General features: G+C 46.8%; 203 protein-coding genes, 1 other RNA gene and 3 pseudogenes (2 of these 207 cut by a window edge). 139 read left to right on the top strand and 68 right to left on the bottom strand.

What is annotated here, in order from left to right:
• From L3Q72_RS12275 to luxS, 6 genes are all read left to right on the top strand, one after another.
• Positions 1-665: the 3' portion of a sodium ion-translocating decarboxylase subunit beta gene (locus L3Q72_RS12275; RefSeq protein ID WP_275130236.1), read on the top strand. 466 nt of this gene lie to the left of the window's left edge; the window shows 665 of its 1,131 coding nt (coding positions 467-1,131); its start codon lies beyond the left edge, outside the window; the stop codon is at positions 663-665.
• A 308-nt stretch (positions 666-973) separates the two neighbouring features.
• Entirely contained in the window at positions 974-1,924 is a 951-nt protein-coding gene (locus tag L3Q72_RS12270) for an NADP-dependent oxidoreductase (protein ID WP_275130235.1), read from the top strand.
• Positions 1,921-2,361 (top strand): YqaA family protein, encoded by a 441-nt coding sequence (locus tag L3Q72_RS12265; RefSeq protein ID WP_275130234.1) that lies wholly within the window; start codon positions 1,921-1,923, stop codon positions 2,359-2,361. The genes L3Q72_RS12270 and L3Q72_RS12265 overlap by 4 nt, the downstream gene beginning before the upstream one ends.
• 9 nt (positions 2,362-2,370) lie before the next feature.
• Entirely contained in the window at positions 2,371-5,229 is a 2,859-nt protein-coding gene (locus tag L3Q72_RS12260) for a pitrilysin family protein (protein WP_275130233.1), read from the top strand.
• Positions 5,230-5,273: 44 nt separating this feature from the next.
• Positions 5,274-6,851 (top strand): glutamate--cysteine ligase, encoded by a 1,578-nt coding sequence (gshA, locus tag L3Q72_RS12255; RefSeq protein ID WP_275130232.1) that lies wholly within the window; start codon positions 5,274-5,276, stop codon positions 6,849-6,851.
• Positions 6,852-6,895: 44 nt separating this feature from the next.
• Positions 6,896-7,411 (top strand): S-ribosylhomocysteine lyase, encoded by a 516-nt coding sequence (gene luxS, locus L3Q72_RS12250; RefSeq protein ID WP_275130231.1) that lies wholly within the window; start codon positions 6,896-6,898, stop codon positions 7,409-7,411.
• A gap of 125 nt (positions 7,412-7,536) precedes the next feature.
• Here luxS and L3Q72_RS12245 read toward each other — a convergent pair whose 3' ends face one another.
• Both L3Q72_RS12245 and L3Q72_RS12240 read right to left on the bottom strand, forming a co-directional pair.
• Positions 7,537-8,808 (bottom strand): CNNM domain-containing protein, encoded by a 1,272-nt coding sequence (locus L3Q72_RS12245; protein WP_275130230.1) that lies wholly within the window; start codon positions 8,806-8,808, stop codon positions 7,537-7,539.
• 79 nt (positions 8,809-8,887) lie between these two features.
• Positions 8,888-9,688, bottom strand: coding sequence for an inner membrane protein YpjD (locus L3Q72_RS12240; protein ID WP_275130229.1), 801 nt, complete (start codon positions 9,686-9,688; stop codon positions 8,888-8,890).
• A 201-nt stretch (positions 9,689-9,889) separates the two neighbouring features.
• Between L3Q72_RS12240 and ffh the strand changes: the two genes are divergently transcribed.
• The 5 genes from ffh to rplS all read left to right on the top strand — a co-directional run bounded on the left by ffh (position 9,890) and on the right by rplS (position 13,579).
• A complete protein-coding gene (ffh, locus tag L3Q72_RS12235; protein ID WP_275130228.1) occupies positions 9,890-11,290 on the top strand; it encodes a signal recognition particle protein in 1,401 nt (466 codons plus the stop codon).
• A 304-nt stretch (positions 11,291-11,594) separates the two neighbouring features.
• Positions 11,595-11,843: a 30S ribosomal protein S16 gene (gene rpsP, locus L3Q72_RS12230; RefSeq protein WP_275130227.1), complete on the top strand. Its 249-nt coding sequence runs from the start codon at positions 11,595-11,597 to the stop codon at positions 11,841-11,843.
• Positions 11,844-11,862: 19 nt separating this feature from the next.
• A complete protein-coding gene (gene rimM, locus L3Q72_RS12225) occupies positions 11,863-12,417 on the top strand; it encodes a ribosome maturation factor RimM (RefSeq protein ID WP_275130226.1) in 555 nt (184 codons plus the stop codon).
• Positions 12,418-12,440: 23 nt separating this feature from the next.
• The gene (trmD, locus tag L3Q72_RS12220) at positions 12,441-13,184 is read left to right on the top strand and encodes a tRNA (guanosine(37)-N1)-methyltransferase TrmD (RefSeq protein ID WP_275130225.1); all 744 of its coding nucleotides are present in this window, start codon (positions 12,441-12,443) and stop codon (positions 13,182-13,184) included.
• Between the two features lie 41 nt (positions 13,185-13,225).
• Positions 13,226-13,579, top strand: a complete 354-nt coding sequence (gene rplS, locus L3Q72_RS12215) for a 50S ribosomal protein L19 (RefSeq protein WP_275130224.1) — start codon at positions 13,226-13,228, stop codon at positions 13,577-13,579.
• Between the two features lie 148 nt (positions 13,580-13,727).
• Here the strand turns inward: rplS and yacG are convergent, their stop codons facing one another.
• The 3 genes from yacG to L3Q72_RS12200 form a co-directional block, all read right to left on the bottom strand.
• The gene (gene yacG, locus L3Q72_RS12210) at positions 13,728-13,919 is read right to left on the bottom strand and encodes a DNA gyrase inhibitor YacG (protein ID WP_275130223.1); all 192 of its coding nucleotides are present in this window, start codon (positions 13,917-13,919) and stop codon (positions 13,728-13,730) included.
• Between the two features lie 10 nt (positions 13,920-13,929).
• Entirely contained in the window at positions 13,930-15,153 is a 1,224-nt protein-coding gene (gene srmB / locus L3Q72_RS12205; protein ID WP_275130222.1) for an ATP-dependent RNA helicase SrmB, read from the bottom strand.
• 105 nt (positions 15,154-15,258) lie between these two features.
• The gene (locus L3Q72_RS12200; protein ID WP_275132104.1) at positions 15,259-15,978 is read right to left on the bottom strand and encodes a methyltransferase; all 720 of its coding nucleotides are present in this window, start codon (positions 15,976-15,978) and stop codon (positions 15,259-15,261) included.
• Positions 15,979-16,270: 292 nt separating this feature from the next.
• Between L3Q72_RS12200 and brnQ the strand changes: the two genes are divergently transcribed.
• Positions 16,271-17,578: a branched-chain amino acid transport system II carrier protein gene (brnQ, locus tag L3Q72_RS12195; RefSeq protein WP_275130221.1), complete on the top strand. Its 1,308-nt coding sequence runs from the start codon at positions 16,271-16,273 to the stop codon at positions 17,576-17,578.
• A gap of 166 nt (positions 17,579-17,744) precedes the next feature.
• Here the strand turns inward: brnQ and fldB are convergent, their stop codons facing one another.
• Complete coding sequence (gene fldB, locus L3Q72_RS12190) at positions 17,745-18,263, bottom strand: flavodoxin FldB (protein ID WP_275130220.1); 519 nt, start codon at positions 18,261-18,263, stop codon at positions 17,745-17,747.
• 98 nt (positions 18,264-18,361) lie between these two features.
• Between fldB and xerD the strand changes: the two genes are divergently transcribed.
• The 6 genes from xerD to L3Q72_RS12160 all read left to right on the top strand — a co-directional run bounded on the left by xerD (position 18,362) and on the right by L3Q72_RS12160 (position 26,889).
• Positions 18,362-19,297, top strand: coding sequence for a site-specific tyrosine recombinase XerD (xerD, locus tag L3Q72_RS12185; RefSeq protein ID WP_275130219.1), 936 nt, complete (start codon positions 18,362-18,364; stop codon positions 19,295-19,297).
• Between the two features lie 55 nt (positions 19,298-19,352).
• Positions 19,353-20,147 (top strand): thioredoxin fold domain-containing protein, encoded by a 795-nt coding sequence (locus L3Q72_RS12180; RefSeq protein WP_275130218.1) that lies wholly within the window; start codon positions 19,353-19,355, stop codon positions 20,145-20,147.
• Positions 20,148-20,357: 210 nt separating this feature from the next.
• Positions 20,358-22,094 (top strand): single-stranded-DNA-specific exonuclease RecJ, encoded by a 1,737-nt coding sequence (gene recJ / locus L3Q72_RS12175; protein WP_275130217.1) that lies wholly within the window; start codon positions 20,358-20,360, stop codon positions 22,092-22,094.
• A 363-nt stretch (positions 22,095-22,457) separates the two neighbouring features.
• Positions 22,458-23,556, top strand: a protein-coding gene (gene prfB, locus L3Q72_RS12170) for a peptide chain release factor 2 (protein WP_275130216.1) whose coding sequence is annotated in 2 segments (ribosomal slippage) — positions 22,458-22,532 and positions 22,534-23,556 — 1,098 coding nt in all. Because the reading frame shifts where the segments join, the coding sequence is not laid out codon by codon here.
• Positions 23,557-23,581: 25 nt separating this feature from the next.
• Positions 23,582-25,105, top strand: coding sequence for a lysine--tRNA ligase (gene lysS, locus L3Q72_RS12165; RefSeq protein ID WP_275130215.1), 1,524 nt, complete (start codon positions 23,582-23,584; stop codon positions 25,103-25,105).
• Between the two features lie 155 nt (positions 25,106-25,260).
• On the top strand, positions 25,261-26,889 hold the full coding sequence (locus tag L3Q72_RS12160; RefSeq protein ID WP_275130214.1) for a PAS domain-containing sensor histidine kinase: 1,629 nt from the start codon (positions 25,261-25,263) through the stop codon (positions 26,887-26,889).
• Positions 26,890-26,905: 16 nt separating this feature from the next.
• Here L3Q72_RS12160 and recQ read toward each other — a convergent pair whose 3' ends face one another.
• Positions 26,906-29,050: a DNA helicase RecQ gene (recQ, locus tag L3Q72_RS12155; RefSeq protein ID WP_275130213.1), complete on the bottom strand. Its 2,145-nt coding sequence runs from the start codon at positions 29,048-29,050 to the stop codon at positions 26,906-26,908.
• Positions 29,051-29,281: 231 nt separating this feature from the next.
• Here recQ and ftsB point away from each other — a divergent pair, with 231 nt between their 5' ends.
• The 8 genes from ftsB (at position 29,282) to rpoS (ending at position 35,192) form a co-directional block, all read left to right on the top strand.
• Positions 29,282-29,563 carry a cell division protein FtsB gene (gene ftsB / locus L3Q72_RS12150; protein WP_275130212.1) on the top strand — a complete coding sequence of 94 codons (282 nt, stop codon included), beginning with the start codon at positions 29,282-29,284 and terminating at the stop codon, positions 29,561-29,563.
• A gap of 16 nt (positions 29,564-29,579) precedes the next feature.
• Positions 29,580-30,287 carry a 2-C-methyl-D-erythritol 4-phosphate cytidylyltransferase gene (gene ispD / locus L3Q72_RS12145; protein WP_275130211.1) on the top strand — a complete coding sequence of 236 codons (708 nt, stop codon included), beginning with the start codon at positions 29,580-29,582 and terminating at the stop codon, positions 30,285-30,287.
• Positions 30,284-30,760: a 2-C-methyl-D-erythritol 2,4-cyclodiphosphate synthase gene (ispF, locus tag L3Q72_RS12140; protein WP_275130210.1), complete on the top strand. Its 477-nt coding sequence runs from the start codon at positions 30,284-30,286 to the stop codon at positions 30,758-30,760. The genes ispD and ispF overlap by 4 nt, the downstream gene beginning before the upstream one ends.
• A gap of 4 nt (positions 30,761-30,764) precedes the next feature.
• A complete protein-coding gene (gene truD, locus L3Q72_RS12135; protein ID WP_275130209.1) occupies positions 30,765-31,814 on the top strand; it encodes a tRNA pseudouridine(13) synthase TruD in 1,050 nt (349 codons plus the stop codon).
• 19 nt (positions 31,815-31,833) lie between these two features.
• On the top strand, positions 31,834-32,580 hold the full coding sequence (surE, locus tag L3Q72_RS12130; protein WP_275130208.1) for a 5'/3'-nucleotidase SurE: 747 nt from the start codon (positions 31,834-31,836) through the stop codon (positions 32,578-32,580).
• The gene (locus tag L3Q72_RS12125) at positions 32,580-33,206 is read left to right on the top strand and encodes a protein-L-isoaspartate(D-aspartate) O-methyltransferase (RefSeq protein WP_275130207.1); all 627 of its coding nucleotides are present in this window, start codon (positions 32,580-32,582) and stop codon (positions 33,204-33,206) included. The genes surE and L3Q72_RS12125 overlap by 1 nt, the downstream gene beginning before the upstream one ends.
• Before the next feature lie 4 nt (positions 33,207-33,210).
• The gene (locus L3Q72_RS12120; RefSeq protein ID WP_275130206.1) at positions 33,211-34,140 is read left to right on the top strand and encodes a peptidoglycan DD-metalloendopeptidase family protein; all 930 of its coding nucleotides are present in this window, start codon (positions 33,211-33,213) and stop codon (positions 34,138-34,140) included.
• A 71-nt stretch (positions 34,141-34,211) separates the two neighbouring features.
• Positions 34,212-35,192 (top strand): RNA polymerase sigma factor RpoS, encoded by a 981-nt coding sequence (gene rpoS / locus L3Q72_RS12115; protein ID WP_275130205.1) that lies wholly within the window; start codon positions 34,212-34,214, stop codon positions 35,190-35,192.
• A 55-nt stretch (positions 35,193-35,247) separates the two neighbouring features.
• On the opposite strand, the gene mutS is transcribed toward rpoS, so the two are convergent.
• On the bottom strand, positions 35,248-37,812 hold the full coding sequence (mutS, locus tag L3Q72_RS12110) for a DNA mismatch repair protein MutS (RefSeq protein WP_275130204.1): 2,565 nt from the start codon (positions 37,810-37,812) through the stop codon (positions 35,248-35,250).
• Between the two features lie 90 nt (positions 37,813-37,902).
• On the opposite strand from mutS, the gene L3Q72_RS12105 reads away from it, so the two are divergent.
• Complete coding sequence (locus L3Q72_RS12105) at positions 37,903-38,385, top strand: nicotinamide-nucleotide amidohydrolase family protein (protein ID WP_275130203.1); 483 nt, start codon at positions 37,903-37,905, stop codon at positions 38,383-38,385.
• An 87-nt stretch (positions 38,386-38,472) separates the two neighbouring features.
• Here L3Q72_RS12105 and ppk2 read toward each other — a convergent pair whose 3' ends face one another.
• Together ppk2 and L3Q72_RS12095 are read right to left on the bottom strand one after the other, a co-directional pair.
• The gene (gene ppk2, locus L3Q72_RS12100; RefSeq protein WP_275130202.1) at positions 38,473-39,249 is read right to left on the bottom strand and encodes a polyphosphate kinase 2; all 777 of its coding nucleotides are present in this window, start codon (positions 39,247-39,249) and stop codon (positions 38,473-38,475) included.
• Positions 39,250-39,537: 288 nt separating this feature from the next.
• A complete protein-coding gene (locus L3Q72_RS12095) occupies positions 39,538-40,146 on the bottom strand; it encodes a peroxiredoxin C (protein WP_275130201.1) in 609 nt (202 codons plus the stop codon).
• Between the two features lie 188 nt (positions 40,147-40,334).
• Here L3Q72_RS12095 and L3Q72_RS12090 point away from each other — a divergent pair, with 188 nt between their 5' ends.
• Positions 40,335-41,240, top strand: coding sequence for a hydrogen peroxide-inducible genes activator (locus L3Q72_RS12090; protein ID WP_275130200.1), 906 nt, complete (start codon positions 40,335-40,337; stop codon positions 41,238-41,240).
• Between the two features lie 311 nt (positions 41,241-41,551).
• Positions 41,552-42,574: an IS110 family transposase gene (locus tag L3Q72_RS12085; protein ID WP_275129409.1), complete on the top strand. Its 1,023-nt coding sequence runs from the start codon at positions 41,552-41,554 to the stop codon at positions 42,572-42,574.
• A gap of 298 nt (positions 42,575-42,872) precedes the next feature.
• Here L3Q72_RS12085 and L3Q72_RS12080 read toward each other — a convergent pair whose 3' ends face one another.
• Entirely contained in the window at positions 42,873-45,038 is a 2,166-nt protein-coding gene (locus tag L3Q72_RS12080) for a malate synthase G (protein ID WP_275130199.1), read from the bottom strand.
• A 114-nt stretch (positions 45,039-45,152) separates the two neighbouring features.
• Positions 45,153-46,100 carry a LysR family transcriptional regulator gene (locus tag L3Q72_RS12075; RefSeq protein WP_275130198.1) on the bottom strand — a complete coding sequence of 316 codons (948 nt, stop codon included), beginning with the start codon at positions 46,098-46,100 and terminating at the stop codon, positions 45,153-45,155.
• 133 nt (positions 46,101-46,233) lie between these two features.
• On the opposite strand from L3Q72_RS12075, the gene L3Q72_RS12070 reads away from it, so the two are divergent.
• Positions 46,234-47,832 carry an isocitrate lyase gene (locus L3Q72_RS12070; protein WP_275130197.1) on the top strand — a complete coding sequence of 533 codons (1,599 nt, stop codon included), beginning with the start codon at positions 46,234-46,236 and terminating at the stop codon, positions 47,830-47,832.
• 105 nt (positions 47,833-47,937) lie between these two features.
• On the opposite strand, the gene L3Q72_RS12065 is transcribed toward L3Q72_RS12070, so the two are convergent.
• The gene (locus L3Q72_RS12065; protein WP_275130196.1) at positions 47,938-48,414 is read right to left on the bottom strand and encodes a CBS domain-containing protein; all 477 of its coding nucleotides are present in this window, start codon (positions 48,412-48,414) and stop codon (positions 47,938-47,940) included.
• 712 nt (positions 48,415-49,126) lie between these two features.
• Here L3Q72_RS12065 and queA point away from each other — a divergent pair.
• From queA to secF, 5 genes are all read left to right on the top strand, one after another.
• Positions 49,127-50,185 (top strand): tRNA preQ1(34) S-adenosylmethionine ribosyltransferase-isomerase QueA, encoded by a 1,059-nt coding sequence (gene queA / locus L3Q72_RS12060; RefSeq protein ID WP_275130195.1) that lies wholly within the window; start codon positions 49,127-49,129, stop codon positions 50,183-50,185.
• 230 nt (positions 50,186-50,415) lie between these two features.
• Positions 50,416-51,540, top strand: a complete 1,125-nt coding sequence (gene tgt, locus L3Q72_RS12055) for a tRNA guanosine(34) transglycosylase Tgt (protein ID WP_275130194.1) — start codon at positions 50,416-50,418, stop codon at positions 51,538-51,540.
• Positions 51,541-51,711: 171 nt separating this feature from the next.
• Positions 51,712-52,047 (top strand): preprotein translocase subunit YajC, encoded by a 336-nt coding sequence (yajC, locus tag L3Q72_RS12050; RefSeq protein WP_275130193.1) that lies wholly within the window; start codon positions 51,712-51,714, stop codon positions 52,045-52,047.
• A 21-nt stretch (positions 52,048-52,068) separates the two neighbouring features.
• The gene (gene secD, locus L3Q72_RS12045; protein ID WP_275130192.1) at positions 52,069-53,925 is read left to right on the top strand and encodes a protein translocase subunit SecD; all 1,857 of its coding nucleotides are present in this window, start codon (positions 52,069-52,071) and stop codon (positions 53,923-53,925) included.
• Positions 53,926-53,934: 9 nt separating this feature from the next.
• A complete protein-coding gene (gene secF / locus L3Q72_RS12040; RefSeq protein WP_275130191.1) occupies positions 53,935-54,882 on the top strand; it encodes a protein translocase subunit SecF in 948 nt (315 codons plus the stop codon).
• Between the two features lie 258 nt (positions 54,883-55,140).
• Here the strand turns inward: secF and suhB are convergent, their stop codons facing one another.
• Positions 55,141-55,944, bottom strand: coding sequence for an inositol-1-monophosphatase (gene suhB / locus L3Q72_RS12035; protein WP_275130190.1), 804 nt, complete (start codon positions 55,942-55,944; stop codon positions 55,141-55,143).
• Positions 55,945-56,195: 251 nt separating this feature from the next.
• On the opposite strand from suhB, the gene trmJ reads away from it, so the two are divergent.
• The 20 genes from trmJ (at position 56,196) to L3Q72_RS11935 (ending at position 73,909) form a co-directional block, all read left to right on the top strand.
• Entirely contained in the window at positions 56,196-56,921 is a 726-nt protein-coding gene (gene trmJ, locus L3Q72_RS12030; protein ID WP_275130189.1) for a tRNA (cytosine(32)/uridine(32)-2'-O)-methyltransferase TrmJ, read from the top strand.
• Between the two features lie 116 nt (positions 56,922-57,037).
• The gene (iscR, locus tag L3Q72_RS12025) at positions 57,038-57,538 is read left to right on the top strand and encodes a Fe-S cluster assembly transcriptional regulator IscR (protein ID WP_275130188.1); all 501 of its coding nucleotides are present in this window, start codon (positions 57,038-57,040) and stop codon (positions 57,536-57,538) included.
• Positions 57,539-57,566: 28 nt separating this feature from the next.
• Positions 57,567-58,781: an IscS subfamily cysteine desulfurase gene (locus tag L3Q72_RS12020; protein WP_275130187.1), complete on the top strand. Its 1,215-nt coding sequence runs from the start codon at positions 57,567-57,569 to the stop codon at positions 58,779-58,781.
• 24 nt (positions 58,782-58,805) lie between these two features.
• Positions 58,806-59,189, top strand: a complete 384-nt coding sequence (gene iscU, locus L3Q72_RS12015) for a Fe-S cluster assembly scaffold IscU (RefSeq protein ID WP_275130186.1) — start codon at positions 58,806-58,808, stop codon at positions 59,187-59,189.
• Between the two features lie 44 nt (positions 59,190-59,233).
• Entirely contained in the window at positions 59,234-59,557 is a 324-nt protein-coding gene (gene iscA / locus L3Q72_RS12010; protein ID WP_275130185.1) for an iron-sulfur cluster assembly protein IscA, read from the top strand.
• A 2-nt stretch (positions 59,558-59,559) separates the two neighbouring features.
• Positions 59,560-60,063, top strand: a complete 504-nt coding sequence (hscB, locus tag L3Q72_RS12005; RefSeq protein ID WP_275130184.1) for a co-chaperone HscB — start codon at positions 59,560-59,562, stop codon at positions 60,061-60,063.
• Between the two features lie 22 nt (positions 60,064-60,085).
• Positions 60,086-61,936, top strand: coding sequence for a Fe-S protein assembly chaperone HscA (gene hscA / locus L3Q72_RS12000; RefSeq protein WP_275130183.1), 1,851 nt, complete (start codon positions 60,086-60,088; stop codon positions 61,934-61,936).
• Between the two features lie 14 nt (positions 61,937-61,950).
• Positions 61,951-62,289 (top strand): ISC system 2Fe-2S type ferredoxin, encoded by a 339-nt coding sequence (gene fdx / locus L3Q72_RS11995; protein ID WP_275130182.1) that lies wholly within the window; start codon positions 61,951-61,953, stop codon positions 62,287-62,289.
• A 2-nt stretch (positions 62,290-62,291) separates the two neighbouring features.
• Positions 62,292-62,486: a Fe-S cluster assembly protein IscX gene (iscX, locus tag L3Q72_RS11990; RefSeq protein ID WP_275130181.1), complete on the top strand. Its 195-nt coding sequence runs from the start codon at positions 62,292-62,294 to the stop codon at positions 62,484-62,486.
• Between the two features lie 141 nt (positions 62,487-62,627).
• Complete coding sequence (gene pepB, locus L3Q72_RS11985; protein ID WP_275130180.1) at positions 62,628-63,920, top strand: aminopeptidase PepB; 1,293 nt, start codon at positions 62,628-62,630, stop codon at positions 63,918-63,920.
• Positions 63,921-63,998: 78 nt separating this feature from the next.
• On the top strand, positions 63,999-64,430 hold the full coding sequence (gene ndk / locus L3Q72_RS11980) for a nucleoside-diphosphate kinase (RefSeq protein WP_275130179.1): 432 nt from the start codon (positions 63,999-64,001) through the stop codon (positions 64,428-64,430).
• Positions 64,431-64,636: 206 nt separating this feature from the next.
• Positions 64,637-65,755: a bifunctional tRNA (adenosine(37)-C2)-methyltransferase TrmG/ribosomal RNA large subunit methyltransferase RlmN gene (locus tag L3Q72_RS11975; RefSeq protein ID WP_275130178.1), complete on the top strand. Its 1,119-nt coding sequence runs from the start codon at positions 64,637-64,639 to the stop codon at positions 65,753-65,755.
• A gap of 60 nt (positions 65,756-65,815) precedes the next feature.
• A complete protein-coding gene (gene pilW / locus L3Q72_RS11970) occupies positions 65,816-66,562 on the top strand; it encodes a type IV pilus biogenesis/stability protein PilW (RefSeq protein WP_275130177.1) in 747 nt (248 codons plus the stop codon).
• Positions 66,559-67,494: a cytoskeleton protein RodZ gene (rodZ, locus tag L3Q72_RS11965; protein ID WP_275130176.1), complete on the top strand. Its 936-nt coding sequence runs from the start codon at positions 66,559-66,561 to the stop codon at positions 67,492-67,494. The genes pilW and rodZ overlap by 4 nt, the downstream gene beginning before the upstream one ends.
• Before the next feature lie 9 nt (positions 67,495-67,503).
• Entirely contained in the window at positions 67,504-68,628 is a 1,125-nt protein-coding gene (ispG, locus tag L3Q72_RS11960) for a flavodoxin-dependent (E)-4-hydroxy-3-methylbut-2-enyl-diphosphate synthase (RefSeq protein WP_275130175.1), read from the top strand.
• A gap of 25 nt (positions 68,629-68,653) precedes the next feature.
• Positions 68,654-69,922 carry a histidine--tRNA ligase gene (gene hisS / locus L3Q72_RS11955; protein WP_275130174.1) on the top strand — a complete coding sequence of 423 codons (1,269 nt, stop codon included), beginning with the start codon at positions 68,654-68,656 and terminating at the stop codon, positions 69,920-69,922.
• An 11-nt stretch (positions 69,923-69,933) separates the two neighbouring features.
• Positions 69,934-70,551 (top strand): YfgM family protein, encoded by a 618-nt coding sequence (locus L3Q72_RS11950; RefSeq protein ID WP_275130173.1) that lies wholly within the window; start codon positions 69,934-69,936, stop codon positions 70,549-70,551.
• An 11-nt stretch (positions 70,552-70,562) separates the two neighbouring features.
• Positions 70,563-71,720 carry an outer membrane protein assembly factor BamB gene (bamB, locus tag L3Q72_RS11945; RefSeq protein ID WP_275130172.1) on the top strand — a complete coding sequence of 386 codons (1,158 nt, stop codon included), beginning with the start codon at positions 70,563-70,565 and terminating at the stop codon, positions 71,718-71,720.
• 147 nt (positions 71,721-71,867) lie between these two features.
• Complete coding sequence (der, locus tag L3Q72_RS11940) at positions 71,868-73,355, top strand: ribosome biogenesis GTPase Der (RefSeq protein ID WP_275130171.1); 1,488 nt, start codon at positions 71,868-71,870, stop codon at positions 73,353-73,355.
• A gap of 326 nt (positions 73,356-73,681) precedes the next feature.
• Positions 73,682-73,909 (top strand): zinc ribbon domain-containing protein, encoded by a 228-nt coding sequence (locus tag L3Q72_RS11935; protein WP_275130170.1) that lies wholly within the window; start codon positions 73,682-73,684, stop codon positions 73,907-73,909.
• Positions 73,910-74,334: 425 nt separating this feature from the next.
• Here the strand turns inward: L3Q72_RS11935 and xseA are convergent, their stop codons facing one another.
• Positions 74,335-75,681 (bottom strand): exodeoxyribonuclease VII large subunit, encoded by a 1,347-nt coding sequence (gene xseA / locus L3Q72_RS11930; RefSeq protein WP_275130169.1) that lies wholly within the window; start codon positions 75,679-75,681, stop codon positions 74,335-74,337.
• A 261-nt stretch (positions 75,682-75,942) separates the two neighbouring features.
• Here xseA and guaB point away from each other — a divergent pair, with 261 nt between their 5' ends.
• The gene (gene guaB, locus L3Q72_RS11925; RefSeq protein WP_275130168.1) at positions 75,943-77,409 is read left to right on the top strand and encodes an IMP dehydrogenase; all 1,467 of its coding nucleotides are present in this window, start codon (positions 75,943-75,945) and stop codon (positions 77,407-77,409) included.
• 119 nt (positions 77,410-77,528) lie between these two features.
• Positions 77,529-79,109: a glutamine-hydrolyzing GMP synthase gene (gene guaA / locus L3Q72_RS11920; RefSeq protein WP_275130167.1), complete on the top strand. Its 1,581-nt coding sequence runs from the start codon at positions 77,529-77,531 to the stop codon at positions 79,107-79,109.
• Positions 79,110-79,181: 72 nt separating this feature from the next.
• On the opposite strand, the gene L3Q72_RS11915 is transcribed toward guaA, so the two are convergent.
• The gene (locus tag L3Q72_RS11915; protein ID WP_275130166.1) at positions 79,182-80,642 is read right to left on the bottom strand and encodes a DUF3360 family protein; all 1,461 of its coding nucleotides are present in this window, start codon (positions 80,640-80,642) and stop codon (positions 79,182-79,184) included.
• Positions 80,643-81,037: 395 nt separating this feature from the next.
• Here L3Q72_RS11915 and L3Q72_RS11910 point away from each other — a divergent pair, with 395 nt between their 5' ends.
• The 3 genes from L3Q72_RS11910 to L3Q72_RS11900 all read left to right on the top strand — a co-directional run bounded on the left by L3Q72_RS11910 (position 81,038) and on the right by L3Q72_RS11900 (position 85,584).
• Positions 81,038-83,596, top strand: coding sequence for a DUF294 nucleotidyltransferase-like domain-containing protein (locus tag L3Q72_RS11910; protein ID WP_275130165.1), 2,559 nt, complete (start codon positions 81,038-81,040; stop codon positions 83,594-83,596).
• A 229-nt stretch (positions 83,597-83,825) separates the two neighbouring features.
• Positions 83,826-84,437: an acetate uptake transporter gene (locus tag L3Q72_RS11905; protein ID WP_275130164.1), complete on the top strand. Its 612-nt coding sequence runs from the start codon at positions 83,826-83,828 to the stop codon at positions 84,435-84,437.
• A 166-nt stretch (positions 84,438-84,603) separates the two neighbouring features.
• Complete coding sequence (locus tag L3Q72_RS11900) at positions 84,604-85,584, top strand: ion channel (protein ID WP_275130163.1); 981 nt, start codon at positions 84,604-84,606, stop codon at positions 85,582-85,584.
• Between the two features lie 62 nt (positions 85,585-85,646).
• Here L3Q72_RS11900 and nqrM read toward each other — a convergent pair whose 3' ends face one another.
• The 4 genes from nqrM to L3Q72_RS11880 form a co-directional block, all read right to left on the bottom strand.
• The gene (gene nqrM, locus L3Q72_RS11895) at positions 85,647-85,847 is read right to left on the bottom strand and encodes a (Na+)-NQR maturation NqrM (protein WP_275130162.1); all 201 of its coding nucleotides are present in this window, start codon (positions 85,845-85,847) and stop codon (positions 85,647-85,649) included.
• Between the two features lie 12 nt (positions 85,848-85,859).
• Positions 85,860-86,390, bottom strand: a complete 531-nt coding sequence (locus L3Q72_RS11890) for a NifB/NifX family molybdenum-iron cluster-binding protein (RefSeq protein ID WP_275130161.1) — start codon at positions 86,388-86,390, stop codon at positions 85,860-85,862.
• Positions 86,387-86,707: a DUF134 domain-containing protein gene (locus tag L3Q72_RS11885; protein WP_275130160.1), complete on the bottom strand. Its 321-nt coding sequence runs from the start codon at positions 86,705-86,707 to the stop codon at positions 86,387-86,389. The genes L3Q72_RS11890 and L3Q72_RS11885 overlap by 4 nt, the downstream gene beginning before the upstream one ends.
• Before the next feature lie 203 nt (positions 86,708-86,910).
• Complete coding sequence (locus L3Q72_RS11880; protein ID WP_275130159.1) at positions 86,911-87,357, bottom strand: DUF1499 domain-containing protein; 447 nt, start codon at positions 87,355-87,357, stop codon at positions 86,911-86,913.
• Between the two features lie 335 nt (positions 87,358-87,692).
• On the opposite strand from L3Q72_RS11880, the pseudogene L3Q72_RS11875 reads away from it, so the two are divergent.
• The 6 genes and pseudogenes from L3Q72_RS11875 to L3Q72_RS11850 all read left to right on the top strand — a co-directional run.
• Positions 87,693-87,824: pseudogene (locus tag L3Q72_RS11875) on the top strand (transporter); the annotation flags it as partial.
• 57 nt (positions 87,825-87,881) lie between these two features.
• Positions 87,882-89,032 (top strand): IS3 family transposase gene (locus L3Q72_RS11870; RefSeq protein WP_275130158.1). Its coding sequence is split into 2 segments (ribosomal slippage): positions 87,882-88,125 and positions 88,125-89,032, totalling 1,152 coding nucleotides; the frame shifts between segments, so codons are not numbered across the junction.
• On the top strand, positions 89,032-90,144 hold the full coding sequence (locus tag L3Q72_RS11865) for a methyl-accepting chemotaxis protein (RefSeq protein WP_275130157.1): 1,113 nt from the start codon (positions 89,032-89,034) through the stop codon (positions 90,142-90,144). Before L3Q72_RS11870 ends, L3Q72_RS11865 begins: the two co-directional genes overlap by 1 nt.
• 393 nt (positions 90,145-90,537) lie before the next feature.
• Positions 90,538-91,185, top strand: coding sequence for a Crp/Fnr family transcriptional regulator (locus L3Q72_RS11860; RefSeq protein WP_275130156.1), 648 nt, complete (start codon positions 90,538-90,540; stop codon positions 91,183-91,185).
• A 138-nt stretch (positions 91,186-91,323) separates the two neighbouring features.
• A complete protein-coding gene (gene deoD, locus L3Q72_RS11855) occupies positions 91,324-92,034 on the top strand; it encodes a purine-nucleoside phosphorylase (RefSeq protein WP_275130155.1) in 711 nt (236 codons plus the stop codon).
• A 401-nt stretch (positions 92,035-92,435) separates the two neighbouring features.
• Positions 92,436-93,656 carry a phosphopentomutase gene (locus tag L3Q72_RS11850; RefSeq protein ID WP_275130154.1) on the top strand — a complete coding sequence of 407 codons (1,221 nt, stop codon included), beginning with the start codon at positions 92,436-92,438 and terminating at the stop codon, positions 93,654-93,656.
• A gap of 128 nt (positions 93,657-93,784) precedes the next feature.
• On the opposite strand, the pseudogene L3Q72_RS11845 reads toward L3Q72_RS11850, so the two are convergent.
• A pseudogene (locus L3Q72_RS11845) lies at positions 93,785-94,082 on the bottom strand (hypothetical protein); the annotation flags it as partial.
• Positions 94,083-94,431: 349 nt separating this feature from the next.
• On the opposite strand from L3Q72_RS11845, the gene L3Q72_RS11840 reads away from it, so the two are divergent.
• The 3 genes and pseudogenes from L3Q72_RS11840 to L3Q72_RS11830 all read left to right on the top strand — a co-directional run.
• Entirely contained in the window at positions 94,432-95,676 is a 1,245-nt protein-coding gene (locus L3Q72_RS11840) for an adenosylhomocysteinase (protein WP_275130153.1), read from the top strand.
• A 176-nt stretch (positions 95,677-95,852) separates the two neighbouring features.
• Positions 95,853-96,212 (top strand): DUF952 domain-containing protein, encoded by a 360-nt coding sequence (locus tag L3Q72_RS11835; protein WP_275130152.1) that lies wholly within the window; start codon positions 95,853-95,855, stop codon positions 96,210-96,212.
• Positions 96,202-96,374, top strand: a pseudogene (locus L3Q72_RS11830) (DUF4277 domain-containing protein); the annotation flags it as partial. The gene L3Q72_RS11835 and the pseudogene L3Q72_RS11830, both read left to right, overlap by 11 nt.
• 107 nt (positions 96,375-96,481) lie before the next feature.
• On the opposite strand, the gene L3Q72_RS11825 reads toward L3Q72_RS11830, so the two are convergent.
• Together L3Q72_RS11825 and L3Q72_RS11820 are read right to left on the bottom strand one after the other, a co-directional pair.
• Positions 96,482-96,865: an STAS/SEC14 domain-containing protein gene (locus L3Q72_RS11825; RefSeq protein WP_275130151.1), complete on the bottom strand. Its 384-nt coding sequence runs from the start codon at positions 96,863-96,865 to the stop codon at positions 96,482-96,484.
• Between the two features lie 392 nt (positions 96,866-97,257).
• Positions 97,258-98,792 (bottom strand): IS3 family transposase gene (locus L3Q72_RS11820; RefSeq protein ID WP_275132103.1). Its coding sequence is split into 2 segments (ribosomal slippage): positions 97,258-98,339 and positions 98,339-98,792, totalling 1,536 coding nucleotides; the frame shifts between segments, so codons are not numbered across the junction.
• A gap of 158 nt (positions 98,793-98,950) precedes the next feature.
• Here L3Q72_RS11820 and L3Q72_RS11815 point away from each other — a divergent pair.
• On the top strand, positions 98,951-100,294 hold the full coding sequence (locus L3Q72_RS11815; protein WP_275130150.1) for an ISNCY family transposase: 1,344 nt from the start codon (positions 98,951-98,953) through the stop codon (positions 100,292-100,294).
• 278 nt (positions 100,295-100,572) lie between these two features.
• Here L3Q72_RS11815 and L3Q72_RS11810 read toward each other — a convergent pair whose 3' ends face one another.
• Positions 100,573-101,691, bottom strand: a complete 1,119-nt coding sequence (locus L3Q72_RS11810) for an IS630 family transposase (protein ID WP_275130149.1) — start codon at positions 101,689-101,691, stop codon at positions 100,573-100,575.
• A gap of 204 nt (positions 101,692-101,895) precedes the next feature.
• On the opposite strand from L3Q72_RS11810, the gene L3Q72_RS11805 reads away from it, so the two are divergent.
• A complete protein-coding gene (locus L3Q72_RS11805; protein ID WP_275130148.1) occupies positions 101,896-102,240 on the top strand; it encodes a hypothetical protein in 345 nt (114 codons plus the stop codon).
• 128 nt (positions 102,241-102,368) lie between these two features.
• Here L3Q72_RS11805 and L3Q72_RS11800 read toward each other — a convergent pair whose 3' ends face one another.
• From L3Q72_RS11800 to smpB, 4 genes are all read right to left on the bottom strand, one after another.
• Entirely contained in the window at positions 102,369-102,911 is a 543-nt protein-coding gene (locus tag L3Q72_RS11800; RefSeq protein WP_275130147.1) for a hypothetical protein, read from the bottom strand.
• The gene (locus L3Q72_RS11795; protein WP_275130146.1) at positions 102,911-104,149 is read right to left on the bottom strand and encodes an integrase domain-containing protein; all 1,239 of its coding nucleotides are present in this window, start codon (positions 104,147-104,149) and stop codon (positions 102,911-102,913) included. The genes L3Q72_RS11800 and L3Q72_RS11795 overlap by 1 nt, the downstream gene beginning before the upstream one ends.
• A gap of 167 nt (positions 104,150-104,316) precedes the next feature.
• Positions 104,317-104,683: a transfer-messenger RNA gene (gene ssrA / locus L3Q72_RS11790) on the bottom strand.
• Positions 104,684-104,752: 69 nt separating this feature from the next.
• On the bottom strand, positions 104,753-105,238 hold the full coding sequence (gene smpB, locus L3Q72_RS11785; protein WP_275130145.1) for an SsrA-binding protein SmpB: 486 nt from the start codon (positions 105,236-105,238) through the stop codon (positions 104,753-104,755).
• Between the two features lie 150 nt (positions 105,239-105,388).
• Between smpB and L3Q72_RS11780 the strand changes: the two genes are divergently transcribed.
• On the top strand, positions 105,389-105,817 hold the full coding sequence (locus L3Q72_RS11780) for an SRPBCC family protein (protein WP_275130144.1): 429 nt from the start codon (positions 105,389-105,391) through the stop codon (positions 105,815-105,817).
• On the top strand, positions 105,817-106,167 hold the full coding sequence (locus L3Q72_RS11775; protein WP_275130143.1) for an RnfH family protein: 351 nt from the start codon (positions 105,817-105,819) through the stop codon (positions 106,165-106,167). The genes L3Q72_RS11780 and L3Q72_RS11775 overlap by 1 nt, the downstream gene beginning before the upstream one ends.
• A 38-nt stretch (positions 106,168-106,205) precedes the next feature.
• Here the strand turns inward: L3Q72_RS11775 and bamE are convergent, their stop codons facing one another.
• The 3 genes from bamE to nadK all read right to left on the bottom strand — a co-directional run bounded on the left by bamE (position 106,206) and on the right by nadK (position 109,350).
• Complete coding sequence (gene bamE / locus L3Q72_RS11770; RefSeq protein WP_275130142.1) at positions 106,206-106,568, bottom strand: outer membrane protein assembly factor BamE; 363 nt, start codon at positions 106,566-106,568, stop codon at positions 106,206-106,208.
• A 124-nt stretch (positions 106,569-106,692) separates the two neighbouring features.
• Positions 106,693-108,354: a DNA repair protein RecN gene (recN, locus tag L3Q72_RS11765; protein ID WP_275130141.1), complete on the bottom strand. Its 1,662-nt coding sequence runs from the start codon at positions 108,352-108,354 to the stop codon at positions 106,693-106,695.
• A 111-nt stretch (positions 108,355-108,465) separates the two neighbouring features.
• Positions 108,466-109,350, bottom strand: a complete 885-nt coding sequence (nadK, locus tag L3Q72_RS11760; protein ID WP_275130140.1) for an NAD(+) kinase — start codon at positions 109,348-109,350, stop codon at positions 108,466-108,468.
• Positions 109,351-109,531: 181 nt separating this feature from the next.
• Between nadK and grpE the strand changes: the two genes are divergently transcribed.
• The 3 genes from grpE (at position 109,532) to dnaJ (ending at position 113,746) form a co-directional block, all read left to right on the top strand.
• Positions 109,532-110,149, top strand: coding sequence for a nucleotide exchange factor GrpE (gene grpE, locus L3Q72_RS11755; protein ID WP_275130139.1), 618 nt, complete (start codon positions 109,532-109,534; stop codon positions 110,147-110,149).
• Between the two features lie 229 nt (positions 110,150-110,378).
• A complete protein-coding gene (gene dnaK, locus L3Q72_RS11750; RefSeq protein ID WP_275130138.1) occupies positions 110,379-112,304 on the top strand; it encodes a molecular chaperone DnaK in 1,926 nt (641 codons plus the stop codon).
• Between the two features lie 293 nt (positions 112,305-112,597).
• Positions 112,598-113,746 carry a molecular chaperone DnaJ gene (dnaJ, locus tag L3Q72_RS11745; protein WP_275130137.1) on the top strand — a complete coding sequence of 383 codons (1,149 nt, stop codon included), beginning with the start codon at positions 112,598-112,600 and terminating at the stop codon, positions 113,744-113,746.
• Positions 113,747-113,973: 227 nt separating this feature from the next.
• Here the strand turns inward: dnaJ and L3Q72_RS11740 are convergent, their stop codons facing one another.
• On the bottom strand, positions 113,974-114,372 hold the full coding sequence (locus L3Q72_RS11740) for a type IV pilin protein (RefSeq protein ID WP_275130136.1): 399 nt from the start codon (positions 114,370-114,372) through the stop codon (positions 113,974-113,976).
• Between the two features lie 126 nt (positions 114,373-114,498).
• On the opposite strand from L3Q72_RS11740, the gene L3Q72_RS11735 reads away from it, so the two are divergent.
• From L3Q72_RS11735 to tadA, 5 genes are read left to right on the top strand one after another with little or no spacing between them, the layout of a single operon-like run.
• Positions 114,499-115,032 carry a GspH/FimT family pseudopilin gene (locus L3Q72_RS11735; RefSeq protein WP_275130135.1) on the top strand — a complete coding sequence of 178 codons (534 nt, stop codon included), beginning with the start codon at positions 114,499-114,501 and terminating at the stop codon, positions 115,030-115,032.
• A complete protein-coding gene (locus tag L3Q72_RS11730) occupies positions 115,013-115,627 on the top strand; it encodes a prepilin-type N-terminal cleavage/methylation domain-containing protein (RefSeq protein WP_275130134.1) in 615 nt (204 codons plus the stop codon). Before L3Q72_RS11735 ends, L3Q72_RS11730 begins: the two co-directional genes overlap by 20 nt.
• A complete protein-coding gene (locus tag L3Q72_RS11725) occupies positions 115,624-116,019 on the top strand; it encodes a hypothetical protein (protein ID WP_275130133.1) in 396 nt (131 codons plus the stop codon). The genes L3Q72_RS11730 and L3Q72_RS11725 overlap by 4 nt, the downstream gene beginning before the upstream one ends.
• A complete protein-coding gene (locus L3Q72_RS11720; protein ID WP_275130132.1) occupies positions 116,009-116,425 on the top strand; it encodes a prepilin-type N-terminal cleavage/methylation domain-containing protein in 417 nt (138 codons plus the stop codon). The genes L3Q72_RS11725 and L3Q72_RS11720 overlap by 11 nt, the downstream gene beginning before the upstream one ends.
• A 59-nt stretch (positions 116,426-116,484) precedes the next feature.
• The gene (gene tadA / locus L3Q72_RS11715) at positions 116,485-117,015 is read left to right on the top strand and encodes a tRNA adenosine(34) deaminase TadA (RefSeq protein WP_275130131.1); all 531 of its coding nucleotides are present in this window, start codon (positions 116,485-116,487) and stop codon (positions 117,013-117,015) included.
• 37 nt (positions 117,016-117,052) lie between these two features.
• Here tadA and L3Q72_RS11710 read toward each other — a convergent pair whose 3' ends face one another.
• Together L3Q72_RS11710 and mltF are read right to left on the bottom strand one after the other, a co-directional pair.
• Positions 117,053-117,193 carry a hypothetical protein gene (locus tag L3Q72_RS11710; protein WP_275130130.1) on the bottom strand — a complete coding sequence of 47 codons (141 nt, stop codon included), beginning with the start codon at positions 117,191-117,193 and terminating at the stop codon, positions 117,053-117,055.
• Between the two features lie 127 nt (positions 117,194-117,320).
• Positions 117,321-118,952: a membrane-bound lytic murein transglycosylase MltF gene (mltF, locus tag L3Q72_RS11705; protein ID WP_275132102.1), complete on the bottom strand. Its 1,632-nt coding sequence runs from the start codon at positions 118,950-118,952 to the stop codon at positions 117,321-117,323.
• Positions 118,953-119,236: 284 nt separating this feature from the next.
• Here mltF and purL point away from each other — a divergent pair, with 284 nt between their 5' ends.
• Positions 119,237-123,130 (top strand): phosphoribosylformylglycinamidine synthase, encoded by a 3,894-nt coding sequence (purL, locus tag L3Q72_RS11700; RefSeq protein ID WP_275130129.1) that lies wholly within the window; start codon positions 119,237-119,239, stop codon positions 123,128-123,130.
• Positions 123,131-123,294: 164 nt separating this feature from the next.
• On the opposite strand, the gene L3Q72_RS11695 is transcribed toward purL, so the two are convergent.
• Entirely contained in the window at positions 123,295-124,764 is a 1,470-nt protein-coding gene (locus tag L3Q72_RS11695; protein ID WP_275130128.1) for an aminoacyl-histidine dipeptidase, read from the bottom strand.
• A gap of 983 nt (positions 124,765-125,747) precedes the next feature.
• Between L3Q72_RS11695 and L3Q72_RS11690 the strand changes: the two genes are divergently transcribed.
• The 14 genes from L3Q72_RS11690 (at position 125,748) to pgpA (ending at position 138,435) form a co-directional block, all read left to right on the top strand.
• Positions 125,748-127,037 carry an NCS2 family permease gene (locus L3Q72_RS11690; RefSeq protein ID WP_275130127.1) on the top strand — a complete coding sequence of 430 codons (1,290 nt, stop codon included), beginning with the start codon at positions 125,748-125,750 and terminating at the stop codon, positions 127,035-127,037.
• A gap of 42 nt (positions 127,038-127,079) precedes the next feature.
• Positions 127,080-127,541, top strand: coding sequence for a xanthine phosphoribosyltransferase (gene gpt / locus L3Q72_RS11685; protein WP_275130126.1), 462 nt, complete (start codon positions 127,080-127,082; stop codon positions 127,539-127,541).
• A gap of 98 nt (positions 127,542-127,639) precedes the next feature.
• The gene (gene frsA / locus L3Q72_RS11680; protein WP_275130125.1) at positions 127,640-128,881 is read left to right on the top strand and encodes an esterase FrsA; all 1,242 of its coding nucleotides are present in this window, start codon (positions 127,640-127,642) and stop codon (positions 128,879-128,881) included.
• 100 nt (positions 128,882-128,981) lie between these two features.
• Positions 128,982-129,356, top strand: a complete 375-nt coding sequence (gene crl / locus L3Q72_RS11675; RefSeq protein WP_275130124.1) for a sigma factor-binding protein Crl — start codon at positions 128,982-128,984, stop codon at positions 129,354-129,356.
• A gap of 87 nt (positions 129,357-129,443) precedes the next feature.
• Complete coding sequence (proB, locus tag L3Q72_RS11670) at positions 129,444-130,592, top strand: glutamate 5-kinase (protein WP_275132101.1); 1,149 nt, start codon at positions 129,444-129,446, stop codon at positions 130,590-130,592.
• Between the two features lie 9 nt (positions 130,593-130,601).
• Complete coding sequence (locus L3Q72_RS11665; protein WP_275130123.1) at positions 130,602-131,852, top strand: glutamate-5-semialdehyde dehydrogenase; 1,251 nt, start codon at positions 130,602-130,604, stop codon at positions 131,850-131,852.
• A 131-nt stretch (positions 131,853-131,983) separates the two neighbouring features.
• Positions 131,984-132,433: a transcriptional regulator NrdR gene (gene nrdR, locus L3Q72_RS11660; RefSeq protein ID WP_275130122.1), complete on the top strand. Its 450-nt coding sequence runs from the start codon at positions 131,984-131,986 to the stop codon at positions 132,431-132,433.
• The gene (gene ribD / locus L3Q72_RS11655) at positions 132,433-133,527 is read left to right on the top strand and encodes a bifunctional diaminohydroxyphosphoribosylaminopyrimidine deaminase/5-amino-6-(5-phosphoribosylamino)uracil reductase RibD (RefSeq protein WP_275130121.1); all 1,095 of its coding nucleotides are present in this window, start codon (positions 132,433-132,435) and stop codon (positions 133,525-133,527) included. The genes nrdR and ribD overlap by 1 nt, the downstream gene beginning before the upstream one ends.
• Before the next feature lie 166 nt (positions 133,528-133,693).
• Positions 133,694-134,347, top strand: coding sequence for a riboflavin synthase (locus tag L3Q72_RS11650; RefSeq protein ID WP_275130120.1), 654 nt, complete (start codon positions 133,694-133,696; stop codon positions 134,345-134,347).
• A 105-nt stretch (positions 134,348-134,452) separates the two neighbouring features.
• Positions 134,453-135,562, top strand: coding sequence for a bifunctional 3,4-dihydroxy-2-butanone-4-phosphate synthase/GTP cyclohydrolase II (gene ribBA / locus L3Q72_RS11645; RefSeq protein ID WP_275130119.1), 1,110 nt, complete (start codon positions 134,453-134,455; stop codon positions 135,560-135,562).
• Positions 135,563-135,815: 253 nt separating this feature from the next.
• Complete coding sequence (gene ribE / locus L3Q72_RS11640; RefSeq protein WP_275130118.1) at positions 135,816-136,286, top strand: 6,7-dimethyl-8-ribityllumazine synthase; 471 nt, start codon at positions 135,816-135,818, stop codon at positions 136,284-136,286.
• Positions 136,286-136,753: a transcription antitermination factor NusB gene (nusB, locus tag L3Q72_RS11635; RefSeq protein ID WP_275130117.1), complete on the top strand. Its 468-nt coding sequence runs from the start codon at positions 136,286-136,288 to the stop codon at positions 136,751-136,753. Before ribE ends, nusB begins: the two co-directional genes overlap by 1 nt.
• Before the next feature lie 201 nt (positions 136,754-136,954).
• Positions 136,955-137,932: a thiamine-phosphate kinase gene (gene thiL / locus L3Q72_RS11630; protein ID WP_275130116.1), complete on the top strand. Its 978-nt coding sequence runs from the start codon at positions 136,955-136,957 to the stop codon at positions 137,930-137,932.
• The gene (gene pgpA, locus L3Q72_RS11625) at positions 137,929-138,435 is read left to right on the top strand and encodes a phosphatidylglycerophosphatase A (RefSeq protein WP_275130115.1); all 507 of its coding nucleotides are present in this window, start codon (positions 137,929-137,931) and stop codon (positions 138,433-138,435) included. The genes thiL and pgpA overlap by 4 nt, the downstream gene beginning before the upstream one ends.
• Before the next feature lie 78 nt (positions 138,436-138,513).
• Here pgpA and L3Q72_RS11620 read toward each other — a convergent pair whose 3' ends face one another.
• On the bottom strand, positions 138,514-140,205 hold the full coding sequence (locus tag L3Q72_RS11620) for an AMP-binding protein (RefSeq protein WP_275130114.1): 1,692 nt from the start codon (positions 140,203-140,205) through the stop codon (positions 138,514-138,516).
• Positions 140,206-140,483: 278 nt separating this feature from the next.
• Between L3Q72_RS11620 and L3Q72_RS11615 the strand changes: the two genes are divergently transcribed.
• Positions 140,484-140,663, top strand: a complete 180-nt coding sequence (locus L3Q72_RS11615; RefSeq protein WP_275132100.1) for a Flp family type IVb pilin — start codon at positions 140,484-140,486, stop codon at positions 140,661-140,663.
• Between the two features lie 75 nt (positions 140,664-140,738).
• Here L3Q72_RS11615 and L3Q72_RS11610 read toward each other — a convergent pair whose 3' ends face one another.
• Positions 140,739-141,464, bottom strand: a complete 726-nt coding sequence (locus L3Q72_RS11610) for an AraC family transcriptional regulator (RefSeq protein WP_275130113.1) — start codon at positions 141,462-141,464, stop codon at positions 140,739-140,741.
• Positions 141,465-141,672: 208 nt separating this feature from the next.
• Between L3Q72_RS11610 and L3Q72_RS11605 the strand changes: the two genes are divergently transcribed.
• The 11 genes from L3Q72_RS11605 to L3Q72_RS11555 all read left to right on the top strand — a co-directional run bounded on the left by L3Q72_RS11605 (position 141,673) and on the right by L3Q72_RS11555 (position 152,335).
• Positions 141,673-141,849, top strand: a complete 177-nt coding sequence (locus L3Q72_RS11605) for a Flp family type IVb pilin (protein ID WP_275130112.1) — start codon at positions 141,673-141,675, stop codon at positions 141,847-141,849.
• Between the two features lie 121 nt (positions 141,850-141,970).
• Positions 141,971-142,459, top strand: coding sequence for a prepilin peptidase (locus L3Q72_RS11600; protein WP_275130111.1), 489 nt, complete (start codon positions 141,971-141,973; stop codon positions 142,457-142,459).
• Between the two features lie 12 nt (positions 142,460-142,471).
• Positions 142,472-143,818: an AAA family ATPase gene (locus L3Q72_RS11595; RefSeq protein WP_275130110.1), complete on the top strand. Its 1,347-nt coding sequence runs from the start codon at positions 142,472-142,474 to the stop codon at positions 143,816-143,818.
• Positions 143,815-144,570 carry a Flp pilus assembly protein CpaB gene (gene cpaB / locus L3Q72_RS11590; protein WP_275130109.1) on the top strand — a complete coding sequence of 252 codons (756 nt, stop codon included), beginning with the start codon at positions 143,815-143,817 and terminating at the stop codon, positions 144,568-144,570. The genes L3Q72_RS11595 and cpaB overlap by 4 nt, the downstream gene beginning before the upstream one ends.
• 11 nt (positions 144,571-144,581) lie before the next feature.
• On the top strand, positions 144,582-146,048 hold the full coding sequence (locus L3Q72_RS11585) for a type II and III secretion system protein family protein (RefSeq protein WP_275130108.1): 1,467 nt from the start codon (positions 144,582-144,584) through the stop codon (positions 146,046-146,048).
• A 12-nt stretch (positions 146,049-146,060) separates the two neighbouring features.
• Positions 146,061-146,336, top strand: a complete 276-nt coding sequence (locus L3Q72_RS11580; RefSeq protein WP_275130107.1) for a hypothetical protein — start codon at positions 146,061-146,063, stop codon at positions 146,334-146,336.
• A gap of 300 nt (positions 146,337-146,636) precedes the next feature.
• The gene (locus L3Q72_RS11575; protein WP_275130106.1) at positions 146,637-147,833 is read left to right on the top strand and encodes an AAA family ATPase; all 1,197 of its coding nucleotides are present in this window, start codon (positions 146,637-146,639) and stop codon (positions 147,831-147,833) included.
• 15 nt (positions 147,834-147,848) lie between these two features.
• Positions 147,849-149,294 (top strand): CpaF family protein, encoded by a 1,446-nt coding sequence (locus L3Q72_RS11570; protein WP_275130105.1) that lies wholly within the window; start codon positions 147,849-147,851, stop codon positions 149,292-149,294.
• Positions 149,295-149,307: 13 nt separating this feature from the next.
• A complete protein-coding gene (locus L3Q72_RS11565) occupies positions 149,308-150,276 on the top strand; it encodes a type II secretion system F family protein (RefSeq protein WP_275130104.1) in 969 nt (322 codons plus the stop codon).
• 2 nt (positions 150,277-150,278) lie between these two features.
• Positions 150,279-151,226, top strand: a complete 948-nt coding sequence (locus tag L3Q72_RS11560; protein ID WP_275130103.1) for a type II secretion system F family protein — start codon at positions 150,279-150,281, stop codon at positions 151,224-151,226.
• Positions 151,227-151,237: 11 nt separating this feature from the next.
• Positions 151,238-152,335 carry a tetratricopeptide repeat protein gene (locus L3Q72_RS11555; RefSeq protein ID WP_275130102.1) on the top strand — a complete coding sequence of 366 codons (1,098 nt, stop codon included), beginning with the start codon at positions 151,238-151,240 and terminating at the stop codon, positions 152,333-152,335.
• Positions 152,336-152,425: 90 nt separating this feature from the next.
• On the opposite strand, the gene L3Q72_RS11550 is transcribed toward L3Q72_RS11555, so the two are convergent.
• From L3Q72_RS11550 to ugpC, 4 genes are all read right to left on the bottom strand, one after another.
• Complete coding sequence (locus L3Q72_RS11550) at positions 152,426-153,580, bottom strand: HD domain-containing phosphohydrolase (RefSeq protein WP_275130101.1); 1,155 nt, start codon at positions 153,578-153,580, stop codon at positions 152,426-152,428.
• A gap of 224 nt (positions 153,581-153,804) precedes the next feature.
• On the bottom strand, positions 153,805-155,235 hold the full coding sequence (locus tag L3Q72_RS11545; RefSeq protein ID WP_275130100.1) for a hypothetical protein: 1,431 nt from the start codon (positions 155,233-155,235) through the stop codon (positions 153,805-153,807).
• A 42-nt stretch (positions 155,236-155,277) separates the two neighbouring features.
• Positions 155,278-156,033: a phosphatase PAP2 family protein gene (locus L3Q72_RS11540; RefSeq protein ID WP_275130099.1), complete on the bottom strand. Its 756-nt coding sequence runs from the start codon at positions 156,031-156,033 to the stop codon at positions 155,278-155,280.
• Positions 156,034-156,495: 462 nt separating this feature from the next.
• Positions 156,496-157,581 carry a sn-glycerol-3-phosphate ABC transporter ATP-binding protein UgpC gene (gene ugpC / locus L3Q72_RS11535; RefSeq protein WP_275130098.1) on the bottom strand — a complete coding sequence of 362 codons (1,086 nt, stop codon included), beginning with the start codon at positions 157,579-157,581 and terminating at the stop codon, positions 156,496-156,498.
• A gap of 345 nt (positions 157,582-157,926) precedes the next feature.
• Here ugpC and L3Q72_RS11530 point away from each other — a divergent pair, with 345 nt between their 5' ends.
• The 4 genes from L3Q72_RS11530 to L3Q72_RS11515 all read left to right on the top strand — a co-directional run bounded on the left by L3Q72_RS11530 (position 157,927) and on the right by L3Q72_RS11515 (position 164,394).
• On the top strand, positions 157,927-158,847 hold the full coding sequence (locus L3Q72_RS11530; RefSeq protein WP_275130097.1) for a sugar ABC transporter permease: 921 nt from the start codon (positions 157,927-157,929) through the stop codon (positions 158,845-158,847).
• Entirely contained in the window at positions 158,847-159,698 is an 852-nt protein-coding gene (locus L3Q72_RS11525; RefSeq protein WP_275130096.1) for a carbohydrate ABC transporter permease, read from the top strand. The genes L3Q72_RS11530 and L3Q72_RS11525 overlap by 1 nt, the downstream gene beginning before the upstream one ends.
• 152 nt (positions 159,699-159,850) lie before the next feature.
• Positions 159,851-161,077 (top strand): ABC transporter substrate-binding protein, encoded by a 1,227-nt coding sequence (locus L3Q72_RS11520; RefSeq protein ID WP_275130095.1) that lies wholly within the window; start codon positions 159,851-159,853, stop codon positions 161,075-161,077.
• A gap of 185 nt (positions 161,078-161,262) precedes the next feature.
• A complete protein-coding gene (locus L3Q72_RS11515) occupies positions 161,263-164,394 on the top strand; it encodes a beta-galactosidase (protein ID WP_275130094.1) in 3,132 nt (1,043 codons plus the stop codon).
• Positions 164,395-164,455: 61 nt separating this feature from the next.
• On the opposite strand, the gene L3Q72_RS11510 is transcribed toward L3Q72_RS11515, so the two are convergent.
• Positions 164,456-165,514: a LacI family DNA-binding transcriptional regulator gene (locus tag L3Q72_RS11510; RefSeq protein WP_275130093.1), complete on the bottom strand. Its 1,059-nt coding sequence runs from the start codon at positions 165,512-165,514 to the stop codon at positions 164,456-164,458.
• Between the two features lie 251 nt (positions 165,515-165,765).
• Here L3Q72_RS11510 and L3Q72_RS11505 point away from each other — a divergent pair, with 251 nt between their 5' ends.
• The 5 genes from L3Q72_RS11505 (at position 165,766) to galM (ending at position 172,749) form a co-directional block, all read left to right on the top strand.
• Entirely contained in the window at positions 165,766-167,868 is a 2,103-nt protein-coding gene (locus L3Q72_RS11505) for an alpha-galactosidase (protein WP_275130092.1), read from the top strand.
• A gap of 440 nt (positions 167,869-168,308) precedes the next feature.
• A complete protein-coding gene (galE, locus tag L3Q72_RS11500) occupies positions 168,309-169,319 on the top strand; it encodes a UDP-glucose 4-epimerase GalE (protein ID WP_275130091.1) in 1,011 nt (336 codons plus the stop codon).
• Positions 169,320-169,382: 63 nt separating this feature from the next.
• Positions 169,383-170,438 carry a UDP-glucose--hexose-1-phosphate uridylyltransferase gene (locus L3Q72_RS11495; RefSeq protein WP_275130090.1) on the top strand — a complete coding sequence of 352 codons (1,056 nt, stop codon included), beginning with the start codon at positions 169,383-169,385 and terminating at the stop codon, positions 170,436-170,438.
• A gap of 75 nt (positions 170,439-170,513) precedes the next feature.
• A complete protein-coding gene (gene galK / locus L3Q72_RS11490; protein WP_275130089.1) occupies positions 170,514-171,674 on the top strand; it encodes a galactokinase in 1,161 nt (386 codons plus the stop codon).
• A gap of 19 nt (positions 171,675-171,693) precedes the next feature.
• Complete coding sequence (galM, locus tag L3Q72_RS11485; RefSeq protein WP_275130088.1) at positions 171,694-172,749, top strand: galactose-1-epimerase; 1,056 nt, start codon at positions 171,694-171,696, stop codon at positions 172,747-172,749.
• Positions 172,750-172,922: 173 nt separating this feature from the next.
• On the opposite strand, the gene L3Q72_RS11480 is transcribed toward galM, so the two are convergent.
• Positions 172,923-173,333: a C-GCAxxG-C-C family (seleno)protein gene (locus tag L3Q72_RS11480; protein WP_275130087.1), complete on the bottom strand. Its 411-nt coding sequence runs from the start codon at positions 173,331-173,333 to the stop codon at positions 172,923-172,925.
• 330 nt (positions 173,334-173,663) lie between these two features.
• Between L3Q72_RS11480 and L3Q72_RS11475 the strand changes: the two genes are divergently transcribed.
• Positions 173,664-173,909, top strand: coding sequence for a DUF465 domain-containing protein (locus L3Q72_RS11475; protein ID WP_275130086.1), 246 nt, complete (start codon positions 173,664-173,666; stop codon positions 173,907-173,909).
• Positions 173,910-173,955: 46 nt separating this feature from the next.
• Here L3Q72_RS11475 and L3Q72_RS11470 read toward each other — a convergent pair whose 3' ends face one another.
• The 6 genes from L3Q72_RS11470 to L3Q72_RS11445 all read right to left on the bottom strand — a co-directional run bounded on the left by L3Q72_RS11470 (position 173,956) and on the right by L3Q72_RS11445 (position 180,964).
• Positions 173,956-174,954: a substrate-binding domain-containing protein gene (locus tag L3Q72_RS11470; protein WP_275130085.1), complete on the bottom strand. Its 999-nt coding sequence runs from the start codon at positions 174,952-174,954 to the stop codon at positions 173,956-173,958.
• Between the two features lie 254 nt (positions 174,955-175,208).
• Positions 175,209-176,339, bottom strand: a complete 1,131-nt coding sequence (locus tag L3Q72_RS11465; protein ID WP_275130084.1) for a glycerate kinase — start codon at positions 176,337-176,339, stop codon at positions 175,209-175,211.
• An 89-nt stretch (positions 176,340-176,428) separates the two neighbouring features.
• Positions 176,429-177,781 carry a GntP family permease gene (locus tag L3Q72_RS11460; protein WP_275130083.1) on the bottom strand — a complete coding sequence of 451 codons (1,353 nt, stop codon included), beginning with the start codon at positions 177,779-177,781 and terminating at the stop codon, positions 176,429-176,431.
• Positions 177,782-177,960: 179 nt separating this feature from the next.
• Positions 177,961-179,103 carry a sugar diacid recognition domain-containing protein gene (locus L3Q72_RS11455; protein ID WP_275130082.1) on the bottom strand — a complete coding sequence of 381 codons (1,143 nt, stop codon included), beginning with the start codon at positions 179,101-179,103 and terminating at the stop codon, positions 177,961-177,963.
• Positions 179,104-179,260: 157 nt separating this feature from the next.
• Positions 179,261-180,292 (bottom strand): 2,3,4,5-tetrahydropyridine-2,6-dicarboxylate N-succinyltransferase, encoded by a 1,032-nt coding sequence (gene dapD, locus L3Q72_RS11450; RefSeq protein WP_275130081.1) that lies wholly within the window; start codon positions 180,290-180,292, stop codon positions 179,261-179,263.
• A gap of 372 nt (positions 180,293-180,664) precedes the next feature.
• Positions 180,665-180,964 carry a YebG family protein gene (locus tag L3Q72_RS11445; protein WP_275130080.1) on the bottom strand — a complete coding sequence of 100 codons (300 nt, stop codon included), beginning with the start codon at positions 180,962-180,964 and terminating at the stop codon, positions 180,665-180,667.
• Positions 180,965-181,303: 339 nt separating this feature from the next.
• Here L3Q72_RS11445 and recC point away from each other — a divergent pair, with 339 nt between their 5' ends.
• The 3 genes from recC (at position 181,304) to recD (ending at position 190,657) form a co-directional block, all read left to right on the top strand.
• The gene (gene recC, locus L3Q72_RS11440) at positions 181,304-184,756 is read left to right on the top strand and encodes an exodeoxyribonuclease V subunit gamma (protein ID WP_275130079.1); all 3,453 of its coding nucleotides are present in this window, start codon (positions 181,304-181,306) and stop codon (positions 184,754-184,756) included.
• 254 nt (positions 184,757-185,010) lie between these two features.
• On the top strand, positions 185,011-188,616 hold the full coding sequence (recB, locus tag L3Q72_RS11435; RefSeq protein ID WP_275130078.1) for an exodeoxyribonuclease V subunit beta: 3,606 nt from the start codon (positions 185,011-185,013) through the stop codon (positions 188,614-188,616).
• Positions 188,609-190,657 carry an exodeoxyribonuclease V subunit alpha gene (gene recD, locus L3Q72_RS11430; protein WP_275130077.1) on the top strand — a complete coding sequence of 683 codons (2,049 nt, stop codon included), beginning with the start codon at positions 188,609-188,611 and terminating at the stop codon, positions 190,655-190,657. The genes recB and recD overlap by 8 nt, the downstream gene beginning before the upstream one ends.
• Positions 190,658-190,712: 55 nt before the next feature.
• Here recD and L3Q72_RS11425 read toward each other — a convergent pair whose 3' ends face one another.
• Positions 190,713-190,901: a hypothetical protein gene (locus L3Q72_RS11425; protein ID WP_275130076.1), complete on the bottom strand. Its 189-nt coding sequence runs from the start codon at positions 190,899-190,901 to the stop codon at positions 190,713-190,715.
• A gap of 188 nt (positions 190,902-191,089) precedes the next feature.
• Positions 191,090-192,427 (bottom strand): amino-acid N-acetyltransferase, encoded by a 1,338-nt coding sequence (gene argA, locus L3Q72_RS11420; protein WP_275130075.1) that lies wholly within the window; start codon positions 192,425-192,427, stop codon positions 191,090-191,092.
• Between the two features lie 150 nt (positions 192,428-192,577).
• Between argA and L3Q72_RS11415 the strand changes: the two genes are divergently transcribed.
• The 4 genes from L3Q72_RS11415 to csdE all read left to right on the top strand — a co-directional run bounded on the left by L3Q72_RS11415 (position 192,578) and on the right by csdE (position 195,608).
• Entirely contained in the window at positions 192,578-193,033 is a 456-nt protein-coding gene (locus L3Q72_RS11415; protein WP_275130074.1) for a DUF2850 domain-containing protein, read from the top strand.
• Positions 193,034-194,146 (top strand): murein transglycosylase A, encoded by a 1,113-nt coding sequence (gene mltA / locus L3Q72_RS11410; protein ID WP_275130073.1) that lies wholly within the window; start codon positions 193,034-193,036, stop codon positions 194,144-194,146.
• 83 nt (positions 194,147-194,229) lie between these two features.
• Positions 194,230-195,036 (top strand): tRNA cyclic N6-threonylcarbamoyladenosine(37) synthase TcdA, encoded by an 807-nt coding sequence (gene tcdA, locus L3Q72_RS11405; protein ID WP_275130072.1) that lies wholly within the window; start codon positions 194,230-194,232, stop codon positions 195,034-195,036.
• A gap of 137 nt (positions 195,037-195,173) precedes the next feature.
• The gene (csdE, locus tag L3Q72_RS11400; protein WP_275130071.1) at positions 195,174-195,608 is read left to right on the top strand and encodes a cysteine desulfurase sulfur acceptor subunit CsdE; all 435 of its coding nucleotides are present in this window, start codon (positions 195,174-195,176) and stop codon (positions 195,606-195,608) included.
• A gap of 4 nt (positions 195,609-195,612) precedes the next feature.
• Here csdE and L3Q72_RS11395 read toward each other — a convergent pair whose 3' ends face one another.
• From L3Q72_RS11395 to L3Q72_RS11385, 3 genes are read right to left on the bottom strand one after another with little or no spacing between them, the layout of a single operon-like run.
• On the bottom strand, positions 195,613-196,485 hold the full coding sequence (locus L3Q72_RS11395; protein WP_275132099.1) for a U32 family peptidase: 873 nt from the start codon (positions 196,483-196,485) through the stop codon (positions 195,613-195,615).
• Positions 196,486-196,508: 23 nt separating this feature from the next.
• Positions 196,509-197,522: a peptidase U32 family protein gene (locus L3Q72_RS11390; protein WP_275130070.1), complete on the bottom strand. Its 1,014-nt coding sequence runs from the start codon at positions 197,520-197,522 to the stop codon at positions 196,509-196,511.
• Between the two features lie 37 nt (positions 197,523-197,559).
• On the bottom strand, positions 197,560-199,599 hold the full coding sequence (locus tag L3Q72_RS11385; RefSeq protein WP_275130069.1) for an EAL domain-containing protein: 2,040 nt from the start codon (positions 199,597-199,599) through the stop codon (positions 197,560-197,562).
• Positions 199,600-199,839: 240 nt separating this feature from the next.
• Between L3Q72_RS11385 and L3Q72_RS11380 the strand changes: the two genes are divergently transcribed.
• The 5 genes from L3Q72_RS11380 to L3Q72_RS11360 are packed head-to-tail and all read left to right on the top strand — an operon-like array spanning position 199,840 to position 201,951.
• The gene (locus L3Q72_RS11380; RefSeq protein WP_275130068.1) at positions 199,840-200,367 is read left to right on the top strand and encodes an SCP2 domain-containing protein; all 528 of its coding nucleotides are present in this window, start codon (positions 199,840-199,842) and stop codon (positions 200,365-200,367) included.
• Positions 200,351-200,854: an N-acetyltransferase gene (locus tag L3Q72_RS11375; protein WP_275130067.1), complete on the top strand. Its 504-nt coding sequence runs from the start codon at positions 200,351-200,353 to the stop codon at positions 200,852-200,854. Before L3Q72_RS11380 ends, L3Q72_RS11375 begins: the two co-directional genes overlap by 17 nt.
• 9 nt (positions 200,855-200,863) lie before the next feature.
• Positions 200,864-201,265 (top strand): DNA polymerase III subunit psi, encoded by a 402-nt coding sequence (locus L3Q72_RS11370; RefSeq protein ID WP_275130066.1) that lies wholly within the window; start codon positions 200,864-200,866, stop codon positions 201,263-201,265.
• Complete coding sequence (gene rimI / locus L3Q72_RS11365) at positions 201,255-201,710, top strand: ribosomal protein S18-alanine N-acetyltransferase (RefSeq protein WP_275130065.1); 456 nt, start codon at positions 201,255-201,257, stop codon at positions 201,708-201,710. The genes L3Q72_RS11370 and rimI overlap by 11 nt, the downstream gene beginning before the upstream one ends.
• A gap of 49 nt (positions 201,711-201,759) precedes the next feature.
• Positions 201,760-201,951: a ribbon-helix-helix protein, CopG family gene (locus L3Q72_RS11360; protein ID WP_275130064.1), complete on the top strand. Its 192-nt coding sequence runs from the start codon at positions 201,760-201,762 to the stop codon at positions 201,949-201,951.
• 15 nt (positions 201,952-201,966) lie between these two features.
• Here L3Q72_RS11360 and L3Q72_RS11355 read toward each other — a convergent pair whose 3' ends face one another.
• The 5 genes from L3Q72_RS11355 to L3Q72_RS11335 form a co-directional block, all read right to left on the bottom strand.
• Positions 201,967-203,598, bottom strand: a complete 1,632-nt coding sequence (locus L3Q72_RS11355) for a SulP family inorganic anion transporter (protein WP_275130063.1) — start codon at positions 203,596-203,598, stop codon at positions 201,967-201,969.
• Between the two features lie 121 nt (positions 203,599-203,719).
• Positions 203,720-204,028 carry a hypothetical protein gene (locus tag L3Q72_RS11350; RefSeq protein WP_275130062.1) on the bottom strand — a complete coding sequence of 103 codons (309 nt, stop codon included), beginning with the start codon at positions 204,026-204,028 and terminating at the stop codon, positions 203,720-203,722.
• 10 nt (positions 204,029-204,038) lie between these two features.
• Entirely contained in the window at positions 204,039-205,373 is a 1,335-nt protein-coding gene (locus tag L3Q72_RS11345) for an FAD/NAD(P)-binding oxidoreductase (RefSeq protein ID WP_275130061.1), read from the bottom strand.
• Positions 205,374-205,400: 27 nt separating this feature from the next.
• The gene (locus L3Q72_RS11340; RefSeq protein WP_275130060.1) at positions 205,401-207,290 is read right to left on the bottom strand and encodes a GGDEF domain-containing phosphodiesterase; all 1,890 of its coding nucleotides are present in this window, start codon (positions 207,288-207,290) and stop codon (positions 205,401-205,403) included.
• A gap of 118 nt (positions 207,291-207,408) precedes the next feature.
• Entirely contained in the window at positions 207,409-209,532 is a 2,124-nt protein-coding gene (locus L3Q72_RS11335; protein ID WP_275130059.1) for a methyl-accepting chemotaxis protein, read from the bottom strand.
• 604 nt (positions 209,533-210,136) lie between these two features.
• Between L3Q72_RS11335 and prfC the strand changes: the two genes are divergently transcribed.
• Positions 210,137-211,726 carry a peptide chain release factor 3 gene (gene prfC / locus L3Q72_RS11330; RefSeq protein WP_275130058.1) on the top strand — a complete coding sequence of 530 codons (1,590 nt, stop codon included), beginning with the start codon at positions 210,137-210,139 and terminating at the stop codon, positions 211,724-211,726.
• Between the two features lie 232 nt (positions 211,727-211,958).
• On the opposite strand, the gene L3Q72_RS11325 is transcribed toward prfC, so the two are convergent.
• From L3Q72_RS11325 to L3Q72_RS11295, 7 genes are all read right to left on the bottom strand, one after another.
• Positions 211,959-212,390, bottom strand: coding sequence for a TadE/TadG family type IV pilus assembly protein (locus L3Q72_RS11325; RefSeq protein ID WP_275130057.1), 432 nt, complete (start codon positions 212,388-212,390; stop codon positions 211,959-211,961).
• A complete protein-coding gene (locus L3Q72_RS11320; protein WP_275130056.1) occupies positions 212,390-212,881 on the bottom strand; it encodes a TadE/TadG family type IV pilus assembly protein in 492 nt (163 codons plus the stop codon). The genes L3Q72_RS11325 and L3Q72_RS11320 overlap by 1 nt, the downstream gene beginning before the upstream one ends.
• Before the next feature lie 13 nt (positions 212,882-212,894).
• Positions 212,895-214,379 (bottom strand): pilus assembly protein TadG-related protein, encoded by a 1,485-nt coding sequence (locus L3Q72_RS11315; RefSeq protein ID WP_275130055.1) that lies wholly within the window; start codon positions 214,377-214,379, stop codon positions 212,895-212,897.
• Positions 214,380-214,529: 150 nt separating this feature from the next.
• Positions 214,530-215,495 carry an ABC transporter permease gene (locus L3Q72_RS11310; protein ID WP_275130054.1) on the bottom strand — a complete coding sequence of 322 codons (966 nt, stop codon included), beginning with the start codon at positions 215,493-215,495 and terminating at the stop codon, positions 214,530-214,532.
• Between the two features lie 2 nt (positions 215,496-215,497).
• Entirely contained in the window at positions 215,498-216,610 is a 1,113-nt protein-coding gene (locus L3Q72_RS11305; RefSeq protein WP_275130053.1) for an ABC transporter permease, read from the bottom strand.
• Entirely contained in the window at positions 216,607-218,175 is a 1,569-nt protein-coding gene (locus L3Q72_RS11300) for an ABC transporter ATP-binding protein (RefSeq protein ID WP_275130052.1), read from the bottom strand. The genes L3Q72_RS11305 and L3Q72_RS11300 overlap by 4 nt, the downstream gene beginning before the upstream one ends.
• 151 nt (positions 218,176-218,326) lie before the next feature.
• Positions 218,327-219,325 carry a BMP family ABC transporter substrate-binding protein gene (locus L3Q72_RS11295; protein WP_275130051.1) on the bottom strand — a complete coding sequence of 333 codons (999 nt, stop codon included), beginning with the start codon at positions 219,323-219,325 and terminating at the stop codon, positions 218,327-218,329.
• A 382-nt stretch (positions 219,326-219,707) separates the two neighbouring features.
• Here L3Q72_RS11295 and L3Q72_RS11290 point away from each other — a divergent pair, with 382 nt between their 5' ends.
• The 7 genes from L3Q72_RS11290 (at position 219,708) to deoD (L3Q72_RS11260) (ending at position 226,951) form a co-directional block, all read left to right on the top strand.
• On the top strand, positions 219,708-219,878 hold the full coding sequence (locus L3Q72_RS11290; protein WP_275130050.1) for a DUF5363 family protein: 171 nt from the start codon (positions 219,708-219,710) through the stop codon (positions 219,876-219,878).
• Complete coding sequence (locus L3Q72_RS11285) at positions 219,865-220,641, top strand: TatD family hydrolase (RefSeq protein ID WP_275130049.1); 777 nt, start codon at positions 219,865-219,867, stop codon at positions 220,639-220,641. The genes L3Q72_RS11290 and L3Q72_RS11285 overlap by 14 nt, the downstream gene beginning before the upstream one ends.
• Before the next feature lie 201 nt (positions 220,642-220,842).
• On the top strand, positions 220,843-222,114 hold the full coding sequence (locus tag L3Q72_RS11280) for a NupC/NupG family nucleoside CNT transporter (RefSeq protein WP_275130048.1): 1,272 nt from the start codon (positions 220,843-220,845) through the stop codon (positions 222,112-222,114).
• Between the two features lie 436 nt (positions 222,115-222,550).
• On the top strand, positions 222,551-223,327 hold the full coding sequence (gene deoC / locus L3Q72_RS11275; protein ID WP_275130047.1) for a deoxyribose-phosphate aldolase: 777 nt from the start codon (positions 222,551-222,553) through the stop codon (positions 223,325-223,327).
• Positions 223,328-223,508: 181 nt separating this feature from the next.
• Positions 223,509-224,840, top strand: coding sequence for a thymidine phosphorylase (gene deoA / locus L3Q72_RS11270; RefSeq protein WP_275130046.1), 1,332 nt, complete (start codon positions 223,509-223,511; stop codon positions 224,838-224,840).
• A gap of 27 nt (positions 224,841-224,867) precedes the next feature.
• The gene (gene deoB / locus L3Q72_RS11265; protein WP_275130045.1) at positions 224,868-226,094 is read left to right on the top strand and encodes a phosphopentomutase; all 1,227 of its coding nucleotides are present in this window, start codon (positions 224,868-224,870) and stop codon (positions 226,092-226,094) included.
• Positions 226,095-226,231: 137 nt separating this feature from the next.
• Positions 226,232-226,951 carry a purine-nucleoside phosphorylase gene (gene deoD / locus L3Q72_RS11260; RefSeq protein WP_275130044.1) on the top strand — a complete coding sequence of 240 codons (720 nt, stop codon included), beginning with the start codon at positions 226,232-226,234 and terminating at the stop codon, positions 226,949-226,951.
• Between the two features lie 146 nt (positions 226,952-227,097).
• Here the strand turns inward: deoD (L3Q72_RS11260) and L3Q72_RS11255 are convergent, their stop codons facing one another.
• Entirely contained in the window at positions 227,098-227,703 is a 606-nt protein-coding gene (locus L3Q72_RS11255; RefSeq protein WP_275130043.1) for a YtjB family periplasmic protein, read from the bottom strand.
• Positions 227,704-227,810: 107 nt separating this feature from the next.
• On the opposite strand from L3Q72_RS11255, the gene serB reads away from it, so the two are divergent.
• A complete protein-coding gene (gene serB, locus L3Q72_RS11250) occupies positions 227,811-228,782 on the top strand; it encodes a phosphoserine phosphatase (RefSeq protein WP_275132098.1) in 972 nt (323 codons plus the stop codon).
• 133 nt (positions 228,783-228,915) lie between these two features.
• On the opposite strand, the gene L3Q72_RS11245 is transcribed toward serB, so the two are convergent.
• Positions 228,916-230,686 carry the 3' portion of a PilZ domain-containing protein gene (locus L3Q72_RS11245; RefSeq protein WP_275130042.1) on the bottom strand. The gene runs 578 nt beyond the window's last position, so 1,771 of the gene's 2,349 nt are visible here — the last part of the coding sequence; the start codon falls outside the window, past its right edge; its stop codon occupies positions 228,916-228,918.

Below are 230,686 nucleotides of genomic sequence, written 5' to 3'. Positions count from 1 at the left end.
CCAGTCAGCTATCTCCGGATCTGCTGGGTGCAATCGCGGTAGCCGCATACAGCTACATGGCTCTGGTACCTATTATCCAGCCACCAATCATGAAAGCCCTGACCAGTGAAGAGGAACGCAAGATCCAGATGGCTCAGCTGCGTCATGTGGGTAAAGTGGAGAAGATTCTGTTCCCGCTTCTTGTGTTGGGAATGGCTATTCTGTTCCTGCCACCTGCAACACCTCTGGTTGGTATGTTCTGTCTGGGTAACCTGATGCGTGAAGCTGGTGTGGTTGAGCGTCTTTCCAAAACTGCGCAAAATGAGCTTATCAATATTGTGACCATCTTCCTTGGTCTTGGTGTTGGCTCAAAGCTTCAGGCAGATAAGTTCCTGAACGTTGAAACCTTAGGTATCCTGGCTCTGGGTGCAGTCGCATTCAGTATCGGTACTGCGGCGGGCGTTTTGATGGCAAAACTAATGAACAAGCTATCAGAAGAAGATATTAACCCGCTGATCGGTGCGGCAGGTGTATCTGCGGTTCCGATGGCAGCACGTGTTGTGAATAAGGTTGGTCTTCAGGCGAACCCGCATAACTTCCTGCTGATGCATGCAATGGGGCCAAACGTTGCAGGTGTACTTGGTTCTGCGGTTGCAGCGGGTATCTTGTTGGCAATTGTTGGTTAATTTGAGATACCGCAACTTAACCTAAACAGTGAAAATGGTTTATAGTCAAAGGGATGCTTTCGGGTATCCCTTTTTTTAGCTGTCAGCCGTCAGCTTTCAGCTATCAGAGGAGGTCGCTTTGACCTCCACTTAGTGTTTGAATTTAGCGTAATACGGAACGCTTTTTATTGACAGTTTAATGAGGACTGCCAATCTTTAGCTGATAGCTGATAGCTGATAGCTGATAGCTGATAGCTGATAGCTGATAGCTGATAGCTGATAGCTGATAGCTGATAGCTGATAGCTGATAGCTGATACAGGAAGATGATATGGAAAACAAGCAAGTTGTAATCACCAAGTTCGGCGAACCCGATGTGCTGGCTATACAAAGCAGCCCTGTTCCGACGCCTAAGGAAGGGGAAGTGCTGGTTAAGGTCTTCTTTGCCGGAGTCAATCCTATCGATGTTAAAACCAGAGCCGGGCTTGGATGGGCTGCCGAGCAGAACAAAGATAAACTGCCCTGGACACCGGGTTATGATATTTCCGGTAAGGTTGTAGCGGTAGGAGAAGGCGTTGAGGGCTTTGAGAAGGACAACTACGTCGCCGGTCTTATCGGCTTTCCTCTGGAAGGGGGAGGTTACAGCCAGTATATCTGTGTCCCTGAAGAGCAGCTAAGCCGGGTGCCGGATGCGGTTACTCTTGAAGGTGCGGCTGTATTGCCGGTGGCAGGACAGACAGCAGCCCAGGCTTTAAACAAAGGCGAAGTTAAAGCGGGTGACCGGGTTCTGATACTTGCCGGTGCCGGCGGTGTTGGCCACCTTGCGGTGCAGATAGCCGTTGCAGCTCAGGCCGAGGTTTATACCACTTGCAGCGAAGCCAATCTGGATTACCTTGCTACTTTAGGTGCGCACGCTATTAACTACCAGTTTGCTCCGGTATCGGAACGTCTCACTGACGTTGATGTCCTGATTGATTTAGTGGGTGGCGATGCGGCGCTGGATGCTCTGAAATGCCTGAAAGACGGAGCCCGTGTGGTCACTGTTCCTACCATTACAGCTGAAATGATTTGTGAGAAAGCGAAATTGCTGGGCTTTGAAGCGACGGGTATGCTGGTAGAGCCGGATCCAGAACAGCTTGATACTATGCTCTATATGGTGAGTGTCGGACTTCTGAAAACAGAAGTGCAGAGCACCTATTCCTACAAAGAGGCTGCCGGGGCACATAAGCAGGTAGAGACTGGAAGAACCCGGGGCAAGATCCTTCTTGATATGCAGCATTGATCGATACCTTTTCTCACTGGTTTAGTGAGTCTGCACTCTGGGTTCTGTTCTCTTCAGGGTTTTTGAGTGCAACTCTCCTTCCCGGTGGCTCTGAAGCCACACTTGTCGCAACACTGACACTCGAACAATATCTGGTTAGTACTATTGTTTTAGTATCCACTCTCGGTAACACCCTGGGCGGAATCACTAACTATTGGCTTGGCATATGGATTCCCAATCGAACTCAGGATGAGAAATATGGTCTTAAAGCTATAGAGTGGGTTCGTTCTCACGGCTATTTTATTTTGTTATTTAGCTGGTTGCCGGTTATCGGTGATCCGCTTTGTCTTGCAGCAGGCTGGCTGAGAATGAAATTCTGGCCCTGTCTGGTTCTGATAGCCCTCGGAAAGGCATTAAGATATAGCCTGCTGGCTGCACTTTATCTGGGCTTGTTTTAGGAAGTAAGTATGAAAAAGGTATGGCTTGGAATGGTTTCCTGTATTGCGTTGTATGGTTGTGCGCAGACTTCTATACCCATGCCCGCAATGTTTTCCGGTGTGCCGGATGGTGTGACTCTTATTGAAGAGGTGGATGACTCTTCAGAATCTGTTCATATTCCTTACTCGAAATATCAGTTAGAAAATGGCCTGACCATTATTTTATCGCCGGATCACTCTGATCCACTGGTTCATGTGGACGTCACCTACCATGTTGGCTCTGCCCGTGAAGAGGCAGGCAGAACGGGGTTTGCCCACTTTTATGAGCATATGATGTTTCAGGGCTCGGAACATGTCGGGGATCAGGAACACTTTAAGATCGTAACCGAAGCCGGTGGCTCCCTGAACGGTACCACGAGTCAGGACAGAACTAACTATTATCAGACTATTCCGGCGAACCAGCTTGAGAAAGTGCTCTGGCTTGAATCTGACCGGATGGGCTTTTTGATTGACGCGGTATCCCAGAAAAAGTTTGAGATTCAGAGGGCTACAGTCAAAAACGAACGAGCACAAAATTATGATAATCGTCCCTATGGTCTGATCTGGGAGAAGATGGCGGAAGCCATGTATCCTGAAGGGCACCCATATTCATGGCAGACAATTGGCTATGTAGAAGATCTGGATCAGGTTGATGTGAACGATCTGAAAGCCTTCTTTCTGCGCTGGTATGGCCCGAACAACGCCACTATCACCATTGGCGGGGATATCAATGAAAAGCAGACGCTAAAATGGATAAGTAAGTACTTTGCCTCCATTCCCAGCGGGCCTGAAGTGAAAAATGCCCCGAAAATGCCGGTGACTCTTGCTGAGAGCCGTTTTATTACTCTGGAAGACCGCATTCGTCAGCCTATGGTGATGATAGGGTGGCCGACGGGCTACAGGGGAGACCTGAACCAGCCATCGCTGGATTCATTGGCAACCATATTAGGCGATGGTAAAAATAGTGTTCTCTACCAGCAATTAATTAAAACAGAGAAAGCGATAGATGCAGGCGCTTTCCACCACTGTGGAGAACTGGCCTGTGCCTTTTATGTCTACGCAATGGGGGATTCCGGAGAAGAGGGAAACCTGACATCTGTGCATCAGGAGTTGATTTCTGCACTGGAAGAGTTTGAACAAAGCGGTGCTGATCAGGAAATGTTGGATCAGATTATCGGGCGCTCTGAAGCGGGCGCTGTATTTGCCTTACAAAGTGTGAGCGGGAAGGTTTCTCAACTGGCCTCAAACGAAACTTTTTATGGGCAGCCGGATCGTATTCAGGCCAACCTGGAAAGGATTCGTTCTGTGACACCTCAGTCCATTCATAACGTCTGGAAAACCTATATCAGTAACAAAAACAGCGTTACCTTGAGTGTGATACCTAAAGGTAAGCTTGATCTTGCTGTTAAAGCGGCGACCTTTATCACGCCGCCAAGAACCTTGCCTGAATATAAAAAAGTGTCAGAGGAGGATCTGAATTACACCAAAGCTCAGGACGATTTTGACCGCTCAGTAATGCCCCAGGCTGATGGTTCGGTACATGGCAGCATGCCTGATATTTACAGGTTGCATCTGGATAGCGGCGTCGAGGTTATAGGCACAGAATCAAACGAAATACCGACCGTATTAGTAAGAATCCAATTGCCTGCTGGCAACCGTTTTGTTGAGAAAGGAAAAGAAGGACTGGCAGTCATTACCGCCGAGATGATGATGGAGGGAACCCCTCTTCACAGCAGTGAAGAGCTGCAGGCGGAACTGGATAAGATGGGCAGCAGTGTCAGTTTTAGTGCGGGCAATTACACAACGACTCTGACGGTTTCTTCTCTAAGGAAAAATATAAGAGCCACTCTGGAGATAGCTCATGAGATGTTGTCTAAACCTGTGTTTAAAGCGGAAGATTTTGAGCGCCTTAAAAAGCAGTCTCTTGAAGGTTTGATATATGAGCACCAGAAACCATTGTGGCTGGCTTCTCAGGCTACCAGACAGGTGCTGTTTGGGGACTCTGTCTATGGCCGCTCAAGCGAGGGAACCATTGAATCACTGGAATCTCTCACTCTGGAAGATGTGGTCGGTTTCTACAATACTAATTACACTCCTCAGGGAACGGAAGTTGTTGTTGTGGGAGACCTCAGTAAATCTGCCGTTAAAAAGGAACTGGCATTTTTAGAGAACTGGCATGGACACGATGCACCTCTGCTTAAGCCTCAGCTATTTAACCCTCCGGCGGAGCAGAAAATATATCTGGTAGATAAGCCTGAGGCTACCCAGAGTGTGATCCGGCTTGTGCGGCAGGGACTTCCCTATGATGCTGTGGGCGAGCAATACCTCACCCGTCTTGCGAACTATAATCTGGCCGGAAACTTTAACAGCCGTATTAACCAGAATCTGCGCGAAGACAAAGGCTATACCTATGGAGCCAGCGGTTATCATGCTGCAAACAGAGAAATCGGTCTCATTGTATTCAGTTCCCAGGTGAAGGCTGACAGCACGCTTGCTGCTATTAAGGAGCTGATTAAGGAGATGGACAACTACGCCGGTAACGGGCTTACCGCAGAGGAGCTAAACTATATGAGGCTTGCGGTTGGCCAGCAGGATGCCCTGAAGTATGAAACGCCTTCGAAAAAGTCACGTTTACTGCAAAACATTCTGGTTCACTCACTGGATGAAGACTACATTGAGCAGAGATACGAGTTGCTGGATGAAATTGAAAAAGATCAACTGGACGACATCGCCTCCAAATGGTTCCGTCCTCAGGACTATCAGATCATCGTTGTGGGAGATGCGAAGTCCCTGTTACCAGAGCTGAAAAAACTGAGTATTCCGCTGGAGCAACTTGAAATAACCAAATAGTGAACACATTTATACTATAAACATAACTTTAAGTGGCCTTCATTTTGACTAATTTTTCTTCTCGACTTAAGAAAGTTTCAGATAACCCGGAGACTTTCAAAAACTTTGTGCGTGGTGTGGAGCGAGAGGCTCTGCGTTATACACAGGATGGCAGGTTATCACAGCAGCCTCATCCTGAAGGTCTGGGAGCTGCACTGACCAACAAGTGGATTACCACAGATTTTGCAGAATCTCTTCTGGAGTTTATTACTCCTGTTTCCTCAGACGTTGATGAGCTGCTTGGTCAGTTGTCTGATATTCACCACTTTGCCATGAAGCAGGTGGGAGACGAGAAACTATGGCCCTTCTCTATGCCCTGTTTTGTCGGAGAGGAGGATGACATCGTGCTTGCTCAGTATGGTTCTTCTAATGTGGGCAAAATGAAAACCCTTTACCGTCAGGGCCTGAAGAATCGCTACGGCAGTATGATGCAGGTGATCTCCGGTGTGCATTTTAATTTCTCATTCCCTGAAACTCTGTGGGATAGCCTGTACGGTGAGCAGAGTGAAGAAGAGCGGCAGCAAACCAAATCAGATGCCTATTTCAGCCTGATCCGAAACTATTATCATTATGGCTGGCTGATCCCATATCTGTTCGGTGCATCACCGGCCTTGTGCGGTTCTTTCCTGAAAGGACAACAGACGAATCTGCCGTTTGAGGATATGGGGCCGACTAAGTATCTGCCTTATGCGACCTCATTGCGCCTTAGTGATCTTGGCTATACCAACAGTGCGCAAAGCGAACTTAAGATAGGTTACAACAATCTGGACCATTATCTTGAAGGACTGGACAAAGCGATAAAAACACCTTCGGATGACTTTGCCAAAATCGGAGTGAAAGTTGACGGCGAGTACCGTCAGCTAAACAGCAATGTACTGCAGATTGAAAATGAGCTATACGCTCCAATCAGAGCAAAGCGGGTGGCCAATTCCGGTGAGAAACCATCGGAAGCACTTAAGCGTGCGGGGGTGGAATATATAGAAATCCGCTCACTGGATGTAAACCCGTACAGCCCGGTTGGCATCACTAAAGAGCAGATCCGTTTTCTGGATCTCTTCCTGACCTGGTGTCTGATCAAAGATAGCGATGCGGTAGATAACAAAGAGCTCTGCTGCTGGAAAGACAACTGGAACAAGGTTATTGAACAGGGCAGAAAGCCGGGTCTGTTGCTAAGAGAGCCAAAAGCAGGCTGCGATGGCAATGAGCTGACGCTGCACGATTACACCAAGCAGATCTTCAGCGACCTTGAAGAGATTGCCGCTGAGATGGATAAAGCCAATGGTGGCGATAAATATCAGCAGACCTGCTCTCTTCTGCAAACCTGGATTGATAATCCTGAACTGACCATTTCCGGCCAGCTGCTTGAAGAGATCAAACAGAGTGGCGGGATCGGCTCTGTTGGTTGTAAACTGGGCATCCAGTACAGAGAGCAACACCTTAAACATGAATATAAGGTATACTCTGAAGCAATGATGCAGGATGAGGCTGAAAGCTCTGTTCAGGCTCAGAAAATGATTGAAGAATCCGACACAGTCAGCTTTGACCGTTACCTGGAAGATTACTTCACTTACCTTAAAGATTAATTTGATATCAGTGAGATAACGGGTATCAAGCATGGAGAAAGACAATGCCATTACTAGATAGCTTCACCGTCGACCATACAATAATGAATGCTCCGGCGGTTCGCGTAGCAAAAACAATGCAGACACCAAAGGGTGATACCATCACTGTTTTTGACCTTCGTTTCTGCGCACCAAACAAAGAGATCCTGTCTGAAAAAGGTATTCACACACTTGAGCACCTTTACGCCGGCTTTATGCGCGCACACCTGAATGGTGACGATGTTGAGATCATCGATATCTCGCCAATGGGCTGCCGCACAGGTTTCTACATGAGTCTTATCGGCACACCTGCCGAAGAGCGCGTTGTAAACGCATGGATTGCAGCAATGGAAGATGTTCTGAAAGTAGAAAGCCAGGATAAAATCCCAGAGCTGAACGAATACCAGTGCGGCACATACGCAATGCACTCGCTTGATGACGCAAAAGCTATTGCTCAGAAGATTCTGGATGCAGGGGTTTCAGTTAATAAGAATGAAGAACTTGCGCTGCCGGAAGCTATGTTGGAAGAGTTGAAGGTTTAAGCGTTTTTGGGCTATAAGGCTATGGGACGGACTTCGTCCTTGAGGGCTATAGGGTATCCTCTGTTTGACGAGGGGACAACGTGGGCTAAACTACCCATAGCCCCATAGCCCCATAGCCCCATAGCCTATTTCTTCTTCCGAGCCGGAAACACCTTAACCAAATTAATCTTATTCTCCGTAAACTCCACAATCTCCATAGGATGATTGACGACTTCCAGACTTACCTGACTTTCAGGCAGATCTTCCAGGTGTTCCAGGATCAGGCCGTTTAGCGTTCTTGGGCCATCGGTTGGTAGTTCCCATTTCAGACCTTTGTTGATGTCGCGGATGTTTGCGCTGCCTTCTATCAGGAAGCTGCCGTCACTTTGAGGGGTGATCTCCTCAGACAGGCTTGGTGCAATGGAAGTGGTGAACTCACCGACGATCTCTTCCAGAATATCTTCAAGAGTAATAAGGCCGATAATATCGCCGTATTCGTCCACGATCAGGCCGATTCTCTCTTTGTTTCTCTGGAACTTAAGCAACTGAACATTCAGTGGCGTGGCTTCGGGAATAAAGTACACTTCGTCAGCGGCCCTGAGCAGAGTCTCTTTAGTAAACTCATTCTTTTCCAGCATCAGGCGGTAGGATTCACGCAGACGCAGCATACCCACTACTTCGTCGATCTGATCGCGGTAAAGCACGATTTTGCCGTGTGGCGAGTGAGTCAACTGGCGAACGATAGACTTCCAGTCGTCGTTGATATCAATGCCGGTGATCTCGTTTCTCGGAACCATAATGTCGTTTACGGTGACATTTTCCAGATCGAGAATGGACAGCAGCATATCCTGGTGTCGCCTTGGTATTAAACCACCGGCCTCGTTCACAACCGTTCTCAGCTCTTCTGAACTCAGAGGATCCTCTGTGCCGTGTTTGGCGTTAATGCCGAGAATTCGCAGAAATCCGTTGGTGATCAGGTTGACCAGTAATACCAGAGGCGCCAGAAGCTTCATCAGAATATTTAGCACAATGCTGCTGGCGTAGGAGACTTTTTCCGGATAAAGGGCCGCGAGTGTTTTAGGCGTTACTTCGGCAAAAACAAGGACAACCAGCGTCAGGCTACCGGTCGCGATAGCAACACCGAGGTCACCGTACAGGCGCATACCAATGATGGTAGCAATTGCGGAAGCAAGAATATTAACCAGGTTGTTTCCGATAAGAATTAATCCAATCAGACGATCCGGGCGGCTGAGAAGCTTTTCAACTCTCTTAGCACCTTTGTGCCCCTGACCGGAAAGGTGCTTTAGTCTGTACCGGTTCAGCGACATCATTCCTGTCTCTGAACCCGAAAAATAACCAGAAATAATAATTAGACAAGCGAGTAGGGCAAACAAAATACCCGTTGATATGTCATCCAATGTGGGAGTGTCCTCTGTGATAATCTGCCCAATTAATGACCTAATTCATCCGGGCTGTCAAATGGAATAAGTAGTGAAATCAGGAAAGAATGACTTCTTTTACAAAACGACTTCCGAAATAGGCCAGAGTCAGCAGGCAGGCACCGATAACCGAATACCAGGTCACCTTTCTTCCGCGCCACCCTTGCTGGTAGTGTCCCCAAATCAGAATTGAGTAGACTACCCAGGCAATCATGGAAAGAATGGCTTTATGCGCCTTGCCCTGAGCAAACATGTCTTCAAGGAAAACAAATCCGCTAAGCAGGGTTAAGGTCAAAAGGCCGGTACCGATCAGAATGATGTTAAATAGCTGTCTTTCTATTTTCATCAAAGGCGGCAGGTTGGGATTCATTACCATAGCTTTCTTGGCCTTAAGCTTGTAGTCCAGCCAGGCAAGTTGCAGAGCATAAAGTGCTGCTATGGTTAAGGTGGCGTAGGAGAAGAGTGCCAGTGTGATATGTACCAGTAGTCCCGGCTGATTTTCAAAGTGCATAACCATAGTGCCAGGCAAAAAGGTTGATGCAAGCAAGTTGATAGCGGAAAAGCTGTAGACAACCGGAAGAAGGAACCAGAGACGGGTTCTGAGCATAGCAAGGCTCATCACCAGAGAAACGATAAAGCTGATAACCGAAGCAACATTAAGTATGCTCAGGTTCTGACCTGTTATTCCATCTGTATGAATAAGGTCATGCAGCAGCCAGCCGTGAAATACCAAGGCCCCCAGAGCGCTGATAAATACGATCTTTGCTCTGATACCGGTTTGATGCACAAGGCCCGGTACGATAGTCGCTATCGCAAACAGATATAGAATTGAAGCAAGTACAGCTAATAAACTTTCCATATTTTCTGGATTTGTCTCTAAAATACCACCTAATTTACTGATTATAACTTGCTTAGCCGGGATGGGCTATCGGGGTTTTTGTGAGAAACAGAGGAATTCAGGGAATTTATCTGTTGATTTTTGATAGATGGAGTCCCATTAGAGTATACTCCGGGTAATTGTTCGCGTAATGCGAAGCAGAATTCAGCCAAAGAGACAGACATGTTTGAGAATTTAACGGATAGATTATCCAGTACACTGAAAAATATCAGCGGTAAAGGCCGTCTGACAGAGGACAATATTAAAGAGACCCTGCGTGAAGTACGTATGGCTCTTTTGGAGGCTGACGTAGCGCTTCCTGTTGTTCGTGACTTTGTTAAACGCGTTAAAGAAAGCGCAGTTGGTATTGAAGTTTCTAAGTCTCTGACACCGGGGCAGGAATTCATCAAGATCGTTCAGGCTGAGCTTGAAGCGGTTATGGGTGAGTCCAATGAAGCGCTTAACCTTGCGGCTCAGCCTCCGGCGGTAATCCTGATGGCCGGTCTTCAGGGTGCGGGTAAAACAACCAGTGTTGGTAAGCTTTCTAAACTGCTTAAAGAGCGTGATAAGAAGAAAGTGCTGGTGGTGTCTGCTGATGTCTACCGTCCTGCGGCGATCAAACAGCTGGAAACTCTGGCAACCGATATCGGTGTTGAGTTCTTCCCGTCCTCTGCTGACCAGAAGCCAATCGATATTGCTAATGCAGCCATTGACCATGCGAAAAAGAAATTCTTCGATGTACTGATTGTCGATACTGCGGGTCGTCTGGCTATCGATGAAGAGATGATGTCCGAGATTCAGGATCTGCATAACGCGATTGATCCGGTGGAAACTCTGTTCGTTGTCGATGCAATGACGGGTCAGGATGCGGCAAACACCGCGAAAGCCTTTGGTGACGCACTTCCGCTAACCGGTGTGATTCTGACTAAAGTTGATGGTGATGCCCGTGGTGGTGCGGCGCTGTCTGTTCGTCATATTACCGGTAAGCCAATCAAATTCCTTGGTGTGGGTGAAAAGACAGACGCGCTTGAACCATTCCACCCGGACCGTGTCGCTTCCCGTATTCTTGGTATGGGTGACGTTCTTTCCCTTATCGAAGACTTAGAGCGTAATGTAGATAAGAAGAAAGCAGAAAAACTGGCGAAGAAGTTCAAAGAGAAAAAAGGCTTTGATCTGGAAGATTTCCGCGAGCAGCTGGGTCAGATGCAGAACATGGGCGGCATGATGGGCATGCTGGACAAGCTGCCGGGTATGAACAACTTACCTGCTGACGTAAAAGACAAAGTTGATGACAAGATGTTTAAGCAGATGGAAGCTATCATCAGCTCAATGACCATGAAAGAGCGCCAGCGCCCTGAGCTAATCAAAGGCTCACGTAAAAAACGTATCGCTGCCGGTTCCGGTACTCAGATCCAGGACGTAAACCGCCTGCTTAAGCAGTTCACCCAGATGCAGAAGATGATGAAGAAAATGCAGAAGGGCGGAATGAAAGGCATGATGCGCAACATGCAAGGCATGATGGGTGGCATGGGAGGTATGGGCGGAATGGGTGGACCAGGCGGGTTTGGTCGTTTCGGACGGTAGTTTAATGCGGCCCTGGGCCCTGGGGACGGACTTCGTCCTATAGGCCCTGGTAAAGGCCTCTTAACTTACGTCTATCATTCCTCTAAAGTTGCATCAATTCGCACTTCCCAGGGCCCAGGGCCTAGAAACCCAGGGCCCTTCCTTCCCCCTGTTTATTTTTTCCCCCACCCACATCACATTTCCCTTGCAAACTTTCCCAATAAGAGTAAAATTCCGGGGCTTTAAATTGGCACGAGACCCCAAGCTGTTTTTTAAGAGCGGTTTTTGGGGTTAATTTTATTATTGAGAAAGCAAAGAGGACGATATGGTAACCATTCGTTTGGCACGTCACGGCGCTAAGAAGCGTCCATTTTATCAAATCGTAGTTGCAGATAGCCGCTTCGCTGCTACTGGTCGCTACATCGAGAAAGTAGGTTTCTTCAACCCTACTGCTCAAGGTCAGGAAGAAGGTCTTCGTCTAGACCTGGACCGCGTTAACCACTGGGTTGGCGAAGGTGCATCTCTGTCTGATCGTGTTGCTAAGCTAGTTAAAGACGCTCAGAAAGCGGCTTAATTAGAAGTAACCATTTAGTATGTCGGTTGAAGGTAAAGAAACGATGAGCGAGCAAAACGAAAAAGTAGTAGTAGGCAAGTTTGGTGCTACGTACGGCATTCGTGGCTGGCTTAAAGTGATTTCCTACACAGACAATGCTGAAAGTATTTTTGATTACAGCCCCTGGTTTATTAACCAGAAAGGGCAGTGGGTTGAATACAAAGTCGAAAGCTGGAAGCGCCATAACAAAGGTTTGGTAGCTAAGCTTGAAGGTTTGGATGTGCGTGAGGATGCTCACCTGATGACAAACTTTGAAATTTCGATTGACCCGGCAGCACTACCTGAACTGTCAGAAGATGAATTCTACTGGCGCGAATTGTTTGGAATGAAAGTGGTAACGACGAAAGGGTATGACCTTGGCGAAGTTACTGACATGCTGGAAACAGGTTCCAACGATGTTTTGGTTGTGAAAGCCAATCTAAAAGATGCTTTTGGCCAGAAGGAACGATTAATTCCGTTCCTTGAAGAGCAGGTGATCAAAAATATTGATCGCGAAGCTCAACGGATCGAAGTTGACTGGGATCCTGGATTTTAACTCCGCAGTGGAGCGATAGAACAATGTGGATTGGCGTAATAAGCCTGTTTCCTGAAATGTTCCGTTCAATCACTGAATTTGGAGTTACAGGTCAAGCGGTTAAAAAAGGTCTTTTGTCGGTAGAGACATGGAATCCAAGAGATTTCACTCACGACAAACATCGCACAGTCGATGACAGACCTTACGGTGGCGGTCCTGGTATGTTGATGATGGTTCAGCCTTTGCGCGATGCTATCCATACTGCCAAGAAAGCTTCACCGGGAAAGACGAAGGTAATCTATCTTTCTCCTCAAGGTCGTAAACTCGACCAGAAAGGGGTAGAAGAGCTGGCAACAAACGAGAACATGGTTCTGATTTGTGGCCGCTACGAAGGGATAGATGAGCGCATCATTCAGTCTGAGGTTGACGAAGAATGGTCAATCGGAGATTTTGTGATGACGGGCGGTGAACTGCCGGCCATGACCTTAATCGACTCTGTATCACGGTTTATACCGGGCGTACTTGGCGATTTTGCGTCAGCAGAGGAAGACTCCTTTGCAAATGGCTTGCTGGATTGTCCGCACTATACCCGTCCTGAAGTGTTAGACGGAAAAGAGGTACCAGCGGTACTGAAATCCGGAAATCATAAGGACATTCGTCGCTGGCGATTAAAACAATCGCTGGGCCGTACTTGGCTTAGAAGACCAGAGCTCCTGGAAAACCTAGCTCTGACTGACGAACAGGAACTATTACTTGCTGAGTTCATTAAAGAACATAACGCAAAGTAACCTATTTAATTTAGTATCAGTTTATTCTAGGAATTTAAAAAATGAGTAACATCATCAAAGCTCTTGAGCAAGAGCAAATGAAATCTGACCTGCCTAAGTTCGCACCAGGTGACACTGTTGTTGTACAGGTTAAGGTTAAAGAAGGTGACCGTGAGCGTCTACAGGCTTTCGAAGGCGTTGTAATCGCTGTACGTAACCGTGGTCTACATTCTGCATTCACTGTTCGTAAGATCTCGAACGGTGAAGGTGTTGAACGTACGTTCCAAACTCACTCTCCAATGGTTGATAGCATTGAAGTTAAACGCCGCGGTGCAGTACGTCGTGCCAAACTGTACTACCTACGTGAGCGTTCTGGTAAGTCAGCTCGTATTAAAGAGAAGCTTGCTAAGAAGTAATGCTAAACCAGCATTTCTCATAGAAAAAAAGGGAGCCGGAAGGCTCCCTTTTTTTGGCCCTGGGGACGGACTTCGTCCTATAGGCCCTGGGCCCTGGGAGCTAATTGTTTCGATTTCCCAAGGCCGAGGGCCCAGAAACCCAGGGCCTCTAGTAATCTTCCGACCACCCATCCCCATCAGACATATCCGGCGCCCCCGGAATCAGGTTCTCCTCATCCGCCCAGTCGCCAAAATCGATCATCTGACATTTCTTGCTGCAAAACGGCCGATAAGGACTTTTCTCTGACCATTCGACCTCTTTCTGACAAGTCGGGCATTTTACTATTGTTGGTTTACTCATAGCTCAATTCCTACTTCTTCTTTTTCTTTGCAACGGCTTTCTTTTTAGCGGCTGGTTTGGCTTTTTTCTTTTTCTTAAATACCGGCTTTTTATGCTGCGGGCGCATACCCTTGATATAGCGCTCTTTGATCTCTTCTTTGGTGTAGCGGGCAACACGGTCCATCATTGGCTGATCATGCGCTTCTACCAGAGAGATGGCACTGCCTTTTTTACCTGCTCTGGCTGTGCGGCCAATACGGTGCAGGTAAACATCGGCGGTTCTTGGCAGGTCATAGTTGATTACGTGCGTGATGTCTGGCAGGTCGATGCCACGTGCTGCTACATCTGTCGCCAGAAGAACATTTACTTCGCCGTCGCGGAAGCGTTTGATTGCGTTGTTGCGTCGGTCCTGAGGCATTTCACCCTGAATCCAGCTACAAGGGATCTGCGCGCTTTCAAGTTGTGCTCTGAGATCGGCTAAGCGTTCGCGTGTCTTCAGGAACACGATTGAGCGTTCTGCCTGCTCAGTCAGAATATGCTTAAGCAGTTCAAGCTTGTGCTCCATGCTGTCGGCACGGTGATACCACTGGGTGATCTTCTTACGTTCACGGCGTGATGGTTGTGCATCGATTTCTGCAGGATCTTTTAGCAGATCAGCAGTGAAGCCTTCAACGCCTTTGCCTTCCAGTGTTGCGGAAAACAGAAGGGTCTGTTTCCGCCAGCGGCACTCTGATGAAAGGCGGTCAACAACAGGGCCAAAGCCCATATCCAGCATACGGTCTGCTTCATCCAGGATAAGCCATTCAATGGCACGGCAGTCAAAGCGTTCAGCTTCAATGTACTCCATCAGTCGTCCCGGTGTCGCAACCACAATATCCTGAGTCGTTGCAAGAACGTCTGCGTGTTCCTGGTACTGAACACCACCGGTAATGGTGAAGATGTTCAGTTTGGTATTTTTAGCCAGAGCGCGAGCCTGGTCGGCAACCTGCATGGCAAGTTCGCGTGTTGGGGTCAGGATCAAAATCCTGGCAGGCCCTGGTTTTCTGCGGGGAAAGTCCAGAAGAAACTGGAGTGCAGGCAGTACAAATGCCGCGGTTTTACCTGTACCAGTAGGTGCTGAAGCAAGGATATCCCTGCCGTCCAGTGCCTGTGGGATCGCTTCGCCCTGTACTTGGGTAGGGCGGTCAAAACCGATCTCTTCAATGGCATCCAGCAGTTCAGGATCCAGTTCCAGTTCAGCAAAATTTCTGATCACAATAAGTTCTCCGCAAGCAGAATAAATTAATAAGGTTAGATTGACCGCGCATTATAACCGAGATGCTTATTGAATTCCCCACTTTTAGAGAAGTGAATTTGCGGCTTACATTTTCAGATAAAACGCTTTAGTCAGCGCGGTAAACTTCTCGCTGTAGCCATCCTGGCTACGAATGCTCAGCTCAGTTTCTTCGGTTGCGATAGTTTGCTTAGAAAGTTCGATAAGCAGACGGCTTGTCGGTTTGTTTTCGTTAGGGCGGACTCTGCATACTTTTGCCACATTCCAGTTTGCCTCTGAAGCCATAGATAAGAAGGTCTCACCCTCAAAGAGAGGAAGGATAAAACAAGCGCGGCCTTCCTTTGTCAGTAACCGATGGCAGCGGGCTAACAGGCTTTTGTGATTCAGCGTATCTGTATGTCTGGCTTTCGCCCTTTGCGATACAGAAGACTGCTCTCCGGTATTGAAATAGGGAGGATTACAGATAATGGCATCAAACTTATATGAAGGTTCAAATTCCAGCACATCCTGCAAGATCAGTTGTAGCCTGTCTGTCCAGTGAGAGTTATTGAAGTTAGTTGAGGCGGCGGCGATCGCATTGTCGTCAATATCCAGTGCGGTAATCTCTGCTTTGGCAAAGCGTTGCGCGCACATAAGCGCAAGAAGCCCGGTACCTGTGCCTATATCAAGTATTTTTTCCGGATCTGAAAATGAAGCCCACGCACCCAGTAAAACGCCATCCGTACTCACAGGCATACCAGATAATCCACCGCAAATATGGAATTGTTTGAATTTAAAGTCTTTTGTTTTTGCTGGCTCTGTTTTTATCATATGTGGTGTTTTCTATTTAATATGGTGTTTATTTCTGTATACAGCATTCAGTGTGGCTATATATGCTCCAATTGATCGCCTGTGTATCTCTTTGCGAATGAAATATTATTCCATTTAATCTTGGTTAACTGGTTATTGTGATCTGTTGCTTGTCAATAAACTGGTTGTAAGTTTCGTTTTTTCTCGGTCTATTGATAATTTACCTGTTTTTATTCATTATTCTGCGCCTGCTCTGGTGTTTAATTCCAGATAAAGCCCTCAACTCATAATATTGTTATAGGTCCTGCCTGTGAAACAGAATTTAAAATTTACAGATGTAATAGCCGTTGGCTTTATGCTTTTTGCTTTTTTCCTTGGCGCAGGAAACATTATCTTTCCTCCTCTTGCAGGGCAACTGGCTGGTGATAACCTGATGCCTGCAATGTTCGGCTTTCTTGTGACAGCAGTAGGCTTGCCGCTAATCACTATTATAGCGATCGCTATTGCAGGCGGAACCTGGGATCATCTTACCAAAGACCTGCCTAAGCGAGCAGCTACTTTGATGGCGGTGCTGATGTTTATCATCATCGGCCCCGCATTTGCTGCACCACGTACAGGTCTGGTGGCTTATGAGATGGCATTTAAGCCGTTTCTGGCTGAAGCTGGACAGGCTGAACTGACGGCCTTCTCTGTGGTGTTCTTTGCAGTTGCTATGTTCTTTGCCTGGTCCCAAAGCAAACTTATCGACATTATCGGTAAGGTGCTGACCCCGGCATTGTTTGTTGCTCTGATTGTGCTGGCATTTGCAGTATTTGTTTCTCCTCAGGGCGAAATTATGGCCGCTCAGGGTGACTATATTGCTCAGCCACTGACAAAAGGTTTCCTTGAAGGCTATAACACTATGGATACCTTTGCTTCACTGATGTTTGGTATGTTGATTGTTGACGTATTGCGTAAGAAGGGCATTACTGAAGCGAAAGCAACCACCAAGTACCTGACTCTGGCCGGTGTTATCGCGGCATCTGGTCTGGCTTTTGTTTATATATCACTCTTCTTCCTTGGCGCGACAAGCAGCACCATTGCAGCGGGCGCTGATAACGGTGGTGTGGTTCTGAGTCTGTATGTGCAGGAACTGTTTGGTTCATCTGGCCAGCTTGTGCTGTCTACTATTGTAATGCTGGCGTGTCTGACAACATCAATCGGTCTGATCTCTGCGTGTTCGGATTACTTCAGCTCACTGACTCCTGTGCCGTATAAAGCGTACGTGATTATCGTCGGTGTTGCGTGCGCAGTGATCGCGAACGTTGGTCTGTCTCAACTGATTGCGCTTTCTGTACCTGTACTGTTCGCTCTGTACCCGGTAGCCATTGCTCTGGTTGCTCTGACCTTTATCCGGGGTCGTCTGCCAAACCGCCAACTGGCATACCGCGTAGTCATCGCAGTATCACTGCTGTTCGCTCTTATCGACGCTGCAAAAGTTGCAGGTATGGACGTATCAGCATTCGAATTCCTGCCACTGTTCAGCTACGGAATGGGTTGGGTACTGCCAACGGCTGCGACTATCGTGGTTATGTTCCTGATGCCGAAGGCGGAAGGGAAGTTAGCGGAGTCTGTTTAATAGAGCTTTCAGCTGTCAGCTTTCAGAGGGAGATTGATGATGCTCTTACCTCTGACAAAAATTTTGACCTAATAAAAGCTTGCAACATTATTCTGAGTGGCAAGCTTTTCTGATAGCTGATAGCTGATAGCTGATAGCTGATAGCTGATAGCTGATAGCTGATAGCTTAAAGTTTCTCCTGATACTCCAAAAGTATCTGCTCACACCACCCCGCAATTCGCTCATCACTAAGCTCATACTGCGAATCTTCATCCAGTGCCAGTCCGACAAAATGAGTGCCGTCAGGCGTCAGTGCTTTTGATGCTTCAAACTTATAGCCTTGATTTGGCCAGTATCCCAGAAAATTAACGCCAATTGGTTTCAGTGCATCGTGCAACATCCCCATGGCATCGAGGAACCATTCCCCATAGCCTTCTTGATCGCCTAGCCCGAACAATGCGACGTACCTGTTTTTTATGGACACGCCACCTATGTGCTCCCATATTGCGCCCCAATCTTCCTGAAGTTCACCAAAGTCCCAGGTCGAGATGCCTAAAATAAGAAACTCATACTGCTCCATTACTTCTAATGGCGTCTCTTTAACATTGTAGATATCCACGATCTCCTCACCAATTATGGCACGTATTTTTTCAGCAGCCATTTCTGTGTAACAGGTCGTTGAGCCGTAGAAGAGTCCGATTTTCATATAATTCAGCACATTTATAGCGGGATAATTTCTGATTCTACTAAATATACTCACCCCATCAAAACAGATATCGATAGTAATTTAGTAAAGGCTGACATATGCTGAGTAAGTTATTGGTAGAGGCTTTTCAGGAAAAAATATTGAACGATCAGGCTATTGTCGAACAGTTTCTGGATTCGATGCTTTTGGAAAACGGTTTATCCGAGAATACTCTGGCATCGTACCGAAATGATCTTAAGAAAGTGCATCAATGGCTGGATAAGGAAAAGCTAACGCTGCTTTCCGTTAGCACCGAAAAGCTGCAGGAATTTCAGGCGTGGCAGCTTGATAAAGGTTACAAGCAAACCTCCCGTGCCCGGACGCTCTCGGCTATACGACGCATATTCCGTTATCTGTACCGGGAAAAGCTGAGAGAGGATGATCCCAGTGCTCTGCTTATCGCTCCTAAGTTGCCAAAAAGGCTGCCAAAGGATCTGAGCGAGAATCAGGTAGAAGCCCTGCTGGATGCGCCTGACCCGAATGATCCGGTTGAACTCAGGGATAAGGCGATGCTGGAGCTGCTTTATGCGACGGGTCTGCGTGTGACTGAGCTGGTTAGTCTGACTACGGAAAATATGAGCCTTCGAGAAGGTGTGGTCAGGGTGACAGGTAAAGGGAACAAAGAGCGTCTGGTTCCCATGGGGGAAAACGCCATTGACTGGATTGAAACTTTTTTGCAGCAGGGCCGGTCTGTTCTTTTAGGTGAGAAAGCCTCAGATGTGGTTTTTCCCAGCAGTCGCGCCAGACAGATGACCAGGCAGACTTTCTGGCACAGAATTAAGCACTATGCGGTGATAGCCGGAATAGATGCGGACTCTCTTTCTCCCCATGTTTTGCGCCATGCTTTTGCGACGCACTTGTTGAATCATGGTGCAGATCTCAGAGTTGTGCAGATGTTACTGGGGCATAGTGACTTATCGACTACCCAAATTTATACTCACGTGGCAACGGAGAGACTGAAAAATATTCATAAAGAGCACCATCCAAGAGCATAGGCGAGAATTTGGTGCGGCTTTTCGTTGGTCCGGTAATTTTTAAAGGTGAATTTTTATGAGCGTGCTACGCAAGACTTTATTTGCGCTATCTCCGGTTTTTCTTTCTGCCTGTATTGAGGCGGAAGAGAAAGTAGTTCAGCCTCAGGCTGAAGAAGTGAAAACGACAGAATCAGCGATGGCTTCATTTGATGAAGCCGCGATAAAAACACGCTTTGCAGCCATTGGCATCACAGTAAATAGCATTGAAGCTACAGCGTTTGACGGAGTGGTTGAAGTATCCACTTCCAGTGGTGTGGTTTATTCGGATAAGACAGGGCAGAACTTTATTGCCGGGACTTTATATTCATTTGATGAAGAGGGGAATCCGGTAGATATTCTGGCAGCAAAACAGGCGCCGATAAATGCCGCTAAGATTGAGTCTTTTGCTGATGATATGATTGTGTATCAAGCGGAAAATGAAAAATTCGCGGTTACTGTATTTACCGATACCACTTGTACTTACTGCGTGCGTCTGCATAGCCAGATGCAGGGTTACAATGATTTAGGTATCACTGTTCGCTATCTGGCCTATCCTCGTCAGGGCCCAACCGGAGATGTTGCCCAGGAGATGGCAAAAATCTGGTGTTCTGAAGACCCAGCTAAGGCGATGGGCACAGCGAAGATAGAACGTAACTTTAATGAAGAGGTTCAGAACCTGGCTCAGTGCCAGCAAAAAGTTGCGGATCAGTATATGCTTGGCCGTGATCTGGGTATTTCCGGCACTCCAGCCGTTTTCCTGCCTGACGGAAACGTAGTTGCCGGTTATATGCCGCCAGCAGGGCTGTATAAGCGTCTGCTGCAAGTTAATTAAATAATAAAAGCCATAGAGCAGATGGTTTAAGGGCAGCCCTTATTGTCATTCCTGCGAAGGCAGGAATCTTGTTAAAGCGCGTTGTGAGCGAACTGATAATTGAGTACTCTACAACGCGCTTGAATTAGATCCCGGAGAATTGCCTGGGCAATTTCCTGGATGATGATAACCGGGCACTGTTAATCGATCTGCGCAGGATCTTGTTCACCCATGATAGAAATAAAACGCCGGCCAGAAGCCGACATATCCGCTCTTCCTGATTCGATTCCTCCGCTATTAAGACGCATCTACATCAGCCGGGGTATTACCAGCACGCAGCAACTGGATAATTCAGCCAGAGGCCTGCTTCCTTATCAGACATTAAATGGCATTCAGAAAGCCGTTGAACTGCTTTTTCAGTGCATTGAAACCGGCAGGCGCATTATTGTTGTCGGTGACTTTGATGCGGACGGTGCGACCAGCTCTGCGCTCTCTGTTCTGGCGATGAGAAAGCTGGGCAGTAGTAATATTGATTATCTGGTGCCCAACCGTTTTGAAGACGGATACGGGCTGAGCCCGGAAGTGGTTGATCAGGCTATTGCGCTTCAGGCTGAAGTGATTATGACGGTGGACAATGGTGTCTCTTCTATTGAAGGTGTCCGCTATGCTAAGCAGCAGGGACTTCAGGTTATTGTTACCGATCACCACTTACCAGGGGATGAGTTGCCGGAAGCCGATGCCATGGTGAACCCAAACCTTGAAACCTGCGAGTTTCCGTCCAAGTCTCTTGCCGGAGTCGGCGTCGCCTTTTATCTGATGATGGCTCTGCGCGCTTATATGCGCGGGAAAAACTGGTTTGAGCTAAATGGCGTACCTGAGCCGAATTTAGGTGAGCTGCTTGACCTTGTTGCGCTTGGAACCGTCGCGGATGTAGTTTCTCTGGATGGAAACAACCGGATTTTAGTTCATCAGGGCTTGCAGCGAATCAGAGCAGGAAAAGCCCGGCCTGGCATTCAGGCTCTGATTGAAGTTTCCAAAAGAGAATCCAGAAGAATGGTAGCGGCCGATTTTGGTTTTGCTCTTGGCCCCCGAATTAATGCGGCCGGTCGTCTGGATGATATGTCGTTCGGGGTTGAGCTTCTGATGTGCAGCAATATTCATGCAGCCAGAAGAATGGCCAGTGAACTGGATGGCCTAAATCAGACCCGCCGGGAAATTGAAGAGGGAATGAAACAGGAAGCCATGGCTTTCTGTGAGCGTATTCAGTATTCAGATGACAGCGAACTGCCTTTCGGGCTGGCACTTTTCCAGCGAGACTGGCATCAGGGCGTTATCGGCATTTTGGCATCCAGAATTAAGGACCAGTTCCACCGACCGGTTATCGCTTTTGCTGACGGTGGCGAAGGTTACATCAAAGGATCCTGCCGTTCCATTCCCGGCCTGCATATGCGTGATACGCTTGACCTGATTGACAAGAAGCATCCGGGCATCATTGTTAAGTTCGGCGGACACGCAATGGCTGCCGGCCTGACTATTAAAGAAGAGCACTTTAAAACTTTCTCTGAGGCTTTTGATCAGGCCGTGAGAAACGTACTGGAAGAAGATGCCCTGAAAGGTGTGATCCTTACCGACGGTGAACTACTACCGGAAGAGTTCTCTATGCTGACCGCAGAGCAACTGCGTTCAGGAGGTCCATGGGGCCAGAACTTCCCCGAGCCGGTATTTGACGGTGAATTTAAAATACTGCACCAAAAACTGGTCGGCGAAAAACACCTGAAACTTATGGTAGAGCCGCTATTTAAAGGCCACCCAACTAACCTCACCCTGGATGCCATCGCTTTCAATGTTGACCTAAGACGCTGGCCTGATGCATCGGTTAAGACGGTGAATATGGCTTATCGGTTGGATGTTAATGAGTTTCGGGGGAATCAGAGTCTTCAGCTAATGGTGGAAACGTTAAGCGCGTAAATGGGTAATGGGGCTATGGGGCAGACTTCGTCCTTGAGGGAAATAAGGCTATGGGGAAAAGCTAAAAAAGCTTGACATCATGTGCAGTCGAATCAAATCTTGCATAACCCCATAACCCCATAACCCCATAACCCCATAACCCCATAACCCCATAACCCCATAACCCCATAACCCCATAACCCCATAACCCCATAACCCCATAACCCCATAACCCCATAACCCCATAACCCCATAACCCCATAACCCCATAACCCCATAACCCCATAACCCCATAACCCCATAACCCCAAAATTTTCCTGTATCTTCATCACATTTTTCAGTAGAATTCTCCGGTTAAATTCTACTCATTAATGCAGATCAGAAATGTTTGAAATCAATCCTATTAAAAACCGCCTAGAGGACGTAACTGAGCGTACGAATGTCCTTAGGGGGTATCTTTGACTATGACGCTAAAAAAGAGCGTCTTGAAGAAGTCAATGCCGAACTAGAACAGCCGGATGTATGGAACGAACCTGAACGCGCACAGGCGCTGGGTAAAGAGCGTTCTGCACTTGAAGCGGTTGTTGAAACTATCGATCAGCTTGATCAGGGTGTCGACGATGTTGACGGCCTTCTTGAGCTTGCCGTGGAAGCCGAAGATCAGGAAACCTTCGATGAGATCGAGCCTGAGCTTGCTGAACTTGAAGCTAAGCTTGAGAAGCTAGAGTTCCGCCGTATGTTCGCTGGCGATCACGATGGTTCCGACTGTTATATCGACCTTCAGTCCGGCTCAGGTGGTACGGAAGCTCAGGACTGGACTTCAATGATGCTGCGCATGTACCTGCGCTGGGCTGAAGCTAAGGGCTTTAAAGCGGAAGTTATCGAAGTTTCTGAAGGTGATGTTGCCGGTCTGAAATCAGCAACGGTTCGTATTGTTGGTGAATACGCTTACGGCTGGCTGCGTACTGAAACCGGTGTTCACCGTCTGGTTCGTAAGTCTCCGTTTGATTCAGGCGGTCGTCGTCATACTTCATTTGCATCTGCATTTATCTATCCGGAGATTGATGACAACATCGCGATTGATATTAACCCGGCCGATCTTCGTATCGACGTATACCGTGCATCGGGCGCGGGTGGTCAGCACGTAAACACCACAGAATCTGCGGTACGTATTACGCACTTGCCGACCAATACCGTGGTTCAGTGTCAGAACGACCGTTCTCAGCATAAGAACAAAGATCAGGCGATGAAGCAGTTAAAAGCAAAACTGTTCGAGCTTGAGCTGCAAAAGCAGAATGCTGAAAAGCAGGCGAACGAAGACGCTAAGTCGGATATCGGCTGGGGTAGCCAGATCCGTTCTTACGTACTGGATGATTCTCGCATTAAAGACTTACGCACCGGCATCGAAAACCGCAACACTCAGGCGGTACTTGATGGTGACTTAGACAAATTTATCGAAGCAAGCCTGAAATCAGGCCTGTAAGCGCAAATTAAGGGTAAAAAAGAAAATGACTGAACAGGTTCAACAGCCAGAAATTAACGAACAGGAAGAGAACAAGCTGATTGCCGAGCGTCGCGCTAAACTGGATCACATCCGTAAAAGCTGCAAGGCAAATGGTCACCCTAACGATTTTCGCCGCGACAGCTTAGCGGGCGATCTTCAGGCGCAATTCGGTGAAAAGACAAAAGAAGAACTTGAAGAGCTGGGCAAAGTAGTTGCTATCGCAGGCCGTATCATGGCTAAGCGTGGTCCTTTCCTTGTGATTCAGGAAACTTCCGGCCGTATTCAGGCATACGCTGCTAAGCCGGTACAGAAAGAGCTGAAAGAGAAATATCAGGGTCTGGATATCGGTGACATCATCGGTGTTAAAGGTACTCTGCATAAGTCAGGTAAAGGCGATCTTTATGTAAACATGGATGAGTATGAGTTGCTGACTAAAGCACTTCGTCCTCTGCCAGAGAAGTTCCACGGTCTGACTGACCAGGAAATGCGTTACCGTCAGCGTTACGTTGACCTGATTGTGAACGAAGAGTCGCGCAACACATTTATCATCCGCTCTAAGCTGGTATCTGCTATCCGTAACTTTATGAGCTCTAAGCAGTTCCTTGAAGTTGAAACTCCGATGATGCACGTGATCCCTGGTGGTGCAACGGCTCGTCCGTTTATCACTCACCACAATGCGCTGGATATCGACATGTACCTGCGTGTTGCTCCGGAGCTTTACCTGAAGCGTCTGACAGTTGGTGGCTTTGACCGCGTATTTGAGATCAACCGTAACTTCCGTAACGAAGGTCTTTCTCCTCGCCACAACCCGGAATTCACTATGATGGAATTCTATATGGCGTACGCAGATTACAACGATCTGATGGATCTGACCGAAGAGATGCTGCGCACTGCGGCTCAGGAAGTTCTGGGTACAACCAGCATGCCTTATGGCGACGAAATGGTTGAGTTCGGCGGCACATACCCGCGTATGAGCATGATCGAAGCAACTAAGATGTACAACCCGCTTAACGAAGATATTCAGGCTCTGGACTACGAAAAAGCTCAGGACCGTGACTACCTGGTTAAGATTGCGAAATCTGTACATATCGATGTTGAAGAGTTCTGGAGCTGTGGTCAGCTTCTTGAAGAGATCTTTGGTGAAACTGCAGAGCCTAAGCTAATTCAGCCAACCTTCATCACTGAGTACCCGGCGGATATCTCTCCTCTTGCGCGCCGTAACGATGAAAACCCGTTTATCACTGACCGCTTCGAGTTCTTCGTTGGTGGCCGTGAAGTGGCTAACGGCTTCTCAGAGCTTAACGATGCAGAAGATCAGGATGCGCGCTTTAAAGCTCAGGTTGCAGCGAAAGATGCAGGTGACGATGAAGCAATGTACTACGATGCAGACTACATCACAGCACTTGAGCACGGCCTTCCGCCAACAGCGGGTCAGGGCATTGGTATCGACCGTCTGGTAATGCTGTTCGCTAACGCGAAAACCATCCGCGACGTAATTCTGTTCCCGGCAATGCGTCCGAAAGCTTAATTTTAGCTGTCAGCTATCAGTTATCAGAGGAGGTCAGATTGACCTCCTTTTTTTTGCTCCGATTCAACTGCCCGCACATTATTCTCTTTGTTGGTTACTTGTTTAATGATTCTTGTGATAAATTGTTCATAAGTAACACGAAATTTAAATACGATATGCACTCTCAATTCGCCGAAGGCAAAGTTAAGCTGCTGAAACTGATTCTGGATACGATTCCCTGCCGGGTATTCTGGAAGGATCGTGATCAGGTTTACCGTGGAGCGAATAAGTTATTTATTCAGGATGCGGGTTTAGCTTCAGCAGAAGCGCTTATCGGAAAGACGGATCTGGAGTTGCCCTGGGCTGAGGATCAGGGCAGCGCATATCAGGCTGACGATTTGCAGATAATGCAGTCGGGAAAAGCGATACTGGCCTATGAAGAGCAGCAGACTCAGGTTGATGGTTCGGTCCTCTGGCTGGAAACGTCAAAAATTCCGTTACGTAATGAGAACAACGAGATTATCGGTGTTCTGGGTACTTATGTAGATATTACAGCCCGTAAACTGGCTGAGCAGAGGCTGGAGGAGTTTAATACTGAGCTTGAGCAACTGGTGGAAGAGCGCACTGCAGAGTTAAGTGAAGCTCACCGGGTTGCCGAGCAAGCTTTGGAGGCCCGTAGTCAGTTTCTGGCCAATGTGAGTCATGAGATCCGTACACCAATGACGGGTATTCTCGGTATGGTCGAACTGCTTATGCTCAGCGACCTTAAAGAGGAAGATCAGCGATGTCTGGATATTATTCAGCATTCGGGTAAAACGCTGCTGACTGTGCTTAATGACATTCTGGATTACTCCAAACTGGACGCTGGCAAGTTGTCACTTAATTCCAGTTCCGTTGATTTGGCTGACTTTCTTCAGCAAACCATAACGCCATACAAAGTGAGTGTATCAAACAGACTGGAGATTGATTTATACCTTGAGCAATCTCTGGTTGGTAAGCGTTTCTTACTTGATTCTGTTCGCATTCACCAGGTTCTGTCCAACCTGTTAAATAATGCCTGTAAGTTCACTGAAGAAGGCTTTGTTCGTTTAGCTGTTGCCGGCAAGCCGCTGGACAAGAAGAGATTCCAACTGGAGTTTAGCGTTACTGATAGCGGAATTGGTATTGCTCCTGAAAAGCAGCGGGAGATCTTCAACCCCTTTACTCAGTCTGACCAGTCAACGGCGCGTCAGTATGGCGGTACGGGGCTTGGGCTATCTATTTGCTCTCAGATCCTTGCATTGATGGAGAGTCAACTGGCTGTCGAAAGTAATGCTGGCGAGGGTACCCGGTTTTCATTCAATTTAGTTCTGGAGCAGGACAGAGCCGGAGAGCCCGAAGATACAGAGCAGGAGGCTGAACCTTCTTTGCAGGAACCTAAGCTGCTTAATGTTCTTCTGGTGGAAGACAACAAGATAAACCAGATGGTTTGCAGCAAATTACTGGAACATCTGGGGACTAAAGTTGAAATCGCCAATGATGGCTCAGAGGTTGTGAATCTGATTACAGAAGAGCAGCGATGCTATGACATTATACTGATGGACTGCCAGATGCCGGTGATGGATGGCTACGAAGCAACCAGACGGATACGCCGGTGGGAAGCGGAAAACGACCGTCAGCGTTCAAAAATTATCGCACTGACGGCGCATACGCTACCCGAACATGTGGAGCAGTGTATTGCTGCCGGTATGGATGCGCATTTGTCTAAACCATTAAATGTCGCAGAGATTAAGCAACTGCTGACGGGCGAGGCTAACAGTCGCTGATTGGGTTAGCTTCTGGTTACTTTACTGAACCGGAGTCAGCTCTGCTCTGATAAGTAAGATGCGCTAATACACAGCGCAGTACTGAATAGTCGAACTTTTCATCAAGCGCTTCGTAAAGAGGTTTCAGCTTATTTTCAGCAAGGGCATTTACCTGCTCTGCAACCCGCTTAATCTGTCCGATATCTTCCTGGCTTATGGATATGATCTGCTCCAGCTGACAGGCGCCGGTCTCAATCCCGGCGCTCAGGTGAGCCATAATGGTGTTTTCTGCCAGACCTCTTGCACCGGCCACTTCCTGTACTGACTTCAGGTTTTGCAGCATTTCCACCGACTGAAGCTCGGTATTTGACAGCGTTTTCAGCTCAACAGGTTTGGGCTTTACCACAGCAATAAACTGTTCACCATATTTATCCACTTTGGTATCGCCAAAACCGGAAATCTCGCAAAGTTGGATAAGGGAGGTCGGCCTGACCCTGGCTATCTCTTTCAAGCTGCTGTCGTGGCAGATCACATAAGCTGGTACATTTTGTTCTTTCGCCAGTTCCATGCGTACTTGTTTTAGTGCTTCAAACTGAGCCAGATCTGATGGTGCCAGATCGCCGCCTTGCTTGCTGCTCTGTTTTTTCGCCGGTTTATTATTTCTTAATTCACGAAGTTGTACCTGCTGCTCACCACGCAATACCGGACGGCAACTGTCGGTCAGGATCAGATTATTATAATCCCCTTCCACCCTCAGGTAGTTCATAGCGATAAGCTGGCGGAATACGCCTTTCCACTGGTTGGCGTTAAGCTCCGTACCTATACCAAAGGTGGATACCTTATCGTGACCGAAGCGGATCATCCGCTCATCGCTTTTTCCCAGAAGAACATTGGTCAGATAGGTAACGCCAAAGCGCTGCCCACAGCGGTAGACGGCTGAAAGTGCTTTTTGCGCGGCCTGAGTTCCGTCCCAGGTTTGTGGCGGGGAAATACAGTTGTCGCAGTTGCCACATAGCTGGCTATCGCGTTCACCAAAATAGGCAAGCAGAGTTTGTCTGCGGCAGCTTGTTAATTCACAGTAACCAAGCAGTGCATTGAGCTTTTGAACCTGCACCTGCTTGTAGGCTTCGCTGCCATCGGAATTCTCAACCATTTTGCGTTGCAGAACCATGTCCTGCATACCATAAGCCATCCAGGCGTTGGCCGGTTCACCATCTCGCCCGGCACGTCCGGTTTCCTGATAGTAAGACTCTATGCTTTTCGGCAGGCTTAAGTGGGCGACAAAGCGGACATCAGGCTTATCTATCCCCATACCAAAAGCGATGGTGGCGACAATGATTACGCCATCTTCACGCAGAAATCTTTGCTGATGTTCTGCCCGTTTATCTGCGGACATACCTGCATGATAAGGAAGGGCTATACGACCTTTTGCTGCAAGCCACTCAGCTGTTTCCTCCACCTTTTTACGGGAAAGGCAGTAGACTATACCCGCCTCCTGCGCATGATGTTCAGAGATAAAAGACCATAGTTCCGCTTTTGAATTAGACGGTTCACTGACATGGTAGCGGATATTCGGACGGTCAAAACTGTGAACAAAAATACGCGCCTGACTCAGGCCAAGCTGGGAAATAATCTCTTTCTTCGTACGCTCATCGGCGGTAGCGGTAAGCGCAATACGGGGCACCTGAGGGAATCGTTGCTGTAAGACTGAAAGCTGCTGATATTCAGGACGGAAATCATGTCCCCACTGACTTACACAGTGCGCCTCATCAATGGCAAACAATGAAATATGGCATTGCTCAAGAAGATTAAGTGTTCGCTGCATTAAAAGCCGCTCAGGTGCAACATAGACAAGCTGAACCTCTCCCCGAACGATAAGCTCTTCAACCTGCATCTGCTCATACTGATCCTGAGTGGAATTCAGGTAGGCCGCAGAAACACCAACCTGCTGCAGAGCATCCACCTGATCCTTCATCAATGCAATAAGCGGTGATACCACCACCCCAACACCGGGCCGGACAATTGCGGGGATCTGATAACAGAGAGACTTACCACCCCCGGTAGGCATTAGTGTAAGCACATCCTGCCCTTCAATCAGGCTATCAATAATCTCTTTCTGCTGATGACGGAAATCGTCATAGCCGAAAACGGAATTAAGGACGGAAAGGGGAGAGATACTCACAAGTAGGGCCTATATGGTAATTAGCGTTGTTGAATCTTACCAACTGAGAAGATATTTGCTACAGCCTGAGCTGAAAAATTACCCGCAACTTGTTTTGCTAGAGCGAAGTCTCACAAAGGTGCAATGCTTTTATACCTGCCGCCTGTAGCCTGTCGCCCTTTAGCTTCCCTAGTCCCTTCCCCCTATTTATGCTATAACTATCCGCCATATATCACCGATGAGATCTTCTTTGTGCGCCTTTTCAGTCTGGGGCTTTTTCTGCTCCTTTCACTTCTGATTTATACCCTTTTCTGGGGTAAAAACGGCATTCTTGATTATATGGATGTTTCCAGCGAAATTGCGGTTCAGAAGGAAGTAAACAGCGGCCTTCAGGAGCGAAACAGCGAAATGTTTGCTGAGATCGATGATCTGCGTCAGGGGCTTGATGCCATTGAAGAGCGTGCCCGTAACCAGCTTGGTATGGTGAAAGAGGGAGAAACCTTCTATCGCATCATAGGTGACAAATCTAATTAACTGAACTCTTATCCCAATGTCTGATAATAAAAAACTATACGTGATTGTGCCGGCAGCCGGAGTGGGCAGCCGCATGAAAGCAGACCTTCCTAAGCAGTACCTGCAGATTAATGGTAAGGCTATTTTAGAGCACACGGTGGAAAAGCTGCTAAGTCACCCTGAGATAGAAAAGGTGATTGTTGCCGTCAGTGACAGCGATCCTTACTTCTCTGAACTTTGCCTGGCCTCAAATCCGAATGTAATCAGGGTATCGGGAGGAAAGGAGAGAGCGGATTCTGTGCTTTCTGCGCTGAACTACTTTGACCAGGAGTGCTCAGATAACGCCTGGGCGCTTGTGCATGATGCGGCAAGGCCCTGTGTTTCTTTGGCTGATATCGGAAAGCTTATCGCTGAGGTTCAGGAGCATGCTGTTGGCGGAATTCTGGCAGCCCCTGTCCGTGATACCATGAAGCGGAGTGACTCTGAGGCAAATATTAGTTCAACGGTTGACCGTAATAATCTGTGGCACGCATTAACGCCGCAGATGTTCCGGATCAATCAGCTAAAAGAAGCGCTGGCTAAAGCGTTGGAAGCAAATGTGGCAATAACCGATGAGGCCTCTGCAATGGAATGGGCGGGATTATCCCCTAAACTGGTTGCAGGGCGGATGGACAATATAAAAGTGACTCAACCGGAAGATCTCGCACTGGCGGAATTCTATTTGAGCAGAGAGGAAAAAGCATGATTCGAATTGGACATGGTTTCGATGTTCACAAATTTGGCGGAGAAGGTCCGGTAATTATTGGCGGCGTTGCGGTTCCCTACGAGCTGGGACTGGTTGCGCACTCAGACGGTGATGTGGCGCTTCACGCTCTGACGGACGCCCTGCTTGGTGCCATTGCTGAAGGTGATATTGGCCGCCACTTTCCTGATACAGATGAAAAGTGGAAAGGTGCCGACAGCCGTGAGCTGATGAAAGAGGTTTACCGCCTGGTTCAGGAAAAGGGTTACGTTATTGGTAATCTGGATGTGACCATTATTGCCCAGGCGCCTAAGATGCTGCCCTATATCCAGCAGATGCGCGAAGCGATTGCAGCCGATCTGCAAACCGGCACTGAAAATGTAAATGTAAAAGCAACAACAACTGAAAAGCTGGGCTTTACCGGACGTAAAGAAGGTATCGCCTGTGAAGCTGTTGTGCTACTGATGAAGAAATAAACTGATGACTGATATTCTGTCTGATCTGGCTTACCTGCACGGGGAGCCGGTTTCAAAAGCGACAATTAAGACAAAGCCTGAAGACTTTGTGGTTAAAGAGGTTCTGGGTTATGAGTTCACCGGAAGTGGTGAGCACCTGATGGTGAGAATCCGCAAAACCGGGGAGAATACCACCTTTGTGGCCAATGAGATTGCCAGGGTGTGTGGGGTTAAATCCAAAGATGTTAGCTGGGCCGGACTGAAAGACCGCCATGCAGTCACAGAGCAGTGGCTGAGCATTCATCTTCCTAAAGGTGATGCGCCTGACTTTTCGGTTTTTGAAGCTCAGTATCCGAGTATTCAGATACTGGAAACCACAAGACATAATAAGAAGCTCAGGCCGGGTGATCTGTCCGGAAACGAATTTGAGCTGACTCTTCGTGATGTGACTGAGGTTGCTGTTGCACAGGAGCGGATTGAAAAAATTCTTCAGGAAGGTGTGCCAAACTATTTTGGTGCCCAGCGTTTTGGCCGCGATGGAAACAACCTGACCGAGGCTCGTCGCTGGGGACGGGAAAATGTCCGCACCCGCAACCAGAATAAGCGAAGCATGTATCTTTCAACCGCGCGTTCCTGGATCTTTAATCATATTGTATCCAACCGCATAGAGAGTGAGCTGTTCGAGACCCTTGTTTCTGGAGATATTATTCGCAGCCCGGAACAGTCATCAATTCTGGTTGAGCAGGAAAGTATTGCCTCATATCAGGAACAACTGAATACCGCTATGGTTGAACTGACAGCATTGCTTGCCGGAGATAACGAGTTGCCGACTCAGGATAAAGCAAAGGAACTGGAACAGGCCGTGGTGGACTCTGAACCGGATCTTATGGCACTTATCCGGGGTAACAGAATGCGCCATGACAGAAGGGAAATTCTGCTTAAACCTGATAATCTTAGTTATGTAATTGATGGAAATAATATTAAACTAAGTTTTTCACTATCTTCAGGTAGTTTTGCAACGGCAATTGTAAGAGAAATTGCGCAGGTAGCAGAAGCCGAAAGAAGCTATTCATAGGACGAGGTTCAGAGAATTTATGAAAATTCTACTCAGTAACGATGACGGTGTGCATGCCGAAGGACTGGCTGCTCTGGCCGAGTCGCTATCAGATTTGGCTGAAGTTGTCATTGTGGCACCGGACAGAAACCGCAGTGGCGCATCAAACTCGCTGACTCTTGAGACTCCGCTCAGGGTTAAGCAACTGGAAACGAATGTGTATGCCGTTCAGGGAACCCCTACAGATTGTGTTCATTTTGCTCTGAATGAACTGATGAAAGATGAATTTCCCGATTTAGTTTTATCCGGTATCAATCACGGTGCAAACCTTGGTGATGACGTGCTGTATTCAGGAACGGTAGCTGCCGCAATGGAAGGGCACTTCCTTGGTGTTCAGTCTATTGCTTTCTCCTTAGTTGGAAATAAACATTTTGATACTGCGGCGAAAGTTGTTCGTGAAATAGTTGAGCAGCATATCAAGAATCCTATCCCTACTAATCGTCTCATTAACGTTAATATTCCCGACCTTCCTTATGAAGAGCTGCTGGGTAAACAGGTTACCCGCCTTGGCGCCCGCCATCATGCAGAAAATATGGTGAAGCAGCTGGATCCCCGTGGACATGAAGTTTACTGGCTTGGTCCTCCGGGCAAAGAGCAGGATGCAGGAGAAGGTACAGATTTCTTTGCTATCGAACAGAAACTGGTTTCTATTACTCCGATGCAGGTGGATCTTACCGCGCATGAATCTTTAGGCAGCATGGGTGTCTGGCTGGAAGGTAATGACTGATGAGTAATCCTCAAGCAGAAAGCCTGGTAAGTTATCTGTCCCAGCTTGGTATTCAGGACCAGAGAGTGCTTGATGCGCTGAGAAGGGTGCCAAGAGACCGTTTTGTTTCAGAGGCGATGACCCATCAGGCCTATGATAACAACGCACTGCCCATCGCCTGTGGTCAGACGATTTCCCAGCCATACATAGTGGCGAAGATGACCGAGCTTCTGGAGCTAAAACCTGAAAGCAGGGTGCTTGAGGTAGGCACAGGTTCAGGCTATCAGACCGCGATATTGGCTCAATTGGTTGATAAGGTTTACTCTTTAGAAAGAATCAAGTCGCTGCAATGGGAAGCAAAGAGAAGGCTGAAGCAGCTGGATATCTATAATGTGTCCACAAAGCATGCTGATGGCTGGTCAGGATGGCCTTCCAATGCCCCCTTTGATGCGATTATTGTGACAGCCGCTGCATCTGATGTCCCTCAGGCTTTACTGGATCAGCTTTCAGATGGAGGCTGTCTGGTTATTCCGGTTGGTGAAGCAGATCAGCAATTGTTAAAGATCGTTAAGCGTGGTGAAGAGTATCTTTCCACTGTCATTGAACCGGTTCGTTTTGTTCCGTTGATTGCAGGTGATTTGGCGTAAGAATATGAATGCCATAAAGAAAACAGCCATTGTTTGTAGTCTGTTTAGTGCACTGTTAACAGGGTGTACTGCGCACTCCCCCGCGCCGGTATCAAGTGTTAATAAAGACTACACGACTATCAAACGTGGCAGTTATCGTGGCAGTTTTTACGAAGTTCAGAAGGGCGATACGCTTTACTTTATAGCTTATATCACAGATAAGAATGTAAACGACCTTATCCGTTACAATAGTCTACAAAGCCCATATACCATACATCCGGGTCAAAAACTGAAACTTTGGCGTCCGGCTTATCAGGCTCCTGCCTATGGCGGGAGCGGAGCCGGAAAAGCGGCAGCCGTTGCCGCAACTGGCGCAGCAGCTGTTGCTACCTCCTCCGTAGCAAAAGCGGCCTCAACTCCTTCCGCGGGATCTTCAGCATCCGCAGCAAACAAACCCAGATCAAAAAATTCATCATCGACTCAAAATATTGCCAAGAAGACGGTTGATCCAAAAGGATCAAAAGAGTATCTTGGTCGTAAACAAAATGTTAAAAAAAGTTTAAGCCAATCTAAACCAAAGAACATAAAGGTAAAAGAGTGGCTTTGGCCAACCAAAGGGAGAGTCATAAAGAAATTCTCTGCTGGAGACCAGGGAAACCGCGGGATTGACATCGCAGGGCAGCGGGGTCAGGCCGTCGTCTCGACAGCAGGTGGTACCGTGGTTTATTCCGGAAATGCACTTCGTGGCTACGGTAATTTAATAATTGTAAAACACAATGATAACTATCTAAGTGCATATGCCCACAATGACAGTTTGCTAGTTGCCGAAGGTCAAAGTGTAAAAGCAGGACAGAGAATCGCCACCATGGGCAGCTCTGGTACAAGCAGGGTTAAGTTACATTTTGAAATTCGTTATCAGGGTAAGTCAGTGAATCCGAAACGCTACTTACCATAGATTGACTAAAGAGTATTTCAATGACATTCAGTAGTAGATGATGTCTTGCTAGCTCGCCAGGGGGAGGCGCTATGAGTATGAGCAATACAGTAACTAAAACCGAAGAATTTGATATCGCAGATGTATCCTTAGATACACTGGATAACGAACTCGTCCAACAGTCTCAGGAAAATACCGAAACCAAAGAAGAGTTTGATGCGAGCACCAAAAGCTTAGACGCAACTCAGCTATATCTTGGCGAAATCGGTTTTTCACCACTACTTACTGCTGAAGAAGAAGTTCTTTATGCACGCCGTGCCCTAAGAGGGGATGAAGCCGCGCGTAAAAGAATGATTGAGAGTAACCTTCGTCTGGTCGTTAAAATTTCCCGCCGATACAGCAATCGCGGACTGGCCCTTTTAGACCTGATTGAAGAAGGTAACCTTGGACTGATTCGCGCAGTTGAGAAGTTTGATCCTGAAAGAGGCTTCCGTTTCTCTACTTACGCCACATGGTGGATTCGTCAGACGATTGAACGTGCGCTGATGAACCAGACCCGTACTATCCGTCTGCCAATACATGTCGTTAAAGAGCTGAATATCTATCTGCGTACCGCTCGTGAGCTGTCTCAGAAGCTGGATCATGAACCAACAGCTGAAGATATTGCAGAGACTCTGGATAAGCCTGTAAGTGATGTAAGTAAGATGCTTCGCCTGAATGAGCGTGTCAGCTCTGTTGATACACCAATCGGTGGTGACGGCGAGAAGGCTCTGCTGGATATTATTCCTGATGTAAACCATTCTGATCCGGAAGTTTCCACTCAGGATGACGATATTAAGAGCTCGCTGATTGGCTGGCTGGATGAACTAAATCCTAAGCAGAAAGAAGTTCTGGCAAGACGCTTTGGCCTGCTTGGTTATGAACCATCAACTCTGGAAGAAGTGGGCCGTGAGATAAGCCTGACCCGTGAAAGAGTTCGTCAGATTCAGGTTGAAGGTCTGCGCAGACTAAGAGAAATTCTGATGAAGCAGGGACTGAACATGGAATCTCTGTTTGATGTAGAGCAAATATAAAATTCACAACAATGTCAGTAGTGAAATAAAGAAGGGGCCGAATGGCCCCTTTCTTTTACAGTAGCTTTTTAAGACGGTAAAGCTCTTCCAGAGCCTGCCTTGGCGTCATATCGTCAGGGTTAATACCCGCCAGCGCCTCTTCCACCTCACTTGGTTCAGGAATAAGACTCAGTTGATTGGCAATATCCACATCGGCTTTTTCGGACACAGAAGGCTCATGCCCCAACTGCTCCAGTTGTTTTAACTTTCCACGGGCATTTTTAATTACAGCCTTAGGAACACCCGCCAGTCCGGCAACCGCCAGGCCGTATGATTTGCTTGCCGCGCCTTCCTGTACGGCATGCATAAAGGCGATACTGTCGCCGTGTTCAACCGCGTCCAGATGGACATTGGCAAGGTGACTCAGCTGGTTTGGCAGCTCTGTCAGCTCAAAGTAGTGAGTGGCAAACAGAGTCATGGAACCAATCTGGTTAGCCAGCCATTCAGCACTTGCCCAGGCCAGCGACAGGCCGTCATAGGTGCTGGTACCCCGGCCGATCTCATCCATAAGCACCAGACTGTGCGGTGTGGCGTTATGAAGAATATTGGCTGTTTCTGTCATTTCCACCATAAATGTGGAACGGCCGGAAGCCAGATCATCCGAAGCACCGATACGGGTAAAGATTCTGTCCAGAGAGCCGATAGTGGCTTCTTCTGCAGGCACATAGGAGCCGATATGGGCAAGCAGCGCAATCAGGGCTGTCTGACGCATATAGGTGGACTTACCGCCCATATTCGGACCCGTGATGATTAACATCTTACGCTGCGGATGAAGTTCGATAGGGTTAGCAATAAACGGTTCATCCATCACCTGCTCCACCACGGGGTGACGGCCACTCTGAATGTGAATCCCCACTTCTTCGTTAAGAGAAGGGCGGCAGTAGTCCAGAGTTTCGGCTCTTTCAGCGAGGTTCTGAAGAACATCGATCTGAGAAACCGCTGAAGCCAGGTTCTGCATCTGCTCAAGGTGTGGCAGCAGAAGGTCAAACAGCTGTTCCCAAAGCTGCTTCTCAAGAGCCAGCGCTTTAGACTTGGAGTTCAGTACCTTATCTTCATGCTCTTTCAGCTCAGGAATAATATAGCGCTCAGCATTTTTCAGTGTCTGACGGCGGATATAGTGTGGTGGCACCAGATGACTCTGGCCACGGCTTACCTGAATATAAAAGCCGTGAACATTGTTATAACCCACTTTCAGCGTATCAATGCCATGGCGGTCACGCTCATCCGCTTCCAGCTGTGTCAGATATTCGGTCGCCCCATCAGCCAGTTTTCGCCACTCATCAAGTTCTGCGTTGTAGCCCTCTGCAATCACTCCGCCATCGCGGATAACAACCGGCGGGTTTTCTTTAATGGCTGTTTCAAGAAGCTCGCAGGTTGCATCCATGGGAGCGGCGAATTTTGCCAGCTTTTGCAGATATGGATTTTCCAGCGAAGTAAGCACAGACTCAAGTTCCGGCAGTTGCTGCATGGCATGTCTTAGCCTTGCCATATCACGCGGCCTTGCAGAACGAAGCGCAAGCCTTGCTAAAATTCGTTCAATATCGCCGATCTGCTTTAATACAGGTTTTAAATCCTGGAAAAGGCTCTGATCTTTTAGCTCAGTAATGGCATCCAGTCTGTGGTTTAGCGTGTTACGGCAGCGCATTGGCTGGTGCAGCCAGCGTTTCAGCATTCGGCTGCCCATGGCTGTGGCGCTGTGATCCAGAACTTCTGCCAGCGTATTGTCTGTGCCACCGGAGAGGTTTTGAGTGATTTCCAGGTTTCGGCGGGTCGCTGCATCCAGAATCACAGAATCATCCTGGCTGTCAAAGACCAGCGAACGGATATGAGGCAGGGCAGTACGCTGGGTATCTTTTACATACTGAATAAGACAACCTGCTGCGCAAAGACCCAGCTTAGCGTTTTCAACACCAAAACCAACCAAATCACGGGTGCCAAACTGGTTATTAAGCTGCTGTTTAGCGGTCTCAAGCTCAAACTCCCAGACCGGTCGACGGCGGTTACCGTTCCGGCTGGACATCAGGTCAACCGGCTCAAAGTCTTCCGGGAAAAGCAGCTCTTTCGGAGAAGTGCGTTGCAGCTCTGCCAGCATGGCTTCTTCAGATTGAGGCTCGCTGAGCATAAAGCGCCCGGAGGTCAGATCCAGAGTCGCATAACCAAACTTACCTTTCTCGTGGTAAATAGCGGCGACCAGGTTATCCAGTCTTTCAGAAAGCAGTGCTTCGTCGGTCACTGTGCCCGGTGTAACAATGCGGACAACCTTTCGTTCCACCGGACCTTTGCTGGTGGCAGGATCGCCGATTTGTTCACAGATAGCGACAGATTCACCAAGTTGTACCAGTTTCGCAAGATAGCCTTCAACGGCATGGAAAGGCACACCCGCCATGGGGATAGGTTCACCGGCGGAAGCGCCTCTTTTTGTCAGAGAAATATCTAAAAGCTGGGATGCTTTTTTTGCGTCATCATAGAAAAGCTCATAGAAATCACCCATGCGATAAAACAGCAGAATATCCGGATTTTCTGCCTTCAGCTTCAGATATTGTTGCATCATAGGGGTATGAGTTTGTGTCGCTTTCGCCATGTTGACCTTTTATTTCTTTAACTTGACTTAATTGCAGCTTAGGATACGTGAATAGAATTAACTGGCAAGGCTAATTAAGGATTTCTTACCGTGGATAAACTAAAAAAATTAAGTGAAGAAATCGGGCTGTTTTTACAGCAGGAAAAACAGATACTGGTATCAGCCGAATCCTGTACAGGAGGCGGTATCGCCAGCGCAGTCACAGATATCTCAGGCAGCTCAGTCTGGTTTGACCGGGCGTTTATTACCTACAGCAATGATGCAAAAATGGAGATGCTGGGGGTAAACGCCAAAACGCTGACAATGAACGGAGCCGTAAGTCAGCCTGTTGTTGCTGAAATGGCCTTTGGTGCTCTGAAAAACTCAAATGGCACTGTCTCTGTAGCGGTCAGCGGTATCGCTGGTCCAACCGGCGGTACAGAAGATAAACCGGTGGGCACAGTATGGTTCGCCTGGCGCTATCTGGACAAGGAATACCAGGAGTGTTGCCTGTTCGAAGGGGATAGGGCTGAGGTCAGGTATCAGGCGTGTGTGCATGCGCTTGAAGGGGTGATTAAGGTTATTAAAGGGTAAACTTTCAGTAATAAAGGCGCGGAAAATCGATTGAGCAACCGCGCTTTTATTCGTGTTTGGCCTGTTATACCAATCCCAGTAATTAGCTTAGTACTTATCCGGAACGTGCTGCTGTTCTTCAATCGGTGCCCGGATATAGCCTTCTTTTTTAATTTCCGGCAGTTCAACGATTGGGTGAACAACTTCGCCATAATCCACTGAAGAGAGCAGGTGACTGATGCAGTTCAGGCGTGCTCTTTTCTTGTCATCGGATGGCACCACCCACCAGGGGGACTGCTTGGTGTCGGTATACTTAAACATCTGATCCTTCGCCTCTGAATACTCCTTCCAGCGGCTGCGCGACTCCAGATCCATCATACTGAACTTCCAGCGTTTCATCGGCGTATGGATACGTTCCAGAAAACGTTTTTCCTGCTCTTCATCTGAAACCGAAAACCAGTATTTAAGTACAATAATGCCTGAGCGGATCAGCATTCGTTCGAATTCAGGGCAGGAGCGGAGAAACTCTTCATACTCACGGTCACTACAAAAACCCATCACCTTTTCAACACCGGCGCGGTTGTACCAACTGCGGTCAAACAGCACGATTTCACCGGCTGACGGCAGGTGAGCCACATAACGCTGAAAATACCACTGAGTCTTTTCTCTTTCAGTCGGTGCCGGAAGTGCTGCTACCCGGCAGACACGAGGGTTAAGTTTTTCTGTAATTCGCTTAATCACGCCACCCTTACCGGCTGCGTCGCGTCCTTCGAAAATCACTACGATTTTCAGACCTTCCTGAACCACCCACTCCTGAAGCTTAACCAGTTCGACCTGAAGATTAGTCAGTTCTTTCATGTACGTACTTTTGTCTAGCTTTCCCATAATCAGTCCACTTAATGTTAATTATGTATATACATTATAGAACAGTATAAAAAGAATAATTGTGAGGAATCAGGGAATTGCTGGGATTGGTATCATTACTCAGCTTGTTGGCAGGCTATGACCATGAATAAACAAAGCCCCGAACAATGTCCGGGGCTTTTACTTGGGCTTGACTGTTTTACTTTATAACTGATTGGCGTGCGTTTATCGCTTTATTTTGTCCAACCTACCGGTACCAGTTATCCGGTTACCGGCATCAATACACCTGTTGAGCGCAGGTTTATTAAATTACTTATTCAGGTCGTCAGCGTGTTCAGACAGGAATGCTGCTACACCTTTTGGCGTTGCGTCCATACCTGCTTTACCTTCTTCCCACTGAGCCGGGCAAACTTCACCGTTCTTCTGGTGGAAGTTCAGAGCGTCAACCATACGCAGCATCTCATCGATGTTACGGCCAAGAGGAAGATCGTTAACTACCTGATGACGAACAAGACCATCTTCGTCAATTAGGAAAGATGCACGGAATGCAACACCGTCAGTTGGGTGCTCGATGCCGTACGCCTGACATACTTCGTGTTTTACGTCTGCAACAAGTGGATATTTCACTTCACCGATACCGCCGTCTTCTACAGCAGTGTTACGCCATGCGTTGTGAGAGAACTGAGAGTCGATAGATACGCCGATTACTTCAGCGCCTTTTTCCTGGAATTCCTGGAAACGCTTATCGAATGCGATTAGCTCAGATGGACAAACGAATGTGAAGTCTAGTGGGTAAAAGAATACAACCGCTTTTTTACCTTTAGTGAATTCTGCGAAGTTGAAGTTATCTACGATTTCACCGTTACCCAGCACAGCTGCAGATGTAAAGTCCGGTGCTTGACGACCAACTAGTACCATTGTTTTAGCTCCTGATTTAGAAATATTTATCAAACCTTTGTGGTTTGGTTCCGTGTTTCGACAAGGAAACTATAGTACAAAAATCAGGATGTAAAAAAGCGAATTAAATAGATTGATTTAATCGAAAAAATCGATAAATTAACTTTTAGACCTATTGAGTAAATTAACAGCGAATATAGACAGTTAATATGAATAAGTGGCCAAGTTTAAAGCAATTGCACTATCTCATTACTCTGTACGAGACCCGGCACTTTAGCGAAGCAGCACAGAAGTGCTTTGTCAGCCAGTCGACTTTGAGTAAAGGTATACAGAATCTGGAAGAAATGATCGGCTGTCCCTTATATGAGAAAAAGGATAAAAAAAGCCCTCTGGTGTTCACCATGGCCGGAGAAAAAGTGGTTTCTCAGGGACGGGAATTACTGGCAAAGGGGCAGGATCTGATTGAGCTTGGCAAACTTTGTCAGGGCGGAACCATGCAGGGGCAGCTTAAAGTTGGCTGCATTCCTACCATTGCGCCTTTCCTGCTTTGTGATTTGGTACAGGAAGTGAACCAGCGTTTCCCTGAGCTGGATCTTCTTCTGCGGGAAGACACTACCGCAAACCTGCTTGAAGCTCTGAAAAATGGTGAGATGGATGTGCTGATCCTGGCACTGCCCATTGATATCGGCCCTATGCATAGTCAGGTTGTTGGACAGGATGCCTTTAAAATGGTGATAAGCCGGGATCAGGCAAACACCATCCGCGTGCCTATCCGCTATGATGATCTGCCGGACGAGTATGTCTTCCTGCTGGAGAACGAGCACTGTCTTACCGAGCATGCGGTTTCTGCCTGTAAGCTGACGGAAAAAGAAAAGATAAACCCGTTCACCGCAACCAGTCTTCATACTCTGGTGCAGATGGTGGCAAATGGTCTGGGCACCACCTTTATTCCGCAAATGGCGATTGAGCACGGCATCCTGGAGAACCAGAATCTGGTGATTGTGGATCCGCCGGGCCAGCAGGCATACCGGGATATCGGGCTGGTCTGGAGACCAAGTTCTTCGCGTTATGAGACGTTTGAGCAGCTGGCGGAAGTGGTTTCTGAGTTGTTGTAGTTTAATAACCTGCTGATTATAAAGAGGAACTCGTTCCCATGCTCCCGCGTGGGAATGCATACCTGAGTTTAAGGGGGCGTAACAGTACACATTTCCTCGCCCCATTTGCTGCATACACAATGGACATTGATCATGAACGAGCAAACAATTAGAAGACACCTGCATCGAACATGAATTACTAATAAGTGCAGAACGTATATCTTGGGTTATATTTGGTGTTTTTGAGTCCGGTATGCAATGGCATGGACTCCCTCACCTTCGTCGAAAATATCGGCTAAGGTAAGAGTGTCAACTAAAAAGGAGCCCATGCCATGAACAAGAATATCACTATTTCTATCGACCTTGCTAAGACTGTTATTCAAGTTGCGATAATTAATAAGCACGGAAAGCTTTCATCTAATCAAAAAGTATCTCAATCAAAGTTAATTTCAATGGTGGCTAAGCACCCCAAAGCTGTTATTTGTATGGAAGCTTGTGCAACGGCTCATTATTGGGGTCGAAAGTTCCAGCAGGCAGGACATCAAGTCTTACTCGTGCCTGCTCAGATCGCCGCTAAGTATCGCTCGGGAAATAAAAATGATCCCAATGATGCTTTGGCTATTTATGAAGCCAGTCAGCGGACAGATATTCATTTCGTTCCGGTTAAAACTGTTGAACAGCAAGATCTTGCCTGCTTACTAAGACTGCGGGAAGGTTATATTAAGCAACGAACACAGCTTGCTAACCGTATCCGGGGGCTTGCGATGGAATATGGCATCAAATTTCCCATAGGAATCAATTCGCTCAGAAAACAGCTACCGTTTGAGTTGGAAAATGCTGAAAATGAATTAACCCATGCTGCTCGGTTTATTCTAAATAATCTTAAAGAACAGTTGCTCGCGCTTGATACCCAAATTGATGATGCCACTCAAGCTCTTACCAATCAGGCAAAACAAAATGAAGATTGTAAGCTTTTAGCCTCGTTACCGGGTATTTCATGGATTTCAGGCAGTGCTTTGTATGCCAGGTTAGGAAATGCATCGGCTTATAAGTGTGGTAGGGATGCAAGCGCAAGCATTGGATTAGTGCCTGCTCATACAGGAAGTGGAGGTAGAAATATCAACCTTGGCATTACTAAGCGAGGAGATCGTTATCTCAGAGCTCTTGTCGTTCATGGTGCCCGAGCTGTAGTTAGTCATGTCAAAGATAAAACTGATCCACTTAGTCAGTGGATACGCTCTCTGTTAGAGAGAAACCATGTGAATAAAGTCGTTATTGCTCTAGCGAATAAGATAGTCAGGATGGCGTGTGCCATATTGAAATCAAAACAGCCTTACCAGCTTAAGTTAGCTTAACTGAAATAAGGTAAAGCTGAATTTGGAGCAAACGACAAACCAGCGTAATAGCAAGTAATTAAGATAAAGTGTTAGCACAGCACACAAGGCAAACTCTGTGTGGGAATGAGGCAATAAATGCCTGGACTGCGATTAGAAGCCTTGTTAGTGGATTTAGCCATAAAGGTTCGGGGTAGCGCCCCATGATGAAACCGAATATACGTGCACTTGCATAAACTCTTATTATCTTAAACCACTTGTGTTACAGGGGGAGTCCATATACATTCCCACGCTGGAGCGTGGGAACGAGGGTTTTACATTAATTTTTCTTTAACTTCAAACGCATAGCATGCAACACAGGCTCAGTGTAGCCACTTGGCTGCGCACGGCCTTCAAACACCAGCTCACAGGCTGCACTGAAGGCGATACTGGCTTCAAAGTCCGCTGCCATGGCGGTGTAATTGGGGTCACCTTTATTCTGCTTATCAACAATCGCCGCCATACGCTTCATAGTTTCCATTACCTGCGCTTTAGAGCAGATGCCATGATGCAGCCAGTTGGCAATATGCTGGCTGGATATTCGCAGTGTCGCTCTGTCTTCCATCAGCCCTGTGTTATTAATATCCGGCACTTTTGAACAACCGACACCCTGATCCACCCAGCGGACCACATAGCCCAGAATGCCCTGACAGTTGTTATCCAGCTCCTTCTGAATATCCTCGTCAGTCAGCTTTTGATCACCCAGCAGCGGAATAGTCAGAATATCATCCACCGACGCACAGGTCCGGCTGCGTAGCTCTTCCTGTCTGTTTTTCACATTGACCTGATGGTAATGCAGCGCGTGCAGAGTGGCCGCTGTTGGTGAAGGTACCCAGGCGGTATTGGCTCCGGCCAGCGGGTGAGCGATTTTCGCCTCCATCATCTTCGCCATATTATCCGGTTCCGGCCACATACCTTTGCCTATCTGTGCTTTGCCCGCCAGGCCACAGGCCAGCCCTAAATCCACATTCTGATCTTCGTAAGCGCCAATCCAGGTCATGGTTTTTAGCTGCCCTTTAGGGGCAAAAGGCCCGGCTTCCATACTGGTGTGAATTTCATCGCCGGTACGGTCAAGAAATCCGGTATTGATAAAGACCACGCGCTCCTTCGCCGCCCGGATACACTCCCTGAGATTAACTGAAGTTCTGCGCTCCTCATCCATAATGCCGACTTTGATAGTATTGGGCTCAAGATCCAGCACCTGCTCAATTCTGCCAAACAGCTCTGTGGTAAAGGCGACTTCTTCCGGGCCGTGCATTTTCGGTTTTACAATATTAATGCTGGCCGCGCTGGAGTTACGAAATTCGCTGTCGCCCTTGAGATCATGGACTGCAATCAGTGAAGTGATCATGCCATCCATAATACCTTCAGGGATCTCATTCCCGCCAGCGTCAAGAATTGCCGGGGTGGTCATCAGGTGGCCTACATTACGGATAAACAGCATACTGCGGCCTTTAAGTGAGATTTCACCGCCATTGATACTGGTGTAGCTGCGATCCGGGCTCATCTTACGGGTGACAAGTTTGCCGCCTTTTTCGAAGGTGTCCTGCAGGCTGCCTTTCATCAGCCCAAGCCAGTTCTGATAGGCAAGCGCCTTATCCTCACCATCAACCGCCGCAACTGAGTCCTCGCAATCCATAATGGTGGTCAGCGCGGCTTCAATCACAATATCCTTGATACCGGCTGCGTCCTGCCGACCAATCGGCACTCCGGGATCTATCTGTATTTCCAGGTGCAGATTGTTGTGCTTTAACAAAATGGCTGTTGGCTGCTCTTTGCGTCCCCGGTAGCCCGCAAGTTGAGTGTTATCAAGCAGCGTTACCTGCTCACCATTGGACAAAACGGCGTTAAGCGTACTGCCTATGGAGTAGCTTTGAGTCTCCTTGTGCGAAGCGCCGTTTAAAGGTGCCACGCTGTCAAGAAACTCACGGGCGAAGGCGATAACTTTACCGCCACGCACCGGATTGTAACTGCTGCCTCTTTCGGCTCCGTCGGCTTCACTGATGGCGTCAGTACCGTAAAGCGCATCGTACAGGCTTCCCCAGCGGGCATTGGCTGCGTTTAAGGCAAAACGGGCATTCATAATAGGAACCACAAGCTGGGGGCCGGCCTGAGTTGCTATTTCTGGCTCAACATTTTCAGTGGTGATCCGGAAGTCATCCTCTTCAGGCACCAGATAGCCGATTTCCTGAAGGAAGGCTTTGTATTCAGCCCGGTCAAAGGCTTTTCCTGAGCGCTCCCTGTGCCAGCTGTCAATCTGCTGCTGCAGATCCTCGCGCTTTTGCAGCAGCGCCTGATTTTTCGGGGTGAGATCATTCAGAATCTTTTCAAAGGATCGCCAGAAGTCTTCGGCACTGATGCCGGTTCCCGGAATGATTTGATCATTAACTAGTGAGTAAAGGGTGTTATCTATCTGTAAGCCACCCTGCTGAGTTCTGCCTTGCATAGGATCTCCCTGGAAGTGTTTCCACCTATAGTATGAAAAAATTCTAAGGAGTTCCCGAAGATTTAGCTAATTGATAGTGGTTATAGTCAGTATTTATTTACTAAATAAAGGTTATTAGGCTGCGCTATCAATCTCTGTTGCAACTTCTTTAATCAGCCTCCTCATCCACTGATGACCGGGGTTACTTTGTAAAAGCGGGCTCCAGGCCATTTTCACTTCCAGCAAATTAATATTAAACGGTGGTTTGGTAACAATCAGGTCCGGGTTGTGCTTCTGAGTATGCGCTACTTTGCTTGGAATGGTCAGAATCAGATTTTTCTGCTGAGCAAATAACACCGCCGACAGGTAGTGGCGGGTAAAGACGGAGATGTCGCGGGTTTTACCGATTCGCATCAGTGCGCTGTCTACCCAGCCCAGCTTCTGAATATCACCTGGATTAACGCCAACGCCGGTTCCCATTCCGGTTTTATTTACCCAGACATGCTGCGCCTGAAGATAGGTGTCCAGATTAAAGTTTTCTGCAATGGGGTTATCGCGGCTGAATACGCAGGAAAAGGTATCGTGCCAGAGAGTCGTCTGATGAAACGATTGAGGAATAGTGTCAAAGCGGTTGATGACCAAATCAATCAGACCCTGCTCAACGTCCTGATAGTTCACATCACTGGGCGTCATAATATCCAGGCGAATATTAGGGGCCTGTGTGCTCAGCCTTTCCAGAAGCGGAACGATAAGTGTCGCCTCCGAATAATCACTGACCATAATGCGAAATACCCGGTCGCTTTCCAGTGCATTAAATTCTGAAGCTGGCTGAACCGCTTTTTCCACATTCGCCAGCGCATTTCTGATCAGCGGCTGAAGTTTTAGTGCCCGTTCAGTGGGAACCATGCCTTCATTGGTTCTGACCAGAAGAGGATCGTTAAACAGATCCCTCAGTCTTTTCAGCGCATTACTCATTGCAGGCTGGCTGACACCAAGCTGATCCGCCGAGCGGGTGACATTTCGCTCCCTTAACAGGACGTCCAGATATACCAGTAGATTGAGGTCGACTCTATGAACATTCATAAAATGAATACCGAACATACAGGTTATAAATTGGTTAAATTTTGTCACAAATGTATAAACTTTGTCCGTGACACAGGTTTTGTAACCGATGGGTTCTGACCAACAAATTTACACTGACGTCGAGGGAATGATCATGTCAACTATCATCAAAGACATCGCAACAATCACCGCAGCCAGAGAAGCGGCAAGTGGTACCTGGGATGCCATTAATCCTGAATCAGCAGCCCGTATGCGAGCTCAGAACAGATTTAAAACCGGACTGGAAATTGCCCAGTATACTGCCGACATTATGCGCGCAGATATGGCCGCCTATGACGAAGATAAGTCGAAATACACTCAGTCTTTAGGTTGCTGGCATGGCTTTGTGGGGCAGCAGAAAATGATCTCCATTAAAAAGCATTTTGGTGGCAAAACCGACGGTCGTTACCTGTATCTTTCCGGCTGGATGATTGCGGCCCTCCGCTCTGAGTTCGGCCCCCTGCCGGATCAGTCAATGCATGAAAAAAACTCAGTTCCGGCGCTGATTGAAGAGCTTTACACCTTCCTTCGTCAGGCAGATGCCCGTGAACTGGGCGGACTGTTCCGTCAGCTGGACGCTGCCCGTAAGTCAGATGATGTGAAAGCCCAGCAGGCAATTCAGGATCAAATCGATAACCATGTGACTCACGTTGTGCCCATTATTGCTGATATTGATGCCGGCTTTGGTAATGCAGAAGCAACCTATCTTCTGGCTAAGAAGATGATTGAAGCGGGTGCCTGTGCTATCCAGATAGAAAACCAGGTGGCAGATGAGAAGCAGTGCGGACACCAGGATGGTAAAGTAACGGTTCCTCACGCTGATTTTCACGCAAAACTCCGGGCTGTCCGCTATGCCTTCCTTGAGCTTGGCATCGACAACGGCATTATCGTTGCCCGGACTGACTCCTTAGGCGCAGGCCTGACAAAAGAGATCGCTGCAGTAAAAGAGCCCGGCGATCAAGGCGATATCTACAACTCCTTCCTTGATGTTGAAGAGGTGGCGGCAGAAGATCTGAAGCAGGGCGATGTTTGTTTCCAGAAACAGGGCAAACTGGTTCGTCCTAAGCGCCTTCCTTCCGGCTTATATGAGTTCCGCAAAGGCACCGGTGAAGAGCGCTGCGTATTTGACTGTATCGAAGCGATTAATGCAGGGGCTGATCTGCTCTGGATCGAAACCGAGAAACCTCATATCGGTCAGATTGGCGGCATGATGAACGAAATTAAGAAAGTTCATCCCAATGCCAAGCTGGCTTATAACAACTCACCTTCCTTTAACTGGACACTGAACTTCCGTCAGCAGGCTTATGATGCCATGGTAGAAGCGGGGCAGGATGTATCGGCATACGAGCGCGCGAATCTGATGAGCATTGAATATGATGATACAGAACTGGCGAAGAGCGCTGATGAGAAAATCCGTACCTTCCAGGCTGATGCCGCGCGTGAAGCAGGTATCTTCCATCACCTGATCACGCTTCCGACTTATCACACCACGGCTCTGTCTACCGATAACCTGGCCAGGGAATACTTCGGTGAACAGGGAATGCTGGGTTATGTACTGAATGTACAACGTCAGGAAATCCGCCAGGGTATCGCCTGTGTGAAACACCAGAATATGTCTGGTTCAGATATTGGTGATGATCATAAAGAGTACTTTGCCGGTGAGAACGCACTGAAAGCGGCGGGTGAGGCAAATACTTCGCATCAGTTTGACTGATAACTTTGGCGGACATCCCGTTCCGGAACAGGGCGAGATGTATCTCAGAGCGGCCACAGAGCCGCTCGTTTTTTTAGGAGGTCTTTACAATTTAATTAAGGCAGATCAGAATTCGTCAAAATCTTCGGCTTCAAACTCCTCAAAATCTGGCTCTTCCGGTTCAACCTCTTCCTGAAGCTCAAGAAGGTGAATCGCAATGGTGACAAAGTCACTGTCGGTAATAATTCCAACCAGCTTTCCGCTATTCACAACCGGTAAACAGCCCACTTTATGTTTCTGCATATAAGTCGCGCTCTCTTTCAGTCCTGCCTGTGGAGAGACAGTCATGACGTTTTTGCGCATTGCTACTTCAAGTGGGGTGGTTAAGGTATGTGATTTTTCGTCGGGGATTTTCTGCAGACTGGATTCCTGTGCGGCTAAGACATCTCTTTGCGTGACCACACCTAAAAGATGCTGATCCGTATCAATGACCGGAATATGCCGGATATCGTGTTCATCCATCAGATGTTTCGCGTCGGATAATGAATGTGATCGCAGTAGGGTATGAGGGCTGCGAGTCATCATGTCTTCAACTTTGATCATCTCGACCTCCTGTTAGCTTTTTATTTTTTTCCTTTGCCTTTATTAACTATAGGGTTATTTAACGCTCATATCTGAGAGGTGTTCCATTTTTTTGGCCGAATTGCGTTCTTTATCGGTAATTATTTGATTTATATGGTTGAGAACCTCACTTGGTGGCTAAATTTTGCTCGTTCCCACGAGGGGCGAGGAGTCTGACTCTTATACACAAATATTAAAGTGATCAGAGAACGGTTCTCCCCCTTGAGTGAAAAAGCTTAACTGGTTGATAAAGCTAATAGAAGGGGGAGTTAGAGGGGGTTGGTTATGCCATGCATGGTTAAACCACCAAAATTTAAGCTCATGAGAAACAACCCCTCCCAGCCTCCCCTTCGATGTTACTTTTTCGAAAACCCGGCCTTTCGAGGCTAAGGGGAGGAGCATTCTTTGGCTTCTTAAACTTGTGTATAAGAGTCAGGGCGAGGAGTTTGTGCACAGAAGTAGCTAAAAGCCCGGTGATTGTGGAGTAAAACCTATTTTTCAGGGAAGAAAAATTGGAGCGTACATGGATGTACTCGCAGCGTTTTTACGGAGCAATCACCGGGCTTTTAGCGGCACGGGCAAACAAACTCTCAGCGCCCAAAACCTTTATCACCCAAAATCCTTGCTATTGACCGCCCGACGCCTATACTACCCCACTGCCAAAATTTTAGTTAAATAACCGTAGACCAGGACAATGCAAGTATCCGATTTTCACTTTGACTTACCAGATGAGCTGATAGCTCGATACCCAAAAGCAGAGCGCACGGCCAGCCGCCTGCTACAACTTGACGGACCGTCTGGAGCAGTAACCGATCGTACATTTAAAGATGTACTGGATCTGGTTGAAGAGGGAGATCTGCTTATCTTTAACAACACCCGTGTTATTCCGGCCCGTCTGTTTGGCCGTAAGGCAAGTGGTGGCAAGATAGAAGTCCTGGTAGAGCGTATGCTGGATGAGCACTCGGTGCTGGCACACGTGCGTGCTTCTAAATCCCCTAAGCCAGGCACTGATCTGCTGCTTGGTGAAGAAGACCAGTATGAAGCTGAAATGGTAGCAAGACACGACGCTCTGTTTGAAATCCGCTTCAAATCAGACAAGCCGGTTCTGGATATCCTGAACGATGTCGGCCATATGCCGCTTCCGCCTTATATCGACCGTCCCGATGAAGACGCAGATAAAGAGCGCTACCAGACCGTTTACAACGAAAAACCGGGCGCAGTTGCCGCACCAACAGCAGGCCTGCATTTTGATGATGAACTGCTGGAAAAAATCCAGCAGAAAGGCGCAGAGTTTGCCTACGTTACTCTGCACGTCGGCGCAGGCACATTCCAGCCGGTTCGTGTAGATAACATCAACGACCACCACATGCATGCTGAGTACGTAGAAGTGACTCAGGAAGTGGTCGATTCAATCAAAGCAACCAAAGCACGCGGCGGCAGAGTTATCGCGGTGGGCACCACTTCAGTACGCTCGTTAGAAAGCGCAGCACAAAGCGCTCTGAAAAACGGCACTGAGCTGGTACCGTTTTTCGATGACACAGAAATTTTCATCTACCCTGGTTACGAATACCAGCTGGTGGACTGCCTGATCACCAACTTCCACCTGCCGGAATCCACACTGATTATGCTGGTCAGTGCGTTTGCAGGGTATGAGAACGTGATGAAGGCGTATGAGCATGCGGTTAAGAATGAATATCGGTTCTTTAGTTATGGGGATGCGATGTTTGTTAGTAAAAGGGCCCTGGGTTGCTAGGCCCTGGGCCCTGGGTACTCTTTGGTTGCTTTACCTTTTGTAATCAAAGATGCCCATTCTTCTAGCAAGAATATATTTGCGTAAATTTTCTGTTATTTGAGTAAAAATGCTCAGACAACAATGGGTTCTTGGCTGTAATGTCCCAGGGCCCAATTACCCAGGGCCCAGGGCCGAAAATCCCAGGGCCTAAAAATACCGTCAGACTGTTTCTCTGGCACATTGGAGGCTTCGTGAAATACGAACTATTTAAAAAACAAGGTAACGCACGTCGTGGTCAGCTAACGTTTGACCGTGGCACGGTTCAGACTCCGGCATTTATGCCTGTTGGTACTTACGGTACCGTTAAAGGTATGACGCCTGAAGAAGTGAAAGGCACGGGTGCTGAAATCCTGCTTGGTAATACTTTCCACCTGTGGCTTCGCCCTGGTCAGGAAATTATGAAAATGCACGGTGACCTGCATGACTTTATGAACTGGCAGGGTCCTATTCTGACCGATTCAGGCGGTTTTCAGGTATTCAGTCTGGGCGATATCCGCAAGATCACCGAAGAAGGCGTGCATTTCCGTAACCCGGTAAATGGCGACAAGATCTTTATGGACGCAGAAAAGTCCATGGAGATTCAGAAAGACCTTGGCTCTGATATCGTCATGATTTTCGATGAGTGTACTCCGTACCCTGCGACGCATGACGAAGCGAAGAAATCCATGGAGATGTCTCTTCGCTGGGCTCAGCGCAGCCGTGACCACTTCAACAAGCTGGAAAACCCAAATGCACTGTTTGGTATTGTTCAGGGTGGTGTTTACGAAGATCTGCGTGACGTATCTGTAAAAGGCCTGACTGATATCGGCTTTGATGGTTACGCTGTTGGTGGCCTGGCAGTTGGTGAGCCGAAGGAAGATATGCACCGCGTACTTGAGCACACCTGTCCGCAGCTACCGGAAGATAAGCCTCGTTACCTGATGGGGGTTGGTAAGCCGGAAGACCTTGTGGAAGGTGTTCGCCGTGGTATCGATATGTTCGACTGCGTAATGCCGACCCGAAATGCACGTAACGGACATCTTTTTGTCACAGGTGGTGTGATAAAAATCCGTAACGCGAAACACAAAACGGATACTGGCCCGCTGGATCCGGAATGTGATTGTTACACCTGTCAGAACTACTCGAAGTCTTATCTTCACCATCTTGACCGTTGTAATGAAATCTTAGGTGCACGTCTTAATACTATCCATAACTTGCGCTATTATCAGCGTCTGATGGAAAGCATTCGTAAGGCGATTGATGAAGATCGCTTCGATGAGTTTGTACAAGAGTTCTATGCTCGTCGTGACCGCGAAGTGCCACCTTTAAATAAGTAATGGTGATAGGCTTAATCTGAATTATCGCTTCATTTAGAGATCCAGATCTAACTTGAGCACATTCAGATAGAACAATCACAGATATTCCGGGCGTTCGGACCTTGAAAACATATACTGATCGCCCAATAGAATATTGGAATTAGAATTTTAATTAATAGAGGACGTTTTCGAATGAACTTTTTCATTTCCCAAGCGCACGCAGCCGCTGAAGGTGCACCACAGGGTGGTGGTTTTGAAATGATTATCATGCTTGGTATGTTTGCGGTGATTTTCTACTTTATGATTTACCGCCCGCAAAATAAGCGTGTTAAAGAGCACAAAGCACTGATGGCTTCCATGTCAAAAGGTGATGAGGTTCTGACTAGTGGTGGTCTTGTTGGCAAGATCGCAAAGATTGCTGAAGACAACGACTACATCGTAATTGCCCTGAATGACAACAATGAAGTAACTATCAAGAAAGATTACGTTACAGCAGTGCTGCCAAAGGGTACGCTTAAATCTCTATAATCCGGCTTAAGGGTCCTCACTGTGCTGAACCGTTATCCATTATGGAAGTATCTGATGGTGATTTTCGCAATCCTCGTCAGTGCGCTTTACGCCCTTCCTAATATCTACGGTGAAGATCCGGCTATTCAAATTACAGGGGCGCGTGGCGCCTCTGTTGATTTGGCAACGCTGGATACTGTCACCAAAGCTCTTGATGAAAAGAGCCTGTCTCATAAATCCGCTGCACTGGAAAACGGATCAATCCTAGTTCGTTTCAATGATACTGATACTCAGATCAGTGCCCGCGATATTATCAACGAAGCCCTTGGCAAAGACGCCGTTGTTGCTTTGAACCTTGCTGCTTCTACTCCTGACTGGCTGGAATCTATCGGTGCTGCACCGATGAAACTGGGTCTGGACCTGCGTGGTGGTGTTCACTTCCTGATGGAAGTTGACATGGACGCTGCAATGGAAAAGCTGCTTAACCAGCAGGAAGATGCATTCCGTAGTGAACTTCGTGAAGAGAAGATTCGTTACCGTGCGATTCGTAAGCAAGGTAATCAGGCTGTTGAGGTTGTACTGCGTAGCGCAGAAGACCTGGCGAAAGCTAAGCAGACCCTGGCGACAAAACACCAGGATATGCTGATTGTTGAGTCAGACGTTGAAGGTAAGTATTCACTTACTGCTACCTACAATGAAACTCGTCTGGCTGAAGTTCGTAACTATGCTGTAGAGCAGAACATCACCATCCTTCGTAACCGTGTAAACGAGCTGGGTGTGGCTGAGCCGCTGGTTCAGCGTCAGGGCGCAAGCCGTATTGTGGTTGAGCTTCCTGGTGTTCAGGACACAGCTCGTGCAAAAGAGATCCTTGGTGCGACGGCAACGCTTGAATTCCGCGAAGTGGATGACAAAGCTGACCTTGCAGCAGCGGCCAGTGGCCGTGTTCCGGCAGGCAGTGAACTGAAGTATGACCGCGATGGTCGTCCGGTTGTGCTGAAGAAGCGCGTTATTCTTGGCGGTGCAAGCATTACAGATGCAAGTTCCAGCAATGATGAATATGGCCGCCCTCAGGTAAATATCTCGCTGGACAGCGAAGGTGGCAGCAAGATGTCGGCGTTCTCTAAAAAGAACGTTGGTAAGCTGATGGCGACAGTATTTGCAGAGTACAAAGACAGCGGACGTAAGACATCTGAAGGTAAAGTTATTCTGGATAAGCACGAAGAAGTGATTAACCAGGCAACTATTCAGACTGCTCTTGGCCGTAACTTCCGTATTACTGGTATCGACTCTCCGGCTGAAGCACACAACCTTGCACTGCTTCTTCGTGCAGGTGCGCTGATTGCTCCGATTTCTATTGTTGAGGAGCGTACAATCGGTCCTTCAATGGGGCAGCAGAATATCGATATGGGTATTCAGGCGTGTCTCTGGGGCATGATTGCCGTAATGCTGTTTACTGCGGTTTACTACCGTAAGTTTGGTCTGTTCGCCAATATGGCGCTGTTTGCCAACCTGATTCTGATTATCGGTATTATGTCTATGATTCCGGGCGCGACAATGACGCTGCCGGGTATTGCAGGTATCGTTCTGACAGTCGGTATGGCGGTGGATGCCAACGTACTGATATTTGAACGTATCCGAGAAGAGCTGCGTGAAGGTAAGAACCCTCAGCAGGCAATTCATCAGGGTTATGCAAACGCCTTCAGTACCATTGCCGATGCGAACATTACCACACTGATCACTGCGATTATTCTGTTTGCAGTGGGTACAGGTGCGATTAAAGGTTTCGCGGTAACTCTGTCTATCGGTATTCTGACCTCTATGTTTACAGCTATTGTAGGTACACGTTGTGTCGTGAACTTCCTGTATGGCGGTAAGCGCATTAAGAAACTGTCGATCTAAGGAAAAGTGATGTTTCAGATATTGAAATCAGACAAAACGATCGACTTTATGCGTTGGTCGAAAGTGACGTTCCTCTTCTCTATATTGATGATTGGTGCGTCTATTGCCACTCTGTCCACTAAGTGGATGAACTGGGGCCTGGACTTTACCGGCGGTACTCTGATCGAAGTTGGCTTTGAGCAACCTGCTGATCTGGAAAAAATCCGTACTTCTCTGGAAGCAAAGGGTTTTGGTGATGCAACGGTTCAGAACTTTGGTAGTGCGCGTGAAGTAATGGTTCGTCTGCGCCCTCGTGAAGATGCGAAGGGTGAAAAACTGGGTAACCAGATCCTGGATGCTCTGAAAGAAGGTACGGGTGAACAGGTAGAGATGCGCCGTATTGAGTTCGTTGGTCCAAACGTGGGTGACGAGCTGACGGAAGCGGGTGGTCTTGCGATCATTGCTTCTCTTATCTGTATCTTGTTCTACGTTTCAATGCGATTTGAGTGGCGTCTTGCAGCAGGTGCGGTACTGGCACTGGCGCACGACGTTATTATCACGCTTGGCGTATTTTCGTTCCTGCAGATTGAAGTTGACCTGACTATCGTAGCGGCGCTACTGACGGTTGTTGGTTACTCGCTGAACGATACCATTGTTGTATTTGACCGTATCCGTGAAAACTTCCGCAAGATGCGTAAAGGTGAACCTGCTGACGTAATGAACAGCTCGGTTTCTCAGACACTGAGCCGTACATTAATCACCTCGTTAACCACGCTGTTCGTTGTTATCGCACTATTTACTAAAGGTGGTGCAAACATCCACGGATTCGCAACAGCATTGCTGCTGGGTATCATGGTAGGTACTTACTCTTCTATCTACGTTGCTTCGGCATTGGCTCTGAAACTGGGTATCCAGCGCGAGCACCTGATGCCACCGCAGATTGAGAAGGAAGGGGCGGAGTTTGATGAGATGCCGTAAGGGCGATAGCCCTTGCGTTCATTAGTAAATGATTAAAACCGTGGCTTTTGCTGCGGTTTTTTGTTTGGGGGCTGGGCCCTGGGATCGGGCTGCGCCCTACTGGGCCCTGGGAAGGAGTTTGTGTTTCCCCCAGGGCCTAGAAGTGAGCGAAGCGAACGTCCCAGGGCCCAGGGTCCAAAAACAAAAAAAAGCCCCCACCAACCACCCGGGTCGATAGGGGCCTATCCAATCTCAGCTGTGACGGGCTGTGAAATCAGATTATTTTAGAATCGCTTCGTTAGCGTTTTCGCGTACGTGCTTAAGAATTGCTTTAGTACCGCGTGCGCTTGATGCAACTATGTTGCCAGACTGCATGTAGCTTGTGCCGCCTGCGAAGTCTGTCAGGATTGCGCCTGCTTCACGTGCGATTAGTTCACCTGCTGCCATGTCCCATGGTTTCAGGCCTAGCTCGAAGAAACCGTCTACGCGGCCGGCAGCCAGGTAGCAAAGGTCAAGAGCGGCAGAACCGGTGCGACGGAAGTCAGCGCAGTCTACAAACAGAGAAGAAACGATTTTCAGGTAAGACTCAGAGTGTTGCTTTTGCTTGAACGGGAAGCCTGTTGCAAGTACAGCGCCCTGAAGGTCTTTAAGCTGGTTTACACGGATACGTGCGTTGTTTAGTTGTGCGCCGCTACCACGCTGAGCTGTGAATAGCTCGTTTAGCATTGGGTCGTACACACAAGCAACCTCAGTTTTGCCATTCAGGCGAACTGCGATTGATACAGAAAAATGAGGGAAACCTTTTACAAAGTTAGTAGTGCCATCCAGAGGGTCAATGATCCACTGCGCGTCTTTATCTTTACCTTCGATAAGACCAGATTCTTCGGCAACAATGCAGTGCTCAGGGTAAGAGCTCTTGATTGTATCGATGATCATTGCTTCGGCTTCTTTGTCTACGTTAGTAACAAAGTCGTTAGTGCCTTTCTGAGATGATTGAATTTTCTCAGCGTTTTCTAGAGATTTGGCAATATGGTTGCCTGCTTTTCGTGCAGCACGAATAGCAATATTCAGCATAGGATGCATATATTTATACCCAACGGATGTTAAAGAACAGAAAGCGGCGGGGAGTATACCAAAGTTTTTTGAAATTGGAAGTGGTTATTTTTTGCTCTCTGATGCCGTCATTCCGGCGAAGGCGGGAATCTTCTTAAAGCGCGTTGTAGAGTATATAAATATCATTAATAGAGTTTCACCCATTAAGGTTATTCATACACCATCCCCGAGTGTGCTACTATTCCGCTCTCAAATTCACAGGCATTCAGGCAGAATAAAACATGTTAGATAAGGTAAAGATCATCCTCGTTGGCACTTCTCATTCGGGTAATATCGGCTCTGCCGCAAGGGCAATGAAAGTGATGGGGCTGAGTAACCTTGTGTTGGTTTCGCCTGAGTGTGAGGTTGATGAGCAGGCACTGGCGCTGGCTGCCGGGGCGGGTGATATCGCTCAGAATGCGACGATTGTGGATACGCTGGATGAAGCGATTGCAGATTGTGGCTTGGTGGTAGGCTCCAGTGCGCGTTCCAGAACGCTGGAGTGGCCAATGCTTGAGCCGCGTGAATGTGGCGAGAAGTTTGCTGTTGAAGGTGAAGAGTATCCGGTGGCGCTGATATTTGGCCGTGAACGAACCGGGCTGACCAACGAAGAGCTGCAGAAGTGCCACTTCCATGTCTGTATTCCTGCTAACCCTGAGTACAGTTCTTTGAACCTGGCGATGGCGGTTCAGACGCTCTCTTATGAGATTCGGGTTGCGCATCTGAACAAGTTAGACAGCGAGCATCCAAAGCAAGAAATATCCTATCCACGTCACAAAGAACTGGAGATGTTCTACGAACATCTTGAAAAAGTGATCACTGATACCCAGTTTATATCGCATGACAAACCTAATCAGGTGATGAATAAACTGCGCCGCCTGTTTAGCCGTGCCCGTCCTGAGGTTCAGGAAATCAATACCTTGAGAGGGATTTTGACTTCTGTTGAGAAATCTATCAAAGAGAAGTAAAAACCATCTTGTGATAAAGGTTAAATACCTGACTATTTTGGTCAAATAAATACTTGACCAACTTGGTCAGGTATGGAAAACTTCCTTGTAAATAGGTTGTCATAGGTATATGCGTTATGAGACTTACATCGAAAGGAAGATATGCAGTTACAGCTATGCTGGACGTTGCACTTCACTCGGAAAAGAACCCGGTGCCGCTTGCCGATATTTCGGAAAGACAGGGGATTTCTCTCTCTTATCTTGAGCAGCTTTTTTCTAAGCTGAGAAAAGCGGGACTGGTTGCGAGTGTGCGTGGTCCGGGTGGCGGTTATAAATTAGGTGCCAGTGCGTACCAGATCTCTGTCGGAACAATTATTGCGGCAGTAGATGAATCTGTTGATGCAACACGTTGTGCAGGTAAAGGTGATTGTTGTGGTGACACCCGCTGTCTGACTCACACCTTATGGCGTGACCTGAGTGACAGAATCAGCAGTTTCCTGAACAACATCACCCTTGGTGAGTTGATGAACGATAACGAAGTTCTTGAAATCTCTGAGCACAGGGATGTTAAGTTTGGCGTCAACAATAACTATAAAGCAACGGGCACAAACTCTGCTACAGCAGGTGTCCGCTCTTAATTCAGCGGCAATTTTACCGGAGTAAAGAATGAAACTGCCAATTTATTTTGATTATTCAGCAACATGCCCAGTGGATCCGCGAGTTGCTGAAAAAATGGTTCAGTACATGACGATGGATGGTACCTTTGGTAATCCGGCATCCCGCTCACACCGTTATGGCTGGCAGGCAGAAGAAGCTGTAGATACAGCTCGTGAACAGATTGCTGAACTTCTTAATGCAGACCCTCGTGAAATTGTTTTTACATCGGGTGCGACAGAATCTGACAACCTGGCCATTAAAGGTGCGGCTCACTTCTACGGTAAGAAGGGCAAGCACATCATCACCTGTAAAACTGAACATAAAGCGGTACTGGATACCTGCCGTCAGTTAGAGCGTGAAGGCTATGAGGTGACTTACCTTGAGCCAGAATCAAACGGCATTATCGATCTTGAAAAACTTCAGGCTGCGATGCGTGAAGATACGGTTTTAGTTTCCATTATGCATGTGAACAATGAAATCGGTGTTATTCAGGATATTGAGGCGATTGGTGAAATCTGCCGTGCACGTAAGATTATCTTCCACGTGGATGCCGCTCAGTCAGCGGGTAAGCTGCCGATTGATGTTCAGGCAATGAAAGTGGATCTGATTTCTCTTTCAGCACACAAGATCTACGGCCCTAAGGGTATTGGTGCACTTTACGTTCGCCGTAAGCCTCGTATTCGTCTGGAAGCTCAGATGCACGGTGGCGGCCATGAACGTGGTTTCCGTAGCGGCACACTTCCGACTCATCAGATTGTTGGTATGGGTGAAGCTTTCCGCATCGCAAAAGAAGATATGCAGAAAGACTACGACCATGCACTGGCTTTAAGAAACCGTCTGCTTGAACGTCTTAACGATATGGAAGCAGTAACCATTAATGGTGATCTTGAACAGCGTCTGCCAAATAACCTGAATATCAGTTTCGCATTTGTTGAAGGTGAGTCTCTGCTTATGTCTCTGAAAGACCTGGCAGTCTCTTCCGGCTCTGCATGTACATCAGCAAGCCTTGAACCTTCATACGTTCTGCGTGCGCTGGGCCTTGATGATGAACTGGCACACAGCTCAATTCGCTTCTCATTCGGCCGTTTTACAACGGAAGAAGAGGTGGACTACGCGGCAGAGCAGATTCATCAGGCGGTTAACAAATTAAGAGAAATGTCCCCGCTTTGGGATATGTATAAAGAAGGCATTGATTTGAACACAGTTGAGTGGGCTCATCATTAATCTTGAATAAGTGAGGAATTAATTATGGCTTACAGTGAAAAAGTGATCGATCACTACGAAAACCCACGCAACGTCGGCTCTTTTGATAAAGAAGATCCGAATGTAGGTAGCGGTATGGTGGGTGCACCAGCTTGCGGTGACGTGATGAAACTTCAGATCAAGGTGACGCCGGAAGGTATCATCGAAGATGCGAAATTCAAAACATACGGCTGTGGCAGTGCGATTGCTTCCAGCTCACTGGTAACCGAGTGGGTTAAGGGTAAGAGCATCGATGAAGCGGCTGCAATTAAGAACGCTGAAATTGCAGAAGAGCTGGAACTGCCTCCGGTAAAAGTACACTGCTCAATCCTTGCGGAAGACGCAATTAAAGCAGCGGTATCTGATTACAAGAAAAAGCACCAAGAATAAAAATCATTTATTTAATAACTGAGAAGCACAAATAGGGTTGTAACATGGCCATCAACATGACAGACGCAGCAGCAAGCCGCGTGAAAAAATTCCTGGATAACCGGGGTAAAGGTTTAGGTCTACGCTTAGGTGTAAAAACCACAGGGTGTTCAGGGATGGCCTATGTCCTGGAGTTTGTGGATCAGTTAAATGAAGAAGATTCGGTTTTTGAAATCAAAGGGGTCACTATCATTATTGACCCTAAAAGTCTGGTTTACCTTGAGGGTACAGAGCTGGACTTTGTTAAACAGGGCCTGAATGAAGGCTTCCAGTTCAACAACCCGAACGTAAAAGACGAATGTGGTTGTGGTGAGAGCTTTACGGTTTAAAGATGAACCATTTTGAATTATTCGGGCTACCAATTCAGTTTCAGCTGGACGGTAGCCTTCTTTCTACTCACTTCCGTGAGCTTCAGAAACGCTTCCATCCGGATAACTTTGCCACAGCTTCAGAGCGTGACCGCCTGCTTGCTGTGCAGAAAGCTGCTCAAATCAATGATGCCTATCAGGTGCTGAAAGAGCCGATTGCCCGTGTGGAATATATTCTTTCTTTGAATGGTATTGAGCTTCGTCATGAGCAGCAGACCATCAGTGACCCTATGTTTCTTATGGAACAGATGGAGCTGAGAGAAGAGTTAGAAGAGATCACATCTGAAGACGCCCTTTTTGACTTTGATACCAGGGTCAGCAAAATGTACAAGTCCCATATTTCAGAAGCAGAAAAAGAGCTGGAAGATGCTCAGTGGGAGCTTGCCGCTGACAGGGTAAGAAAGCTGAAATTTATTGCCAAACTAAAGAATGAAATAGAGCAGGTCGAAGATAAGCTTCTGGGGTAACCTGCTCTGATAGGAAAACTGAATGTTACTTCAAATTTCTGAGCCGGGTTTAAGCCCTGCACCTCACGAACAAAAACTTGCTGTGGGCATTGACCTTGGCACAACCAACTCACTGGTTGCGACTGTCCGCAGCGGTGAAGCAAAGCCTCTGGATGATACTAAAGGCCGTGCGATTCTTCCTTCAGTCGTTCAGTACAGCCAGACCGGTCGCTGCGTAGGCTATGAAGCAAGAGCAAACGCACAAAGCGATCCGTCCAATACCATTATGTCGGTTAAGCGTCTTATCGGACGTTCACTGGCAGACATCAATAACCGTTATCCAAGCCTGCCTTATCAGTTTGAAGCCAGTGATAACGGCCTGCCGCTTTTGAAAACAGAAAACGGACTGAAAAACCCGATTCAGGTGTCAGCCGATATTCTCAAAGCACTTGGCGCAAGGGCGGAAGAAGCACTTGGTGGTGAACCGGAAGGCGTCGTCATTACCGTTCCGGCTTACTTTGATGATGCTCAGCGTGCAGGTACAAAAGATGCGGCAGCGCTTGCCGGTATGAAAGTACTGCGATTGCTGAACGAGCCAACTGCGGCTGCGATTGCATACGGACTGGACTCTGGTCAGGAAGGCGTTATTGCGGTTTATGACCTGGGTGGCGGTACCTTTGATATTTCCATTCTCCGCCTTTCGAAAGGCGTGTTTGAAGTGCTGGCAACCGGTGGTGACTCAGCGCTGGGCGGTGATGACTTTGACCACCTTGTAGCAGAGCACTTCCAGGCTCAGGCCGGCTTAGCTTCTCCTCTGAGCGCAGAACAAAACCGTGCCCTTCTTGATGCGGCAACTGAAGCGAAAATTGCGCTTTCAGAATCTGAATCGGTAAATGTTTCTGTTCTGGGCTGGGAAGGTACGCTTAGCCGTGATGAGTTTGAAGCTCTTATTCAGCCACTGGTTAAGAAAACCCTGCTCTCCTGCCGCCGAGCAATTAAAGATGCCGGTGTGGATGCTGATGAGGTTCTGGAAGTGGTCATGGTAGGCGGCTCCACAAGAACGCTTCTGGTTCGCGAAATGGTGGGTGATTTCTTTGGCAGAACACCACTGACCAGCATTAACCCGGATGAGGTTGTTGCCATTGGTGCTGCGCTCCAGGCTGATGTGCTTGTGGGTAATAAGCCGGATGCAGAAATGCTGCTCCTGGATGTGATTCCGCTGTCGCTTGGTATTGAAACCATGGGCGGTCTGGTTGAGAAGATCATCCCTCGTAACACCACTATCCCTGTGGCACGGGCTCAGGAATTTACCACCTTCAAAGACGGCCAGACCGGCATGCTGGTGCATGTGGTTCAGGGCGAGCGTGAGATGGTGGATGACTGCCGCTCGCTGGCGAAGTTTTCACTGAAGGGAATCCCGCCGATGGCTGCCGGAGCGGCTCATATCCGGGTAACCTATCAGGTGGATGCTGATGGCCTGCTGTCTGTTACTGCTATGGAGAAAAGTACCGAAGTTCAGGCTGAAATTCAGGTGAAACCATCCTACGGTTTAAGTGACGATGAAGTTGCTCAGATGCTGAAGGATTCCATGACGCATGCCAGAGAAGATATGCTGGCTCGTTCGCTGGCTGAGCAGCGCGTTGAAGCGGACCGGGTTATCGAAGGTCTGATTGCAGCAATGCAGGCTGATGGCGACGCTCTGCTGAATGAGCAGGAGCGGGATGAGCTGATTAAAGCCATTGAAGCTCTGATTGAACTTCGTAATGGTGACAGTGCAGACGCCATCGAACAGGGAATTAAAGATACTGATAAAGCCAGCCAGGAGTTTGCTTCCAGAAGAATGGATCAATCTATTCGCAAAGCTCTGGCCGGTCAGTCTGTTGATAACGTTTAAGGTGAGGAATAGAGATGCCAAAAATCATCGTATTGCCAAATGAAGAGCTGTGCCCGGACGGGGCTGTTTTAGAGGCTGAATCTGGCGAAACCGTTCTGGATGTTGCCTTAAAAAACGGAATTACCATTGAGCATGCCTGTGAAAAATCCTGCGCATGTACAACTTGTCATGTCATTGTCCGTGAAGGGTTTGATTCACTTGAAGAGAGTGATGAGCTGGAAGATGACATGCTGGATAAAGCGTGGGGACTTGAGCCGGAATCACGCTTAAGCTGTCAGGCAAAAGTGGCTGATGAGGATCTGGTTGTGGAGATCCCGAAATATACGCTTAACCACGCAGCAGAGGATCATTAAAGATGAAATGGACTGATTCAAGAGATATCGCCATTGAGCTTTGTGACCAGTTTCCTGAAGTGGATCCAAAAAACGTACGTTTTACCGATTTACACAAATGGATTACTGATCTGGAAGAGTTTGACGACGATCCAAACCGCTCTAACGAGAAAATCCTGGAAGCCATTATCCTTTGCTGGATGGATGAAATGGATTAAAACCTCGGCGGGTTAACATATTTATCGCAAAATAGAAGGGCAGTTGGCCCTTCTATTTTTTTTGTAATAGTTTAAATTTAATATCACTTGGTTAAAAAAATCATACAGAACAATAAGCCACGAATAAGGCAAGGAGTTACTATGTCCACACAGATGTTAGTGAACATTTCAAATCAGGCTGCGGACCCTCAGTGGGGCGAGAATGCCATTCTTTCATTTGGCGAAAACGGTGCAACCATCCACCTAAAGGACAAACATGATTTAGGTGCTATCCAGAAAGGTGCACGCAGGCTGGATGGTCAGGGAGTTAAATCGGTATCACTTCAGGGCGAAGGCTGGGGGCTGGAAGAGGTCTGGGCCTTTTATCAGGGCTACCGTTCTCCTAAAAAAGCCCCTTCAGTTGAGTGGGCTCCGCTAAGCGAAGAAGACCAGAAAGAACTGGACGCACGAATCAAGGCCTCTGACTGGGTTCGCGATATTATCAACAAGCCGGCAGAAGAGGTTGCTCCTCGTCAGCTTGCAACTATGGCGGGTGAGTTTATTAAGTCTCTGGCGCCTGAGCACGTTACCTACCGGATTGTAAAAGATAAAGATCTGCTAACTGAAGGCTGGACTGGCATTTACGCTGTTGGCCGTGGCTCTGAACGCACATCAGCAATGCTTCAGCTGGACTACAACCCGACGGGTGATGAAAACGCGCCGGTATTTGCGTGTCTGGTAGGTAAGGGCATTACTTTCGACTCGGGTGGTTACAGCCTGAAACCATCAAACTTTATGACCGCAATGAAGGCAGACATGGGTGGCTCGGGTACCATTACCGGTGGTTTGGGTCTGGCAATTATGCGTGGCCTGAACAAGCGCGTGAAGCTGATCCTGTGCTGTGCTGAGAACATGGTTTCCGGCCGTGCGCTGAAGTTGGGTGATGTGATCACATACAAAAACGGCAAGACAGTTGAGATCATGAACACGGATGCCGAAGGGCGACTGGTTCTGGCTGATGGCCTGCTTTTCGCAAGTGAGCAGAACCCTGAACTTATCATTGACTGTGCAACCCTGACCGGTGCGGCTAAAAATGCGCTGGGTAATGATTACCACGCACTGATGAGCTTTGATGCAGAACTTTCTCATCAGGCACTGACCAGCGCGGCAGAAGAGAAAGAAGGTCTGTGGCCGCTTCCTCTGGCTGACTTCCATCGTGGAATGCTGTCATCAAGTTTTGCTGATCTTTCAAATATCAGTAGCGGTGATTACACGCCGGGAGCCAGTACTGCAGCCGCATTTCTGTCCTATTTTGTGAAGGAACACAAAAAAGGGTGGCTACACTTTGACTGTGCAGGCACTTACCGTAAAACTGCTACAGATAAGTGGTCTGCAGGTGCGACAGGTATGGGCATCCGTACTCTGGCAAATATCCTTAACACTCAGGCTAAATAACAGAATAAATCATCTAATGGAGCCGCCCATGTTTTTCTCGGTTCGGGCGGCACGAAGAAAGTAGCAAAAGGACACCCTATGACAGTAGAAAGAACATTTTCCATTATTAAGCCAGATGCAGTTAAACGAAATCTGATTGGTGAGATTTACCACCGCATTGAAAACGCCGGAATGCAGATCATTGCCGCTAAGATGATCAACATGACAGATGAGCAGGCAAGCGGATTTTATGCTGAGCACAAAGAGAAACCATTCTTTGGTGAACTAAAAGCATTTATGACCTCCGGCCCGGTAATGGTTCAGGTTCTGGAAGGCGAAAACGCCATCGAGCGTTACCGCGAGTTAATGGGCAGCACCGATCCTGAAAAAGCGACATGTGGCTCTATCCGTGCAGACTACGCGCTGAGCATGCGTTATAACTCAGTGCATGGCTCAGACAGCCCGGTATCGGCTGCCAGGGAGATTGAGTTTTTCTTTCCTGAGGCGGAGATTTGTCCGAGGCCTGAATAGGGCCCTCGGCCCTGGGATCGGGCTTCGCCCTGCTGGTGCCTGGGAAAGAATTTTCCCGTAAGGTTAAGCTATCTCCCTAAATTTTAACTAATACCTCTTTCCAAGGGCCCAGGGCCTATAAACCCAGGGCCCTTTTCCCTTGTTGATTCCGCCTAAACCCTGTACAATTCGCGCCCTTAATTCCCGTACAGTCGTTGAGAGGCAACATGACCACTGCAAAAGTCAACTTAATGGATTTTGATCGCAAAGGACTTCGTCAATATTTTGCTGAAGAGCTTGGTGAGAAAGCATTCCGTGCAGATCAGGTTATGAAGTGGATTTATCACTTTGGTTGTGATGACTTCAATGAAATGACCAACCTGAACAAAAAGCTTCGTGAAAAGCTGCTTAAGGTTGCTGAGATTAAAGCGCCTTATGTTTCCGATGCGCAGCACTCTGCTGACGGCACCATCAAGTGGGCGATGCGTGTTGGTGATCAGGATGTGGAAACCGTATACATTCCGGAAGATGACCGTGCGACACTGTGCGTCTCTTCACAGGTTGGCTGTACGCTTGCGTGTAAATTCTGCTCCACGGCTCAGCAGGGCTTTAACCGTAACCTGAAGGTGTCTGAAATTATCGGGCAGGTTTGGCGTGCTGCGCGTGAAGTTGGCCTTGAAAAAGAAACCGGCCGTCGTCCTATCACTAACGTTGTGATGATGGGCATGGGTGAGCCGCTTCTGAATATGAACAACCTGCTTCCGGCACTGGAAATTATGCTGGATGATTTAGGTTTTGGTCTTTCTAAGCGTCGCGTTACTGTTTCAACCGCTGGTGTGGTTTCCGGCCTTGATCAGATGACGGGCAATATTGATGTTGCTCTGGCTATCTCTTTACATGCGCCGACCGATGAAATCCGTCGTCAGATTATGCCAATTAACGATCGCTGGGATATCGAGACCCTTCTGGAGTCTGTACACCGCTATATCGCATCATCGAATGCCAACCGTGGCAAGGTGACCATTGAGTATGTACTGCTTGATCACGTGAACGATGATATGGAGCATGCGAGACAACTCGCAGAGCTGCTAAAAGATACACCTTGTAAAATCAATTTGATTCCATTCAACCCTTACCCTGGTTCACCATATGGCAAGCCAAGTAATTCCCGTATTGACCGCTTTATGAAAACGCTGATGCAGTACGAGAATACGGTGACGGTACGGAAAACCCGCGGAGACGATATTGACGCAGCATGTGGTCAGTTAGTCGGAGATGTGATCGACCGTACAAAACGTACAAAACAGGCCGCTTCCGGGGAACCAATTCCAGTCAGAGCAATCTGATAACCGAAGCTTCATCCGTTTCATCGGAGTGTCCTGTTGCAAAACAGAGATTTACTCCACATGAAAAGATGTATAACTTCAACTTTTCTTGCTTGTTTGCTGGTTGGATGTGTTACAGTTAGCGGGCAGAAAGAGAATGGTCAATTTGACGCAGTAAAAGCAGCTGACGCACGAATTGTGCTGGGTTTGCGGTATTTTCAGTCCGGTGATCTTATCCGGGCGAGAGAGAACCTTGAGCTTGCTGTGAAATATGCGCCGGATTATTACCGTTCTCTTAACTCATTAGCTTTCTTTTACGAGCAGATCAAAGAGTACGATCTGGCCGGGAAAGCTTATAGAAAAGCATTGCGGAAGTCTCCACAGAACGGTGACGTTCTCAATAATTACGGTGCATTCTTGTGTAAACGCGGTCAGTACCAAAAGGCCGATGAGTATTTTAACCGTGCTATTGAGCAGCCAGATTATTACTTAACCAGCCATAGCTATGAAAATGCAGCTATGTGCGCCCTTAAAAGTAATGACATCAATAAGGCTGAATATTACTTTAAACGTTCTTTGGATCATGAACCTGGCAGGTACAAATCTCTAATCCGGTTATCCAGACTGGAAGCGGAAAGGGGGGAGCACCAACAGGCCAGGGACAGACTTATTAGGTTTCACAATAAGTTTGGATATAAGCCGGAGAGTTTAGGTTTACTGATAGAGTTAGAACAACAAGCGGGCAATAAAAGCCTGGTTCAGGAATATACCGAGACTCTGAAAAGATACTATCCAGACTATTCAGATTTAGAAGTACATAGCGGATGAGTACTGAAAACGAAAACGTAACGACAGAAGAAGTGGAAGTTCAGGTTCTGGCAGGGGATCTGCTTCGGAAAAAACGTGAAGAGTTAGGCCTTTCACAACAAGAAATTGCCGACCGGCTAAGACTGCGACTGTCAGTTATTCAGAGCATTGACGACAACAATTTAGATTTTGACCACGTGGCGACATTCACCCGTGGTTACCTACGTTCTTACGCTAAAGCGGTCTCCCTTGATGAAAAACTGGTTCTGAACGCCATAGATGGTGTCGGGGATGCTCAGCATGCACCTCAGTCTATGCAGAGCTTCAGCCGCAAGACCAAACGTGACAAGCATGACAGCCGCATTATGAAACTGACGGTGGTGATTGTTATTGCGATTTTTGGTATCTCATCGGTCTGGTGGTATCAGAACAGAAAGCAGGATACGTTAGAGGAAACTTCTCCTTCTGAAGCAACAGAAGTATTAAATATTTCCGAGTCACCTGTTGCTGAGCCGGAAGTGATTACCCCTGCAGTTGTTGAAGAAAAAACAGAAACAGCAGAAGAAGTGGCATCAGAGCCTGCGCAGCCAGAAGCAGAAATTATTGAAGCTGAGCAGCCAGTGGTATCTGAGCCTGTTGCTCAGGAAGTTGCGGTTGAAGAAGAACAAACGGCTGAACCAGAAGTGATTTCTGAGCCGGAGCCGGTTGTCGCGACAAATAATACATTATCAATGAACTTCTCAGCGGATTGCTGGGTTCAGGTTAAAGATGCCACGGGCAAGACTCTGGTTACCGGTGTGAAGAAAGCCGGCAGAAATTTAACAGTGGAAGGTCAGTTACCATACAGCATTGTACTGGGTGCGCCTGAAGCGGTTTCGATGAGATTAGCAAGTGAACCTGTTGACCTATCCGGGTATACTTCAGGGAAAGTGGCTCGATTTACTCTACCTTAGAAATCAAATATGCAACACGAATCTCCTATTAAGCGTCGACCATCGACCCGTATTTACGTGGGCGATGTGCCAATTGGTGACGGTGCACCAATTGCAGTTCAGTCGATGACGAACACTCAGACAACAGATGTTGAAGCAACTGTCGCGCAGATCAAAGCTCTGGAAAAAGTGGGCGCAGATATCGTCAGGGTATCTGTTCCGACTATGGATGCGGCAGAAGCTTTCAAACAAATTAAGCAGCAGGCTTCTGTCCCGCTGATTGCCGATATTCACTTTGACTACCGTATTGCCCTTAAAGTAGCGGAATACGGCGTTGACTGTCTTCGTATTAACCCGGGTAACATAGGTAAAGAAGACCGCATCCGTGCCGTTGTTGACTGTGCACGTGACAAGAATATTCCAATCCGTATCGGCATCAATGGTGGCTCACTGGAAAAAGATATTCAGGAAAAGTACGGGGAACCGACACCTGAAGCTCTGGTGGAGTCAGCCATGCGTCATGTGGACATTTTGGACAGACTGAATTTTGACCAGTTTAAAGTAAGTGTAAAGGCTTCGGATGTGTTCCTGGCCGTAGACTCTTACCGTCAACTGGCTGCGAAAATTGACCAGCCTCTGCATCTGGGTATCACAGAAGCAGGTGGTGCCCGTGCCGGTTCGGTTAAGTCAGCGGTCGGTCTTGGCCTGCTTCTGTCTGAAGGTATCGGCGATACGCTGCGTGTTTCTCTGGCAGCGGATCCGGTGGAAGAGATCAAAGTGGGCTTTGATATTTTGAAGTCTCTGAGAATTCGCTCACGCGGGATCAACTTTATCGCCTGTCCGACCTGTTCACGGCAGGAGTTTGACGTTATCAATACGGTTAACGCTCTTGAAGAGAGACTGGAAGACATTATCACGCCAATGGATGTGTCCATTATCGGCTGTGTGGTAAATGGTCCGGGTGAAGCGGAAGTCTCGCACCTTGGTGTTGCCGGCGGTAACAGAAAAAGCGCATTTTACCAAGATGGTAAGCGTCAGAAAGAACGCTTTGACAACGACAACCTCGTTGACCAGCTTGAAGCAAAGATTCGTGCTAAGGCTGCAATGCTGGATGAAGCAAAGCGAATCGATATCAATCAACTAGAAAACAATTAATCTCAACGATTACGGTAAGAAAACTGTGGCAAAAACAATCCAAGCAATCCGGGGCATGAATGACTGCCTTCCGACTGACTCTCCACTTTGGCAGAAAGTGGAAAATACTGTAAAGAAAGTAATCAGTGCTTACGGCTATAGCGAAGTTCGCATGCCGATCGTTGAAATGACTCATCTGTTCAGCCGCGCTATCGGTGAAGTAACCGACGTAGTTGAAAAAGAGATGTACACATTCGAAGACCGAAATGGTGACAGCCTGACACTTCGCCCTGAAGGTACTGCCGGTTGTGTTCGTGCGGGAATTGAAAACGGACTGCTTTACAACCAGGAACAGCGTCTGTGGTACATGGGACCAATGTTCCGCCACGAGCGTCCTCAGAAAGGCCGTTACCGTCAGTTCCATCAGGTTGGTGTGGAAGTCTTCGGCCTGAACGGTCCGGATGTAGACGCAGAAATGATCATGATGACAGCGCGTCTGTGGCGTGAGCTGGGTATTTCTGAGCATGTACGTTTAGAGCTGAACTCTATCGGCTCTCTGGAAGCGCGTGCTAACTACCGCGATGCTCTGATTGCTCACCTTGAGCAGCATATGGACGTTCTGGATGAAGATGCCAAGCGCCGTATGTACACCAATCCGCTGCGCGTTCTTGATACCAAGAACCCGGAAATCCAGGCAATTCTTGTGGACGCTCCTAAGCTGTCTGAGTACCTGGATGAAGATTCTAAAGCGCATTTTGCCGGTTTGTGTGAACTTCTGGACGCTGCAGGAATCGAATATCAGGTTAACGAACGTCTGGTTCGTGGCCTTGACTACTACAACCGCACAGTATTTGAGTGGATCACGGAAAGCCTTGGCGCTCAGGGTACGGTTTGTGGTGGCGGCCGTTACGACGGCCTTGTAGAGCAGTTGGGCGGTAAAGCGACTCCGGCTGTCGGTTTTGCAATGGGTCTTGAAAGACTGGTTCTGCTTCTGGAAACTCTGGAGCTGAACGATGTCAGAAGGGCCGTTGACGTATATGTAGTTACTGCCGGTGAAGGCACAATGATGGCGGGCATGAAACTGGCTGAAGAGCTTCGTGAAGCGGTTCCTGGTCTTCGTGTGATGAATCACTTTGGTGGCGGTAACTTTAAGAAACAGTTCAAGCGTGCTGACAAGGTTGGCGCGGCAGTAGCATTAGTACTGGGTGAGAACGAGGTTGCTGACAATACCGTGGTATTGAAGGATCTTGCTGGCGGTGACCAACGCACCGTAGCGCAATCGGAAATTGCGTCTCAGCTGGTTGAATTGATTTAAGAGGAATAGACGTGGTAGCACTGCACGATAGCGAAGAACAACAGGTTGAAGCCATTAAAGACTGGTGGAAAGAGAATGGTAAAGCCGTCATTCTTGGTGGCGTTATTGGTCTGGGCAGCATTTTAGGCTGGCAATACTATCAGGACTCTGTGATTGCAGCGAAAGAAGCGGCATCAGAGAGCTACACGGTAGCGATTGAAACTCTGGCAGAGCAAGGTCTGGAAGCTGCTCCTGTAACGCAAAGCTTTATAGAGCAGAACAAAGAGACTGAATATGCGGCTCTGGCTGCACTTCAATTGGCACGGGTTCAGGTTGAAGCGGGTGAACTTGATAACGCTCTGGCGCAGCTTAGCTGGGTTAAAAGCAATACCAAAGATGAAGCGATCCTTCCTCTGGTTTCATACCGTACTGCACGCATTATGGGTGAAAAAGGCGAGCTTGATGCTGCGCTGGGCGAACTGGCTTCAATCAAAGCTTCTTCATGGAGCGGACGCGTAGCTGAGCTTAAGGGCGACCTTCTGCTGCGTAAAGGTGATACAGATGGCGCTTACAGCGCATACACAGAAGCGCAGCAAGCTGGCGATGCAAGCCAGAGTATTCAGATGAAACTGGATGACCTTGCCAGATAAGGGTTGATGTAATGAAGAAGATTCTCACCCGGGTACTTTTAGGTTCTTTGGTAATGGCTGGTTTAGCCGGATGTTCCAGTGAAGAAGACACAATTATCATGGCACCGCTTCCTCAGGTTAAGAGTGAGTTTACGCCGGATAAAGTGTGGTCTGCTTCCGTTGGTAACGGTGTTGGTCAGTACTTCTCTAAACTGGCACCTGAATTCGAGTATGAAAAGGTGTTTGTAGCCAGCCGTGACGGTAGAGTGAAGGCACTGGACCCGGAAAACGGTAAGCTTATCTGGGAAGCAGATCTGGAAGGCGAGGAGTTAGCACGTCTGTCTGGTGGCTTAACGGCTTCTTACGGTAAGTTGTTTATCGGTTCTGAAAATGGTGAGGTTATCGCCCTTGATCAGGAAACCGGTGAAGAGCTGTGGCGCAGCCCGGTACCCGGTGAGGTTCTGGCTAAGCCGGTAACGGACAGCAACTATGTTATCGTCAACACCACCAGAGGCATGTTAACGGCATTTGATGCTGAGACGGGCGAACAGGCATGGACTATCAGTACTGAAGTGCCAAACCTGACACTACGCGGTGACAGTACTCCGGCAACCGCTTCCGGCGGTATTTTCTGGGGTACGGCGAACGGTCGTCTTGCTGCTGCTATCGTCAGCCGCGGACAGCTTATCTGGCAACAGCCTGTCGGTACACCAAAAGGTGCCACTGAAATTGACAGACTGGTTGACTCAGATGCATCGCCTGTCATTCTTGGCAGCACGCTTTATACGGTTGGCTTTAACGGACAACTTATTGCGATTGACCTGCGCTCAGGATCAGCCAAATGGAAGCGTAACTACTCTTCCGCATCCAACATGGCGACAGACAGCGTAAGAATTTATGTGCTGACGGATAAAGATCACCTTGCAGCAGTTGATGCCAGAAGCGGAACAGAAATCTGGACTAACGACTTACTTGAGTACCGCCAGCTAACCGCGCCTGAGATCATTGACGGCTATCTGGTTGTTGGTGACAGCGAAGGTTACCTGCACTGGATTGATCGCACTACCGGTGAGTTTGTTGCTCAGCAGATGGTGAACAGCAGCGGTTTTGCTGTAGGCCCTGTTCAGCTGGATGAAGGCTATCTTATTGTTACCAGAAATGGTGATGTGAAGAAGCTGAAGATCGACTAAGACGAAAGATCTACACGATCAAAAAAGTGTGATATGATTCGCGCCCCTGACTGGATGGTCAGGGGCTATTTTATTTTTGGAAGCTAAAGGTAAATAAAAGCGGATTTACCTATAACTTCCCGAGGCATTGAAAATTTAGAGGTTGTTATGATTCCTGTTGTAGCACTTGTCGGACGCCCTAACGTTGGTAAATCAACGCTGTTTAACCGTCTGACCCGTACCAGAGACGCTCTGGTAGCAGACTTTCCCGGCTTAACCCGCGACCGTAAATACGGTCAGGCGAAGCTGGGCGAACACGAGTTCATTGTAATTGATACCGGCGGTATCGACGGCACTGAAGAAGGTGTGGAAACCAAAATGGCAGAGCAGTCACTGGCGGCGATCGATGAAGCTGATGTGGTTCTGTTTATGGTGGACGGCCGTGCCGGTCTGACCGTCGCTGATGAAGCGATTGCTATGCACCTGAGAAAGCTGGAAAAGCCTGCAATGCTTGTGGTGAACAAGGTTGACGGTATTGATGCTGATGCGGCAAGTGCTGAATTCTGGCAACTGGGTATGGATAACATGTATCAGATCGCTGCTGCTCATGGCCGTGGTGTTGGCGCACTTATCGACCGTGCTCTGAACCCGTTTGCGGAAGAGATGATTGAACAGGCAAAAGGTGAGATTGAAGATCTTACCGGATTTGAAGATGCCGAAGAAGAGAAGCTGGATTACACCGAGGAAGAGGCTGAAGCTGAATTTAACCGCTTGCAGGATCAGCCTATCAAGCTGGCAATTATCGGTCGCCCGAACGTAGGTAAATCTACCCTGACTAACCGCATTCTTGGTGAAGAGCGTGTTGTGGTATATGACATGCCGGGCACCACCCGTGACTCTATCTATATTCCGATGGAGCGTGATGGCCGTGAGTACGTGCTTATCGATACTGCTGGTGTACGCCGTCGTAAGCGTATTAATGAAACGGTTGAGAAGTTCTCTGTCGTTAAGACGCTGAAAGCAGTAGAAGATGCTAACGTTGTTCTTCTTGTTATCGATGCGCGTGAGAATATCTCTGATCAGGATCTGAGCCTGCTTGGCTTTGCTCTGAACGCTGGCCGTTCAATCGTAATCGCCGTAAACAAGTGGGATGGCCTTGATTCTGAAGTAAAAGAGTATGTGAAGAAAGAGCTGGACCGTCGTCTTGGCTTTGTGGACTTTGCCCGCATTCACTTTATCTCTGCACTGCACGGAACCGGTGTTGGTCACCTGTTTGAGTCTGTACAGGAAGCTTATAAGTCGGCAACGACGCGCGTAGGTACTTCTGTTCTGACCCGTATTATGAAGATGGCAACTGACGATCACCAGCCGCCGCTGGTACGTGGCCGCCGTGTTAAGCTGAAATACGCACACGCAGGTGGTTATAACCCGCCAATTGTAGTTATCCACGGTAACCAGGTAAATGAGCTGCCTGATTCCTACAAGCGCTACCTGATGAACTACTACCGCCGCTCACTGGAAATTATGGGGACACCTATCCGCATTCAATTCCAGAGTAGCGAGAACCCTTATGAAAACAAGGGCGGTAAGCTGACACTTTCTCAGGAGCGTAAGAAAAAGCGCCTGATGGGAATGCTTAAGAACCGTAAAAAGTAACAGTTAAAAATAGCGCCTTTGGCGCTATTTTTGTTTTGGAAGCATAAAAAACCGTATAAATTACAAATTCAGTGATTTTGAATTTGGTGAAAACCGATCTTATTTATAAATAACTTCGATCTTTAGGTTTTTATAAGTTCGTATGAAGTTTTATTCTGTATGAAATGCAAAAACAGGATATGTAACTTATGCTTTCGGGGTGTGGTTATATAAATGTTCTTAATGAGGCAGATCGCTGATCAAAATTGATTTTGCCGATGATCTTATAAAGATCATGGCAAACCAAAAGAGCTATCTGGTATTAGAAATCTAAAATGGTGAGTTAAATGTCGAATCAAAACCTATGTCCAACATGTGAGAAAGAGCTTGAATGGGATGGCAGTTCGTTCAGGTGTGAAGATTGCGCGGTGAACTATAAAAAGATCGCTTTCTGCCCTGACTGCGACGCGGAACTGGAAAAGCTTCAGGCTTGTGGTGCGGTGAGTTACTTCTGTAATAGCTGTAATGAGCAGAAGTCTAAGAGCCGTGTGAGATATGAGTTTCAGGTGATTTAAAGAGAGCGGCCTGACTCTTGTACACAAGTTACTGGGGACAAAGGTGCTCCTCCCCTTAGTCTCGAAAGGTCGGTTTTTCGAGGAAGTAACATCGAAGGGGAGGCTGGGAGGGGTTGTTTCTCATGGGTTTAAGTTTTGGTGGTTTAACCATGCATGGCATAACCAACCCCCTCTAACTCCCCCTTCTATTGGCTTTATCAACCAGTTAGGCTTTTCGCTCAAGGGGGAGAACCGTTCTCTGGCCACTTTAGCATTTGTGTATAAGAAGCAGATTATTGGCGTTCAGCGATCTGAGGAGCTTGCATGAATATCCGGTTGTTGTGGAGTAAAACCTACTTTTCAGGGAAGAAAAGTTGGAGCCTACATGGACGTACTTGCGGCGTTTTTACGGAATAACAACCGGATGTTCATAGTACGATCAACTGTCAGCTCACAGTAGAACGAACTTCCCCGTCAGCTAACTGGGTGATCAACAGATCACCCTTTTTCGTATCTGAGGCTTTGGTAATCACTTTGCCATCTTCTGTTTTAGTGATGGAGTAACCACGTTTAAGCGTCGCCAGCGGGCTTACGGTTTCAAGCTTTTCGGCTGCCATTGCAAGTGCGTGGCGGGTTTTCAGCAGCTTTTTCTCCATAGCGTCTGTCAGCCTTTGCTGAGACTGAAGTAGCTGATATTTCTGACTACTGAGAAGTTTCTGAGGAGAGTTCAGATCCAGCTTGTGGCTCAGGGCGTTTAATTTACTGCGCTCAGAACGGATACGTGACTCCACCGCATTACGAAGCCTGAACTCCAGATCATCCAGTTGTTGGCTCTGCTTTTCAAGGCGATAGGTCGGATGCTGTTTTTCCAGCTTATGAGTCAGTCTCTGAACAACAAACTGCTGCTCTGAAAGGTAGCTTTTTATTCCATGATTAAGCTTTGCCACTCTGGAGGCCAGAGCCTGCACCTTATGGCTCTGATCCCGGCTGACCAGCTCAGCAGCAGCAGAAGGAGTTGGTGCTCTTACATCGGCAACAAAATCAGCAATAGTGACATCAATTTCATGCCCCACTGCACTGATAATCGGAATCTGGCTAGAAGCTATGGTTCTGGCAAGGATTTCATTGTTAAAGCACCAGAGGTCTTCCAGCGAGCCACCACCACGTCCGACGATCAGAACATCACATTCATTACGACTGTTTGCACAGCCAATCGCCTGAGCAATCTGAATAGCCGCTTCTTCACCCTGAACCATGGTTGGATAGACAATAACCGGAAGGGTTGGATCGCGCCTTTTAAGCACATCCAGAATATCAAACAGCGCAGCACCGGTTTTAGAAGTGACCACACCCACGCATTTTGGGTGTTCAGGCAGTATCTGTTTTTGTGACTGAGCAAAAAGCCCCTCAGCGGCCAGCTGCATTTTCAGCTTTTCAAACTCCTGCTGAAGACGGCCATCACCTTCGGGCTGCATGCTTTCAACGATAAGCTGATAGTCACCACGCGGTTCATAGAGTGAAAGGCGGGCTTTAACCAGTACCTGATTACCGTTTACAGGCTTAAAGGTAACGCGGCGGTTGTTCCCTCTGAACATAGCGCACTTAACCTGAGCGCGGGAATCTTTAAGAGAGAAGTACCAGTGGCCGGAAACCGGTGCAGAAAAGTTAGATATTTCACCAACCAGCCAGACAATGCCCATTTCGTTTTCAAGAAGCAGACGAACTTCGGCATTTAAACGCGAGACAGTAAAAATGTTTTTGTTTTTGCTAAGGACTTGATCTCGAAAGGACACTTGGATACCACAGGACGTGAGTATAGGAATTAGCGGCAATATAATACATATCAAGGGGTGGAATGCAAATAAAAATTAAAAAAATGAGTGGCTAATCGATTGCGTTCTGCGTATAATCCGTCTGCAATATCACAGATGACAACTCCACTAAGCATCCTGAAGTCAGGATTTTTAGTGGAGTTGTTATTTATATATCCTCTGTTATGCGAAACGACAGAGGAAGTTATTTAAGTCTTTAACCTTTTTTTGAGAGATATTGCAATGCTACGAATCGCAAAAGAAGCACTAACGTTTGATGACGTTCTGCTAGTCCCTGCACACTCTACCGTTCTTCCTAATACAGCGGATCTTCGCACCCGCCTGACTAAAAACATCACTTTGAATATCCCGATGCTTTCAGCTTCGATGGATACTGTTACGGAAGCACGTCTTGCAATCGCTCTGGCCCAGGAAGGCGGCATTGGTTTTATTCATAAGAATATGTCCATTGAAGAGCAGGCGCGTCAAGTTCGCCTGGTTAAGATTTTCGAAGCAGGTGTGGTTGCTCACCCTGTTACCGTTAAGCCAACAAACACTATTGCTGAAGTTCTTGAGCTTACAGAGAAAAATGGCTTTGCAGGTTACCCTGTAGTTGCTGATAACAATGAACTGGTTGGTATCATTACTGGTCGTGACGTTCGTTTTGTAACTGACCTGAGCAAAACAGTAGATAAGGTAATGACTCCGAAAGAGCGTCTTGCAACTGTTAAAGAAGGTGCATCTCGTGAAGAAGTTCAAGAGAAGATGCACGAAGCTCGTGTTGAGAAAGTTCTTGTAGTAAACGATGATTTCCAGCTAACGGGTATGATCACAGCGAAAGATTTCCACAAAGCAGAGAAAAAACCAAACGCATGTAAAGATGAGCTAGGCCGTCTTCGCGTAGGTGCTGCTGTTGGTGCAGGTGCTGGTAACGAAGAGCGTGTTGCTGCTCTTGTTGAAGCGGGCGTTGACGTTCTGCTTATCGACTCTTCTCACGGTCACTCTGAAGGTGTACTAAACCGTATCCGTGAAACCCGTGAAGCGTATCCTGATCTGGATATCATCGGTGGTAACGTAGCAACAGGTGCTGGTGCTCTTGCTCTTATAGAAGCTGGCGTAAGCGCTGTTAAAGTTGGTATCGGCCCTGGCTCTATCTGTACCACCCGTATCGTAACCGGTGTTGGTGTTCCTCAGGTTACCGCTATCTCTGACGCTGCAGAAGTTGCTGCACAGTACGGTATTCCGGTTATTGCTGACGGCGGTATCCGTTTCTCTGGTGATATCTGTAAAGCCATCGTTGCTGGTGCATCTTGTGTAATGGTTGGTTCAATGTTTGCCGGTACTGAAGAAGCGCCGGGTGAAGTTATTCTTTACCAGGGCCGTTCTTACAAAGCTTACCGTGGTATGGGCTCGCTTGGCGCTATGTCTCAGGGTTCTTCTGACCGTTACTTCCAGACTGATAATGCAGCAGACAAGCTGGTTCCTGAAGGTATCGAAGGCCGTATCGCATACAAAGGCCGCCTGAAAGAGATCGTTCACCAGCAGATGGGTGGTCTTCGCTCTTCAATGGGTCTGACTGGCAGCGCGACTATCGAAGATATGCGCACTAAAGCTGAGTTTGTACGTATTTCTGGTGCGGGTATGAAAGAGTCGCACGTACATGACGTACAGATCACTAAGGAAGCGCCTAACTACCGTCTAGGTAACTAAGGTTTTCGGTTCTCCTCCTTTTTAAAGGGGGAATCAGAGGGGGTTAAGTTTTCTGAGCTAACCCCTCCCAGCCTCTCCTTAAAAGGGGAGGAGCAAAAAGCATTTTTCGGGAATAGAAAATGACAAAGAACATTCATGACCAACGAATTCTTATCTTAGATTTTGGCTCTCAGTACACGCAGCTTATTGCCCGCCGTATTCGTGAGATCGGTGTTTACTGTGAACTTTGGAGCTGGGATGTTGATGAAGCGGATATCCGTGAATTCAATCCTAACGGTATTATCCTTTCTGGTGGTCCGGAAAGTGTAACGGAAGATAACTCTCCACGTGCTCCTGAGTATGTTTTCAACGCAGGTGTTCCTGTATTTGGTGTTTGCTACGGTATGCAGACCATGTCTGAGCAGCTTGGCGGTAAAGTTGAAGCGGCAACAGACAAGCGTGAATTTGGTTACGCTCAGGTAGAAGTGATTGAGCAGTGTGAACTGTTTAAGAACATTGAAGACGCAATCGCAGAAGACGGTAATGCGCTTCTGGATGTTTGGATGAGCCACGGTGACAAAGTGGTTGCTATCCCTTCTGATTTTGTAAAAGTTGCAGAAACTGACAGCTGTCCTTTCGCTGCAATGGCTAATGAAGAGAAACGCTTCTACGGCGTTCAGTTCCACCCAGAAGTAACGCACACCCGTCAGGGCATGCGTATGCTGGAAAACTTTGTTCTGAATATCTGTGGCTGTGAAAAGCTATGGACTTCTCAGTCAATCATTGACGATGCGGTTGCCCGTATTAAAGAGCAGGTAGGTGATGACGAAGTTATCCTTGGCCTGTCTGGCGGTGTTGACTCATCTGTTGTTGCTATGCTGGTTCAGCGCGCAATCGGTGACAAGCTGACTTGTGTATTCGTAGACAACGGTCTGCTGCGTCTTGATGAAGGCAAGCAGGTTATGGAGATGTTCGGTGACCACTTCGGTCTGAACATTGTTCATATTGATGCTGAAGAGCGTTTCCTGAAAGCACTTGAAGGTGAAGCGGATCCTGAGAAGAAGCGTAAGATCATCGGTCACGTGTTTGTAGAAGTATTCGATGAAGAGTCGAAGAAACTGCAAAACGCTAAATGGCTTGCTCAGGGCACTATCTACCCTGACGTTATCGAATCAGCGGCTTCTAAGACTGGTAAGGCGCACGTAATCAAGTCTCACCATAACGTAGGCGGCCTGCCGGAAGATATGGAAATGGGTCTTGTTGAACCACTTCGTGAACTGTTTAAAGATGAAGTTCGTAAGATCGGTCTTGAGCTGGGTCTTCCGTACAATATGCTTTACCGTCACCCGTTCCCTGGGCCTGGTCTGGGTGTACGTGTTCTTGGCGAGATCAAGAAAGAGTACTGTGACCTGCTTCGCCGTGCGGACGCTATCTTCATTGAAGAGCTGCACAATGCAGATCTTTACCACAAGGTATCTCAGGCATTCACCGTATTCTTGCCGGTTCGCTCTGTAGGTGTTATGGGCGATGGTCGTAAGTACGACTGGGTTGTTTCTCTGCGTGCTGTTGAGACCATCGACTTTATGACAGCGCACTGGGCGCATCTGCCATACGACTTCCTTGGTAAGGTTTCTAACCGTATCATCAACGAAGTTAACGGTATCTCACGTGTTGTTTACGATATCTCTGGTAAGCCACCAGCGACTATCGAGTGGGAATAAGTTAGAGCTTCAAGCTTGCATAAAAAAACCAGCCTTTCGGCTGGTTTTTTCGTATCAGATAACCTGAACTGATTAACCACCAATCAGAGCAGGGATACCCGGTAGCTGACCAACAACTGCCAGTGAACCAACACAGATAATAAACGCCGCACCCGGGATCAGGTACTTGTCTTTAGCTGACAGTTCTTTAGCACGCTCGTGGTCACCGATAAGGCCCATGTTGTCCAGCAGCATAGTCGTTGCCCAGCCAAATACAGGGTTAACGAAAGCACACGCAAAGATACAGATACCCGCACTCAGAGAGTCTTTGTGCTTGTGGATCATCTGCATACCCGCTTCAAGCAGTGGCAGGAACACACCAACGATCAGAGCAACACGCAGAACCGGCTCCCACATTGCCAGATCCATCGGGTAGCCGATTACCGCTGCTGCGATACACATAAGACCAGTCAGTAGTGCACCGCCCGGAATCGGACGCTTAGCGATTGCTGCAGGAATCATGTAGGTACCCCATGAAGAGGCAAGGTTACCACCACCAAGAAGTGAACCTACACCCTGACGAACAGATGCAACCATCATGGTGTCATCCACATCCATCAGTACGCCTTTAGCGTCTTTCGGGTAGTTAAGCTCCTGGAATACGCGGTGACCAAGGTAGTCCGGAGACCACATAGCAACCGCCAGGATTGCGAATGGTGTTACTGCAATAAAGTGTTCCAGATTTGGCCAGCCCAACTGCCAGCCTGTATCTTCACCCCACCAGTAGAATGGGCTGAAGTGAGGCAGACCTGGTTCTGTTGTAAAGGCAAACTCAGCACCCAGAACGTAGGCAACAATACCTGCAATCAGAGAACAGAGCGGAATCGCGATCCAGCGTTTATTGATTTTCGCCAGATAAGCGTAAACCATCACTGTGATGCCGATGACCGCAAATGAGATATAACCCTGATCAGTGCTTGCTGCCCAGGCTTCGGTCTTATTGATCTGACCGATCAGACCAACCGCACCCAGATAGATAAGCAGGCCGCCACGTACACCGACCCCGGTCAGTGTCATCAGTTTAGAGCCGCCCTTGGTATAAGCCAGAATTAAACCGAATGCACATACCATTATCCCTAGTGCCAGCGGGTGTCCGCCCGCTGCGGCGATAAGTGGTATAAGCGGTATCATTGGCCCGTGGGTACCGGCCAGGTTTGAGTTAGGGTTTAAGATTGCAGAGAACAGAATTACAAACAGAGCGCCGGCAATAAGCAGCTCATAACGTACGTTTTCTGCTACAAATTCAGGCGACAGACCAAACTGCGCAGCAAATACGGCAACCATAGCGGTTACCATCACAACTTTACCAATGGTTGCAGCCAGGGCTGGCACCCAGTCTTCTATCTCGATACTGTAGTCACGTGAGGGCAGGTGGATACCCCAGCGACGGAAATTCATGATCTTCAGATCGTGATTAAGAAACTCTTCGCGACTTTCAAATTCTTGCGCCTTACGACGCATATCTTTATAAAAAGTCTTGCTTTTTTTAGACATTTAGTCATTCCTTATAAGGTTTCGAGTCCTGCCATATCCGATCAAATTCCACTTGCGCTTGGTATACTGGCCTTCGACCAGTACGAGACGACATCCCAGACGCTACCATGCATCTCCATTAAGTTAATGAAGAGGGAAAAGACAGTTGGCATTTTTCGATGTTGAATATCAGGAAGGTAACGACCTTCCCGCTAGAATACTATTCACTACATTAATCGTAGTCTAGAAAGCTAATTGTTAGAATTATTGATTTGGGGTAATTTATACCCTGAAGCACGAATGTAATGTGTCATTTTTGACTGGACTTGCAAGCTGGCGCACATTTTTTGATTAATTTATCAGTATGGCGTAAATGGCTTTAATGACACTAATTAAATGCAACCAGGTTATATGTAATGAAGCTATCTGAGCATGCTGACCGCACAGAAGAACTTTTTGGTGTTCGTGCGGAAGATATCCATAAATGGATTGACGGTTTTTTTGATTATGGCGGGAAAGACCATTCGATGAGAATGGCAAGCAATGTGGATTATGATCCTTACGATCACCGCCGTTTTCGCCATTGTAAGGAAGCGCTCGCTGAGGCGGTTAAAGAGTTTGGTGATAAGTACACCAACCAGCAGATCAAGGACGTTTTTGAAACCCATATCCGTGATGACTATGATGGTTATCTGCCATCGCGTACCGATTTTGAAAATGGCACCTTTACCGCCAGATACCATGATGCCGCGCACCGCGAAGAGTTAGTCGAAGTGCTTGATGCCAGTGAGCTTGCCGATTATTTTGATGGTTTGCACGCAACTGAGCAGCAAGAGCAGCAGACATTCACTAACTTTAGCTTCCGGATTGTACTGCCAACCATTGTCGCTATTCTGCTTTTTGTTACCTCCATTATTTATGTCATTGTGCCTCTGGTGGAAGAGTCCATGCTTGGACAAAAGCGCCAGATGCTGAAAGAGCTGACGTCCACGGCGGTTAGCATTGTCGACAGCTATGTTGCTCTGGAGCAGCGAGGTGTATTAAGTCTGGAAGAAGCTAAACGCCAGGCTGCCACGGATATCAAAGCCATGCGCTACGGCAGTGAAAATAAGGATTATTTCTTTATTACCGATATGCATCCGAAAATGGTGATGCACCCTTACCGCAGTGACCTGAAAGGGCAGGATTTAACGCACTACACTGACAGCGAGAGTAAGACTGGCTTTCCTGTGTTTGTCGAGATAACCAATCTGGTTAAGTCTTCTCAGCACGGTTTTATTGAGTATCAATGGCAATGGAAAGACGACCCGAGTATCACAGCACCAAAGATCACTTATGTAGAAGGTGTCGGGGAGTGGCAGTGGATTATTGGTACCGGGGTTTATTTTGAAGATGTACAGCAGAGCATCGACCGTCTTGAAAGCACCCTGTATCGGGTATTTTTTGCTATAACCATCGGGCTTGCCGTGATGATGGGCTACGTAATGTCTCAGTCTAAGGCGATTGAAAACCGTAAGAAACGCGCCGAACTGGCTCTGCATGAGGCTAAAGACAGATACCGGGCCTTGGTTGAGTCTTCAAACGAGGGCTATATTCTTGAGGCGGACGGGAAGATTATCTTTTCAAATAACCGCTTACATCAGTTACTGGGATATACGGACACAGAGCTGAAATCGCACTCCATCTGGAAAGCACTCTTTTCTGATAACCCCCGCAATACTGAGGTGCTTCATCACCTGTTGCAACTGTTTAATCACGCCTGTGAACCGGGAGAGTTTGAAGCTCAGATCCAGACCAAAAGTGGCAAGCAGTTTGATATTATCCTGAGTACCTCCAAGATTTTTCTGTCAGAAAAACTCGGACACGTCATTTCATTTCGCCCGATAGTCCGCAAGATATATGGTGGCAGCTTCGGGGCCATTAATCAGCACTCCGATTATCAGAAGGTAAGCAGCAATATTGTTACTGAGATAGAAAAAGGCAGTAATCACGGGCAGGTGGTGGAATCACTGAATCAGCTTCCTGAATTAATCCGGGATATGATAGAAACCGGAACTCGTCCTGATTATCTGCGCCGCCTAATCGGCAGTACCTATGATGCGGCCATTTGCCGTTTTATCGATCTCACCATTGACGATATCGGCAAACCGCCGGTGCCGTTTTCATTTATCTCCTTTGGCAGCAATGCCCGTCATGATATGACGCTTTTCTCCGATCAGGATAATGCTATTGTATTTGAAACGCCGGATGACGCTGATCTTAAGTCCATCCGACGCTACTTTTTGCACCTGGCAGAAAAGGTCTGCGCCATGCTGAATCAGGCGGGGTACAGCTATTGTGACGGTTTGATTATGGCATCAAACCATCAGTGGTGCCTCAGCCAGAAAGAGTGGGAAGAGAACTTCAGTGTCTGGGTAGAGCAGGCTTCGCCGGACTCCATTCTTGAGTTGAATGTCTTTTTTGATATCCGCTCAACTTATGGAGAAGCGGCGTTGGTTGATGGTATTCAGTCACATATTCAGTCTCTGCTGCAGAAACATCCGCAGTTTCTGCCGACTTATGCTCAAAACTGTCTGTCCTATGAAGTGCCGCTGAATACCGCCGATGAGATTAAAACGGAAGATTATGAAGGCCGGGAGTCGATCAACCTGAAAGATTGCCTGAGACCGATGGAGATTTTCTGTCGCCTCTATGCACTTAAGCATGATATCCGGGAAATTAATACCATGGCCAGACTGAAAAGCATGTTAGCCCTGGAAGAGATTGATCCTAAAACCTTCCGTGAGATGGTCTATATCTTTGATCATATCTGGCATCTGCGGTTTATGAATCAAATTATTGAGTACACGGATCTGCGAAAAGTGAATGATGTTTTAGCCATCAATGATCTGACTTACCTTGAGCAGAAAAACTTAAAAAATGTGTTAAGTCGTATTGTGCTGTTCCACGAAAAAGTGCAGCGGGATTTTCTGTAAGAAAGTGTAATTAAAAAGTAAAAACCGATAGCCCTTGCCTATATGCAGGGGCTTTTTTGCTATTAATATTTTTATTAAAAAGTGTGTTTTGTGTCACATTTGATGCGATCTGAGATTTTTCTTAAAAATGGCAAAAATGTGGTTGAATCTGGTGAAATCATCATCTATTATCCGCGCGTTAAAAAAATTCCACAACTTTTTACATTTTTTTGAATAAGGCTCTGACCAGATGTCAACAAAACTAGCTAACCCAGCACCACTAGGCCTTATGGGCTTCGGTATGACGACTATTCTGCTGAACATTCATAACGCAGGATACTTTCCAATCGATTCAATGATCCTTGCAATGGGCATTTTCTACGGTGGTCTGAGCCAGGTAATCGTAGGCATCATGTGCTTTAAGCGTGGTGATACTTTCGGTACTACAGCGTTTACATCTTACGGCCTGTTCTGGCTGACTCTTGTTGGTCTTATTGTGATGCCTAAGATGGGTCTTCCTGCAAGCCCTGAGACATTTATGGGCTGGTATCTTGCGCTTTGGGGTGTATTCACTGGCTTTATGTTTATCGGCTCTCTGTGCTACCCAACTGCTAAGCAGGTTGTATTTGCATCTCTGACTATTCTGTTTGCACTGCTGGCAATCCGCGATTTCACCGGCAGCGAATTTATCGGTCACATTGCTGGTTTTGAAGGTATCTTCTGTGGTGCTAGCGCAGTTTACTTCGCTATGGCTCAGGTACTGAACAATGAGTTTGGCCGTGAAGTTCTTCCGGTTGGTAAGCCTCTGATTGGCCGTGCTAAGAAGGCTGAAGCAGAAGAAGCTGAGCTGGCAACAGCGTAAGCATCAGAAACAATTTTTAAAAAAGGGCTTTAGCTTCACCGCTAAAGCCCTTTTTTGTTGCCTGCCTCATAAACAAATACTCCTTCTGACGGCTTTATCTCCTAAACTTTAGGTATCTACTCAACTACCTTGATGCTATTCGGGTACAAAAGGTAGGAGAAGGCATATGACAGAAAAACAAGCCAAAACCTGCAGTTATTGTAATCAGGACGGATGGAAGTGCAGTGAGCCTGCCGGAGAGAGCGGTTTATGTTACTGGCATGATCCAGCAGTCGACAAAAGTAAAGATGATGTCAAAGAGAAGGTAGAGCAGTGGGCCAGAGACGGAAAACCTTTAGATGGTTTTCAGCTGGCCAGAACAAACCTTTATGATATTAATCTGGTGAATAAAGGGCATAAGGGCGGCTATAAGTGCCGCAATGCGGACTTTTATCGTGCAGATCTTACCGAAGCTCACTTCTTTTCTCTTGATCTGAAGGGCACTTCTTTAATGAAGACTAAGCTCATCGGAGCTAACCTGCATTGCGCCACTCTGGAGGAGTGCAACTTGCTGGGGGCGGATCTGCGCAATGCCCGGCTGGAGAGTATTCACTGGGGAGAACAGCTGGAGCAGGAAAAAAGAGCGCTTGAAGCCATGAAAGCTGGACGCCGCAATGAGGCGGTTGAGTTGTGTCAGGAGGCGGAAGAAGTCGCCCGGAATATAAGAAAGCAGTGCGAGCGGCAGGGCCTGTTTGAAACCGCAGGTACCTTCTTTAAAAAAGAGATGACCTTCCGCCGCTATCAGATGCCAAAGACCAGCTTTAAACGCTTCTTCTCTAAGCTGGTGGATCTGTTTTGCGGCTATGGAGAGTCGCCGCTCAGGGTGGTTATCTTTTCTATTATTCTGATCTTTTGTTGTGCGCTGGCCTATTTCATTCTGGGAACCACCGCCAGTAGTCCTCTGATCCCTGGCTTAGGCGGAATTGCCGGTGTTTTACTGGAGCTGCTGAACGCACTTTATTTTAGTGTGGTGACTTTTACTACGCTTGGTTACGGAGATATTGCTCCAACGGGAATTGCCCGGTTTATCGCGGCTTTTGAGGCTTTTCTTGGTAGTTTTACTATGGCTTTGTTTGTGGTGGTGTTTGTTAAGAAGATGACGAGATAATGGGCTATGGGTATTAAAAAAGCGCCTTTGGTTTGGGCGCTTTTTCTGTTTTGGGGTGGTGATTACTTTGGTTCACCTGGCTCTTCGATTTGGTAGAGCTTGTGTTCGTCGCAAACATCTTCGCAGTTGCAGACTTTGTCTACGCCAACGCTACTAAGTCCGCCGCAGCTTCCTGAAATGGTTTTCTTGTTCAGAATTACACCAATAGCCATAAGAAGAATGACGATTAGGAAGAAACCAAATGTAATGAGTACCGTTGTCATATGCTTACCTGATTACTTATCTATAGATCTCAGAGATGATATACCACTGAACAGATTTCGTATAGCACGTTTTTTACCGCTATCAGCCTGCATAACGCCGTGACCCTGATTGTGGTCATGATCATGGTCATGATCACCACAACTGCAACCGCCACAGCTGCTGCCGTCACTGTGTGAACAGCCACCTTTTTTCTCATGGTTGACAGAAGGTCTGCCCTGGCTTGCTTCAGTCAGTTCAGTCAGCTCTGCCTGAGTGGCGCTTGCAAGAGCCGTTCTGGTGTTTACCTGCATGACACGGATGCCGGCTGAAAGTAGTTTGCCCAGTGAGCGCTCGCCAATGTTTCTGACAATAACGGCGTCTGGCTTCATCTCTTTTAGCAGCTTAATAGCTGAGCTTTTATCTGCACAGGAGGATTTAGCTCCGGCAGCAGGGCTTTCAACGCACTTAATTACAGCGTTGTTTTCATCAACAAGTGCAAACTGTGACGCTTTCATAAAGTGGTTCGCAACGGTATCACTGTTTGTTGGTATTGCGTAAATCATTCTTTAGATTCCTCAACTTCTGGAAGCGGTTGTGTGTCACCGGTTTGTTCCAGAACTAATGCTTTTCCTTCAACTAGACTCTGAGCAATTTTAAACCTTGCACGGTTAACGATATTGCCGAAAGTCTGCCTTGAAACTCCCATCTGATCCGCTGCTTCCTGCTGGCTTAAGTGTTCAAAATCAGCAAGGCGAAGTGCTTCAAATTCCTCCGCCAGAATATCGACTAATTCCAGATCTCTGAGGGGGATGCCGTTTGGCTTAAAGCAACTGTGTGAAGGTCGCCCGCAAATGCGGCGGCATTTTTTGGGTCTGGCCATCATGTCTCCTAATTCGAGTTTCGACCTGATTATATGTTTGTTATTGGCATATGCCAATATAATAAGAAAAATATTTTTAGCATATGCTAACTACGCATAGAGGCATTCCAGATCATATTATCCTGATTAAAGAAAATAAAGCTAACAAAAGCAGCCTATTATACCTCTAGAGTGGAAGATACAGTGCAGAATACTTCGATGATTTATTGGCTTAACTTTCCTCTGATTCGCTCAATCCGCTCCCGGTTTACGCCAAAGTCAGAGTGACCAAGGCGCGAGGCTGACCGGATATGAATTATGCATCTGTCATCCGCTTCTTCAATAAGGTAAAACTCCACATCATCAACAAAGCGGAATAAAGCGGAGGTGTACTCTGCGTAAATGTAGTTGCTGTCCGCTGTGATAGTTTTTGCACGCTCTTCAGCTTCCAACACCTGTAACAGCTTGCTGCGCGTATCTGCCAGGTTTCCGGAATAAAGGAGCGGCTTAATGCTATGCTCTTCATCACTCTCTATCTGGCTGTTTACGCAATTTGGTGAATCAGGACAGGGCATGAGTTTCCCTTCCATTAAACCTAATGGTGGCCTTGTTCCGGAACAAGCAGTCAGAAGAGCTGAGCCGATTAGAGCGGCGATATATCGTATTTTCATCATTTGAACCTTAATCACAAAACAGACTAATCCTATGATTATAGGTTAAGTCTTATGATTTCCGGAGATGTGAGAAGTAATGAGTTATGACTGCCCGGTTTCCAGGAAAGTAAAGGAAAGAAAAGTAGTAAATAATTCATACTTATTATTGGTCAATAAACCCTTAATCTTGTTGGAAGAGCCTTGTTTTCTGGACTATTAATTTTACATCTACACAATAAAAAATAGGAAACAAGATGAACACCAAACTATCAAAAGGACTTGGCCTGCTCATTTGTTTCAGCACTGTTAGTTGTTGGGCTGAAGAAGGACAGACAACGGAAGAATCTGCAGATTCAAATGTGTTTGAGCAACCCGGAGTTATGACTCCAAGGGGAACTTTTGTATTAGACACCTCTCTTAACTACTCACAAAACTCTTCAAATAAAGTATCCATTGTCGGATATACGGTTTTACCTACCCTGATCCGCACCAACAGTTTTGGACACTGAGTTAAGTGAGTACAATCACTAACGAGGTGAACCATGACAAACAAAAAGAAACGTATTTTCCATTCTCCTGAATTTAAAGCTGAAGCTCTGAAGTTGGCAGAGAAAGTAGGAGTTGCTGCGGCAGCAAGACAACTCGGGCTACATGAATCACAGATCTATGGTTGGCGTAAAGCAGCCAAAAAAGATACCACTACAACGCAACGGGAAAAGGATCTGGCTACTGAGGTCGCAAAGCTTAAGAGGCAATTGGCAGAGCAAGCTGAGGAGCTAGAGATCGTAAAAAAGGCCGCCACCTACTTCGCGAAGAATCAAAAGTAGATTGCTATGAATTTATGCTCGAACACCTACTGTATTTCAGTGTCGTCCGTATGGCTAAGGTGTTCGGAGTATCTCGAAGTGGGTTTTATTACTGGGTTGAGCATCGCCACAAGGCCATTCAGCGCGAAGATAGCCGTAAGGTGCTCGATACCAAGGTCAAAGAGGCTTTTGACAGCAGTAAAGGCCGTGATGGCGCGAGACGTATCCAAAAAGAACTGGCAGAGAACGGTGATAGTCGCAACGTCAAAACCATTGCCGCCAGTATGAAACGTCAGGATTTGACCCCAAAAGCTGCACGCAAGTTTAAGTGTACAACGGACAGCAAGCATAAAATGCCTGTTGCTCCGAACCTGTTGGCTCAAGATTTTAACGCAACGGCTCCGAACCAAAAGTGGGCTGGCGATATTACCTATCTTGCCACTAGCGAAGGCTGGTTATATTTGGCGGTCATTATTGATCTTTACTCTCGTCAGGTGATCGGCTGGTCTATGGATACAAGAATGACGGCAACTCTGGTCTGCGATGCACTATCGATGGCTCTGTTCCGTCGAGGATTTCCTGAGCAGGTTATTGTTCATAGTGATCGAGGTAGCCAGTACTGTTCAAAAGACTATCGAGATCTCATAACTGCTTATAATCTAAAACAAAGTATGAGTAGAAAAGGAAATTGCTGGGATAACGCTTGTGTTGAGAGCTTCTTCCATTCAATGAAAGTTGAAGCGATCCAATATGAGCCTATCATGACGAGAGGCGAGATGCGCCAAACGATCTTTGAGTATATAGAGGTTGATTATAATCGGACAAGAAGGCACAGTGCTCTTGGGTATCTGAGCCCAGTTAACTTTGAAAATCAAAATGTCGCTTAATGAAGTGTCCAGTCTGGCTGGAGCAGATCAAGCTTGGTCAGGTTCGAAACCAGATCATGGTGTGGACTCTGTTAATCGCAGCAGGCTTTGCTCTGGTTGCTGTATTGTTGGCCGCTAACATCACAAGGCCAATTCAACGTTTGACAGCAGTCTTTAAAGATCTCGGTCAAGGTGAAGGCGACCTGCGTTACCGGATAGACACTAAGGGCCAGGATGAGATGGCCCAGTTGTCCAGAGGTTTTAATAGCTTCATCAGCAAAATTCACCGCTCTGTCAAAGAAGTCGCTGAAACAGGCATAGCCCTGCGAGGTTCGGCTGAGTCTGTATCAGCATTGGCCGAAACAACTCTTTATAGCAGCCATGAGCAGCGCGACCGTACACTTCAGGTGGCTACGGCTATCAACCAAATGAGAGCAACTGTTAATGAAATCGCCGGCAATGCCAACCTTGCTGCCGAGGTATCGTTAGGTGCAAACAGTGAAACTAGCAGTAGTCAGAACGTCGTTAGTCAGGCTCGTGATACGATTAACCAACTGGAACACAATGTAGATCAGGTTTCCGATGTCATTCAGTCACTAGAAAACAATAGTCAGGCGATTGGCGGTATTCTGGATGTTATTCGCGGTATTTCCGAGCAGACTAATCTGCTGGCCCTCAATGCAGCCATAGAAGCGGCTCGTGCTGGTGAGCAGGGCCGGGGTTTCTCGGTGGTTGCGGATGAAGTTCGTAATCTGGCCAGCCGTACAGCGGATTCAACTGACGAAATTCAACGGATGATCAACAAGTTGCAAGAGGAGGCAGGTAATGCTGTATCCTCTGTGTCTCGGAGCAAGATTCTGGCGACAGAGGGCGTTCTTGCTACTGATAAAACCAGCGCAGCCTTACATTCGATTGCTGATCAGATAGCGTTGATCACAGATATGAATACCCAGGTCGCCACTGCAACGGAAGAACAATCAACGGTGATCAACACTATAAATCAAACAATTGAGGAAATAAGCGAAAATAGTCAATGTGGTGCGTATGCTGCGGATCATCTTTCGCAGTCAAGTCAGGATCTTACTAAGTTATCACAGCGTTTAGAGAAATTGGTCGAAACGTTCAAGTTATAAATATGCCCTAATGCTAATCCAGTGGTGACTCCAAATTTAAGTAGCTCAATATACATTTCGTTCTGTCCCTATACATTGGTGTTACCAGCCAATATCGATACCTAAAATTTCTTAGGAAAAGTTTATAAGTGGATCTACCTAACACTTTTATCTTGTAGGTAGGTCTAAAGACCTATATGGGCTTTTGAGGGGAAGCTACACTCATATTGTAATTCGATAGTTTCAGCTGAACCTTCCATTTGCAGCGATATTGATTGGTGTGAGTGGTAAAAATGACACTGTTACCGTCGTATTTTGATGAAGAACATTCGTATTGAATTTTTGTTTAATGAGACTTATTGAACAGTGCGCTTACGGGAAGTGCTTCTTCGGAGAAAGTGGAGAAAAGTTGTTATGCCAGACAAATTGTTAAGAGAACTATGGGTCGAGTTTAGTGGTGATGATCTATTCACTGATGTGAGTAGGTTGTTTTTGGAAGCCCCTAATTCCGTAAGGGATAGCTTCCGGTGTTTAAACCTCTCCAAGGGGACGACGCTCTTCAGCCAGGGAGATCCTGCTCTGAACACTTATATTATTCTTGATGGTGAGATCGTTGTGAGCAAGTCCGCAGAAAACGGAAAGAAGATCTGCATGACGATTTGTATGCGTGGAGAGTTCATTGGTGATATGGAGATCCTTTCTGGTCTTAACTATATGTTTGATGCTAGCTGTCTTACGGATGTTAAGATCATCAGTATTAACGCCGAGGCATTTCTTAAATGGCTGAAAGTAGATCACAGTGTTTCTTTATTGCTTAACCGGCAGATGGCAAAAAGGGCACTTAATTCTGCTGAGCAGAGGTTGATGAATGCTGTTGACTCTGTTGAGAACAATTTATTGTTTATTCTCTCCAATATAAAGGGGAATAGGGTGGAACTATCACGCAGTACATTGGCAGAACTTCTTTGTACAACGCGCAGACATGTAGATAAGGTAATTCATAAACTGAAAGAGGAAAAATTAATAGAACAAGATAATGGAGTAATTAAACTGGTTGACTAGGTTTTTATTAAGCAGTGAATGCTGAGCTACTGCTCTAGCTATTGGAGCATTTAATTCGATCTAACCGTTATGAAGTGATGACATGATGAAATAATTCGTGTTGAACACTTTTTTCAATTATTTAATAAGGAATGATATATGTCCACCCCACACATTAATGCGGAATTTGGTGATTTCGCAGAAACGATTCTAATGCCCGGTGATCCACAGCGAGCTAAATACATCGCCGAGAATTTCCTTGATGATGTTGCCCAAGTTTGTGATGTACGCGGTATGCTAGGCTTTACAGGTAAATATAAGGGTAAGCCATTGTCTGTTATGGGGCATGGTATGGGCATCCCATCATGTTCTATTTATGTTCATGAGTTGATTTCTGAGTTTGGTGTCAAGAATGTAATCCGTATTGGTAGCTGTGGAGCTGTACATGATGACGTAAAATTAATGGACGTTATTATTAGTATGGGGGCATCAACTGACTCTAAAGTTAACCGCACTCGATTTAACAATCATGATTTTGCTGCACTTGCTGATTATCATTTACTAGAGACCGCGGTTAATCAAGCTCGAATGCAAGAAGTACCTGTGCGTGTTGGTAATGTTTTCTCAGCTGATCTTTTCTACAGCCCAGAGTCAGAGCTATTTGATAAAATGGAACAGCTTGGCATTCTAGGTGTAGATATGGAAGTTGCGGGACTGTATGGTGTTGCAGCTGAGTTGGGTGCGCGTGCTTTGGCGATCCTAACAGTATCAGACCATATCAAGCGTGGTGAGAAGTTAAGCTCCGAAGAACGTCAAAAATCATTTAACGAGATGATGCGTGTCTCGTTAGAAACGGCTATCACCCTATAATACAAATTTGTAGTTCCGAACTGTAAGAAATAATACGAGGAGTATGCATGAATATACTCGGTTGTATTTAACTAGCGTATTGCGATATTTCATTACGTATTTTTTAGTCATCAAATTATAGCAAGTCTACTCCTCTTCTTTACAGTAAGGATATGTGATTTTATATTAAGATTAAGGTGTGTTGTTTTCTTGTAGCAAGTATAAAGCTAAATTGTCGGTCTAGATGTTACTCCACAACTTCAGAGAAAATACTTAATAACGCTTACCATTAAGTGTTAATTGTTTTCTATTTAATATAGAGAATATATAAAATATAGTAATTGAACACACATTTGAAAATATAGACTTATACCTAATAGGATGTTAGATCCAAATCAATATTAAAAAGAGAATGCCAGATAATGAAACGTGCAGTTATTTTAGTTCTTGACTCCTTTGGAATTGGTGCTACTGAGGATGCTGATAAATTCGGTGATGTGGGTGCTGACACCCTGGGCCATATTGCTGAGAAATGTGCCAAAGGCTTGGCTGATAATGATGACCGCAGTGGTCATCTGAACCTGCCGAACCTATCTCGGCTAGGGCTTGCCAAAGCGGCACAGGAATCAACTGGTCAATTTCATCCAGGTTTAGATGAGAATACGGAAGTTATTGGTGCATACGCGCATGCGGCTGAAATGTCTTCCGGTAAAGATACACCGTCAGGTCACTGGGAAATGGCTGGTGTGCCTGTACTATTTGACTGGGGCTATTTTACTGACCATCACAACAGTTTCCCGAAAGAATTGCTTGACCGTATTATCGCTAGAGCGAACCTTCCCGGCTACCTGGGAAACTGTCATGCATCAGGAACCCAGGTGTTGGAGGACTTGGGCGAAGAGCACATGAAAACCGGCAAACCAATCTTTTATACCTCGGCTGATTCTGTGTTCCAGATTGCTTGCCATGAAGACACTTACGGCTTAGAGAACCTCTTGGATCTATGTCAGATCGTTCGCGAAGAGCTGGAAGGTTACAATATTGGTCGAGTGATTGCCCGTCCATTTACCGGTCCTAAAGCAGGTGAATTTGCCCGTACTGGTAACCGCCGAGACTATTCGGTTGAGCCGCCAGCAGCAACTGTGCTACAAAAGCTTGTCGAAGAAAAAGGTGGTGATGTAATTTCTATAGGAAAGATCTCAGACATTTACGCAGGTTGCGGTATTACCAAGAAGGTAAAAGCGACAGGTATTCCGGCCCTATTTGAAGCAACACTAGAGCAAATCAAAACGGTGAGTGAAGGCAGCATTGTTTTTACTAACTTCGTTGATTTTGACTCAGCTTACGGCCACAGGCGGGATGTGGCAGGCTATGCCGCAGCGTTAGAATATTTTGACACTCGTCTGCCTGAAATTCTGGAACTCATGCTTGAAGATGACATTTTGATCATTACTGCTGACCACGGTTGTGACCCGACCTGGCAAGGGACAGATCACACCCGTGAGCACATTCCTGTTCTGGTTTATGGTCAGAAGGTAAAAGCGGGTTCATTAGGGCGTCGTGATACTTTTGCTGATATTGGTCAGAGTCTGGCAAGTTATTTTGGACTTTCTGAAATGGAATTCGGTAGATCCTTCCTTTAGTGAAAAATATAGCCAGCATAGATGGCTATTAACGCATAATATTTGGAGTTACTACTGCCCTTTTACTAATAATTTTTGTTGAGGGCAGTAAGATGTTTTTTCTAAGTGATGAGACTCTGTTGCGTAATTCAGGTAGATAACCAAATCTCATGAAATTGGACGATTCTTAAAACAACATACTGAGTTTTGGGCATACTAGCACCTGTAAAACTATTTGACGCTTTACTCATGGCGCAGGTTTCACCAACCTGAGTATTGTAGTTTCTCTGGCTTAATCTCCCCCTTGGCAATTCCTTTACTAGATGCATAGCTGTTTCAGAGAGCGGACGTTTGTGATAGCTGTATCGATTTTTTCACTTCTTATTGGTGCCATAGAGCTTTTGGCAACCCACCGCTAAATTGTGGAGGGCCTTGCTTCCAGAAGGCGGTCCTTCTCTTATTCTCTCTTCAGTTGCATATACCATACAATTTATCGGAGCATCTGTGTGGTGTGAATTATTACATCATCCGCCGACCAACAGCCTTGTCCAGTTGGTATGGAAGCAGAGTATGCAGAGGTTGTGCTTATGGTTGAAAACAAGACAGGCAAAGTACTTTAGGTTAGTCCTACGAGGGTAGAGTACGCCATATATGTGAGGAGGAGGTAATATTTTTTTAAAGGCACTTTGTGATAAAGATCACATGGCTGATTTGGCAGGCAAGTCTAATGACCTAAACGCATGCTGGAGGAAGGAATAAGATTACACGACTATTCACACTCATTAGGAATATAGCAATGACATTAGGTATTTATAAAGACATTTCACTTGCTCCTCAGGGCCATCAAAAAATCGAGTGGGTTCGCTCGCATATGCCAATTCTTCGTTCGCTTGAAGAGCGTTTTGCTAAAGAACAACCTTTCATTGGTAAGCGTATTGCTCTTTCTATCCACCTGGAAGCTAAGACAGCTTACCTGGCTAAGGTGCTAAAAAAGGGTGGTGCTGAAGTATATGTAACCGGTTCAAATACAATGAGTACCAAAGATGATGTTGTCGCTGCCTTAATTGACTCAGGTGTCAATACATTCGCAGTATACGGTGCCAGTGAAGTTGAGTACCATGAGTTTGTTCGCAGTACCCTAGCCTGTGAGCCGCATATCGTAATCGATGATGGTGGTGATTTGGCTCACGAGTTGCATGAAAAGCATAAAGATTTTGCTGGCAATGTGATTGGTGCTTGTGAAGAAACAACCACAGGCGTATGGCGAGCGAACGCCAGGGAAAGAGACGGTAGCCTTCAATTCCCGGTGATTTCTATCAATGGCGCTCAGTGTAAACACCTGTTCGACAACCGCTATGGTACAGGTCAATCAACATTTGACGGAATCATGCGTACCACTAACCTTGTTGTTGCTGGTAAAACCACCGTTATTGCAGGCTACGGCTGGTGTGGCCGAGGGTGTGCGCTTCGTGCTGATGGTCTTGGCAGTCGTGTAGTGGTAACTGAAGTAGATCCTATCAAGGCGCTAGAAGCGACAATGGATGGCTTTGAAGTACTGCCTATGTCGGAAGCTGCAAAAATCGGCGACATCTTTGTTACTGCAACAGGCTGTTGCGATGTTCTTACTAAAGAACACTTTAAGGTGATGAAGGAAGGCGCGATTATATCGAATACAGGTCACTTCGAAAGTGAAATTAATATGGTAGATCTACGCGAGGAGTCTACTGAGAGTCATGATAGTCGTGAAAACATTATCGCTTACAAGCTGAAAAATGGCCGTACTGTTTATTTGCTTGGTGAAGGCGCACTGGTCAATATTGCCTGTGCTGACGGACACCCAGCAGAAATTATGGATATGAGCTTTGCGCTTCAGGCTCTTGGTGCAGAATATCTGGTTAAGAACGAACTAGAGAGTAAAGTTTATGATGTTGAAGAAAGCATTGATGAAAACGTTGCAAAATTGCAACTGAAATCTCGTGGCGTTAGCATCGACTCGCTGAACAAAACGCAAATCGATTATCTTCAAGGTTACACACTTTAATATACCTAGAGCGGAAGTGTTTTGTCGTTTATCGAGTAAAGAACACTTCCGCTCGATATCTGCTACTCAAGTAAATTATCTTTAAATGGCTTTTTAACATAGACTTATGTTGCTTTGGATTATTCGTTATGAATAACCGAATAGAGTGATACTGAGTTTATTCTCAGAGAGAATATATGAAAGAATTGTATTATTTTATCAGTAAGCAAGATTTAGATAAGCTCAGCACTATTCAGAGCTATAAACCTCAATCTTTTGAATCTGAAGGCTTTATACATTTAGCATATAGACACCAGTTACAGACTGTGATAAGTAATTTTTATATTGGAGCTTCTGATATGTATCTGCTTGAGATTTCCTCAATTCATATAGAGGCTGAGATTGTAGATGAGCCTCCGGTTGGTATTGAAGATGATGGTGATTTATACCCACACCTGTATGGTGCTTTAGATAAAAAGGCAGTCCGCAATATCTACGAGTTATCAATTGATCAACATGGGAATTTTGAACAGCACGAGTCAGTATTCTCTTGGTGAAGCAGTATTAGCTATGATACTGAACGGACTAGGTTTTCATAGTCGGACCCTGCATATGTTTTCAGACTTCTTCGAACATAAATCGGTTGAGAAGTTAACTGGTCCCAGTATTCAAGCAGAGCATCTCAATGATGATGTATTGGCCGCACTCTTGATGCTCTTGCTGGTAGCATTGGCATTGTTTTGACCATACCTTTAATGGCCCTGCTCTATAGCGTTATCTTCAAGTCAATGCCGATCAGCCTGCCAAAAAAATCGAATTCAATTTGCTAAGGTTTCCGCATGCTGTTTAACCAGCATAATGCCGATTTTTTATCAGAAAACGTCTTAACTTGTTGCTTTTCTAAAGAAGGTATATACCTGCTATCTATTATGGCTAGAAGGTTGTTAGAATGAACTATTGCTACAGCGGAGAGACCTGTAATGTCACCTGTCTCATAGAAAAGATTTACCTCTTCATACGCATCAGGCACCCCACCGGTGTACCTTGAGCTATCAACCAAAATACAGTAGTTTTTTCCAGAAAGCTTTTCTATTGCTTCACTTACAGATTTTAGAGCCGATGACATACCATATTCATTAAAGTCACCGATTAATTCGAGGGTTATGATATCGTTACTAATCTCAATGTGGTGTGAACCATGTATCTTCATGTAATACACCTCAACCGCTAATGAAAAATATTTGAACGTTCAGGAAAACATGTCATGATGTCTGAACATTCACAAAAAACTCAGTTACAGTTAATTTTACTGATGAGAGAAAAGTCCATTTAATTTATTCTTCCCGATACGATTTCACCAAAGGAAACGCTCTGTTAGCTCATCCCAATTTTAGTGCAGGAGTATCTCCATCATCTTGTATCAGACAGTAATTATAGTACAAAAACTTCCACGGCTTGGCTTTGGCCTGACATTAGGAAAAACTAATCCGTAGGTAGATTTCGTCCTCTGAGTCTGGGGCGCTAATTAGATGGTACGCCCCTCCATTCCACTAAACTCGATAGCGGCGTTTTTCAAGTCAGTTGTCACTACTTGCTTAATTCTTAAGCAGCTTCTCTTTCTGGATTCAAGTGAACCTCTCCGATCGGTTCACAGTTCCTGATCTTTCCTGACCAGCGCTCTGGTCTTTTCTGTCGATGTTCCATCAGCACCTTTGATCTATGCTCCAGGATCTCTTTATCTTTTCCGCTGTGACGTTCTGATGGGGTCACATAGTTTATGCGGCTATGTTTGTGCTCTGTGTTATACCAGCTAACGAATGCCTCAACCCACTCACGGCATATTTCAAGACTACCGAAGCCTTTTGATGGCCAGTTTGGCACGTACTTCAGTGTACGGAACAGTGACTCCACATATGGATTATCATCACTGACGCGTGGTCGGCTATAGGACGAGATAATTCCCAGCTCTTCCATTTTGGCCTTGAACGTCAACGACTTCATTGGTGCGCCATTGTCTGAATGCAGAACCAGATGCTGATTAAAGCACTGCTCCCGCATCATCGTACGTTGTAGTAACTGGGATGCCAGCTCTCCACACTCTCGATCATAGACTTCGTAGCCCACAATCTTTCTGCTATAAACGTCTTCTATCACGTACAGGTAATAATGTTGACCACGCACTCCTGACGGCATGAAAGTAATGTCCCAGGTAAAAACCTGATTCGGCCCAGTTGCGGTGTAACTGGTTGGTTTTGATGTCTTTTTGCGACTACGCTGGCGACCTCTACGACTTAGCTGACCTTCAGCATTCAGAACGCGATAAAAGCTTGCTTCAGAAGCGATATATTGACCTTTATCCAGCAACGTTGGAACGATCTGGCTTGGTGGCAGGCTCGCGTATTCAGGAGCGTTGCAGATCTCTATGATCATTTGCCGCTCTTGCTCTGAGAGCTTGTTTACAGGCTCTGGCCGTAATGCTGTTGGTCTTTTATCTTCCAGAACTTTACCGCTCTGATACCAGCGGCGGTAAGTTCGTAAATCGATTTCAGCTTCGTTGCATGCGTTTTCTAACCTACAACCGTTCTGACGAGCCTCATGGATCAGACCAATTAGGTTTTGCTTTTCATCAGGTGAGGTTAGTCGTCCTCTGGTTCTTCCCCGTAAAAGGCCCTCAGCTTTTTTCTAAGCACCAATAATGCTGCGGTTTCAGCTAAAGCTTTCTCTTTATGGCGGAGCTCTTTCTTAAGCTCCTTAATTTCCCTTTTATCGGCTTTAGCCTGTTTTTTGGCTTCTGCTTCTCGTTCTTTTTGGGACATAAAGCCCTGCATACACTCGCCGCGCCACTCTTTGATCTGCTCTGGGTAAAGACCTTTCTCACGACAATACTGGCTCAACTCATTCTCTGTCATGGAGAAGGTTTCAGCGACTACGGCTAACTTAGTTTGAGCTGACCACTGGTCGGAAGAAGTATTACTGTCTGGCACAACGGCTCCTGATTCTCTTAATGCTTTCTTCCAATTGTACAGGGTTGCTTCATGGATTCCTTCTTCTTTTGCCACTTCCGCCACTGACCGAGAATATGGAGGTAACAACTTCTTTAATACGGCTTCTCTTCTTTCCTGTGAATAACGAGTCACTCTTTGCTCTATTACCGCCCCTAACTGGTTCTCATCCAGAAAGGATAACATATTGAAATATTTGAAAAATGTAGGATAAAAAGAAGGAAAACTCCGATAAATTTACTATGGTTAATAGTGCTAACTCATTGACTAGATTAAAAAAACCGGAGTTTAGGATGCGTGAAACACACAACCCACAAATCAGTATATTCGAATTTTACGGTGAGCACGAGACCGGCCAGCAATTAAAAAATATATCTGAGAGATTGGACGCCATTCCCGCGATATTAGATATCGCAACCAATGCTATTTTTACTTCCGGGGCAAAGCAAACCGGACGCAAAGGGCTGACTGTTGATACCATTGTCAGAGCGGCATTGCTCAAACAAATGATGGGATTAACCTATGACGAACTCAGCTTCTATTTACAGGACTCATTAAGTTACAGCTCTTTTGCCAGAGTTGATTCATCCATACGTTATTCCGGCTCCTGCTTACAATCCTGTATTAGCAAAATTAATGCAGCAAGTTGGGAAGCGATTAATCGTCTGCTGCTTAGTGATGCGGCAGCAAAAGGAATTGAAAAAGGCAGAATGGTTCGAATTGACAGCACGGTAACTGAAACTCATATCTCCCCACCCAGTGACAGCAACCTTCTCTGGGACTGTGTTCGTGTCATGGTTCGTCTGCTCCGGAAAATGGCCTCCGTGCTGGAACCGGGAGCCGTTACATTTTGTGACCGGACCCGGGCAGCTAAACGGCGCATGAAAGCCATCGCCTATTCCAGAGGAAGTAACAGAGTAAAGCAATACAAACGGTTGATTGCTAATACTAAAGAGACCCGTGACTATTTGTACATGGCACTTAACCCCAAAAGCCAACTACGGGAATCCTTTCAATTTATACAACTGGAAGAAGAAGCTAAAGCACTCCTGGAGCTCACGGAAAAAGTGATTAGCCAAACCCAAAGAAGGGTGTTTAATGGCGAATCCGTTCCTCATCAGGAGAAGGTACTCAGCATCTTCGAGCCTCATACTGATATCATCAGAAAAGGCTCCAGAGAAACTCAATATGGGCACAAGCTAAACCTGACGACAGGTAAGAGTGGCCTGGTGTTAGATGTTTATATTGAAGAAGGTAATCCGGCAGATGCCTCGAGATTATGTCCTATGCTGGAAAGGCAAAAGGAAATATACGGCAGGGCCCCAAGACAGACTGCTGCCGATGGCGGGTATGCCAGTCAGGATAATCTTACGAAGGCTAAGGAAATGGGGGTTAAGGATGTCGCCTTCAATAAAAAACGCGGCCTGAAGGTTGAAGACATGGTGAAAAGCGACTGGGTGTACAAAAAGCTTTATAAGTTTAGGGCAGGTGTTGAAGGAAACATCTCTTGCCTGAAACGTCGCTTCGGACTGTCGAGGTGCAACTGGAAAGGTCTGGAGAAGTTCAAGGCCTATGTCTGGGCTTCAAGTGTGGCATATAACCTCTTGCAACTCGCGCGGATAGAAACCGCCAACTGACCTTATCCTGCCAAAAGGAAATACACGCCAGTCACTACGATGGCAGGGCTTTTAATGTTTGCGTTTTGACTAATTGCTCAATAAGAGCAAAAAATATCGTGATCGCACAGTTCGTGTGCGCAATCACCATACATTAGGCTTCGGAAAAGTAGCAACCAGAGCTAGATCAATGGAACAAGTGCTTAAAATCTGCTGTTTCTGGATGAGAACTAACTGGTTAAATTTTAACAGTGACAACTAGTACTCCGACACATAAGTTCTGACATATTGAGCCTACGCTATTTCTTTCGTAGTTTGGCGTAGGCTTTGGTGAACTTTTCTCGTGCTGCTTCTATGTCAAACTGCCAGTTGATAGAAGCTTTTTCCTGATTCCTTCGCGTTTCCCACGCATCCAGTTCATTGCGTAATTTCTCCCATGTCGGGATCCTTTGATTCAGACATTGTCTGTTCATGACCCCTATTTCAATTTCCACTTTATTCAGCCAACTGGCATGCTTAGGGGTATAGTGAAATTCCAATTGGCTCAGAAGCCTCCGGGCCTCTGCTGGTTCAAATGCCTTATAGAGTGAAGCCTCTGTATGCGTGCCAAAGTTGTCCATCACGACATGAATTTTCTTAGCTTCAGGGTAGTGGATATCCACCAACTCCTTCATACATTGTGCAAAGTCCTCAGCCTTTTTATTTTCTGTTTCTTTGACTTTTCTCCACCCTCGGTGACAGTCATAAAACATGAACAGATTAGCCACCGCCACTCGCTTGTATTCATAGTCTTCTCTCGGAGGTTGCCCTGACTTAGCCTGAGTTGATGGCTTAATATCTGCCACCAATTGTTTCATCGCCTCATCAAAGTTGATTAGTGGTTCATCGGGAATAGCTGGACGACTGTACAAGTCAAGCACATGCTCCATGCGGGCAATATATTCGGCATTCATATCACCAACGCACCACATCTTTTTCTGCCAGGGTTTCAAATCGTTGCTCTTGAGCTGCCTTCGAATCGTCTCAACTGATATCGATTCTCCTTCCACCAAGGCCATAAATTCATCGGCGATTAGGTTTAATGTCCACCGGCCACAACCTTCTGGTGGCTCACTACAGGCAATGGCCGTCAACAATGCATCACTGACAGCATCGAGCTTGCGCGGGCAACCTGTTCTTCTTCCTTCATTCAAAGCTTCAGGCAAACCCTCTTCGACAAATCGTTTCTTGGTCCGGTAAATGGTTGATGTACTGATATGAAGCAGTTCGACAATGTCTTTGTCTTGCTTGCCGTCATCGGCAAGTAATAACAGTTGGGCTCTTTTGAGTTTTCTGGCGCTTTCCTTACCTTTTGACGTGAGTTTTATTAACGTATCTCGTTCTTCATTACTCAGCTCTACAACGTATTTGACATTCATGGCACAATCTCGGTATTGATAACCACCATACTTGATCACAAAAGGCTTGCTGTGTCGATCCCTGACCCTGAAAATTACTCATTTACGGAAAAAGAACGAAAATATCTGACTTATATTCTCGAGTACACACGATTGAGAGGGATCCCGCCAGCCTTCGCTGATATCCAGGCTTACTTCAAAGTCACAGCTCCTACAGTGAATCAAATGATAAAAAATCTGGAAAAGAAAAAGTGGATAATTAAGTCCCCCGGTGTTGCCCGAAGTCTTTTTGTTAATGTTCCGGCTGAACTATTATTATCGCTACCGGAGCCGCCGGATATTCCGTACACGGAGAAACAAGGTCAATATCTGGCTTTTATTCATCAATACACCAAGATTCGTGGCTTTCCTCCGGCTTATGCCGAAATGGAGCACTACTTTAAAGTAACCGCTCCCACTGTTAATCAGATGATTAAAAACCTGGAGAAAAAAGGGCTTATTGAAAAACAGCCGCGTAAACCGCGAAGTATTCGGGTGACTTTGCCTGACTCCCAGATACCGGTTATTTAATTATGCAGCTTTAGTGCACCAAAGAGGTGAGACACCACCTTGGTGTACTAAATTCAATCGATCATAACTTCTGTGTTTAGGTACTAGTCTGCCAGATAGGGATTTTGTTAATTTATATAACAAAAGGGTTAGCTCGGTGCTTTTAGTTCGTTCAGAGTTTTTTCTTTGAGGGATTTATATCGCTTCTCTATCGCTGAACTTGTCGTATTGCTTAAGTTGGAGACAAAATTCCATGCGGTTGTTTTATTTGGTAGCTCGTCTACTTCTCTGAAAAAACTTGTGAAGGTTTCATAAAGGGTTAGGTCATCGATTTTTTTGCAGCCGTATCTCTTAAAAAGAAACATATCTAAAAGTTTGATCAGCTCTGAGTCAGATACAGCTCGTGGTCGCCCTTGTCCAATCTTTGTAGATGTTGTTAAACCTAAAGCTTCGGCTACTCTTCTGGCGCACTCTCTTTTTATACGTTCGGCTTTTGCTGGCGGTACTGATTCAGCTTTTTCTAGTGTTTCCTGAACATCCAGCAAAAATAATAAGCGGGTTTGAGTGTTCCGTTTGACTTCTTTTCTATCAAAAATATCAGCGCAAACTTTGTCTACTTTCTGTTTGGGGGTATGTCCAGAAGCTATTTTTAAGTCAAACCAGCTATGAATATCATATCGTAAGTCATTCATCAGCCCACCACCTTTAAGCCTTTAAAGCCTGTCATTGATAGACTGCCTTGTGACGCCTGTTCAATGTGACCGCTCCACCAGCGCATCATAGGTATGCGGCGTTCTAGGTAATCAGTTCGGTTATATGCGGCTCTGACTTCGTTACCGTCAACATGTGCTAGTGCTGCCTCTACTAGATCAGACTCAAAACCTTGCTGATTGAGTGTGGTAGATGCGAGAGAGCGTAAACCGTGACTTACTAAGCGACCAGCAAAGCCCATACGTTTTAGAGCCATGTTAGCGGTTTGGCTGTCGCTTGGCTTCTTTGGGTCTGAGGCTGAGGCAAAAACAAAAGCTGAATATCCGTTAATTGCTTTCATCACTTCCAATAAACCCAATACTTGATCGGTTAGTGGTATTCGATGTTCTCTGCGCTTTTTCATGCGCTTGGCTGGAATCGTCCATACTTTCGCTTTGAGGTCAAACTCACTCCACTCTGCTGCTGCCGCTTCACTTGGTCGAGTCATAGTGTGTAGCTGAAACTCTATTAGGCATCGAGTTGTTCGCTTTATGCTGGCGTTTGCAATTGCCCCCATCAGTTCGGGTAGTTCTGCCGGGGTAAGGGCTTTCATGTGTTCTTTCTTCGGTTTCTTGAAAACCTTACGGATACCAGAAAGGGGGTTAGCATGAATAAAGCCGTGGTTTACAGCGTAATCCATAACCTCATTAAGACGCTGAGAGAGCCGCTTAATTGTTTCTAGGCTGCCTTTTGCTTCAATAGGTCGCATTATCTCAATTGTGTCTGGTGCTGTGATCTGGCTGATAGGTGTATCGGCTAGATGGGGGAATATGTGAAGTTCAAAAGAACGCCAAATATCTGTAGCGTAATCGGGTGTTACTTCGGGCTTTTTCATTTCAAACCATTTCACCGCAATATTTTTAAACGTGTGTTCGTATAGGGCTTGGTGCTCTTGTTTAGCTTGTTCTTTTTTTTCTTTTGGGTCGATACCTAGAGCGACTTGTTCATTGTGAGAGATCGTGAGTTTGCGAGCATCTTTTAAGCCTAAAGCTGGATAAGAGCCTAGAGCCATTTTGCTGATTTTGTTGGTGTGTGGGTGTCTGTATCTGAATTGCCATGATTTCGAGCCATTGGGACGGACTCGAAGCTGTAATCCGTCACCATCGGATAAGGTGTATTCCTTGCCTGTTGTTGGTGTTTGCTTGATAACTTTATCGGTTAGACCTTTAGATTTTGCCATTTCCATTACCCCATAAATTTACTTCCTCAAGGTAAGGGTAACGCTAGGGGTAATATAAAAGCAAGTCGGGGTAATACGGCATTAGACGCAAAAAGACGATAACTTATTGATTTTTGGTTGTTGCTGGCACAAAAAAAGACGCCCTTGGACGTCTTTAGATGTTGAATTGGTGGAGCTGGCGGGAGTTGAACCCGCGTCCGAAAACCATTCATCTTTGGTACTACATGCTTAGTCGATCTTTAATTTCACCACCCACCTGCGAACCGACACGCGAATGAATGACTATCCTGAATTAGAATTCGCCGTTCATCTCTCAGGCGGGAGAATCCGGGCTAGCGCGTTTGGGTTTGATCTCTCGTAATTCCCCGTCTTACGTGCGGAAGCTAGGGCGAGAGAGCTCTGAGCAGGTTATTAAGCTGCTAGTGCGTAGTTTTCGTCGTTTGCGACTATTTTTTTGCGGCTTTTTACGTGGCCAACCGCCCCACGGCATGCACCTCAGACTGCAAAATTCCCGTCGAATCCTAGATCAGCCCCTGAGGTAGAACGAGCATAGTACCAGAAAACGTTACACTGTCTAGCACTTGCAGGTTCAGTTGATTAAGTTTAGCGCAATTTGCTCTTCATAATACGAGCTTTATCGCGTGCCCAATCTTTCTCTTTCATATCAGTACGTTTGTCGTGAAGCTTTTTACCCTTAGCAACACCGATCTTGATTTTTACCCAAGAGCGGGACCAGTACAGAGAAAGCGCGGTGAGTGTCATACCTTCACGGTTAACACGGCCAAACAGATTGTCCAGCTCTCTTCTATTTAATAATAGCTTACGAACGCGCGTTGGGTTAGCCACAACATGTGTTGATGCCTGGTTTAGAGGCGTGATAGTAATGCCACTGACAAAGGCTTCACCGTCTCTGATATAAACGTAGCTTTCAGCAATATTGGCTTTGCCCTGGCGCAGGGATTTTACTTCCCAACCCTGTAGCTCAAGACCTGCTTCAACTTCGTCTTCGATAAAATATTCGTGACGGGCTTTTTTGTTCAGTGCGATGGTATTGCTACCAGCTTTGGTTTTTGATTTTTTCTTTGCCATAATGGCCTCATTATACGGATCGTCCCCTTATTGGGAAATCCTTATTTTTCGGTTAGTTTTAGAAAAACGCTTTTTTCGTCACAAGATTACCAATGCTTACGGGAATGATTTGTTCGTAGTTGCACTGGTTTAGTAATACAGAGAGTAAGTATGCCTCAAGTTCGACGTTCAGCACTGGTCTCCTTCAGCGCTGAGCAGATGTATGATTTAGTTAACGATGTGTCACGCTATCCTGAATTTTTACCAGGTTGTTCCGGCTCAAAGATCATTGAGTCGGATCCGGAGAAAATGGTCGCTTCTGTGGATGTATCTAAAGCTGGAATACGCAAAACCTTTACCACTTCAAATACTCTGGTTTCAGGGAAGGAGATAATGATGGAGCTGGTGGACGGTCCATTTAAGTCTCTGAAAGGGGGCTGGTACTTTACCGAACTTGATGAGCAGGCGTGCAAAGTAGAACTTAAGCTGGATTTTGAGTTCTCCAGCAAACTGGTGGAAGTGGCCTTTGGTAAGGTGTTTTCTGAATTAACTAATAACATGGTGAGTGCCTTCACCAAAAGAGCGAAGCAGGTGTATTAATGAATATCGAGTCTGACATGATTCATGTAGAAGTAGTTTATGCTTTGCCACATGAGCAGCGAGTGATTACTGAGGCGGTAGATAAGTCTCAGACGGTGGAAGAGATCATCAAGCAATCGGGTGTACTGGAGATGTACCCTGAGATAGATCTGGCAAAGAATAAAGTGGGCGTGTTCGGCCGCAACGTTAAATTGAACGCGACTGTGCGTGACCGAGACAGAATTGAGATCTACAGGGCATTGCTTGCTGACCCCAAAGAAATCAGGCGCAAGCGGGCTGAGCAGGCAAAAGCTTCCGGAAAAGCGGACCCTGTTACAGGTGGTAAGCCAAACGAGCTAAGAAAGAAATAGATAAAAGAAGAGCTGGCATGTGGCCAGCTCTTCTACAATTAGTAGTGGACTCTTTCGAAGAAGCCTTCACCTGTCGGGAAGTCGCCGTCGATGTTCAGCAGACTGCCATCGTCACTGAAATAAACGAACAGGTTCTTCTGGATAGAATCTTTGTGTCCTTGAGTATGGTGATAAATATAGTACCAGGTATTTGGGTACCCATTCTCAACCAGCATAGGTGAGCCTAAAACATAGCGAACCTGCTCTTTGCTCATGCCAAACTTAAGCTGATCGACCGCTTGCTGTTCAACATAATTACCCTGATTGATGTCGATTCGGTATACAAGCTTCTCCGCTACAGAGCAACCTGTCATCATCGTTACCGCTAGTGGGATGACGGCTAACCACTTTTTCAACTGCATAACTGAAATTTCTTAATCTGTGTATTTCAAAAATCTTGGCTGATGATAAACAAGCTCAGCCAAGATGTAAAAGGGACTTTATTGGTACTTTTAACTCAGACAGCAGATTTCAGATTTAGTTTCATTAAGCGGCCAGCAGTTCTTTGGCGTTTGCCAGTGTGGTTTCGGTAATCTGGCTTCCGCCCAGTAGTCTTGCCAGTTCAGATACGCGCTGGTCTTCATTCAGAGTACGCATCTGGGTTTCTGTTTTGCCAGCCTTTGTCTGCTTAGCGACAAATAGCTGTTGGTGGCCGCAACCGGCAACCTGAGGCAGGTGAGTCACACAAAGCACCTGAGTGGATTCGCCAAGTGTTCTCAGCATTTTGCCAACCACTGCCGCTGTCGGGCCACTGATGCCCACATCCACTTCATCAAAAATCAGGCTTGGTGTATCAACTTTCTGAGCCGTGATTACCTGAATGGCCAGAGAAATACGCGAAAGCTCACCGCCAGAGGCTACTTTTGCAATTGGCTGCATTGGCTGGCCTGGGTTAGTGGACACAAGGAAAGTGATCTGATCGATACCCAGCGGAGAGGCGTGTTTTTCATCACTGGCGATATCAATGCTGAACTTGGCTTTTTCCATGCTCAGTTCATGCATGCTTTTACTGATCAGCTTATCCAGTTCTCTTCCGTAGCGTCGGCGAGATTTACTGAGTTTTTCTGCACTGGAAAGGAATTTCTCTTTTTTCTTATCCACTTCTTCAGCCAGAGCATCCAGTTTTTCATCCGAGCAGTCCAACTCTTCAATCTGCTTAAGCAGATCCTGGTGGTGAGCATAAAGCTCTTCAGGCATGACGTGGTGTTTACGGGAGATAGACATGACTTTAGAGAAGCGCTCTTCAACAAAGGCCATTCTTTCCGGATCAACATCAATGGAGTCCAGATAGCTGCGAAGTTCGTTGTTGGTCTCTTCAATCTGGATAATAGCTTCATCCAGCATAGCCGGCAGTGAGGCTAGCTGAGAATCAAGTTCGGCCAGTTGAATCAGTGACGAGGAGGCTGTCTGAAGAATGCTAAGGGCATTGACCTCTTCGCCTTCATAAATAAGCTCAATTGCTTGCTGGCAGTTGGTCGCCAGTTCGCCGCTGTTAGCCAGCTTTTTATGTTCTTGCTCAAGTTCAATAAATTCATTCTCTTCAAGGGCAAGCTCATTAAGCTCTTTGATCTGGTATTCAAGAAGCTGCTTTTGTGCTTCGTTTTCAGCACTGTTCTGACGCAGCTCTTTTAGCTTGTTCTGAGCCTGACGCCAGGTCTGGTAGTGCTGTTGAGATTTGTTAATAAGCTCGCCATGGCCTGCATACTGATCAAGCATGGAAAGTTGATATTCACTCTTCATCAACTGGTGGTGAGCGTGCTGTCCATGGATATTGATTAACTTCTGACCCAGTGATTTTAGCTGGGAAAGCGGAACAGGACTTCCGTTGATAAAGGCTCTGGAGCGGCCGTCCTTGGTGATAATACGGCGAAGTATGCACTCACTACCATCTAGCAGTTCGTTGTCTTCCAGCCAGCGGGTAGCGTTAACATTGTTATCCAGTAAAAAGGCTGCGCAGACTTCGGTTTTATCTTCTCCCTGACGGACCATACTTGCTTCGGCGCGACCGCCAAGGCAAAGGCCTAATGCGTCAATGGCGATAGACTTACCGGCACCGGTTTCACCGGTGATGGTTGTCATGCCCTTTGAAAGTTCAAGTTGCAGCGATTTAACAATAGCAAAATTATTAACACTTAAATGAGCCAGCATTTTGAATACCTGTATAACCAAACATTACTGTATAAGAGAACAGTATATACTGTTTCTTTATACAGTAAAGTCATACGGGTGACTTTTTTATGAACAGTTCATTAATGTGAGTTAAAACAACTTACTCGACCAGCCTAGTTTGTTTCTCAGAACGTGATAGTAGCTGTAATCTTCCGGGTGGATCAGTTTTAACACATTGGGGCTTTGGTAAATCACGATCTCATCTGAAGGTGAAACCGGAAGCGATATCTGACCGTCACAACTGACTTCCTGAGTACCTCTGTTATCCGGAGAAACAGAGAGTTTGACCTTTTTGTTTCCATCAACAACTAAAGGCCTGCTGGAAAGAGTATGTGGGAACATAGGAACAATAGAAATCGCATTCAGGCTCGGTGACAGAATAGGGCCGCCACCAGACAATGAATAAGCCGTTGAACCCGTCGGGGTAGAAATAATCAGACCGTCAGAGCGTTGGGAGAAGGCAAAGGAGTCGTCAATATAGACTTCAAATTCAATCATATGAGCGATTTTACCCGGGTGGAGAACCACTTCGTTCAGTGCGGCGCTGTGACTTTTCTGTTTTCCGTGGCGATACACTTCGGCTTCAAGAAGGAATCGCTCTTCGGTCAGGTAGTGCCCGTCCAGCACTTTTTTCAGCGCTTGCTGGAAATCTTCCGGGTTCAGGTCGGTCAGAAAGCCCAGGTTTCCGCGGTTAACGCCGATGACGCTGATATCAAAACGGGAAAGCACACGGGCTGCACCCAGCATGTTACCGTCACCGCCAACCACTATCGCAAGATCGGCCTGCTCACCGATATTGACCAAAGAAGTAAAATTTTCGTTATCAATATCTTCAAGAATATCGATCAGGCGATCATCAATTAAGGTGGTGTAGCCCTGTGATTGAAGCCAGCAAAAGAGCTCTTTGTGGGTTTGTACTGCCTTGTGATTGCGGGGTTTACCGATTATGCCGATAACGTTGAAAGGCTTATTCATGCCGATGATCCAATTACTTATTTAGAGCAATGAGAGATTAACACGCTCAGATGCTTGATTCCGAATTATCTATCCCCATAATAAGGGCAAGTTGAACAATTTAGCGAGCAATTTATCCCGTTAATGTGGAAAAGTGTCAGTTGCTTGCTTTGAACATAGAATTCCGAAGTCTGGAGATATCATGAGTAACGAAGAAAATAAGGTAAATGAAGAAGAACTGAAGCAGGAAACTGTTGAGCAGGAAGAAGCTCAGGAAGAAGTGGAAGCTGTAGGTTCTGACGCTGATATCGATTGGAATGAAGAAGGTGATGCGCAGGATGAGCAGGAAGCTAAGATTGCTCAGCTGGAAGCTGCACTGCTTTCAAGCGAAGCTAAAGTAAAAGAGCAGCAGGACTCTGTTCTTCGTGCAAAAGCGGAAGTGGATAACATGCGTCGTCGCACTGAGCAGGAAATTGACAAGGCTCGTAAATACGCGCTTAACAAGTTTGCTGAAGAACTGCTGCCGGTCATCGATAACCTTGAGCGTGCTATTAGCCACGCAGATATGGAAAACGAAGCGGTTAAGCCAGTGGTTGAAGGTGTGGAACTGACTCACAAAACGTTTATCGATACCGTTGCTAAATTCGGCCTTAAAGAGATTAACCCTGAAGGTCAGCCATTTAACCCTGAATTCCATCAGGCAATGTCTATTCAGGAAAGCGAAGATTTTGAACCAAACACGGTTATGTTCGTAATGCAGAAAGGTTACGAGCTGAATGGTCGTGTTGTTCGCCCTGCAATGGTTATGGTTTCTAAGTAACAGATACCAGACAACTGAGTTTTGAAAGGCTGCTGTTTAGTGGCCTTTTTTTATTTGTGTCGAAAAATTCTGGCAAAAATTTCCATTTTTCCCTTGAAAACCCATTCACTGACCTTATTTAAGGTGCATACACAAAGAAACATTAATGTGAGTGGGGTTGAATCCCGATTCACAGCCCCCATCTAGGGGGTAACAGAAATGAATTAACTGAATTCTCGGAGATAACCTGATGGGTAAAATCATTGGTATTGACTTAGGTACTACTAACTCATGTGTTGCTGTACTTGACGGCGACGCACCACGCGTAATCGAAAATGCTGAAGGTGAGCGTACCACAGCATCTGTTATCGCTTATACAGACGGCGAAACGCTAGTTGGTCAGCCTGCGAAACGTCAAGCGGTAACCAACCCACAAAACACTCTATTCGCTATTAAGCGTCTTATCGGTCGTCGTTTTGAAGACGAAGAAGTTCAGCGTGATATCGAAATCATGCCTTTCAACATTGTTAAGGCTGACAACGGTGACGCTTGGGTTGAAGCACAAGGCCAGAAAATGGCGGCTCCTCAGGTTTCTGCTGAAGTTCTTAAGAAGATGAAGAAAACAGCTGAAGACTTCCTTGGCGAAGAAGTAACTGGCGCAGTAATCACTGTTCCTGCTTACTTTAACGATGCTCAGCGTCAGGCAACTAAAGATGCCGGCCGTATCGCAGGTCTTGAAGTTAAGCGTATCATCAACGAACCAACAGCGGCTGCACTGGCTTACGGTCTGGACAAATCAGGCGGTGATCGCACTATCGCTGTTTACGACCTTGGTGGTGGTACTTTCGATATCTCTATCATCGAAATCGACGAAGTTGAAGGCGAGAAGACTTTCGAAGTACTTGCTACAAACGGTGACACTCACCTTGGTGGTGAAGACTTTGATAACCGTCTGATCAACTACCTTGTAGACGAGTTCAAATCAGAGCAGGGCATCGATCTTAAGAACGATCCTCTTGCAATGCAGCGTGTTAAAGAAGCAGCAGAAAAAGCGAAAATCGAGCTTTCTTCTACTCAGCAGACTGACGTAAACCTACCTTACGTTACTGCGGATGCGACTGGTCCTAAGCACATGAACATCAAAGTAACTCGTGCAAAACTTGAAGCACTTGTTGAAGACCTTGTTCAGCGTTCTCTTGAGCCTCTAAAAGTTGCTCTTGCGGATTCAGACCTGTCTGTAAGCGACATCACTGACGTTATTCTTGTTGGTGGTCAGACTCGTATGCCAATGGTTCAGGCTAAAGTTGCTGAGTTCTTCGGTAAAGAAGCTCGCCGTGACGTTAACCCTGATGAAGCTGTAGCTATGGGTGCTGCGGTACAGGGTGGTGTTCTTGCTGGTGACGTTAAAGACGTACTTCTTCTTGACGTAACTCCACTGTCTCTTGGTATCGAGACTATGGGTGGCGTGATGACTAAGCTGGTTGAGAAGAACACAACTATCCCGACGAAAGCGAACCAGGTGTTCTCTACAGCAGAAGACAACCAGAGCGCGGTAACTATCCACGTTCTACAGGGTGAGCGTAAGCAGGCTATGTACAACAAGTCTCTTGGTCAGTTCAACCTTGAAGGTATCCAGCCAGCACCTCGCGGCATGCCTCAAATCGAAGTAACATTCGACCTTGATGCGGACGGTATCCTGCACGTATCTGCAAAAGACAAGCAGACTGGTAAAGAGCAGAAGATCACTATCCAGGCATCTGGCGGTCTGAGCGATGATGATATCGAGAAGATGGTACAAGAAGCAGAAGCTAACAAAGAAGCGGACAAGAAGTTCGAAGAGTTAGTAACTGCACGTAACCAGGCTGATCAGATGATTCACGGTACTCGTAAGCAAATGGAAGAAGCGGGTGACGCTCTGCCAGCAGACGAGAAAGAGAAGATCGAAGCAGCAATCAAAGAACTTGAAGAAGCGAAGAACGGCGACGACAAAGAAGCTATCGACGCTAAAGTTCAGGCTCTGATGACTGCAGCTCAGAAGCTGATGGAAATCGCTCAGCAGCAGGCTCAGGCACAGCAAGCAGCTGGCGGCGCTGAAGCTGGTGCAGAACAGCAGTCTCAAGACGATGACGTTGTAGACGCTGAGTTCGAAGAAGTTAAGGATGACGAGAAGAAGTAATTAACTTCTTGTGCCGTAAGGCATAATCCTTAAGTAAAATTCATTGCGGGCGTCGGGTTTTTCCTTTCGCCCGCAAGTTTGTAGATGAGATTGAGTGAATCGATCTAGGTGATGTTGGAAAGAAGGCCCTGGGCCCTGGGACGGACTCCGTCCTATTAGGCCCTAGGAATGGAGTCTTTTTCCCCAGGGCCCAGGGCCTAGAAACCCAGGGCCCAATCCCCAAAATCCCCAAGATCGATTTAGTTAACAAAGACATGGCACTTCGCCATAAGCAATAAACGGTAATTAAACACATGTCAAAACGTGATTTTTACGAAGTATTAGGCGTAAGCCGCGATGCATCAGAGCGTGATATTAAGAAGGCGTATAAGCGTCTTGCGATGAAATTCCACCCGGACAGAAATCAGGGTGATGAAGGTGCTGCGGAAAAGTTTAAAGAAGTAAAAGAAGCGTATGAAGTTCTGACCGATGCTCAGAAGAAGGCGGCTTATGACCAGTATGGTCACGCGGCATTCGAACAGGGTGGCATGGGCGGCGGTGGCGGCTTTGGTGGCGCTGGTGCTGATTTCGGTGACATCTTTGGTGATGTGTTCGGTGATATTTTCGGTGGCGGCCGTCGTGGTGGCGGTGGTCAGGCGCGTGCTCAGCGTGGTGCGGACCTTCGCTACAACATGGACCTTTCTCTGGAAGAAGCGGTTCGTGGCTGTGAAAAAGAGATTGAAGTACCGACACTGGTCGAGTGTGACGTTTGTCATGGCTCAGGTGCTAAGAAAGGCTCTAAGGCTGAAACCTGTCCTACCTGTCATGGCCATGGTCAGGTTCAGATGCGTCAGGGTTTCTTTGCTGTTCAGCAAACCTGTCCGACTTGTAGCGGTAAAGGCAAGATCATTAAAGACCCATGTACAGCATGCCATGGTCAGGGTCGTAAGCAGAAGACTAAGACACTTAACGTTAAGATACCGGCAGGTGTAGATACAGGTGACCGTATTCGTCTTTCAGGTGAAGGCGAAGCCGGAGAAATGGGCGCACCAGCAGGTGACCTGTACGTTCAGGTTCATGTTCGCGAGCACCACATCTTCGAACGTGACGGCAACAACCTTTACTGTGAAGTCCCGGTAAGCTTTGCAATGGCAGCTCTGGGCGGTGAAGTAGAAGTACCAACACTTGACGGGCGTGTAAGCCTGAAAGTGCCAAACGAGACACAAACCGGTCGTATGTTCCGTATGCGAGGCAAAGGCGTAAAAGGCGTTCGTGGCGGCGGTATCGGTGACCTGATCGTGAAGCTGGTTGTAGAAACCCCGGTGAAGCTAAGCTCGCGTCAGAAAGAACTTCTAAGAGAATTTGAAGAAAGCTGTGGTGGTGATGCTGCGATTAAGCATAGTCCTAAGTCGGAAGGGTTCTTTAAGGGTGTTAAGAAGTTTTTTGATGATCTGACTAGTTAAAATTAAGGGGATGGGGCTAGGGGACGGACTTCGTCCTTAAGGGTTATAGGGAAAAGCTAAAAAAGCTTGACATCATGTGCAGTCGAATCAAATCTTGCATAACCCCATAACCCCATAACCCCATAACCCCATAACCCCATAACCCCATAACCCCATAACCCCATAACCCCATAACCCCATAACCCCATAACCCCATAACCCCATAATCCCATAGCCCCATAGCCCCATTACCAACACCCCTCCGGCCCCATCCCCCCATCCGATCTAACCTCCAACCGAGGACAACTATCTTCAACCTGCTGCTCTCTTGCGTTAGCAATAAGCACATACCCACCAGACTCAGTCAGCGGTTCAATGCTAAAAGCAAACCTCCCCTGTTCAGTCTGGCAATTTAAGCTTGAAGCGCAGTAACTTCCGGACTCGTAAATCAGGTCAAAGTTGTAGCCGTTGGTGAAGGCGGGGTTTGTTCTGTCGAAGGTCTGTTCCAGTTCCATCTGAATTTTTAACAGATCTGATTTGGCGGCTGTTCTGTGGGCTTTGAGTCCATGCTTGCTATAGGAGGGGTAACCCATTACAGCGAGGCATCCGACAATAACCAGCACAACCAATAGTTCGATCAATGTCATTCCGGTTATCCGGGGACTATATGGATTACATCTATTTTTTCCGACCATTTCCAACACCTTTTGCTAACTTTCCCGGCATTTTCAGAAATAGCTAGAATCGCTTCAACAGGGTTTGGTTGGTGACAGATGAGTAAAACAAAAAATTGGGAAATGGTTCAGGGATTTACCTTGATAGAACTGATTATTGCACTTGTTATTGTTAGTACACTCGTAACCACGGCCGGGCTGAATATTTCACCGGTTTATCAGAGCTATCAGATAAAACAAGTCGCCACTGAATTAAGTGGTTTTTTCTATCAGGCCAGATCGGAAGCAGTGAAGAGGCATAAGGAGCTTTTTATTCATATCACTCAGGCTGGGTCTGAAGAGGGTCGTTGGGAGCTGGCTCTTTATGAAACAGAAGAGGGAGGCTCGCCACCAATTCTGTATGCCTCCGGAGATCAGGTTTTTCTTTCGGCCAATATCGGCAGCAGCTTTTCCGGCTCTCAAAATGTTATCAGACTGGACAGAATTCATGGTAATCCGGTAGGAAACGGTAACCTTACTTTCTTTCATAAATCGTCGCCGGGTCGGCAGATGAGGCTTGTATATTATGGTGTTGTAGGTCGGATAAGGATTTGTTCAGTGGAGGAAGCGCGCTATGGCTATCCGGTATGCTAATTCCCGGCTTTCTGCCAGAAAGGAACAAGGCGGTTTTTCTCTGGTAGAGCTGCTGGTGGCATCAACTCTTGGTCTGCTGATTCTGGCAAGTGTCGGCACTGTTTTTATATCGGGTCAGAAACTGGCGGCTAATAATGCCAGGCATATTCTTCTTACCCGTACCCTGTATCAGACTTTGAACTTCCTGCAGAGAGATATAAGACGGGCAGGCTATAACTCAGAAAATGGTACTGCTTTGACTGTGTCCGGTCAGGTTCTACATAATCAGGATGATAGACTTAGTTATGCCTATCGCATCAATCCACAAGGGGAGGTAGATAGGTATCAGCTGGTTTCACTACGGGGAGATCTATCGCAGAAAAAACTCCGGCTTTGCTCGAAGAGCATTTCGGCTTTGTCTCAGTTGAGTCTTCAGGAGTGCCAGCCAAGAAATCACATTTCACTGTTTGATGAAAACAGTGTCCTGCTGACCGGCTTTTCTATATTGCCAACCGCACCGGGATTGTTGACGGTAACTATGACGGTTCAACTGAAAGATTTCCCGCAACTAACCGAGACCAAAACCTTAACCCTTGCAGTGAGAAATAACCCATGACAAAAAAACAGTCAGGTATGGCGATTCTGCTTACCACCAGTTTGCTGTTAACCGCCGCTCTGGCACTGACGATGGTCAGTTATAAAGGGGTATTTTTTCAGATCAAACTTACCCAGAATCACCTTCAGTCAAGCCGTGAGTTCTGGATAGCAGAAGCCGGGCTGGAGTGCGCCTTTGGCGCATTAAAGACTGGCCGTGCCATTGTGGATATTTCCGAAGGCTGCCGGTTGGAAGAGGCGCTTTTTGTGACCCTGACAGAGCTTGAGGAAGATAGATACCGAATATTTAGCCGTTACCTTGATACCCAGATCTGTCGGTCTGTTCAGGCAGAACGCAATACAGGGCAGATTGTGGACTGGAGTTGGATCGAGGGGAGCTGGAATGACTTCTAACATGCGGGGATTCAGTCTGATTGAAGTCTTAATTGCCATGTTTGTACTTTCGGTGGGCGTTATGGGGCTGATCCGGCTTCAGATGTATGCTGAGCACAGCTCGGAAAACTCTGCTAACAGGTTTCAGGCACTGTTTATTGCAGAAAACAGGCTTGAGCAGTTTAAAGGTTTTTCTCAACCCGGCGGGACAGGAACGCTAAGGTTTCAGGATATAACCAGCGCAGAAGAGCGTATTGATGAGACCTTTAAATTACAGGTCCGGGTTAACAATTTGACCGCTCAGCCCTGGCAGGAGTTTGCTGGTGGTGTTTACGCCAAGCGTATTCAGATTGAGGTGTATTGGGAAGACAGGCGAGGGGAGACCAAACAGGTCGCACTCCAGACTCTGATTAGCCGCTTTAACTGAGCCTTGCATCTTAAAATCACTTGGGTATAGTCGCTTTTTTATTTACAGGTGTAGCGGTTGTGACTCAGAACTTCTCTAAACAGGACGAGATATTTATGCGCAGGGCAATTGAGCTTGCGCACCAGGCTGAACTGGAAGGTGAAGTGCCGGTGGGTGCCGTTCTGGTTAAGGATGATGAAATCCTTGCTGAAGGCTGGAACCGTTCTATCGGTGAGCATGACGCAACGGCGCACGCAGAAATCCAGGTGCTGAGAAAAGCCGGACAGCAACTGAATAACTACCGCCTTCTTGATACCACACTATATGTTACTTTAGAGCCATGCCCCATGTGCGCCGGCGCTTTGCTGCACAGCAGAGTGAAGCGCATTGTGTTTGGTGCGCCGGATCTGAAAGCGGGCGCTGCCGGAACAGTGCTTAATCTTTTCGAAACTCAGGCGGCTTATCACTATGCAACCATAGAGTCGGGGCTATTGGAACAAGAGTGCCGTGCTCAGCTTCAGGCTTTTTTTAAAAGAAGAAGAAAAGAGAAGAAAGAGGAGAGGGACAGATTACGCAGTTTGTCTTCTGAGCCGGAAGATAAGGGCAAATAACCTGATTGCTACTCACCCAGACCGGTTTTGATGCAGATTAGCTGAACGTCTCTAACTGAACATAAGTCCGGTTACGCCAGATAATCTTCTTTTTATTGTTTGCCAGCATTCTTTTTCGGCGGTTTGCTGAGGCAGTCTTTGTTGTCGACTTTGAAGCGGTACGTCTTTTAGAGAACATAATTGTACTCCTGTCTTTAGCGGCTCTTCCGCTGTTTTAGTTACTTGTGAAACCTGTTTACCTCTTCTTTATAGTGACTAAATATTACCGCTTTATGACGTTACAATGCAGGGAACAGAGTAATTTTTTAGCTTAACGGATGAGCCACTGGTTTTGGCTCGGCTTTTTCATCCTTATTGCCTTCTGTTTCTTTATCTGCCTGATTGTTTTTATTCTCTTTTTCGTCTTTCTTGTCTGCTGGTGCTGTTTCCGGTGCAATTTCTGTAGCGCCTTCAACTGGCACAGCAGCGCTGGCTGCACCACTTACCGTTGGATCCGGCAGTACAACATCAATAACCTGTATATCTTCTACATTGAGATCATTTTCAGCTGCGACTCGTTTTTCCACATGGCCGATAATAGACTGGTAGTAACGGCGGATATTTTCCACATAGCTTTTCGCTTCGTCGCCGCGAGCGTAGCCGTAACGGGTCTGGCTGTAGTATTTTCTCTTTTTCAGTAGCGGCAGCCGCTCTTTCACATCCGCCCATGAGTTTGGATCGCCGCCCTGAGCTTTAGTTAGACGACGGGCGTCCATGACATGGCCGTAACCGACGTTATAAGACGCCAGCGCAAACCAGATCTTTTCATGCTCGGTAATGGAATCCGGTACTCTGTCCACGATCCCCTGAAGGTATTTTACGCCACCACGGATAGACTGCTCAGGATCCAGTCGGTTTTTCACGCCAACAATCTTAGCGGTCGGCAGGGTCAGCATCATCATGCCCCGCACACCGGTTGGTGATTTGGCTTTCGGGTTCCAGTGGGATTCCTGATAAGAAACCGCCGCAATCAGTCTCCAGTCAAATTCATCAGAGTACTGTTTGAAGAGCTCTTCCCATTTCGGCAGTTTGTCATCCAGTGCGCGGATAAAGGCTCGGGTATCCACGTAGTCAAAGCTGTCCACATGCCCAAAGTACTTCTCTTCCAGTTGAGCCAGCTCACCGGACAGTTTTACTGAGCCGAAAAATTCGATCAGTAAGGCAAACAGACTTTCATCATCGGATTTGCGCATATACCAGGAAACCGGCTGGTCTTCGGTTAATTCAAAGGCCTGTGCAATATCCGGGTACAGTCTTTGGGTAAGAGATAGCTCAACTGAGTCAGCTACCGTATAAGCCAGTTCTCCGGTGGAAACCTGTCTGAGCAGATCTTTCACATCCGTGCCGGAATCCAGGTTGAACTTAAGTTTAGGGTGCTCTTCTTTTAGCTGATTCAGCCTTTTTTCAAAGTGGGAGCCTGAAACTACGGTGAGTTGGTCTTCGGTCGTATCCAGCCTTTCTTCCAGTTTCTTCAGGTTGCGCGGACGCCAGGAGCCGGTTTTATACACCACCTGCTGGCTGACGTAGTAATAAGCAGGCGCCGCGCGGTAGGCTTTTATGCGCTCCTGAGACTGGCTGAGCCCGGCAGCAACAATATCCACCTCGTTGTTATCCAGTGCAGGGAAAAGGCCGGATATACGGTAAACAGGTCTCATCTCCAGCTTTACACCTAATTCGTCTGCAAAGCGTTTAGCCAGTTCGTAGTCCAGACCGGTCGGGCCTTCCGGACCGATATAGTAAGCCAGCTGATTATTCAGCGTACCGACACGCAGGATCCCGCGTTCACGGATCTTATCCAGTTCACTCTTTGGATCGGATTCTATCTGACAGCCGGAAATACCAGCTATGATGATAACCAGAGCTAAGATTTTTGAAATCTGTGTAAATAATATGCGCATCGGAAACAGGAGTTTAAGTCTCAATTAGACTCTTTATAACAGACGCGCCGGATCAGGCAAAGAATCATTAAAGAAAACAGTGATTATTTGCAGAAATATCAGTCGAAAGTAGGATATGAAAAAAAATCGCGCAAACGGTTGCGCAAAGGGTTACGTCACAAAAAAAATGCTCTATAATACGCCCGCAACTGAGTAGGTGAAATTGGTATAAGTTCAGGGTTAGTTATTAACATATTGAATTTATTCCAATATCACTTAATCAACTGCATAAGAGACCTTAGCACATGGAAATACTGCGCGGCTCACCCGCTCTTTCTGAGTTCCGAATTAACAAACTATTGGATCTTTGTCGTGAACAATCGCTGCCTGTAACGGGCATCTATGCCGAGTTCATGCACTTTGCTGACACCACTTTCGCACTTGATGCGTCAGAGACGGAAAAGCTGGAAAAACTTCTGACTTACGGTCCAACCATTCAGGAACATGAACCTGAAGGTCTTCTGCTGCTGGTTACTCCTCGTCCGGGCACCATTTCACCTTGGTCTTCTAAATCTACCGATATCGCACATAACTGTGGTCTTGAGAAAGTTAAGCGTCTTGAGCGCGGTACCGCTTATTACGTAGAAGCCTCTGCGGAGCTGTCAGAAGAGCAAATTGCAGCAGTAAAGGCACTGATTCATGATCGCATGATGGAGTGCGTATTTACTGAAATGGAAGCGGCGCAGGCACTGTTTACTCAGGCTGAGCCAGCTCCGGTTCAGGCAGTAGATGTTCTTGCCGGTGGCCGTAAAGCGCTTGAGGAAGCGAACGTATCACTTGGTCTTGCACTTGCAGAAGATGAAATCGATTATCTGGTTGAGAGCTTTACTAAGCTTGGCCGTAATCCAAATGATATCGAACTTATGATGTTTGCTCAGGCAAACTCTGAGCACTGCCGCCATAAGATCTTCAATGCTGACTGGACAATCGATGGTGTTGAACAGGATAAATCTCTGTTCAAGATGATCAAAAACACCTTCGAGACCACTCCTGATCACGTACTTTCTGCGTACAAAGATAACGCAGCGGTAATGACCGGCTCTAAAGTTGGCCGTTTCTTCCCGAACCCTGAATCCCGTGAGTACGATTACCATCACGAAGATGCGCACATCCTGATGAAGGTTGAGACGCATAACCACCCGACAGCAATTTCTCCGTGGCCGGGTGCATCTACAGGCTCTGGTGGTGAAATCCGTGACGAAGGCGCAACCGGTATCGGTGGTAAGCCTAAAGCGGGTCTGGTTGGTTTTACCGTTTCTAACCTTCGTATTCCGGGCAGTGAGCAGCCATGGGAAACCGATTTTGGTAAGCCGGGCCGTATTGTCAATGCGCTGGATATTATGCTGGAAGGCCCTCTGGGTGGCGCAGCATTTAACAACGAATTTGGCCGTCCTAATCTGCTTGGTTACTTCCGTACCTATGAAGAGAAGGTTAACTCTCACGCAGGTGAAGAAGTTCGTGGTTACCACAAGCCAATTATGATTGCCGGTGGTATGGGTAACATCCGTGATGAGCATGTTCAAAAGCGTGAAATCCCTGTGGGTGCAAACATCATCGTACTGGGTGGCCCTGCAATGAACATAGGTCTTGGTGGTGGTGCTGCATCATCAATGGCTTCCGGTCAGTCGGCTGAAGATCTGGACTTTGCTTCTGTACAGCGTGAAAACCCGGAAATGGAACGCCGTTGTCAGGAAGTTATCGACCGCTGCTGGCAGCTTGGCGAAGAGAACCCGATTGCATTTATCCACGATGTGGGCGCGGGCGGTATCTCTAACGCACTGCCTGAGCTGGTAGACGATGGCGAGCGTGGCGGTAAATTCCAGCTGCGTGATGTACCAAACGATGAGCCGGGAATGAGCCCGCTTGAGATCTGGTGTAACGAATCTCAGGAACGCTATGTAATGGCGGTTGCGCAGGAAAACATGGCAGCCTTTGATGCTATCTGTAAGCGTGAGCGTGCACCGTACGCGGTTGTAGGTGTTGCGACTGAAGAGCGTCACCTGACTCTGGAAGATTCACACTTCGACAATACGCCAATTGATATGCCAATGGATATTCTTCTTGGCAAGCCACCTAAGATGCACCGTGATGTGAAAACTCAGAAAGCAGATAGTCCGGCTCTGGATGCATCAGGCATCGAACTGAATGAAGCGGTTGACCGTGTTCTTCGTCTGCCGACGGTTGCAGAGAAAACTTTCCTTATCACCATTGGTGACCGCAGCGTAACCGGTCTGGTTGCCCGCGATCAGATGGTTGGTCCTTGGCAGGTTCCTGTTGCTAACTGTGCAGTAACGGCAGCAAGTTATGACACTTACCACGGTGAAGCTATGTCTATGGGTGAAAGAACGCCTGTAGCACTTCTGGACTTTGCAGCATCTGCGCGTCTGGCTGTTGGTGAGTCACTGACAAACATTGCAGCGACAGATATCGGCGATATCAAACATATCAAGCTTTCTGCGAACTGGATGTCTCCGGCGGGTCACCCTGGTGAAGATGCTGGTCTGTATGAAGCAGTTAAAGCGGTTGGTGAAGAGCTGTGTCCTGCACTTGGCCTGACTATCCCTGTTGGTAAAGACTCCATGTCGATGAAGACCAAGTGGGAGGAAAATGGCGAGCAGAAGGAAGTGACCTCTCCGCTTTCACTGATTATTACAGCATTTGCCCGTGTTGAAGATGTGCGCCGCACAGTAACGCCACAGCTTCGCACAGACAAAGGCGACAGCAGCCTTATCCTTGTCGACCTGGGTAACGGCAAAAACCGTATGGGTGCGACAGCACTGGCTCAGGTTTACAAGCAGCTTGGTGACAAGCCGGCAGATGTGGACAGCGCAGAGCAGCTAAAAGGTTTCTATGATGCAGTTCAGGCTCTGGTTAGCGATGACAAGCTGGTGGCTTATCACGATAAGGGCGATGGCGGTCTGTTTGTTACTCTTGCTGAAATGGCATTTGCCGGTCACTGTGGCGTTAAAGCAGATATCTCTGATCTTGGTGAAGATGCACTTGCAGCCCTGTTTAACGAAGAGCTGGGCGCAGTGGTTCAGGTTCGCAATGAAGATATTGAAGGCGTGCTAAGTACGCTTGCACACCATGGCCTTGCGCAGTGCAGCCATGTTATCGGTGAAGTTGAGCAGTCTGATAAGATCACTCTGACCGCAGAAGATAAAGTGGTTATCGAGCGTTCACGCAGCGAACTGCGTACTATCTGGGCTGAGACAACGCATAAGATGCAGGTACTTCGTGACAACCCGAAATGTGCGGATCAGGAATTTGCAGCCAAGGCTGACGATAAGGACCCTGGCCTGAACGTGAACCTGACTTTCGATGTTCAGGAAGATATAGCTGCGCCGTATATCGCAAAAGGTGCTAAGCCTAAGATGGCGATTCTGCGTGAGCAGGGTGTTAACTCACATGTTGAAATGGCTGCTGCATTTAACCGTGCCGGTTTTGAAGCCATCGATATCCATATGAGCGATATCCTGACTGGTCAGGCGGTACTGGATGAGTACAAAGGTCTGGTTGCCTGTGGTGGTTTCTCTTACGGTGACGTACTGGGCGCAGGTGAAGGCTGGGCTAAGTCTATCCTGTTCAATGCTCAGGCTCGTGACCAGTTTGAAGGCTTCTTCAAGCGTGAAGATACTCTTGCGCTTGGTGTATGTAACGGCTGTCAGATGCTGTCTAACCTTCATGAGCTTATTCCGGGTGCAGACCTGTGGCCTCGCTTCGTTCGCAACGAATCAGAGCGCTTTGAAGCTCGCTTCAGCCTGGTTGAAGTTCAGAAGTCTGACTCTCTGTTCTTCTCAGGAATGGAAGGCTCACGCATGCCAATCGCTGTATCTCACGGTGAAGGCCGCGTAGAAGTTCGTGATGAAGCACACCTGAATGCAATTGAAGCATCAGGCACAGTGGCTGTTCGTTACGTTGACAACTTCGGCAACCCAACGCAGCAATATCCAAACAACCCGAACGGTTCGCCAAACGCGATCACCGGCCTGACAACAACTGACGGCCGTGTAACCATCATGATGCCGCACCCTGAGCGTGTATTCCGCACGGTAGCAAACTCATGGGCACCGGATTCATGGGGAGAGGATTCTGCGTGGATGAGGATGTTTAGGAATGCTCGGGTTAATCTAGGTTAACAAAGGGAAAGGGGACTGGGAGCGGTCGCTTCGCTCCCTGATAGGCCCTGGGAATAAAAAACGCGAGCTATGTTAGCTCGCGTTTTTTATTTTAAGAACTAAGTTTAATTGCTTACCACCCAGGGCCCAGAAGGGAGCGAAGCGACCGTCCCAGGGCCGAGGGCCTATTTCTTCGGAATATTCCCCAATATCCCCACCATCTGATCCCAATACTTCTGTACCGCTGCAATTTCCACCTTCTCATCCGGAGAGTGCGGGAATTTGATAGTCGGGCCGAAAGAAATCATATCCATATTCGGGTATGGTTCTTTAAACAGGCCACATTCAAGACCGGCGTGGATTACCATGATGTTTGGTTTGTTGCCGTACATTTCTTCGAATACATCTCTGAAGGTTGCCATGATTTCAGAGTCTGCATCCGGCTTCCAGCCAGGGTAGCCTTCAGTGAATGAGATTGAAGCGTTAGCCAGTTCAGCAACTGAGCTAAGCATGCCCTGTACCTGAGAGCGGCCAGAGTCAATCAGAGAGCGGATCAGGCAAAGTATGGTTACTTTATCTTCTTCTGTGCTGATAACGCCAACGTTCAGAGAGGTTTCAACCACACCCTGGATTTCATCGCTCATACGGATAACACCGTTTGGACAGGCGTTCAGTGCGGCAATAAAGCGTCTTTGATCTTTGGCTCTGAAGGCGTCTTTTGCATCTTCTACGATCTCGTACAGAGAAAGAATGTCGGTTTCCACTTTACCCAGTTCTTTGCTCAGGATCTGAGTAAACTTAGTGAATAGATCGTTCAGGCGGCCTTCGTTGATCAGAGGAACGGCAACGGTGGCAAAAGCTTCACGTGGAATGGCGTTGCGAAGGCTGCCGCCACGGAAATCAACCAGCTTTAGTTCCAGCTCTTCAGCGTGACCGGCAAGGAAGCGTGCCAGCAGTTTGTTTGCGTTGCCACGGCCTGTGTGGATATCACAACCTGAGTGGCCGCCTTTCAGACCTTTCAAAGTCAACTGGCGGGTAACATAGCCTGCCGGAAGAGGCTTGCGGCTGATATCAAAAGTCAGAGAGGCGTCGATGCCGCCTGCACAGCCCATGTAAACTTCGCCTTCCTGCTCTGAGTCAGTGTTTAGCAGGATATCGCCTTCAAGCCAGCCGGCTTCAAGACCAAATGCGCCTGTCATACCTGCTTCTTCATCAACGGTCAGCAACACTTCAAGCGGGCCGTGCTGGATATCGACAGCGTCAAGTACCGCAAGACAAGACGCCATGCCAATACCGTTATCTGCACCTAGCGTCGTGCCCTTAGCGGTTACCCACTCACCGTCAATATACGGAAGGATAGGATCAGTCAGAAAGTCATGAGAAGTGTCTTCATTTTTCTGAGGCACCATATCAATATGCGCCTGAAGAACAACGCCTTTGCGGTTCTCCATGCCTTTTGTTGCCGGTTTCTTGATAAAAACGTTACCTGTAGGATCTCGGCGAACATCCAGTCCTTTTTCTTCTGCCCATGAAACAATGTACTGAGCCAGTGCTTCTTCGTGCTTTGATGGATGCGGGATGGAGCAGATCTTGTCGAAAAACTGCCACAGTGACTGTGGAGCAAGATTGCTGATTTCTGAATGAGGTTTAGTCACAGGTAACTCCTTAAAATGTCTCCAGACCAGAATATCTAAATAGACATACCTAAGATTTTGAATGTTTTTTATCGTTATACCCAAGTAATCTGAATGATTCTTCTCTAGATTGCTTGGGTATAAAGCCAAAGATGTCGAATCATATCACTGACAGCTCTGAGACAGAAGGCTAACAGCACTTGCAGGCGGACAAAGTGTGCTTACGAGTTGTAACTAAATTACAGAATTATGAATAAATGATAAATAATGTGACTTTCATCACCATTGCTATTGTAATTTTATTTCATGGTGCTATAGTTACCTCAACTTCAGCAATGAAGAGAAAATGCTCAAAGGAAGAGTCCGTATATCGCCTCCAGGGAACTGAGAAATCAAACTAGAAGTGTTTAATTGGTTTAAAAAGGTGATAAATATGAAAAGCTTAGTTTCAGGAAAGTTTTGGTCTAAAGAGTTGAATCTTACCCGGAATTTTCACTACCCGACATACTTTGGCTACTAACAGAGCCAAGATTATGTAATTGAACTTCACGTTCACCCCATTTGATTTGGAATTTTATTACAATCTCTTAGATTGAACTTATTCTAGCGCCACCCTGATTAGGTGGCGTTTTTTTATTTCCGCAATGTAATCCATTACATATTTCTGGTTTGGCCGGGAAAAGTTAGAAAATAGAAAAAATCGTTTCTTTTTCTATTTAAAAGTTACCGCAATTTATACTTTATTGACTGAAAGTTTATAACATGGGTGAAAAGCGCTCACTAATGAACGAGAGTTGTTTTCTGTGTAATTGCTTGTATTTCAAGTAAATTTTAATCTCTTATTACGATTTAAGTATAAGTTGAACTAATTAGTTCTTTAGAAATATTGATGTGCTTCTAATTTCTGGTGGAAATTGGAATTTGATAACTTTATAATTCGCGCCAATCGATTACGCAATCGTTTTCTTTAAACCTAAATATTTCTTTACAGGAACCTGACTATTATGTTGGAGAAACTATTCAAGCTGAGTGAGAACAACACTGATGTTCGCACAGAGGTGATTGCAGGTGTAACAACCTTTTTGACAATGGCTTACATCATTTTTGTAAACCCTGCAATCTTGTCTGCTACAGGCATGGATAAAGGCGCTGTTTTTGTTGCTACCTGTCTTGCAGCAGCTATCGGCTGTTTTGTAATGGGTCTTATTGCAAACTATCCTATTGCACAGGCTCCGGGTATGGGTCTGAACGCATTCTTTACTTACTCTGTTGTACTGGGCATGGGTCACACCTGGCAGGTTGCTCTGGCTGCCGTGTTTGTTTCTGGTGTGCTGTTTATCCTTCTTAGCGTATTTAAGATCCGCGAGTGGATCATCAATGCGATTCCACTGTCTCTGCGTACTGGTATCTCTGCCGGTATCGGTCTGTTCCTGGCGTTTATCGCACTTCAGGGTGCCGGTATTGTTGGTGATAACCCTGCGACACTGGTTTCTCTTGGTGACATCACTTCTCTTAATGCGATTCTTGCAGCAGTTGGCTTCTTCCTGACGATCGCTCTTGTACACCGTGGCTTTAAAGCGGCTGTTATGATTGCGATCCTAGCAGTAACGGCTCTGGGCGTAATTTTTGGTGACATCCAGTACTCTGGCATTATGTCAACACCGCCAAGCATTGCACCTACATTTATGCAGCTTGATTTTGCTGGTGTATTTGAAGTGGGCATGATTTCAGTTGTGTTTGCCTTCCTGTTCGTTGACCTGTTTGATACTGCGGGTACTCTGGTTGGTGTTGCCACTAAAGCTGACCTTATTAAAGAAGACGGTAAGATTCCTCGCCTGAACCGTGCTCTTCTTGCTGACTCAACAGCAACTTCTGTTGGTGCACTTCTGGGTACTTCGAGCACAACTTCTTATATTGAAAGTGTTTCTGGTGTTGCTGCTGGCGGCCGTACCGGATTAACTGCAGTTGTTGTTGGCATTTTGTTCTTACTTGCATTATTCTTCTCGCCTCTAGCAGGTATGATCCCGGCATATGCGACATCTGGTGCACTATTCTATGTTGCGATTCTTATGATGTCTGGCCTGGTATCGATCGACTGGCGTGACCTGACAGAAGCGGCTCCGGTAGTGGTTGTGTGTCTTCTGATGCCTCTGACTTACTCTATTGCTGAAGGTATTGCTCTTGGCTTTATCTCTTTCGCAGTAATTAAGCTGGCAGCGGGTAAAGGTCGTGAAGTGCCTATCAGTGTTTGGGTTCTGGCTGCTATCTTTATTCTTAAGTTTGCACTGGCTTAATTTGCCGGTCACTAATTCGAACCGAAACAGGTTACTATAATTATGACTAAAAAATTCATCATCACTTGGGACAATATGCAGATGTATTGTCGTCAGCTTGCAGAGAAGCAACTGCCAGCAGAGCAATGGAAAGGGATTATCGGTGTAAGCCGCGGCGGCTTGGTTCCTGCCGGAATCTTAGCTCGTGAGCTTGGTATCCGCTACGTAGATACGGTATGTATCTCAAGCTACGATCATGACCATCAGCGTGACATGAGTGTGCTTAAAGCACCTGAAGGTGATGGTGAAGGTTTCCTGATTGTAGATGACCTTGTAGACAGCGGTGATACTGCTCGTATGATCCGTAAAATGTACCCGAAAGCTAAGTTTGTTACTGTATGTGCAAAACCTGCCGGTGCGGATCTGGTTGACGAATATATCGTTGATATCGCTCAGGACACATGGATTGAACAGCCATGGGATATGGAAATTGCTTACGTTGATCCAATCAGCAAAAAGCAGTAATTGTTCAATTTATTGACTTTGATTGATTAATGGCCCTTTTCAGGGCCATTTTTTTTTATATCATCTATATAAACTTAAGCCGTAATTCAGTTGTGCCTATGTCAAAAGAACAAAAAAACCTATCCGAAACCCTGTTTAAGAAACATGTTCAGGCTAAAGAGACCTCGGGTCTTACAAACTATATGCCCAGCAGTGTTAAATTGCTGGAAGAGAAAAAACATGTTGAAGGCTATAAATGGTACCGGAACCTGCGCAGATATCAGTGGATCTGGCAGGGCGTCGATCCCATTGAGCAGGAAAGTGTGTTCGCTAAAATTGCCTGTTCGGGAAATTCCAGAACGGAAGATGAGTGGCTGGATACGGTAATGGGTTACCGGCCGGGAAACTGGGCTTATGAGTGGACGGCTCTTGGGATGGAGCACCAGAAAAAAGCGGCCTCGTTGTCCGGTGAGGATGCATCAAAAGAGTTCCATACCGCCGGTCTCTGTTTTAGTCTTGCCGGTTACCCGCATATCAGAGGTGATAATCTTGCGCTACAGGCGCAGAGCCTGGCAAGCACGGCTTATGATGAGGCGATGAAGAGCAGTAAGTACGTTACCAAGAAGGTGGATATTCCCTATAAAGGAAAGAAAATCCAGGCCATACTGCACCTGCCTCATACCAACAGACCTTTACCTGTGGTTTTGCTGGCAACCGGGCTTGATAGCCTGCAAACGGATATGTACCGAATTTTCAGAGATTATCTGGCACCAAAAGAGATTGCCATGATGACCATTGATATGCCCTCTATCGGAACCAACGCAAGCTGGCAGCTCACAGAAGATTCAAGCTGTCTGCATCAGGCCGTTCTCAATGAACTGCCAAAACTGCCCTGGGTGGATCACTTTAATGTGGGCCTGGTTGGTTACCGCTTTGGTGGCAATGCCATGGTTCGTCTCTCTTTCCTTGAGCAGGATAAAATTAAGGCATGCGTGGCTTTAGGGGCTCCGATCCATGATGCATTTGCAACATCGGAGAGCGTAAAGCGGATGTCGAAGATGTATCTTGATGTGCTTGTCTCCAGACTGGGCAAAAAAGCGGTGGACTTAAACAGCTTTGCTACTCAGATGTCAGCATGGTCCTTAAAAGTTCAGGGCTTTCTCTCTTCCCGGATGACAAAGGTGCCTATTTTAGCGGTGGCGCTTGAGGGAGACCCGCTATCCTCCTATTCCGACAACAAGCTGGTGGCCATGTTCAGTCATGGTGGTAAAGCGAAACAGATTTCATCGAAATCGATTTCATATGGGTATGAGCAATCTCTTGATTTAGCGATAAAATGGCTTGAAGATGAATTAACTTGATGACTTTTGCTCCATTTTAGTTAAGCATAGGGATGATATGCGTTAAAAGAATGTAAATTCGAAAATTATAAAGTGAAATTTGAAATGGAGATTCACTGATATGACTGAAATGGTGGCTAGTCCGACTCATCACAGGCTACTTTCAGCTTTCCGCGCTATCGGGCCCTATTTGCGAGACCCGGATTCTGTTGAGGGGAGTTACCTGTTTGATTGCTTGTCTGTTTGCGTTGATGATAAAAAATCGCCCGAAGAGAGAGAGTTTTGGGGATGGTGGATGATGCTGGAGAGCAGCAGTTCTGCGTTCAAGGCTGTTTTTAAGCGTGGTCTTTATAACCAGGAAGGTGACTGGGTAGAAGAGCCTGTCCCGGATACTGCGGTTGCAGAAGTAGAGCGAACCCGGGAAGAGTTTGTAAAGAAACTTTCCAAGGTTCTTCACGACAGGTTTTCACTGGAATTTGTTGTTGAAGCCGGGTAATTCACGCGACTTGAGTTTAATTGATAAAAAAGGCGCTCTTTAGCGCCTTTTCTGCTTGTTTAATTGCCGTTTGATTGTTAAAACATCATCTTTGCGTGTGATTGTAATAGTAAAGGTGGGAAAGTGACACAACCAAAAACTGTGGTCGTGAAGCTTGGTACAAGCGTTCTGACGGGCGGCACATCGGCCCTGGACAGAGCTCATATGGTTGAGCTGGTCCGGCAGTGTGCAAATCTGATTAAGCAAGGCCATTCTGTTGTAATGGTTTCTTCCGGTGCAATTGCGGCCGGTCGTGAGCATCTGGATTACCCCGCACTCCCCAATACTATGGCAAGCAAGCAGCTACTGGCGGCCGTAGGTCAGAGCCAGCTGATTCAGGCATGGGAGTCGCTTTTTGCTATCTACGGCCTGAAAATTGGTCAGATGCTGCTTACCCGTGCCGATCTGGAAGACAGAGAGCGCTTCCTGAACGCCAGAGACACAATCAACACCCTGATTGATAACGGCATCATTCCAATCGTAAATGAGAACGATGCGGTTGCGACTTCAGAAATCAAAGTCGGGGACAATGATAACCTCTCTGCCCTGGTTGGTATTCTGTGTGGTGCGGATAAACTGCTGCTGCTGACTGACCAACCAGGACTGTTCACCGCCGATCCCCGCAATAACCCTGATGCCGAACTTATCCGTGAAGTCACAACCATTGATGAGACTTTACGTAAGATTGCCGGCGGCAGTGGCACTACGCTTGGCACCGGCGGTATGGCAACTAAGCTTCAGGCCGCTGATATTGCCAGAAGAGCCGGGATTGAAGTGATTATTGCTGCGGGCAGTGCAGAAAATGTGATTACAGAAGCTCTGGCTGAGCAGCCACACGGCACCCGTTTCTTACCGCTACCGGAAGCACTGGAAAACCGCAAACGCTGGATTCTGGCCGGGCCATCAGCTTCAGGCGATATCATTATTGATGACGGTGCAGTAAAAGCGGTGATTGAGCGGGGAAGCAGCCTGCTGGCAAAAGGCGTTACGCAAGTGACAGGAGCCTTTGCCCGTGGTGAAGTCGCCAGAATTACAACAACAAAAGGGGAGCTGATTGCCAAAGGTATATCCAGCTACTCCAGTGAAGATTTAACCAGGATTATAGGTAAACACAGTAAAGATATTTGCGCTATTCTGGGCTATGAATACGGCTCAGAGGTGATACACCGTGATGATCTGGTAGTAATACAGGAATAAGGAATCGATATGGAACTCATCAAAATGGGACTGGCAGCAAAAGAGGCTGCTTTCCATCTGGCAACAGCATCTACTGCTCAGAAAAACCGTGCGCTGCAGATTATCGCCGATGAGCTGGAAGCGAATGCGGAAACTATCCTTGCAGCAAATGCGAAGGATATTGAAAAAGGCCGTGAAGCAGGGCTGTCAGAAGCGCTGCTGGACCGTCTGCTACTGAATAAAGATCGTTTAAGCGGTATTGCGAATGATGTTCGTAACGTGATCAGCCTGAACGATCCAGTGGGCAGTGAAATCGACAGCAAGGTGCTGGAAAACGGCATGTCTCTGTCCCGCCGCCGTGTTCCTTTAGGTGTTGTTGGTGTTATTTACGAAGCACGCCCGAACGTAACTATTGATATTGCTGCTCTTTGCCTGAAAACCGGTAACGCAAGCATTCTGCGTGGCGGTAAAGAGACCTTCTTCTCTAATATGGAGCTGGTGAAGGTGATTCAGTCTGCGCTGGAAAAAGCCGAGCTTCCTGCAGCCTCTGTTCAGTACATTGAAAAGCCGGACCGTGAGCTGGTTTCTCAGCTGCTTAAGCTGGATGAGTATGTGGATATGATCATCCCTCGTGGCGGTGCCGGTCTGCACAAAATGTGTAAAGAGAACAGCAATATTCCTGTGATCATCGGCGGTTTTGGTATCAGTCATATCTTTGTGGATGAAAGTGCTAATCTGGACAAGTCCATTGACGTGGTTGAAAACTCAAAGGTTCAGCGCCCGTCAGCATGTAACTCGCTGGATACGCTTCTGGTGCATGAAAAGGTGGCTGCAGAATTTCTGCCAAAGCTTGCAGAAAAACTGAACGGCAAAGTAACCTTTGTTGCAGAATCAAAAGCAAAAGCTGAGCTGGCTAACGCGGCTGAGATCCGCGATGCGCAGGAAGGTGACTTTGATACAGAATGGCTGAGCTACACTCTGGGCGTTAAAGTGGTTTCTGATATCAGTGAAGCTATCGAGCATATGCGTGTTCACAACGCCAGCCACTCGGATGCAATTATGACTGACAGCCTTGAAAATGCAGAGCTGTTTATCAACACGGCGGGTTCTGCAGCGGTTTATGTTAATGCTTCTACCCGCTTCACTGACGGTGCTCAGTTTGGTCTTGGTGCGGAAGTGGCGGTTTCTACTCAGAAACTTCATGCCCGTGGCCCGATGGGGCTTGAAGAGCTCACCAGTTATAAGTGGGTGGGTAAGGCAAATTATCTGCCGCGAAGCTAAAGAAAGTTTGAAGTCTAAAGGGTTCCGCAATGGAGCCCTTTTATTTACCTGCATTTCCGTTACACTGTTACCGTTTATAGCTCCTCAAACGAATTATTATTATTCGGGCAATTAATTCCCTCGGAGGTGATATGCATTGTCCATTTTGTTCAGAAAACGATACTAAAGTTATCGATTCCCGCCTTGTCGCTGATGGCCATCAGGTTCGTCGCCGTCGTCAGTGTCTGGCTTGTCATGAACGCTTTACTACCTTTGAAACCGCAGAACTTGTGATGCCAAAGGTGATTAAATCTAACGGAAACCGTGAACCTTTCAATGAAGATAAGATGGTTGGCGGTATTCAGCGGGCTCTGGAAAAGCGTCCGGTCAGTGCCGATTCCATTGAGCTGGCGATCAGCAATATTAAGTCTAAGCTAAGAGCAACGGGTGAGCGCGAAGTACCAAGTGAGATGATTGGTAACCTGGTTATGGATCAGCTTAAAGAGCTGGATAAGGTTGCTTATATCCGTTTTGCTTCGGTTTATCGCAGTTTTGAAGATATCCGTGAGTTTGGCGAAGAGATAGCTAAGCTGGAAGACTAATGACATTCACTTCTACTGATTATCAGATGATGTCCCGGGCCATTTCTCTGGCAAAGGGGGGCATCTATACTACCACGCCCAATCCCAATGTCGGCTGCGTTATCGCAAAAGACGGTGAGATTGTGGGTGAGGGGTTTCATTACCGTGCCGGTGAACCGCATGCAGAGGTGCATGCACTTCGTGCTGCCGGTGAAAATGCGCAAGGAGCGACAGCTTATGTGACGCTGGAGCCGTGTTCTCACTACGGCAGAACGCCTCCCTGTGCTGAAGCGCTAATCAAGGCTAAAGTGGCTAAGGTTATCTGCGCTATGCAAGATCCAAATCCTCAGGTGGCAGGACGCGGCGTTAATATGATGCGCGATGCCGGTATTGAAGTGGAGGTGGGACTGCTTGAGCAGGAAGCGAATCAGTTAAATCCGGCCTTCCTGAAGAAAATGCGTACCGGAATGCCTTATGTTCAGCTAAAGCTGGCAGCCAGTCTGGATGGTAAAACGGCGCTGAGTAACGGTGAAAGTAAGTGGATCACCTCTTCTCAGGCGAGAAAAGATGTGCAGTGTTTGCGTGCTCAGGCCGGGGCTGTGCTTTCTACCAGCAAAACTGTGATTGAAGATAATGCCTCACTGACAGTGCGCTGGAATGAGTTGCCTGATTCAGTGAAAGCCAAATACCCTGAAGATGAGCTGCGACAACCTGTCAGAGTGATTCTGGACAGGCAGCATCAGTTAAACAGAGAACTGGCACTTTACCAGTCTGGTGGCGATGTGCTTACTGTGTCCAGCTCGGAAAAGAGCGATATTACTGTTGCAACCAGTGTGGCTGGTCAGCTTGACCTGAAACAGGTGCTTAGCAAGCTTGCGAATGAGCACAATATAAATCATATCTGGGTTGAAGCTGGTGCGACGCTGGCGGGAAGTCTGATTGAACAGAAACTGGTGGATGAGCTGATCCTTTATCAGGCACCAAAGATTATGGGAGCCGACTCCCGCAGCCTGATTAATCTGCTAGGTTTAGAGAAGATGGATCAGGTTGTTGAGCTGGATATTGTGGATGTTCGTATGGTTGGTTCGGATATTCGGATTGTAGCAAAATTATAGTGGGTGCAGGCAGAGGGCTAGTATCAACAAGCAGACACGCATGCCTTTTTTTTAAAAGAAAGCGTCCATGTAGCTCTACTTTGCCATCCATGGCAAAGAAGGTCTGCTTGTTGATACCAGCCCTCTACCTTTGAACCGACAAGTACCCTGAGAAAACGAGTAGAATATGTTTACAGGAATTATAGAAGCAGTTGGTACTCTGACTGCGATTACTCCGAGAGGAGAAGATATTTCGATTACGGTTGAGTCGGGCAAGCTGGATATGTCTGATGTTAAGCTGGGCGACAGTATTGCTACCAACGGTGTCTGTCTTACTGTGGTGGCTTTTACTGAAAGCAGTTATACCGCGGATCTCTCTCTGGAAACCTTGAAAAAGACCGGATTTGCCCAATATTCAGTGGGAGATAAGGTAAACCTTGAGAAAGCCATGTTGCCGACAACCCGGTTTGGCGGTCATATTGTGTCCGGCCATGTTGATGGTGTGGGGACTATTGTTGAGCGTAATCAGGTTGGACGTGCGGTGGAGTTCTGGGTGGAAATGCCGGAAGATATCTCCCGCTATGTGGCTCAAAAGGGTTCCATTACTGTTGATGGTATCAGCCTGACGGTGAATGACCTGCGTAAGAATGCCTTTAAGCTGACCATTGTTCCTCATACCTCTGAGGAGACAACCATTGATAAGTTTAACGTGGGCAGAAAGGTTAACCTTGAGGTGGATGTGCTTGCACGTTATATGGAAAGGTTGCTGACCGCTTCTCAGGATAAAGAGCCAGAATCAAGAATTACAATGGAGTTTCTGCAGCAGAACGGGTTTGCTTGACCGTTGGAAAACAGGCATCACCTGTCTGGAACTTCAGCGAATAAAAAATAAAAGTAATAAACCGCTATCAGAAATACTCTGAAGCAAGACTAAGGAATAAGAACAATGCCAATCAGTACATCGAAAGAGATAATCGAAGATATCCGCCTTGGTAAGATGGTGATCCTTATGGATGATGAGGATCGTGAGAACGAAGGCGATATTATTATGGCTGCAGAGCATGTTACGCCTGAGTCTATTAACTTTATGGCAACGCATGGTCGTGGCCTTATCTGTCTGACCATGACCAAAGAGCGTTGTGAAATGCTTGGCCTGCCACCTATGGTTCAGGATAACAATGCTCAGTACACCACAAACTTTACCGTTTCCATTGAAGCGGCGGAAGGTGTAACAACCGGTATTTCTGCAGCAGACCGTGCAGTAACGGTTCAGGCTGCGGTTGCGAAAGATGCTAAAGCGGCAGATCTGGTTCAGCCGGGTCATATTTTCCCGCTGGCAGCTCAGGACGGTGGCGTACTGACTCGTGCCGGTCACACGGAAGCGGGCTGTGATCTTGCTCGCCTTGCAGGTCTGGAAGCGGCTTCTGTGATTGTTGAGATCCTGAATGAAGACGGCACTATGGCCCGCCGCCCGGATCTGGAAGTGTTTGCTGAAAAACACGGCATTAAGCTGGGTACCATTGCGGATCTGATTGAGTACCGTAACAACACGGAAACCACTATCGAGCGCGTTGCCGAGTGCAAACTGCCAACCGAGTTTGGTGATTTCGATATGGTGACATACCGTGACACCATTGATAACGAAATCCACTACGCACTGCGTAAAGGTGAGATCACAGATGAACCTTGCCTGGTTCGTGTTCATCTTCAGGATGTGTTTACCGATGTACTGCGCTCAAACCGCAACGCTGACCGCAGCTGGACGCTGGAAAAAGCGATGAAGCGTATCGATAAAGAGGGTGGTGTTCTGGTTATCCTTGGTCATGAGGAAACCACAGACCTTCTGGTACACCGCGTGAAGATGTTTGAACAGCAGGATAAAGGCGACGCACCGACCCTTGCGAAAAAGCAGGGCACATCACGCCGCGTAGGTGTGGGCTCACAGATTCTGGCCGACCTTGGCGTAAGCAAAATGAAGCTGCTGTCTTCAGCGGATAAGAAGTATCATGCGCTTGGCGGGTTTGGGTTGGAAGTTACGGAATATATTTGTGAATAAAGGGCCCTGGGTTTTTAGGCCCTGGGCCCTGGGATGTTTACCTCGTTCATTGTTAGGTCTGGGGAAAGCATTTTTTTAGTTTGGAAGGCGTGCATAGATGTACGCCTTTTGTTTTTCCCCAGGGCCCAGCAGGGCGAAGCCCGAACCCAGGGCCCAGGGCCCCAAGACTTCCAAAAAACAATTAGATTTGTGACGAACATCTATGCTAGAATCCGGCGATTCTCACTGACGAAAATAGTTAAAGGAAGGCTTTATGCAAGTTATCGAGGGTGGATTCCCGGCTCCGAATGCTAAGATTGCGATTGTTATTTCTCGCTTTAATAGCTTTATCAACGAAAGTTTACTATCTGGTGCTATCGATACTTTAAAGCGTCACGGGCAGATTAGTGACGACAATATTACTGTTGTTCGTTGTCCGGGAGCGGTTGAACTGCCACTTGTTGCTCAGCGTGTAGCAAAAACAGGTAAGTTCGACGCGATTATCTCTCTGGGTACAGTTATCCGTGGTGGTACTCCTCACTTTGACTATGTTTGCAGTGAATGTAACAAAGGTCTGGCACAGGTTTCTCTGGAATACAGCCTTCCAGTGGCATTTGGTGTGCTGACTGTTGACACTATTGATCAGGCTATTGAACGCGCAGGAACCAAGGCTGGTAACAAAGGCACAGAAGCTGCACTAAGCGCGCTAGAAATGATCAACGTTTTATCTGAAATCGATTCCTAATGGGGGCCAGTGTGAAACCAGCCGCACGTCGTAATGCACGTCAGTTTGCTCTGCAAGCAATTTATTCTTGGCAGATCACAAAAGAAAATGTTGCCACAGTTGAAGACCAGTTTTTATCTGGTGATAAGTATGATGAAGAAGAGCATCGTGATAATGAACCTTCACTGAAGGCTCCTGAAACTGACGTAGATTATTTCCGTGATCTATTAGTTGGCGTTGTACAGTCTCACACTGACCTTGACAGCAAGCTGCGTCCGTACCTTTCCCGTCCTATGCAGGATCTGGATATGATGGAACTGGCTCTGCTGAGACTGGCTATGTACGAAATGACTCGCCGTGATGATGTACCATACAAAGTGGTTATCAACGAAGCTATTGAGCTGGCGAAGGTATTTGCTGCAGAAGACAGCCATAAGTTCGTTAACGGTGTGCTGGATAAAGCTGCACCGCATGTTCGTAAGAAGTAACGGACAGAGATTGGAAAAAGGTCGGCTTATGCTGGCCTTTTTTTTGGGCCCTGGGTCCTAGGATCGGGCTTCGCCCTGCTGGGCCCTGGGAAAACCAAAAGGTGCACAATATTGCAGCGCCTTGATACTAAAAAATAAACAAATGTCCTAGGGCCCAGGGCCTATAAACCCAGGGCCCTTTAAAAATAAGCTTGTACAAATATGTCTGGTGAATTTAGTTTAATTGATCGCTATTTTAAGAACCGTCAAACTCAGCGCCGGGACGTTGAGTTTTCGCTTGGGGATGATTGTGCTCTGGTTAAGCCGCCTGAGAATGTGCGTATTGCTGTCAGTACGGATACGCTGGTGGAGGGGACGCATTTTGTTCCGGGAGCCAACCCGGCGTGGGTAGCGCATAAGGCGTTAGCTTCTAATCTTAGCGATTTGGCTGCGATGGGTGCGACGCCCGCCTGGGTTTCACTTGCTCTGACATTGCCTGAGCAGAATGAAGCCTGGCTGAAGCCATTTTGTGATGGGTTTTTTGAGCTGGCGGATTACTTTGGTGTTCAGCTTATTGGTGGTGATACCACCAGAGGGCCGTTAAGTATTACTCTGACGGTTCAGGGCTTTGTTCCGGAAAAGCATGCGCTGATGCGCTCAGGCGCTAAAATGGGTGACTGGATTTACGTAACCGGAGATCTGGGAGACAGTAAAGCCGGACTGGAAGTGATCCTGGGTAATGCCGATGTAGGTAAGCCATTTGCCGATGCGCTGGAGAAGAGGCATTATCTGGCAACGCCTCGTGTGCTGGTGGGGCAGGCGCTGTTAAATCGGGCCTCTGCCTGTATTGATATTTCTGATGGGCTGATTTCTGACCTCGGGCATATCCTTGAGTGCTCTCAGCTTGGCGCCAGTATCGATATCAGTCAGTTGCCTCTCTCCGGTGAGCTTCTGGATTACTGCTCTGACAGGGCGCTTGCACAGAAAATAGCACTGACCAGTGGTGAAGAGTACGAGCTTTGCTTTACTATCCCGGAAGAGCACAAAGGCGGGCTGGAAAGCGCATTAGCACACACAGGAACAAAGATTACCTGCATCGGGCAGATACGCCCTCAGGGCACATTTGAACTGATTCGGGACGGAAAGCCGGTTAACTGGGAACTGTCCGGATACGATCATTTCAGTAAGGAAAATGCATGAGTAACCCTTTAGATAAAATTTCACTATTAAACCCATGGCACCTTCTGGCTACCGGCTTTGGTAGTGGCCTGTCACCTGTGGTTCCGGGCACAATGGGAACGCTGGCCGCTGTGCCGCTTTACCTTCTTCTGGTTCAGTTACCTCTGCCTGCTTATCTTATTCTCACGCTTCTTTCCTGTTTTATTGGCGTGAAGATCTGTCAGGTAACCTCTGATGATATGCAGGTTCACGATCACGGCTCTATTGTCTGGGATGAGTTTGCCGGATTCTGGATCACTATGAGTGTGGTACCTCTGCTTGGGCTACCGGCTTTTGACTGGAAGATCCTGCTTAGTGGTTTTGTCCTGTTCCGCTTTTTCGATATGGTAAAACCGTGGCCTATCGGCTGGCTTGATCAAAAAGTCCATGGCGGCCTGGGAATTATGCTGGATGATATTGTTGCCGGTGTTATGGCAGCGGTTGTTTTGTATTTTGTTTGTTGGTATGCGGACTGGTTAGTTTAAACGAGCTATCAGCTATCAGCTATCAGAGGTGGTTAAGTTGTTTACCTCTGACAGCTGAAGGCTGACAGCTACTATTTATCACTTCTCCCAAACCACAATCTTATCCCCCGGCCAGTTAACCCCGGTATCGTGATACTTCCTCTCTAACACATGTCTTTTAATCTTAAGCGTTGGAGTCAGAATGCCATTTTCAATACTCCAGGGATCTCTGATCATCAAAGCCCCTTTGATCTTTTCATGCGATTCAAGCTCCTGGTTGATCTGCTTAATGATTCGCAGCATACGCCTTTCATATCTCTCCTTATCGAAATGAGGAAACTGATGGGGCACAACGAGCAGTATCGGTGCTGGCATCCCCAGGCCCACCAGACACATCATCTCAATTTTTCCGTACTCGTAGAGTTTCTTTTCAATAGGAACCGGAGCGACAAACTTACCTTTAGCCGTCTTAAAGGTATCCTTCTTGCGCCCCTGAATGGTCAGATAGCCTTCACTGTCCAGTGAGCCGATATCTCCGGTATGCAGCCATCCTTCAGAGTCAAAGGCTTCCTGGGTCTGCTCCGGATCTTTATAGTACCCGGTGAACGTTCCCCTGCCACGCACAAGAATTTCATCATCTTCGGCAACTTTCAGCTCAACTCCCGGACCTGCATTGCCAACGGTACCTATCTTATCGGCTCTGAAGGGGTGGTTCAGGGTGCCATAGGCAAAAGACTCCGTCATTCCCCAGGCTTCAGTGATTGGGAGGCCAACACTTAAATACCACTCCAGCAAAGCCGGTGATACCGGAGCGGAGCCACAACCAAGAACCCGGCCCTGATCAAGCCCGAGACCTTCGGCAATTTTCTTTTTCACGATAGAGCTGACAAACGGAATCTTAAGCAGAATACTGAGTTTCCGTTGTGGCATCTTGTCCTGGATCCTTTGCTGGAAAAGAGCCCAGAGTCTTGGCACAGAGATAAACAGGGTTGGCCTGTGCATTTTCACATCCAGAATAAAGGTATCCAGCGATTCCGGAAATGCAGTCTGAACTCCCCCCATTATGGAGGAGCCAAAGATATAAACCCGCTCGGTGATATGCGCCAGAGGCAGATAGGAGAAAAGCCGGTCATCTTCTCTTATCCCTATATGTTCAATAAGTTTTTGTGCCGACCAGCTAAATGCACCATAGGTCAGCATTGCCCCTTTAGGGACGCCGGAAGTGCCTGAGGTGTAAACGATGGACATCAGCTTTTCATCATAGTGCTGAGGCCTTTGGGTGCCCGGTTCATGCTCTTTAAGCAGAGAAGTAAAAGTAAGCTGACACTCAGGAGCGCTATCATAAGGCAATGAAATTGTGAGTATATCCGGCAACCTGTTCATCGCTTCTTTTACCTCGTCTGCGCTGTCAAGCTTACCGATGATCATCACCTTACTTTCACTATGCGTGACACAGTACTCAATAGTCTCACTGCCCGCAGTGGGGAAGATGGGAACGCTTACATAATCACCCAGCATTAGCGCAAGATCCGTAATAAACCATTCAGCGCAGTTTTTAGAAATCAGCGCAACTTTATCACCCGGCTTTAAGCCTTGTGCCTTCAGTGCGGAAGCGAACCTCAGAGCCATATCCGCCACTTGCGCGAAGGAGTATTCGACAAATTCGCGGTTAATAATCTGCTTCAGGTAGATATCGTTCGGGCGCTGTTCTGCCCAGTGCAGAATCATCTCATTGGGTGGTGAAATTGAGCATCCGGCTTCTGCTTCATGTGTATTAACTGCATCGCGCATAGTGTTCTCCATCTTATGGATGTTATTGTAATGTTAATTCCATGCCGGGGTTTTAGCCACAATAGGATGGAAATAAAATGCCGGACTTATAGCGAAATAAGCTCAGAATAAACAAGTTGTTTTATTGATGGATTTCTCATTTAAGTTATTTAATTGCTGCTGAGGCTATCAAAAAGAAAATTTGGGCTATTATTTACTTATACTGTTTTGTTTAGGTTTCTTAGATGGAAGAAGCACGAATAACAGTATTCAAAACTAATTCGTCAGCTGAGGGATTTATGGAAAAGATTTATCGGACAATTAAGAACTTTCTTTTAGATGAAGAAGGCCTGACGGTTGTTGAGTACGTTGTGGGGGCTGCCTTCCTTGTGGGGGGAATGGCTCTCTTCTTCTCTAATTATGGTAATACTCTGAACGGGAGTTTGAACAGCTCTTTAGACAAAGCAGGCTCAGGCTGACACAAGGCTGAAACCCAATAACTTTCAGGCAGATACCTCCTTGTAAAGGTGTCTGCCTGTTATTTTTTTAAGAGATTAACTGCTGCTTCGGTACTCATTAGGCGTCATGTTAGTCTTTTTCTTAAATATCCTGGAAAAGTAGGAAACATCGTTGTATCCGCACTGATAAGCAATCGAAGCCAGTTTCTCTTCAGGGCTCTCTCTTAACAAAATTTTAGCTTTTTTAATTCGCTTGCCCGTTATGTAGTCCCGAAAGCTCATTCCTATAACGGTTTTAAAGATTTTTGAGAAATAAGGTGTTGAATAGTTGAATTTTTTTGCCAGTTCTTCTTCCTTGATCTCTTTGTCTAAATGGTCATCAATAAAGCTGATAACCTGATAGATATCGATCCTGCTTCCACTTTTTGTCGAAAGGTGTTTGTTTTTTGTTTCAATTGTTAATGTATTGTTAATTTTATTGCTACTTAAGGCTGCTTTGAGCCTTTCGGTTAACTCTTTTGTGAGTTCTTTATCTGATGTATCTATTTGTAGAAGAATGAATTTTTCCTGAGTTTTCTTGGGCTTTGTTTTGTCAAGATTGAGTGTTATGAGCCTTTTATCTAAATTCTCACATATTTTGATGCAACTATCAAAAAAAGCTCGTTTCTCATTGCTGAGACCAAAAAAAACAGTTTTCACACTTTTTAGAGTTAATACGGAAAAATCATTATCACAATCATATATATCTAAAGTGTTAGTGATATAACTCTTTATTTCTTCAGGGATATTATTAATGTCCTCACCCAACCAGTAATAGCTCATAATATTTCATCCATAAGTTAACTTCTTGATTAATATGAAAATGACATTTTGGATAGTAACTCTATTTTAACTCTAGCCTAATATTAAAAATGTACAACCTAATAGTAAAAAAGTCCTAACTTAAAGTTTGTCCCCGTCCTAAATTGAATAACAGGAACAGCGAGATATTTCGGGAGTTCCATATTACTAGTGTGTTAGGAGTAGGGTTATGAGCAAGTTTATCAATTTCTGTAAAGACTTTATTAAAGACGAAGAAGGGCTAACGGTTGTTGAATATGTTATCGGTGCTGCATTCTTGGTTGTTGGACTATCTGCTGTATTTAGTGGCTTAGGTAACCAGTTAAGTACTAAGTTGAACAGCGTAGTCACAGGTATCTCCGGATAAGTGGCCGTCTTAGCTAAGTCCAGAAGTCTATGCAATGAGTGGTAAAGATACGTAAGTGCCTTACCACTCTTTGTTTCTAAAACGAAAGCAATGTGTATAAACATAGGTTGGAGGTTTATGCTTGTCCATTCTATTTTGGTCTCTATTACTGGTTATTGCCATATATGACTTAAGAGAGAACCGAATTCCTAATAACTGTCTACTGTTATTAATAGTTATATATATAGCGCAATATGCCTATCAGCCAGTTCCATTATCTACGGTGGGACTCAATGTTCTTGCTTCATTCGCGATGTTTTTCTCTTGCATGGTGCTTTTTTTCCTGCGGGCAATGTCTCCGGGTGATGTGAAATTACTTGGTGTTCTTGGTTACTGGATTGGATGGGGAAACCTCTTAAGCGCCAGTTATTATATTCTGATATCTGCCGGAATCATCGGATTGATTGTTATTTTTCAGGATGTGATTAGCAATACTTCAAAATATAGAAATTTGATACTACTGTTAGATAAAGAAGGACGTAAACAATTCGTAACTAAAGATAATTTACGTATGCCCTTTGCACCTTCTGTTTTTGTCGGACTCGCGATGTATCAATATTTCACTATCTAGCCAGGAGTCGTTATGAGCTCAGGAAAGGAAGCCGGAAAATCGGGAATTCTTACACCTCAGACGAGTGCGCCTAGAGTACCTACATCCATAGATGAATTGAATGTACCTCAGGCTGTTCTTGAGAACTTAGTCATTAAACATCTTTCGGCGTATCCAAAATCCAATATTCTGGAACTTGCACAGTATCTGGGAGTTATCAGCCATTTTGTTGAAACCATAATCCAGATATTGAGAAAAAAATCAATGGTTGAGGTTTTCCAGCCGGAAAAAACCTCTTTCTACTCGGATAATGCCGGTGGTCAGGTCCGGTATGCGCTATCTGAACTGGGAATGGAAGAGGCGGACAAAGCCTTTCTTAAAGATGCGTATCTGGGGCCAATGCCGGTTTCTCTGCCAGATTATTATGAGATGGTTAAGCTGCAGGATGTCAGAGCCAAAACCGTTACCCGACTGGATGTAGAAAGAGCCTTATCTGATGTTTACGGTTCAAACCGTCTGGTGCCTATTTTGGGGCCGGCGATTAACTCTGGCCGGGCTTTGCTTCTTTATGGTCATGCCGGTTCAGGTAAAACTTTTGTCGCAGAGCGTATCTTAAACGCGCACCATACTTCGGTTTATATTCCCTATGCTGTTTATGCAGCAGGTAACATTATTAAGGTCTATTCTCCTCAGCATCATAAGGTTGTGGATGATAATCAAAAGCAACTGAGTGCCCGCATTGAAGAGCAGTACGATAAGCGCTGGCTGCTTTGCCAGAGGCCAAGTGTTCAGGTTGGTGGTGAGCTGACCATGGATATGCTTGAGGTTAACCATACCGAGCATAACCGGGTCTGGATGGCTCCGCTGCAAATGATGGCCAATAATGGCATTTTGGTTATTGATGACCTTGGCCGCCAACCAGTACCGGTGGATACCATACTGAACCGCTGGATCGTTCCGATGGAATATTTTTATGACCATCTGGGGCTGCCTAACGGCCAGCAGATAACCGTTCCCTTTATTTTAACTCTTGCGTTTTCAACCAACCTGGATCCGCAGAAGATCGCCGATCCCGCATTTTTGAGACGTCTTGGATACAAAATTCAGTTCTATGCTTTAGATGAAGCAGATTACCGCAGTTTATGGCAAGGCGTTGCTGACGGAAGACGCCTTGGTCTGCCTGAGCTGGCTATGAGCAGACTGATGGATTTACACAAGAGATACAATGTTGGCTATTTCCCTTGTATACCTAAGGATATCGTGGGTATCAGCAGAGATATAGTGGCATTCGAAGAGATTGATCCAGTAATAACGCCCACAATAATGGAACGAGCTTGGGATCTCTATTTCACAGCTGATGGGCAAGGAGGAGTGATATGAATAGAACACAGGTTATTTTCTTATTCCTGTTGTCCATTATCTTTGGTCTGGCTGCGGTTTTTGTCGGTAAGCAATGGATGGATCAACAGCGCCAGCCTGAGGTTGAAGTTGAGGTTGTTGAGAGGCATCCGGTGGTTATCGCAGGTGTCAATATACCGGCGGGTGTGGAAATTACGTCCGAGCAGTTAACAACAAAATTGCTTGAGGTCGCCTGGCTTAACCAGGAGGCTAACTTTGCCAACCTGGAAGATGTGGTTGGTATGGTGGCAAGAGACGCTATCTATGCCGGCGAAGTAATGCATGCTTCCCGAATCTCTGAGCCCGGAGTAGGAACCACCCTGGCAGCTCTGATCCCGGAGAATAAGCGTGCGGTGACCATTCGTGTAAACGATGTTGTTGGTGTGGCTGGTTTCCTTTTACCGGGAAGTAAGGTGGATATTCTGCAGACGGTGAAGTACGGCAAAAACAGCGCCAGTACTACGACAGTCCTGAAAAATATCAAAGTACTTGCCGTTGACCAGACAGCAAGAACGGAAGAGAACAAGCCAATAATTGTTCGGGCCGTTACCCTTGAAGTTACCCCGAAAGAAGCGCAAAAGCTGCTTTCTGCAAACTCCAAAGGGTCTATTCAGTTGGCACTGAGAAATCCTCATGAAGTCGATAAGCCTGTGGTGCGTACTACGTACAAGCCTAAGCCTAGCGTTACGATTATCAAAGGAACCAAATCGTCTAATGTAAAAGTCAAGGAATGAGGCAATAGATTATGAATCGAATACTAACGCTAATATTTGGCTTGCTGGTATATTTCTGGGCCGCGACTGCGTCTGCATCCAGTGCTCAGACTGGTGAAACCATCAATGTACCGCATCACAAATCTACCCATATTTATCTTTCATCCAGAGCATCCCGTGTTTCTCTGGGGGATCCTGAGGTTCTTGATATTGTGATGCTTAAATCAGATGAACTTTTCCTGATAGGTAAAAAACTGGGTTCTACCAACCTTATGGTGTGGGATAAGAACGGTCTGTTAATTGAAGCGCTGAATATTGAGGTAACGCACGATCTGAATAACCTCAAGAGTAAGCTGTATGAGTTTCTTCCTGATGAAAAAATATCGGTACACAGCTCTAAGAACAAGCTGATTCTGAGTGGACTTGTGGCGTCACAGGAGAAGATGAATCTGGCGCTGAAAGTTGCTGAAACCTATTCTGGTGGTGCATCAGCTGATACTGCCGGTGCCGATCAGGTTAACACCTCAAGCATTATCAATCTTATGACCATAGGCGGCGCCCAGCAGGTCATGCTGGAAGTGACGGTTGCAGAAGTGGAAAGAAGCCTGACTAAGCGCTTTGATGCCAATATTAACTTTTTGCAGTTTAGTGGCAGTGAAATAACCTGGGGTGGCGGGACCATGGGTGGTGCTATTGAGCCGACTGCTCTTGATCCGAGTAAAGGTGTATTCACTAACCCAAGTTATTCAGATTCCGGTCTTCTTGGATCGTTTTTAGATGGTAATACGTTATTTGAATTTGCATTGGATATTGCAAAAGAAACAGGCGCTGCAAAAGTGTTGGCAGAACCAAACCTGACAGCATTAAGTGGTGCAAAAGCAGAGTTCTTAGCGGGTGGTGAATATCCGATTCCGGTGCCGGATGATGATGGTATTACTATTGAATACCGTGAATATGGTGTTGGTCTTGAATTTGTCCCAACGGTTCTGAGTGATAAGAAAATTAATCTTACAATGGCAGTTTCCGTCAGTGAACTGAGCAGCACCAGTGCGGTTTCTCTGAATGTCGGAGCCAGCTCTTCTTTCTATATTCCGTCCACAACCGTGCGCAGTGCCTCTTCAACTCTTGAGTTGGCAGACGGGCAGACCATAGCTATCGCAGGGCTGTTGAACGAAAGTACCCGCGAGGCGGTGGAGAAGCTTCCTGGACTTGGTGATATTCCTATCCTTGGTCAGCTGTTTAATAGCCAGGAGTTTGTAAATGAAGAGACCGAACTGGTTATTCTGGTGACGCCAAGGCTTGCTAAAGCGATTGACCGGAACAAGATCACCTTGCCGACAGATGGATTTGTATCACCTAGCGACTGGGAGTTTTACCTGTTAGGTAAGAGCTCAGTGATTAACCAGCCGGTGAAATCGACCATGAAAGAGCAGCAGGCTGTCGAGCCTGTCCCTACTGAAAAAGGTGGTTCAGAAGGTAAATTTGGACACAGTTTATAGAGGGATTTGAATATGAAACAGTTGAATAAAGGCTACAGCCTGGGCTTTGTACTAATATTATTGTTAGCAGGATGTGCAAGTGATCAGCCGCTGGGTTCTTCGGTTGCTTTGGTGAAAGCTGAGCAGACATACAATCCGTCAGCCTCAGTGGAAAACTTAGGTTATATGCCAACGGGTAGTGGTGAACGGATGCAGTCAACACTGGAGGTTTATCATGATCAAACCTCCAGCACCAAAGCTAGCAGTGATATTAGCGCTGGTACTGTGTTGGCTATTCCGCTTAACTAATGTGATTTATGTAAGTCAGTGTAAGAGTCTGAAGAAATCCTGGCTCTTACACTTTGGATTTAGTGGTTGTCTGTTGTGTGATAAATAGAAATGTTGTTCATTTTAATCAAATGATTACAAAAATGATCCCTGGCGAAATGAGCGACTATACTTTAATTATCGGTTACTTAGATACCAATGGAAAGATTGTGGGAAACCCATAAGACGATATACCCGTTATCCGGTTTGTGAGGACGAGGTTGTCTGCCAAAACAATAATAATTTAGCTGGGAGCATCTATCGATGGGAGAGCCAATAAAATTGACGATTAATGAGGGCAACGATTTTGCGCTGAGAACCAACCTGACTATCTGGGTGGTTTATGCATCTGAAAAGTTCCTGACACACATCCGTCATCAGTTGGACAGATGTAAAAACATTAATATAGAGACGGTTCCGCTAAGTTCATTTAACGTGGAAGGTATTTCTTCGCTTCCTGGTCCAGACCTTGTTTTTATTGAGACTGGTGTGAACTGGGCAAAAAGAATTGTCGAGTTGCAGAATCAGGCGTCCAGCCTGCAGGAGCACGAGGCATCTCTGATAGTTTTTGGTGATGAAGCTGATACCGGGGCTCTAAAAATCTCATTGAGAATTGGTGCGTCCGATTTTCTGTCAGATAAGGCCGAGCTTGAAGAAGTTATGCCGATGCTTAAGGCGACGGCAGATGAAAAAATTGTGAACCGTGCTCTGGGTGAGCTCTACCTGTTTGTGAATACAAAAGGTGGCGCTGGTGCGACAACCCTGGCATTAAATACAGCGATAGAGTTGAAGCAGATACCGGATAAAAAGGTGTTACTGGTGGATCTGGATGTTCAGTTTGGTGTTGTAGCAGAGTATCTGGACACAAAATGTAAGTACGATATAGCAGATGTACTGGACTCCATATCCGATCTGGATGAGATATCACTTGCTTCCTTGGTGACAAAGCACTCTTCTGGTCTGGAAATTCTGGGCTTTAGGGATAGTGGTGCGAAAGAAAATGCCCAGACAGCCAGGAATATGGGCAAATTAATGCCAATACTCCGGCAGTTCTATGACTATGTTGTAGTAGACCTGTCCAGAGGCGTGGAGTATGTCTACTCATCAATCGTAGCGCCGGCATCCAGAGTATTTTTGGTGACTCAGCAAAATCTGATTTCGGTGAAAAATGCCAATAATTTAGTCCGGACTCTTCAGTTTGAATATGCGCTGCCTAAGGATAGCCTCTGCATTATTCTTAACAGGTTTGAAAAGAGAGGCAGTGTTCGCCTGAAAGATCTGGAAAAAGTGGTTTCAGGTATCGAGATTCATCTGGTTCCCAATGAATACAAGGTAGCGGTTGAATGCGCTGATTTAGGCAAACCAATTGTACTGCACCGTAAGAGTTCCGTGATATCTAAGTCACTTAAAGCGATTACTCAAGAGCTTACGCCGTCAGGCCCAGTGGAAAAAGGTTGGTTAGGTAAGCTGTTTTCATAAGACGAGGGAGTGCTTATGTTTTTCAAAAGAAAAAATGTCAATCCGGATTTTGAAGCAAAAGCGAACAGTGCTTCCATTAGCGATACGGCTGTGAAAGAACGGGCCCCGGAGCCGGCAAAAAAACCAGTTGAAAAGAAAAGACCCAGCGAGATAGATGTTAAATTGCAAGCGGTTGATGAGAGCAGAAAACTGGTTGAGCAGGAGCTAGATACCAAGCATTACTACCATAAGCGCCTGCTGGAAACTCTTGATTTAGGGATTCTGTCTAACCTGGAAGCGGACAGAGCCAAGAAGGAACTGCACGAAGCGATTGTTCAGTTAATGGATGATGATGTTTCTCACCCCCTCAGTGCTGAAGGTCGTAAACGGGTAGTAAAACAGATTGAAGATGAAGTCTTTGGTTTAGGTCCTCTGGAACCCTTACTGGCTGACTCTACAGTATCGGATATTTTGGTTAACGGACCGAAGAGTGTCTATGTAGAAAGGTTTGGTAAGCTTGAAAGAACGCCGCACACCTTCTTAGACGACCGTCATCTGAGAAATATTATCGACCGTATCGTAAGTCAGATTGGCCGGCGGATTGATGAAGCGTCACCTATGGTGGATGCCCGCCTGGCTGATGGTTCACGTGTAAACGCAATTATCCCTCCACTTGCTATTGACGGCCCTTCAGTCTCTATTCGTCGCTTTGCAGTTGATAAACTGACCATGGAAAACCTGCTAAGCTTTAACTCCCTTTCCGAACCTATGGCCAGATTTATAGAAGCTGCCGTTGAAGGGGAAATGAATATTCTGATTTCAGGTGGTACGGGTTCAGGCAAAACTACCACACTAAATATCTGCTCTGGTTTTATTCCTTCTGACCAGCGCATCATTACCATTGAAGACTCGGCAGAGCTGCAACTGCAACAGCCGCATGTGGTAAGACTGGAAACACGTCCTGCTAACCTTGAAGGTAAAGGTGAGATAAGCCAGAGGGAACTGGTGAAAAACTGTCTGCGTATGCGCCCTGATCGCATTGTGCTTGGTGAGGTACGTGGTGCCGAAGCCGTAGATATGCTGGCTGCTATGAACACCGGCCATGATGGTTCACTTGCAACCATTCACGCCAATACCCCCCGTGATGCGTTAAGCCGGGTAGAGAATATGTTTTCCATGGCTGGCTGGAATATCACCACCAAAAACCTTCGCTCTCAGATTGCTTCAGCTATTCATCTTGTTGTGCAAATGGAAAGACAGGAGGACGGTAAGCGCCGTATGACCAGTATTTCAGAGATCAATGGTATGGAGGGTGATGTGATCACCATGTCGGAGATATTTAAGTATCAGCGTGAAGGGATTGACTCTGAAGGGAATATTATCGGCCACTATACAGCAACTGGTGTAGTACCAAGTTGTCACGAACAGCTTACCCGCAGGGGGCTTGAGTTGCCATTTGAGCTGTTTGGCGAATCTTACTAAAAGGATTTAGCTTATGACTAATGATCCTACCTTATTTTTAGTATTGCTTTTTTTTGCAATTGTATTTATTTCGCAGGCGCTCATTCTGCCTGCTGCCGGACAGAGAGCAAAGCATAAAGAGCTGGCTGCCAGGTTAAGAGAAACCAAAGATAATCTGGATGAAGAGAGTAAGTCTCTGTTGCAGGAGCACTACAACAAAGGTCTGACGGGTTTTGAAAAGCAGCTGATTAAGTTTTCCGTCTTTGAAGACTTCAGAAAGGTTATCGAACTGTCGGGAACCGGATGGGCCATGGGTAAAACCCTCGGTATCACCTTCTTAATAAGCGTGATATCAGCGATGGTTTGTGTTGTGTCAAACCAGACCTGGTACGTGACAGTTGCAGCGCCTATCTTTGTCTGGCTTGTTATGTATATGTACCTCAATAGCCGGATAACCAAGAGGCTGATGCAGTTTGAAGAGCAGCTGCCAGAAGCGCTGGATATCATTAAAAGGGTTTTGCAGGCAGGCCAGCCGCTTAACCAGTCCTTCTATGAAGTGGGAACAGAGATGCCACCACCAATAGGTATCGAGTTCAGAAACACCTTTAACCTGCTGAATTTCGGTTACGATCTCAGGCTGGCAATTTTGCAGATGGTGGACCGTTCACCTACGGTTTCTATGATGGCGTTCGCCAGTGCAGTATTACTGCAGAAAGAAACCGGCGGTAACTTAACAGAAAACCTCGATAAGGTATCTAATGTGCTGCGTGCCAGGTTTAAGCTGTCACGAAAAATCAGAACCTTGTCAGCGGAGGCTCGGATGTCAGCGTGGATTCTGGTATTAGCCCCATTTGCTCTGTTTGGGATGCTGATGGTTATCAACCCTACCTATGCTCAGGTTTTATATCAGGATCCAAGAGGGCTGAATATGGTTTCTGTCGGGATTGTGTTGCTGGCAATAGGTGCTTTCTGGATTAGGCAGATAATAAATATTAGGATCTAGTTATGGATACGATCACAAGTTTACTGAGTGATTTGGGGTTGCAATATGTTGATAGGCAAACCCTGTTTCTTATCGTCATTCTGGTTGCGAGTATCCTGTTTTTCATTGCTGTCGGGCTGCTTATCATAGGTAACCGGTCTCAGGTTTCAAAAAGACTGGAAGATATTTCCAGCGGCAATGAACTGGGGGAAAAAAGAAGCAGCAGGTTTGGCAATACTCTGGATTCACTCTCTCCGGTACTGGCTCCTAAGAGTAAAAAAGAGCAGGAGTCCATTCGTCACCAACTGATGCACGCCGGCTACCACGAGAACAGGGCTGTCTCTACGTTTTATGCGGTAAAAACGCTAACCTCAATTATTGGCGTTATTATCGCCGGTGCAATATGGTTCTATGTTCCAAGAAGTAACTGGACGGATCTTGCTATTGTCACAGCACTTGGTGTGGGTATATTTTCACCGAATATGATGTTGTCAAAAATGGTCAGTACCAGGCGGATAAAACTAAAAGCCGCGGTTCCCGATGCGCTGGACTTGCTGGTGGTGTGTACTGAGTCAGGCTTGGGTTTTAATGCCTCCCTTCAGCGTGTTGCCAATGAGCTGGCTATCTCTCACCCGGACTTCTCGGATGAACTGGATACCGTGTGTGCCAAGATTAAAGCAGGGATAACAGTGACTGATGCTTTGGGGGAACTGGTTGTCCGGACTGGGCTTGAAGAACTTTCCGGCCTGGTTAGTATGCTGGGGCATGCAGCAAAAATTGGTGGCAGCCTGGCGAACACCTTAAGAACTTATACGGATGATTACCGGGATAAGAGACAGCAGGAGGCGGAAGAGGTTGCGGCTAAGATTCCGACTAAGATGTTGTTCCCTATGATTTTGTTTATCTGGCCTTGCTTCTTTATTGTGGCTATCGGCCCTGGTTTGGTACTTGTTATGGATGCACTAAAATAAGGACATAAGTTATGAATAAAAAACAAATAATACTTATCGGTTTTATCAGTTTGTTTCTGGCAGGTTGTGCATCTAATAAAGAGCCGGAAATGGCATTTGATTCCGAACTCTATCTGGGTGCTCCTATTGACTCATTGACTAATGAAGAGCCCCCAAAATCCGAGATGGAAGCGATAGCTCGTGGTGATACCGCACTTAGCCTGAGAAAATACGATCTTGCTCTGTTTGAATATATCCGTTCTCTCTCTTTTCCTGAAGCCGAATATCAGGATAAGAGTTTGTACAATATTGGCCGGATTCACCAGTCCAGAGGCAATCTGGCGCTTGCTGAGAAAGCTTATTTAAGAGCTATAGAGGTTAATCCGGAACATATCCAGTCCCTGGAACAGCTTGGAGTTATATACAGCAAAGCTGGCCGGACCGTGGATGGGAGTCGCTTATTCCTTCAGGCTGTGAATGCTGATCAAAAACGTCTGAACAAAAATACTCAGCTTGAGAACTTTGAACTGCTGAAAGAGGATGAAATTGCTTCTCTGTCTGTAGATAAATCTTCTCCTTTAGACAGCTATATGGGACTGGGGATACTTTCTGATGTTGCAGCCCGTTATGACGTAGCTAAAAGATTTTATGAGAAAGCGCTGGAGATTAACTCCCGTTCGGTTAAAACCATGGTTAATCTTGGCTATTCGCACTATATGACAGGTAACTATCATATTGCCAAACGCCTGATGACCACCGCACTGCAGTTTGACCCAAATAATGAGAAAGCGGTAAATAACCTGGCACTGATACACCTTGCTCTGGGAGAGAACGCAAGAGCGCTAAATGTATTTATGCGTCAGATGGAAGAGCCGGAAGCGTTAAATAACGTGGGCTACTTCCTGATTCTGCAGGGCAAACCGGATGCAGCGATTCCATATCTGCAAAGAGCGATAGATAAAAAACCGTCATACTACAAACTGGCTAATGAAAATCTGGCAAGGGCGTTAGCTCAAATAAGAGCAGATAAACAGCAGACTCAGGTGACCAACTCTGTAAGCAGTGCATCCGCTACCGCTGAAACTGAAGCAGACACAGATGCAGATAAAGTCGAAATCATTAAGCCTTAATCTGGATAACAGCTGAAAAAAAGCGACCGCCGAATGGCGGTCGCTTTACTTAGTAACATTTGTCCATGCAAATGTTGTGTTAGGGAAGCGTTAGTTATAACTGATACTTGGATCCCTTTCTGGGAACTGCTTGATGATTTCGTTCAGCAGATCATGGTGATCTCTCAGGGCTGAGACACAGTTTTCATCAAGTTTTCCGGCAGAAACCATTTTTTCCAGCTCAAGCAGTGCCGCCGGAACAGAACAGGCTTGTTTGTAAGGTCTGTGGCTGGTTAGTGCATCGAATATATTAGCAACGGTGATAATACGTGTCGGCACTGAAATTTCTGTATGTGATAAACCATTAGGGTAACCGCTACCATCAAGAAACTCCTGATGGCATGCGATGATATCTTTAAGAATATCTACGCATGGGTGAGAAGGTTTACCCAGGTTATCCAGAATTTTATCTATCAGTGAAATACCATTATTGATATGCGCCTTCATGATATCCCGCTCATCGTATTGCAGGTTATCCGGTTTCAGTAGCAGATCCTTAGGAAGCGCTGATTTTCCGATATCATGCAGCCTTGAAAAAATATGAATATTTTCTATCACTTCATCATCAAGCTGGTAAATCTCAGCGACGCCTTTTGCTATCAGATGAGAGTAACGACTCATTCTTTCAACATGCTCACGGGACTCTTTTTTGTAGCCGGGAGAAAGCTCTTTGGTTAATTCAGCGGATGCCAGAATGGAGTGCAGCAAAGAGTACTCGGCATTAACGACAAAACTGATTAAGTCACAGTATGGCAGAAGTTCATTCTGGACAAGCTGGGTAAAGAGACCTTTCTTGTGAGAGTTAAAGAAAACAAACCCGATAAATTGCTGAAAGTTGTAAATCGGAACGGTAAATGAGGATCGGTATCCTTGATCAAGCAGCCATCTCGAGTGCTTGTTGTTTGGAATAAGAGTAGAGGGTATATCGTTGATAACCCTTGGCTGACTACTATCCGCACACTCTTTCAGAGAGGTACATGAAGATAAAGGAAACTCATGGTGGTTAAATGAGTCTATGTTGTCAGAGCTTTCTGCATAAGTTTTTAAAAGGCCAAGATCTTTGTCATAAAGAACAAAAGCAATTCTATCCAATGCCGGAACCTTGGTTTTTACTTTTTTATGCAAGTCAGTCAGCTCATGATTCAGCGAATTAAGCTGATTTGGATGAGCATGCATCGGTATACCTGTGTTGTTCATAGTGCGCATTATGATCGTCCGGCTAATTATCAGGTGAAGCCCTTACTTCATCTAATGGAGTTGATATAAAGTTATCCTTATAAGATAAGTTTAGACACTATTTTTCGATATTGACTACTAAGTTTATAAAAAAAAATGAAGAAAATTAAAGAAGAGGTGAGTTATTAATAAGCTGCCTATCATATTGATTGATATTGTGAGTTTGATCTAATTTGTACCGACCTGGCTGATGGTCAGAATTTTCTTAAATAAGACTCTTCATCCGGGCAGCTGTTTTCCATCCAGAATTGGGGCCTTGGCTTCTCATCTTCCACAAGTAAGTGGCGGTAATGGTTATGACTGACTCTGTCGTACACCCGGTAGGAAACCGTTGTTATGACCAGCAGGGAAAGAATAATCAGAACTTTCGCGCTGGCCGAATCGATGGCGTTGGGGGGAGCAGACGTCGATGGGGCTTTTGGAGCTGATTTATACCAGAACAGAGCAAGTGAGATAACCGCCATTAACTGGCTCAATGGCAGATCCAGTGTACCTGTAATCAGGCTGTATCCCAGCCCGGCCAGGACAGACAATCCGGCAACCCGGACTGAAGGCATTTTTGTGGTGATTACTTTAAAAAACAACAGAGCAACAAGCAGGGTATATGAAAGCGCCGGAACCACTCCCCAGTTAAACAGATACAGCAGCAGGGAGTTATGCGGGCCTGCAACAGTCGGGTGGGAGTTACATACGTAGGCATCTCCGCCATGTCCCCAGAATGAAGCCATTCCCAGCAGATCTTTCCATACTGTTATACGGTTGGATGATGTAGTCCGCAGCTCATAGACTGAATCGGGCAGGTAGCCGTTGAACAGGTAGAAGGGAAACGGTGTAAGCAGTAAGTACTTTATCGCCATACCGGCAATAAAAACCAATCCCAGTAACTTTACCAAGGCAGCCCGGTTAGTTTTATCGATAAACAACCATATCAGAACGGATGTGGCTGAAACCAGGAAAAAGCCCCTGGCATCTAAGGCCAGTCCCATGGCGACATGTAATGAGGCGATCAGCAAAGGAAGCAGTGAACCTTTTAGTCCACGCCGTTTGTAACTGATTAGGACAAGATAGAGGGCCGGGACAATCAACCAAATCTGAATCTGATTGATATACCTTGGGTTTGCGAAGTTAAGAATACTCCGGATATGAGGCACAGTTTCAACCGATGAGTGAACCCAGTGACCGGCCATCACAGATAAAAATAGTACCGTAGTGATGGCAGAGAAATAACGGTAAATAACTTGCCGGTCACATATAGTGCCGGTGGATATTGTCGTGGTCAGCAGTGCAAGCCCGAGCAGATAGAAGAAATCGAGTTGTGCTCTGACAAAGTAAAGGCTGAAGAAGGTATTTGAAATAATGACAAAAAACAGAAAGACGGTTAGCAAGAGTGCCGTTTTTTTTTCGATGCTTTTGGTGCGAAACAGGAACTGTTTTTTTAAAGAAGAGGACAAAATCAGAAGCAGGCAATTCGCTATGACCACGACGCAGATAAATATGCGCTTTAGATCAAAAACGCCAACAGCATCACTGGCAACAGAAAAGGAGAAAAGACAGATAGCACAGAAGCTCAACAGTACCAAGGGTAAGAAGTTTTTGACTATTTCATTCGGTAGAATGGCTTTCACGATAAGTAGCTCCGTCTTCGCTTTTTTCCTGAGAACCTCTGATTAACCGGGGGTAACTATCTGTTTATTATCATAGTACCTATTCACATAATGCCAAATTATCCAGGCCATAATTGCAGCAAGGTACCCATCTATCGCATAGTGCCACGCCAGATGTACTGAGCCTATTTGAATGATAATCGCGTAGGCAATAAACAGATTACCAAACCAGTGATTTTCCCGTTTTATTGCAAGAGCCATTAGTGTTGTTGAAGCGACATGCATACTGGGCATAGCTGAGATACCAGCCCCAATCATTACATCATCAGCAACGTATTTTTCCCACAAGGTGTTTTGAGTGCCAATTGCCCACAGCTCAGGCCAGTTCTGACTGGTCAGAAGGTGGCTTTGCTTTGTCAGTATTTCCATAAGTGGCAAAAATTGGGTCTCAGAGGGATCTAGCTTGAACAGAAAACAGGGACCGACAGATGAGAAAAGTGTGGCAAATAGATTACCGATAATAAACCAGGACAGGATAAAGCTGAGCAGGTACCTTTTTCGGTTTTGTGCATTGGTGACAATAAAGTAAAAAAGCACATAGATAAGTACAAAGAACCAAAGGTTGTATAAGATATTGATAGTCAGAGAAAAGTAGGGAGACTGGAATAATCCGTGTGTTAGCTCCCAGGGCTGATAATTGAAGTGGAATAGCTTATCAATATCTGAAAAAAGTACATCAAATGAAAACGGAACTATTTTAGGTATGGTGAGCTTTAGCAGCGTAAAACAAGATAGTACGAAATTAATATTTATCATCATGAGAATAATTAATACTAATTTTTCTGGTTTAGTTATGTAGGAGTATAGGAGCTTGAACAGTTTGCTTGTTGGCTTTCCTTCCTTAATATAAATCATCTTTAAATAGTAGAAGGTGAAATGCAGCATCAGTATGGCTGCACTGACAGGACTCAGAATCTGTGAATATAACGATATTCTGCTTAGTTTCTCCGGACTGTATATCCATAAAACACTGATGGACATTGCGATGACAAAAAGCGATGTCAGATAAATTTCTTTATCCTTAGCTATTCCTGATAGTAAGTTTTTTAAGAAACCGTTAGCCATAACCATTGTAAACTATGCTATTCCTCTACAGTTCAGATTAGAATTTCTTAAAATTCAATGTACTGTGAATAAGTATAGAAGAGTTCTGAAGGCCAAATATAAAAAAAGCGGGCCATAGGCCCGCAAACGTAGAGAAATATACTTAGCAAACTACTGCTAACTAGTAATGCAGACCCCCTCCGCATCAAACAGGTGAACATCGCTTGCCGCACAGCTAAGTGTCAGAGACTGAAAGCTCTTCACTTCCTGGTCGCCAGGCAGATGCACTTTAAAACCGTCTACTGTTGAACTTTGTCCGAACATATAAGTACTGTTACCCAGACGCTCAACCACTTCACTCTGGAAGTTCATGCTGATGTCTGCTTCTTCGTTAATCAGCAGATGTTCAGGGCGGATACCAAACTTAATTTGCTGACCAAGGCTAACCTCTTTCTTAGGCATAGGCACCACAAAGGTCTGGTCATCCGGAGTCTTAAGTGTGATGGTCTCACCATTTTTTTCTGCAACAGTGGTTGGTACGAAGTTCATCTTAGGTGAACCGATGAAACCTGCCACAAACTCGTTTGCCGGTTTGTGGTATAGCTCGAGTGGAGAGCCTACCTGTTCAATACGACCATCACGTAACACAACAATCTTGTCTGCCAGTGTCATTGCTTCCACCTGATCGTGAGTTACATAGATCATGGTGTTGGCCAGCTCCTGATGCAGCTTTGCAATCTGAAGACGCATATCCACACGAAGCTCAGCATCAAGGTTAGATAGTGGCTCATCGAACAGGAACACCTTAGGGTCACGAACGATAGCACGACCGATTGCAACACGCTGGCGCTGACCACCAGATAGCTCTTTTGGCTTACGGTGTAACAGGTGATCCAACTGAAGAGTTTTTGAAGCAATAGCTACCTGTTTGTCGATCTCTTCCTTTGGATGGCCGTTCATCTTCAGGCCAAAGCCCATGTTTTCGGCAACAGTCATATGCGGGTACAGTGCATAAGACTGGAATACCATAGCGACGCCACGTTCAGCCGGGTCAACATCGTTAACCAAAGTGTCGCCGATGTAAAGCTCACCTTCTGTTATCTCTTCCAGGCCTGCAACAAGGCGTAGTAGTGTTGATTTACCGCAACCAGACGGACCAACAAACACGACGAATTCACCACTATTAATTTCAAGGTCAACGCCGTGAATAGTCTGAACGTCGCCAAATCGTTTGATTACTTTTTTCAGCGTAATGTCTGCCATTACTGACTCCTTTGCTACAGCTGGCTTAATTTATCTTAACCGGGCAACAACTAAATAGCGTTCCCGCGTTTTGTATAAAACATACCCGTTTCGGAGAAATTTGTTAGTAGTGAAATTTCAATTGTTGATCGCAGTCATATTTTTTACATGAATTTTACTCATTTTTGTGGAAACGTTTACAGATTGACGTCTTCTTTGTGTAAAAACTCATCTGTCCGCTTATTATAGATACTGTTAAGAGTCGTATTTATCGATTTGCACCATAAGCGAAACTGAATTATGAGCATTCGAGCATTGTGACAATGTTGTATAAATTACGATGTAATTTGTGGGAGTGTCGGCAAAATGGAGCGTTCAGTGAAAACGATCTACCCAGAGAACCGTATGCCTTCGGTCAGTAAGAAAAGGCGAGTAAGTTCGAAAGTGTCTCCTTGGCTATTCCTGTTTCCGGGGATAGTGGTATTTTCGATCTATGTTATTTATCCAATTATCCAGAGTATCAACCTCAGTATGTATGAGTGGGATGGTCTGGGCGAGAAAGTCTGGGTCGGCTTTGGCAACTATGCTGAGTTGTTTGATTCAGAAGCTTTCTATACCTCACTAAAGAATAACCTCTATTGGTTAATATTCTTTATGCTGGCACCACCTATCGGAATGGCGATTGCTCTTTTCCTTAACCAGCAGGTTCGAGGAATTCGCGTCGTTAAGTCACTTTTCTTCTTCCCGTTTGTAATATCTCAGGTAGTTGTGGGTGTGGTATTTGCCTGGTTCTATGACCCAAGCTTCGGCCTTCTGAACATTGTTCTTGGTTGGTTTGGTATGGATCCGGTTTCTATCCTGGCCGATGAAGAACTGGTGACCTTCGGTATCATCGCAGCCGGTCTGTGGCCTCAGATTTCTTACTGTATGATTCTGTACCTCACAGGTCTGAATAACTTAGACCCGGAGCAGCTGGAAGCGGCACGTCTTGACGGTGCTAAGAAACTGAAGATGCTTTGGTATGTGGTTATTCCACAGCTAAGACCTGCAACCTTTATCGCTATCGTAGTAACCGTTATCGGCGCATTACGTTCGTTCGACTTGATTGCAACTATGACCTCTGGTGGTCCGTGGGGCAGCTCGACGGTACTGGCTTACCAGATGTATGAAGAATCGATCTTTAACTACCGCATGGGTTACGGTGCTGCTGTTTCAGTTGTTCTGTTCCTTATCATGGATGTCTATATCGCTTACTTCTTGTGGCGTATGTTGAGGAGTGAAAAATAATGTATCCACAACCGATTGAAAAAGCTGGGCGCTTTGCCAATATCAGCTACCGTGTAGCACTACCAATTGCACTTATAATGTGGCTGCTGCCGCTGGTGGCGGTAATGCTGACTTCTATCCGCTCGATTGAAGATATTAACGCCGGTAACTACTGGGGTATGCCAAGCGATATCCAGTTTGTAGAAAACTACACTCAGGTATTTACCGCAACGCCTATGGGGCAGTATCTGATGAACAGTCTGCTGATCACCCTTCCGGCGGTAGCGGGTGCAGTGGCACTATCGACTCTGGCGGGCTTTGCTCTGGCGAAATATCGCTTCAGAGCTAACATCTGGATTTTCGCAGCGTTTATCGCGGGTAACTTCGTACCTTTCCAGGTACTTATGATTCCGGTACGTGATCTGACTATCAGTTTTGGACTTTATGATACCCATTGGGGCCTCATTTTGTTCCATATCGCGTTTCAGTCCGGTTTTTGTACCCTGTTTATGCGTAACTTTATTGTTGGTATCCCTGACGCGCTTATCGAAGCGGCGCGTGTTGAAGGGGTTAACGAGTGGAAGATCTTCTGGCACGTTGTACTGCCACTAGTTCGACCAGCTCTGGCTGCACTTTCTGTACTAGTATTCACCTTTATCTGGAACGACTTCTTCTGGGCACTGGTACTGGTACAAAGTGATGAAGTTCGTCCGGTAACGGCAGGTTTGAGCGCACTGAAGGGCCAGTGGACAGCATCATGGCAGTTTATGTCAGCAGGTGCGGTTGTTGCTGCGATTCCACCAGTAGTGTTGTTCTTCACCATGCAACGCCACTTTATTGCCGGATTGACTTTAGGTGCAACGAAAGGGTAATTGCGAAAAGCAACTGGCTGAGGCTGGTTGCTTTTATGTCAACTCAGGAGAGGCGACATCCGCAATTCGCACCATTAATACCCTATAAAAATAAGCTATAACATAATAGTCATTGGACCAAACGAGCTAAGCTCAAGTAAAAGGACCTCTATATGAAATATGTGAAACACATTGCTGCATCTGCAATGCTTACTGCTACTCTGTCTGCTTCTGCATACGCAGGAACGCTTGTCATCAACTCTGACCAGGCTGACCCTGCTCCAAAAGCGACCTGGGAAGAGATTGTAAAACGTTTTGAAGCGGCAAACCCTGATGTAACCGTTAAGTACAACCTGTACGACAAAGAAGCTTACAAAACGACAATTCGTAACTGGCTGGTAACTTCTCCGCCGGATGTTGTTTTCTGGTATGCGGGTAACCGTATGAAGACTTTCGTAGACCGTGGTCTGATGGAAGATGTGAGCGGCCTGTGGAAGCAAGAAGGCATGCTGGAAGACTTTAAGTCAGCTCAGCCTGCTATGACCGTTGATGGCAAGCAGTGGGGTGTTCCTTTCACTTACTACCAGTGGGGTGTTTACTACCGTAAGGATATCTTTGAGAAGTACGGCATCACCGAGCCTAAGACCTGGGAAGAGCTGAAGTCTGCTGCGGCAACTCTGAAGAAGAACGACGTTGCACCATTCACTATCGGTACCAAGTACCTGTGGACTGCTGCTGGCTGGTTTGACTACATCAACCTGCGTACTAACGGCCTTGACTTCCATATCGACCTGATGGACGGTAAAGTACCTTACACCGATGAGCGTGTTAAGAAGACCTTCAAGAACTGGGCAGAGTTGGTTGAGCCTGGCTACTATCTTGAAAACCACGCGACTTACTCATGGCAGGAAGCACAGCCGTTCATGTATAACGGCCAGGCAGCGATGTACCTGATCGGTAACTTCATCACGCCTAACTTCCCGAAAGAGCTTGACGGTAAACTGGGCTTCTTCCAGTTCCCGATTATCGACCCGTCAATCCCTGTAGCTGAAGACGCGCCAATGGATACTATCCATATTCCGTCTAAAGCGAAGAACAAAGAAGATGCTCGCAAGTTCCTTGCGTTCGTTGCACAGCCTGAGATTCAGCAGCTAATCAACGAATCTATGAAGCAGATTCCTACTAACAGTAAAGCGAAAGTAATGGACGACCCGTTCCTGAACGTTGGTGTTAAGATCCTTGCTGAAGCTGACGGTACTGCACAGTTCTACGACCGTGATACTGATCCTGCAATGGCTAAAGAAGGCATGAAAGGATTCCAGGAGTTCATGGTTAAGCCTGAGCGTATCGATACTATCCTTAAGCGTCTGGAAAAAGTTCGTAAGAGAACTTTCAAATAAGACTCTCCTAAATAACCGCAGCCTTCGGGCTGCGGTACTTAATTAAATAAAGAAAACATCGTTTTTGTTAATTGAAATAGTCAATTAGCGCGAGACTCTTTTGCTCAAAATTGCCTATCTCCATTAATAAAAAAGCCAAAAAGATTCCACATGCAGCGAATAAGCTGTTTAAAGGACGGTTAGTCATGATTACTTTTGAATCCCTTATTGCACGAAGAGACTGGGAAAACCCTCAGTCATTTCAGGTAAACCAACTTGCAGGTCACAGTCCGTTAAATCACTACATTAGCCAGGACGATGCACTAAACAAAAGAAACTCCTCCCGAGTCAGCTTAAATGGCGACTGGAAGTTTAAGCTGTTTGCAAAGCCGGAACTGGTTAGTGCTGAGTTTATAGAAACCGGCTTTGATGATTCCCGGTGGAATGACATCACAGTTCCGTCCAACTGGCAGCTTCAGGGTGAAGAGCTGAATAAGCTTGAAGGCTCTGCGCAGAAGAAAGTGGATAACCCGATTTACGCCAATATCAAATACCCCTTTGACGTAAATCCTCCTTTTGTTCCTGAAGAAAACCCGACCGGCTGTTACCGGACAAACTTCAGAGTCAGCAAAGCCGATCTGGAGATGCAGACCAGAGTGATATTTGACGGTGTGAACTCAGCGTTCCATCTCTGGTGTAACGGCAAATGGGTCGGTTACTCTCAGGACAGCCGCTTACCGGCAGAGTTTGACCTTACCTCTTATCTGGCAGAAGGCGAGAACACGCTGGCGGTGATGGTACTGCGCTGGAGTGACGGCAGCTATCTTGAAGATCAGGATATGTGGTGGATGAGCGGCATCTTCCGCGATGTCACTCTGCTTTCAAAGCCGGTATCCCATATCAGTGATGTATTTGTAAAGCCTGTGCTGGATGCCTGCTACCGGGATGCTTGTGTCGATGTGGACGTTATTCTTGCTAACCCTGAGAATCATAAAATCACTGTTCAGATCTTTGATGGCCTGAAGCCTGTTACCGGAACCGTAACTGACAGCGTTCAGAACCGTATTGTGGATGAGAAAGGCGGATGGGATAACAAGGTTTTCCTTTCTCTTAATGTACAAGACCCAGCGCACTGGACGGCAGAAACACCAAACCTTTACCGCTGTGTTGTGATTCTGCTGGATACCGATGATCAGGTTGTGGATATCGAAGCCTATGATATCGGATTCAGAAGCGTAGAAATTAAAGACGGACAGCTGCTTGTTAACGGCAAGCCTCTTCTGATTAAAGGGGTTAACCGTCATGAACACGATGAAGTAAAAGGCCATGCTATCGATGAAGAGAGCATGATTGCTGATATTAAACTTCTCAAGCAATCCAACTTTAACGCTGTACGAACCGCGCACTATCCGAACCACCCAAGATGGTATGAGCTTTGTGATGAGTATGGTCTGTATCTTGTGGATGAAGCCAATATCGAAACCCACGGTATGTTCCCGATGGAAAGGCTTTCAGCCGATCCTCAGTGGGCTGCGGCTTATATGATGCGCTTTACCAAGCTGGTGGAGCGGGATAAAAACCATCCGAGTGTGATTATCTGGTCTCTGGGTAACGAATCCGGCCAGAGCACAAACCATAATGCGATGTATGCCTGGGCCAAAGAGCGTGATCCTTCGCGCCCTGTGCAGTATGAAGGTGGCGGTGCAGACTCATCGGCAACCGATATTATCTGTCCGATGTATTCGCGTGTGGATCAGGACCAGCCTTTCCCGGCAGTACCGAAATGGGCAATTAAGAAATGGATCAGCATGCCGGGTGAGAACCGTCCGCTGATCCTGTGTGAATACGCACATGCTATGGGTAACAGTACCGGCAGCTTTAATAAATACTGGGATGCATTCAGACAGTTTCCTCGTCTTCAGGGCGGGTTTATCTGGGACTGGGTGGATCAGGGCATCAGCAAAACGGACGCTGAAGGTAAGCATTACTGGGGCTATGGCGGTGATTTTAACGATACTCAGAATGACCGTCAGTTCTGTATTAACGGTCTTATCTTCCCGGACAGAACGCCGCATCCGACTCTGCTGGAAGTAAAATATTGCCAGCAGCCATATCAGATTTCACTGCTGGGCTGTGCGCAGGACGGGCAGGCGCTTCAGTGGAAACTGAATGTCACCAATGAGCAGCTGTTCAGAGCCAGTGACAATGAGTCCTTTATGTGGACTCTGCTTGAAGACGGTATGCCGGTGGCGCTGGACTCTTCTGAGCTGGTAATTCAGCCAGAGCAGACTCAGGAGTGGGTAATTAACTGCAACTACGCCTTTAAAGCGGGCAGTGAATATCTGCTGAATATTGATGTAAAAGCGGCTAAGGCAACGAACTGGTCTGATGCAGGTCATGTGATTGCCACAGAGCAGTTTAAAGTGCCGAATAAGCAGAGCCTTGTTCTGAAAAAAGCGCCGCTTAAGAGCGAGAAACCGGCAGTTGCAGCCAGCGAAGATGGCTGGGTGGTATCGGCGGGTAAGCAGCAGCTGACTTTTGCCAAAGAAAGCGGTGAGCTGACTCAATGGGTTAAAGGCAGCAAGTCCATTCTGGCGCAGGCGCTGACAGATAACTTCTACCGCGCACCTCTGGATAATGATATCGGCACCAGTGAGGCAGACTTTGTTGACCCTAACGCCTGGGTTACCCGCTGGGGCGAGATTGGCCTGGGAAGCTGGAGTAAAGAGTGTGTTTCAACCCGTCTGGAAGAGATTGAAACAGAAGTGTTGATTATCAGCCGCTTTGCTTATCGTCACGGTGAACAACTGATGGCAGTCACTGACTGGCAATACCGTATTACCGGTAGTGAGCTGAAACTGGAGATTCAGGTGCAGCTTAGCGAGCATCTTCCGCCAATGGCAAGAATCGGTATTGAAGCCGTTCTGACTGCGGATGCAGCAGGCAAAGATGTTGCCTGGTACGGCCTAGGCCCGTTTGAAAACTATCCGGACAGATTGTCAGCGGCGCGCACCGGTTACTATCAGCTGTCTGTTGAAGAGATGTTTACACCATATATCTTCCCGACAGAAAGCGGACTGCGTTGTAATACTTCATCGGTTGAGCTGGGTGATATGAAGGTGAAAGGGGACTTCCACTTTGGTGTCGGCCAGTGTTCACAGGAGAAACTAGCGGCAGCCAAGCATCCGAATGAACTGGTGGCAGAGGATAAGGTCTATCTGAGAATCGACCATCAGCATATGGGCGTAGGCGGCGATGATTCCTGGAGCCCGAGTGTTCATCCGGAGTTCCTGATCACGGATAAGCAGTTCCGTTATCAGTTAGCGTTTGAGCTTTAATCTCAATGATAAAAAGCAGCCCCGCCAGTAATGGCGGGGCTGCTTTTTTATTGGGTGCGGCTTACGGCAACAACTGATTAATCTGATTCAACAGACGGCGAATCTCTTTCTTATCGTAATCTGTATCCTGCTTAACTGAGGTGCTTTTCCTTTCAACCAGCTCAGTGGTAAGCAGTTCTTTCTTATGACCGGATTTGTTCTCTTCATCCAGCACAAATTCAACGGCCAGTTTACCGATAGCCACAAAATCCTGACGAACGGTTGTCAGCGGTGGGGTGAAGTAGGCGGAATCTTCCGTATCATCAAAACCGGTCACTGAAACCTGCTCAGGCACTTTAATACCGAACTCATCCAGAGCCCTCAGTACGCCCAGTGCCATCTGATCATTAGCAACCAGTACCGCATCAAAATCGACTCCGCTGGCGACCAGTTCTCTGGTGTGCAGATAACCACTGCTGGAGAACCAGTTACCCTCAAGCCTTTTAATAACTTTGGCACTGTTTTGCTTAAGCGCCTCATTCCAGCCTTTAAGTCGCAGCTGAGAAGCGGTGGAGTCTTCCGGGCCGGTGATCAGAACAAACTTGCTTCTGTTCTGGCTAAGCATCAGGTTCGCTGCGGTAATCGCACCATCATAGTGGTTTGCACTGACCCTGTTTACTCTGGTTGACGGAGGAACATCGATAAAGACAAAGCTGATATCCGGAAACTGTTCCACCAGTTTTTCTGCATCTTCTTTGGTGGCGGGGAGGTCAACAATAATATGTTCGGTTTTTTGTGAAATCTGTTCGCGAATGGAACTGACCAGATTTTCGTAGCTTGGAACGGCAACCACGTTAAGAGAAATACCGTAGCCCCGCTCCTGAGCCTGGCTTCGAATTCCGCTGGCAATATGAGAGACACCGTGCAGCCCGATATCCAATGTGATCAGTCCAATGACCATTGCCTTTGCACGGCTTAGCATCTGGGCACCTTTATTCGGCACATAGCCAAGCTCTTCTATCGCAGCCATTACCCTTTTTCTGGTGTCTTCGGCCACATTTTGTGAGCCATTGGTCACTCTTGAAACCGTTTGAGTGGAAACGCCTGCCAGTTCTGCAACTTCTTTAAATGTAACGCTCATCCATGTTTTCCGTGAATACAACTACAATCTGAGCTGATTTTATCACCGCATTGGCAGTTTTGACTAATCAGACATAAAATTTGGAACCTCATAACATTAAGTGTTTGCGAAAACATTTGTGTGATGCAGGGCACAAATGCGAGTCTTTAACGAGTAATGGATCACATTGTTGTCAGGTTTGTCTGGTTAATTTTACGCTTTGGGAGCATTATTCTCGTTATTAAATGTTTTCGCAAACAAGGTTTCCTACAATGAAAGAGATAGTTCATCTGCGCAGTAAAAACTGCAGCCTGATATTAAAAACAGACAGAATCCCAGAAATCCTGCACTGGGGAGCTAAAGTGGGTCAGATTGACGAAGATATTCTTCTGTCAACGGAAAGACCGATCTCTCAGGCCAGACTGGATGTGGATGTGCCTCTTTCTATTTGTCCTGAGCTGGGTAGCGGTCACTTTAACGCCCCGGGTATCGAAGGTCACCGTGTAGGTTATGACTGGGCACCTGTGTTTGAAGTGATTAAGCAGGAAGCGACAGAAGGTAGTGTTACTTTTAATCTGGCTGATTATGTTTCAAAGCTTGAGCTGGAAGTAGAGATCCAGCTGGATTATGAAACGGATGTGGTGAAGAAAAGAGTTAAGGTGATTAACAAGGGTGAAACTGAGTACTACCTGACCAAGCTTTCTTCAACTCTGCCTCTGCCTCGTCATGCCAGCGAAATTATGTCTTTCTACGGCCGCTGGAGCCGTGAGTTCCAGACTCACCGTCAGGCATTTACTCATGGCGGCTTTATGCAGGAGAACCGCCGTGGCAGAACCTCGCATGAAAACTTCCCTGGATTATTGGTTGGTACTGACAACTTTAATGAGCAGTCCGGTTATGTGTGGGGCTTCCACCTGGGCTGGAGTGGTAACCACCAGTTACGCGCTGACGTGAAAAGTGATGGCCGCCGTTTTGTCCAGGCTGGCGAACTGCTGCTTTCTGGTGAAGCGGTTCTTGAAGCGGGTGAAAGTTACACTTCGCCATGGCTGTACGCCTGTTACAGTGAGACCGGTCTGAACGGTATTTCTGACCGTTTCCACCGTTTTGTCCGCAGCAATATTGTTAAGTTCCCTGTAGATAAACCGCGTCCGGTGCACCTGAATACCTGGGAAGGTATCTACTTTGACCACAAGCCTGACTACATCATGCAGATGGCAACTGAAGCGGCTGAAATGGGTGTTGAACGCTTTATCATTGATGATGGCTGGTTTGTGGGCCGTGACGGCGAGCGCACAGCATTAGGTGACTGGTATCTGGATGAGAAGAAATATCCGGATGGACTGGAGCCTGTGATTGCGCATGTAAACAATGCAGGTATGGAGTTCGGTCTTTGGGTTGAGCCAGAGATGATCAGTAAAGAGTCCATGCTATACCGCAACCACCCTGACTGGGTACTGGAGCTTAAAGGTTACCATCAGCCGTCTGGCCGCTGGCAGTATCTGCTGGATCTGCAGAATCCGGACTGTTTTGCTTACCTGTATGAGCGTCTGAACTCATTGCTGACTCAGTACAACATCGCTTACCTGAAGTGGGATATGAACCGTGAACTGGTTCAGCCGGGTCACGAAGGCCGTCCTGCGGTTCACGGACAGACTAAAGCTCTTTACCGTCTTCTGGACAGCCTGCTTGAAGCGCACCCTGAAGTGGAAATTGAGTCCTGTTCATCAGGTGGCGGTCGTATCGACTATGAAATCCTTAAGCGTACACACCGTTTCTGGGCTTCTGACTGTAACGATGCCCTTGAGCGTCAGGCAATTCAGCGCGGCATGAGCTACTTCTTCCCACCGGAGGTGATGGGCGCTCACATTGGTCCTGATGAAGCACACACCACAGGCCGTATGCACCACATCAATATGCGTGGTATGACAGCACTTGGTGGTCATATGGGCGTTGAGCTTGACCCGGTGAAAGAGTCTGCGGAAGAGAAGAAAGCATTTGCCCACTACATTGGCCTGCATAAGCAGTTCCGTCATCTGCTGCACTCCGGCCGTGGCTTCCGCTTGGATTCGCCGGACAACCGTCAGAACATCTATGGTGTGATGAGTGATGAAGAAGTGCTGATCACGGTTTGTCAGCTGGCTATGCCTGACTACGCACTGCCTGCACCGCTGAGAATCAGCTGTGTTGATACCAGCGCGACCTATGAGGTGAAACTGGTAGAGATGCCGGGAACCAGCTTCCAGCTGATGAAACAGAGACCTAAGTGGCTGGATAAAACGCTTACACTGAGCGGAGACAACCTGAAAGAGATTGGTCTGACACTGCCGATCATCGACCCTGAATCAGCATTAATGGTTCACTTTAAAAAGATTTAGCAACGGGCTATAACCGTTTTTACCTGAACCCAAATCGTGCAGAGCATGCCTTTATTCTTAACTTACTACTAGATCAGGCATGCTCCGGGAAAGGTAATTTGCCGCACTACTCGGTTTAAGGGGGAGTAGTGCGGCTTTTTTTCGTCCTGTCATAAGCTCCTTCCCTGCTGTGTAAAAGTGTAAACAAAGGCGTAAAGAGCCGGTGTAATCGGTCTTAAAAGTGATATTTTTGCGCCATATCTGACTTCCACCCCTTTTCCTACATAAGCTTGCAATAATTTCCGATTAGTGTGAAAATTCGTGGAAACGTTTACACTATTTTGAGTTTGATCACAGCAAGATTGTTTTTTACGATTTAAACTTCTTACAACTTCTATAAACAGACACAGGTTTGTAGATTCAATTTATCAGCGTCAGAAAAACGCTAAAGAGAGGCAGATGTGAAAGTTTTAGTTACTGGTGGTATGGGCTATATCGGTAGCCACACATGTGTGCAGATGCTTGAAGCGGGCATTGAACCAATCATCATCGACAACCTTTGCAATAGTAAAACCGAGGTGCTTGACCGTATTGAAGCACTGACCAACACCCGTCCGGCCTTCTATGAAGGGGATATCCGTGATGAAGCTATGCTGGATAAAATCTTCAGCGAGCATGAAATTAGCTCAGTTATTCACTTTGCAGGTCTGAAAGCAGTAGGTGAATCGGTAGCTAAACCTCTTGAATATTATGACAACAATGTAAACGGTTCACTGGTTCTGGCGCGCTCAATGCGCAAAGCCGGCGTGAAGAGCATTGTATTCAGCTCATCTGCAACCGTTTATGGCGATCCGGAAACTGTGCCAATCACTGAAGATTCACCGGTAGGCGCAACAACGAACCCGTATGGCCGCAGCAAGTACATGGTTGAATGTGTGCTTTCTGATTTCTACGACTCGCAGCAGGACTGGAGCATTACGCTTCTGCGTTACTTCAATCCGGTAGGTGCGCACCCGTCAGGCACTATGGGTGAAGATCCACAGGGCATTCCAAACAACCTGATGCCGTTTATTGCTCAGGTCGCGGTTGGCCGTCGTGAAAAACTGTCTGTGTTCGGAGACGACTACCCAACGCCGGATGGCACAGGTGTTCGTGACTACATCCACGTAATGGACCTGGCTGACGGCCACATTGCTGCGCTGAATGCAGTGGGTAAAAAGTCTGGCCTGCATATCTACAACCTGGGTACAGGTAACGGTTCAAGTGTTCTGGAAATGGTTGATGCCTTTGGCAAAGCCTGTGGCAAGCCGGTTCCTTACGAACTTTGTCCTCGCCGTCCGGGTGATATTGCTGAGTGCTGGGCAAGCACAGCCAAAGCAGAAAAAGACCTTGGCTGGAAAGCGAGCCGTACTGTAATGGAAATGACCGCCGATACCTGGAACTGGCAGTCTAAAAACCCGCAGGGTTACTAATAATCTTGTTCTTCAGGCGCTCAGAGTGAGTGCCTGAGTTTGAAAAATTTTTTGAGAGCGTTTATGTCTGATATCAAATTTGATCCTGTTGATCACCCGCACCGTCGTTATAACCCGTTAACAGGGCAGTGGATTCTTGTTTCTCCCCACCGCGCTAAGCGTCCGTGGAGTGGTCAGGATGAAAAGCCTTCAACGGAAGAGCTGCCAGCGTACGACGAAAACTGTTTCCTGTGTGCCGGTAACACCCGTATCTCTGGTGACAAAAACCCGGATTACGAAGGAACTTATGTATTCAGCAATGACTTTGCTGCGCTGATGACAGATTCTCCGGATGCGCCTGAGTCAGACAATCCGCTTTTCAAAACTCAGGGTGTTCGCGGGCTTAGCCGTGTTATCTGTTTCTCTCCGGATCACAGCAAAACACTTCCTGAACTACCGGTAGACAAAATCCGTGGTGTTATTGATACCTGGGATGAGCAGATTGAAGAGTTGGGTAAAGAGTACCTTTGGGTTCAGGCCTTTGAGAACAAGGGTGAAACCATGGGCTGTTCTCAGCCTCACCCGCACGGTCAAATCTGGGCAAACAGCTTCCTGCCTAATGAGATTGAGCGCAAAGAGAAGAACCTGAAAGAGTACTACGAAAAGTACGGTACAAACCTTCTGGTTGATTACGTTCAGGCGGAAATGAAAGATGGCGAGCGTACGGTTGTTGAAACTGAACACTGGATTGCTGTTGTTCCTTACTGGGCTGCGTGGCCGTTTGAAACCATGCTGCTGCCTAAAACACATATTCGCCGTATGAGTGAACTGACTGACGAGCAGCGTGATGATCTTGCTGTTGCTATGAAAAAGCTGACCAGCCGCTATGACAACCTGTTCCAGTGCTCTTTCCCTTACTCAATGGGCTGGCACTATGCGCCGTTCTTTGAAGAGGGCACTGATATTGATCACTGGCAGCTACACGCGCTTTTCTATCCGCCGCTACTTCGCAGTGCCACTGTACGTAAGTTTATGGTGGGCTACGAAATGCTTGCTGAATCACAGCGCGACCTGACAGCAGAGCAGGCTGCACAGAAACTACGCGATTTGAGTGACGTTCACTACAAAGAGCAGGAATAATTTATTTTGATTTGCCGGTAGGTTCACATGCCGGTGGTGTGTGAACCAATCTGAAAATACTAAGAGACTAGAATTATGACAACTTTATCCAATAGCGTTCAGCAGTCATTTAGCACGGTTTTAGGCTACGACGCGACTCATATCATCCAGGCACCAGGCCGGGTAAACCTTATCGGTGAACACACAGACTACAATGACGGTTTTGTTCTGCCTTGTGCGATTAACTACCAGACAGTAGTTGCTGCTGCAAAGCGCGATGACAATATCGTTCGCCTTGTTTCTGTTGACTATGACAATGCAACCGACGAGTTTGATCTGACGAAAGAGATTGAATTCCAGCAAGACAAGATGTGGGCTAACTACATCCGTGGTGTGGTTAAGTGCCTTCAGGGCCGTGGCTACAAGTTTGGCGGTGCAGATATTTCTGTTAGCGGCAACGTTCCTCAGGGTGCAGGTCTTAGCTCTTCAGCTGCGCTTGAAGTGGTTATTGGCCAGACTTTCAAAGAGCTTTACGCTCTGGATATCAGCCAGGCAGAAATCGCCCTGAACGGTCAGCAGGCAGAAAACGAATTCGTTGGCTGTAACTGCGGCATCATGGATCAGCTAATCTCTGCTGAAGGTAAAGAGAACCATGCTCTTCTTATCGACTGTCGTTCGCTGGAAACCAAAGCGGTTTCAATGCCGGAAGATATGTCCGTTGTGATTATCAACTCGAACAAGAAGCGTGGTCTGGTTGACAGTGAATACAACACTCGCCGTGAGCAGTGTGAAGAAGCTGCGCGCATCTTTGGCGTGAAAGCGCTGCGTGATGTGACGGTTGAGCAGTTTATTGAGCGTGAAGATGAGCTGGATGCTGTGGTAGCAAAACGTGCGCGTCACGTAATCACAGAAAACATGCGTACTGAAGCGGCAGCTGAAGCGCTGGCAATCGGCGATATGAAGCGTATGGGTGAGCTGATGGCTGAATCACACGTCTCTATGCGTGACGATTTCGAAATCACAGTAAAAGAGATAGACACTATTGTGGACATCGTAAAAGCTGTGATTGGCGATGAAGGCGGCGTTCGTATGACTGGCGGCGGCTTTGGTGGTTGCGTCGTGTCACTGGTTCCGCCAGCAATGGTTGACGATGTTATTAAAGCAGTTGAAGATAAGTACCAAGCTGCTACCGGCCTGAAAGAAACCATTTATGTTTGTCAGGCTAAAGACGGTGCAGGTCTAGAGGAAGAACTATAAACAATAAAAGGTTGTCGTCATGGTTGACACATTAGAAAAGACAATGACGGAGGAGGCGGCCCAAGATGGCCGCCCTGCTCGTCTTATAAGGTTAGAAAATCGCTCCGGTATGTCAGTTGCATTTATGGATATCGGAGCAACCTGGCTTAGCTGTAAGCTTCCGGTGGAAGAAAATGGCAGAGAAGTTTTGCTTGGTGTGTCATCTATGGCGGACTTTAATAAGCAAGCGGCTTATATGGGCGTATCGGTTGGCCGGTATGCAAACCGTATCGCCAAAGGGCAGTTTGAAATAGATGGTCAGTATTATCAGGTGGAAACTAACCAGGCTGGAAATACACTGCATGGCGGACCTGAAGGCCTGGATAAACGCCGCTGGGAAATTGTTAAGCAAGCTGAGAACTCGGTAACTTTTGAAATCGTTTCTGCAGATGGTGATCAGGGCTTTCCGGGAGAGCTGAAGGTTTCAGCTACCTATACCCTGACTGATGAAAATCAGGTGGAGATTCACTATCAGGCTGAAACAGATAAAACTACGCCGGTTAACCTGACTAACCATGCGTATTTCAACCTGCTTGGTGCTGAGTCTGGTGAAGAGTGTAAGGGCCATATCCTGGAAGTGGATGCAATGCAGTATCTTCCGACCAATGAAGTGGGTATTCCTCTGGGTGAGCTTGAAGCGGTATTTAACACCAGCTTTGACTTCCGCCAGCCAAAAGAGGTAGCTGCAGATTTTCTTACCGATGAGCAACAGGAAGCGGCAAAAGGCTACGATCACTCCTTTATGCTGAACCCGGACAGAGACACGCAAGAGTATGCCGCCAAAGTGGCGCTTAAAGACGGCTCAGTCTCTTTGAAGGTCTTTACTGACAAGCCAGCAATGCAGCTGTACACAGGTAACTGGTTGGCAGGAACACCAAACCGTTCTGGGGGCGAGTACTCTGACTATGCCGGTCTTGCTTTAGAAACTCAGTTCTTACCGGACTCTCCAAACCACCCGGAATGGCAGCAGGAAAGCTGTTTCCTGAAGCCGGGAGAAAAGTACAGTTATACCACCCGGTATCAGTTTGAGTTTTAGGGCCAACATTGCCCCGGCCCTCAATTGTGTCATCCCGGAAATTGCATAGCAATTATCCGGGATCTACTTTCTGCGCGTTGTAGCGATAAATAATTCGTCAACCATTCAGCGCGCAATAATTAGGTATCTGCCCTGGCAGAGATGACCGACTTTACCCGCAGGAACAGTCTCTTTCATACACTCTGCGGCAACATTTCCACTTCACGAATCTCTCTTTCAAACACATAATCCGGATCAGCATGGTCAATTTTATCCAGATGACAGGTGGTTAACTGAGCTGCGGTTTTAACCAGTTCCCTGCACTGACACTCATCCTGTTTAATATCGCTGCAAAGTGCTGAGCCTGTGGCATCAACAAAGCCACATTTTACCTGCTCGGAATGCTCGCCTTCACCAAGAATGATCTGAGCGGCGTAAAGTGCACCGCATACACCGCCTTTTGCACGGCCGCCGCCAGCCACCTGAGCGGATAATATGGTCATGTCAGACATTCCGGATTCAGGCTGAAACGCCTTTAACACTGCCTGTGCACAGTTAAAACCTTCCTTGCCGTGAAAAAGGTCTGCTGCTTGTTTTGCTTTCATTGTAATTGAACCTAATCAGGTGGATTTTCAATAAGTGAATTCTAAGAAAAAAAACATGATAAAAGTAGTCAAACTAAACTAAATGCTCTTCTATGCTCAAGTGTCTGAAAATAGTGTGAGCTATACAGCTTTTAACCAAAAAATCTCCGTATATTTCCAAGTATCAAAACGAGGTCTGCTTTTTCGCGCTGGCGATGAACTACATTAATTAGGAGATTATCCGTGTTTTATCCGAACAGGATGAAAACAGTTTTAGCCAACTGAAAGTTTGCGTTGTAGTGAGAGGTAGCGATATATCTTTTAGGTTTTACCAAAATGGAGATTTGAAAAATGATAGAGCACCATAGCCTGGACAAAGATTTTCCAGAATTAGCCGAAACAGTGCGAAATTGTGTAATCAACGACGATGAGTTTCGTACTGTGAACGATGAATACAATCGTCTCGATAACGAGCTTTTTGAGCTCGAGCAAAATGGCGTACCCACCAGTGATGAGTCCTTTACCAATCTGAAAATGAAACGCGCTGAGATGAAAGACTGGCTTTATCAGCGACTAGTACAGTCCCGTTCGAAATAGAGGTAGAGGGTAGGAGCTGACAAATAGTTCCAGCTCCTAAAATCTGTTAACACTTTTCTACAGAGTTACGTCTGACAATCGTCGGAGAAAAGCGGTTTGCTTCTTTTTCTGTTTCAACTGACTGAGCCAGTTGCAGGGACAGCTTAGCCGCTTTTTCTGCCATCAGCTGAATTGGGTAGCGGATGGTTGTCAGTTTCGGATGAACGTATTTTGCGATTAAGCCATCATCGAATCCGACGATCGACATTTCCTGTGGAACATTAATTCCGTTCTCTTCCAGTACTGAAACCGCACCGGCTGCCATATAGTCGTTATAAGCAACGATGGCTGTAAAAGGGATCGATTTAGTCAGCAGGTTCGTTGCTGCAACCTCACCACCTTCACTGTTTGGTTCACCGTACTCAATATAACTTTTCGGAGCTTCAAGGCCGTTATCTTTCATCGCTGAAAGGTAACCCTCGATACGCTCCTCGACGTCTTCGATCGCATGAGAAGAGGAGATATGGGCAATCTTCTTATGGCCGTGACGGATAAGGAATTCCGTTGCCAGATAGGAGCCTTTGCGGTTATCCAGCGAAATACAGCGATCCGCCAACTCAGGAATATGGCGGTTAATGATAACCATCCCTTTCACTTCCTTTGCATACTCTATCAGGGTTTGATCAGGAAGGCTCTTGGAGTGAATAACCAGAGATTCACAACGGCTGTTGATCAGAAGCTCTATGGCCTCTTCTTCAAGCTTAGGGTCGTGGTAACCATTACAGATAAGGATATGTTTGCCGTGGGCCTGAACGACATTATCCACCGCTTTTACCATAGTACCGAAAAAGGGGTCGGATACATCTGAAACCAGAACACCAACGGTATTGGTGCTCTGGCTGACCAGTGCCCGTGCATTGGCATTTGGTCTGTAACCCAGCTTTCTCATCGCTTTCTTTACCGACTCGATGGAAGCGGCGCTGGCTTTAGGGGACTTATTGATAACACGGGATACAGTAGCTACTGATACACCGGCTTCTTTAGCTACATCTTTAATTGTTGCCATGTTTTATTATTCTCAAAATTTCTTACTACTTAGGGTATTAAACAATGAGTGTAAAAATATAGCAATGTAGTAGATCTCATAAATTTGAATGCATGTATAACACCTTGTTATCTATATGTTATTTTTTGTGTAAACGTTAATAAAAATTGCAGGAAAAGTACTGGTCTTGAGGCTAAATAAATACAAGCCTTACCCCAAAGTGGAGAAGGCTTGTACGCAGGTAGGAAGAAAAGCTGAGATTTATAAGGCAGTTATCAGGATTTTCTCCAAATACGGGCCACATTTTCTGCCAGATTAGCCAGATTGGTTTCAGACTCATCAAAGGCCGTCTGTAAGTCCATGGCTCTTGGTGTTGCAGCGAAAACGGCCTGAATACCGATATCGTAAACTGCCTGGTAATTGTCGCCGACGCAGCCTGCCAGAGCGATAACCGGTACTGAATGCTTGCCTGCTTCTCGTGCAACACCCATAGGCGTTTTGCCGTGAGCGGTTTGCCAGTCAATACGACCTTCACCGGTAATAACAAGATCGCTTCCTGCAATTTGAGCACCCAGCTCAACGGTATCAACCACAATATCGATGCCTGCCTTGAGGTTGGCAGATGTAAAACCAATCAGGGCCGCACCCATTCCACCGGCAGCACCAGCACCGGCAACAGTAAGTATGTCTTTATCAAGAATGCTCTTAACCTGTTTTCCGAAGTGGTTTAATCCATTGTCCAGTAACACGATATCTTCTTCACTGGCTCCCTTCTGAGGACCAAATGTAGCAGAGGCACCATGTTCACCACAAAGCGGGTTATCTACATCACAGGCAACCAGAATTTCAGTCTGGCTCAGACGGTTATCAAGCTGTGATATATCGATATTTTCAATCTGACTGAGTCCGGCACCATCAGGTGATACACACTGCCCTTGCGCATCAGTAAACCGTACGCCAAGTGCACTCAGCATACCGATGCCACCGTCGTTAGTGGCACTGCCACCCAGGCCAATAATGAGCTTTTCCGCACCGCTATCAAGCGCATGCTCAATCAGCTCACCAGTACCATAGCTGGTGGTTACTTTAGGGTCGCGTTTTTGCGCAGGAACATGATGCAGACCACTGGCGGCAGCCATTTCAATAACCGCAGTTTTCTTATCTCCAAGCATGCCGTAAAAAGCGTCTACCTGATTACCTAAAGGCCCGGTAACACTCAGTTCAATAAGGTGACCACCGGTTGCGTCAATCAGTGACTGAACAGTACCTTCGCCACCGTCGGCAACCGGTACATGAATAAATTCGGCATCTTTCCAGACTCGTCTCAGGCCGGTTTCAATGGCCTGACACACTTCTTTCGCTGTCAGACTCTCTTTAAAGGAGTCGGGGGCTATAACAACTTTCATAGATTTGTCTCGTTTGTTTGAAGGAACCCCCTGGCCGGGGAGGGTGGCCAGGGAGCAGGATAGCTGATCAGAAATCAGCTAAGACGATATTAAAGAAGAACAAGGCTTAGGATATAAACCAGAGTCATTGCGGTGACACCCTGAACCAGAGTTGCCATGGTTTGTGCGCGGTAAGCAAGACCAACTGTCATACGGCTGAACTGAGACACTACCCAGAAGAAGCTATCGTTCGCGTGCGATACTGTCATCGCACCAGCACCGATAGCCATTACTGTTAGTACTCGGCCCATTTCAGTATCCAGACCTAACTGGGCCAGCATTGGAGCTACAAGTGCAGAGGTGGTTACCAGAGCAACGGTTGATGAACCCTGCGCAGACTTAAGTGCAGCAGCAACAATAAATGGCATAAAGATACCAACACCCAGAGCAGATAGTGTTGCACCAAGGTATTCACCCAGAGGCGTTGCTTTCAGTACCGCGCCGAATGCACCACCGGCACCTGTGATAAGTAGGATAGGTGCAGCAGAGGTGATACCCTGGCTGATACGTTCGCTGAACTCAGCAACTTTATTTTCTGTTTTAAGCAGACGGATTGAAAGGAACAGGCCGATAATCAGTGCAGTCAGAGGCTTACCGAAGAATACCAGAATATCGAACAGCATGCCTTTGCCAAGAGGGGCGCTTGGGAAGTTTGCAATTGAGCCTAAGCAGATTAGCAGGATTGGCACAAAGATTGGTGCGAATGCCTGACTTGCAGTTGGCAGCTCACCGTAGCCTTCCTTCAGTTTTTTCCAATCCTGATGCAGCTCTTCGCCTTCTTCTACATTGTCAGGGTCGATATTTTTAAAGCGGTTCGCCCATAGCATACCGGCAATAGCAGCGGTTGCAGCAACGAAGATACCGATACCGATAACAAGACCAAGGTTAGACTCAAGGCCAAGGTTACCAGCTGCGGCAATCGGTCCTGGTGTTGGTGGAACAAAGGTGTGTGTCGCATACAGACCGGTAGCCAGTGCTACGCTCATCGCAACGCTTGAGGTGTTAAGGCGTTTTGCCAGTGACTCTTTTAAAGAGTTGAGGATAACGTAGCCGGAGTCACAGAAAACAGGAACAGATACGATGTAGCCGATGATGCTCATAGTCAGCGTCGGGAATCGGTCACCGAGCACTTTAATCACACTGTCAGCCATGGTGATCGCAGCACCACTTTTCTCAAGGATAATACCAATGATAGTACCCAGTACGATTACCAGACCGATATAGCCAAGAATACCACCAAAGCCGCCTGCTATAGTTTTCGCTATAGTTGCGGAAGGCAGGCCATAGGCAAAAGCAGACAGGTATGCAGCAATGATTAGCGCAAGGAATGGGTGTAGCTTAAATTTGGCAGTAGCGAGTACGATAAACGCTATCACACCTAATAAGATCAGGATAAGACTCATGTTTCACTCCATATTAGTGAGGACTATTTTTAATAATTTTTTTATTTTTGCCTGAAGGATATTAACTACCGGATTCAGACTTCATAATTATTATCTTGTGTCCGAGAGAGAATTCCCTCGGGCGAATTGACAAAATTTTCAATAAGAATTCATATCGAATTTGTGCGTTTGCACAAAAGTTAGGAGTTTTTGCTGATCTGGATCGCGATATAGAGTTCTGCCAGTCCGGCGAAGTGATGAGGTGATATTTTTGTGATCTCTTCGATTTTATCTAAGCGGTATCGCAGTGTGTTTCTGTGAATAAACAGTGAGTTAGCGCAGTCTTTGAGGTTGCCGTTATGCTCAAAGAGTGCTTTGAGCGTTTTTATCAGTTGTCCGGATTTATCTTTCTTTATCAGCGTTAGAATTGGTGTACATATTTGTTCACCTTGCCAGGTGCTGTTTAAAGGCGCCAGAAGAACTGGAAGCTGGTGGTTTTCAAAAAGGTGCTTATTGTTTTTCGGATTTAACTTTTTACCAAACTCGATAGTCTGTTTTGCACTCTCATAAGAGAGGTGCATTTTTGCTGGTTCTGAGAAGTATTTACCCAGCCCCACATGTACGTTGTAGATGCCGTTTTGATGAAGCCGATCAATCAGGCTGTCAATTCGTTTACTTTCTGCTTTCTGAAAGTCTTCGTTTTCTCCATCCTGGTATGGTTTTAGTACGACGACTTCATTCATTGAAAGTACGGCCACCAGATTATTCCTCTTCGGATATTCAAGCAGTTCAACCACCTGACGAATCTTTTGCTGGTTGATGGTCCGGTTCTGCGATGAAAACTCAATAACAGTGGCTATGCGGGGTTTTGACAGGTCGATTTCCAGGCGGGAGGCCCAGTTGTTTAACTCCTGAAAGTTCAGTTTGGCTTTGATCCAGGCGGTAATAAACTCTTCTTTATGTCTCCTGTCCCACTGCAACTGTTCAATGAGTGCAGCCTGCTCGACGATCATTTCAGCGGTCATTTTGACCAGATTGGCATAGCCGCGAATCATTTCCGGATCACCGGTAATACCGACAATGCCAATAACATCACCGCGATTTTTCAGCAGAAGGTTGATTCCGGGCTTTGCCCCTTTAAGGGTCTGGCAGGTGTCTTCAGAAAGCTCAATGGTGTCCCCGTGCTTGATAGCGAGCAGTGCGCCATCGTGTACCTGACCGATTCGGTGAGTATCGCCACTGCCAATAATGATACCGGCATGATTCATTACGTTGATATTGTTGCCGATAATCGCCATTGTTCTGTCGACGATCTGCTGGGCTAACTGGTGTTCCAATATCATATAAAACTCACTGGGCTTGCTCTGAAGCCGAAATAGTAAGAAAAAATACTGTTTATTGACAGGAAAGGAGAGAGTTTTTGAGAATCCATACAATACAAAAAGAGCCAGCAGAGTGAACTGTTGGCTCTTTGTATCAATTAGTTTGGCAGCTTTTTGCTTAGTTGTTGCTGTGCAGTTCGCTGTTTAGCTCAACCGCTGATTTGTTAGTCAGGCATTCAATCTGACCGGTAACAGAGTTACGACGGAACAGAAGGTCTGGTTTGCCAGCAAGGTCACGAGCTTTAACCACTTCAACCTGCTTACCGGTAGAATCCAGCATAGCCACTTTAGAACCCGCAGTAACGTACAGACCTGATTCAACAGTACAACGGTCGCCCAGCGGGAAGCCAAGACCTGCGTTTGCACCCAGAAGGCTGTTCTCGCCGATAGATACGACAACAGTACCGCCACCAGACAGCGTACCCATGATAGATGCACCACCACCGATATCTGAACCGTTACCAACAACTACACCAGCAGAGATACGGCCTTCAACCATGCTTACGCCGGTTGTACCTGCATTGAAGTTGATAAAGCCTTCGTGCATAACTGTTGTGCCTTCACCAACGTGAGCACCAAGACGTACACGAGAAGTATCAGCGATACGAACGCCTGCAGGTACCACGTAGTCCACCATTTTAGGGAACTTGTCTACGCAATCTACAGTTAGTGCGCGGCCGGCAAGGCGAGCTTCGATTTGACGGTCTGCCAGTTCAGGAAGGTCGATTGGGCCTTCGTTTGTCCATGCGATGTTGTGCAGAAGACCAAAGATGCCGTCAAGCACTGTGCCGTGTGGCTGAACCAGACGGTTAGAGATAAGTTGTAGCTTCAGGAAGCCTTCAGCAATGGATTGTGGCTTCTCATCAGTTGCAAGGATAACCAGAACCAGTGGCTGCTCAGAGTTAGCTGCTTTTTCAGCAAAAGAAGCGTTTGCCACATCTGCGTTCGCTGCGAACGCTGTCGCAAGTTCTGCTGCTGTTGCTGCAGATACTTCGATTGCCTGGTTTCCACCTTCGTAACCTGCAACGTTTGCAACTGCTTCAACCAGCGCGTCAGATGGGTTAAGAACTGGAGCAGGGAAGAATGCTTCGATGATTTTGCCGTCACGGTTTTTAGTTGCGCTACCGAATGCAAGAGAGAAGTTAGCCATGATTTACATATCTCCGGGTTGTTATTCGTTTGAGGTATCAGGGAAGTCCCTGTTGTCTGTTGCTAAGCATCATAATGAGAGTTATTCGCAGATAAAAGGGGAAAAACGGATAAAGTCTGCTAAATGATATGGGTTGTCTTTTTGGCGATATGTTTCGGTGAAAAGAAAATGGGGTGGGTTGCAGGTTGCAGGTTGCGGGGTATTGTGGGTTATGGGGTTATGGGGTTATGGGGGGAGTAGTGGCGGTATGATATTTCAGGGTCTACTTGCCAGGGAAGGCAAGTTGAAGCTACATGGATGTATTTATGCGTCCCTGAAATATTATGCCGTCACTGCTCCAGACACCAGAGTTAACGCGTGCACACTCTGCGGTTAGGCTGCGTCTTCTTCTTTTGGCTCGTCTTCTACTGCTTCAACCTTTTTAGGTTTCTTTGGGGCGGGTTTGCGTTTTGCGCCCAGAGCGTACAGGACTTCTTCTTTGTTTTGCGCAAGGAATAGTGACAGCTCTTCCTGCTTGCCTTCATCTTCAATAAGCTCGCTCTTACCAATCAGTTCAAACAGCTCATCTGCCATATCCAACATCTTGTCATAAGCGTCAGCTTCAGCTTTAGAGGTAAAAGTCATCTTTTCTTCTCCATTGCGTTCCACCACGTACTTGACGATTACAGCCATGGTTATTCCTCGAAAATTGTGTTTATTAGTTACTGGTTGTTTATACAGGTTTTGGTGGGGGTTGTCTAGATCATCCTTTGGGTTGCAGGTTGCGGGGGATTTTGGGTTATGGGGGGGGGAGGGCTATGGGGCTGCAGGAGGTGGGGTATCAGTGAGCTGGTATCGATAAGCAGACCGTCCTCGCCAGGGATGGCGAGATCGAGCTACATGGATGTATTTATGCGTGTCTGTGTTCGATACCTGCTTACTGATACAGGTTCGAAAGCTGGATTAATCTGAGTATTAATATAGAGTTATGTTATTCTGGAAATCAAAATTGCCAACTTCTGAAGGTGCGCCTTGTTTACCGTTTATCACTCAAATCAGATAGATATTCTTAAATCACTTCTGGTGGAACTGATTCGTTCTAATCCTCTTAGTAACCCGTTCGACAAAGAACTTATTCTGGTGCAGAGTCCCGGAATGTCGCAATGGCTGAAGATTGAGCTGGCGAAGGAGTTGGGTGTTGCGGCGAATATTGATTTTCCGCTTCCGGCTACTTTTATCTGGGATATGTTTGTCCAGGTTCTGGATGATGTGCCAAAGCGAAGTGCATTTAACAAAGAGTCCATGGCGTGGAAGCTGATGCAGCTTATTCCGCAGCATCTGGAACAAGAGGCTTTTGCTCCGCTTAAGCAGTATCTTCAGGATGACGACGATGGTTCCAAGCTTTATCAGCTGTCGGAAAAAATTGCCGATATCTTTGACGGTTATCTGGTGTACCGCCCTGAGTGGATTGCAACCTGGGAGCAGGGAGAGGCAGTTCCTGAACTTGGAGATGAGCAGCCATGGCAGCCGGTTTTATGGCAGGCACTTTACGATCACACTGTTGCGCTGGGTCAGCCGCAGTATCACAGAGCCAATCTTTACGAGCATTTTATAGACAGCCTGACCAGCTATACTCACACCTTTGAAGGGCTGCCGGAACGACTTTTTGTCTTCGGTATTTCAGCTCTGCCGCCAAGATATACCGATGCACTGAAAGCCCTGGGTGAGCATATGGATGTCCACCTGATGTTTACTAACCCAAGCCGTTATTACTGGGGTGATGTCAGGGATCGCAAGTATCTGGCAAGGCTGGCAAACCGGCACAGACAACACCTTGAGCTGCAAAAGGATCATCATGTTCCGAAAGGTGAAACTACTCAGCTAAAAGGCTCTGTGGAAGATAATGTCAGAGATGAGCTGCATGCAGATGTGGTTGGAAACAGCCTGTTGGCCTCCATGGGTAAACTGGGCAGGGATAATCTTTATCTGCTGTCGCAACTGGAATCCAATGAAATCGAAGCCTTTGTGGATATCAACAGAGACTCACTGCTGCATCAGATTCAGGCCGATATTCTTGAGCTTGAAGAGCGGCAGGATGATCAGAATCTTGATTCCAGCAAACATAAAAACGTTATCAGCAAAAACGATCACTCACTGGTGCTGCATGGGTGCCATAGCCCCATGCGCGAGGTGGAAGTGCTGCATGACAACCTGCTGGCAATGTTTGACCGGGAACCTGAGCTAAAGCCAAGAGACATCATAGTCATGGTGGCGGATATCAATGCCTACAGCCCGGCTATTCAGGCGGTGTTTGGTAATGCGCCGGGTGAGCGCTATATTCCCTATTCTATTTCTGACCGCACGTCTGCAGAAGAGAGCCCGTTACTCTCAGCATTTATCAATATTCTGATGTTGCCTGAAAGCCGCTGTACTTCCTCTGAGCTACTGGAACTTCTGGAAATCCCGGAAGTTCTGAAAAACTATGCTCTGGATGAAACAGACTTTGAGCGCGCCAGACTCTGGGTGGAAGAGTCTGGTATTCGCTGGGGGCTGGATAACAAAACCGCCTCAGACTTCGGACTGCCGGATGCTGAGCAGAATCACTGGCTGTTCGGCATTGAAAGAATGCTGCTTGGCTATGCTATGAGCCCGGAAAGCGGACTGTTTGAAGCCGGGTCCGGTCCGGTAGCGCCATATAACGAAGTGCAGGGGCTGGATGCTGATCTGGCCGGAAAGCTGGCTCACTATATTTCCACCATTAAGCATTACCGTGAGTCCCTTGACCGTACTCAGAGCTTTTCTGACTGGCAGTTTAATATTCTGAATCTTCTTGAAGACTTCTTTGAAGTAGATCTGGACGGTGAGGTTTCTCTGAAAACCATCAGAGACATTCTGCAAAGGCTGGGTGAACAGCTGGAAGAGGCCCGTTTTGGGCAGGAGATTTCACCTCCGGTCATCTGCCAGTATTTTAAAGACAAACTTTCCGGCAGCAGAGTAAGCCAGCGTTTCTTAGCCGGGCAGGTAAACTTCTGTACTCTTATGCCGATGCGCTCCATTCCTTTTAAGGTGGTTTGCCTGCTTGGAATGAACGATGGCGTTTATCCGCGCTCTATGCCTAAAGACGGATTTGACCTGATGAACGAAAGAGCAATACCCGGTGACCGTTCAAGACGCGATGATGACAGATACCTGTTCCTTGAAGCTTTGTTGTCCGCGCAAGAGAGTCTCTATATCAGTTATGTTGGTCGTTCTATTCAGGATAACAGTGAGCGGGTTCCTTCCATTCTGGTCTCGGAACTTATTGATTATTGTGCTGAGAACTTTTGTTTTGAGGGTGATGAAAGCCTGCCTGCAGATGACTCTGCAGCAAGTGTAAAAAGCTGGCTTGAGCATTTTCATCCAATGGTGCCCTTTAGTGAGTCAGCCTTTAGCGCAGAGATGCCAAGTTATGCCAGCGAATGGCTGCCTGTGGTGAATGAAAAAGGCCAGTCGCGTAAACCCTTTATTCAGCCTCTGGAAGATATCTGGCAGGAAGCGGATACTCAGATGGAGCTGCCGCTGACAGAGCTGCACCGCTTCTGGAGACTGCCGGTTCAGTACTTTTTTAACCGTCGCCTGAAGGTAAATTTTGCCTATGCCGCCGAGCAGCAGGAAGATGAAGAGCCGTTTGTTTTAAATGGACTGGAAAGTTATAAGCTGCGCGATTCATTGCTGGAAACATTGCTTGAGGCAAGATCCTCCGGCGAGAGTGAAGAGTCTGAAACTGAGCGTTTTATCCGGCATCAGAAAGCCGTCGGTGTGCTTCCCGTGGGCGCTTTTGGTGATATTGAGTTTGAAGCCGGCAAGGAAAAGGCCGCAGCACTGCTGCAAGAGCTTAGCTTTATTACCCAAAGCCCGGCGGAAGATATTGAGGTGGATATTCAGATAACACCGGCAGGCAGGGAGAAAAGCTGTCAGCTGACCGGCTGGTTATCCGGTCAGTACCAGGCGGGAATGGTTCGTTACCGCAGCGGCAAAATCCGCTCTCAGGACTGGCTGTCAGCCTGGATTGATCACCTTTGTATGTCGGTAAGTGCTCAGTCAAAGGTAACTCATTTAATCGGCCTGGATCCTGCCAAAGGTATTCAGCATCAAGTGCTGCTTCCGGTTGACTCTGTGTCAGCGGGTGTCTATTTACAGCACCTGGTTGAGCTTTACTTTGAGGGTATGAATCAGCCGTTAGCTTATTTTCCTAAAACAGTTCTGGCGGGAGCGGAAGCCTTGATGAGCGGAAAGGGTGATGAGATTAGCAAAATGGAAAAAGCCTTTAACGATGGCTATAACTTCAGCGGTGAAGGCCGGGACAGCTATATTGCTCGGGTCTGGCCTGAGTGGAATGAAGCCTTATCCGTACAGCTTTTGCAACATGCACAAAGTGTATTACTAAACGCCTTAGCGCACAGTAAAGATATTGAAGAGTATATGGGAAGCACAGAAGAGAAGTAGGGTGGCTGCCTGCTTTAAAATAGTTGTGTGTAGGGTTTTTCGCAGGTCAGCCACAAGGGTCAGAGGGACCACAAATTCTGTGGAAGCGATACTAGCGATTGGGAGAATGACATTCCGTGAGTCAGATCCCGAAACCTCTTCTCATATATTCACATATTGTAATTAATTAAAATTTATTAGCGGTGGATCACATATGCTGTTTGATCAGGCTCACACTATTCATCGCAGAAGAAAATAAGGTACAAGGCAGAGAAATGGCACAAACGCTCGACACCATGACTTTTCCATTACATGGAGCAAGACTGATAGAAGCCTCGGCAGGTACAGGTAAAACCTTTACCATCGCCGGTCTTTATCTGCGCCTTTTACTTGGGCACGGCACCGAAGAGAGCAGACATCAGAAACCGCTGACCGTGGATCAGATTCTGGTGGTGACTTTTACTGAAGCGGCAACAGCTGAGCTGAGGGACAGGATCAGAAGCCGGATTCATGATGCCAGAATCGCCTTTATGCGCGGTGTCAGCAGTGATCCGGTTATTAAGCCTCTGCTTGAGGATATCGAAGATCATCCCTGGGCGGCCAGAACTCTGCTGGATGCCGAGCGTCAGATGGATGAGGCTTCGGTTTACACCATCCACGGATTCTGCCAGCGAATGCTGACTCAGAATGCCTTTGAGTCGGGCAGTCGCTTTAATAACGAATTTGTTACCGATGAATCTAAATTAAAGTCACTGGTGGTCTCCGATTACTGGCGTAAAAACTTCTACTCGCTTTCCCATATGCTGGCGGCGCAGATAAGAGATTACTGGTCTTCACCCAAGACACTGCTAAAAGAAATTTCAGGCTACCTGACCGGGAACCCTCTGCAACTGACTGTTACGCCAATGAGCGGAAGTCTGGAAAATCTGCATCAGGCTAACCTTGACCGGATTGATAAACTAAAGCGTGAGTGGCAGGAGTGCCAGGATGATATCGCCGGAATTATCAGTGCTTCTGATGTCAGTAAGCGTTCATTTACTAAAAAGAACCTGCCAGCCTGGATTGCCCTGATATCGGAGTGGGCAGCCAGTGAAACCGTCAATTATAACTACCCGGAACAGCTGGAAAAGTTCTCAGCAGATTTTCTTCGGGAGAAAACAGCGGAAGGTAAAAAGCTGCCTGAGCATGAAGTTTTTCACTCAATCAATCAGTTTATTTCTGAAAAGCCCAGCCTGAAAGAGCCGGTACTTGCTCATGCCATACAGAACTGTCGCGAGATGCTGGAGCAGGCAAAACAGCAAAAACGCTGGCTCTCTTTTGATGACCTGCTGACTCAGCTGTCCAGTGCCATTGATCTTGATGAAGAAGGCATGCTGGCGGGGCGGATATGCGAGCTGTATCCGGTGGCAATGATTGATGAGTTTCAGGATACCGACCCGATGCAGTACAGCATTTTCGGCCGGGTTTATCTGAATAATCCGGAAACAGGGCTGTTTATGATCGGTGACCCTAAACAGGCTATCTATGGTTTCCGGGGCGCGGATATCTTCACCTATATCAAGGCAAGAAACGAAGTAAGTGATCACTACACACTGGGAACAAACTGGCGCTCCAGTGCCTGTATGGTTGCCGCTGTTAATGAGATATTTAAGTTCTCTGACTCTCCGTTTTTATACGACAGCGATATTCCTTTTCTTCCGGTTACCCATAGCCCGGATGCGGGTAAACGCCACTGGGTCCTTAACCGGAAAAAACAATCAGCACTTACTTTCTGGATTGAAGATAGCGAGGATCCGGTTTCCAAAGGCGATTATCTGGACAGTATGTCTCAGGCAACCGCCAACCAGATTCATGCCATGTTGGAGATGTCGAAGCAGGGCTTAGCCCAGTATGTGGACGGCAAAAACAGAAAGCATCATATTCAGGCGGGCGATATTGCCGTTCTGGTAAGAACGGGCTCAGAAGGCGCCATGATAAAACAGGCCCTGTCTAAAAAGGGTGTCGCCAGTGTTTATCTTTCTAACCGTGACAGTGTCTATGCCAGCCCGGCTGCGACCGATATCAGAAGAATCCTTACCGCGGTGTTAAACCCTGAAGATGAATCAGCGCTCAGGGCAGTACTGGCATCGGATCTCTTCTTTATGGACAGCCGTGAGCTGGATAAGCTGAATCAGGATGAAAACCTGCTGGAAGATATTATCGGCGAGTTTTCAGAATACCGGAAACTCTGGCTGATGCGCGGTGTAATGCCGATGCTGCGCTCTGTTATGAGCAAGCGGCATATTGCCGAAAACCTGCTGACCGAAGAGGCAGGAGAAAGGCTTCTGACTGACTATCTGCACCTTGCCGAACTCTTGCAGCAGGCAAGTCTTGAAACAGACAGCCACCATGGCTTGTTAAGATGGTTCTCCGAGCAGATTGAAGAGGCGCATTCAGGAGAGAAAGGGGTGGGTGATGAAGAGATTCAGAGACTGGAGTCTGAAAAGAATCTGGTCCAGATCGTCACTATCCACAAATCCAAAGGGCTTGAGTATGAGTTTGTTTTCCTGCCCTTTGCCAGCACTTACCGTGAAGCGGGAACGGCAAGGTATTTTGATGAAGAAAAGCATCAGACCATACTGGATATCACCAAATCAAAACCGGCTCTGGCACTGGCGGATAAAGAGCGCCTGGCTGAAGATCTGAGGCTTTTGTATGTTGCTCTGACACGTGCGGTTTATGGCTGCTTTGTGGGTATTGCTCCTGTCCGTAAGGGAATGAAAAGAAGCAATCCGTCCGGTGCTCATCTTGGGGCTATCGGCCATCTTATCCAGAACGGTGAGGAAGCAGAGGCGGCTAAGCTGGCGACAGAACTGGCCCGAAAGACGGGCGGTTTAAGGGATGTTCTGAATATCGCCGATCTTCCGGCTCCCTATGACAGTGATACTCAGATGTCACTTTTTGCCGATGAAGCGCTGGAGCGAAAAGAGCTTAGCGCAAACAGGCTGACCCGGGAGATAGACCGGAGCTGGTGGATCACCAGTTATTCCGGCCTGGTAAAACAGGGCCACAGCACCCAGGATAGCGGGCTTGAAATCGCAGGCCTGGATGTGGACTCTCTGGATGATATGCCGGAAACGGAACCGGAGGAGCCGGCCAGGTCCATCTTTACCTTCCCTAAGGGTGCCAGACCCGGCACATTTTTACATACGCTTTTTGAAGAAGTGGACTTTACCCTTCCGGCCGGTTCTGAAAAAAACCGTGAGATTATCGAAAAGCTGCTGGAAAAAGAGCAGTATGATGCCGACTGGCAGGAGGTGCTTGAAGAGCTGGTGGACACGGTTCTTTCTACTCCGCTGGATGGCAAGGATCTTTGTCTCAATCAGAAGGACGAAAAAAGCCGGCTGGTGGAGATGGAGTTTATGCTGCCCATTACGGCGCTCTCTTCCCCGCAGCTTAATCAGATTGCGCAGCAGTATGACGCCTTATCCGAAAAAGCCGGTGATCTGGGATTCCATACCGCCAGCGGCATGCTGAAAGGCTTTATCGATTTGGTGTTTGAGCATCAGGGCAGATATTACGTGCTTGACTGGAAATCCAACTATTTAGGTGATGATGTCACCGATTATCATAAAGAGGCTCTTAATCAGGCGATGATTGATCACAGATACGATCTCCAGTACCAGATTTATGCACTTGCGCTGCACCGTTTCCTGAAAAGCCGTATTGCAGACTACTCCTATGAACAGCATTTTGGCGGAGTCTATTACCTGTTTTTACGTGGCATTGATAAGCGAAGCAGCCCTGAATCGGGAAGTGGGATATTCTCAGCCAGACCGGAAAAGGCGATGCTGGAAGCACTGGACTCTCTGATTGACGGACAGGAGGTGGCACATGCTTAATCTTCTGCAATCTCTTGCTCAGAGAGGAGCAATTCGCCAGCTTGATTATCAGTTTGCCAGGTTTATTGCATCCCATGAAAGCGACAATCCGCAAGCTATCGGCTTTATTGCAGGTGTGCTGAGTGCCGAGCTTTCAAAGGGGCATATCTGCATGACTCCGCTGGAGTTTAACTTTGTGGCTGCCCTTGGTTTGTATGGGGAAAGTGCAAGGCAGCTTTCGCAACAGGTAGGTGGCTGTAACTGGGCTGAATTACTGGAAGAATCTTCAGTTGTGGGCGGTGAGGGTGACTCTCTGCCTCTGATATTCGACGGAAAACGCCTTTACCTGCAGCGCTACTGGCACTACGAAATGAAGGTGGCAGAAAAGCTGCAACAACTTAGTGAGCCACTGGAACTAAAAAACGAAGAGGTCACTGCTCTGCGCAGCACTCTGGATAATCTGTTTAAACGCCAGTATCACTACCTTTTTTATGCGCTTCAGGAGAAGCAGACCACTCAGATAGAACGTCAGCAATTGGTTTGTGATTATCTGGATGTTGTATTACCTGAGCAGATCGACTGGTCAGCGGTAGATTCTGTTCTGATTCAGGCAACGGATAGCGAACAGCTTGCCGGACTGGATAAACTCGTCCCACTTCATGTCTGTATGAGCTGGCAGAAAGTGGCAGCAGCTGTTGCGCTCAATCAGCGTCTGGCGGTGATTTCAGGTGGTCCGGGAACCGGTAAGACAACCACGGTTGCTAAGCTGTTGGCAGTGATCGCGGATCATAGCCGTAGTGGCGGAAAAACCATGAATATCAAGCTGGTAGCACCAACGGGTAAAGCGGCTGCAAGGCTGACGGAATCGCTGGGTAACGCATTAAGAGAGCTGCCGGTTAGTGATGAAGTGAAAGCGCTGATTCCCACCGAGGCCGGAACCATTCACCGTTTATTGGGTGCGGTTCCTAACCGGGCTGAATTCAGGCATAACCAGGCTAACCCTCTTCATCTGGATCTGCTGGTGGTGGATGAGGCCTCCATGGTGGATTTGCCAATGATGTACAAGCTGCTTGATGCCTTGCCACAACATGCCCGCCTGGTCCTGCTTGGTGATAAAGACCAGCTCTCTTCGGTTGAGGCCGGGGCTGTGCTTGGCGATATCTGCTCTATGGGGCAGTCCGGGTACAGTCAGCAGCAGGGGCATAAGTTATCCCTGTTAACCGGCTTTGCTCAGTTCAGAACCGGTATGTCTGCCGGTGTGGTTTCAGATTCGCTTTGTATGTTGCAAAAGAGCTACCGCTTTGATGCCCGCTCGGGGATTGGTCAACTGGCGAAGGCAGTAAACCGGGGGGCAAGCTCTGGACTAAGCGGTATCTGCAATAGATTTAAAGATATTGACTATCTGCCTCTGGATGAAAGCAGCTACAAGCAGATGTTAAAGATAAGCTGTGATAATTACACTTCATACCTGAAGCTGGTGAGCGACAATTCAGATGATGAGCAGACCGATATAAAAGCCAAAAGTGCACTGAAGCAGTTTAGCCGTTTCCGGGTGCTTTGCGCGGTAAGGGAAGGGGACTTTGGTGTTGCCGGTTTAAATCAGCGTATAGAGAAAGAGTTAGCCCGAAAAGGTCTTATTTATCCGGGAGAAGATGTCTGGTATCCGGGCAGACCCGTTATGATCACCAGAAATGATTATTCCACCGGACTTTATAATGGTGATATTGGTATCTGCCTGTTAAGTAAGGAAAACTCCGAGCTGAAAATGAAAGTGTATTTTGAGCTGCCTGATGGTGAAATTAAGGCTGTGCTTCCAAGCCGGGTTCCGGATCATGAAACGGCTTATGCAATGACAATACACAAATCTCAGGGCAGTGAGTTTGAAAATCCGTTGATTTTGCTGCCGGGTGAATACCTGCCGGTACTGACCAGAGAGCTGATTTATACCGGTATAACCAGAGCGAAAAAAACGCTGACTTTGGTTGGAGACAGTTCCGTACTGGTAAAAAGCGTCAATACCAGAACAGAGAGAATGAGTGGTTTAATGGATAAGCTGAACTAAAAAACAGAGGCTTAGCATAAGCTAAGCCTCTGTTTTCAGGTCTGGATTATTATAATCAGGCTTCAGCAAGTACAGCCTTAGAGAAGGTAATACTTTTGATCTGGTGCCTTTTTTGGCAATGAATAATCATTTTCTTAACACTTTCGTTAACCGGAAAAACGCAATGCACGTTCAGGCCGTTAAGAAAATCATTCTCCGCCATATCGATAAAACTCTGGGCAGAGTTACAAACTACAGTTCTCATACTTTAATGCTCATCAAGATTTATTATATGGGCCCGCCATCTTCCGTGTAGGGCAACATCCTTCTTTCTTGAGCCAACTGAGCAAATTCAATTCTATATATTTCCCGCTTAAAAAAAAAGCAGTTCAGCCATAAATAGATATAAAAAATTATCGGTTGATAGTTAGTTATTGATAATTAGGTAAATTTTCAGACGTCCAGAGCCAGTATTTTTGAGCGTCTTTGCAGGTTATACAGATCCTGCTTTTCCATCGGCAGATCGGAAACCTGAATTTCGTAGAAGCCCTGCTCCCTGAACCAGTGAAGGCTGTGAGTGGTCAGTACAAAGACTCTTTCGATGCCCAGAGATTTAGAGCGTTGCTTAACGCTGTTTAACAGCACCAGGCCACGGTTTCCGTCCCGGTAGTCAGGATGAATAGCCACACAAGCCATTTCGGCCATCTTGTCTTCTGTGTAGGTATAAAGAGCGGCACAGCCGATGATCAGGCCATCTTTTTCAATAATGGTGAATTTATGGATTTCCTGCTCAAGCTGCTCCCTGGAGCGGCGTACCAGAATTCCCTGCTCTTCAAGTGGACGGATCAGGTTCAGGATACCACCGATATCATCGATCTGAGCACTGCGGATCTGCTCGGCACTGGCCATAACAACCTGAGTACCAATACCATCAAAGGAGAACAGCTCCTGAATCAGCGCGCCATCAATGTTGTAGCTGATAAGGTGGCTTCTTGGAACACCGGCACGGCAGGCTGAAATGGCACCGCGTAAAAAGCGAAGGGTGCCTGTGCTGCTGTCTTTGGAGTGATCCAGTTCCTGCTCCACTTTTTTAAGTATTTTTTCTGCTTCACTAGGGAATAATTCAGCGATAACTTCCCCTTCTTCGTCCAGAATACCTTGCTCAGAGCAAAAGCCCACTAACTTATCGGCTTTAAGGCGGATGGCTATCTGAGTGGCGACTTCTTCCGAAAGCAGGTTAAAGGCCTCACCGGTAACGGAACCTGCAACCGGGCCAACAAGGGCAATTGAGCCCTGATCCAGAACCTGATTGATAGCTTCCACATCCACTCTGCGAACTTTACCGCTGTGACAGTAATCTATGCCGTCATCCACTCCCAGTGGCTGGGCCACAATAAAGTTCCCGCTGACTACATTCAGTTGAGTACCGGCCATAGGGGTGTTGTTCAGGTTCATTGACAGACGGGCTGTAATACAAAGTTGCAGTTGACCTGCGGCCTGCATCACCAGATTCAAAGCATGTTCGTCGGTAACCCGAATACCTTTGTGGTAAGGGGTTGTATGTCCATTTTGCCCGAGTATGTGGTTAATTTGCGATCTTGCTCCATGAACCAACACGATTTTTACACCCAGGCTGTGTAGTAGCGCAATGTCACTGATAATGTTCGTAAAATTTGCTGCTTCAAAGGCTTCTCCGCCCAGCATGATCACCATGGTTTTATCCCGGTGAGCATTAACATAGGGTGTGGATTGCCTGAAACCTTTTACAAGTTGGGTGCTTCGAATCTTCATATCAAATCTTCGTTGAAATTTTATGCTCTAATATTGAATTAAAATTCACTCATATTCAAATGGTTTTTCTATTTTGCAACAAGATATTTATGTTTGTATTAACTTAGCTCAGCTTGGTGTATACAATTAGATTAGTTATTGGTTTAGATTATGTTCGAGAAAGAGAGTAGTTGGGTGGAACAGGAATCTCAGCAGTTAAAAAAAGCGATAGTGCTTGTGGGTGGTCTGCTTCTTCTGCTTGTTTTGGGCGCGGGAAGTGTTCTGCTTAACCGCTATATTGAAAAGCAGGAGTATCAGAATAAGGTTCAGATCTACGGTGAGTGGATCGAGCAGGGTGTGCCACACTTTGCCAGAGACCGGTTTATCGTCCGCGAAGAGGGTATCTACGTGGAAGAGAGAATTGTTGATACTAAATATACATTTAACGGACGCGAGCTCAGATATCACTATGAAGGCAAAGAGTTTGTCTATAAAGTAAAAAATGAAGAAATGACAGAGTTGCAGAGAGTGGCTCCGGTCCATTATCAGTCTACCTTTCGCTTAAAGGGAACAGAGGAGCCGGACACAGAAGAGATGGCTGAAGAGTCAGAGCTATTGGCTAACTAAATGGAAAAATCAGTGCTTAAAACTTTTATTCCCCTTTTATGCGTTTCACTACTTTTTGGTTGTGCGCGCCCTACCGATCGCGGACAGCAGTATTTCGATACCGAATTTCGCAATACGCTGAATCAAGTCGGGACAGTTGAATCTGACCAGCCACGGGATTTTACCGCTTTCGAAAAACAGGCTGAGCAGGTCGTGACAAACTCACCTTCACTGGCAGAAAAATACCAGCCTTTGTATGAACAGCTGAATGCCTGGATTGTGCAAAGTGGCGACCCGTCTGAGCTGGCGAATTTCGGTGTTCAGTTTGCCCAGCTAGGAGGTGGAGACAAGCAGGGAAATGTTCTGTTTACCGGTTATTTTTCACCGGTTATCGAACTGCGTCATGAAGCTGATGACAAGTTTAAATACCCGCTGTATGCCAAGCCTGAGTGTAGCGATGACTGTCCGACCCGAGCGCAAATCTATGACGGTGCTTTTGATGGCTTAGGACTTGAGCTGGGTTATGCGGCCAATATGATCGACCCTTTTATTATGGAAGTGCAGGGCAGTGGCTTTGTTCATTTTGAAGATGATGACACGCTCCAGTACTTTGCCTATGGCGGTAAAAACAAGAAGCCTTATGTCAGCATAGGTAAGGTGCTGATTGAAAGAGGGGAAGTGCCGCGGGCTAAAATGTCGCTGAAAGCCATTAAAGAGTGGGTTCTGGCAAATGATGAGGAAACCGTTCAGGAGCTGCTTGAGCAGAACCCTTCATTTGTCTTCTTTCTGCCAAGGGAAGATGCCGCTGTGCGCGGGACCGCAGGCATTCCCTTACTGCCAATGTCGGCTGTAGCGGCAGACAGAGATTATATTCCTATGGGTACCCCTTTGCTGGCTGAAGTACCTCTGCTTAAGCCGGATGGCACATGGAGTGGCGTTCATGAGCTGAAACTGCTGATAGCTCTGGATACCGGCGGTGCGGTTAAGCAGAACCATCTTGATTACTATCACGGTATGGGCCCGAGAGCGGGAACCGAAGCCGGGCACTATAAGCACTTTGGCAGAGTCTGGAAACTGGGGCTGGAAAACACCTTTTCTGAGATGCCCTGGCTGATGCAAAAGCCACAAAAGTAATATCGGGTTAGCTGTAGACATTTCATAAAAGAGTGCGTATAAAACGCACTCTTCTTTTTTCTATCAATAGATCGGACATAGCTATGCGTGAACTGACAACCCCGGCATCAGAATCTTACGACCAGCGATTTGGCGGCACCAGACGCCTGTATGGTAATAGCGAAGTGGAGATTTTGCGCGCGGCTCACGTTTGTGTTGTCGGCATTGGTGGTGTGGGCTCCTGGGCGGTGGAAGCTCTGGCAAGAAGTGGTATTGGTGAACTGACGCTTATCGATATGGATGATGTCTGTGTAACCAATATTAACCGCCAGATCCATGCGATGACAGGCACAGTCGGTCAGGCAAAAGTGGAAGTGATGGCTGAGCGGGTAAAACTGATTAACCCGGATTGCAAAGTGAATCTGATTGATGATTTCATCACTCCTGAAAATGTCGGCGAGTACATTACCAAAGAGTTCGACTATGTTCTTGATGCCATCGATAGCGTAAAGCCAAAAGCAGCACTGCTGGCTTACTGCAAAAGAAACAAGATCAAGGTGATTGCTACCGGAGGCGCCGGAGGCCAGACCGATCCGACTCAGATTCAGGTAGCCGATCTGGCGCGCACTATTCAGGACCCGCTGGCAAAAAAAATCAAAGATAACCTGCGCCGCTTCTATAATTTCAGTAAGAACCCGCAACGCAAATTCGGTATCGACTGCGTATTCTCAACCGAGCAGTTAAAATACCCGCAACCAGACGGTTCGGTCTGCTCAACCAAAGCCACCGCAGAAGGACCAAAGAAAATGGACTGCGCGGCAGGGTTTGGCGCTGCGACTGTGGTTACGGCTACCTTTGGGTTTGTGGCGGTTTCTAGGATTATTGAGAAGTTGATAGCTAAGCATAGTTAATAGGCGATGGGGCGGGCTTTGCCCTTGAGGGCTATGGGCTATAGGGTTACCATAACCCCATAACCCCATAACCCCATAACCCCATAACCCCATAACCCCATAACCCCATAACCCCATAACCTCCAGGACCCTTTAACATGACCTTCCCAACCTCCCCATTCCCTTCCGAAATCACCACCAACGACATAGTTTCAGCCATGTCCTCCTGTCATTCCTGGGAAGACAAGTATCGCAAGGTTATTCAGTGGTCTAAAAAGCTGCCAAAGATGCCTGATGAACTCAAAACTGAGGAGCTGATGGTTGCTGGCTGTGAAAGTCAGATCTGGCTGGTAAGTAAGTTTGAAGACGGAAAGTGGCACTTCTGCGCAGATTCAGATGCCCGTATTGTGCGTGGTCTGATTGCTTTGGTAATGGCTGCTTATAATGAGAAAACAGCGGAAGAGATTCAGACGTTTGATATTGATGGCTATTTTGAACAGCTAGGGTTGATTGAGCATTTGAGTGCGTCGAGAGGGAATGGGCTTAGGGCTATCGTTGATAAAATTAAACAACTGAGTAATATAACCCCATAACCCTTTACTTAACCTCCAACCCCGCCAACTGATGCCAATACCCATTACACTGCCTGTCAGCAATCGTAACCGGGTTGTTGCCGCCTTCATTGGCTCGGAAGCTGTCAAGTTGTGAGAAGGTCTCAACGCCAAGCGGACTTAGCCTGACAACATCAACCAGTCCTTTCATGCTCTTTAGGTCGTTGATCAGGTTGTAGCAGTAACCGGACTGAGTCTGGATGCCGTTTAGGTTGAATACCGACTGGCCCTCCTGACTGGAAACCTGAAGTCCTGTGGGATAATTGATGCAGCAGGTTTCGCACTCATCCTTAGGGCGGTTTTCAGCGCGGGCTGTGAAGCAGCGGGCTGAATAGGCCAGAGGCAGGTAGCCGTGGCTGAAGACTTCTACTTCAAACTTATTGCGGATATCCAACTCTTCACACTGAATCAGGGTATTGCTCAGCCAGTCTCTGGAAAGCTCTACCGGCATACACCAGCGGGTCATTCCCTGTTTCAGGAATAGCTTAAGTGTATGAGCATTGTAGGCGTTTACTGCCGGGCCGACGACAAAAGGCACCTTCTTCTCAAAGGCCAGCTGAATCGCGGAGACATCATTGGCTTCAATGGCAAACTCGCCATTGTCGATGTACTTTTTCATCGCATTGACTTCACTTGGCGCTTCAAGCAGCGCCATGGTGGAAAGTACCACCTGTTTTCCTGCCGAAGAGAGCTCTTTGGCGATATCCAGCCAGTGCGGGAGTTTCATTTCTCGTCGCTTTGAACAGACAGACTCACCAAGGTAGATGATGTCTGCATTTGATGCCTTCGCTTTATTGTAAAAAGCTTCCACATCCTGTTTTGGCCAGAAATAGAGAAGCGGGCCAAGCGCATATTTCATTTGGTTATCCATTAGGCTCTCCATTACTGCCATTTACGGTGATAAGCACCAAGGGTGGTCTGAGTACCCTCTGATACGTTTGCCAGAGCGGCGTTCCAGGCATCTTTCACCTGATAAGCTTCCGGGTTGGCAAGGTAGGCATCTATCGCCGCTCTCCAGGTTCTGGTGACCTGCTCGACGTAAGCCGGACTTCGTTGTCTGCCTTCAATTTTAACTGAAGCAACATTGGCAGCAAAAAGCTCTGGCAGAAGGGAAAGCGTATTCAGGCTGGTTGGCTCTTCTAGTGCGTGATAACGCTTGGTTTCGCCATCTAAAGTGACATCAAAACGGCCTTTGCACAGTGTCGGATAACCTGCGTTCTCACCCGGAGCATATTTATCAATCAGTATGTCGTTCAGGCGCGACTCAAGGCCGCTTTCCGTTTCCTGCCAGCGTACATATTTAGCCGGAGAGCAGGCCCCAACCGTGTTCGGTGATTCACCCGTCATATAGGATGAAAGATAGCAACGGCCCTCAGACATAATACAAAGACTGCCGAAAGCAAAAACTTCCAGCTCAACGCCTTCAGGGATATTGCGTGACAGCTGTTTTACCTGATGAATGGAAAGTACACGCGGCAGAACAACCCGTTTAACATTGAAGTTATCCCGGTAGAACCGGACGGCAGACGAGTTGGTGGCTGATGCCTGAACAGACAGATGCAGCTCCAGATCCGGATAGCGGGTTGCCGCATATTCCAGAATGGCAATATCGGCGACAATCAGGGCATCGACACCCATGGCAGCCGCGTTATCCACCGCTTTGGTCCAACGTTCAAAACCGTCCGGATGCGCGAAAGTATTCAGTGCCACATGCAGTTTTCTGTTGTGATCACGTACATACTGGACCGCTCTTTCCAGTTTCTTTCCGGTGAAATTCAGGCCGGCGAAATGGCGGGCGTTGGTGTCATCTTTAAAGCCGATATAAACCGCATCGGCTCCGCAGTCAATTGCTGTTTTCAGTGCAGGCAGGTTTCCTGCCGGACATAAAAGTTCCATAGACTTAATTTGTTAGAATAATGGTTAAATTCGTTTCTTAGTTTTTGTATCTGCGGTTCATCGCAAACAGCTCTTCGACTTCCTGACGAGGCTGTGGTCTGTGGAAGTGGAAACCCTGAATTGAATGGCAGTTCAGGTTAGACAGCAGGGTTGCCTGTTGCCTTGTTTCGACACCTTCTGCCACAACAGAGAGATCCAGAGATTTACCCAGATTGATGATGTTTTCGATAACAGTGACCTGTTTCGGCAGCGTATCAATATCTGTGATAAATGCGCGGTCAATCTTAAGTTCGTCTATAGGGAACCGGGCCAGATAAGAAAGCGACGAGTAGCCTGTACCAAAGTCATCAATAGAGAGTGCAAAACCAAGATTCTTGATAGCATTCAGCATCTGAAGTGTGTGCTCACTATCGCTCATTACCGCGCTTTCAGTTAGCTCAAAGGTAATGCAGTTGGGATCCAGTTCCGTGGTTCTTAGCAGCTTTTCCATATAGTCGATAAGCTTGGCATTACCAAACTGTTCCGGCGACAGGTTAATTGCCACACGCCCCGGCAGTATGCCCTGAATCTTCCAGCGTTTAACTGTAGAGAATACATCGCGCATTACAACCCGGCCGATATGCTCAATAAGGCCGGCTTTTTCGGCAACAGGAATGAAAGCGCCAGGGCTGATATAGCCTTCTATCGGGTGCTTCCAGCGAATCAGTGCCTCGGCACCATTGATGCTGAAGTCTTTGGCATTAACCTTTGGCTGATACCAGACTTCCAGGCCGTCCTGTTGCAGTGCTTTTTGCAGTTCAATTTCCAGCCATAACCGCATCCGGGCTTCTTTATTCATCTGGTCATGGTATTTCACCAGACGGTTTCGGCCCCGGTTTTTAGCCTCGTACATGGCAGTATCGGCGTTTTGCAGCAGGAGCCGTGCATCGTTGCCGTCACCCGGGTAGCTGACGCTACCGATAGAGCAGGCAAGGCGTTTGCTAAAGTGGTGCAGATCAAAAGGCTGATTGATTAGCGAAATAATGCGTTCTGCCAGATATTCATCGGTTTTCGCCTGTTCCGGTTCAGGGAGGATAATACCGAATTCATCACCGCCAAGGTGTCCGAGGATGGCCTGCGCCGGAAGCAGTCGCTGAAGCCGGGAGGAGACTTCCTGAATCACTTTATCACCGATATGGTGGCCCAGTGAGTCATTGATATTCTTGAAGTTGTCAATATCCAGATAGAGCATCACCAGCGGAGTCTGGTTGTTGATAAAGTGCTCCAGCCGCTTAGTGAATCCATAGCGGTTATAGAGTTTGGTTAGGGAGTCGAAATGGGAATCATGGCTACTTTCCGATGAGCCTGAGTTGGTATCGTCGGCATCTTCAATAATAACGATATGAGAATCGTTACCCAGCACCAGAGTTTTATCTGCGCGCAGATGCACCTTTCGCTCAACACCACAACGTGCCCCTGTCATACAGGTAATGGAAGACTCTTCCAGCAGACCTGCCAGTCTGCCGTTAAATACGGTTTTGGTTGTCTCATCAATAAACAGCCTGCCCATATTTTCGCCCAGCAGATCTTCAGAGCTGTTAAAGCCCAGCAGACGCACGGCAACCGGATTTGAGGCAATAATGGTGTCGTTCTCTACCAGCAGAAATCCGTCGGGGATCAGGTCAGAAAGGGTATTAAACTTGGACTCAGACTCGGCCAGTGAGCGGGTCAGGATCTGCTTCTCTGATGTATCGATGGCATGGAAAGTAATAAGCTCAATGCGGCCATCAGTTAAAACAGGTGAAACGCTAAAATGCATGCTGGTTTCATGCTCATGGTCGTTGAGGGTGATTTCAGCCTCAACAGACTCGCCCTGAAAAGCACGATCATAATAGGGTTTTAGATGCTTGTAGAAGTTTTCACCCAGCACCTTAATATCGTTCATTCCCTGCAGTTCGTCTTTAGATAAACCGGCAATCTCACAGTACCGACTGTTTACACTGCTGTAATTGTGCTTGTTATCCAGCACAGCAAAAAGAAACGGACTTGGATCCGTTAGTTGTGAAAACCACTTTTGTATTTGCTTTAGCGCGGGCATCAATGAATTACCAAAATTTATACGAGTTTATACTGTGGAAACTACAAAAACAGTTATGCATCAATATTACTCTGCCGATACTTTTACAACTTATAGTACTATAACCCTGATAGCAGATATGTGAAAGCGCGGAAGTAAAATGGCTAAACACCCGACGCTATTTTTAAGAAATATTAGGATATTCCTGAGAATATCCACTATCATGGCGAAATTGAAGCAACAAACTAACGGAAAACAGCTGTGCTAAACAAGATTCGAAAGCATTTGGTTCACAATGCTGCAGGCATTTTGAGACCTCCAGTCCAGTTTTTACCTAAATCTGTTCAAAAAACCGTCCTCCTGGAAGGGCTAAAGCAGGTGTTTCATGAGTCTCTTGAAGATGGTGACTTTGAGTTTCTGGAAGACAAATGGTTAAGAGTTTCTGTCGTTGACCTGAACCTGAACTGGTTTATCAGCTATCAGGATGAGAAGCTTGTTGTTTCCGATAAAACTGAACAGGAAGACGTGAGTTTTTCAGGAAAGCTGAATGATCTTGTTCTTATTGCCGGACGCAAGGAAGACCCGGATACGCTTTTCTTCCAGCGCAGGTTAAGTATTGAAGGCGATACTGAGCTGGGACTGGAAGTAAAAAACTTAATGGACAGCATAGATCTGGATGCTTTGCCTAAGGCGTTGCAGGTCATGATTAACCAACTGGCAGACTTTGTTTACAAAGGTATGCAGGAAGAAAACCTTGATTCCGGGGACACTAATGCTTATTCGAACTGAAGCGCCTGCAGATATTCTGCCGGTAGACGCACTGCTTAAATCGGCTTTTGAAACAGAGGCTGAAGCCAGTCTGGTGATGAAGCTGAGAGAAAATGCAAAACTCACTCTGGCGCTGGTGGCCTGTAATGACGAAGGTGAAGTTGTCGGTTACGTTATGTTCAGCCCGGTTAGTCTGGAAGGTGAAGATCTGGGCTGGCAGGGAATGGCACCGGTGGCGGTAAAAGAAGAGTACCGCAATCAGGGGATTGCCGGCGATTTGATAAAGGAAGGTCTGGAGTCTTTGTATCAGTTTGGTTACTCAGCCTGTGTTGTGCTGGGGGATCCTGCTTTCTATGGTCGCTATGGTTTCAAAGATTCGGCTGATTTTGGTTTTAGTTGCGAGTGGGAAGTGCCTGAAGGTGCCTTCAGAGTTGCTGAGCTGGAGCCGGGTATTTTCGACGGGAAAAAAGGCCTTATTCAGTACAGCGAAGAGTTTGCGCAGGTTTAAGGCAGACAGATGACAAGAAAGACCCAGAGTTATCTGGCGGAAATGGGTATTGACTCCTGGACTCTTGAACACCCGGAACGAATAGAGGGCTATGAAGCCGCCCCTGTTGTGCTTGATGAAAACTGCAGGTTACTGCTGGTCTCTCCGGAAAAGCCGGAAGGCGAGATCGTGGTTATGTTTGAAAAGGTGCTCAAGAGCATTAAGCTGACGCTGGATCAGGCCAGACACATTTATCCGCACCAGCTAAATCAGATTCAGTCAGGTGGCCTGAAGTGGGTCTGGTTTTCCGGATGTGAAGCCAGCCCGCTGGAAGAGGCCAATATCCTCACCTCTCCTCTGTTAAACGAAATTGATGGTAATGTAGAGCTGCGCAGAGCATTGTGGCAGCAGATCTGTTCCTATGACTCATAAACTTATTCCGATGCAGCAAGCGCATCTGCCTCAGGTCTGGCAAATCGAAAAGCTTGCCCATACTCATCCCTGGTCTCAGTCTCTGATTAACGATCTTTCAAGCCGTGGCGGTTGTCATCACGTGCTGGTCGACAACAGGGACAATGTGCTTGGTTATTTCTATGCCCAGAATATTGTGGGCGAAGTCACTCTGCTAAATATTGCCGTTAACCCTGAAAAGCAGGGGCAGGGCATAGGCCGGGAATTGCTGGACGGTTTTCTTGAATACTGCGAGTCACAAAAGGCAGAAAGTGCCTGGCTTGAAGTGAGGGAAAGCAATGCCAGAGCAATAGCGCTTTATGATTCAGCCGGGTTTAATGAAGTCGACAGAAGACGGGATTACTATCCGGCTAAAAACGGAAAAGAAGACGCCATTATCATGAGCTACTTGTTTTTTCCCGGTTAAGCATGATAATTAAATGATAATCGAATGGTAATAACTGATAGATCTTATAATGGAAAATAAAAGCGCCCGACTTACTGTCCTTATCGACCCGAAGAAAAAACAAGCCCTTGAGCAGCTGTGTGCGTCTCAGGATATCACGCCGTCTCAGGTTGTCCGTCAGCTAATTCGTGATTACCTGAATAAACACGGTGTTGACTACGGACAAACTGATGCGGTGAATAATCCTCAGGTGAAAAACTAGAATTCTGGCGGGCGGTTAACCTGCGTTAACCGCTGCCTTTAGTTCCGTAAACCGGTTTTCCAGCCCTACCTGTTCCAGTACACCTGCCTTATGCAGTTTTTTCGATACTCTGGCGTTTGCGCCGGAAAGGCGGACGGTAATGCCTTTCAGCTTCAGCTGCTTAATCACATCCTCAAGTGTCTGAATGGCGGTGATATCCATAAACGGAACCTGCTGAAGATCAATAACCACGGTTTTCAGCTCTGTCTGTGTAACCGACAGCGCATGTTCAAACTGATCCACTGCTGCAAAAAAGAAGGGACCGTCAACGGCGTACACAAGCAGACCTTCAGGTAGTTTCTCAATACCGTGATATTTTAGCTGCCTTGAAATCCCTTTATCTGAGCCACCCTTCACTTCCACGCTGGCTGCCATTCTTCTTAAGAAGTGCAGCGTAGCCAGAATAACCCCGATGTTGACCGCAATGACCAGATCGGCAAATACCGTCAGGAAAAAGGTGATCAATAAGATGGAGACATCGGCTCTGGGGGCCTGCTTTACAATTCTTATAAAGTGTCTGGCTTCACTCATATTCCAGGCAACCACAAACAGTATGGCTGAGAGTGTTGCCAGCGGAATATGAACCGCTAACGGTGCCAGCAGCAGGAGTATCAGTACCAGAGTCACTGAGTGAATTATGCCGGAGACCGGGCTGTTGCCTCCATTGCGGATGTTGGTTGCGGTTCTTGCTATTGCTCCGGTTGCCGCAAAGCCGCCAAACAGAGGAGCGGCGATATTTGCCAGCCCCTGTCCGACCAGTTCCTGATTCGAGTTATGCTTTGTTCCCGCCATGCCGTCTGCGACTACGGCAGACAGCAGCGACTCAATGGAGCCCAGCATAGCGATGGTAAATGCCGGACCAATCAGTTCAATGATGTGTGCATCATTAAATGCGGGAAAGCTCAGCTCAGGCAGACCCTGAGGGATCCCGCCAAAGGCAGAGCCTATGGTTCTGACCGACTCAAACTCGAAAAAATACTGGATAAGCGTGCCGCAAATCAGGGCAATAAGCGGGCCGGGAACTTTACTTAAACCGGGAATACGGCCACCAAACACAACCAGAAACAGAGAAAGGCCGGCAAGCAGAGTCGTGGTGCTGTCGAACTGCGGAAGCACAGAGAACAGATGCAGGATCTTCTGGTGAAAATGTTCACCGCTAATCGCCGGGAGACCAAAAAAGTCGCGCCACTGACCGATCCATATTGTTACTCCAATGCCTGAAGTAAAGCCAATGATTACCGGGGCAGGAATATATTTGATTACCGCTCCCATCCGGGCAAGTCCCAGGCATACCAGAATCACCCCGGCCATCATGGTAGCGATTTGGAGACCATCTATTCCGTACTTTGCGGTAATTCCTGACAAAACCACGATAAAAGCACCGGTAGGCCCGGCTATCTGTAAGCGGCTGCCGCCAAAAAGAGAAACCATGATACCGGCAACAATAGAGGTATAAATTCCCTGCTCAGGCTTGGCACCCGATGCAATGGCAAAAGCCATGCCCAGTGGCAGAGCAACCACGCCAACAATAACGCCGGAGATAATATTTTGTAGCCAGTATTTTTGGTTGAGGAAACCAGAATGCTTTGCTTCGAGAATAGCAAACATCGCCCAGTCCTGATGTGTGAGTTAAATGATAATCGCATTATAATGCCATTATCATGTAATTTTGTGAGGACGATCAAAAAAGATCCTCATTCAGAGGATCTTTATGTGAGCTATATCGAGGCTAATCTTTGGACAGTAATTGCAGGTTTAGCCAGATATAGAAGGTGGCTCCCAGGATCACTCCGCCTATGGCTACCCAGTCCACAATGGCGTCGACATAGGCAAATCCTGAGTAGGTCAGGTACGGTGTTGCGAAGGCAGCAATGATACCGACAACGAATCCGATAACGACAGAGATGTTACCCGGAATATAGAAGGTCGTTGGCCTGAACACATAGCAAAGAATAGGAAGCAATATAAATGCAGCGACGGCCCACCAATAGGGCTTCAGACTATAAAGGATAATAATAATGGTGCTTTCAACTGACATAACTCCTCCTTTAAACCTTGCCGTCTAACATTGCGTAATAGGCGGGTTGCAGCATTTTTTCTTTCATAATCCAGACTACCCAGGACTCTTCTTTTGGTGAGATAAACGGGAATGAAGGCATCAGCTCACCACCATAACCAAATTCTGCCAGCATTGCCTTGCCGATGGCGGTGATCAGCGGACAGGAGGTGTAGCCGTCGAATTTGGCGCTAAGATCTTTATCTGCCAGAAATGAAAGTACGTTGGCTTCAACTACAGGTACCTGCTTTTTAACACTGGCTGCGGTCTTGCCAAAAGGTATCCCGGCCACGTCACCGGCCGCAAATATCTCCGGATATCTGAGGTGCTGCATTGTGTATTGATCCACTTCGACCCAATTACCTGCCATCTTCCCGCTTTGCCATACCAGTTCGCTGTTGCGAATGGCGTCTGGCGCACTCATTGGCGGTACAACATGGATAAAGTCGAACTCCTGAGTTTTGGTGCTTGCATCAGGAAAAGTGAAAGTTGCGGTCCGGTTGCCGGCGTCAATGCCGGTGAGAACCCGCTCGTCCATAAAATCAAGTTTCTGTTCTTTCCAGCGGTTCAGGACAAATTCATTGTAGAAGGGGACGGAGAAGACTCTGTTTTTATATGGGCTGACAAAGCTGACGTCCATATTCTTTCGCTTACCGCTCTGTTCAAATCTGTCCAGAGAGGTAAAGGTGAGTTTTAACGGCGCACCGGCACATTTTATCGGTGTATTTGCCAGGGTGAAGATCGCTTTGCCCTGTCCCTTATGGATAAACTGAGTCAGCATATTATTGGTGTTGGCGGCTGCATCCGGCCCGGCGTATACGCTGCCAATACCGTTTTTACCGATAAGGTCGGTGGACATGCCTTCTATCTGGTCATAATTTAGCTGGCAGCCGGTGGCGATAATCAAAAGGTCATAATTCAGTATCTGACCATCGGTTAAGGTGACTCGTTTATTATCGGGGTCGAACTCCTGCGCATCTTTGGCTACCCAGTTAACGTTATCCGGCAGCCACTCTTTAGTTTGGGTTATTACGCGGCTTTTATGCCAGACTCCGGAGGCCACCAGAGTCAGACCGGGTTGATAAAGGTGAGGAATGCGGGCACCGGCAATGGTAATTTTTGCCCCGTCCAGTGAATTATTGAGCCGGTTGGCTATGGAAATACCAGCAGCGCCGGCACCAATAATCAGGATGCTGGCGGAGGTGAAATATTTCTCAGCGGCTGCTTTTTCATAGGGAAGCATGGTGAGCAAGCCTGCACCGACGCCAAGTTTAAGGAAACGCCTCCTGTCTAATACCTGTAGGTAGTCAACAATCTTTTTGTCCATAACGCTCCCTTATTTTACATTTGCTTATCAATATAAACTTAGTCGCTGGAGTGGAATATGCGTGAGACTTAGCTCCGGTTTTATAGCCATAAAACGTTTTTCCAGAGTTTTACTGATGAAGCTTCGGTGATTCTTTAGCGGGAATATTTCTGAAGCGGATTGAGGCTTAGAAAATAGGTACCCTTGTGCCTCATCACCCCCCAGTTGCTTTAGAAGTTTTAACTGGGCCTTTGTTTCCACTCCTTCGGCGATAACAGACAGGCCTAGGTTATGCCCTAGCTCGATAATTGACTTTACAATAGCTCTGTCATGGCTATCGTAAGTAATGTTATCAATGAAGGACTTATCGATTTTTAAGGTATCAGCTTTAATTTTTCTCAGGTATGCCAGTGATGAGTAACCTGTACCGAAGTCGTCAATTGCGATACTAAATCCGGCTGATTTTAGTTTGTCGAATAGGGACATAACCCGGTCTGGGTCACTAATCAGCAGAGATTCGGTAACCTCTAACTCAATCATCGACGGGGAGATGTTTTGTCCATACAGTATACTTAACATGTTTTCATAAAAGTTCGAGTTTTCTATCTGCTGTACAGAGATATTAACTGCAATACGACCACTGAACTCTTTTTGCTCAGACTTCCAACGATGGAGCTGTCTGCAGGCCTCTTTCAGCACCCAGTTACCTATGGATGTCATCTTCTTGTACTTCTCAGCAACAGGAATAAATTCAGCAGGACTGATAAAGCCTAGCTCAGGATCATCCCATCTGAGTAATGCCTCCATTCCATCCACTTTTCCTGTTTGAAGATTCACTTTTGGCTGGTAAACCAATGATAGGTTGTTGCCTTGTATCGCCTGGTCAAGTTTTCTTGCCAGCTTAAATTCTCTGCCATAAATTCTGCCCAGTGCATCAGTGTATGCTGTATAACTCTGGCTGTTTAATTTGCTGTTATACATTGCCATATCAGCCCGGATTAGTATCTTTTTGATTGATAGCCCATCAAGAGGCCACATGGCAGAACCTATACTGACTCCCAGAAAGTTATTTTTATCGTGGATCACAATTGGTGAGTTGAATGAGTCAGCAATTTTGTTTGCCAACTGAGCGGTTGATGTCTCATCGGCATTTTTGTGGACAACTACATACTCATCGCCACCGACTCTCGCAACAAAGTCCCCTAACGGAATGATTTGCTGTACTCGTTCGGCAACTTTTTGCAGTGCTTTATCTCCTGCAATGTGGCCGTAGGTATCGTTAAGCTCCTTAAAGTGATTTAGGTCGATAAACAGTACAGAGAAGCGGTTTTCATCAATGCGGGGCATACCTGTCAACCGGTCAACTTCCTTAAGAAAATAAGCCCGATTAGGTATCCCGGTCAGGCTATCGTAATGCATCAATTTCCTGACACTTTTTTCAGCTTCTTTCTGGGTGGTGATGTCTTTTTTTTCCGAAAGAAAGCAGATGATATCGCCACAGGAGTTGGTGATCGGTGAAATAACCGCTTCTTCAATATACTCGTTACCATTGCGGTGACGATTTATCAATTCGCCTTTCCAGCATTCCTTTGCTTTAAGATTACGATGCATTTCCTGATATGTTCTAGCTGGCGTTTTTCCTGATTTCTGAATATTGGGATTTTTTCCCAACACCTCATCAGATGAGTAGCCACTCATTTGCTCAAATTTTTTGTTTACGTAGACGATACGCTTACGATCATCGGTGATAACCACTGCATTCGAACTCTGGTTAACTATAGAGAAGAATAACAAATACTTTTCATCCGCAGACATATCCGAAATAGTGCCATTACGAACACAGGATGAATGCAATGATGGTGATAACTCAATATTTCCGGTTACTACATCCATAAGCCTGGACTTAAACGAATTATCAGTGTGCTTTGTACCTTTCATTCTCTGCTCTTTGTGTTATATACGGAGCTCTTTCCGCATGAGGGAAAAACTCAGGTACTGTTTATGTGCCTGAGAGTTAACTTGATTATTAATCATTAGGTTATCTTGGCTTGGCCAGTTAACGAGCGTGAGCAATTTCGAATCTGCCCACTAGTTGTTCAAGTCGGTTAAGTGCGTTCTGCATTAGGGTTGTCCGACGGGTAAGCTGTTGTGATGAGACAATTAACTGTTCGGAAGATACCTGAGCCTGATCGACTGTTTTGCCGTGTTCAATGCTGGTCTGAGCTATTCCATTGATTATTCTGAACAGTTCATTTACCGTGCTGTGTAAGGTTTCACTGCCCTCTGCACCAGTCACCATCAGGGCGTTGTTCTCCACATTTTCAATGCCCTGCTGCATATAACTCACGGCTGTCTGGGACTGCTGACGAAGCTTCTGCAACATGCTGCCGATATTATTAGCCGCTTTAGATGTTTTATCGGCCAGCGTACGCACCTCGTCTGCAACAACAGAGAAGCCCCGGCCATGCTCTCCTGCTCTGGCTGCTTCAATTGCAGCGTTCAGTGCCAGTAGGTTTGTCTGGTCGGTTATTTCAGTAATAATGTCAACAATGTCCGTGATTTTCTCCATTTCGGAATTCACTTCATTCACACTTTGTGCTGACGCTTCAACGATATCTTTGATGCCATTGGCGTTCTCTACCGCTCTCTGGTAGTCCTTTGCTGCATCGTTGATGGTTTCCTGCATCACTCTGTCCATCTTAATTGCCGATTGGTTTGCGCTCTCAATATCTGTCTGCTGTCCTTTACTGAGTGTCAGCATATCGTCAATGGATGAGCAGGTATCCTGACTGGCACTTGTCAGAACCTGACTACGGCGGAACATAGACTCTGAAACCCGGTCTACCTCTTTACTTGCAAAAACCAGTTCGGTCATCACGCCTTCCAGATTGTCAATAAAGCTGTTGGTCCAGCGGCCGAGCCCTCCAATTTCATCAGCTCTCAGGAATGTAGGATCCAGCCTTTGTGTCAGATTGCCATCTCCTTCCGCAAGCGTACGGATAACATTAGTCATCTGCTCAACCCGTTGGGATAAGGGATTTGCGCTCATCTGTTTGAAGATAAAGGTCATAAGCAGACAAATAAGTCCGGTAGTCCCCCATAAAACAAAATCAGGAAGAGTAAAGTAGTGGGCTAGCAGTTGCGGAAGGAACGCGGCCGCCATGACGCCAAATGCAAAATGCATGGTCTGCGAAAAAGAAAGGCTGCGGTGACGATAAACCTCTTCCAGGTCCGATTCACACATCATACCCCAGCGGTCTGGAGAACCCGGTAACTGAAAGGTGACACCTTTACCGATAACCGGAATATGCCTGTAGTCGGAATAACCAGGATACTCGATAAATAGGTTTTGACCGTTTTTGATTGTCTCCCTTACCCCAGGGTGAAGTTCGTTGGTAGCCGGATCTGTGAAAATAATCTCAAACTCAGTATGTTTGCTTACCTTAACTACACCATAATCGGTATTCACCCCTTGTTTCAGGTTTTCTCCGTGAGAAAAGGTATCGTCCTCAAACCTTGAGCGGGAAAGCGCTGTACCCGGTTTAATGTTAGTATCGTGTCTGGAATCGACCATAAATAGGTAGTTGTCGCCCGATTCACTGTAGATGTGTCCCGCTTCACGCTGAATAATGTCACCAATCACATCGTTAGGCACCCGGCCACAGAGGCAACCCTGTTCTTCACCTTCTTCACCAAACGGCTGATAAAACATCAGTGTTACTGCATCGTGGAATTTCGAACTTGATGGGCCAACAGAAAGAGTTCTGTCGTCAACATACGGGCCATGCAGGTATGGTTCACTACGTCCCTGCTCAAGAGCTTTATCATTAGCTATCATTTTACCGATGTGAGCACTGTGAGATGAATGGATAGTTTTGCCCCTGCTATCAACGATAAATAATTCGGAGAAATCCTTTCCCCGCCCTTCCAGGCGTTTCAGAGTACTATCTCGCTCGGCAGGTGACTTACTGGAGAGATAGAGTGCAGCGTTGTTTAAAAATGACCACTGGTTGCTGGCCCAGTTTTGAAGCAGGTTAACCCGGGTCTGGGCAATATTCTCAAAGGTTTGTTCCAGTTCACTTTTCCTCGTCCTGTTAAGGTAGCAGGCTTTGCGCATTGCTAATTTACCTGTTTTCCCCAGTAAGGGCAGCCAGCGTAGTTCGCTCTGTGTCAGATTCATACCAAGTCCATTTTGTTATCTTTGTCACAATAATGCAGCGTAAGAGCAACATTCGTGCCTATGAATTCCATTGTCTCTATTGTGTTGATTTGTATGGTTATTTTGTTGGGCCTAAATAGTGCGCCAGTAAAGTCTTTGCACTAAATTAATGCTTTCCAATGAGTGAGCGCACGGTAATGGTGCTTTTTGCGATATTGTGTTGCATGGAGTGCTTGGGGTGAGGGTATTTTATGGAAATGAATTATGTTGACAGAATTAAATCTTGCGCAAGATCTTGTTGCCGCGTACTTATTATAGGCAGGTGACGGGCATAGAGACGTTTTCAGTATGATATCTCTCAATTACAGTGCGTTATCTTGTCCATGTTTTAATTTATGCACTATCACTGAGCATTTGCTCTATTTGTAAGCGTCTATTATTCAAGTCTAACACTAAAGCGTTTTATTCAATGTGAACGGGTTTAACTTGAAAAATAGAGCTAACTTAAGATAGCAAATGAATTGATGACCTCATTTTGGTATAGTTGCGCCAAAATTTTTTTTGCTATTCCAACATACGAAAGAAATATGTACATGCATGTGTACATATGTTGAGATTTACTAAAATGACAAATGCCAAAATGCTAGATGAAATAAGCTCTAGAAGGACTTTTGCTATCATCTCTCACCCGGATGCGGGTAAAACAACGATTACTGAAAAAGTACTGCTGTTCGGACGCGCAATACAGTCTGCGGGTACAGTTAAGGGCCGCGGCTCAAGCCAGCACGCGAAATCTGACTGGATGGAAATGGAGAAAGAGCGTGGTATCTCGGTAACCACATCTGTAATGCAGTTCCCATACAATGATTGTCTGGTAAACCTTCTGGATACTCCGGGGCACGAAGATTTCTCGGAAGATACCTACCGTACACTTACCGCTGTTGACTCCTGTCTGATGGTTATTGACGCTGCGAAAGGTGTAGAGGATCGTACACGTAAGCTGATGGAAGTTACCCGTCTGCGTGATACGCCGATCGTTACCTTTATGAACAAGCTTGACCGTGATATCCGTGATCCTATGGAGCTGCTGGATGAGGTTGAGAGCGAACTGAATATTGCCTGCGCACCTGTTTCATGGCCGATCGGTTGTGGTAAAGAGTTCAAGGGTGTTTACCATATCCACCGTGACGAAACGATTCTGTATGCAACGGGTCAGGGTCATACGATTCAGGAAGAGCGTATTATCAAAGGTCTGGACAACCCTGAGCTTGAAGAAGCGGTTGGCGCGGATCTGGCTGAGCAGCTTCGCGATGAGCTTGAGCTGGTGCTGGGTGCTTCTCATGAGTTTGATCAGGAACTCTTTATGGCTGGCGAGCTGACGCCGGTATTCTTCGGTACTGCACTGGGTAACTTTGGTGTGGACCATATGCTTGACGGCCTGACAAAATGGGCTCCGGCACCGCTTGCACGTAAGGCAAACGAGCGTGAAGTGGAAGCAGAAGAAGAGAAGTTCTCTGGTTTTGTATTTAAGATTCAGGCAAACATGGATCCTAAGCACCGTGACCGTATTGCATTTATGCGTATCGTATCTGGTACCTATAAGCAGGGCATGAAGATGAACCATGTTCGTCTTGGTAAGCAGATTAATATCTCAGATGCGGTAACCTTTATGGCGGGTGACCGTTCCCGTGCTGAGAACGCTTATGCGGGTGACATCATCGGTCTGCATAACCACGGTACGATTCAGATTGGTGATACTTTTACTCAGGGTGAGTCTCTGAAGTTCTCTGGTATCCCTAACTTTGCGCCTGAGCTGTTCCGTCGTATTCGTCTGAAGGATCCTCTGAAGCAGAAGCAACTGCTTAAAGGCCTGGTTCAGCTTTCGGAAGAGGGTGCGGTTCAGGTATTCCGTCCGCTGCAGAATAACGATCTTATTGTTGGTGCGGTTGGTGTGCTTCAGTTTGATGTGGTTGTGGCCCGTCTTAAGTCTGAATATAACGTGGAAGCGATTTACGAGAGTGTAAACGTGGCAACAGCCCGCTGGGTTGAGTGTGACGATGAGAAGAAGCTTGAAGAGTTTAAGCGTAAGAATCAGGTGAATCTGGCACTGGATGGTGGTGATAACCTTTCTTACGTTGCGCCGACTATGGTGAACCTGAACCTTGCGAAAGAGCGTTTCCCTGATGTGGATTTCCGTGCAACGCGTGAGCATTAATTAGGTAAGCCACAAGAAGTCTGGTTACTTTTTTAGTTGGTGTAATTTGGGCGGACAGGTGAAAGCGGCGTAATATTTCAAAACGCTGTAAATACATCCATGTACGCTCCAACTTTTCTTCCCTGAAAAGTAGGTTTGAAATATTACACCGCTTCCACCTATCAGATTCAGTGGAATAACGCATAGTAAAAAACGGAGCTGCCTGGCTCCGTTTTTGGTTATGAAGGGGTCATTAAAAGTAAATCGTGCTGGTTGCCGTGCTGGTTAGTGTTATTGAATTAAATAGCAGCATAAAGGATGTGAAGTTGTAGGAGACGGTAACGGATACCTCTTCTCCGGGATCTTTATTAATCGTTTCCCAGTTTACGCTGACGGAGAGGTTTCCCAGCGGTGATTTCTGACTCAGGTAACTGGCTACCGAAGACTGAGTTGCCGGGGCATCTGAAGCACGCAAACTGTCTAAAGCGGCGTTACTTCCTCTGACAGAAGCATATCTGGCTCCGTCTCTGGCTGCGTGAGCTACACTATTGTAGCTGTAGATATAGCGGCCACCTTCTGCGACGGCAAACAGAAGAAAGATAAAAGCTGCCGATACGATTGTAAACTCTACGATAGCGATCCCTTTCTGAGCTTTTTTGTAAATATTTCCCATATATCGACGCATTACTGAGCCCTCATTCTGGCAACACGAGTAAAAGTAAGAGTTTTAGGTAGCAGAGGAAAACCGGATATGGTTTTAAAGGTTCTGGTTGTTGTGGTTTGGATATAAACCTCCAGATGTTCACTGCAAGCCGCAGTGCATGCAGCTGCCGTTGGCTCAAGAAATGTTTTGTTTTCAGCAAAAATAGTAGGATCGTAGCAGCGGCAAAGCCTTTCAACCTGAGTGGTTATTGCATCTGTTTCACCGGAATGAATGGTCAGGTTGGTTGCTTCTCCCTGAGCTACTGTTTTTATTGCGGCTTCGTCGATAGCTGAGCTTAAATCAACCTGCTGATAAGCACCATAGGCTGCGGAGGCTCTGGCTGCTCCTGAGGTGGTAATGACCTCGAAGGCCACCCGTCCGTAGTCTATTGCAATGAGCAAAATAAATAGAATTATCGGAAGCGCTAAGGTCAGTTCAGTCGCTGCCAGACCTTTTTGTCTTTTTAACATCATATGCACTCCTTACTCATTCAACTAAGGTGATTTCAGTGTAAGGGTCTGATCCGCCACTGCCGCCACCGGATCCACCGCCGCTACCAGCAGGGTAGGTAATATTGAAGACGGAGCCACTGGAGACTTCAACGAACTTGGCAATAAATACTGAGTCTACACCGGTAAGGCCGACCTGATTGGGACCTAACGCCGAGCCACTGGACAGCTCAAGGAACTGGTGAGGAGCATAGAAGGTACCGCTGAGTATGGAAGCAGCATTTGAGTTGATGGAGTTAGCTGGTTTGTCCTGAGGCTTTGGAGTCTCTGGCGACTCTCTGTCTGAGAACCAGATCATGCCCTGGTAAGCTTCGTCAATCTCACTTTCACAGCTACTGCTGCTTGCCTGAGAGCATGAGGTCAGTTCTATGTTGCCCGAGTTAACCTCAAGCGACCAGAAATCTTTGGAGTCAGACTCATTGCCGTCACATTCAGATTCACAGGTGTTGTAGATAAATACGCCATCGCCTGAGATCTTACCGTCATCACCATCGACTACCAGACCACCCCCACGCAGGATATAAGTGCCTGGTTCCATGGTGACTTCCACATCTTTTACAAATATACCGCCGCAATACAGCCCAGGCTCAATGGTGTCATCTGAGTTTTCTATGGTGTATGGTTCGTACCGGCCGCTATCTGCTTTTCCCCGGCATGACTCTTTACTGGAGCTGCACTTGTTATCTGCTCCTCCATTGGATGGGCAGGCAGTGTTGTTGTAATCCACGCTTGGCGGATCCAGGTCGGCCAGAGGGTCAGAGATAGGGTCGGCGTCATCGTCTATACAGGCATCTGAGCTTGGATCCTCAGAGCAGGTAATATTGTTTTTGCCATCTATTCCGCCAACAACATTGACGTCAGACGCTATCATTGAGGAGCCGTCTACATAAAGGCCCTTGCTGTCGGTGGAGTTAACATGTACGCCGCAGTTACCGTTGAGTGTTGAGCCACTGGTAACATGCATGGCTTTTTCATAATTAGGAGCCAGAGCATAAATACAGTTCAGGGCTGCGCCCGTAATAGCGCCATTTGCCACTGCTCTGACACTGTAATTAAAGGTATTAAATCCCAGCACGCTCAGGAAAACGGTTGGTGAGTTGTCGGAAATGATCACTTCCACAAAATCATCATTTCCGGCATAAAAGCCGGATGTCGGCGGGTTATTGACAGAAACGCTTATACCGCCATCACCGTCGGTAAAACCGTTAGCAGCGGCTTCTGCTAATCCGTAGCCTGTTATATCTTCATCTGTATGTTCTTCATAAATCTCATAGGCTGCAGCCATTGCAGCGGCATCCGCAGCTGTCTGAGCCTGACGATAATCTGAGTACGCCGTACCGGTATCAACGGCCAGGCCGACCATCCCAAGGATAAAAACCATACCAACAGCAAGAAAGATGGTTATTAAGCCCCTCTGTCTTGCAGGGCCATAACGATTTTTGGTGTAAGAGTGTCTGTTCATAGCGTACATATCTGAAGAAAACTACGTACTATTAGTTTAGTTCATCCTGATGGAAACGTTGCTTTGACAGGGGGGCAGGGGAGAGAGTTTTGTCAGAAATTTGTCAGAAAAAGAAAAGCCGTTGCTGAAACAACGGCTTTAAAGTAGAAGTTATTCGCGTTCCTTAGTATACGGAACACCAACAGCCTTAGGACCAACCGCTTTACCGATAAATCCGGCAAGCAGCAGTACCGTCAGAATGTATGGGATAGCTTCGATTGCCTGAACAGGAATTTCAAAGCCGCCGATAGCCACGCCCTGAAGGCGGATAGCCAGTGAGTCCAGGAAGCCAAACAGCAGACAGGCACCCAGAGCAGTAAATGGCTTCCACTTACCGAAGATAAGTGCTGCCAGAGCCATATAGCCTTTACCTGCACTCATGTTTGGAATGAACTGTGCAGTTTGTGCCACGGACAGATAAACGCCGCCCAGACCAACCAGAATGCCACAGATAACCATAGCGGCGTAGCGCATGCCTACAACTGAGATACCGGCGGTATCAACGGCTGCTGGCGATTCACCAACCGCACGCAGGCGCAGACCGAAGCGGGTTCGGAACATCACAAACCATGCCAGTGGCACAATCAGAACAACCAGATATTCAATCAGTGAGTGACCGCTCAGAAGTTCAGAATAAAGAAGACCAATCACAGGGGTATCAGCCAGCTCTTCTGCGAACGGGAAGTTGATTGGAGCAAAGCGAGCATCGCCTGATAGTGATGGCGTCTGACCACCCATATCGTACCAGTAGCGGCCCAGAGTTACGGTAAGGCCAGCTGCCAGAATGTTGATCGCAACACCACTTACTACCTGATCACCACGGTGGGTGATAGAAGCAAAGCCGTGAAGCAGTGAGAAAAGTACTGAGATAAATACACCCGCGCACATTCCCATCATTGCCGAGTTGGTTTCATATGCTGCAGCTGCGCCAACAAAGGCAGAAATCAGCAGTTTACCTTCCAGGCCGATGTTTACAACACCGGAGCGTTCACTGAACAGGCCTGCCAGTGAAGCCAGAATTAACGGAGTTGCTACACGGATGGTGGCATCCAGCATTAAGATAATCGTTTCAAACATGATTAAGCTACTCCATTATCTGCTTTAGCAAAAAGCTTAAGGTAGGTTTTTTCCAGTGTCGGGCGGAACATGTGCTCAAGTGCGCCTGAGAACAGAATCACCAGACCCTGTACAACAACGACCATATTCCGGTCTATATCGTATTCGAAGCTAAGCTCTGCGCCACCCTGGTAAAGGAAGCCAAACAGCAGACTTGCAAACAGAACACCGACTGGATGGTTACGTCCCATAAGCGCTACAGCGATACCCGTAAAACCAAAGCCTTCAACAAAGTTAAGCTTTATCTGGTGTAGCTCGCCCTGCAGTACGTTCAGACCAAAGAAGCCTGAAAGCATACCGGAAACCAGCATAGTCAGAATAACCACTCTGACATAGTTGATACCGGCGTAGCCTGCCGCTGACGGGTTTGCACCGATTGAACGGATCTCGTAGCCCCAGCGGGTATGCCACAAAAACAGCCAGACACCGACACAGCAAAGAAGTGCGAAGATAAAGCTCAGGTTCAGTGGGCTGGATTCCATCTCAAAACCAACCACAGCGAGCATATCGTGCATTTTCGGCAGCCAGCTGCTGGCAGCAAAAACGCGGCTTTCTGCAGCCATCACACCTTCCGGCTTGAATACGTTAACCAGCAGATAAGCCATAAATGTTGCGGCGATAAAGTTAAACATGATGGTGGTGATTACGATGTGCGAACCACGTTTTGCCTGAAGGTAAGCCGGGATAAAGCCCCAGGCAGCACCGAACAGGCCACCGGCAACCACTGCTACCGGGAAGACGACGTACCATGGCGCATATTCACCAAGGGTAAGACACACCAGACCGACACCCAGGCCACCAATATAGGCCTGACCTTCACCACCGATATTAAACAGGCTGGCATTAAAGGCGACGGATACGGCAAGACCGGTAAAAATAAATCCGGTTGCGTAATACAGGGTATAACCAACACCTTCAGCGTAACCAAATGCACCAATCCACATGGTTTTTGCCGCTTCTACCGGGCTGACACCAATGTAGACGAACAGCAGTGCTGATACTAAAAAGGCAAACATTACGTTGACAACGGGTAGCAGTGCAACGTTTACCCATGCAGGGACTTTTGCCTGACTCATGATACTTCTCCCTGGTTCTGCTTCTCTTTCAGGTGATCAGGTACGATGTTTGCCATCATCAGACCTAATGTTTTCTCATCCGCATCTTTTGCTGCGACTTCACCCACAATCGCGCCGTCAAAGACAACCAGAATACGGTCTGCCAGGCTGAGAATTTCATCCAGCTCAACGGATACCAGCAGTACGGCTTTATCCGCGTCACGACCGGCAATGATCTGCTGGTGGATATATTCGATAGCGCCGATATCTACCCCACGGGTTGGCTGGCCTACAAGAAGGATATCCGGGTTCTCTTCCATCTCACGGGCAATCACCAGCTTCTGCTGGTTACCACCAGAGAAGTTTGCGGTTTTCAGGTTAATGTCGTTCGGGCGAACGTCCCATTTGTCCATGTTGGTCTGACAAAACTCTGCAATCGCAGTTTTGTCCTGAAGCACGCCTTTATTGTATTTAGGCAGGTGGTGGTAACCCAGAATATAGGCTTCCTGCGCGGCAAACTTATTGATCAGACCCTGCTTGTGTCTGTCTTCCGGAATATGACCAACGCCCATGGCTCGAACATGTCTCGGATCCGTCACATTTTCTTTAGTGATCTTGTTGCCGTTCAGCTCGATAGAGCCTGATTCCGGTGGCAAAATGCCGGACAGAAGTCCGAGAATTTCAGACTGACCATTACCGGAAACGCCGGCAATACCAACGATTTCGCCGGCACGTACATCAAAGCTGATACCTTTTACGCGCTGAACACCGGCATCGTCAAAGTAGCTCAGGTTTTCAACTTTGATCAGGCTGTTTTTAGGCTTAGCTTCCTGCTTATCCACTTTAAGGCGGACTTTACGGCCGACCATAAGTTCAGCAAGCTCTTCTTTATTGGTTTCAGAAGTGACAACATGTTCAACCATCTGTCCCTGACGCATGATCGAGATGTTATCTGTAATCGCCAGTACTTCACGAAGTTTGTGAGTGATGATCATTACCGTTGTACCCTGAGCGCGAAGCTTATCAAGGATTTTAAACAGGTGGTCAGCTTCCTGAGGAGTCAGTACACCGGTAGGTTCATCAAGAATAAGGATCTTGGCGTCGCGATAGAGTGCCTTCAGGATCTCAACACGCTGTTGCAGGCCAACCGGCAGTTCACCGACAATGGCATCAAGGGGAACGTCCAGGCCGTAATCTTTTTCTATCTGCTCCAGTTTGCTTCTGGCAGCGTCAAGGCTTTCATCCAGTTTCCAGCCGTTTTCTGCACCAAGAATGATGTTTTCCAGAACCGTGAAGGTTTCAACCAGCATAAAGTGCTGGTGCACCATACCGATACCGGCAGAGATGGCTTCCTGAGAGTTTGATGGTTTATATGCATTACCATTGACAAGCATTGATCCTGAGTCGGCATGATAAAAGCCATAGATAATGCTCATTAGTGTTGATTTACCGGCACCATTTTCACCGATAATACCGTGAATAGTACCCTTAGGAACTTTTAGGTCGATAGCACGGTTGGCATGTACGGCGCCAAACTTTTTATCGATTCCCTTAAGTTCAATGGCATAGTCTTGAACTACTGTCACGAGAGCTTCCTGAATAAATAAGTGAATACAAAGCTAAAGAAATCACTGCGAAAGGTTAACGGGGATCGCAATTATCTGTTTAGCTTAGTACAACGACGCCGCTGCACAGGGCAGCGGCGTAAATTTCTACAATTTAATACTTAGGTAGAAATTAGTAAGTACATGCATTGTTAGACATGTAATCGTGTACAACGATCTTACCTGCGATGATGTCTGCTTTCAGACCTTCAGCGTAAGCTTTCATATCTTCAGTAATCAGTGATGCGTTGTGCTTATCAAGAGCCCAGTCAACACCACCATCTTTCAGACCAAGAGCTTTGATACCTGGCTTCCAGTTACCTTCCATATCTTCAGCCCAGGTGTTGTATGCAGCAACACCAACACGCTTAACCATTGAAGTCAGCATTGTGCCTGGCTGGATGTGGTTCTGGTTTGAGTCAACACCGATAGCATATTTACCAGCATCTTTAGCAGCCTGGTAAACACCCATACCTGTACCACCTGCTGCTGCGTAGATTACGTCAGCGCCCTGAGAGAACTGGCTCTTAGCCAGCTCAGAACCTTTCGCCGGGTCAGCAAATGCTGCTGGTGTAGAACCTGTCATGTTCTGAAGAACAGTTGCAGAAGAGTTTGCGTATTTAGCGCCTTGCTCGTAACCACATGCGAACTTACGGATTAGTGGGATATCCATACCACCCACAAAGCCTACAGTGCCTGATTTAGATGCTTTTGCTGCCAGCGCACCCACAAGGAAAGAGCCTTCATGCTCATTAAATACGATTGACTGTACGTTTGGCTTGTCAACAACCATATCAATGATAGTGAACTTGATGTCAGGGAATTCAGTTGCCACTTTTTCCACAGCTGATGCCATGTTAAAGCCAACTGCAACGATTGGGCTGTGACCACGTTTAGCCAGTTTACGCAGACCCTGTTCGCGCTGAGCTTCGTTTGAAGGAACGAACTCTTTTACTTTAATGCCTTTTTCTTCGTTAAATACAAGAACTCCATTCTCATAAACTGCCTGGTTAAAAGACTTGTCATTTTTACCTGCTGTATCATAAACAACAGCTGGTTTTGGAGCTGCAATAGCAGCAAAAGAAGACATCGCGATTGCTAGTGCAGAAAGTTTGATGGTAGCTTTTTTCACTGGATGATCCCTATGTTGTACCCTGGTTTAATAGCATCTGTGCATCATGTTCAGATGTTACGATTGCTTTTTGTTTCCCTTTAACTTTCGTTAAGGTTTCGATAACACTGTTATTATTGGGTTAGTATTTCAGCCTGTTGAACTGATAAAACCCTTATTACATATAGCCAATCGAGGAGTTTAACGTTTGCGTGTTGAAAAAAAAAGCGCATTCATCACATGAATATGAGGAAAAATGTAACTCAGTGGAAAAAAATGGAGTTAACCCGTCATTTTTGGACAGAATTCGCACTTTTTTCTGAAGATGCACCATTTTTCCAACAGAGTATGACGAAACCTAATAACCAAAATAATAGAAAGCTCAGATTAAGAGAGGATAAAGATGAAAGTAAAAGATAAGCTCAGGGATATGGTTAAAAAATACGATAACTGGTGTGAGTCCATGGGACTGACTCAGGAGCAGGGGCGTTGTTGTGTTCCTGTGCGTAAAGAAGACTATTCAGACAAGAAAAAGTCAGAAACCAGAGAAGAGTCCGACAGTGGGACTGTTTGATACTCATTGTCATCTGGATCGGGAAGAGTTTAAGCAGGATTTGCCGCAGATTATTGCTGAAGCGAAAAGTGCCGGTGTCAGTCATATGCTTGTTCCGGGTTGTAGTATGGAAAACTGGGAAAGAGTAGAGGAGATAGCTTCGTTAGATAAGAACATATACTTTGCTCTCGGCTTGCACCCCTATTTTACTGACACACATAAACCAGCGCATATTCATTTATTAAAGCAGCGTCTGGACGGGCGTTCTGACAAATGCGTTGCGATAGGTGAATGCGGACTGGACTTTTATCACTCCCGCAACGATGAAGCACTTCAGAAACAACTCCTTACCGAGCAGATCTTACTGGCTAAGCAGTTTAACCTTCCTCTTATACTTCACTGCCGTAAGGCTCATCAGGATCTTATCAGCATACTTAAACGTCATCAGCCGTTGCCCGGAGGGGTGATACATGGTTTTACCGGTAGTGAGCAGCAGGCGATGGACTTTATCAATCTTGGCTTCTATATAGGTGTTGGTGGAACGATTACCTATGAAAGAGCAGCAAAAACAAGAAGGACGATTTCTGCGCTTCCTCTCTCTTCTTTGGTTCTTGAAACCGATTCACCTGATATGCCTCTTTTTGGTTATCAGGGAATGAACAACCAGCCAAAACGCACAGCTGAAGTACTAAAATCTCTGATCTTGCTTCGAAGTGAAGGGGAGCAAACGGTTGCTAACATGCTTTTTGTTAATAGCAAACGTTTGTATGGTATTTGTGAATGAGATTGTTAAAAAATGTTTCTTATGTGCATGATATCGGTGTTTATTGTGCGCCTGCTCACATTGGTGAGTGAATTGTCAGTGTATACAGTATAAAAGTGTGAAGTTGATATTACTTTCTTATGGGGAGCATGCGTATAATCGCTCTCGCTTTTTAGCTCCATTTTGTAACACGCCAAATTAACTATAAGGAAGTCATATACCATGAGCCTGGTTATGAGCCTAGTCGGTATGGTTGTTCTGCTTGGTATCGCAGTACTGCTATCTGACAATCGCAAAGCAATTAATTTACGTACCGTAGGTGGTGCATTCGCAATCCAGTTTGCACTGGGTGCATTTGTTCTTTATGTACCGTGGGGTAAAGACCTTTTAGGTGGTTTCTCTGCTGGTGTTGCTAACGTTATCAACTATGGTCAGGACGGTACTAAGTTCCTGTTCGGTAACCTGGTAACTTTCTCTGTTGACGGACTTGGATTCATCTTCGCATTCCAGGTACTGCCAACACTAATCTTCTTCTCTGCACTTATTTCTGTGCTGTACTACATAGGTGTAATGCAGTGGGTTATCAAGATTCTTGGTGGCGCGCTGGAAAAAGCACTGGGTACGTCTCGTGCGGAATCTATGTCAGCAGCGGCTAACATTTTCGTTGGTCAGACGGAAGCGCCTCTGGTTGTTCGTCCGTTTGTGGCTAAAATGACACAGTCTGAGCTGTTTGCTGTAATGTGTGGTGGTCTGGCTTCTGTTGCCGGTGGTGTACTGGCGGGTTACGCATCTATGGGTGTACCACTGGAATACCTTGTAGCGGCATCTTTCATGGCAGCACCTGGCGGTCTTCTGTTTGCTAAGATCATCAAGCCGGAAACTGAAGAGTTTATTGATGAAATCTCTGAGGAAGACATCTCTGGTGGTGACGACAAGCCTGCTAACGTAATTGACGCAGCAGCTGGCGGTGCATCTGCCGGTCTTGGTCTTGCGCTGAACGTTGGTGCAATGCTGATTGCATTTATCGGCCTTATCGCACTTATCAACGGTATGCTGGGTGGCATCGGTGGCTGGATCGGTTACGAGCAGCTAAGCCTTGAGCTAATCCTTGGCTGGATCTTTGCTCCTCTTGCATTCCTTATCGGTGTTCCTTGGGAAGAAGCGACACTGGCTGGTTCTTTCATCGGTCAGAAGACTATCGTTAACGAATTCGTTGCATACCTGAACTTCGTACCATTTGTTGGTGAGAATGCGCAGCTTGTACCTGCAACGGGTGAAGCAATGTCTCAGAAGACAACTGCGATCATCTCATTCGCACTGTGTGGTTTCGCTAACCTGTCTTCTATCGCAATCCTGCTTGGTGGTCTGGGTGGTATCGCTCCAAACCGTCGTCACGATATCGCACGTATGGGTATCAAAGCAGTATGTGCTGGTACGCTGTCTAACCTGATGGCTGCAACAATTGCTGGTTTCTGTATTTCTCTTGCAATGTAATTTGCTAAAGAGACAGATGCAATTTTGATAAAAACACCGTAGCAAGAGATTGCTGCGGTGTTTTCGCTTTTTATTTCGGTGCCGTATTTTGGTCGGTTTAACCGGAACGAAAACTTTTTTGAGATACAAACCGTTTGCGTTTTGGGCGGCACTATCTTATTAGCTGAGAATGCCTATAATGTGATCGTTCGCATAATTTAATGATACAAGATGTATCATGGAACAGACCGCAATCACAAAGATAGATTGTTGTACCATAAACCAAACTGGTACTGTGCGGTGACAAGGATAGCAATTAGTACTTAGGTGCTAAGTCTTCAGGGAACCAAGTCCGTTCATTTCGTAGCCCGTCAGCGCTGCGGTTATTGCCATCTATAATTGATGAGCAGACGTACGCTTTCGGTAAACAAATTGAATATATTGATCGGAGATAGAAATGAGCGATTTAAAAGCTGCAGCTCTACGTGCACTTAAACTTATGGATCTAACCACGCTAAATGACAACGACACTGATGAAAAAGTGATCGCTCTGTGTCATGACGCAAAAACGGCAGTTGGTAACACTGCTGCAATCTGTATCTACCCTCGCTTTATTCCTATTGCTAAGAAGACACTTCGTGAGCAAGGTACACCAGAGGTTCGCATTGCGACCGTAACTAACTTCCCACACGGTAACGACGACATCGAAATCGCGGTAGCTGAAACAAAAGCAGCGATTGCCTATGGCGCAGATGAAGTTGACGTAGTATTCCCTTACCGCACACTTATCGCCGGTGATGAGAAAACAGGCTTTGAACTGGTTAAACAGTGCAAAGAAGCGTGTGGCGACACTCTTCTGAAAGTTATCATCGAAACTGGTGAGCTAAAAGAAGAAGCACTTATTAAGAAAGCCTCTCAGATTTCAATCGAAGCGGGTGCTGACTTTATCAAAACTTCAACAGGTAAAGTGCCTGTAAACGCAACACCAGAATACGCACGTATGATGCTTGAAGTTATCCGTGATATGGGTGTTGCTGAAAAAGTTGGTTTCAAGCCTGCTGGCGGCGTGCGCACTGCAGAAGATGCAGCGGCGTATCTTGCAATGGCAGATGACATTCTTGGCGCTGACTGGGCAGACAACATGCACTACCGCTTTGGTGCATCAAGCCTGCTGACTAACCTGCTTAATACATTAGAAGTAACAGACGAAACTGCGGATCCAAGCGCTTACTAATTTCGTTTTGTTAAACGGGAAAAGTTTGACTAATGGTTCTCCCCCTTTTGAAGGGGGAGTTAGAGGGGGTTAAGTTCCGAGGAGTTAACCCCTCCCAGCCTCCCCTTCATAAGGGGAGGAGCAAGCTTCCCGCTCTATTTACCCTACAAACAAAAGCTCTAAAAAGAGCTGGGAGTTTCTAATGTATCTTCCTCAGGAAATTATCCGCAAGAAGCGTGACGGCGAAGTACTGACCGCTGATGAAATCAATTTCTTTATTCAGGGTGTAGCAAAGGAAACCGTATCTGAAGGTCAGATTGCGGCGTTTGCTATGGCTGTATTTTTTAATGAAATGACGATGCCCGAGCGTATCGCGCTGACATGTGCAATGCGTGATTCCGGCATGGTGATGAACTGGGACCATATGGATTTTGGTGGTCCTATTGTCGATAAACACTCAACCGGCGGTGTGGGTGATGTGACTTCACTGATGCTGGGCCCTATGGTTGCAGCTTGTGGTGGTTTTGTGCCAATGATCTCAGGTCGTGGCCTGGGTCATACCGGCGGTACGCTGGATAAGCTGGAATCGATTCCAGGTTATAACATTACGCCTGACAATGAACTGTTTGGCCGTGTGGTGAAAGAGGCGGGTGTGGCGATTATCGGTCAGACAGGTGATTTAGCTCCTGCTGATAAGCGTGTATACGCAACCCGTGATATTACTGCGACCGTTGATAATATCTCACTGATCACAGCCTCTATTCTGTCTAAGAAGCTGGCAGCGGGTCTTGAGTCGCTGGTGATGGATGTAAAAGTGGGATCCGGTGCCTTTATGCCGACTTACGAGGCGTCAGAAGAGCTGGCGAAGTCCATCGTTGCAGTAGCCAATGGTGCGGGCACAAAGACTACGGCGATTCTTACCGATATGAATCAGGTTCTGGCTTCATCTGCAGGTAATGCGGTAGAAGTGCGTGAAGCGGTTCAGTTCCTGACGGGTGAATACCGTAACCCTCGTCTGTATGAAGTGACTATGGCGTCCTGTGCTGAAATGCTGGTTCTGGCAAACTTAGCAAAAGATTCTCAGGATGCGAGAGTTAAACTGCAGGCTGTGCTGGATAACGGCAAAGCCGCAGAAAGTTTTGGCAAGATGGTAGCCGGTCTTGGTGGCCCTGCTGATTTTGTTGAGAACTATAATAATTACTTAGATAAGGCTGAAATTATTAAGCCTGTTTACGCTGATAACAGTGGTATTGTTTCAGCAATGGATACTCGAGCAATTGGTATGGCTGTTGTGGGCATGGGCGGTGGCCGCCGTGTGGCAACAGATAGTATTGATTATGCGGTGGGCTTTGACAGCTTTATCCGCTTAGGTGAAACGGCGGACAATGAGAAGCCGCTGGCAGTGATCCACGCCAGAAATGAAGCGCAGTGGAATGAAGCTGCAAACGCACTTAAGCAGGCGATTAAAGTTGGCAGCGAGCCGTATGTAGCAACCCCGGATGTTTACCGCGAAATTCGCGCTGAAGACGTTTAAGTCAAAACACATCCGATGGAGAGAAAGATGAAAAGATCAATTATTTTAGTATTAGATTCATTTGGTATCGGTGCGACTGCCGATGCTGACAAGTTTGGTGATGTTGGCTCAGATACACTGGGTCATATCGCTGAGCAGTGTGCAAAAGGGCTTGCAGATAACGAAGAGCGCAAAGGCCCTCTGACGCTTCCTAACCTGTCTAAGCTTGGTCTTGGCCTGGCTTCTGAAGAGTCAACCGGCAACTTCCCGGTTGGTCTGGATAAGGATGCGGAAATTATCGGTGCTTACGGCCACGCTGCCGAGCTTTCTTCAGGTAAAGACACACCGTCTGGTCACTGGGAAATTGCAGGTGTTCCGGTTCTTTTTGAATGGGGCTATTTCAGCGATAAAGAAAACAGCTTCCCGAAAGAGCTGACTGACAGAATTCTTGAGCGTGCCGGCCTGGACGGATTTCTGGGTAACTGCCACTCATCGGGCACAGTAGTGCTGGATGAGCTGGGTGAAGAGCATATGAAGACAGGAAAGCCTATCTTCTATACTTCTGCTGACTCAGTGTTCCAGATTGCCTGTCACGAAGATACCTTTGGCCTGGACCGCCTTTTGGAGCTTTGCCAGATTGCGCGTGAAGAGCTTGAGGATTACAACATTGGCCGTGTTATCGCACGTCCGTTTATCGGCCCGAAAGCGGGTGAGTTTGCCCGTACCGGTAACCGCCGTGACCTGTCTGTAGAGCCGCCTGCGGCAACAATTCTTCAGAAACTGGTTGATGAGAAGCAGGGTGAAGTAATTTCTATCGGTAAGATTGCTGATATTTACGCGAACTGTGGTATCACCCAAAAAGTGAAGAAGACGGGTATCCCGGATCTGTTTGATGCAACGCTTGAGCAGATTAAAGAAGCTAAAGATGATAACACTATTATCTTTACCAACTTCGTAGACTTTGACTCATCTTACGGTCACCGCCGTGATGTAGCCGGTTATGCAGCTGCGCTTGAATATTTTGATCGCCGTCTTCCGGAAGTTCTTGAAATTCTGGAAGAAGATGATGTACTTATCCTGACTGCGGACCACGGTTGTGATCCAACATGGCAGGGTACCGACCATACTCGTGAACATATCCCTGTTCTGGTATATGGTAAGAAGATTGAAGCCGGTTCTCTGGGGCGCCGCGAAACATTTGCGGATATTGGTCAGAGCCTGGCGGAATATTTTGGTACTTCAGATATGGAGTACGGAAAGAGCTTTTTGAAGTAAAAGAAAGGCCCTGGGCCCTGGGCCCTGGGACGGTCGCTCCGCTCCCTACTGGGCCCTGGGAATAGGATCTTTTACCCAGGGCCGAGAAACCCAGGGCCCCTTAATCTTAAGATTTAAAACTAATAGGAAACTAATTAATGGCTACTCCACACATTAACGCTGAAATGGGTGATTTCGCTGACGTTGTTCTGATGCCGGGTGACCCGCTACGCGCAAAATATATTGCAGAGACTTTCCTGGAAGACGTAGTTCAGGTATGTGATGTACGTAATATGTTCGGTTTCACTGGTACTTATAAAGGCCGTAAGATCTCTGTAATGGGTCACGGTATGGGTATCCCGTCTTGTTCTATCTATGTGACAGAGCTAATCAAAGACTACGGTGTGAAGAAAATCATCCGTGTTGGTAGCTGTGGTGCGGTAAACGAAGACATTAAAGTTCGTGACGTTGTTATCGGTATGGGTGCTTGTACTGACTCTAAAGTAAACCGTATCCGCTTTAAGAACCACGACTTTGCAGCTATCGCTGACTACAACATGGTTAAAGCGGCAGAAGAAGCGGCGAAGGCTCGCGGTATCGACGTTAAAGTAGGTAACCTGTTCTCGGCTGAGCTATTCTACACGCCAGATCCTGAAATGTTCGACGTAATGGACAAGTACGGCATCGTTGGTGTTGAAATGGAAGCGGCTGGTATCTACGGCGTTGCTGCTGAATACGGAGCAAAAGCTCTGGCTATCTGTACTGTATCTGACCACATCAAAACGGGTGAGCAGACAACATCTGAAGAGCGCGCAACCACATTCAACGAAATGATGGAAATCGCTCTGGATTCTGTACTTATTGGTGATAAGCAGTAATCTTAGCTATTAGCTATTAGCTATTAGCTATTAGCTATTAGCTATTAGCTATTAGCTATCAGAAAGCCAGCAGTTTCGACTTGCTGGCTTTTTTAATGAGAGTCATAATTGTATAGCCCTATAGCCCTATAGCCCTATAGCCCCTTTTATTTAGCCTGCTTCAAAAGCAAATTCTCACCCTTCGGTTTACGTTTGCGTCTTAAAATCATAGCAAGCAGCAGGCCACTGGCAAAGCCCATCAAAATCATGGTGTACATATAGCGGTCGCTGTTGCGGTAGTGGTGATCGGAGAAGGCGGTTACCCGGCCTTTTTCAAAGGTGATGCGGACGTAGCCGATTTGTGCATTATCGTGGAATACGGGTTCAACCAACTGAAGTCGGCCGATACTGGCGGTTTCAAGAGGTGTATCAAGACCAAGGATCTCTCTTGCTGAAACCGCATTTTCACTGGAGGCCAGTTTCACCCCCTCAGCATCATAAATAGTGGCATCAAACACCAGCTTTTCTTTTGCCAACTGGTCAGTCAGCTTTAACAGGCGAACCTGATCATTGTTGGCGATCATATCACTGGCGGACAGCGCAGCCTGAGTGGCAAGAACCTTAGTAAGCGTTTCTAGCTGGTGGCTCTGGATTTTTTCGTTACCCTTGCTGATGACTACACTATTTTGCGCTGTATACAGAAACATGAGTATCAGCAAAATAATGGCGATACCTTTTATAAACAGCCGCAGAGAAAATAGAGAGTTTTTCATAGTGTAACCAGTGTTGATAAGATCATTTTTGTCTTTTTAGACATATTGGCTCTTGCCTTTTGAAATTGCAATAGGGTAACGTTGGTTCAATTGTAAATATGACAGGCATGGAAGCAGTGAAAAAGCTAGACATTAAAAAACACACAACATTAATTAACCGTTTACCTGAAACCCGGTTTTCTTCACAACTTGATAAGAAAAAAGCCAGCTGGGTTGTGTTCTCGGCTCATCTCTCTCCGACTCACTTTGAAGATATCGACTTTTTTACCGGTAAATACAACCCGGTACTGGATATCTGGAAAGTGGGTAAGTACGACGTTGCCCTGATGGCGGGTGAGCTTACTGCGGAGCATGAGAAGATTCTGCAGTCTCTGGAAATCGATTATGCGGATCTGACCGATGTACCGGATCTGTCCAAGCCGGGTCTGATTGTTCTGGATATGGATTCAACCGCAATTCAGATTGAGTGCATCGACGAAATCGCAAAGCTTGCCGGAGTAGGCGAGGAAGTTTCTGCCGTAACAGAGCGGGCAATGCAGGGCGAGCTGGATTTCGAACAGAGCCTGAGACAGCGTGTTGCGACTTTGAAAGATGCTCCAGAGTCTATTCTGGAAGAAGTCCGTAAAGATTTACCCTTTATGCCAGAAGTGGAAGAGTTAATTGCCACTCTTCAGTCATACGGCTGGAAAACAGCGGTAGCATCAGGCGGCTTTACTTACTTCTCTGATCATGTAAAAGCGCACCTTAACCTGGATTTTGCCAAATCCAATGTACTGGAAATTATTGACGGCACCCTGACAGGCAATGTTGTTGGCGATGTAGTCACAGCCCAGACAAAGGCCGACATCGTTGCTGAACTGGCAGAAAAATACGGCATCGGTATTGAAAACACCATCGCAGTAGGCGACGGCGCCAACGATCTGGTCATGATGAGCGCAGCAGGACTGGGTGTAGCCTACCATGCAAAACCTAAGGTAGTAGAACAAGCACAGACAGCCGTTCGGTTTGGGGCGTTAGGTGGGATTATCTGTATTCTTTCGGGGGTTTTGGCTCGGCAGCAGAAGGTTAGTTGGGGTTAATAGGGACGGACTCCGTCCTAGAGGGTTATAGGGCTATGGGGAAAGCTTGACTGCATGCGCAGTCTGTTCAAACTTTGCATAACCCCATAACCCCATAACCCCATAACCCCATAACCCCATAACCCCATAACCCCTACGTCAATTCCAACCGAATAAGCACTTCTTCCGATATATCAATCAACTCACAATACCCCGCCATAGACCGTATCTCTTTCTCAAGATTCCGTGCATGGTGCGCGCTCACCCCTGACAGCTCAGCAAGTTTCTTATTAAGCAGCTCTGATTTATCGGCAGTCACAGGCAGGCCGGATATGCGGAAAGCGAAAAACTCTCCCAGCTGTTTAGATTTCTTGATAAACAGGATTCTCTCTTTCAGAGAGTTGAATTCACTATCAAGCCGGGTGTGAATGGCTTCTATATCGCCGCTTTTGTTCTTAATCACGGCCAGATAGAGTTCGCTATAAATAGGCTTTGGATTCTCTATCGGGCGCAAAGGGATTTTAAGCAGCCGGTTGCTTCTTTTCTTAAAAAACGGCTCCAGAGAAAAGTGCTCTGCATGTCCGATGGTTTTAAATATTTTCAGATGCGATGCCAGAGGGTAGTTTACTCCTATCGCCACAGGCTGAAGGTTCTGCCTGACTTTGGCGACATACACAGGTGTGCTTGTCAGGCGGGTTAATACGCTGTCATACATGCTGTCCAGTAAGTCGGCACTGGGCAAATACTCCGGAAGCTGAGTCAGCTTCTCTTTGTTGTGTGTTATCAGCTTTTTCAGAAAAGTAATGGTGCGGGTGGTTCTGCTGCTGTCTTCTATTTTTACCTGCAGGTTTAAACCATCGGGAGACACCCTGACGATACTGTACGGAACCTTGGTTAGCGGGGTAGAAGAGTCGTACAGCTGCAACTCGATAAAACTTACCTGAGCCAGCGCGTTTTTGCTGACCAGTATTGGTGATGCCAGGCGGATATTTAATCCCTGACTGGAGAAGTTGACGGTCTTGCCTCTTACCACCTGGTTACTGTTAACAACAAGCTCCACCGGTGAGTTGAAAACGTATCTGTCCTCTTTTCTGCGGGAAATAATATCGAAGTAGGTGCCTTTAGGTGCGCCGGTCACTTTTCTGGGATGCCGGAACCGGTTAAGCAAGTTGGTTTCAATATTTGGCTTTTCTGTCAGAAGGTAGTCCCGCCGTGTTTCCAGACCCGATATCTCCTGCAGTATTCCCACATGAGTCAGCTCAAGCTTGTTTTTTTCATATTCAGGTGTGGAGTTAATAAAGTTGGCAACTTCTTCAGCATTTAACTCAAACATATTCAGCCGGAACACTTTCCAGCTGTTTCGTCTTGCACCCAGATGCCAGAAAAGCTGTCTCTCTTCACGGTTAGCCTCCGGCAGCATCATGGAATAGTGCAGGTCTTTGCCCTGGTGCTGGTGGACAAAGGAATAGATAACATTACTGCTGTTTCTGATACCCGCCTTGGTCAGTTCAGCCATCCTTTCGGGATTAAAAAGGTGGCCCAGCGACTGCTGGTTTCTTTCATCATGCCAGTATTCCCAGGTATCCTGATTGCTTTCATTAAGCAGGGCATATTTTAATTCTGCGCCGTTAAAGAACAGCGGCAGCGCAGTGGTGTGGCGGATAAATGCATTCTCGTAGGAGTGAGTACGCGCGCGGATGATTTTATCCTGGTTGTTGTGGTGCGTCTTTTTCGCATGCGAGTCGAGCGTAATTATGATGGCGCGGTCTATCACATCCGTCTCGGTCAGCCGGATAGCCCGTACCCAGCGGATACTTTCATTATCCGTGTTTTCGTCAATGCCGATAATCCGGTAGCTTATTCCCTGAATGAGCTCTTCAAGGTTTGTCTGTTCGTGCAGCTCAGTAAAAAAGGCATCGAAGGTA

The sequence above is a fragment of the Vibrio sp. JC009 genome (assembly GCF_029016485.1).
Taxonomy (GTDB): domain Bacteria; phylum Pseudomonadota; class Gammaproteobacteria; order Enterobacterales; family Vibrionaceae; genus Vibrio.
This window is presented reverse-complemented; position numbering and strand designations above follow the sequence as displayed.

What these genes read in the sequence shown, in the direction of transcription:
- L3Q72_RS11315 (WP_275130055.1), bottom strand. Translation starts at nt 214,379, where the DNA reads ATGAACAGACACTCTTACACCAAAAATCGTTATGGCCCTGCAAGACAG.
- L3Q72_RS11780 (WP_275130144.1), top strand. Translation starts at nt 105,389, where the DNA reads ATGCCTCAAGTTCGACGTTCAGCACTGGTCTCCTTCAGCGCTGAGCAG.
- L3Q72_RS11975 (WP_275130178.1), top strand. Translation starts at nt 64,637, where the DNA reads ATGACCACTGCAAAAGTCAACTTAATGGATTTTGATCGCAAAGGACTT.
- L3Q72_RS11595 (WP_275130110.1), top strand. Translation starts at nt 142,472, where the DNA reads ATGAGCTCAGGAAAGGAAGCCGGAAAATCGGGAATTCTTACACCTCAG.
- purL (WP_275130129.1), top strand. Translation starts at nt 119,237, where the DNA reads ATGGAAATACTGCGCGGCTCACCCGCTCTTTCTGAGTTCCGAATTAAC.
- L3Q72_RS11325 (WP_275130057.1), bottom strand. Translation starts at nt 212,390, where the DNA reads ATGCGTCGATATATGGGAAATATTTACAAAAAAGCTCAGAAAGGGATC.
- L3Q72_RS12120 (WP_275130206.1), top strand. Translation starts at nt 33,211, where the DNA reads ATGAATGCCATAAAGAAAACAGCCATTGTTTGTAGTCTGTTTAGTGCA.
- L3Q72_RS11370 (WP_275130066.1), top strand. Translation starts at nt 200,864, where the DNA reads ATGACAAGAAAGACCCAGAGTTATCTGGCGGAAATGGGTATTGACTCC.
- L3Q72_RS11385 (WP_275130069.1), bottom strand. Translation starts at nt 199,599, where the DNA reads ATGCCCGCGCTAAAGCAAATACAAAAGTGGTTTTCACAACTAACGGAT.
- L3Q72_RS11825 (WP_275130151.1), bottom strand. Translation starts at nt 96,865, where the DNA reads ATGAAGATACATGGTTCACACCACATTGAGATTAGTAACGATATCATA.
- L3Q72_RS12070 (WP_275130197.1), top strand. Translation starts at nt 46,234, where the DNA reads ATGTCAACTATCATCAAAGACATCGCAACAATCACCGCAGCCAGAGAA.
- ispD (WP_275130211.1), top strand. Translation starts at nt 29,580, where the DNA reads ATGTCTGATAATAAAAAACTATACGTGATTGTGCCGGCAGCCGGAGTG.
- rodZ (WP_275130176.1), top strand. Translation starts at nt 66,559, where the DNA reads ATGAGTACTGAAAACGAAAACGTAACGACAGAAGAAGTGGAAGTTCAG.
- L3Q72_RS11710 (WP_275130130.1), bottom strand. Translation starts at nt 117,193, where the DNA reads ATGTTCTCTAAAAGACGTACCGCTTCAAAGTCGACAACAAAGACTGCC.
- L3Q72_RS11815 (WP_275130150.1), top strand. Translation starts at nt 98,951, where the DNA reads ATGCGTGAAACACACAACCCACAAATCAGTATATTCGAATTTTACGGT.
- dnaJ (WP_275130137.1), top strand. Translation starts at nt 112,598, where the DNA reads ATGTCAAAACGTGATTTTTACGAAGTATTAGGCGTAAGCCGCGATGCA.
- ispG (WP_275130175.1), top strand. Translation starts at nt 67,504, where the DNA reads ATGCAACACGAATCTCCTATTAAGCGTCGACCATCGACCCGTATTTAC.
- L3Q72_RS11610 (WP_275130113.1), bottom strand. Translation starts at nt 141,464, where the DNA reads ATGAGCTATTACTGGTTGGGTGAGGACATTAATAATATCCCTGAAGAA.
- L3Q72_RS11850 (WP_275130154.1), top strand. Translation starts at nt 92,436, where the DNA reads ATGAAACGTGCAGTTATTTTAGTTCTTGACTCCTTTGGAATTGGTGCT.
- iscX (WP_275130181.1), top strand. Translation starts at nt 62,292, where the DNA reads ATGAAATGGACTGATTCAAGAGATATCGCCATTGAGCTTTGTGACCAG.
- L3Q72_RS11900 (WP_275130163.1), top strand. Translation starts at nt 84,604, where the DNA reads ATGACAGAAAAACAAGCCAAAACCTGCAGTTATTGTAATCAGGACGGA.
- L3Q72_RS11470 (WP_275130085.1), bottom strand. Translation starts at nt 174,954, where the DNA reads ATGGCAACAATTAAAGATGTAGCTAAAGAAGCCGGTGTATCAGTAGCT.
- xerD (WP_275130219.1), top strand. Translation starts at nt 18,362, where the DNA reads ATGCTGAGTAAGTTATTGGTAGAGGCTTTTCAGGAAAAAATATTGAAC.
- L3Q72_RS12075 (WP_275130198.1), bottom strand. Translation starts at nt 46,100, where the DNA reads ATGAATGTTCATAGAGTCGACCTCAATCTACTGGTATATCTGGACGTC.
- truD (WP_275130209.1), top strand. Translation starts at nt 30,765, where the DNA reads ATGACTGATATTCTGTCTGATCTGGCTTACCTGCACGGGGAGCCGGTT.
- ispF (WP_275130210.1), top strand. Translation starts at nt 30,284, where the DNA reads ATGATTCGAATTGGACATGGTTTCGATGTTCACAAATTTGGCGGAGAA.
- L3Q72_RS11465 (WP_275130084.1), bottom strand. Translation starts at nt 176,339, where the DNA reads ATGAAAGTTGTTATAGCCCCCGACTCCTTTAAAGAGAGTCTGACAGCG.
- L3Q72_RS11915 (WP_275130166.1), bottom strand. Translation starts at nt 80,642, where the DNA reads ATGTCTAAAAAAAGCAAGACTTTTTATAAAGATATGCGTCGTAAGGCG.
- frsA (WP_275130125.1), top strand. Translation starts at nt 127,640, where the DNA reads ATGTCAAAAGAACAAAAAAACCTATCCGAAACCCTGTTTAAGAAACAT.
- luxS (WP_275130231.1), top strand. Translation starts at nt 6,896, where the DNA reads ATGCCATTACTAGATAGCTTCACCGTCGACCATACAATAATGAATGCT.
- grpE (WP_275130139.1), top strand. Translation starts at nt 109,532, where the DNA reads ATGAGTAACGAAGAAAATAAGGTAAATGAAGAAGAACTGAAGCAGGAA.
- pepB (WP_275130180.1), top strand. Translation starts at nt 62,628, where the DNA reads ATGTCCACACAGATGTTAGTGAACATTTCAAATCAGGCTGCGGACCCT.
- L3Q72_RS11310 (WP_275130054.1), bottom strand. Translation starts at nt 215,495, where the DNA reads ATGTTTGAAACGATTATCTTAATGCTGGATGCCACCATCCGTGTAGCA.
- L3Q72_RS11840 (WP_275130153.1), top strand. Translation starts at nt 94,432, where the DNA reads ATGACATTAGGTATTTATAAAGACATTTCACTTGCTCCTCAGGGCCAT.
- L3Q72_RS11355 (WP_275130063.1), bottom strand. Translation starts at nt 203,598, where the DNA reads ATGTTTGCTATTCTCGAAGCAAAGCATTCTGGTTTCCTCAACCAAAAA.
- iscA (WP_275130185.1), top strand. Translation starts at nt 59,234, where the DNA reads ATGGCCATCAACATGACAGACGCAGCAGCAAGCCGCGTGAAAAAATTC.
- recN (WP_275130141.1), bottom strand. Translation starts at nt 108,354, where the DNA reads ATGCTGGCTCATTTAAGTGTTAATAATTTTGCTATTGTTAAATCGCTG.
- L3Q72_RS11740 (WP_275130136.1), bottom strand. Translation starts at nt 114,372, where the DNA reads ATGACATTGATCGAACTATTGGTTGTGCTGGTTATTGTCGGATGCCTC.
- rimI (WP_275130065.1), top strand. Translation starts at nt 201,255, where the DNA reads ATGACTCATAAACTTATTCCGATGCAGCAAGCGCATCTGCCTCAGGTC.
- L3Q72_RS11395 (WP_275132099.1), bottom strand. Translation starts at nt 196,485, where the DNA reads ATGAAATATGCGCTTGGCCCGCTTCTCTATTTCTGGCCAAAACAGGAT.
- cpaB (WP_275130109.1), top strand. Translation starts at nt 143,815, where the DNA reads ATGAATAGAACACAGGTTATTTTCTTATTCCTGTTGTCCATTATCTTT.
- recD (WP_275130077.1), top strand. Translation starts at nt 188,609, where the DNA reads ATGCTTAATCTTCTGCAATCTCTTGCTCAGAGAGGAGCAATTCGCCAG.
- L3Q72_RS11810 (WP_275130149.1), bottom strand. Translation starts at nt 101,691, where the DNA reads ATGAATGTCAAATACGTTGTAGAGCTGAGTAATGAAGAACGAGATACG.
- bamB (WP_275130172.1), top strand. Translation starts at nt 70,563, where the DNA reads ATGAAGAAGATTCTCACCCGGGTACTTTTAGGTTCTTTGGTAATGGCT.
- galM (WP_275130088.1), top strand. Translation starts at nt 171,694, where the DNA reads ATGGTTGACACATTAGAAAAGACAATGACGGAGGAGGCGGCCCAAGAT.
- L3Q72_RS11615 (WP_275132100.1), top strand. Translation starts at nt 140,484, where the DNA reads ATGGAAAAGATTTATCGGACAATTAAGAACTTTCTTTTAGATGAAGAA.
- iscU (WP_275130186.1), top strand. Translation starts at nt 58,806, where the DNA reads ATGGCTTACAGTGAAAAAGTGATCGATCACTACGAAAACCCACGCAAC.
- L3Q72_RS11495 (WP_275130090.1), top strand. Translation starts at nt 169,383, where the DNA reads ATGTCTGATATCAAATTTGATCCTGTTGATCACCCGCACCGTCGTTAT.
- L3Q72_RS11690 (WP_275130127.1), top strand. Translation starts at nt 125,748, where the DNA reads ATGTTGGAGAAACTATTCAAGCTGAGTGAGAACAACACTGATGTTCGC.
- L3Q72_RS11835 (WP_275130152.1), top strand. Translation starts at nt 95,853, where the DNA reads ATGAAAGAATTGTATTATTTTATCAGTAAGCAAGATTTAGATAAGCTC.
- trmJ (WP_275130189.1), top strand. Translation starts at nt 56,196, where the DNA reads ATGTTAGATAAGGTAAAGATCATCCTCGTTGGCACTTCTCATTCGGGT.
- guaB (WP_275130168.1), top strand. Translation starts at nt 75,943, where the DNA reads ATGCTACGAATCGCAAAAGAAGCACTAACGTTTGATGACGTTCTGCTA.
- L3Q72_RS11345 (WP_275130061.1), bottom strand. Translation starts at nt 205,373, where the DNA reads ATGGACAAAAAGATTGTTGACTACCTACAGGTATTAGACAGGAGGCGT.
- L3Q72_RS12090 (WP_275130200.1), top strand. Translation starts at nt 40,335, where the DNA reads ATGAATAAGTGGCCAAGTTTAAAGCAATTGCACTATCTCATTACTCTG.
- pgpA (WP_275130115.1), top strand. Translation starts at nt 137,929, where the DNA reads ATGAGTAACCCTTTAGATAAAATTTCACTATTAAACCCATGGCACCTT.
- L3Q72_RS12085 (WP_275129409.1), top strand. Translation starts at nt 41,552, where the DNA reads ATGAACAAGAATATCACTATTTCTATCGACCTTGCTAAGACTGTTATT.
- suhB (WP_275130190.1), bottom strand. Translation starts at nt 55,944, where the DNA reads ATGCATCCTATGCTGAATATTGCTATTCGTGCTGCACGAAAAGCAGGC.
- csdE (WP_275130071.1), top strand. Translation starts at nt 195,174, where the DNA reads ATGACCTTCCCAACCTCCCCATTCCCTTCCGAAATCACCACCAACGAC.
- nqrM (WP_275130162.1), bottom strand. Translation starts at nt 85,847, where the DNA reads ATGACAACGGTACTCATTACATTTGGTTTCTTCCTAATCGTCATTCTT.
- deoD (WP_275130044.1), top strand. Translation starts at nt 226,232, where the DNA reads ATGGCTACTCCACACATTAACGCTGAAATGGGTGATTTCGCTGACGTT.
- lysS (WP_275130215.1), top strand. Translation starts at nt 23,582, where the DNA reads ATGACTGAACAGGTTCAACAGCCAGAAATTAACGAACAGGAAGAGAAC.
- dapD (WP_275130081.1), bottom strand. Translation starts at nt 180,292, where the DNA reads ATGGCTAACTTCTCTCTTGCATTCGGTAGCGCAACTAAAAACCGTGAC.
- L3Q72_RS11280 (WP_275130048.1), top strand. Translation starts at nt 220,843, where the DNA reads ATGAGCCTGGTTATGAGCCTAGTCGGTATGGTTGTTCTGCTTGGTATC.
- L3Q72_RS11480 (WP_275130087.1), bottom strand. Translation starts at nt 173,333, where the DNA reads ATGAAAGCAAAACAAGCAGCAGACCTTTTTCACGGCAAGGAAGGTTTT.
- deoA (WP_275130046.1), top strand. Translation starts at nt 223,509, where the DNA reads ATGTATCTTCCTCAGGAAATTATCCGCAAGAAGCGTGACGGCGAAGTA.
- yacG (WP_275130223.1), bottom strand. Translation starts at nt 13,919, where the DNA reads ATGAGTAAACCAACAATAGTAAAATGCCCGACTTGTCAGAAAGAGGTC.
- L3Q72_RS11375 (WP_275130067.1), top strand. Translation starts at nt 200,351, where the DNA reads ATGCTTATTCGAACTGAAGCGCCTGCAGATATTCTGCCGGTAGACGCA.
- L3Q72_RS11445 (WP_275130080.1), bottom strand. Translation starts at nt 180,964, where the DNA reads ATGGCTGTAATCGTCAAGTACGTGGTGGAACGCAATGGAGAAGAAAAG.
- ppk2 (WP_275130202.1), bottom strand. Translation starts at nt 39,249, where the DNA reads ATGGGAAAGCTAGACAAAAGTACGTACATGAAAGAACTGACTAATCTT.
- L3Q72_RS12095 (WP_275130201.1), bottom strand. Translation starts at nt 40,146, where the DNA reads ATGGTACTAGTTGGTCGTCAAGCACCGGACTTTACATCTGCAGCTGTG.
- L3Q72_RS11255 (WP_275130043.1), bottom strand. Translation starts at nt 227,703, where the DNA reads ATGAAAAACTCTCTATTTTCTCTGCGGCTGTTTATAAAAGGTATCGCC.
- galK (WP_275130089.1), top strand. Translation starts at nt 170,514, where the DNA reads ATGACAACTTTATCCAATAGCGTTCAGCAGTCATTTAGCACGGTTTTA.
- L3Q72_RS11580 (WP_275130107.1), top strand. Translation starts at nt 146,061, where the DNA reads ATGAAACAGTTGAATAAAGGCTACAGCCTGGGCTTTGTACTAATATTA.
- L3Q72_RS11335 (WP_275130059.1), bottom strand. Translation starts at nt 209,532, where the DNA reads ATGAATCTGACACAGAGCGAACTACGCTGGCTGCCCTTACTGGGGAAA.
- deoB (WP_275130045.1), top strand. Translation starts at nt 224,868, where the DNA reads ATGAAAAGATCAATTATTTTAGTATTAGATTCATTTGGTATCGGTGCG.
- L3Q72_RS11570 (WP_275130105.1), top strand. Translation starts at nt 147,849, where the DNA reads ATGTTTTTCAAAAGAAAAAATGTCAATCCGGATTTTGAAGCAAAAGCG.
- L3Q72_RS11620 (WP_275130114.1), bottom strand. Translation starts at nt 140,205, where the DNA reads ATGCGCGATGCAGTTAATACACATGAAGCAGAAGCCGGATGCTCAATT.
- fdx (WP_275130182.1), top strand. Translation starts at nt 61,951, where the DNA reads ATGCCAAAAATCATCGTATTGCCAAATGAAGAGCTGTGCCCGGACGGG.
- L3Q72_RS11360 (WP_275130064.1), top strand. Translation starts at nt 201,760, where the DNA reads ATGGAAAATAAAAGCGCCCGACTTACTGTCCTTATCGACCCGAAGAAA.
- ffh (WP_275130228.1), top strand. Translation starts at nt 9,890, where the DNA reads ATGTTTGAGAATTTAACGGATAGATTATCCAGTACACTGAAAAATATC.
- L3Q72_RS11305 (WP_275130053.1), bottom strand. Translation starts at nt 216,610, where the DNA reads ATGAGTCAGGCAAAAGTCCCTGCATGGGTAAACGTTGCACTGCTACCC.
- queA (WP_275130195.1), top strand. Translation starts at nt 49,127, where the DNA reads ATGCAAGTATCCGATTTTCACTTTGACTTACCAGATGAGCTGATAGCT.
- L3Q72_RS12240 (WP_275130229.1), bottom strand. Translation starts at nt 9,688, where the DNA reads ATGGAAAGTTTATTAGCTGTACTTGCTTCAATTCTATATCTGTTTGCG.
- L3Q72_RS11530 (WP_275130097.1), top strand. Translation starts at nt 157,927, where the DNA reads ATGGAGCGTTCAGTGAAAACGATCTACCCAGAGAACCGTATGCCTTCG.
- L3Q72_RS11350 (WP_275130062.1), bottom strand. Translation starts at nt 204,028, where the DNA reads ATGTCAGTTGAAAGCACCATTATTATTATCCTTTATAGTCTGAAGCCC.
- L3Q72_RS11525 (WP_275130096.1), top strand. Translation starts at nt 158,847, where the DNA reads ATGTATCCACAACCGATTGAAAAAGCTGGGCGCTTTGCCAATATCAGC.
- guaA (WP_275130167.1), top strand. Translation starts at nt 77,529, where the DNA reads ATGACAAAGAACATTCATGACCAACGAATTCTTATCTTAGATTTTGGC.
- L3Q72_RS11725 (WP_275130133.1), top strand. Translation starts at nt 115,624, where the DNA reads ATGACAAAAAAACAGTCAGGTATGGCGATTCTGCTTACCACCAGTTTG.
- nusB (WP_275130117.1), top strand. Translation starts at nt 136,286, where the DNA reads ATGGGGGCCAGTGTGAAACCAGCCGCACGTCGTAATGCACGTCAGTTT.
- L3Q72_RS11880 (WP_275130159.1), bottom strand. Translation starts at nt 87,357, where the DNA reads ATGAAAATACGATATATCGCCGCTCTAATCGGCTCAGCTCTTCTGACT.
- iscR (WP_275130188.1), top strand. Translation starts at nt 57,038, where the DNA reads ATGAGACTTACATCGAAAGGAAGATATGCAGTTACAGCTATGCTGGAC.
- L3Q72_RS11455 (WP_275130082.1), bottom strand. Translation starts at nt 179,103, where the DNA reads ATGATATTGGAACACCAGTTAGCCCAGCAGATCGTCGACAGAACAATG.
- L3Q72_RS11650 (WP_275130120.1), top strand. Translation starts at nt 133,694, where the DNA reads ATGTTTACAGGAATTATAGAAGCAGTTGGTACTCTGACTGCGATTACT.
- L3Q72_RS11860 (WP_275130156.1), top strand. Translation starts at nt 90,538, where the DNA reads ATGCCAGACAAATTGTTAAGAGAACTATGGGTCGAGTTTAGTGGTGAT.
- crl (WP_275130124.1), top strand. Translation starts at nt 128,982, where the DNA reads ATGACTGAAATGGTGGCTAGTCCGACTCATCACAGGCTACTTTCAGCT.
- trmD (WP_275130225.1), top strand. Translation starts at nt 12,441, where the DNA reads ATGTGGATTGGCGTAATAAGCCTGTTTCCTGAAATGTTCCGTTCAATC.
- L3Q72_RS12270 (WP_275130235.1), top strand. Translation starts at nt 974, where the DNA reads ATGGAAAACAAGCAAGTTGTAATCACCAAGTTCGGCGAACCCGATGTG.
- dnaK (WP_275130138.1), top strand. Translation starts at nt 110,379, where the DNA reads ATGGGTAAAATCATTGGTATTGACTTAGGTACTACTAACTCATGTGTT.
- fldB (WP_275130220.1), bottom strand. Translation starts at nt 18,263, where the DNA reads ATGAAAATCGGACTCTTCTACGGCTCAACGACCTGTTACACAGAAATG.
- L3Q72_RS12080 (WP_275130199.1), bottom strand. Translation starts at nt 45,038, where the DNA reads ATGCAAGGCAGAACTCAGCAGGGTGGCTTACAGATAGATAACACCCTT.
- bamE (WP_275130142.1), bottom strand. Translation starts at nt 106,568, where the DNA reads ATGCAGTTGAAAAAGTGGTTAGCCGTCATCCCACTAGCGGTAACGATG.
- L3Q72_RS11340 (WP_275130060.1), bottom strand. Translation starts at nt 207,290, where the DNA reads ATGAAAGGTACAAAGCACACTGATAATTCGTTTAAGTCCAGGCTTATG.
- L3Q72_RS12180 (WP_275130218.1), top strand. Translation starts at nt 19,353, where the DNA reads ATGAGCGTGCTACGCAAGACTTTATTTGCGCTATCTCCGGTTTTTCTT.
- L3Q72_RS11865 (WP_275130157.1), top strand. Translation starts at nt 89,032, where the DNA reads ATGAAGTGTCCAGTCTGGCTGGAGCAGATCAAGCTTGGTCAGGTTCGA.
- L3Q72_RS12260 (WP_275130233.1), top strand. Translation starts at nt 2,371, where the DNA reads ATGAAAAAGGTATGGCTTGGAATGGTTTCCTGTATTGCGTTGTATGGT.
- deoC (WP_275130047.1), top strand. Translation starts at nt 222,551, where the DNA reads ATGAGCGATTTAAAAGCTGCAGCTCTACGTGCACTTAAACTTATGGAT.
- L3Q72_RS11890 (WP_275130161.1), bottom strand. Translation starts at nt 86,390, where the DNA reads ATGATTTACGCAATACCAACAAACAGTGATACCGTTGCGAACCACTTT.
- L3Q72_RS11605 (WP_275130112.1), top strand. Translation starts at nt 141,673, where the DNA reads ATGAGCAAGTTTATCAATTTCTGTAAAGACTTTATTAAAGACGAAGAA.
- nrdR (WP_275130122.1), top strand. Translation starts at nt 131,984, where the DNA reads ATGCATTGTCCATTTTGTTCAGAAAACGATACTAAAGTTATCGATTCC.
- L3Q72_RS11720 (WP_275130132.1), top strand. Translation starts at nt 116,009, where the DNA reads ATGACTTCTAACATGCGGGGATTCAGTCTGATTGAAGTCTTAATTGCC.
- thiL (WP_275130116.1), top strand. Translation starts at nt 136,955, where the DNA reads ATGTCTGGTGAATTTAGTTTAATTGATCGCTATTTTAAGAACCGTCAA.
- ugpC (WP_275130098.1), bottom strand. Translation starts at nt 157,581, where the DNA reads ATGGCAGACATTACGCTGAAAAAAGTAATCAAACGATTTGGCGACGTT.
- surE (WP_275130208.1), top strand. Translation starts at nt 31,834, where the DNA reads ATGAAAATTCTACTCAGTAACGATGACGGTGTGCATGCCGAAGGACTG.
- L3Q72_RS11555 (WP_275130102.1), top strand. Translation starts at nt 151,238, where the DNA reads ATGAATAAAAAACAAATAATACTTATCGGTTTTATCAGTTTGTTTCTG.
- rpsP (WP_275130227.1), top strand. Translation starts at nt 11,595, where the DNA reads ATGGTAACCATTCGTTTGGCACGTCACGGCGCTAAGAAGCGTCCATTT.
- recB (WP_275130078.1), top strand. Translation starts at nt 185,011, where the DNA reads ATGGCACAAACGCTCGACACCATGACTTTTCCATTACATGGAGCAAGA.
- rpoS (WP_275130205.1), top strand. Translation starts at nt 34,212, where the DNA reads ATGAGTATGAGCAATACAGTAACTAAAACCGAAGAATTTGATATCGCA.
- L3Q72_RS11540 (WP_275130099.1), bottom strand. Translation starts at nt 156,033, where the DNA reads ATGATGATAAATATTAATTTCGTACTATCTTGTTTTACGCTGCTAAAG.
- L3Q72_RS11560 (WP_275130103.1), top strand. Translation starts at nt 150,279, where the DNA reads ATGGATACGATCACAAGTTTACTGAGTGATTTGGGGTTGCAATATGTT.
- deoD (WP_275130155.1), top strand. Translation starts at nt 91,324, where the DNA reads ATGTCCACCCCACACATTAATGCGGAATTTGGTGATTTCGCAGAAACG.
- L3Q72_RS11665 (WP_275130123.1), top strand. Translation starts at nt 130,602, where the DNA reads ATGGAACTCATCAAAATGGGACTGGCAGCAAAAGAGGCTGCTTTCCAT.
- L3Q72_RS12065 (WP_275130196.1), bottom strand. Translation starts at nt 48,414, where the DNA reads ATGATCAAAGTTGAAGACATGATGACTCGCAGCCCTCATACCCTACTG.
- mltA (WP_275130073.1), top strand. Translation starts at nt 193,034, where the DNA reads ATGGAAAAATCAGTGCTTAAAACTTTTATTCCCCTTTTATGCGTTTCA.
- L3Q72_RS11910 (WP_275130165.1), top strand. Translation starts at nt 81,038, where the DNA reads ATGAAGCTATCTGAGCATGCTGACCGCACAGAAGAACTTTTTGGTGTT.
- prfC (WP_275130058.1), top strand. Translation starts at nt 210,137, where the DNA reads ATGACAAATGCCAAAATGCTAGATGAAATAAGCTCTAGAAGGACTTTT.
- L3Q72_RS11520 (WP_275130095.1), top strand. Translation starts at nt 159,851, where the DNA reads ATGAAATATGTGAAACACATTGCTGCATCTGCAATGCTTACTGCTACT.
- L3Q72_RS11905 (WP_275130164.1), top strand. Translation starts at nt 83,826, where the DNA reads ATGTCAACAAAACTAGCTAACCCAGCACCACTAGGCCTTATGGGCTTC.
- ribBA (WP_275130119.1), top strand. Translation starts at nt 134,453, where the DNA reads ATGCCAATCAGTACATCGAAAGAGATAATCGAAGATATCCGCCTTGGT.
- argA (WP_275130075.1), bottom strand. Translation starts at nt 192,427, where the DNA reads ATGAAGATTCGAAGCACCCAACTTGTAAAAGGTTTCAGGCAATCCACA.
- rplS (WP_275130224.1), top strand. Translation starts at nt 13,226, where the DNA reads ATGAGTAACATCATCAAAGCTCTTGAGCAAGAGCAAATGAAATCTGAC.
- hscB (WP_275130184.1), top strand. Translation starts at nt 59,560, where the DNA reads ATGAACCATTTTGAATTATTCGGGCTACCAATTCAGTTTCAGCTGGAC.
- L3Q72_RS11885 (WP_275130160.1), bottom strand. Translation starts at nt 86,707, where the DNA reads ATGGCCAGACCCAAAAAATGCCGCCGCATTTGCGGGCGACCTTCACAC.
- L3Q72_RS11805 (WP_275130148.1), top strand. Translation starts at nt 101,896, where the DNA reads ATGATAAAAAATCTGGAAAAGAAAAAGTGGATAATTAAGTCCCCCGGT.
- yajC (WP_275130193.1), top strand. Translation starts at nt 51,712, where the DNA reads ATGAACTTTTTCATTTCCCAAGCGCACGCAGCCGCTGAAGGTGCACCA.
- tcdA (WP_275130072.1), top strand. Translation starts at nt 194,230, where the DNA reads ATGCGTGAACTGACAACCCCGGCATCAGAATCTTACGACCAGCGATTT.
- recJ (WP_275130217.1), top strand. Translation starts at nt 20,358, where the DNA reads ATGATAGAAATAAAACGCCGGCCAGAAGCCGACATATCCGCTCTTCCT.
- pilW (WP_275130177.1), top strand. Translation starts at nt 65,816, where the DNA reads ATGAAAAGATGTATAACTTCAACTTTTCTTGCTTGTTTGCTGGTTGGA.
- L3Q72_RS11505 (WP_275130092.1), top strand. Translation starts at nt 165,766, where the DNA reads ATGAAAGAGATAGTTCATCTGCGCAGTAAAAACTGCAGCCTGATATTA.
- hscA (WP_275130183.1), top strand. Translation starts at nt 60,086, where the DNA reads ATGTTACTTCAAATTTCTGAGCCGGGTTTAAGCCCTGCACCTCACGAA.
- L3Q72_RS11460 (WP_275130083.1), bottom strand. Translation starts at nt 177,781, where the DNA reads ATGAGTCTTATCCTGATCTTATTAGGTGTGATAGCGTTTATCGTACTC.
- gpt (WP_275130126.1), top strand. Translation starts at nt 127,080, where the DNA reads ATGACTAAAAAATTCATCATCACTTGGGACAATATGCAGATGTATTGT.
- mutS (WP_275130204.1), bottom strand. Translation starts at nt 37,812, where the DNA reads ATGGCGAAAGCGACACAAACTCATACCCCTATGATGCAACAATATCTG.
- L3Q72_RS12160 (WP_275130214.1), top strand. Translation starts at nt 25,261, where the DNA reads ATGCACTCTCAATTCGCCGAAGGCAAAGTTAAGCTGCTGAAACTGATT.
- ribE (WP_275130118.1), top strand. Translation starts at nt 135,816, where the DNA reads ATGCAAGTTATCGAGGGTGGATTCCCGGCTCCGAATGCTAAGATTGCG.
- L3Q72_RS11550 (WP_275130101.1), bottom strand. Translation starts at nt 153,580, where the DNA reads ATGCGCACTATGAACAACACAGGTATACCGATGCATGCTCATCCAAAT.
- nadK (WP_275130140.1), bottom strand. Translation starts at nt 109,350, where the DNA reads ATGAATAAGCCTTTCAACGTTATCGGCATAATCGGTAAACCCCGCAAT.
- L3Q72_RS11585 (WP_275130108.1), top strand. Translation starts at nt 144,582, where the DNA reads ATGAATCGAATACTAACGCTAATATTTGGCTTGCTGGTATATTTCTGG.
- ribD (WP_275130121.1), top strand. Translation starts at nt 132,433, where the DNA reads ATGACATTCACTTCTACTGATTATCAGATGATGTCCCGGGCCATTTCT.
- L3Q72_RS11390 (WP_275130070.1), bottom strand. Translation starts at nt 197,522, where the DNA reads ATGGAACTTTTATGTCCGGCAGGAAACCTGCCTGCACTGAAAACAGCA.
- L3Q72_RS11795 (WP_275130146.1), bottom strand. Translation starts at nt 104,149, where the DNA reads ATGGCAAAATCTAAAGGTCTAACCGATAAAGTTATCAAGCAAACACCA.
- L3Q72_RS11565 (WP_275130104.1), top strand. Translation starts at nt 149,308, where the DNA reads ATGACTAATGATCCTACCTTATTTTTAGTATTGCTTTTTTTTGCAATT.
- L3Q72_RS11735 (WP_275130135.1), top strand. Translation starts at nt 114,499, where the DNA reads ATGAGTAAAACAAAAAATTGGGAAATGGTTCAGGGATTTACCTTGATA.
- smpB (WP_275130145.1), bottom strand. Translation starts at nt 105,238, where the DNA reads ATGGCAAAGAAAAAATCAAAAACCAAAGCTGGTAGCAATACCATCGCA.
- L3Q72_RS11425 (WP_275130076.1), bottom strand. Translation starts at nt 190,901, where the DNA reads ATGAGAACTGTAGTTTGTAACTCTGCCCAGAGTTTTATCGATATGGCG.
- L3Q72_RS11515 (WP_275130094.1), top strand. Translation starts at nt 161,263, where the DNA reads ATGATTACTTTTGAATCCCTTATTGCACGAAGAGACTGGGAAAACCCT.
- ndk (WP_275130179.1), top strand. Translation starts at nt 63,999, where the DNA reads ATGACAGTAGAAAGAACATTTTCCATTATTAAGCCAGATGCAGTTAAA.
- L3Q72_RS11510 (WP_275130093.1), bottom strand. Translation starts at nt 165,514, where the DNA reads ATGAGCGTTACATTTAAAGAAGTTGCAGAACTGGCAGGCGTTTCCACT.
- L3Q72_RS11775 (WP_275130143.1), top strand. Translation starts at nt 105,817, where the DNA reads ATGAATATCGAGTCTGACATGATTCATGTAGAAGTAGTTTATGCTTTG.
- L3Q72_RS12125 (WP_275130207.1), top strand. Translation starts at nt 32,580, where the DNA reads ATGAGTAATCCTCAAGCAGAAAGCCTGGTAAGTTATCTGTCCCAGCTT.
- der (WP_275130171.1), top strand. Translation starts at nt 71,868, where the DNA reads ATGATTCCTGTTGTAGCACTTGTCGGACGCCCTAACGTTGGTAAATCA.
- L3Q72_RS11800 (WP_275130147.1), bottom strand. Translation starts at nt 102,911, where the DNA reads ATGAATGACTTACGATATGATATTCATAGCTGGTTTGACTTAAAAATA.
- L3Q72_RS11730 (WP_275130134.1), top strand. Translation starts at nt 115,013, where the DNA reads ATGGCTATCCGGTATGCTAATTCCCGGCTTTCTGCCAGAAAGGAACAA.
- L3Q72_RS11290 (WP_275130050.1), top strand. Translation starts at nt 219,708, where the DNA reads ATGAAAGTAAAAGATAAGCTCAGGGATATGGTTAAAAAATACGATAAC.
- L3Q72_RS11935 (WP_275130170.1), top strand. Translation starts at nt 73,682, where the DNA reads ATGTCGAATCAAAACCTATGTCCAACATGTGAGAAAGAGCTTGAATGG.
- rimM (WP_275130226.1), top strand. Translation starts at nt 11,863, where the DNA reads ATGTCGGTTGAAGGTAAAGAAACGATGAGCGAGCAAAACGAAAAAGTA.
- serB (WP_275132098.1), top strand. Translation starts at nt 227,811, where the DNA reads ATGGAAGCAGTGAAAAAGCTAGACATTAAAAAACACACAACATTAATT.
- secF (WP_275130191.1), top strand. Translation starts at nt 53,935, where the DNA reads ATGTTTCAGATATTGAAATCAGACAAAACGATCGACTTTATGCGTTGG.
- L3Q72_RS11475 (WP_275130086.1), top strand. Translation starts at nt 173,664, where the DNA reads ATGATAGAGCACCATAGCCTGGACAAAGATTTTCCAGAATTAGCCGAA.
- L3Q72_RS11320 (WP_275130056.1), bottom strand. Translation starts at nt 212,881, where the DNA reads ATGATGTTAAAAAGACAAAAAGGTCTGGCAGCGACTGAACTGACCTTA.
- mltF (WP_275132102.1), bottom strand. Translation starts at nt 118,952, where the DNA reads ATGCGCATATTATTTACACAGATTTCAAAAATCTTAGCTCTGGTTATC.
- L3Q72_RS11415 (WP_275130074.1), top strand. Translation starts at nt 192,578, where the DNA reads ATGTTCGAGAAAGAGAGTAGTTGGGTGGAACAGGAATCTCAGCAGTTA.
- L3Q72_RS12020 (WP_275130187.1), top strand. Translation starts at nt 57,567, where the DNA reads ATGAAACTGCCAATTTATTTTGATTATTCAGCAACATGCCCAGTGGAT.